Origin of the sequence: Heyndrickxia sp. FSL W8-0496 (assembly GCF_038007825.1) — a bacterium.
GTDB classification, from domain to species: domain Bacteria; phylum Bacillota; class Bacilli; order Bacillales; family Bacillaceae_C; genus Heyndrickxia; species Heyndrickxia oleronia.
In genome coordinates this window covers 3,518,560-3,749,245 of record NZ_JBBOXX010000001.1, presented here as the reverse complement: position 1 = coordinate 3,749,245, position 230,686 = coordinate 3,518,560, and the positions used below count along the sequence as shown (strand labels likewise).

The following is a 230,686-nucleotide window of genomic DNA, read 5'->3' as shown; positions in this document are numbered from 1 at the left end:
TTACAATAGATTGATTTTAATTAGCTTTATGAATAATGCTGCTATGGTTGCAACTTTGTTTTTATTCCCTACATTGATGAATAGGACCTTCCACTTATCAGTTATACAGATAGGGTTCATTATTTGTATCGTTGCGATCGTTTCCTTCTTTATCAGCCTAATGATAAGAAAAATAGTTCAGGTTATAAGTAATGGAAAGTCAATGTTTCTATCTATATTGTTACAATTGCTTGGTTTTTGTATATTAGCGTTTTTTGGCACTCATTCCATTGTAATGGCCATATTAGGACTTTTTTTAATTTATTCAAGTTACGGTGCATTAACAGTGATTATAAACCTAGAAATACCACAACATTTAGAGCCGGAAAAAGCTGCGATGGGGTTGGGAATGTACAATCTTATAAATTTTTTAGGTATGTCTTTTGGACCATCCGTTTCAAGTAGGATACTAAGTGTTTACACCAATATTTCCTTTGTACTTCAGTGCTTCGCTGTTTTATTAGTGGTTATATTACTATTAATGTTTGCTGGAAGAAAGAATAGCCAACTTTCGTTAAAAAGAAACGTATCCTTAGAAAAGGACTGATGGCGTAGGTTTTTTACGAAGTCTGTAATTCATCTACTCTATTTTTCTGGCTATATATGTTTAAAGGGCATTGATCAAGGAAGAGTTAATGTTCTTTTTCCACAGTTTACTGGAACTATCGCGGCACATTCCTATAAAAACATGGTTGGATTGTGAATCATTTCACTTACATGAACAGATGCTTTTAAGAGGAAATTTAAATATTTTTAGTTAGAAAAAGGAATGTCTCCAAAATTGAGACATTCCTTTTTCTAAGCGTACAACTCACTTTCAATAAAACACTTTTAAAAAAATGCTATTTTTGCAAAGATAGTCGTTTTGGAATAAATATAGTTGTTTGTCATATTGTGTTAGAAAAGTAATGTAATAGATATATATTTTTTGTCTTAAAATAAGTATGAAGTGGTGATTAAATCATGCAAATTTTCTCATGGTTAAAAGGTCTTGTTTTTGGTGCTGTATGTTCAATTGTTACTGCATTCTTATTTATGGTAATCGGACAATCGTGGGCTGGGGGAGTAACCTCATTTTGGGGCGAAAGTTGGTTGTACTTCTCAGTCATCATTCCTTTTGCGATTATGTTTGCAGTACTAGGTGGTTATTTCCATCATAGAAAAGACTTATCAAATAAAAAACTTTGGTTGATAAGTCTTATATGTGCGTTTCTTGTAACCTTATACAGTGGAACGATTGGTGCTATTTTTGGTGAAACGATCGTTAGAGGCGGTATGGAAACGATAAACATTGATGACACATTAGTCTGGGGGACAATCTATGCTTTCGTTTTGCTTCCCCTGACTACGCCATTCGCAAGATTACTGATCGGATTCTTTTATCAACTTATTAGAAGATCATCAAAAACCCTAAAAACTTGAACCCTCCATAGAGGGTATTTTTATGCGCTTCTTAGCTTCTGTACAGTTGACTGATTTGATTTTTTTACATGTTGCAAGCTCTAGTTTATTCCATGAAATTATTTTCTAGAGAAAACAAAAGTCTATTTTAGAAGACAAAAAAAAGAATCAGTCGAAGCTGATTCCTAAGTGATATTAATGTGGTAAGAAAGCAAGTTGAATGAAAAACAATACCGCAAAGATATAGACTAGTGGATGAACATCTCTCCACTTTCCTTTCACTACTTTTAATATAGGATATGAGATAAATCCTAAGGCAATACCAGTTGCGATACTAGATGTTAATGGCATGCTTAAAATAATTAGGAAAGCAGGAAAGGCTTCATCTATTTCACCCCACTTAATATTGGCTACACTTCCAATCATTAAGCTTCCAACAATAATTAGGGCAGGTGCAGTAATGGCTGATAAACCAGAGACAGCACTGACTAAAGGCCCGAAGAAAGAAGAAATAATGAAAAGGATAGAAACAGTAAGTGTTGTTAGCCCTGTACGGCCTCCTGCAGCCACTCCTGAGGTAGATTCAACAAAAGCACTTGTTGGACTTGTCCCAAACATTGCGCCGATTGTTGTACCTAGAGAGTCAGCTAAGAGGGCTTCTCTCGCGCGAGGCATTGTTTTACCTTTCATCAGTCCTGCTTGTTCAGCAACACCTACCATTGTACCCGTAGTATCAAAAATTGTTACTAATAAAAATGAAAAGACAACTGCATATAAACTATGGTGGAACACATCAGCAAAAGCTGAAATAGGATTGTGAATAATAAACTCTGGTAAATGCGGTAGTCCAACAAATCCTTTGTCAAATGAAAGTTGTCCAGTAAAAAGTGCAATGATGGCAGTAATAATCATTCCAATGAATAACGCACCGTGAATATTTCTAGCCATTAGGATTAAGGTAATCGCTAATCCTACGAGAGCTAGAATAGTTAATGGACTGTGTAAGTCACCAAGCTGAACCAAATTGGATTCACTAGCTGTAATAATTCCCGTTTGTCTTAAACCGATAAAAGCAATAAATAATCCAATTCCTGCAGTAATCCCATGCTTAAGATTTTCAGGAATAGCTTCAATTAACTTACTTCTAAAAGGGGTTAAAGATAATATGATAAAAATAATACCTGCAACGAAAACTGCTGAAAAGGCAGTTATATAGTCAATATTTCCATGGCTACCAACTACTGAATAAGCAAAATACGCATTCATTCCCATACCTGGTGCAATGGCAATAGGGTAATTAGCGAAAAGTGCCATCCATAAAGTCCCAACTACAGCGGCGATGATGGTTGCCATAAATACTTGGTCAAATGGTACTCCTGCATCTGCAAGAATAACAGGGTTTACAACAACAATATATACCATCGTTAAGAAGGTAGTTAAACCGGCTATAAGCTCTGTTTTAACATTTGTGCCGTTTTCTTTCAATTTAAACAGCTTAAGCATAAAATATTTCCTCCAAAAGACGAACATTTTTAAATACATATTATATATTATTCGTTTATTTAAATTTAAGCAACCATTATTTTAACATTTTTTTAAGAGATAGCAAAGGAAATGCTCTTAATGATAGCTTTTCCAGAATTATCATAAATTACTTGTCTAAATGGAACAAAAAAAGCAACGAAATGGTTTTCGTTGCTTTCGATCTTACTCATCATTTTTATTTTTTTTAGATAAGCGTCCATTTTTCTTGGCAGCTTCACGAAGAATAAATTCAATGTGACTGTTAACACTGCGAAATTCATCTGCTGCCCATTTTTGTAGTGTTTCGTAAAGTTCTGGGTCTATACGCAATGGAAAGCTTTTTTTCTTAGCCATTCATATGCCTCTTTAATATAAAGTTCCTGTATTAATTACTGGTTGTGTAGCTTTATCTGAAACAATAGCAACGAGCAAATTATTGACTAATTGAACCCTACGCTCATCATCTAATTCGATTATATTCCCCTGTTCTAGTTGTTTAATGGCAAGCTGTGCCATACCAACTGCACCTTCAACAATCTTCTGACGTGCGGAGATAATGGCTGACGCTTGTTGGCGTTGGAGCATTGCTTGAGCAATTTCTGTTGAATAGGCTAGATGAGTGAGTCTTGCCTCAATAACCTGTACTCCAGCAACATTTAAACGATCCTGTAGTTCCTTTGCTAGCTCATTCGATACTTCTTCAGCATTGCCTCTTAACGTTAATTCGACATTGTCATACGTATCATAAGGATATTTTGTAGCGACATGACGGATGGCTGTTTCACTTTGAATTTCCACAAATTGCTCATACTGATCAACATCGAATACTGCTTTTGCTGAATCAATTACTTTGAAAACAATAACAGCAGCAATTTCAATCGGATTTCCTTCCACATCATTTACTTTCAATTTTTTGCTATTAAAGTTTCTAACCCTTAAGGAAACTGTTCGTCTTAATGTAAATGGTACGGTTAAAAATAGACCACTTTCGCGAATAGTACCAAGGTATTTTCCAAAGAAAGTAACGACACCTGCTTGATTTGGTTGGATAATGGTGATCCCTGACCCAAGTACGCCTGCGATCAATACAAATAAAATCGCTAACACTAAATTTTCTTTGAAAAACATGAAAACTGCTAGCCCTAAAAGCACGATAATTAATAAAACGGCTAAAAAGCCATTAAGTTGAAATACTTTTTTCTCTTTCATTATTAATCCCCCTTTGAATCATATCTTAATCATATTATTATGATATCACTTTTGTATAATAATGTAAATCATTTGGGGGAGAAGTACAAAAAAACTTCGCCCATAGTTTAATGCGAAGTTAAAAATAAGTGATGAGATTAATTTAATTTTGTTGTTATCTGTTTATTATACATTTGTCCTACAATTATAAAATACTGTTTAAAAGAAGATAAATTAAACCAGACAAAGTTGCCGAAATAGGTAATGTAATGACCCATGTAATAACCATTCTCTTAGCGGTATCCCACTTAACACCTTTAATTCTGTGTGCTGATCCAACACCTAGAATGGAAGAGGAGATAACATGAGTTGTACTTACTGGTAGGTGAATAAAAGTTGCACCAAAGATAATAAATGCTGAACTTAAATCAGCTGCTACCCCATTGATTGGTCTAATTTTCATAATTTTTCCGCCAACAGTTTTTATGATCTTCCAGCCACCGATGGATGTACCTAATCCCATGGCGGTTGCACAGGATGCTTGAACCCAAAACGGAATATCAGATGATGAAGCATAGCCATTAGCGATTAACGCCATTGTAATGATTCCCATTGCCTTCTGAGCATCGTTTGTCCCATGGGTATATGATTGTAAAGCAGCCGTAAAAATTTGAACAAGACGGAATCGCTTATTGGTTTGTGCCAAATTGAAATTTTTGAATACAACTTTAAATATGCTATAGACAATGAAACCTATAGCAAACGCTATAATTGGAGATAAAATAAGTGCCTCTAAAATATTCAAAAATCCCTTGTAATTTAATGAAGCAAAACCTGCAGCGGCAATAGCTGCACCTGCGATAGAACCGATAATCGCATGGGAAGAGCTGCTAGGTATACCGAAATACCAAGTAAGTAAATTCCATATAATCGCTGCGAGCAACGCAGATAAAATAACAACGGAACCATTTGGTAATGTAAACGGATCAACAATATCTTTCGTAATTGTTTTTGCGACACCTGTAAATGTCATCGCACCTACAAAGTTCATTATTGCTGCCATGATGATGGCATGTCTAGGTTTTAGCGCCTTTGTTGACACAGCCGTAGCAATCGCATTCGCAGTATCATGAAATCCGTTGATGAAATCAAATGCCAGAGCGCAAACAACGATTAATATAGTAATAAGTAAAAAACTATCCATATAAAAAGACTCCTTATGCGTTCTTCATAATAATGGTTTCTAGAATGTTTGCAACACTTTGGCAATAATCGGCAATTTCTTCGAGATCCTCATATACTTCTTTGTATTTAATTAAACGAATAGGATCCTTTTCATTTTTGAAAAGTTCTTTAATAGACTCTCTTAATACATCATCACACATGGACTCATACTCTTTGATTTTGATTGCATGTGGTCGCATACTAGGGAGTTTCTTACTAAACATAAGCTCGATGGCTTTATCAATTTCAACGGTACAATTTCTAATCGCATCAACGAATTTATACATATAGTCATCAGCGGCAGTGATATTATACACTTCAAAAATATACGCACAGTGCTCTAATCCGTCTAAAATATCATCGAGACTATTCGTTAGTGTTAATAAATCTTCCCTTTCAATTGGAGTAATAAATGTATCATTTAACTCCAAAATCATTTGATGAACGTATGTATCGCCTTGTGATTCATATTCTTTCATTTTTTGGGCGAAGATTTTTAAATCACTTGTACTATTCAGTTTATAGTCCGCGAAATAATTCATACTTTCTCTTAAATTCGTAGAGATTTCCCCTAATAAAACTGCAAATTTGTCCTTCTTGTTCTTAAATACCATAGAGAGCCTCCTAAAAGCTTTGTATTATCAAACGTATTTATTTTATATGATTTTGTGAAAAGATTAAAGAAATATGTCGATTTTTTTTGTGTATTCGCTTACAATTATGTCTATTTTATATCCTCATGTTTTCTATAGTTTTCACAGTTTTTCTATAAATATCTGAGGATTTTTGCTTATTTGGAACTATTATTCGACAAATTTCGATTAAATATTACTATTTTTTCTCGAGGTTGAGATTTATTAAGTCGAGGTATTAGGAGAATTAGTTATTCATTAATGGAGCAAAATAAGTGAATGATGATCTACTCATCAACTTAGAGAAATTTAGGAAGGGATGCAGACAATTATGACAAATGTAAATTTAGCAATCGTATATTATAGCTCAACAGGAACGAACTATCAGCTTTCAAAGTGGGCTGAAGAAGCTGCAAAAGAAGCTGGAGCAGAAGTAAAGGTATTAAAGGTCGAGGAATTAGCACCTACAGCTGCCATTGAATCGAATCCAGCTTGGAAGAAACATGTCGAGGAAACACAACATGTTCCAGTTGCGACTCAAGCCGATTTAGAATGGGCAGATGCAATTATTTTCAGTGCACCTACTCGTTTTGGAAATATTCCTTCACAAATGAAGCAATTTTTAGATACATTAGGTGGATTTTGGGCGCAAGGAAAGACGGTAAATAAAGTAGTCAGTGCAATGGCATCAGCTGGGAATGTAAATGGGGGACAAGAGCAAACCATTCATACAATCTACACGTCAATGATGCATTGGGGTGCAATCATTGTCGCACCGGGTTATACGGATGAATCGATCTATAAAGCAGGTGGAAATCCATACGGAACAACTGTAACTGTAACAGAAAAAGGAATCGTGGAAGATGCAGAAGCAGCCGTAAAGCATCAAGCAAAACGTACAGTTCAAGTGGCAGAATGGGTAAAAGCAGGTTTGCAATAAAAGAATTAGCTGAAAATCTCCTACACATCGTAGGGGATTTTTTTATTGTCAAATAATTAAAAATAGAGTAAAATATCAGTAATATAAAATACTCCTGACCTGTACTACCATTCAGGCAATCCGGAGTATATTTCTTTTCTTTGTAATTATTTTCAAACTGTAAAATCTGTTCACATTTCTCACCGAAATGCATCCAACAGGTTATGAACCAGTTTTCCACCTATGGGGGAGGACTGGTTTTTTATTGTGTTTATTTAAGGCTCTTTCTCAAACATTGTTGCTATTTAAGGAAATTTATAACTATTAAATATCGACTGAGGATCGCTACACGTATCATTTTACTGAGAAAGAGCCAATCTCCATAAGGACCTCTAAAATCCTTTATTGGGAGTAAAAGCCGGTAGTTGGGCTTTTACAAAAGCAACAAACGATACGAAAACAGCCTTATTTAAAAAATGGTTCTGTTTTTAAACATTCAGTAGTATTTTTTACTCAATTTACTAAAAAAGTGATCTTAAAAGAAGGGGTGAATAAAACTGACTGAGACGTTAAGTGGAATTAGGGTTCTGGATTTAACGAGAGTTCTAGCTGGACCATTATGTACGATGATTTTAGGTGATCTAGGGGCAGAGGTTATTAAAGTTGAGGCACCTGGCGGTAGTGATGATACAAGAAATTGGGGACCGCCATTCAAAAATGGAGTGAGTGCGTATTATTTATGTGCCAATCGAAATAAAAAGAGTATCACTGTCGATCTCAAATCTGAACAAGGAAAGGAAATTATTAAAACTCTTGTAAAAGAATGTGATGTGGTCATCCATAATTTTAAAACAGGAACGATGGAACGCTTAGGTTTAGACTATGAAATATTAGCAAAGATCAACCCAAAAATCGTGTACTGTTCAATAACTGGCTTTGGAGAGACGGGTCCATATAAGGATTTGGCTGGGTATGATTATATCATTCAAGCAATGTCTGGTTTAATGAGCATTACAGGTGATGAAGGGTCAGGTCCGCAAAAGGTTGGTGTTGCCATTACTGATATTTTAACTGGATTATATGCTTGTATCGGAATACAGGCGGCTCTATTAGAAAGAAATCAGTCAGGAACAGGGCAAAAGCTGGATCTCTCACTTTTTGATGCGGGAGTCAGTGCTTTAGTGAATATTGCAAGCAATTATTTAATGTCTGAAAAAATACCTGGCCTTATAGGGAATTCACATGCCAATATTGTTCCTTACCAAACATTTGATACTTCAAATGGGAAAATGGTGATTGCGGTAGGAAATGACCGCCAATTCAAAAAATTTGTAGATATATTAGGACTAGAATATTTATCGGAATCTCCACGCTTTCAAACGAATGCAAAGCGTGTCGAACATCGCCAAGAATTAATTCCAATTTTACAAAAAATACTGCTATCAAAACCTACTGAATATTGGCAAGATCATTGCCAGCAACAAGGGATTCCTTGTGGACCGATTAACACAATCGATAAGGTTTTTAATGATCCACAAGTTCGCGCAAGGGAAATGATGATTGAAACTACGCATCCACAGGCAGGTGACATTAAGCTAGTTGGAAGTCCACTTAAATTATCAAAAACACCAATAAAAATAAAATATCCCCCGCCTTTAGTAGGCGAGCATAATGATGAAATCTTCAAAGACCTGGGTTATTCACAAAATAAATAGGAGAGTGAGAATAAATGAATTTTGATTTTTCCGAAGAACAAGTAATGTTGCGTGAGACTGTAAGAAGTTTTGTTGATAAAGAGATCATACCTTTTATAGGAGAATGGGACTCAAAAGGAATATTTGAACCGAGCATTATGAATCGATTAGCCGAGCTAGGTTTAATGGGAGTATGTATTCCTGAGGCGTATGGTGGAAGTGGGATGGATTATAATGCATTGGCGATAGTATGCGAGGAGCTGGAAAGAGGAGATACAGCATATCGTACGGCTGTTTCCGTGCATACGGGTTTAAACAGCTTAACTTTACTTCAATGGGGGACCGAGGAACAAAAGCAAAAATACTTAACCCCTCAAGCTAAAGGAATAAAGGTCGGTGCATTTGGATTAACTGAACCAGGTGCAGGATCAGATGTAGCAGCATTAAATACGACTGCTGTAAAAGATGGTGATGATTATATTATAAATGGTCAAAAGACATGGATTTCTTTATGCGATGTAGCTGATCATTTTCTTGTTTTTGCTTATACTGATAAAAGTAAGAAACACCACGGGATATCAGCCTTTATTGTCGAAAGAACCATGCCAGGTTTTTCTTCAAAAGCGATAAAAAATAAACACGGAATCCGAGCTGGGAATACAGGCGAAATCTTTTTTGACCAAGTAAGAGTACCGAAGGAAAATCTTCTTGGTCAAGAAGGAGAAGGGTTTAAAATCGCAATGTCTGCCTTAGATAATGGACGATTTACAGTAGCAGCTGGTGCGTGTGGATTAATTATGGCTTCATTAGAGGAAAGTGTGAAATATTGCCATGAACGAAAAACATTTGGCAAGGAAATAGGGAGACACCAGCTTGTTCAGCAAATGATTGCCAAAATGGAAGCAGGACTTCAAATGAGCCGTCTTCTAGTCTATCGGGTAGGTGAACTCAAAAATAAAGGTGTCCGTAATACACGCGAAACTTCATTAGCAAAGTGGCAAGCCTGTGACTTTGCCAATAAAGCCGCTGACGACGCGGTACAGATTCATGGAGCCTATGGATACTCAGATGAATATCCTGTAGCAAGATTTTTAAGAAATTCTAAGGCACCTGTAATTTATGAAGGAACTCGAGAGATTCATACAATTATGCAGGCAGAATATGTGTTAGGATATCGCCAAGATAAGCCATTAAGTAAAATGCTTCCATCATGGCCATTTGCAGTAGATAACAACTTAGTTGAGAAATAATGACAGTCTACCTTTTTCTATTCACGGAAAAAAATGCTGTAAACTATTAAAGCTGGCAGTAGAGCTTTTACAAAAGCAATAAAATTGAAAAGGGGTCCGAATAAAACTAAGTAGTTCAGATACTGTGGAGAAAATGTGAAAAAACAGATGAAATAACATACTAAAACACAGTATGTTTAGCAACAGAAATAACAGCATAAATAGCAAACAGAGACGCTTGGATTTTAATATCCAAGCGTTTTGTTTTCATATTGTCTTGTTAAACTAAGCACCTGTTGTCCGACAAAAATATTTAATGTGTACTTTCATAGTATTGTTATATCAATATGGAAAAAGTGGGTTCATCGAAGGTCATTATATTATCTTCTGAAAAACCAAATTTTAAATAAAATAATTTGCCTGCTTCATTTTCAGGATTAACCGTTAAATTCAGACGATTACAAGAAGGATGGTTATTTTTAATATGTCTGATTAATTCATTTAATGCTTTTGAGCCCAATCCGTTTCTTTGAAATCTTTTATCTATGAAAAAATGAAATAGCCAGTAATCGTCTTTACTATCTGGTGTATAATGCAGATTGAAAAAGCCTACAATCTCATTTTTATTGTAAATTCCATATGGCTCTACTACTTTTCCACCTGGTCTTATATATGCTTTAGCAAGAGCAATAGCAACGGGAGGATTAACAGATGCAACAAATTTATGTTGTTCTTCAAAGACGGATAATTCAAGTGCTTCTCGCCAATTGTCTGAACTTATTAATTTAATGTATATGTCTGACATACTACACCTCATTAATTATTACTCAGTTTTTTAACCAAACCTGTTTTGTTAATGTACAAATTCAACAAAAAGAGCTTGCAATCCTTCTTCAACTAACCTGCTACTTTTAGAAAAATATTTCACAATCTCTGTTATTTTTTTACATAAAATCTCAATTACCTACTTGATTTATGATAATCAACATAGCAAATAGCGTGCGCATTAACATAATAATTAACTTTTGACAATAGCTGTTGTCATTATGTTAATGGGGTTGTGATTTTGTAAGCTATTTTAATGTTAATATTCAATAATTATTGGTATATAAAGGAAAAAAAGAGACCGAATCATATGCGATTTGGTCTGCTAATTAGCAGGCTATTTCGTATGTTTCTCCACAAAAACGGAACTACCTAATACAAAAACAGCCCCTTTTATTAACTATTCTGTTTATTTTTTTCGCAAGTAAGTAAATATTGCTTATGTAAATCTTTTAATGCGGAAGTTAACGCATTATAGGCTTTGCCAAAATAACAATTTTTTAAAGTATCTAAAGGAGCTTCAATCCCGTCTTTAAGGCTATAGCCTTTTAACAAATGGGAAATGAAATCACGTCCGTGTTCGGTCGCTAATGTACATGTAGCTTCAACAATGACCCCGTACTTCCGGTCGATTTCAGCGGTAATTGTTAAGGTTTCATAAATACTTTTTGCTGCCATTCCGGCAGGTAGCTTCGCATGACCAGCAATGAAATATGTGTTCATTATATCCCTCATTTGATGAAAAATTTTGAAAAGTCTATTTTGAGTTATTATACAATAAAAGGGCTTATCTAAAAAGTAAAGGGGTCATGCCCCTTTTACTAATTAACCCGTTTTATGTATGTTTCAAATATCTCTGGTTGATCATTGAATGGTGCGATGCATTTGACTTTTTCTTCTGTAAATGGGTGGACAAAGGTCAATTCTCTAGCATGTAGGGCTTGTCTAGGGAAAAGTGGTTTCCCACCGTATAATAAATCCCCGACTAATGGGTGACCAATATGGCTTAAATGAACTCTAATTTGATGGGTTCTACCTGTATCTAATGAACACTGTATGAGTGACATTTTTTCTTTCATAAATTTTTGTATGACTAACACCCTTGTTTGTGCTGATTGCCCTGATTTCGAAACTCTGCGCCGTGTTGCATGGTGACGATCCCGACCGATTGGTTCATTAATCTTGAGGGAAGAAGGCTGAATGATCCCATGGACTAACGCATAATAAGTCCTTTTTATCTTTCTTTCATTTAGCAAACGGTCTAAAATGGCATGACTTAATGCATGTTTAGCAAATAAAACGGCACCCGAAGTATCCTTGTCAAGTCGATGAATATGACGAACACGCCTTTTCTCTCCTTTTTGCTGCAAGTAAAAGGCAACCCCATTTGCTAGTGTATTTAGCTGTCCTTCGGAATTTGGATGTGTATCCATACCAGCAGGCTTATTGACAACGATTAAATGATCATCTTCAAATAATACGTCAATGGCAAGCTGTTGAGGGATCACGCCATAATCTTCCTCAGTAAATAATGCAATTGATATTTCCGTTCCCAAGGAAAGTGGCTTCGACCAGTTGATAGTTTGATCATCAATTTTTACCAATTTTTCCATTCGCCATTGATGTAATAGTTTCTTAGGTACCTTCCAATTTTCTTTGAAAATAGCTTCTGCAGTAAGGTTTTCCCACTGTTGTGGCACCCTAAATTGAAACCACTTTCCTGATTTATTTATCCACATATTTTTTCCTTTCACATGGTCATAATTACCACAATTTTTTACAGTTTTAATGTGTTATTCTGTAACTAATAATAGCAAGTTTCTTTAAAGTAATACAATAAAAGGGTGGGTCATTTGTGAAGGTCTTATATGCATCAACGGAAGAACAGGAGAAGAAAATAGTAGAATTAATTAATCAACTGTATACACAGATTTTTCCTTTCTACTACGAAGATGAAGAAATTGCTGAATTTAAAAAAATGGGAGTATTACATATAGAACAACTCCATTTTGAAAATTTTAATACCTTAAAAGATGCTTTTCAAGTAATTGCAAGTTTACAAACAATTATTACAATCTTGGAAGAGAAAATGCAAAAACCACTTCATCATTACTACGGAAAACTTTTTAATCGAAATATTGACCTATTGGAAAAATATGATATATTTTTTCCATTTAATTATTCCATATTTAATCGCAAGGATAAAATATTATTTGATTCATTTTCTATTTATAAAAAAGCTGCAAACGAAATACTCATTTAAAAAAGCTCTTTTTAAATTTGTGAAAAGAATTGAAAAAAGGTGGTCTTTTTGAGATGAACCTAAATCTAACGTTGGGGATCATCTCATTTTGGACCACTTTTTTTAAAGAATGCACGTTATTTAATTAAAGTTTTTACTAATAACTATCGGCTGAAGATCGCTACACTCAGAAAAGAGCAACAATCTTCATAAGAACCCTAAAATCCTTTAATGGGTGTAAAAGCCGGCAGTTGGGCTTTTACAAAGCAATAAACGATATGAAAACAGCCTAAAGGTTAGGATGTTCATTACTCATTACCTTCATCATTTTTTGTGTGTTTAAACACGATGATACTAGAAATAAAAATGAAAATGAATGCTATAAGAGCAAGGAAGGGAATAGTAATAAATCCTAGCCAATTAATATATTCTCCTGTGCATGAGACAGGCCCACAGGAAGGGGCATGTTGACTGAAAATAGAAATCTTCTGTATTGAATAATGATAAAGAGATGTCAGTAAACCAATACCGGATAAGACAGCTACATAAAGGGAAAGCTGGAATTCTTTTCTTACGATTGATATACCGATTAGTATTGTTAATGGATACATAAGTATGCGCTGAAACCAGCAAAGCTCACACGGAACAAAATGGCGAACTTCAGAAAAGTACAAACTTCCTAATGTGGCGACAATGGATACTGTCCAAGCGAAATTCCAAAAGAACACTTTACGATTATTATTCGTTTGCATTGACTAACTCCTTTAATCGACTAGTAATAAAATTATAGTCTTTTTACTTAAAAAAAGGAATAATCAAGTGGCAATTATCCATTTGTTCACAATATGTTCTTAAACAAAAGACTCTTTTCTCAAACATTGTTGCTATTTAAGGAAAGGTGTAACAAATCAGTTGGGATTTTACAAAAGCAACAAACAATACGAAAACAGCCTAACAAAAAAAGGCCGTTCTAAAAAGCTAGAACGACCCGTTATCGAGTAACTAAATCTGGGTATGGTGAAATGCTTCACTGCTGGTTAAATCTTCTGTGACACCACTCATTTCATTAGCATGGTCAATATATCTAAACAAAGAATAGAGACTGCGTTCAATGACGGTATAGTCATGTGAGAAATGATAGGCGTGGAGAAGATGTTCGATTCGTTTTGAAAGCATATCATCTTTTGTTCGTACCATTAAAATTAATAAATTATCCCATTGTGAACGATGGGTATAATATAAGGCACGATCATAATCAACTTGATTCAAGACTAATCTCCTCCTTTGATGTTCGATTGAACTCAGCAAGTGAAATAGTCACTTAAAGGAGTTATTTGTATTATATGCAGCACATATAGAATATGTCGCTGTAAAACTTGGCGATGGCGATATTTATAACTTGTTTATTTTTGTCATGGATAAATGATGAAAAGTGTTAAAGAAGGTGCTGTTGCTATTTAAGTGAAGTTTTAACAAATAACGATCTGCCTGGAGTAAAAAGCGACAAACTTTATAAGAATCACCGAAAATTTTATACAAACAGCGTACGATACGAAAACAGCGTTAGGAAAAATATGTTATTATTAAGTGAATAATGAGAATACTATCATTCTGCGGAGGAAAAGGATTGAAAACATTTCTTTATCGCTATTTATGGCTGGGAAAAATGCTATCCATTTTTATGGAGATTTTTTATCTTTTTGCTGTTTTTTCATTGGTTTATAAAGAGAGACATTCATTTTTCGATTTGGCCATTATCACATTTTTGATTATGATGGGCAGAAATTTTGGAAATACACTAGCCTCAACCTCATTGCGATTAAATATCGCTTTACTTTTTAGCGCTAAATCCGTATTCATTTTAATTGCCTATTATTTGTTATCAGAACATTCGTTGTATATCGTTTTACCTACAATTGTCCTATCAGCTATTGATGGTTATATAAAATATCAATCCAATCGACCTTACTTAAGCATTACTAAAAGAGAAGAAATAGCAACTGTTGGTGGATTTCAATCGTTTATTGACCAAATTACGATGATTATTGGATGGCTTCTTTCCATTACTCTATTTGTTCAAGTAAACTCTTTTGGTTTACTAATTATAGCTTGTCTTTTGGGACTTATTTGTTGCCTTATATATAGTAGTAGTCCTAAAAATAAGAATATGATGATGCAAAAAGCAGGTGATGTTAAACAACCATTTCAATTGTTTAAAAATAGGATTTCTTTCCTATTTATGATTGATATGATATTCAATATTGCTTGGGTCTCGTCAATGATATTTGCTTTTGTAGAAAACCATTTAAAGCAGGGAATTGTTTGGTGGGGGATTTTTAATAGTACCTATATTTTAGGCATGCTAATGGTTCATTTTATAATAAACAAATACCATATGTTTTTTGCTTATCGACGTTGGAAAGTCCAATTTTTCCTGACAATAGTGACAATATTATTCGTTGCTGTTTTTGCTTTTAATCTGAATATTTATCTTTCGTTGTTTTTAATACTTTTCTTTGGCTTTAGTCAACAACTAAAAGAAAAAATCCTCTATACTGAATTAATGAAGCAAATGGATATCCAGACAATATCGAATTTTCATCAAAGGCTAAGTATCCAATCTTCCTTCGTGATATCCGTATGTGTTTTAGGTGCTGGATGGATCGTAGATCATTTTGGTATACAAGCGATCTATCTTGTAATAGGGCTAGTTTCATGCCTTTCACTGCCATTCTACATTTCTAAAATGCGTAAACAAGCTGCATGACATCAGGTCATTCAGCTTGTTTATCCTCAGTTCGATTCATAAAAAAACCACTAAAAAATACAATTCCTGAGCAAAAAAAGAGGCCCATAGTAAATAACATCCAGCTTAAGGTCAAATCAATACTTAATTCCATTTTTTTTGCTCCAAATACATAGACAAGTCCTGAAAGTAATGCGATGCTGAAAAATAATGCAAAGGGGCGATTTTTATTTGGATGGTTTTCTTTATACATTTTCCTTGAGTATCGAACCCCCATTATTGTAGCGACAATTAGGAATAACATGACTCCTATCAATAATATGAATCCCATGAAAATCCTCCATTCTATCGTGAATATTTTATCATATACACGATACAAAATAGATGAATGATATTAGGCATTTTATCAAACATTAAAAGTAAAACTAAAAAAAGGCGGAAATGAAGGGATGATTAAAATTAAACAATGGTTCTTGATCATTTGCATACTTTTATGTGTATTTGTTACTGAACAGGATATTCATGCAGAATCCTCTTCATTTCAAGTAGCTTTTATTAGAAATGGGGATCTGTGGACTAAAATTAATAGGGAAGAACAGCAATTAACGAAAGGTGGAGCAGTGACCAACCCTAAATGGTCGTTCGATGGAACCTGGCTTGCATATAAAAAGAAAGATGAGCTTTGGGCCTATCATATGGTTACGAAAAAACACTTTTTACTCTATAAAAGCTCTGCCTCGAACTATCAATGGTCACCAGTCGATAATGTTCTCGCTTTCCAGTATGATGGAACCCTTAACATCATTGATATGAGCAGTAAAAATAAAAGTGTAAGTAATATTTCTGTAGGTATAGGAAATTACTCATGGTCCCCGGACGGTAAAGAATTTTTAGCTTCTTCTACAGCAACTATTCAGCCCACTGGGTGGACAAATGTTGAATTGTACAAAATTCCTATCGATTCTAAGAAAAAAATCGAACATTTTTATACACTGCCAACACAATCGAAGGATTTTTTTGCCATTCAAACAAGTCAATTTAAGTATTCAGAAGATGGGATGTGGATTGCCTTTTTAGCTATACCTACTGCATCTTGGTCAATGGATGAAAATCGATTATGTATGATTCGGACGGATGGTACGAACTTCATGAATTTAGATTCCATGATTTTGAATGATGCTTGGTTTAAATGGGCGCCCACTAAAAACTTCCTTGCCTATATTTCTGGTGAAGGAAGGATGGCGATTGAGAACAAGCATTTAAAGATAAAGGTCTTGCCAACAATGAAATCTAATTCTACTTATACCCCGAAAGGCTATGTGGATTGGGATTTTACTTGGCATAATCCATCCCTCATAACCATAGCGAGAGCAAAAGAATCGGAGTGGTCTAATAATCCTAGCAAAAGACCTTTACCTTCTTTATATCAAATTGATATAAAGTCCATGCAACAAAATAAAATTACCTCACCGAAGAGCGACTATGGGGATTACCGACCAGAGTATATTTCAAAGGAGAGGAAACTTACATGGTTACGCTCGAATCGACAGACGACAGATATGTGGTTAGCAAATAGCGAAGGAAAGCAAGCAAAAATTTTCATTCAACAGATTGATACGGTACCTGATTATTATGAAAAGAGGAATTGGGATGAGGTCATCGATATCTTTCAAAAATGATTGAGGGGGAGACAAGGTTCTCCTCTTATTTATTTGGTATTCTTTTCCCTGACATTCATATCTTCTAATTTTTTCATTGATTTAAGTGTAAGACGGAAAACTTCACTCTTGTCGGTAAAGAATTCCCTTCTGCTTCTCTTTAAAAAATAATAAATGGAATATAAAAGAAAAGAAACGGATGGTTATAATTCCACTACATGAATAGTCCACCACTTTCATATATTGTGTTAAAGATGGTTTGTAACTTGTGCGCAGTTTTGGACTTTTTTAGCGGTGTCTATTCATGAAGGGAGAATCGAGTATGAGACATGATGATCAAAAATCATTAGAATATGCAATCTCTGAAATAACAGAAATCGCTTCTGGTTTTGGCTTAGATTTTTATCCGATGAGATATGAAATATGTCCTGCAGATATTATTTATACGTTTGGTGCCTATGGAATGCCTACCCGTTTTTCCCATTGGAGCTTTGGAAAACAGTTTTTTAAAATGAAGCTTCATTATGATTTAGGACTTAGCAAGATTTATGAATTGGTGATTAATTCGAATCCGTGCTATGCCTTTTTGCTTGATTCAAATTCTTTAATCCAAAATAAATTAATCGTTGCTCATGTTTTAGCCCATTGTGATTTCTTCAAAAATAATATTCGATTCCAAAATACGAAACGAGATATGGTAGAAAGCATGTCCGCAACAGCAGAAAGAATTCGTGCGTATGAATTAAAATATGGAAAAAAGGAAGTAGAAACCTTTATTGATGCGGTTTTAGCTATTGAAGAACATATCGACCCTTCATTAATGAGACCGAAGCTTGCATGGACCATGGATGATGAAGAGGAATGGGAGGAAGAAGAAAAAAGTACACCATCTCCATATGATGACTTATGGTCATTGGATCAAACAGAAAAAAAATCAGTCAAAAAGAAAAAGAAGAAGAAATTCCCTCCTGCACCTGAGAAGGATATCATGCTTTTTATTGAACAGTATAGTCGTGAACTATCTGACTGGCAAAGGGATATTATGACGATGATTCGTGAAGAAATGCTTTATTTTTGGCCACAGCTAGAAACAAAAATCATGAATGAAGGCTGGGCATCATTCTGGCACCAGCGTATCCTACGTGAAATGGATTTAACGAGTGATGAGGCTATAGAATTTGCTAAATTAAACGCTGGGGTTGTTCAGCCATCAAAGACTGGAATCAATCCATATTATTTAGGCGTAAAAATATTTGAAGATATCGAGGAGCGGTGGAATAATCCAACTGAAGAAATGATCAAACGTGGCGAAAAACCAGGTACTGGGCGCGAAAAAATGTTTGAGGTTAGAGAGATTGAAGGCGATATTTCCTTCCTACGAAATTATTTAACAAAGGATCTAGTCATGCGGGAAGATATGTATTTATTCCAAAAGCAAGGTCGGGACTATAAAATAGTAGATAAAGAATGGGAAAAGGTCCGAGATCAGCTCGTAAATATGCGAGTCAATGGTGGTTTCCCCTATATCACGGTCAATGATGGAGATTATATGAAAAATGGAGAATTGTACCTCAAACATTGGTATGAAGGCATTGAATTAGACTTAAAATACTTAGAAAAAGTTCTGCCCTATCTTCATCAACTTTGGGGAAGAACAGTCCATTTAGAATCAGTAGTTGAAAATAAAGAACTACTATTTAGCTATGACGGGCGCACAGTGCAAAGAAAGTATTTATAAGCGGGAGATGAGTGAGTATGGGATTCATGCTCACTTTTTTATTGAGAATAGTTAAATAATGTGTTTATTGGTCCATATGTAGTTTTTTTATTCCTATTAAATGGCAAATTATTTTTTAAAATTTTTAAAAAATTATTGAAAATTAAATTTAATATTGTCTTAATTTATATATAATGAAAGTGATCGAATAATGAGGGGGTTAAGATGAAAAAAGTTAGATTTCAGTTATTTATATTCGGTTTAACAATGTTGTTTTTTCTACTGGCTTCTCGATATATGGGGCTACATCCGTCAGGTTATGATTTTACAGCTACAGATACTATGATAGAAGTAAGAAAAGGAATTTTTTCACCTCAGACTGTTCAGGTTAAAATTTCAGATGCTACTGCACTTAGTTTAGCAAAAATTGAAGTAGCCATAATCAATTTACAAAACCATTGGTATTACTATGTATTTATACTCTCATTAATGGTAGCCCTTGTTTTAGGGGTTTTTAATAGTAAATATAGATTTAATTTAAGCTTATTAACCTACTCAAGTTGGTATTTTTTACTATTACTCATTGTAATAGGAGGAGGCTGTTTTATTTTCAATAAGGACATTAGCAATGTCAACGCCCTTTTTCATTCGTTTGATATAATCAAGTAAATCATATTGCCCGTTTGTCCAGTATTTCAGTGTTATTATATTACTCCGATACCATTTAATTTTTAGTACATCCGTAATGAATAGTAGATGTGGACAAAGGAGGTATTATTCCTTTCTTAAATGGATGCAAGATATGAATTTTCTAATCGCTCATGAGGTTACTGATGTACTACTTATCATATCCAAAAGAAATGGTTCCACATATTAGATTAGAGATGTTTTTGAAACGAAAGACGATATAGAGGAATTTTGGTGTTTGGAATATTTGGTCAAGGAATTACCTGATGAATGTAAGGCCATATTAAACGATTAATAAGATTAGGAGAGACTCGGACAGAAGACGAAAACTTACTAGTAAAGTAATTATCCATGAACCAAGATAAAGCAGGCGAAAAAAAATACTTTTGACAATAATGTAGGATTAATGGGGTTTCATATGAAACAAATAACAACATTTTAACCAAAGTTTTAATAAAACTATCTAGAATAATGGTTTTGCTTAGAAGAGGCTGCAAATTTGTGTTTTAATTTTATAGGTAACCAGTTTAGAAGAAGCGATGGCAAAATTCTTTTGACCATCGCTTTTGTGCTTCTTATAGATTAAATTAATCCACTTATTAAACAATAGAGGATTACCAATCAATACCATGTTATATTTTATTTTGGAATTGGAGGTACAAAATGCAAATCAAATTAATCATCGATGAGAAAATTGAAGAAACAGAAATCCAGATTCATGCTAATACTTTTACGGATGAAATTGAACAAATAATGAAGTTTTTAAAGTCCTCAAAAACTGAAGTCATTGATGGGTATTTACAACAGGAGATATACATGTTGAAAATCTCAGATATATTTTTTGTTTATTCAGAAGGGACAAAAGTTTATTTTCAAACAGACGAAGATGAATATGAATCAAAACTTAAGCTATATGAAGTGGAGGAAATTTTAGAAAAGGACTTTGTGCGTGTAAATAAATCAACTCTCGTGAATATATCTAAAATTTCATTTATGAAGATGGAGAAAATCGGCATGATGCAACTCGTAATGGAAAATGGGACGACAGCTCATGTAAGTCGCAAGTATTTAAAAAACCTCAAGAAACGACTGGGAATTGGGAGGGATGGGAAATGAAAAGAAGTTTTCACTATGCACTTCTGGGAGGTCTAATTGGTTTAAGTACCTCTTACATCATCATTACAATTGTATTATTACTAAATCCAAATGAAGTAATGAATGGTTCAAAGCTTTTAGTGGAATGTATTTTAGCAATTGCTCTTGGAGTAGGTTGTGGTCTTATTTCGCTTATTTTTTATTATGATCGATATTCAAGTTTTGTTAAATTAACGATTCATTATGTGGTCATTTTAATCCTTGTGTTAATTTGTGGGGCAATTGGTGATTGGTATGAAAACCCTATCGAACAACCCATTAGTTTTATCCTATTTATTACGATTCAGATTGTCGTTTATATCGTGATTTTTACTGTGATTTATTGGATTGATTTACGAGAGGTAAAAAAAATTAATGAGAAGTTAAAAAGAAGATAATTTTGAGGGTAAAGATTAGGTTAACAAAAGAGAGAGCGTTCAAGGATATTATTTATTTCTAGTTCAAAATCTATCAAAAAAGTTTCAAAAAATGGGAATCACCCATTGATACGAGTAAAATTAGGAGTTTGAAAAATTATGAAAAAATTCTACTGGTTTATCTTCAATTTTTTAATTATTGCAGTAGCTTGTTATGTCGCTGTTCAATATTTTATTATGGACGGAACCCATGCAGGGTTTGTTCAAATGAAATTGATGTTTCTTTCTAAGCTAAGTACATTTTGGTATATCGTGTTATTTATACATGCTGCAACAAGTATAGTGGTGTTGGTAATTGGTCCTTTCACCATATCGAGAAGGTTTAGAGAAAAAAATATCAGTCGCCATCGAATATTGGGTAGGATCTATATGGCTGGCATATTATTCGGTGGTCCGACAGGGTTATATTTATCTTTTTATGCTACTGGAGGATTAGTAGGAAAGACTGGTTTCGGTCTATTATCTATATTCTGGATGATATCAGCATATAATGCATTTAATAGAGTTAAGAATATGCAAATTCAGGAACATCAAAATTGGATGATCAGAAACTATTCTTTAACCTTCGCCGCAGTTACATTAAGAATATGGTTACCTTTATTTGTGTGGCTGTTTGGCTTAGAGAATTTTGAACTTAGTTATGCTGTTATTTCCTGGTTAGCTTGGGTACCAAATCTAATAATGGCAGAGGTGGTTATTAAACAAAATCTACGGAAAAGCCATTATCAGAAGAACAACCATCTTGACATTGTGAAGAAACCTACTTAAATAGTAATGGCATTTCTGTAAGACAAAAACGTTACTAAAGGAGGAGGGGATTTGAAGAACATTATTGAATATTTACTTAGAGATTCACCATTCTGAAGAACGAATACGTGCTTATTAAAGCTCATATAATAATTAATCTTTTCTAGAAATATTCAAGGAGAGAATTGATACATAAAATGAAGATGAATAGTAAGTGGAAGGTTAGGTTGATTTAGGAGGTTCCTTAAGGCGGAGGGGTGTATTGGATGGATAATATTGAATTACTGAATTTAGTTCCTAAGTTTTTAGATTTTTACAATAGAGCAAATGATGAAGACATTAGTGAAAATCAAAGATGGCAATTATGGGAAGAGAATTACAATTTTGCAGCGGTTCCACCTGGGGATGAAGGAAGAAAAATAGCTAGAGATTTATTTCAACATGCCTGGGAAAGATACCACCAGCATATTGATTATTTAAATAGGTGGGAACCAAGCAAAAAGGATATAGAGGCTACTCTAACACGAATTAAATATTTATTAGGATATGATAAAGTAATTGATCTAGTTGTTATTTATTTTGTTGGCTTTTTTGAAAATAATGCTTTTGTTGCTCCATATGATGAAAACAGATTAGCTCTTTGCCTTCCAGTTGAGTCATCTAGCGGATCTATTATTACACTTTCACATGAATTAACACATATTGTACACGCGAAAACAGCGAATTTAACTAGTCAGTGGGAACGTTCAGTAGGTTCTACAATTTTACAAGAAGGATTGGCAACCCAAGTTAGTAAATATATTGTACAAAATGAACCTGATGAAGCTTATATTGAGCATAGAAACGGTTGGCTTAATGAGTGTAAATTACATTAACAGATATGATTAAAGGGATAATACCATATCTTGAAGATTCTTCTTCTGAGGCAATTCATCAGTTTACATTCGGTAATGGAACAACCAATTTAGAAAGAGAAGCCTATTTTGTTGGGTGGGAGATCGTTCGATATCTACTCGAACAAGGAGTATCTTTTAAACAGATGGCTAGCATACAGGAAGAGGATATACCCAATTATTTAAGAGAAATATTAGTAGAGTTAAATCAATGGATAGATTAGGGAATTTGAAATAACGTACTAATCTAATGAAAAATAAGTTTGTATTTATCTCTAAAAAGAACACATTCGTATTAAGGTAGGAACAAATAAAGAAAATATATTTAATGGGGGGAGAGGTCGTGGAACAATGGCTTAATGTCCAAACACTTATCTGGTTATTCCCGATTGCATTTGTTCTACATGACTTGGAAGAAATTATTATGGTTGAGAGGTGGATGGATAAGAACAGACATGTTATCTATGACAAGTTACCAAAAAAAATTGCCGATAAAGTGATTAAACAATTTTCAATGTCTACGGCACAATTTTCCGTTGCCGTATTTGTTATTTTTATTTTTGTAAGTAGTTCAACCTATATGGCAAGTCAATATATTAATGGTGGTCCACTTGGCAATATTTATTTTTTTACTATTATGCTATTAATCTTCTTTATACATGTCTTTACTCATATTGGGCAGTCTATTACTCTTCGGTCCATTACTCCAGGTGTTATAACTTCTATAGTCATAATTTTTCCTTATAGCATAATAATGTTTAATTCATTATTCGAAAATCAATTAATTACTTGGAACACGATTTATGTCAGCTTACCTTTTATTATATTCATTGTTCCTGTTTTGTTTTTTGCTCATTGGCTTGGAAAAAAAGCGATATAGTTTCAACTTAATCAAAGCGCGGCTTGCTTTAAAATTTTTATTCCTAGATGTTTATTTATTGACTTTAATCCACTACATGATAAAGATGTCTATAGGACGTTGAATTTAAGGGGGAGAATATGGAATCTAAGCTAATTATTATACGAGGAAACTCAGGGAGTGGAAAAACAACGACAGCGAAAAATCTTCAAAATGATTTGGGGCATGGAACGCTCTTGGTTTCTCAGGATATTGTTCGACGTGAAATGTTGAAGGTCCATGATAGAGATGGGAACCTCTCAATTGATTTGATTCGCCAAATCACAGAATACGGTAAAGATAGATGTGAGTTTGTTATTGTCGAGGGTATTCTGTATAAACATCGTTATGGTGAAATGTTGAATCACTTAATCCAGTTTTTTAATCAAAAGGCATATACATATTATTTTGATTTATCTTTTGAGGAAACAGTCAAACGTCATAACTCAAGTTCGAAAAAGATGGAATTCGGAGAAGATTCTTTACGCGACTGGTGGACTCCAAATGATTATCTAGGAGTAGATGGAGAAAAGATCTTAACTAATGATATGTCACAAAACGATGTATTGAAATTGATATTAAATCAACTGCAAATGTAGTTATTCTGATTAGGTTATTCATTCGGTTATAGAATAAGATGATTTAATAAGGAAAGTGGCCTAATTAGAAGGGATTTTTTGATTAGGCTTTTATGAATAAGAATTGATTCTCTGGAGCAAAATTAGAGGTCATGTAAAGCAGGGACTAAAATTGTTGAAAATCATATACCTTAGTTATAGATGATGTTAATCGAAGAAAGATTAATGCTTTCTTTGTAGAAATTTTTATGTTCGGAAAATTATTGGTAAACTTGAGAATGATGATAGACTGAATAAAGAAAATAAGCGTGATGGTTACATTTATAAGAGATGAATAGTAAAGAAGGATGTGCAAAGTGATGGATTTCGAAACAGTTATGCAGGAGCTTGAGGATCTCGGGAAGGAACGAACGAAAAAAATCTATATTTCCAACGGTGCGCACGAACCGCTTTTTGGGGTAGCTACAGGTGCTATGAAACCAATGGCAAAGAAAATAAAAATAAATCAACCTCTAGCTGAGAAGCTGTATTCCACCGGTAATTATGATGCGATGTACTTTGCCGGAATTATTGCTGACCCAAAAGCAATGACTGAATCGGATTTTGATCGTTGGATCGATGGAGCATATTTTTATATGCTGTCCGATTATGTAGTGGCAGTAACATTATCAGAATCTGATATTGCACAAGATGTTGCCGATAAATGGATTGCAAGCGGGGACGAGTTAAAAATGTCAGCGGGATGGAGTTGCTACTGCTGGCTTTTGGGAAATCGATCGGACCATGAGTTTTCCGAAAGCAAGATTTCCACTATGCTTGATATGGTGAAAAATACGATTCATCATTCTCCAGAAAGAACGAAATCTGCTATGAATAATTTTCTATATACTGTGGGGGTATCCTTTTTACCATTACATGAAAAGGCAGTCGCGACAGCAAAGGAAGTAGGTATAGTAGAAGTTAAGCGGGACAAGAAAAAGAGCAGTTTCCTAAATGCTTATGAAAATATTCAAAAAGAAATTGAGAGAGACAGGCTTGGTTTTAAACGTAAATATGTAAGATGTTAAAAATCATCTGAATAACGGGTGTTGGTCCAAGGAGGATTAACGCTCTTTTTGTTGAAGTATTTAACTAAATAGGCTAATTGTCTATCTATTTTCATATTATACATATTAGGACTTTAAATGTAATTTTGATAGAAAGTGGTTTCATACTGAACCTCCAAACCAAACATTATTTTTGGATGCTTTTGTAAAATCCACTATTCTAAAGAAAAACAAATCAATCTAAGCAGGTGTATATGAATGTTGGCAAAAGAGCAAGCTTCCTTTGAGAGTTTTATAGATTCGCCAGAACAGCTAAAAAAAATATATAGACGTGTGTTGTTCGTCGTGAGCTTATCACAAATATTTGGTGGGGCAGGACTTGCAGCAGGAGTTACGGTAGGTGCTCTTTTGGCACAACAAATGCTTGGAACAGATGCCTATGCAGGAGTTCCATCTGCTTTAATTACTTTGGGTTCAGCGGGTGCGGCTTTTCTCGTAGGAAAGCTTTCACAACGTTATGGGCGTCGTACAGGTTTATCGACTGGTTTTATTGTAGGTGGACTCGGAGCAATTGGCGTAGTCATTGCTGCTATGATGAATAGTGTCATTTTATTATTTGCATCGCTCTTAATTTATGGGGCAGGAACTGCGACCAATTTACAAGCTCGTTATGCGGGGACTGACTTAGCAAATAGTAAACAGCGAGCAACTGCGATTAGTACGACCATGGTGATGACAACATTTGGGGCAGTTGCAGGACCGAATTTAGTAGAAATTATGGGCAAATTCGCAGTGTTTATAGGTGTGCCTTCTCTTACAGGTCCATTTATTTTATCAGCTACAGCATTTATCTTGGCAGGGACAGTGCTTTTTAGTATGTTGCGCCCTGATCCCCTAGAAATTGCTAAAAGGATTGCAGCGTATAAGCAGGTTAAAGGGCATAGAAATAAATCAGATTCTGTCAATAGGTCAAGAAATAAAAGCGGTCTTATGGTTGGTGCAACAGTCATGGTTCTAACTCAAATTGTTATGGTTGCTATTATGACGATGACACCAGTCCATATGAAACATCATGGGCATGGATTATCTGAGGTAGGATTAGTGATAGGATTTCATATAGGCGCAATGTATCTGCCTTCACTTGTCACAGGCATACTTGTTGATAAAATTGGACGAACAGCAATGAGTATAGCTTCAGGAATTACATTGTTATGCGCTGGCCTGTTAGCAGCATTAGCACCAAGCGATTCTCTTGTTCTATTAATAATTGCTCTATCTTTACTTGGATTGGGGTGGAACTTTGGTTTAATTAGTGGAACGGCTCAAATAGTTGATTCTACAGAGCCTTCAACCCGAGCAAAAATTCAAGGAACCCTCGATGTTTTTATCGCATTAGCAGGGGCTTCAGGTGGAGCCCTTTCGGGAATGGTGGTAGCTAATGCAAGTTATACAGCATTATCTTTGAGTGGGGGTCTTTTATCTTTACTTCTTATACCAATTGTCATCTGGTCTCGTAGAGGGAATGCATAATAGAGGTTTAAAAGAAATCACTTTTTTAAGAATGAATGGAAATGAATGTATCTTAGGTAAAGTCTTGTTACTGCAAAATGTAATAGGGCTTTTATTTTTGAAATTAAAAGTATGATAAGATCGTGTTGTGATAGAAGGTAAGAGTCATAAAATGTAGATGATGAACAAGTATTTTCGTAAAACTGCTCGTATGGTATTTATGAAACTGTATTTGCTACTTCTTCGAAATAATGGTCCTTATATTGGATAATTTTAATATATCATCAGGTTCGGGTTTGTAACGAAACTTCTTCCAATCAGTGGAGCTGCTTTTAGGTAAACATCTTTTCCTTTACTTTAAATAAAAAGCATCCCTTGTTAAAGGGATGCTTACTATTGTTGCTCTTTCTTCAAATCATCCGCAATCGTCCAGAAGTTTTTGTCTGTAATTCTACAGCTGTTTTTACATCATTAAAGATAAAACCGTATAAGTAGATTGCTACTCTTTCATCATGGACGGTCAGTGAATAAAATAGATTTTTCAATACCTCTAGATAAAAAATGTATTTTCTAAAAGAAGGTTCACTTTTTAAATCATCTTATTTATAAAATTTCACACGGTCTTCAAGTGGTTGGAATTCTTTTTCACCCACTGGAGCTGTTGGATTACCAAATGGCATTTGCGCAATAAGCTTCCAATTACCAGGAATATTCCATTCTTTTTTCACTTCATCATCAATTAGGGGATTATAATGTTGTAAAGATGCTCCTAATCCCTCTGATTCCAATGCTGTCCACACAACTAATTGGTGCATACCTGATGCTTGGTTTGACCAAATTGGAAAGTTATCAGCATATAAAGCAAATTGTTCTTGAAGTGATTTAACTACGGCCTCATCTTCAAAGAATAATACTGTTCCATAACCTGCTTTAAAAGAATCCATTTTCTGTTGAGTTCCTGTAAAGTCTCCGTTACCAACTACTTTTCTTAATGTTTCAGTTGTAATGTCCCATAATTTATTATGTGCTTCACCAGTTAATACAACTAAACGTGCAGTTTGAGAATTGAAAGCTGACGGAGTGTATTTTACAGCAAATTCTACTATTTCTTTAATTCTTTCGTCTGATACTTGTACTTCCTTATTAATTCCATAGTAAGAACGTCTTTCTTTAAGTGCAGTATAGAAATCTTTTGTCATAGTCTTACTTCCTCCTAAATTTTACTATCCTTCAAATCTAAAATAAACTGCTGCTTGTCTAATCTACTTCAGAATTACTAACCATTCTCTTTTAATGTATCCTGAGTATTAAGTATTTACAGAAGTTTGAACAAGAGTATTTAAAATATCTTGAATAAAAGTATCTTCAATTCGAGATAATTATATTAAATCAAATTCGTATAGTCAACAAGAAAGCTCAAATTACATCGATAAGAATAAAATAAAATCTTGCAACTATTTTCGAAACTTCGCGCCTTTATTACAAACTCGTACTTTAATTCAAATTCACAACAATCCTAATTTCTTGAGATTGCATATAGAAATTAGGATTTTTAATATTGTTGTTTCCTTAACATTGTAAATCCGCATTTATCTTCATTTCATTATGAGAACCATGATCAAAGGTTCTCACATCTTTTACAAGTACACAATGTGTAAAAACAAGGACTTGCTAATGTCCATGTTTTACTTAGAGATGTAGTCCAAAAGTATCGAAAAAAAACACCTTACCGCCAAGAAGATAATAGGAGTAAGGTGTTTTTAAGTAATTTTAATAAAACATAGAGTTCCCTAAAAGAAATTAAGCAATCTCGTATGGAGGATACGTTTAACGGGATGCTTTTGGCGGTTGGCATACATCACATTTACGTTGATGATTATTTTTAAATTTTGTAAATGTTTTTTCAAAATTGCTGCCACATGCACATTTAAATTGTAACTTTTGAGAAAAACCATGAAATTCAGTCGTTAATAACTTACTATCTGAATTCTTCTCAACGAATTCCTTAATTTTATCGATTGTCCATCGTTTATTCATTCTCTAACACCTCAATATTTTGACATCATAAACGGAGGCTTTTTTATGGCAACCGTTCTATTATGAGTAAAAGTAGTCATCTCATCATCATATGAGCAAACATACAATGAAACAGATCGTTTATTTTGCTATCCTTTTAGTCCTGATTAAACCACAGCTGTTCTTTGTCATCCACATCACCATTATAATTGATTAGAATTTCATCCCCAGCTTTTATATCTGTGTAAGCAAAGAAATCAAATGTGTGATTTTTAAAGTTAATCTCATAAATTGCATTAGGTTCATAAGAATGGTTAAACAACATTCCATAACCAAGAAGGATTGCAGAATGATTTATGCCATACTCAAAAGCGTAATCAGCGAGTATGGTTTGTTCAATGTATTGATGCTGGTCGTTTGGATAGGAAATGACAGGTGCTTCATGGATAAGTTCTCCTTTTTTGATATCACATGTCGCAAATACCCCTCTATTGAATTCTCCATCACTTAGTGGAGATGTTTTTATTTCAATCATATTGTTCGCCTTCCCACTTTAAAAATTTTCTTACTAACTGTATCATTAAATTGGACAAAAAGCTCATTTTATTTAATAAAACCGAATCTTTTTATTCTACTTCATCTATGTAAGCAAGTGTGTTGCTTTAAGTACTACCATTGAATTTCAAATGGTTGGTGCTATTCTATATTCATCCCTCTACCTACAGTTAAAACGCATGTCCTGCACTAACCATATTTGTTGCCTTTATTTACTTGTGGACGAAATAGCGTTTCATCGTTTTCTAGCTTAGCATCAATAAACGCCACAATACTTTGAAGATCATGTATTTGAGTCATGACTTTTTCTTTATATTCTAAAAGAGTTCTTTTTAACTCGGGAGTAGAACTAAGTTTATCTTTTACAGGATATTGTAAAATATGTTTCATCTCGTTTAATGACATTCCTGTTTTTTTTAGACAAATGATTAGTTCCATTCTCTCTATATCTTCTTCATCGTATATTCGATGTCCATTCAGTTTTCTTTTTGCATAAGGAAGCAAACCGATTTTTTCATAATAGCGAATCGCATCTTCGGTTAAACCGGATTTCTTGGATACTTGCTTGATAGAATATGCACCCAAATCATCACCCCTAACTTGATTTTATTATATGTTAGAATTTAATCCACTGTAATCTACAGCCTAATAGATGTAATTAAAAACTAAACGAGAAACTCATTTTTGTAAATATCATACAGTCGATTAAGAATCGTCCCCTCATACTCCGAGAATTTAATTACAGTTTCTTTGCCCTTGTTTATAAAAATCCCAGTAGTTTCACTGTTGAAATCGAAAGCAGCATCGTATAAGCGAGATGCACCTCTACTTGGCGGAGAAAAAATAACGTTTCTTATTGGAATGAGGTAACTGGGTATTCTTTTGCCTTTAGTCAACTTCGTTCTGTTTGGTCCTGGACAGACACTACGGATTTTTATTCCCTCAATCAATAGCTTCGGAGCAATTCCATTTGTCCACAGCGAAAGGGCTAATTTACTGTTCCCATATGGACCTATAATCTTTTTAAATGGAATGAGCTTAGGATCGATTACTGTATTTAAGTCAAATTGCTTTAAAAATAATAAAGAATTGGAAGATGTATTAATGATCGTTTTATCCTGGCCCTGTAGTAACAGTTCTTTAAGTTCCATCGTAATGATGTAGGGTACTAATGTATTAACTTCAAAATGCATTTCACGTCCCTGTTTGGAATATTTGTATTCAGCAAAACAAACTCCTGCATTATTGAAAATCAAGTCAAGCTTGGCCTCTCTTTTCTTAATCTGACCTAGTACGTTTCTTAGGCTGGAGAAATCGGCTAAGTCAGCTTTATATATTCTTAACTTTTTCTTTCTAAGAGCATCAATGATTATTGGGTGGTCATTTGGAAAGTCAGATCGTATTAAAGAAATTACTTCCATTCCTTGGGATAACAGATTTTTCGTCAGCTCCAAGCCAACCCCAGAGTTAGCCCCTGTAATCAAAACTACTTTATTTTGTGCGTTCATTTTGTTCTTCCTTTCTGTGTTCCAATAGTAAACACAGAATACAACTTGGAGTGAACACCAAGTCAAGATAAATTGATTTAATTACAATATTGTGATTCAGCTTAGTGAAACTCTACTAGTATTAATAGCACATATATCAAATTTTAGATTTTGAAAAAAACCAAATACAGAAACTCCGTACTATAAAAAATGAAATAAAAATTGTAATCCAGCTGATATACCATTCCCAATGTATGTAATGAATGAGTTCGGTGTATTTTTCTAAAATTATTTCACCGATCGTCAATACTGTGCTGAAAACTATATAATAAACCAACTGGATAAGGGGACTTCGATGATTTGGATACCATACATTAAAAACGGCACATGTGACTGGAAAGAAATAAAATTCATAGTCAAAGCTAGTCCGGTTAATTGAAGCAAATGACCGAATAGGATATTCAATCAGTCCCAATTCTACGACCAATAGACCTACAAGAAAAGTAATGACCTGTTTAAACAAAAAGGCAACTACTGCAAGTCGAATTTTATTTTTAGGTATAAAAAATAGAATTCCTGTTGTTACTGCATACAAAGATAACAAGATCCACCATTCAATCCTCATTAGTGCCTCCAACGTACGAATGAATCGGAGTTTTTTCCTTATAGAACCAATTACAGCAGACTAGACTTATAGAAAAAAGAAATCCAATGTAAATCCACATACCTAACCAAGTTAAGGATCCATATTTTATTAAATCTGTATATCGTTCGAGAATGTAATCATAAATGGTGATGATAGAAATCCATACGAAAAAGGATGCAATTTTTAACCAAAGACTGTTCATTGACTTGCTATGTACATAATAAATGGAAAATAATATCGGATAAAAGAAATAATTGATTGTAATCGTGAGGTCAGTTGCTTTAGGAAATATACGAACGGGCGCACTTAACAAACCATATGTAAAAGAAGGCATATCACACAGCCAAATCAATGCTTGAAACATAATCGCAGCTAATAATCCCTTGCGCCGATCCTTTTGTGGTATAAACAGAATAAAGCCAATCGTTCCGAATAGCCACATTGCTGTCAAAATCATGTACTCCTTTACCATATTACAGAAATCCCCCTCCTATAAGAGAAGTATTGTTTTAGTATTTTGCCACCAAAGTTCATTTTTAATTATTTTCCAATCTACTTTGTTTTCCCTATTAAGGAAGTAACACATGATATAATATCTGTTAATTAAATAAACAGATTGAAATAATCAGTTATACGCTACTTTGATGTACTAATAAGGACATTTGGTATAAATTACTTCAACTAAGCTTTCAGGAAATGTCGTAAAGGATTATCTGCATAATCATTTTGAATGATCTATGAGTATAAAGATATAGGAGAGAATCTGGATGAACTTAAAAAAAATGTGGGAGAAGTATGGGAATGAAACCGAGTTTAACTTTTCCGTAATATCCGAGTTTATAGATGAGTTTGGGACAGAGTTAGTGTTTGAACCAAACTCTGTCATTATTTCTAGAGGAGACTTTCCAAATCATGTCTATTTCATTAAAGATGGCATAGCTATGGGTTTAAGAGATTATGAAGATGGAAGTGATTATTCCTATTTTCAAGTGGATAAAACGAACGGAAACATAGGGTTATTGGAGATAATGTCTAGAAGAGAACAATACATTGCCACGATAACCTGTTTAACAAAAGTAACGGCAGTTAGAATAGAATCGGCATTAGTTTATCAGTTGATTATGTCAGATATCTCCCTTTTGAGACGATGTTCTGTGTTATTAGCTGAAGATTTATATATTAGTTCAGGAAACGATGGTATTTTTTATCAATATAAAGGTATTGATCGAGTCAGATATTTTTTGATTAGATATTATGAGAGGAATAGCAATAAAAATAGTCTAACGAGATCAATTTATATTGATGATCAATATAAGGATATTGCAAGTCAAATAGGGCTAAGCATTCGTACAGTTGGTAGAAGCATCAAACAATTAAAAGAATTGAATGAGATATCAAGTTCTAATAGAAAATTAACGATGTCAAAACAGCAATATATAAAGATGAAACATAGTATAAATGAATGAAGTGCAAAAAATGATAAAGTTCACTCCAAAGGCGATATCTTATAAAAAGAATATCCGAACGTTATCGAATCTTTTCGCAAGGATTTGATGACGTTCGGATTATTTTTTGCCTGAAAAAAATAGTTGTTCCATCTCATTATGAAATATCAAGCGAAAGGACATTTGACCTTTTATCCGCTTTATAGCTGAATATATACTATATTTAAATCTTATATCTAGTAAAAAACAAAATGTTAGCGCTTTAAAATAAATGATTACTGGTATAAGGGAAGTTATATTTATTTGTGACATGTCATTATACATTTGAAATTTTAAATCTAATAAAAAGGAGCAGGATGATGAAAAGAGGGATAAGGTATGATTTTTCATTACTAGCATTATTATTAATCCCAGTAGGTGTTTCATTAAATGTAGTTGGTTATCAACTATCGACTATATTAAAGTTGCCAGTTTTTGTTGATCAAATAGGAACAATAATGGTATCGATGATTGCAGGACCTTGGATTGGATTGCTAACTGGTCTTTTAGGAAATGTCGTAAATGGAATGCTTAATCCTATTGCAATAGGGTTCAGTATCGTGTCAATGAGTATTGGTTTTGTATCAGGCTACTTATCAAAATGGAAATTTTATACGAATATTTTTGGTATCATTCTATCTTGTATACTATTAACAATTGTATCAGCATTCACGGCAGCTATCGTTACAGTTTTTATGTTTGGTGGAGTAACTGGTGCAGGGACAGATTTAATTACAGCAACGTTTCTTGCAACAGGAAAAGAATTATGGAATTCCGTTGTATCCACAAATTTAATTTCAGGTTCAATTAATACAATCCTAAATTTCGGTATTAGTTGGTTAATTATTAGAAGAGTTCCAGATAGATTTTTAATTAAGTTAAATTATGGTGAGCCATATATTAAGAAAGGGGGAAATGTGAATGGATAGTCGTATTGGAAAACTTTATCCTTCATCTAAATTTGCTTTTGTCATTCTAATTATTTTATTAAGTATGTTCACACCTGGATACTTGTTCCAATTTATGGTTCTTCCATTCATGTTACTAATAAGCATTGGTTCCAGAACAGCTACTAAGTTTTTAGCAACGTTTGTGAAGTCAATCGTAATTGTTGTGTTATTTATATTTATTATCCAAGTTTTTATTGTTGTGAATGATGATTCTCAAAAAATTTGGGGAATCATTCATTTTTCTCAAATTGGTTTAACGACAAGTTTAAATATGACAGCAAAGATTATTGCTATCAGTTCTAGCGTTATTTGGTTTTTCCAAGTTACTAGTGTAAAAGATATTATCTATGCATTAGAGAAATCTGGAGTTTCTCAAAAAGTGACTTTTGTAATCGCTTCTACTATTCAGCTTATTCCGCAAATGATGAGCTTGTCTAAAACGATCACCGATGCGCAAAGATCTCGCGGAATTGAAACCGAGGGGAGTATGTTCGTTAGAATGAAAGCTTTTGTTCCTATGATCGGTCCGTTAGTTCTATCATCGATTCAACAAATTGAAGAAAGAGTGTTAACTTTGGAATCACGCGCTTTTTCTTCTGGAGCAAAAAAGACATCCATTTACGAACTTAAAAAGCAAAAGGCTGATTATCTGATTATAACGTTTTGTGCAGTCATTCTAATCAGTTATATCGTTTGGAGGATACTTTCATGAGCATTCTATCGTTAAAGAATATTAGTTATAAATATCCTTTAGAAAATAAAGAAACGATTCGCGATGTTTCATTTGATTTCGAAAAAGGACGCGTCTATGGTCTAGTGGGAGCAAATGAGTCAGGAAAAACAACATTATGCAATATCATTAGAGGCTTTATCCCTGAGCTTTACAAAGGTCAATTAGTAGGGGACGTGACGATAAAAGGGAAACATTTAAATGAATATAATATCGGAGAGCTTGCTACAATCATCGGTTATTCGTTTCAAAATCCGTTTACCCAGCTATCCGGGGTAAAGGATACCGTATATGAGGAAATTGCTTATGGGATGGAAAATATAGGTGTGCCACGTGATGAAATGATAAAAAAAGTTAATGATCTAGTCAAAATGTTTCGCTTAGAAGATTTGATTAACAAGAATCCTTTTGAATTATCGGGTGGACAAAAACAAAGGGTTGCAATAGCTTCAATCATTGCTTTAGATCCAGAATTTATCATTTTAGATGAGCCAACTTCACAATTAGACCCTAAAAGTAGTGAAGATATTTTTAAAATCATCCATCTTTTAAAAAAGCAAGGTAAAACCATCTTGCTAGTGGAGCATAAAGTTGATTTATTAGCGGAGTATTGTGATGAAATTTTATTAATGAGCAAAGGACAGCTGGTTATGACCGGTCCTACAAAAGAAATTTTGGCAGATCCTAAGGTACTAAAGTATGGAGGGCAATTGCCACAAGTAGCGCTATATTATATCCAAAAGGCTAAGGATAATCATTCGAAAACTACAGATACGATACCTTTAACAGTACAAGAAGTACAGGACATCTTACGTAAGGATGGTGAAGTGTAAAGTGCCTTATCTATCACTAAAAAATGTTTGGTACACATATTCTAACGGTTATGAAGCTGTTCAAGATATTAATTTGGATTTTAAACTAGGTGAATCAGTTGCCATAATTGGGCAGAACGGTGCTGGTAAAACAACGACAGTTAAACTAATGAATAGGCTGCTATTACCAACGAAAGGTGAAGTTTTAGTAGACGGTGTTTCCACTAGGAAGGCAACCACTGCAGAGATTTCTAAGAAGGTTGGTTATGTATTTCAAAATCCCGATGATCAAATTTTTCAAGATACTATTTATAAAGAGATTGCATATGGCCCTAAGAACCAGAAATTAGGAGATGCTGTCGTGAAAGATAGAGTAGCGAAAGCAGCTGAAATTTGTGGTTTAACAGAGTCTTTAGATGAACATCCTTATAACTTACCTTATTCGAAAAGAAAATTTATAACCATGGCTGCAGTAATAGCTATGGATCCGCATGTGATCATTTTAGATGAACCTACTGCTGGACAAGATAGAGAGTCTACAGAACGGTTAGGCAATATTATTAACTATTTATCAGATCAAAATAAAACAGTAATTACTATTACACATGATATGGAATTTGTAGTACGTGAATTTAAACGAGTGATTGTTTTTGCGGATAAACAAAAAAGAAGAGATGCATCACCAATGGAAATATTTTGGGATGAAAAACTTTTAGAATTTAGTGATTTAAAACAGCCTGTCATTTGCCAATTGGCTACTATTTTAGGCTATGAAGGCGTATTAACGATTGAAGATTTATTGGAAAGGGAAAAACATGAAAAATATAATAATTGATTGTGATCCAGGACATGATGATGCCTTAGCTATTTTGACAGCGATAGCTAATTCTAACAAATTAAATATATTAGGAATTACAACGATTGGTGGTAATCAAACATTAGAAAAAGTTACTACCAATGCAAAAAACATATTGGAATTTGTAAATTCTACTATTCCGTTAGCAATGGGACAATCAGAACCATTAACAAAAGATCTCTGCGTTGCTCCTGAAGCTCATGGAGAAAGTGGGATGGACGGCCCTTACTTTAATGGAGAAAAGTACCCAATCACTTCAAACAATGCTATTTTATTTATGTATGAAACAATAATGAAATGCAATGATAAGGTGATTTTAGTTGGTTTAGGTCCATTGACCAATATAGCGTTATTAATAAAGGTATTTCCTGACGTTCGAAGTAAAATAGAATACATTAGCATTATGGGTGGGGGACTTGACCGTGGTAATAAAACACCATTGGCTGAATTTAATATTTATGTAGATCCAGAAGCGGCACAAATAGTGTTCAATTCTGGCATACCTGTTGTTATGTCAGGTTTGGATGTCACGGAGCAGGCTGAAATAACTATAGAAGAAATTAATTCACTAAAAAATAAAGGGAGAGTCAGTCATTTAGCTTACGAACTACTTCATTTTTACAATAAATCTGGTAGACAATTCGGGTTTATCAATAGCCCGATTCATGATTTATGTGCAGTGGCATATATATTAAATCCTAAGATGTTTTCTGGAACTTCCTACTATGTCGATGTGGTGACAGAAGGAAAAGCAAGAGGATTAACATTTGCTGATAAAAGATTAGTCTCAAACCAAGCAAAAAACATACTAGTATTAGAGAAGGTTAATCGAGAAATGTTTATATCTGAGTTAATAAATGCCTTAGAAGTTTTGGATGAGATATAATCATTGGAAAACTCATTTAGAAACACTAAGAATGTGGTATTAATAGATTATTAACAGTGCATTTTATGGATCATTTAGCGCCAAGCGTAGAAAAAACGCTCTGAGTTTAGAGTCTTAGCTCCTAAAAATTCCTATCCTGAACAGTCCCGTAAATGTTAGATACCAAACTAATTTTTACGGGGTGTTTTTTATGTCTATAAATATTGGAAAGTTAAAGCTGTGGATTGGAAATATGTCAATTTAACAAAGGGAAAAACCTCTTTTAACATGGAATTTTGATAGGGGATTTATCTAAAAGTAAATAAATGATCATGTTTTTTGCTTTAAATAAACTGAAAAAACATTAGTATTCAAAATTTATGATTGATGGTGGACTAGGATTGAATGGATTAAGATCAATAATAGTTCATCAATTATTTCCGCTTAAATTTCCAACTGATTATTCTCCCACTCCTCTAAAGTAATTTCTGCATTTAATGAGACAATACCTGTTTCAAGTGACAATTTTCTCAATTTGTTTTTAGCAAGGTTTTCATTAAATGGTAATAAATGACTATAACTCCATAATTGCACAGACAAATTAGGGTGATCTAATAATTTTACCAGAGCTGTTAATCCAATATCACCTAATCTCTTAAGATTATTGTAGTTTGTTATAATTTTTTTGTAACTTTTGTTAGCTAATTTATGATTTCCTTCTTCGGTAGCACATCCATGTAATATACAAGAATCTATATACTCATTAATGTATTTTTGAATGTCCATATAAACCTCCCATATCTTTACACCAAATTCTGAAAATCTTAATTCCAAATGGATATTAGTATTTATATTTTTATCCCTATTTATAAAAGGTTGTTTAGGGGAATATTACGCGCTTTTTTAGCATGGACACTTTCTTTTTCCATTTACATCTCGGAAACCTTTAATTTATATTTGCTCATACTACAATATAATATTTAGGTAATCTAGGAACAAAAATAAGATGCAACATAATAATCATTTGATAATAATTTATACGGAGATTGAAAGAGAATGAAAATAAATTAAATCAGTAACAACAGTAACCCAGCTAAAATAAATAAACCTCCAAAAAAAATACGAATTCCTACGCTAGTAATTGGTTCTGTTATAATATCTAAAATAACCTCTAAAATACCAATTATGTAGTACCACCATTTTTTATCTTTTTTATTCTCTTTTAAAAAGGCTGTTTTCGTATAGTTGTTGTTTTGTAAAAGCCCAACTACCGGCTTTTACTCCTAATAAAGGATCTAGCGGTTCTTATGGAGATTGTAGCTCTTTTCTCAGTAAAATGAAACGTTTAGCGATCCTCAGTCGATATTTAATACTTATAACTTTACTTAAATAGCAACAATGTTTGAGAAAAGAGCCTTTTAAAAATATATTAATTCCAGATGCAACTAAATAAACTCCAACTAAAATAAATAATATGATAGATAAATATAACAACCGAACATCTCCTTAGAATTATGAACCTTTGCTTCTATAAGTATTGTTTTATTCAACTTAACTGAGTTTAAACCAAAGTTAATCATGTTATTTTCAATGCTGACAGTGGCAGGAACATGACAAAATTATCTAACCTTAAAATTTTTTTATTTCCTACTGGAATGGAATATTTTCGAATGTTTTCCGAATGGATTGTAACATTTTTAATAAAATTATTTCCATGTTGCATTGTGGTATATTTTGAAAATAAAGTAAATTCCGGTATATTAATCATATAATGACTGATATATTAATAAAAAACCTAATTAATATAACTGTATACTCATAAACTACTATCAGATTACCAAATGACAAATCTGCATCTAAAGTAAATACTAAAAAGAGAGAGCTGAAGGGAATAGAGGAGAGTGCGCAAGCTTTATTCTATCAATTTTGTACTACAGTATAATCATATTAAAATAAAGGGGACATACCATGAAAAAAATGATTTGGTCAGTTATTACATTAGGTCTTATTCTATTGGTTAATTGGGGGATTGCCAAACTATTCAACAGTTCATTTCTTGATTGGTCCTTTCTAACCGGACTTTTAGCAACCATCATTATCAGTTTTTTTAATTCTTCAGGTGGTTTTGCTTCAGAGCTAACTAATTCTAAACTGCAAAGCAGTAATGAAGATAATGAACTCGAAGTAGAGGTTTGGACCAAATTGGATAAAGTGGAAAGGAGCTTTCGAGCAACACCCTCATTTTATTTAGCACTGAGCTATACAATCATTACAGGCATCCTAACGTTTATTTTCTACAAAGACTTCATTTTCACTAAATAAACATTCATGTACGATAATTAAATTTTCCTTCTAATGAATGACAAAATAAAAAAAGCGAGTATTTCCTATACTCGCTAATCCCATTTTATAAATAAACAATTTGAGACATAATTTTGAACCATATTTTGTTTGTTAAGGTAATTATGGTAGCTCTTTTTAGCAAAAGACGCTATTTATCATGTGCTAATTTATTCCTATTCCTGTTGGTACAAGAGCATATGGATAATGAATCACAGCAAATAATCTTTATAATAGATTAGTAATACGATTAAAGAAATAATGGTGTAAATAAGTGATGTGAGGAATGTAATAGTAGGTGAAAATTTATATCTTTGTTGTTCAATTTTGTATCCTGTCGTCGATTGAATCTGCATATCGAGGCTATGACTGGTAATTCCCCCCTTTGAAGAAAAAAACCAAATAATTACTGTAACTATTACACCTACAAAAAATGTGATGTCTATAACTTTTGTATTTGTAAAATACGCTGTTCCGAAACTGAGTATGAATAAAATGATTAATGTAGTGAAGATTTTTAATAACTTTTTCATCGTTTAATTCATCCCCCCTTATACTCTCAATAATAGCATAAAATGGAAAGTGTATTCAAAAAAGTAAAAATATTTAAAGAAAACTATATAAAAACGAAAAAACATAAGGGATTAATCATGCTATAAACAATTAGTATGATAAACTAAAATTACAAATAATTCTAAAAAAGGAGGGTGTATATGAAAAAATATATTATTTTTATCGTTAGTTTTCTATTGTTTTATGCGGTATTACAAATAATATCAGGTCTCATTTTAACTGCAGTATATACTCCAGATCCTTCGATATTAGAGGGTAATCATCCTCAAGAGGTAGTGTTTGGAGGAACTTCTGCAATGCCACTACTGATAATATTGATTACTGCTACAGCTTCCTATATTCTGTCTCAAAAAATAGGCAAAACAACAAAGAATTAAATAAAACCAAACCAGAAATGATTCAATGATGGGAGGGGGATGAATAGTTGATTACATATAGAGAAATTGATGAATCATTTTTAAATGAATATGACAGGATTCCTATGCTAATACATGTAAAGAGTATATTTAGTGTAGAAAAGATTGACAATGGATTAGGAGGATTTCTATTAAAAGAAACTCCAGTTAAAGAGTACATAAAAGATTTAGGTGTATATGAACTGGCGACAAACTATTCTCAAAGTTTCGACATTTCCAATTGGGCATTTTTTATGGCATTTGATAATGAAATACCTATTGGTGCAGTGACGATTGCTTCAAAAACAAAAGATGTTGAAGTGCTCGATGGTCGAGATGATATGAGTGTGTTATGGGATATAAGAGTGGATGATAGATATAAGCAACAAGGTGTAGGTACAGAATTATTTAAGATGGCTGTTGAATGGTCTAAATCAAAAGGATTAAAGCAAATGAAAATAGAGTGCCAAAATATTAATGTTCCAGCATGCAAATTTTATCATAAACATGGTGCAGTATTAGGAAAAGTAGACGAATATGCCTATTATAATGATGCTGAAATAAAAGATGAGATTCAATTTATATGGTATCTAGATTTATAAGCTTCTCATTGGTATATCAGAGGTGAAATTATAATCCATTATCGATAAATGGAAGCGATCCCTTTAACAAGGAGATCGCGCTTTTTTTTGCCTTCAGTAAAATTTTATTAATTAAAATGAACGTTTTAATCGATAAAATTGTTACTTGTTTAGAAAAGGCTCTTTTCTTATAGATTCTTACGTTTAATAGGTCAGGTTTCAAGTCGTTTTCTAATTTTAGCAATTCTTAGTAATAGTAAACAACGATAAAAGTCTCTTGTATATAGGGAAATCAGAAAGGGAGATTTTACAGTTGAAATGCAGCAAGGATATTTAACAAGTGTTTTAAAGAAGAGCTTTAAAAATAAAATAGGGGGGTGGATTAATGGAACAAGTTAATGAAGGGAAGGAGCTATTTCATACTTATTATAAAGATGTTTTTCGAGCTTGTTATTATATGGTTCAAAATAAATATGATGCGGAAGATCTATGCCAGGACGTTTTTACTAAAGCATTATGTGAGGATTTTCAAGCGATTCAAAATCAAAAATCCTGGCTACTTAGTATTGCCATGAACATGTCACGAAATTATTTAAAGAAAAATAAAAGAATGATATTAAAGGAAACTGTTCAACTTCTTACATTCATGCGTTTTGGGGATAGCCCAACTATCGAACAAAAAATCGAAAAGAGTGAAAGTAAAAGTGAAGTAGTTGAATTAATGAATAAACTACCAATTCGCTTAAGAAAAGTCATGGTATTAAAGTATGTTCATGAATGTAAAGATAAAGAAATAGCAGATATTTTAAAGATCCCCGAAGGTACGGTAAAGTCTAGACATTTTAAAGGAAAACAATTAATTAAAAAGTTAATTCAGGAGGATAAAAATCTTTTCATTGAATGGAGGAATGGACTTGAGAAGTATTGAGGATCTATTAAAGGTAAAAGTAAAAAACGATATTATTGATATTCCTAATGAAAATAAAATGTGGAATAAAGTTGTTTCTAATCTTCAAAAGGGTGATCAGGCCACAACTAAACGTTTAATGAAGCCAAAGCTTGTAGTCTCTGTAATATTAATGGCTATCGTTTTAACAACTACTCCTGTATTGGCAAAATACTCGAATGAACTTTTAGAATGGATGCGAGATATAAATGGAAATGGAATTATTACCTCTTTAGAAAATGGATTCGGACAAGAAATCAACAAAACGACAAAAAATGGACTCGGAGTGTTACAGGTGCATAATGTCGTTTCGGATGAAAATGGTACTACTATTAATATTAGCTTAGATATCGATCATGATCATTCAATAAGTGCAGCAGGGTTTGATGATGCACTGTTAATAATGGAAGATGGAAAAGAAGAGAAGCTTGATGCAACTGTAGTTTATAATAAAAAATATGATAAATTAGTCGGCTACTTGCATACTGATAAAGAGATTTCAGCGGATAGTAAAGTCATTCTCCAAATTGGTGGTCTTTCCGAAATACAAACGAAAACAGTAAAGCTTAAATCTTTGATTCAGGACGATACAAAAACGATTCCAATAAATCAAGACGGCATATCTCAAATCAAGTTCATTTCTAATGAATATCGTAACGGGGAGTATCAAATAGATTATCTTATTGAATTAGAAGAGAAAAATAATATCGATCATGCTTCCTTAGTTTTTAGTTTTCAAGATAAACGCATTTTAAGTTCAGGAGTAGTATATAAACGTCCCCAACCGAATGTTCTAAAACTCAGTGAATCATTCAGGCTGGATAAAAATGAACTGGATAATGTAGAAATGAGTTTAGCATATAATGATAGAGGCAATTATTATCCTGAAATGTGGCAGCTGGAATTTGAATATAATTATAATCTTGCAAAAAAATCTACCTATACGATGAAATTAAACAAAACAATTGATATGGGGATCCAGAAGCTTCAATTGAAAAACTTAGTCATCACTCCAAGTAGAGTGAAGATATATTTTGACAAGAAAAATAGTAATAGTGAATCAAATGAAGTTTTTATTAATTATAATGAAGTAACTTTGCAAATTGGAGATGAAAGTTTGGAAGGATATATAGATAGTGAAGGCTATATTTCTTTTGAAACTCAGGGAGTATTAGAAAATATAAAAAGTAAACAAATTTCACTATCCTTCAATAATGCGAGAGTTAGTTATAAAGGGGGAAAACAAGACAAAGTACGCCTTACAAACATTTCTAATGAACCAAATACCATTCACACTGAAATAAAAGGTTTTCAAATAGAAATTACTTATTATTCTAAGGGTAATGATTTGATTGTAGAGTCTGAAAGTAATGACATTCGCTTTGGTGGGATTACACAAAGTGTCATTTATAAAAAGGACAAAAGGATTTTTGCTGATAAGCGTTCCGAGGATGGATTGCATCGACATAATAATCAAGTAGAAACATTTAAAAATATAAAGGATAAAGATCTTACTTTAAATATTTTTTTATTTACAGTTTACGAGGAACGTCCGAAAACTGTTATTCTTAAATAAACCATGTAATAAACTTAGCTCTTACGATCATTCATTTCGGGACTCATTCAATGGAAAGAGTCCCGAAAATACTTGGTCAATCAAGATTCATGGACAATTTCTTTCAAATAATCATCGCTATTCCCGGAATTACCTAATGACATTTGATTCGCCATTGCCAATAGGTAATCCACTTCCATCGATTTTGATACAATTAGTCGGTCTGTTTTGACCGTTAATCCTGTCTTCATACACTCCACTATTTCCACTTAAGAATTCCTGAAGAAATGCTATCGTTAGTTCTTGAATGGACTTCATTACATCAGGTGATTCATCAGAGATAAGCCTACTAATCGTTGAAAATGATAAATGCTTCGCACCGATTACTTTTATAAATGAGCTACTTTTAGGTAAATGCTCATACATTTCCATTTGTTTCTTGATATAGCGTTTAGCAATATTTTTGCTCTGTTCTTCGTCATCTTCGTCTAAAATTGCATCGAGATACTCTTCATAAGAAGTGGCTTCTTGACGAATATTCAGAATGGGGATATTAGGCATCTTGTGATCGATTAAATGCAAACTTGCATCATATAAAATGGCACATCGTATACGTTCTTCAATAGCAGCAATATTGAAAACGGTTGCTCCACCTAGTGAATGGCCTAATACGGCAATTTTATCGGTGTCAAATAATCCATTGAAAAATTTCTCCTGGTTCCATTTTTCTAAAGAATCCACTACTAATTGTACATCCTGCATTCTAGTTTTGATCTGTGTTTCGTCATTTGGATGTCTTTCTGCTTGTGTGATAACTTCTCCATTAGGAAAGACCGTTAAGAAACTATCATATGGTACACTAATTGCAACAACAATGTATCCTTTTTGGACTAATGCTGTTGTGATCTCAAGATACAAATCTCGATCGATCCCAAATCCTGGAGAAAATAATACGACCGGAAATGAAGTATTTGGAATAGGAGTCGCATGATCTTTAACAGAAATAATAACCTCTTTTAACTTTTCAATATGAATCCCTACATTGGAAAAGATGTCTATTGCTTCTTGAATGGCAGGGGAGAAAAGAGAGATAAGATTTGTTTCTATGTCAGTTATTGTATTCTCTAATGCTGGGTAAAAGATGCTGATAGGAAAAGAGCGCGATCCTCTACCTTTTGTATATATCTCTTTTCGACTTGTATCCTCTACAACTTTAACTACTCTACCAACCTTTAAATTAGTGAACATAAAAATTCCCCCATATATATATAAGAATATACTTTATTTTGTTTTCACAATTCTAGAGACTCATAGCTTTGTAAAAATTCCACAAATAGTTACATATTCCTTCTATAAAACAGCAAAAATAGATGTGGATTAGTACAAGATTGCAATAAAGCATAGCTTAAAACCATGCTACATCCATTATTACTAATTAATTTTCATAAACACATGAATATTAGAATGATAAAGGAAATTAAAAAAGGGGGAAAATGAAGTAGGAAAGAAGCCAATCTGGGGTCAGACCCCCACCCGGGATATCTAGAATACATATAGCTTTTCTGTATTAGATACAAGAATTTGGGGTCAGACCCCCCTTTTACCCTTTAATAATTAACAGCTTTTTCTTCATCAAGGGCTTTTGCAAGGGAAGCTTTGATTGTTACTTTATTTAAAGGCAGATTTAAGTGAATAGCAGCCATAGCTATTTTAGGTTGGAGGCCAGATAATATCGTTTTTACACCGATTAGTTGTAGGGCATCGATTAATTGGGAGAGATGATAGACAGACTCTTCATCAATTGTATGTACACCAGATAAATCTATGTAAAGTGTTTGAATACCGTTCTGTGCACACTTTTGAAGTGTACGTTCTATTAATAAGCTTTTATCAAAGTCAATATCTCCGATTAAAGGTAGTAGAGCACTATTCTTGTTTAGTGAAATGACTGGGGTGCTCAATTCACGAATAGTATCTTGTTGTGCTTTATTATTTGCCTCAGTAAATTTTTCAATGACTTTACTAAAAGCTTTAATAATGACTAAATGCCAGGAATGAATTTGCGAATGATTATATTCCCTTTCATTTATTGATATAAACTCTTCTATTAAATGGAAGTATTGATCCTGTACTCGAAAAAACTCCCTTATTATTCTGTTAATAGGAGTATTTACATGCTCTTCATCATAGGCAACTTCATTGATCCATTCCTCAAAGGAATTAAAAAATTTTGCTTCCTCTTCAATAAATACTTTGCATAAGTGCTTATGGAAATCATTATTTTGCCTTTTTAATTTCCTTATAACTTCAGAATTATTGGAACTATAAACACCATCATCATCATCTTTATTTAGTGAGTCATACCAATCCTCAGTTAATTGGTTGATTTTATTTAATAAAAAATTATATAAATCATTATTTCTATGCATATTTTTTCCACCCCCAAATCAAAGTTACCAATTAATTATATATCTTTATTCTTTTGGAGGGAATATTATTAATATTTAAATAAGAAAGAGGTTATTACACAGACTATTATTCCACCTTATTTTTAAAGCTAATTAGTAATGCTTTGATTGCCAAACCAATAGCTATCCCTGGTATAACAGACAAAATCGGTAACCAAATCGGACCAAATAACTGGCCGAATAATGTAAATGTTGATGAGTATATTGTGCCAACTGTAACGGTATATGCGGTGAACACAAATATGATGGAGGTATACGAATTTTTGCCACCACCTGCATCTTTGAATGCATCCCACATTGAAAAGAAATATAAACATGGGTAAAACATGAGCCAATCATAATTTGCTAGTGCAATGGATTTTTCAATTTCTCCATGAAAACTCAATACGATAATCGCATTAAAATGAGCTTTGACATTAATTAATACTTCCAATATTAAAAAAACAAGTCCTTTTACATACTTACCATTAATAATTTGACCAAATCCTGGGAAAGCGATACTCCATAATAATGCTTCTGTTGGTTTTTGTCTTGCCACATTACTCTAACCCCCTATTTAATTTTTCTATGGGTAAAGTTGCTTCCATCTCTCTAGAGTTTATTTTCTATTTTAATATGCCCTAATCAATTTTCCTTCAAAAATGTAACTATTGGCAGAACAGCAAATCATGGGTCTGACAAAAATCAAGGCAATATTCGAAATGAATAAATAATGATATTATTCTGATTTGGCTGTGAAATAATGTTTAATTAAATTTATTTTGGGTATATAAATAAATTGCAAAGGAGGTTAATCAATGGAAATAATCATGAAAAATATGAATTTTGATTTTCAACAAATCATAGAAGGAAGTTTAAATGCAAATATTATTTTAGATGACCGAATCATTGTTTATGCCAATAAAGCAAGTAAGTTGTTATTAGGATATAATGAAAATGATGAGATCCTTGGTAAAAGATTCGATCAATTTTTACATCCCGAATTTCATTCCATATGTAAGGAAAGACTAAGACGAGTGACAGAAAACATGGAGATTGCTCCATTAATGGAACAAAAAATGTTTCAAAAAGATGGTTCAGAAATTGATGTAGAAATAATGGCCATACCTTATAAACATTCAAATAATAAGATGATGTCCCAAATTGTTGTACGGGATATAACCGAAAAAAAACATGCTCAGCACCTTATCATGCAAACAGAAAAATTATCACTTATTGGAGAATTAGCAGCAGGTATTGTACATGATATCCGTAACCCCATCACTGCTATTAAAGGATTTCTGCAATTATTAAAAGCAGAAATAGCTAATAACACATACATAGATATAATTGAAACAGAAATTCAGCAAATTGAGGATATTGCCAATGAATTATTATTTTTGGCAAAACCTAAAGAAACCGTATGGCAAGTTGAAAGCCTGTTTGATATCTTAAATGAATCAGTAAATTTATTTAGTACGGAAGCATTTAAAAGGAAGATAAATATTAATATTTATACGGGAAAATATAAAAAGCTTTTTGTCCTAGGAGATAAGGTTCAGTTAAAGCAAGTTTTTGTTAATTTAATCAAAAATGCACTCGAGGCTATTAATAAGAGCGGAGAAATTATCATAAATATTAATAAAGATGATAAATATGTTTATACGAATATTCGAGACAATGGAATAGGGATTCCTTCTGATAAATTAGATCATATTGGACAATCCTTCTTTACTAGCAAAAAGGAAGGAACAGGTCTAGGTTTAATGGTTACCCAAAATATTATCTCAAGCCATAAAGGGAAAATTATGGTGAAAAGTAAAGAAGGAATTGGAACAAATTTTACCATCCAGTTGCCATTATACCCTTCATAAAAGTTCATTTTTATATCAATTAATTTATTTATACATATATCTTTTCAAGTTCATCTTTTACATAGTAGCAAATAATTTTTCTAACAGCTTTCATTCTTAGATAATAAATACAATTAACATATGAAAATTATTACGGAAAAACGTTTGGAGATTACTGCCAAACGTTTTTTATTATTGGTGAACGAAATGTAGAATGAGTCATTAGGGGGAAATTACCAGATGAAAGAGATGAATCAAACGATTACTATAAAAGGAAGAAATATGATATCAATGAAATTTTTTTTTAGAGGGTACATAAATGAAATCAATAATTAAGAATCTGCTATATTATTTTTGTATATTTTTATGTTGCATCTTGTTGAGCGCAATATTTAAACATCAGTTAAACCTTTCACCAACTTTTTTTAGTTGCCTAGGTTTGTTTTTGGGAAATTTAGTGCTTGTCTATTTCAGATCAAAAGGATTAGTAAAAGACAATCTAAAGGGAATAGCGAATTTAATGTATGAAGATGTTTCAGAAGAAGAATGGGATCAAGAAAACCTTACATAAAGAAATTTAGATTTCACGATTGAAAGTATTCAATATATTGATTTGTATACAAAAAAACTAATGAAAACCGAAAAGGGTACTGTATTGTTAAATGAAGCTCTTGATAATATGGTAAATCGCATTGGTGCATATATTGGTGAAGTAATAAAAAGGACTATCAATCAAGATTTTACTTGGTATGAATTCAACTCTGTTTATCATCATTCTAAGTCACTTGCTTGTGTGGCTGAAACTACTAGGCCATATACTCTCCTCTACTCTAAAAAGAAAGATAGAGCTATTTTACCTTTGAGCGTGGTAGAACAATTTTTAAAAGGGGATTCAGTATATACAAGCTTACAAGAATATGTTGAAAAAATGATACGTGCCTATTCACAATGATAAAAACTGTGTCCTAATATTTATATTTTGACAATAAAAATCCATTCATTCAATTATTTTGAAATAGTAGGTAGACAATTTTAAGTCTACCTTTTTTGCGACTTATTTTTCTATTTTACGTCTCAGTATGTAGAAAGGAGAATGAAATAATGAATAAGGGTATGGCAATTACTTGATGGAAGGGACTATTAGTAAGCTGATACTTAACTCAGGCTACCTTTGTCAAGCTTAGCGAAAATAAATTTTATTGCTAATTAGTAAGGTGTTAATGAATAATTATCAACAAAGTGGAAAATGAAGTAAATTATTCAAATAACATACAATGGAATGATATAATTTAAGAACGATCTACATAGTGAATGGAGGTAAGTAAAAGTGGTTTCTTTTATCGTTCAAATCGGTATTGCTAGTACTTTATTTATATTCTCTAGTATTGCCGCATGGTATGAAGGTAGCGAAATAATGGATAACCCTTGGGAATGGAGGTACTCTACACCTTTTACACACCTGGTAAAGGGGGGAGTTAGTTATGCAAACGAAATACTTCCTTTAGATTATTTTGTATATGCCATAAAATTTCAACCTACCTTCCCAATCATTATGCTGCTGACTAGTTTATATTTGTTCATAATCATTGGACACCGTTTATTGAAGCAAAGGAAAAAATGGTTTGCTTATTTTTTGACTTTCATAGGTGGCTCATTCGTTTTAGTTAGTTATTTCACTTTCAGTTCACCAACCGTTGGAGGTCGAATGATGTTCAAACTTTTCTTAGCTCTTGGTTTCTTGTTTATAGGAATTGGACTAATGAGTTATTTAGTGCGATTCAATCGAATGAAGGTGAAAAGGGGAATAAACTAGTTTTTGACTGTTAAGTGCATTGCCCATTTAGGAAGGATGCACTTTTTGACTTGAAAGAAGAAGTTTCTTTATTGGAAAGAATGGTTAGATTTGAAAATGAATTTTATATTTTTATTGTTAGTGAAGAAAAGGAGTATGAACGGATTGAGTTTAACGAATTACCTAGGATGTAATTTTATTCTACCAACCAATAATTTTTCTAGTAATAATATGATTATCATAGGAAATAACTTTTCAGATCACAGTAATAGAAAAAATGTTAGAAAACATATGACAACGCAAAACATCTATGAAATATCTACTTCAGAGAATGTGGGAATTTGTTTGGATAAGCAAGAAAGTAAAATTTCACCTCATAATTATCAAAAGGAACTACGAGCATTGAAAGCTCTACTTGACATGCTGGATAATTATCTCGATAACGGAGATTATTGTGAATTATATACTTGTTGGGTTGGAGAGGAATTAGAAGAAAGAAATATAGAACTGGATCAAACGATTATTCTCGGTGATTTAAAGATAGATAATATTGAAATTAAAGAGAATACACTAATAACTATAAGAAAGTAATTTTTTATCATAATCCACTGAACTAAATAGGTTTAATGAGTTGAAATGAAAGTGACAGCTAAAATATGCATTGTAACAATTTTTATAAAGGAGTGAAGGGTATGAAAAGGTTTGTGATTATAACAGTAGGCAAAACACATAGCGGAAAAACCACTTTTGCTAAATACTTAGAGCAAAAATTGTCTCATTCAATTGTCATTGACCAAGATAATCATGCTGAATTCATCAACAAGTATTATAGGGGATTAATACCTAATAAAGGGCCGAATACGATCAAATACACCATTACTCAAACAATTGTTGATTATGCGGTAAATCAAACAAATGATCATCTTATTATTTGTAATTCAAATCGTTCCCGCAAAGGCCGCTTGGATTTGCTTCATTACTTTCAGCAAAAGGGATTTATTCGTATCCTCGTTCATTTTGATATTCCAGATCATGTTCTTCAAGAGCGAGTATCTACCACTCAGCGAAGTACAGCTATATTTAGGAGTGCTTCTACATTTGAAGAGGTACTTACTCGTCAACAAGCGGAGTCGAATAGAAGTGACATAATGGATCCAATAGAGGGAGAAGCAGAACACTTATTTATCATTAAAAACCCAGAGGAAGTTCATTTTATCACCCAAAAAATTATTCATATTGCACAAGGTTGTTAAGGTATGGGCAAATTGAATTCAAGGTATTTCTCTATGCGTGATAAAAAGGTTTATTTAATGCTTATCCTATTTTTTTTTCCTTGTATTCTTTGGTTGTACGAAATCACCATCTAATAAAGAACCATTCGTACCTGAATCAACAGACATAGTAAGCTCATATAAAGGAATAGAAAATGTAGCAAGACTTAAAGATTTTATTCGGAATGTACGGAATGAGAAAGAAGATCAGATAAGGGTAGTTTCCTATACATAGGCGGTTTCTGTATAATAGTCTTTTGTAAAAGCCCTACTGCCGGCTTTTACACCTAATAAAGTATTCAGCGGTTTTGATGAAGCTTGCAACTCTTTTCTCAGTGAAATGATGGGAAAAGCATTTTTCACCAGATATTTATTAGTAATAACTTACTTAAATATTTACAATGTTCGAGAAAAGACTATAGAAGGGGATCCTATCATCAGTGATATTTCTTTCAATGGAGAATTTCTTGAAGTGGAAAGAGATACAATACGAGATAAGTATGGTGAAAATACAATTACAAACCATCATTGTAAATCAATATCAGTGATGAAAGATGAGAATAATTATGATCAATATATTTTGACGGAGTGTAGTGGCTTTCAAAGACCTTATTATTTAGGAACAGATAAAAAATAAGATTCATTTATTTCCTTTAAACGATTCAAATATCTGAATCATTTTTTCTCTATAATTCTCTTTAATTCTTTTGCACGATCTTCAAGAAAACACTGCATATATTTTTCTAAAAATAATCTATCTGCTATGCTTCCGAGTATTCCAAAGGGTGATTGATAGTCAAAGGTTTCCATCATAAGTGTACCTTTTCCGTATTCAACAAACTCATGTGTATGAATAAACGAGTGGAATGCACCTTTTACCATAATGTCGATAAATTTATGTAGTTTGTCTATTTCTATAATCTTAGCTGTCAATTTTTGTTTTACTCCAAAATGTATAGCTTCCCATACAACTATATCTCCATTTTCCAAGAGACCAGCAGTAACACCGCCAATTGCTCGTTCACTTGTTTTTCTAGTGGTTTTCATATGTATTTCTACACTTCGAGCATAATCAAAACAAATAGTAATAGGTGCTTCAATATAAATCGAATACTTAATAATTGGCATGTTTTTATATCCCCCTGTATATAGTAATGGATAGTTATTGTTTTAATTAGGCTGTATTAGTATAGTTTGTTGCTTTTGTAAAAGCCCTACTGTCAACTTTTACACCTTAAAGGAATTCATCACTTTTTTTGAAAATTGTGAAACATTCAATGCGATCTCCTCGTATATTTTTACTAACAGAAAAAAGTGAAAAAGGTGGAGATATATATGTTTATGGGGATGCAAACCTTGCCTGTTGTATATGTTGATAATAATACCATTGAAACCTTAGAGAATGTAACTATTACATTTGATGGTGATAATGCGAAGGAGCCTACTTTTAAAAAAATTAAAAGTGGAGAAAGAGTTTCGACAGCATTGTATAATAAAGTGGATGGCAAAAAAACAGTATATATGAAGTATTATAATAAAAAATTAAGGATTACAGAAAGACAAGAAATCTTCGAAGGGCTCGATCAATCACCATTAGGTACAATGGGGACGATATTGGTCGAAGTTCAAAATAAAAAAAGCGACGGGAGATATGAAATTAATATTGTGAAAAATTTTACTTTATAGAGACAATGTGGGAATGCAGTCTTAAACTCATACACTCACGACAAATATGAAAAAAAGAGGTGAGTGTATGAATAGCATTAAGACCGACATATTAATAAGGCTATTATTCTTTTATAATCCTAATGAAACATATTTAACTTCTAAATATTCCTCAATTCCGTGGTGACCACCTTCACGCCCAAGTCCACTTTGTTTGAAACCACCAAAAGGAGCTTGAGGGGTGGAAGGGAGACCATCATTGAATCCGATGATACCGTATTCCAAACCTTCGATAATTCTGATGCCTTCTGAGATGTTTTCAGTAAAGACGTAAGCAGCCAGACCGAAAATGGAATCATTTGCTCGTCTAATTACTTCCTCTTCACTTGTGTAGGAAGCAATAGGAGCAAGTGGCCCAAAAGTTTCCTCTCTCATACAAAGCATTTCATCATTTACATTTGAAAGGACAGTAGGTTGGTAGAATAATCCGTTTTCTAAGTTACCACCTGTTTCAATCTTTGCCCCTTTCTGTACAGCATCCGATACATGCTGTTGTACCTTAGAAATCGCTGCCTCATCAATTAAAGGACCAATTTCTGTTCCTTCATCCAATCCATTCCCAATCCGTAGCTCTTTTACCTTCGCAGTAAATTTAGTTGTAAATTCATCTAGAATTTCTTCGTGGACATAGATTCGATTTGAACAGACACATGTTTGTCCAGCATTACGAAATTTAGCGGCAATTACACCGTCAACCGCTTTATTCATATCAGCGTTTTTAGTTATGATGACAGGGGCATGGCCACCAAGTTCAAGCGAAATTTTTTTAACAGTGTCTGCTGAGCCGCGCATTAACAGTTTTCCTACTTCTGTTGAACCAGTAAAAGTAAGTTTTCTCACCTTTGGATCCTGTAGCCATACTTCACCAATTTCCTTCGGATCACCTGTAATAACATTAATAACGCCTTTTGGGATTCCGGCCTTTTCAGCTAATTCAGCAAGCTTTAAAGCCGTTAACGGAGTCTGCTCTGCAGGCTTGACGACAACAGTACAGCCAGCAGCAAGTGCTGGACCCACTTTACGTGTAATCATGGCAGCTGGAAAATTCCAGGGTGTAATAGCAGCAACGACACCAACGGGTTGCTTTTGAACCCACAGTCGTTTGTTTCGCTGTGTGGCAGGAATCATTTCCCCATAAACTCTTTTTCCTTCTTCAGCGTACCAGGATAGAAAACCATTTGCATATTGAATTTCTCCAAGTGCTTCCTTTAACGGTTTTCCTTGTTCAGCGGTCATGATGTTTGCAAGCTCCATTTCATGTTCTTTAACGAGGTCATACCATGCTCGAATAAGATCTCCGCGTTCATAGGCTGAAAGTGCAGCCCAGTGAGGAAATGCATCACTTGCTGCGTCAATGGCAAGCTGTGCTTCTCTTTTTCCACCAAAAGGCACTGTTGCGATGACTTCACCTGTAGCGGGATTAGTAACCTCTAATACAGGGTTATCGCTTCCTATCCATTCGCCATTGCAATACATTAACTGTTTTTCCATGCTTTTTCACTCCATTCTGTTAAACTTCAACTACCTATCGAGAAAAACATATGATTCATTTCTTCGAAGTCTTTTCTATAATTAAGGATACAAGGAAGTATCCATTCAGTAAAACCATTTGCATTCGTATCCATTACATAGAAGATGTTTTTCAGGAAACTACAGAAAAAATAGATACAAAATAGAAGAAGGAAAGAGTAAAAAAATCATAATCAAAATTTGCAGCGACTTATTAGTAGTCAATCTATTTTGGAAACGAACATGAAAAAATCCTCCATTAATAGAAGTTATCACTTTCTACCAATAGAGGATTTGTAATGTATTATAGATTAAAGCTCTGTGAATTATAATTCATCCAACTTTATTTTCCTTTTGCTAATTTTTCATGATCAATAAATTGAGGAGGCTGTTCCATCCAGCCCTTTTCTATCATTAATGTCATCCCATCTTCACCGTAAGCACCAGTTTTTGTAATGAAACTTCCATACATCGCACTTATATCCCTACGCATTGTAGCCGATAATCCAGCACCATATGTCATCATTCCAAGATTTGAAAGAATGCCGATTATATAAAGCATTAGCTGATCTGAAAAAGGGGCAGTGGTTGAGCCATTTACACTTTGATCCCATATATTAGGAAAGGGTATATCACATTCTTCTAGAACATCACGAATTGAACTGAGGATGTGTTTACTCAATTGTTTGCCACGACTAAAATATTCTCGGAGTACTTGTTCCTGTGCTACTTGGGAAAAGCCTATACAGATTGCTCGCCCAATTTCGTTCTGATAGGCATTGGTGATTAAATGAGTGACTTCGATACTTAATAGGGAGCGCTTACGTCCAAGCCATCCTGTCAAGAAGTTTTCTTTTTTGACAAAGTCTATCTTGGTAGGATAGGTCATAAAAGGCATTCGAACAAAAATTCCTTTTTGCTGCAATTTATCAATGGTATCATTATATAGCTGAGACGCGTCATCGATAAAGTCTTTGAACATGAAACGAATATCTTCTCTTGCAGAGCTTGCAAAGAATGTAGAGTGGGAACTAATCCCAAAACGGCACATTTGATAGGCACTTTGTATATAAAAAACATCAGAAAATAATTTAGGAGCTTTCGGAACTACATGTTTTTCAATTTTAAAAGCCTCAGGTATAACAATATTTTCCTTTTGGAAGAGTTCAGCGATCCGGTCTATATGTTTATTTACAATCTTTTGAATGCTTGTAAGCACTGAATCTATTTCTGGATCTGTGTTTGTTTCTATAAAGTGAGTCAGTAGACAATTAGCTACACTATCGTTCAAATATGTTGTCCAAAGAGCTGAAATTTCAGCACTTGTTAGCTTCACAATATTTATTTTATCGCTCATTTTTCATATCCCTCCATATTTCTATATTTCCCGAATAGATGAAAGGATATAATAACTAATTCACGACATTCTTAAGAGAAGGCTGTTTTCGTATCGTTTGTTGCTTTTATTCCCAATAAAGGGTTCTAGCGTATCTTATGGTGATTGCAGCTCTTTCTCAGTAATATGAAACGTGTAGCGATCCTCAGTTAATATTTATTAGTTATAATTTTACTTAAATAGAAACAACGTTTGAGTAAAGAGCCTAAGAGAAAAATATTACTCTTAATAAGACGAACGTTTTATAAGATTGATAAAGAGTAATAAACTATTACTTAAAATACTTGCAATGCCTAGCCAAAACAACCAATGGTTAGAGGTGACCCACGCTGTATATAGGATAAATAGTGCAATAAGGATGGAAATATAATTTCCCGCCCGATTTGTTTTTCTATTACTTTGAAGCTTTTGAGTTATTTTAGAAATAGAATGCTTTACTGATTGTTTTACGTAATAGGATTTTTCTTTGATCTTTTTTTTAACAAGCGTTTTCTGCTCAATTAAATTATTTACAGTTGAATTCATCATTTTTCCCACCCCGATTCCGACGTCTGGAGAACTCAGTCAATACTTGTTTTTGAAAACGATCGATCATTTGGGGATCCTCTTCCTGAATTTCAATCGTTGCTATTTCTTCAAAACCATCATGCTCTTCTCCATCAAAGTGATAGAGCTTTTTTAATAATTTCCAAAAAGTTTCTATTTCATCCGTTGTAAAATCATGAAATAGTTCTGCTAAAAAATACGTGGATCTTTCCGAACATGCAACCAATATTTTATACCCTTCTGGTGTAATTTCGATATTAATCGCTCGCTTATCTAGTTTACTTGAAACTGTTTTTATGTATCCTTTTTTTGATAGACTTGAAATTAACTTGTTTGCATTCTGTTTTGTCGTACCTAGCTTTTTAGCAATATTCATAAGAGTGGTACGTTCAAGGGGCAAATGTGCAATGGCGATAAGAGCCATATGCTGTCGAGAAGTTAAATCCTCTAGAAATTCATCACCGTGAGATTGAACTTTATTGACAACGGAAAACAATGTCGCATAACTTTGCTGCATAAAATGCAGTTCTTTTAGTAAAAGATTAATATTCATATGTGGTTCCTTTCTAAAAAAAGTCAACATGTTTACAAAATAAGAATACCATTTCTGGAATAAAAGTCAATATGTTGACTAAAATGATGTAAGTATTGATTAGGCTCTCAAAACTTGTTGTTAAGTAATATTATAAAAAAATAGGCTCCTAAAAATGAGAGATAGTAACCTCATAGTTTTTTTAGGTAGCCCTAAATAGCGTAAAATATGATGGAGCAATTTTAGCTTATTACATTTTCCCAATGATTACTCCTAGAAAGGCTAGGCTTATCCCTAAAAGATAGCTAAAGACTAAATAAATAACTTGAGTATTCCATTTTTTATTTACTATTAATTGAATATTTTCTAACTTAAAGGTTGAAAATGTTGTAAAAGCACCCATAAATCCAGTTCCTAATAATAGGAGGGGGAGACCACCTGTTTCTGTTCCATAAATGAAACCTAGTAGAAATGATCCCATTAAGTTAATGATAAATGTTGCTAGCGGGAATGAGGTTGGTTTTCTCTTTTTCATCCACTGACTGATCGAATAACGGGTAATGGCTCCAAAAAAGCCTCCAAATGCTACCGCAATTGCGTTAATCACCATCATTTGTATGTTTCTCCTTCTCTTTGTAATCGATTCTTTGTACATATTTCTCCTAAACGGTAACCGAAGTATGAAAAAAATAATCCACCGAAAAGACTACCAAGGACATAGAGAATAGCAAACCCCCATAGTGAGTTTTGTATTAATTGAATGGACTCGACACTAAAGGTTGAAAAGGTGGTAAACGATCCTACCAGCCCAGTACCGAAGCCAGTTAAAAGGGCAGGTGAAAGAAGTTTTAATTTGGATAAATAGGTTGTAAACCACCCTAAGACAAAACACCCAATTAAATTAATTATTAATGTTGCAATAGGGAATGGGGAGGACCACCAAATAACGGAACTTAAACCAATATAATAACGTAAAAGGGAACCAATTATCCCTCCAATTCCTACAGATAAATAGCTCATTTGCTCACCTCAAAAATTATTCGTTTGATTCTATTTTCTCTATACTCACTAAAAAAAGGTGTGTTGAAATCGTAGTATAAATCAATCATTCCAGTTTATACGATAAAAGGATCGACTTTTGCCTAAAAAAAATTAGACTCCTACCCTATATAGGGTAGGAGTCATTAGCTTTAAGCACTTAAGGGCGAACTCCATCGCCGCATATTTAATTACATGTATTTTATCATAATTGCGTAAAAATGTTTAGTGTTTTTAGTGAATTTTAAGATCCTTGCTGAAAAGGTTACTATATAAAAGTTCATGAATATCCTCTTTTTCAGCTTCGTATGAACTTTTGGAAAAGACTCTTTTCTCAAACATTGTTTCTATTTAAGTAAAGTTATAACTAATAAATATCAACTGAGGATCGCTACACGTATCATTTTACTGAAAAAGAGCTGCAATCTCCATCAGAACCGCTAGAATCCTTTATTGGGAGTAAAAGTCGGCAGTTCGGCTTTTACAAAAGCAACAAACGATAAGAAAACAGCCTTGGAAAAAGCAAGTTGTGATGATTTTATGTCATTCATAGGAGAGAACTTGTTTGTTGCTATAATTGTTTCTAAAATAAAAGGAAAGATTATCCTTGAAAGGATGGAAAAAAATGTTTAAGAAAAGTGTCTTAATTATTCCACTGATCGTAGTAATGTTCATCATTTCAGCATGTTCTAATTCTGGTGATGAGAGTAAAGAACCAAAGGAAAAAGAGGTTAGCCACACAATGCCAGTGGAGGAAACAGCAAGCGCCGCTATTTTACCTAGTTTTCTTGATAATAGCTCTGAAACGATTCAAACGATTTATCAAGCCGCTGCCTCACATCAAGAATTGCTAGAACATATGCCATGTTATTGTGGCTGTGGAGAAATGGGACATGAGAATAACTATGATTGTTTTATTCAGGAGAATAAACAAAATGGTGCAATCGTATGGGATGAACATGGTGTGAACTGTGATGTATGCTTAGAAATTGCTGCTGAATCAATGGTTGAATACCAAAAAGGAAAATCGATGTTAGACATTCGAAAAGAAATTGATGAAAAATATAAGGAAGGTTATGCTAAACCAACGCCTACACCAATGCCTGAAGCATAAAAAAACCGGGACTGTTTAATAAACAGTCCCGAGCTTTTATTAATTTGCAATTGAATCTGTCAAAAAGTCTGTGTCTGGTTTTGCCTTTAATTTTGTTACTTCAATATAGGAGATATGCTGGTCCTCAATCTCCTTAACTTTAAAACAATACCCGTCTTCTTCAATAAAATCATTTTTCTTTACATTATATTTCTGGGTGAGTATCCATCCACCAATTGTATCCACATCTTCCTCATTCAGATGGGTTCCTAGTAAATCATTCACTTCAGTAATCAAAACCTTTGCGTCAAACAGATAATGACCATTAGAAATCTTTCTTACTTCTGATATTTCATCTGAGTCAAATTCATCCCGAATTTCCCCTACGATCTCCTCGAGAATATCTTCAATGGTCACTAACCCTGCAGTACCCCCATATTCATCAATTAAAATGGCTAAATGTGTTCGTTCTTTCTGTAATTTAACGAGTAATTCATGGATAGGAATACTTTCAATGACTCGGATCACTGGTTTTACAAATCGTTCAATTGACATATTTTCTGAGCTTAGTTCCTTATTAATCCAAGCCGTCATTATTTCTTTTATATTAATGACACCAATCATATTATCTTTATCGCCATCCATTACAGGATAACGTGTATATCTTTCATGATTTACTATTTCAAGTACCTCTTTGATTGATGCATCAATTGATATACATGCAATCTCGGGACGAGGCACCATTATTTCCTTTGCAATTCTCTCATCAAACTCAAAAATATTGTTAACATATTTGTACTCAGACTGATTGATTTCACCATTTCGATAGCTTTCTGATAAAATAAGGCGAAGCTCCTCTTCTGAGTGTGCTTGTTCATGTTCAGATGCTGGTTTTAATCCGAATAGCCCTGTAATAAAACGTGCAGAACCATTTAATGCCCATATAAATGGGAAAAGAATTTTGTAAAACCAAATCAATGGTTTCGAGATCAGTAATGTAATAGTTTCAGCTTTTTGTATTGCGAACGTCTTTGGAGCGAGTTCTCCAATAACGACATGTAAAAATGTAATAACAAGAAATGTTACAATAACAGAGACCAAATGTGAGGTTGAGTCTGACATGTTCCATTGATGAAATAATTTCTTAAATAACTCCCCAACAGTGGGTTCTCCTAACCATCCAATTCCAAGAGCGGTAACTGTTATACCGAGCTGACAAGCTGATAAATACTCATCTAAGTGGCTAATTATTTTCTTCGCTGATAGAGCCATTTTATTTCCATCTTGAATGAGTTGATCAATTCTTGTTGTTCTCACTTTTACTACTGCAAATTCTGCCGCAACAAAAAATGCAGTTAACGCAATTAAAATCACCAAAACAATTATATTTACTATGTCCAATTAGTTCCTTCACTAATGTGAAGGGTTCACCTCCGTGAAAAGAAATTTTAGAATTATACAATTTTACTATACCATTTTAAAGAATAAAAAGAATCCTATTTATTGTATAAATATTGAATATTTTATGGTTATAATTGGTTACAAACAAAAATATAAGGAGTTTATATCATGGGGAAATTCCAAATTAGACTTGCTAGAAAAGAAGAAGGACAAGCTATTATTCAGTTATTACAAGAAACTGCACAATGGATTAAGGATCAAGGGATTAATCAGTGGCAATATTTATTAGATGGAGGAGAAAATCAAGAAATTCTTCAGTGTATTGGTCAGAATTTGACTTATATAGTGTACCACCAAGAGGAAATGATAGCGACTTTTACCCTTTATACAGAGCAAAATGAATGGGATCAATATATCTGGAAGGAAGACTCAAAAGATGCAATATACTTGCATCGATTAGCGGTGAAACCAAGTTATATGAAAAATGGTGTCGGCAAAGAAATGATTCATTGGATCGAGACGGAGTATCAAACAGATAAAACATATTTTAGGCTAGATTGTGTGGCAGGGAACGAGAAGCTTAATCAGTTTTATCAAAAAATGGGCTTTGAGCTTCTAGGGGTATCAAAAGACCATAGTCGATATCAAAAGCTTCTAAAGTGAATAGGAGGGGAGTGGCTTTGTGCTAAGAAGGCTTTTTTTTCAAAGCTCTTTTCTCAAACATTGTTGCCATTGAAAGTAAAGTTTTAACTCAGGAGCTGCAAACTCCATAAAGATAGCCGATAATAAAGAAGAGAACACGCTAGTGTTCACTTCTTTATTTGATGTGGTTATTAATCCAGTTAAGTATAATCTGGTAGACCTCATCTTTATTTAACTCATTCAACATCTCATGGCGTCCATCTTTAAAAAATTGGTATTCAAGATTCCTTAAACCATTCTGCGTGTATTGTTGAATGACTTTTCTTACACCTTTCGTATGTCCACCAACAGGATCATGGTCCCCACTGAAAATAAGGATAGGCAATTCTTTCGGAATTTGTTGGATAAATGGTTGATGGTGAATCTTTTCTAATCCAGTGAATAAATCGTAAAAAAATCCAGAACTACAAATAAATCCACAATAAGGGTCATTTAAATATTTTTCTACTTCTATCGGATCACTTGAAAGCCAGTCGAATTCTGTTTGCGGATCATCAATTCCACGATTATATGCCCCAAACGATAAACGATTGAGTACAGTGCTTGGTTTTTTCAGTCCGTACTTTCGTATTTCTCGTTTTGCAATTTGTTTTCCAATCTTACCTGCGATGCCTGGATTTCCTCCTGTCCCTGAGATGATCACCCCTTGAATCGAATGTGCATATTCCTGAATATATCTTCTAGCAATAAATGATCCCATACTATGTCCTAATAAAAAAATTGGCACATTTGGATATTTAGCTTGGATGAATTGATTGACTTCATAAAGATCAGTAACTACCCGGTCAAAGCCATTTTCTTCAGCAAAGAATCCGTGCAAACCGGCCCTTTCTCCTGTATGTCCATGACCACGATGGTCATTTCCATATACAAAGATTCCTTCTTGCAGGAGAAAGTTTGCAAATGAATCATATCTCTCAATATGCTCAGCCATCCCATGTGATAGCTGAACGATGGCTAATGGCTGTTTATCTGCCATCGTCCAATTTCTTAAATACACTTCAACTTGATCATCCATTGTAAGCCAATCATACGTTCTCACCATTTATTTTCCACCTTTATCATTTGAATGCTGTTAATCTTAATTTCAGATTAAGATAAATTTAATAGAAATAGCAAGAGTAAGAATGATAAAACTATTGGATATCAATTGGAACAACAGCATCTCTAATCTCTTTTTCTAATTCTGCTGTGTATTCATTTGTTTGCTCAGAGGTCCAACCAAACATTTCTTCCATTTTAGAGATGATTGGTTCCTTCCATTTCTTTGCCCAATGAATATTGAAGAAGACAGCTCCTGTTCGTCGGATAAAGAAATCAACAGGCTTTAAGACCATTTCATGTTCAATTGCATACATGAGTTGTGCGTATACAAAAGGGGATAATTGATTTTCTTCTTGCTCTGTACATTCCTTAGCATATTGGAATAAGAAATCAATATTTGTACCATATTTGCTGGCGAGAATAAGGCCCTCTTCTGTAGTTAAACCGTATTGAATGGCTTCTTTTGACTTATTATTTATAAAGGATTCATATTTTTCAGAGCCACCGAAGTCTCCTCCTGATATAGGAAAATGGATGGTTTGACACGGCTTAAACGTCCTTTGTTGTGTTTCAGATAATTCTTTACAAACGAGATCAAGCACATTTTCTGCCATCTTTCGATAACCGGTTAATTTACCACCAGCTATGGTAATTAAGCCACTATCTGCCTCCCATATTTCATCTTTTCTTGAAATTTCTGAAGGGTCCTTTCCCTGTTCATAGATAAGCGGACGAACACCAGCCCAACTAGACTCAACATCGTCCTTTGTAATTTTTACGTCAGGAAAAATATAGTGGATTGCATCAATGACATAATCTCGATCAGAAGATAACATTTTAGGATGTGCAGTATCCTTGTCATAAAAGGTATCCGTTGTTCCAACATATGTTTTACCATCACGAGGAATGGCAAAGATCATTCTTCCATCCGGTGTATCGAAGTAAACAGCTTGATGTAAAGGGAACACAGACTGATCAAAAACTAGATGAATTCCTTTCGTTAAGCGAAGCTGCTTATTATTTTTAGAATAATCGTTGCCTCTTACTTGATCGACCCATGGTCCTGCAGCATTGACAAATTTTTCAGCATGAATTTCAAACTTTTCATTCGTTAGCAGATCTCGGACGATAGCACCGTTGATTTTTTTATTTTCATCATAGAGAAATTGTTCCGCTTTTGTATAATTTACAATGTTAGCCCCGTTTTCTACAGCTGCCTTCATCACTTCAATGGTTAATCTTGCATCATCTGTACGGTATTCGACGTAATAACCGCCACCTTTTAGTCCTTCTTTTTTTATAAGAGGTTCTTTCCTAAGCGTTTGTTCAGCAGATAGCATTTTGCGACGTTCAGTCTTTTTTACTTGAGCTAAATAATCATATAATTTAAGTCCGATAGACGTTGTGAATGCACCAAAAGTTCCCCCTTTATGAAATGGAAGAAGCATCCATTCAGGAGTTGTTACATGTGGACCATTCTCATAGACGATGGCACGTTCTCGTCCTACTTCCTTAACAACATTTATTTCAAATTGCTTTAAATAACGTAATCCTCCGTGTACTAGTTTAGTTGAACGGCTAGATGTTCCGGCCGCAAAATCCTGCATCTCAACTAAGGCAACCTTTAACCCCCGTGTAACCGCATCTAATGCAATTCCAGCACCCGTAATCCCGCCTCCAATAATGAGAAGGTCATATTTTTCCTTTGCCATTTGTGCTAGATTATTTGAACGATGAAAACCCGAGAAATTGTTATTCATTTGAACCGTCTCCTCTTTCATATATTTATCTTTATATAATTATTTGATTGAAAGTAAAAGGTTGAAAAAACAAAAAGAGACCACAACAAGCATTTTAGTCTGACTACTAAAATGTTGTGTGGTCTCTCTTAATCTCCAACCGAATTATTAACTTGATTTTATTCTAACACATAATATTTTTAAGTCCAATGATAAAAATTGAATTAATGTTTTACGACTTCCTGTCCACGGACATTCCATGTAATGGCAAATACGATTGCTGCAAGTACACAAGAAGCAGTTAATAGTATAAATCCTGCGTTCCATCCAGCATAATCCACGATATATCCCATTAATGCATTCGCTGTAACGGTTCCACCTAAATAACCAAATAAACCAGTTAATCCGGCTGCAGTACCTGCTGCTTTTTTTGGAACAAAGTCAAGTGCTTGTAAACCAATTAACATAACCGGTCCATAGATAAGAAATCCAATTGCGATCAAGGAGATCATATCAATCATTGGATTTCCGGGTGGATTAAACCAATAAACGAGAACGGCAATTAAAACCCCTAGCATAAATACAAACCCTGCCGGACCACGACGTCCCTTAAATAATTTATCTGAAATATACCCGCAAAGTAAGGTTCCAGGGATTCCGGCCCATTCAAATAGGAAGTAAGCCACACTTGATTTGTCCATATTAAAACCTTTTTCTTCACTCAAATAAGTTGGTGCCCAATCAAGTACGCCATAGCGGACAAAATATACGAAAATATTTGCAATGGCAATGGCCCAAACCCATTTATTATTTAGTACATACTTAAATAGAATTTCTTTTGTTGTTAATTCAGTTTCAAATGTCTTTTTTTCTTTACTTGGATAATCATTTCGATATTCCTCAATTGGTGGAAGGCCAACCGATTGCGGTGTATCACGGATTAATATATAAGAAATTAAGGCAATCACGATAGCCACTAAGGCAGGTAAAATGAAAACCCCTTCATATCCATTTGAATGTGTCCCCAAGATAATCGCAAAAAGAGAAGCTCCGCCTACTGCAATTGGTGCCATTATTCCACCACCAACATTATGCGCGACATTCCATATAGCAGTTTTTCCTCCTCTTTCACTTACACTAAACCAGTGAACGAGAACACGACCAGATGGTGGCCACCCCATACCTTGAAACCAACCATTGATAAATAGCATAATAAACATAATTGCAATAGATGAGGTGAAAAAGGGAACAAATCCCATAAGTAAACAGATAATTGCAGAAAGAATTAAACCCGCTGGTAAGAAAATTCGGGAGTTACTCCTATCAGAGACGGTCCCCATTACAAATTTACTAATTCCATAAGCGATGGAAACAGCGGATAAAGCAAGACCTAGCTCTCCTTTGGAAAAACCTTGGTCTGTTAAATAGGGCATCGCAAGAGAGAAGTTTTTGCGAAGTAGATAATACGCTGCATAGCCAATAAAAATTCCAATGAATACTTGAATTCGATGTTTCTTATACTCAGAATCAATTTGCTCATTAGGTAATCTTTCTATCGGTGGTGCAGGTTGAAAAAGTTTAAGCATACAAATCCTCCTTATTAGTATTAAACAAGTTTACAAGACAAAAAAAACCATACTTTTTAACACACCCTTTGAAGCAGGTGTGTAATATAAGTACGGTTCTCCGAATCTCCATCATCTTTAACTTGTAACATTATATTACTTTCTTGTGAAAGCGATGTCAATATATTAATATTATAACTTTTTAATAATACATGTTTAGATTCGTGATAATTAGGAAAATACAGCTGGAAAAATATATATTAGGAAACTTAAAACGCTATAAATGAAAAAAGTTTTGATGAGAATACTAGATAAAATGCTTCCATAGCTTCGTATTAGATGTCGTTATTGCAGAAGCTCCCGCCTCAATGGCCTGTTCCACTTCATCTGGATTATCGATTAATCCTCCTGCAAAAATTGTCTTTCCGGTTTTTTCCTTTACCTCAGCTATAATTTTGGGAATGACACCTGGAAGCAGTTCGATATAATGTGGATCCGTTTTTTCAATCAGTTTAATACTTCTTTCAAGCGCACTGGAATCAATTACAAATGCTCTCTGTGTAGCAAACACACCTTTTTGTCTCGCTTTTGTAATCACTCCTCCCTTAGTAGAAATCAATCCATATGGCTTAATTTCCTGACATAAATATTCTGTCGCTGCTTCATCATGACTAAGCCCTTGTATTAAATCTACGTGAAGGAACATATTTTTTTTATGTCTTCTAGCATATTCAAACACACTTTTTAGCATCCCAATATGCAAGTCAAGGAAAACACCATATGTAAAAGGTGTATCCAGCATCTTATCAAAATCTTTCATTGATCGAATTGCGGGAAGAATTTTTTGCCCATGAAACGTCATTATTACACCTCAAGTCTATATTTGTCACTCATTGTATGGCAAACAGTCTAATGAAATCAATCTAACATGAAAGAGGCATGATCTCAATTATTTAAAATACTTCATTTGTTATTAATAGTAAATGAATTATAAATGTTATAAATGCTTTATTATGGTAAAATTATCAAAGTTAGGTATTTAGTAGTTGATGATTTTTTCTTATTATCAGGGTTTGATAGGGGAGTTAAGGTTGAATATTTTAGAGATAAAACAACTAGAAAAGCGAATAGAAAATACGGTTTTAATCGCTCAAATGAATTTAGAAATAAAATCTGGGGAAGCAGTGGCCATTCAATGTAATGTGGAAATTGGTAAGCAGCTAATCCATATTTTATTAGGTGAATCTTCAGCATCAGGCGGTCAGGTACTCGTTACTGGAAAAACATTTTCCTCATTTAAAGCAATATGCAAAAAGGTAGGTATTGTGTTATTAAATGAATCGTTATATGATCGCCTAACCCCATTTGAATATTTAAGTTTTTATAAAAGGCTTTATGAAGTAAAAACAGATGTAAATATGCTTCTTCAAAAAATTGGTTTGGTAAAAAGAGTGAGAATAGATAAGCTTACTTTTTCGGAAAAAAAACGTCTTCAGATTGCTCGAGCCATTCTTCATCAACCTGAACTGATTATCCTTGAAGAGCCTATTCAAAATATAGATATTGAAAGCCAATATATCATTAGGAATCTAATTAATGATCTTTTAGATGAACAAAAAGCGATTTTAATAACAACTAGTAATTTAGAAAATGCAATTACCATGACAGATCATGTGTATTTATTGAATGAGGACGGTTTGAAGAAAATAGATGTCATGGATAGTGAGGAAACGACAGAAATTGAAACAGGAGAATTACAAACTGACCTTCAGACTAATACAGAAGAAATAGAAAATGTTCAAGAAAGCCAGATAAATCCTATTCCATTTCGATTTGAAAAAATTCCTGCCAAAGTAAACGATAAAATTATTTTACTTGATCCCACTGAGATCGATTATATCGAAAGTAATGATGGAATTTCCTACTTGAATGTAAAAGGAGAGGTCTTTCCTTGCAGTTATTCATTGAATCAGCTTTTTGATCGACTCTATCCATTTGGCTTTTTCCGCTGTCATCGCTCGTATATCGTCAATCTTCAAAAGGTACGAGAAGTAATTACATGGACGAGAAATAGCTATAGTTTGATTTTAGATGATTCAAAGAAAAGTTCGGTTCCTCTGTCAAAAGGAAAAATGAATGAACTGAAGGAAATTATCGGAATTTAAAATGACCATCCTGTAATTTTTTCATTGAATGTATGCTCCACTCACCAATAAAAATACTCCATTCAACTTTATTTCTACTCTTTTTACCTTGATATTACTGCGTTCTTGCAAAATCACAGCTAAACTATGATCAAGCAAGTGAATCGAGGATGAAAGGGAGTAATCAAGTGGAAAACGTCATTGAAGTGAAAAATTTAGTCAAATCGTTTGGAAACAAATCTGCTATTAAAAACGCAACATTTAATATAAAAAAGGGAGAAACGTTCGGGTTTTTAGGGCCGAGTGGTTCAGGGAAAACGACAACAATTAAAATCTTAACTGCACAATTAAAACATACATCGGGAGAGGTTCAAGTGTTTGGCAAACCATTAAAACATTTGAAAGATCCATTATATATGAGACGGATTGGAATTCTAACCGATAATAGCGGTCTGTATGAGAGGCTAACAGTATACGATAATCTTGCATTTTTTTGTAAATTATATGATGTGAATGAAGGTCAAATAAATGAAGTATTGGCAGCAGTTAATTTGATAAATGAGAAGAATATGGTCGTCCAAAAACTTTCAAAAGGGATGAAGCAAAGGGTTACTTTAGCAAGAGCAATCCTTCATAAACCAGACTTATTGTTTTTAGATGAACCAACATCTGCACTCGATCCTATGAATACGAAGCATATACATGATGGTTTAAAAAGGTTAAATGAACAAGGGACAACGATATTTTTAACGACTCATGACATGCAAGAAGCCGAAGATTTATGTAATCGAGTCGCATTTCTGCATCAAGGTGAAATAAAACTATTAGATACTCCGCAAAGTTTACGGCTGAAATATAGTGATTCAACGATTAAGCTTCTATTAAAAGATGATCGAACAGTAATTGTTCCGAAAAATCAAGAAGGAGCTGAAAAAATCTATGAATATATGAAGAATGATGAAATAATGTCGATCCATTCTAATGAACCATCATTAGGAGATATATTTGTTCAATTAACTGGGAGGGCTTTATCATGACGTTTTCACTAAAAAGAGTACAAGCTATTTTTCTTAAAGATTGGAAGGATTTATTAAAGAATTCATATATTCTATTTACAATGGCGATCCCATTAGCGTTTGCAGCATGGTTAGGACGTATAGGGTCAACAACAGATGCATTTCATTCAATGCCAATTAGTTTAGCCCTTGTCATTGCAGGCTGTTTTGTCCAGGCGGCAATGGTTGCGGAGGAAAAAGAAAAGAACACATTAAGAGGTTTGCTATTATCACCTGCGAATACATTAGAAATATTGATTGGAAAAAGTGCTTTGACATCAGCTGTCACAATAGTCATTATTATCGGTTCGATCTATTTAAGCGAATTCAAGGTGAATTCGATCCCATTATTTGCATTACTTATTCTATTAAACTTAATTATATTTATCTCGATTGGAACAATTCTTGGGTTAATGTCAAGAACAGTTATGGAAACAACTATTGTTGGAATGCCTGTAATGATCCTGTTTGGAATGGGTTCAATGCTTCGGGCTTTTATCAATAATGATACCATCCAAAAAATACTATATTATTTACCAAGTGAACAATTTGAAAAAGCTTGGCAGTCCTTAAGTCAGGGTGGTGGGCTTGGTAGTGTCGGATCACAGCTACTCATTTTATTGGTTTGGTGTGTCGCCACATTGGTCATTACGGTGATCATCTATGGAAAGCGTAGATTTGATTAATATGGTTTAAGCAGTGTTTTTTCATCCTTAATTATTTTCGTAAGCAAGATAGGAAAAAAATCCTATCTTGCTTCAATCTGTAATTAACTGAAAATTAAGTGTATTTTTGTTAGAATATAATTAAATAGATAGAAATAAGGTGATCATTTGGCTATTAGAAATTCTGTGAAAGCACTTATTATTCAAGATGGTAGAATCCTAGTTACAAAGAATCAGGATCAAGAGGGATACTTTTATTTATGCCCTGGTGGAGGTCAAGAGTTCGGAGAGACCTTTCATGAAACATTGCAAAGAGAATGTTTGGAGGAAATTGGGCGAGAGGTGCAGGAAATAGGGGAGCTAATTTTTGTGCGAGAATTGGTTGGGAAAAACTATGGACTCCCCTCTGTTCACCAAGTAGAATATTATTTTTCATGCACTATATTGGACAGTGGAAACTTCATTAGTCAAGGGGTTAATCCCGATGAACATCAGGTAGGAGTTGAATGGCTACCTATAGCTGACATTATAAAGTATCGATTTTACCCACAGGAAATGAGGGAGGTAATCCTACGATATGAAAATGGAGAATCGGTACCAATTTATCTGGGTGCTATTAATTAATGATTCTAGTACTTTGCAAGTGGGTGTAATAGTTGAATGATGAGCATATAAAAATAACGGTGGAAGCAATTACATATATGAAAATGAATTTGTCAGCAGACATTACGACGGAAGAATTAGCATCCCATGTAGGGTATAGTCACTTTCATTTTATAAGAATCTTTAAGGAGGTAACCGGGATTGCGCCTAGACACTACCTTTCTGCACTTCGTATTGAGGCAGGAAAGTCCCATTTAAGTGAGTCCACTTCATCTGTTTTAAAAGTATTATTATCACTTGGATTCCAGAGTATAGGAACGTTTAGCTCACGCTTTAAACAATATGTAGGACAGTCTCCTAGGGAATTTCGCCAGAAAATGGGTACATTACAGAATCAGCTGATTCAATTTGGAACAATGGAACAAACCCAATCCTTAGAAACACTTCAATTTCAATCTGTTAGATGCAAAATTATTCCTCCACTTGATTTTAAAGGCATATTATTTGCAGGACTTTTCCCACGTCCAATACCTGACCAACGGCCGATAGTTGGTACTGCACTTTTACATAAAAATAGCTCTTGTTTGTTTTCGAATATTCCTGAGGGTAAGTACTACATGCTGATTGCAGGGATTCCTTGGAATCTTAATCCGAAAAAATACTTTTCTAGCGATAGTTTATTGCGAGGGAAATATGAGCAACCACTTGAAATAACATCGGGCACAAATATCGATATCACAGTCAAATTACGTGAACCGATGCCATACGATCCACCTATACTTATTAATCTGCCATTATTGTTGTATGAAAAGAATAAAGCAAAGTAGAAGAAATAATGACAGATAAATTTTGGTAAATTGAATGTAGAAAAGGGGGAGAAAGATGTTAAATCAAATTGGTGTTTTAACGATTAACGTGCATGAAATAGATGAAGCGGTGGAGTTTTATACAAATATCCTTGGATTTGAACTATCACAAAGATATGGAGAAAATATTGCTACATTAAAACAAGAAGCGTTTACGATTGTATTAGAAAAGGCTGAAACAGTGCATACAAATACAAAGCCGTATGTCCTTCCTGGAATCATTTCCAAAAATTTAGATGAGGATATAAAATATTTAAAAGCGAAACAGGTAAAATTGATATTTGATGAGCCACGACCTTGTCCACCTGGACGTTATATGATTATTGAAGATCCAACTGGAAATCATCTTGAGTTGATTGAGTTCTCAAAATAGCCATGATAGGTGAAATGACGGTACAAGTTAGAGTGCTGGATATAAAAGAAGGTCAACAGTGGTATGAGACATTTTTATGTAGAAAGCCTGATTTTATCCCTCATCAAGGGTTTGCAGAATGGGAATTAATACCGGGATGTTGGCTACAAGTAGCTGAAGGCAAGCCAGCTGTCGGGAGTGGCCCTATCCGTATTGGTGTTTTAAATATCATTGCTGAACGTGAAAGATTAGTTAAGGAGCTAAATATTGAGTTTTTCACTATTCATTCTCGAGAAGAAGTTCCTGTAAAATGGGGGACATTTACCGACCCTTGGGGAAATCGTCTTGGTTTGTTTGAATATGTAAGTGAAGGGGAAAATAGAACAAGCTAAAAGTGAAAGACCTTCGAAGGTGAAGGTCTTTTATTGAGGCTTACTTGATTTTTCGATAGGCTCTTTTCTAACACATTGTTTTATTTAAGAAAAGCTTTAAAAAAAAAATCATTAAAGACACCTACACCATTCATTTCACTAAGAAAAGAGCTACAAACTTTATAAGAACCGCTGAATCTTTTACACAAGCAACAAACTATCTGAATACAGCCTTTCGATAATAGATTCTCCCTTTATTTGACCCATTATATGGAAGTCCCATTGAGATTAATAGTCGAGTTGCAGTATCGGATGATTGTATTAGTAGAAACTTACACAATTTTTGATTCGTTAGTTCATGATCAATCAATAAAAAGTAATCATCAACGGCTTTGTGATGTGCATCTTTTGTGGAGCTTTGACAATGTTGACACACCCATCCCCCGTGCTTTCGATACATAGGAATATGTTGACAATATGGACACTGAACTCCATGAAGAATGTCGGACTTTTGAATGCCAAATGGACATGGGGGGATATTGATTAAGGGGGTATGATGTTTTAAGAGAAGTCTTTTCATTTTGTTTATATCTTTTTTACTAAGAATTGATTTTCGATATAATAGGGAGATTTCTTCAATTTTTTCAATTGAATGCTGAGCATGACAAATTTTTTGATGAAGCTTTGTCATGTATTTAGGTGGGTGGATGATGGTTGATGGAAAACTGATTATGATTAAACTTTCGATAGGGATACTAGGGATCTTATGGGATATTAACCATTCTCTTAATTGTTGCTCATGTCTTCGGACCTGCGATAAAGGGTCTGGAAAGCCTTCTTCCTTTTCATTCATTTTTCGAATCAGTTGATGATACATAGGTTCAAAATGTAAAGTTCCAGCAATGTTTTTGATTTCTAGTATGAGTAAAAAAGATGGGGTAACAATTAAAGTATCTATCTGAAAATAAAAATCGTATAGTTTTAAGCGAAGATCATGAAAAATATAATAGTTATCTTGGGGAAGGAATTGTAAATAGTAGTCTATAGCCTTTTCACCTTTAAAGCCTGCTTTTATTTTTGAGATTTCCTCTTGAATAATATTTCTCTTAGGATGTTTCAACGTAATTCTTCTCATGAGAGCATCATAAACCTCTAGTTTTAATGGGATTGTCCTTTCTTTTACAATCAAATATGCTCACTCCTTTTATTTACTTATGTAAATCTTCGCTATAAATAATAAAACTCCTTCCAATTTTAATTGGGAAACTTAATATCTGCGGAAATTTGAATTTATCCGCTAATTAATTACTTTATCCGCGAAAAAACGGATATATCCGCGATTTTTCAGATATATCCGCATATCCTTATTATGTTCGCCTCTCAAAGGCAAGTTTAATGGCAAATCCAACTAGGACTACTCCGGTTAATCCTTGAATAAACTTTTGTGTTTTCGGTTTTTTCATGTATTCATTCATCCGTTGAATGAAAAGAATATAAAAGACAAACCATATGACAGTCAATGCCGTATATGTAAACCCCATAAGAAGAAATTGACTCCATGAATGTACTTTTGGGTTAATAAATTGCGGTAAAAAAGTTAAAAAGAAAACAGCTACCTTTGGATTTAAGAGGTTTGTTAAAAAGCCTTGCCGGAAAAATGAAGAATGTCCTGTCATTACATGATGTGTATCATCATCTTGGACAACATCTTTTCTAATGGAGAGTAATGTTTTCACACCTAAATAGATTAAATAAATTGCACCTATATATTTTATAATTGAAAATAGCATCGCAGATTGAACAATAATCGCAGATATTCCTGCGATAACCGCAAAAGTATGAATGCAGAGGGCACAGCATGTTCCAAATACAGTTTGTAGCCCACCTTTATAACCAAAGGTCAGTGTGTTTTTAGTAGTAATCGCTGTATCTGGACCTGGTAAAATAATCAAACAAACAGACATAAAGACAAACATCCAAAAGTTACTCATCGTTTCCCACCCTTTTATATAAAAACAGATTTACTATATTATATAAAAAATGCTGGGAATTCGAAATCATCTTTTAATAAGGCTGTACAGAATAATTTGTTGCTTTTGTAAAAGGTTCAGACAGTTTACTTTACTTATTAGCAACAATTTTTACAAAAAAAATGCCTCGATCAGCTCGAGACATTGATTAGTTAGACTTTTTCGGAAAATATTTTTTTTTGCCATAAATGATAAACATAAATAATTAATGAAAGAATAAAGGTCACAATAAAATATTGCCATTTATGAATATTAACGAGCGTAGCTACACCTAAACGTTCCAACAAGCCAAGAACAACGAAACATAGAAAAGCATCCATAATTAAATTAACGATAAGGAATATACGGAAATTATTAGCGGCAAGAACAAAAATCCAAAACGTGCCCACAGCAAAGATTCCATACGCAAAACTAATATCAATCATATATCCCCAAGGAACGATATAGCTGTCAATGGTCCACCACTTATAATTGTAAGCAATTTGAAAAACGATGGTCATTAGCAAACAAGTAAAAATAGTAACAGGCATATACCGTCTTACAAGGTTTTTATTTAGAAATACAACAGTAAGCCATGGGAGAATTAGTGCTAGAATTAATAACAGCTTTGTTAGCAAAGAAAGTCCCCCTAAAAAATTTTTATTGCTATATACAGATTAGTATTAAGTTTTTAATTTAAATTATTCGTTTTTCTTAATAAACGTTTCCAAATAAAAACAACTCCCCTATAGGAAGCTGTTGTATAGTAGACCAAACACTCTATTTAAACCAACCTTTTTTCATAAACCAAAGTGACATCCCTGCCCCAATGATGAACATGAGGATAAGAATAATAAAGTAACCTAGATTCCAATGAAGTTCAGGCATATAATCAAAATTCATTCCATAAATACCGGCAATGAGTGTCAGCGGCATGAAAATGGTGGTAATAACCGTTAGTACTTTCATCACTCGATTGGTCTGATGGGCATTCAAAGAGAGATAACTATCGCGAATATCTGCTGTCAGTTCCCTGTTTGCATCAATCATTCCAGTTAATTTCAAAAGATGGTCATGAATATCAGTAAAATAGGCAGCTCTCCTTTGTATTCCATCTAGGCGATGAGAATTTAGCATACGGTATAATAAATCACTCATTGGAGTAACTGTATGCCTCATGGAGAGTAATTCATGTCTTGTATCGAATAGACTTTCCAGCAATACCTCCATTGTTTCATTCTTTGAATTATCCTCAATTTCATTAAGGCGATCCTCAAGTTTATAGATAAGCGGAAAATAATTATCAACGATTTTATCCATCAACTGATATAAAATTAAATATGGATCCCAATTTTCGTAAGAATCGCTTTCGATAAAAAGGCTCCAAACGTCATGAATTTCTTTTGCTAGATGCTGATGGAAAGTGACGATAAAATTCGATCCAAGGAAGATATTGATTTCTTCTTTTATCAATTCTTCCGGATGAAGACTGTGGAGAACAAAAAAAGTATGGTCCTCATAATAATCTAATTTTGGCCGCTGTAGTTTATGGATACAATCCTCAATCGCTAATGGATGAAATCGTAATGGATTTCTTAATTTTAAAATTTCCTCCTCAGTAGGACGGTCAAAGTCAATCCAATACCAAAGACAATCCATATCGCTTAATTCCTCAAGAGTCACTCCTTTTAATAGTTCAAAGTCTCTAGTAATCACTAACGTTCGTATCATACATTACTCCTTATAAATTTCAATCTCTCTTACATTATACCCTTTAGTTTGATATTGACACATTTAAAAGATTGAAAAATTCATAAAATTTAATTGTGGAACGTACAAATTGCGATATAATTGTAAGACACATATATCAAATAAAGAGGAAGGGGAGATGATAGTGAAACCGATTATCGGGATAACTGCACATGTAGAACTTGATTGGAAACATACACTAGCCAATGATTATATTCAAGCTGTCATTTGTGCTGGAGGGATTCCTTTGATCATTCCGGCTGGAATAGATGCAGATGTGGATCAAATAGTAGACAAAATTGATGGTGTTGTGCTTTCTGGTGGAGGGGATATTGATCCTACCCTGTTTGGAGAAGAACCACATCAAAATCTTGGATCAATTTCACCAGGTAGGGATAGTTTAGAAGTCGCAATCATACATCGCTTTTTAGAAAAAAATAAACCGATTTTAGCGATTTGCCGTGGCATTCAAATTTTAAATATAGCTGCTGGTGGAGATATGTTCCAAGATATTTATAGCCAATCTGAGTCACAATTACTTCAACACGCACAGAAGGCTACACGTTCACATTATTCACACTATGTCAATGTAGAGAAAAATAGTTTACTAGAATCCATTGCTGGTCAAACAGAGTTTAAAGTGAACTCTTTTCATCATCAGGCAGTGAGGAATGTGGTGAGTCCATTTATAGTCACAGCTCGGGCATCTGATGGAGTGATAGAGGCTATTGAAAGCACTGAACACCAATTTGTCTTGGGGGTACAATGGCATCCTGAACCATTAGCATTGAATGAAGATCATATTTCAAAAGCGATTTTTCAACGATTTATAGAGGCATGTCAATCTTAATTGGAGGATAAACAAATGAAAGTAATTGATTTACATTGTGATGCATTAATGAAACTAGCTTATGCAAAAGGGAAATTATCTTATAGTAATGCAGAAGAATTAGATACAAATAAAACCCGTTTACAACAAGGAGATGTGATGGTTCAAGCCTTTGCCATTTTTATCGATCCCGAGATTAAATCTGATCAGAAGTTTCAGGCAGCTCTTGATCAAGTCTATTATTTTAAAAATGAAGTAATTGGCAAAAATCCGGAAATGAAGCAGATTACAAAGTGGCAGGATTTTAATCGATTGAAAGAAAATGAAATCGGTGCAATGCTTACTTTGGAGGGGGTAGATGCAATTGGAAATGATCTTCAAAAATTAAGCATTTTACATGAGTTAGGTGTTCTTTCGGTTGGTTTAACTTGGAATAATGCCAACCTAGCTGCTGATGGTGCTGGAGAAGAACGTGGCGCAGGACTTACCTCCTTTGGAAAAGAAATTGTCTCATTCAATAATGATCATAAGATTTTAACCGATGTGTCTCACCTCTGTGAAAATGCCTTCTGGGATGTTATAGAAATCGCAAAGTATCCAATCGCAAGTCACTCGAATGCGAAGGAAATATGTAACCATGTTCGTAATTTATCCGATCAACAAGCAAAAGCTATGTTCGAAAAAAATGGCCTCGTTCATGTTGTTTATTGTCCTCCTTTTGTAAAGGAAGATGGGAATGCAACATTATCAGATTTAATTAAGCATATTGATCATTTTTGTTCATTAGGCGGTGTGAAACAAATAGGTTTTGGTTCTGATTTTGATGGCATATCTACCAAGGTAGAAAAACTTGAAAACTCCGCAATGTATCAAAATTTAATCAATGAATTATTAAAGTATTATTCAGAAGAACAGGTGAGAGGATTCGCCTATCAGAATTTTATCGATCACCTACCCGAATAGACCATTAATAATGACAGTAATAAGCTTAAAATACAAAATGAAAAACCATTAATAATCCAAGGCTTGGGGGATGGGATTTGTCGGTTAACAGACGGCAGCTCAACCTGTCTCCCTTCAGTTTCTTGGATTATTTGTTCTTTTTTATTTATAGAACGCAAAAAGCGCTTACAGCTATAGATAAAAGCTGAAAAGAAATTTCCTCTAATAATGATAAGCACGCATCCTACTAAAAGAATAACTATTCCAATATAAAAAAGTATATTAATCCATCCTAAAAAATCCCATGACTGGTAAAAGGATAGAGCGATAATAAGCGATAATACTAAGGAAAAACTATTAAACCATAAATATTTTTTCAAACGAACAACCCCTTTCTATCACTAGTTAAAAGTAGTTTAACATACTTTTACTTTATTTGAATATTTAAAAATATATTGATAATATCGTAGGAACCATATAAACTATCAGTAAATATAGAAAATTCTAATTAGAGGGGGAAGGCGAATGAAGAGGAAAAAATGGTTATCCATCTTAATTTTCATGCTAGTGATCTCAATGGCTCTTTCTGGATGTGGCTTTGGTTCCAAAAAAACGGAAACAAATGATAGTGGGAAAGAAAAAGCCGGAGAAGAGAAAAATACGGATACAAAACAAGTATTAAACGTAACAGCAACTGCTGAGATTCCTACGATGGATTCAACGAAAGCTCATGATGCGGTTGCATTTACAGTTTTAAACAATGTAAATGAAGGTCTTTTCCGTCAGGATCAGAATAATAAACCGATTTTAGCTATGGCAGAAAATCATGAACAAAGTGAAGATGGACTCGTTCATACATTTAAAATTAGAGATGCGAAATGGAGTAATGGTGATCCAGTTACTGCAAATGACTTTGAGTATGCATGGAAAAGAGTGTTAAAAGAAGCTGGTGCATATAACTATATGTTTGTAACCGTTGGAGTAAAAAATGCACAAGCCATTATTGATGGGAAAATGGATGCTGATCAGTTAGGTGTAAAGGCAGTCGATGAAAAAACATTGGAAGTTACTCTTGAGAATCCTAACCCATTATTAGAAACACTATTAACCTTTGGAACCTTCCTTCCTCAAAATCAAAAATTTGTAGAAGAAATGGGTGACCAATACGCTCTTGAAGCAGATAAGTTACTATCTAATGGACCATTTAAATTAGCAGAGTGGAAGCATGAACAAAGTTGGAAATATGTAAAAAATCCGGAATATTGGGATGCAAAAACTGTAAAGCTGGATGAAATAAATGTCTATGTTGTAAAAGATGATGCTACAGGTTTGAATCTCTACGAAAGTAAAAAAATTGATAGAGTGACATTAACGGCAGAATCTGTAGACAATTATAAGGATGATAAGGAATTTAAAACAACTACACAAGCAGGGATTGGATTCCTTCGTTTTAATTTAAATCACCCCGTTTTAGGGAATGAAAATATTCGAAAAGCGGTTAACCTAGCTATCGACAAGCAAGGACTAACCGATATTGCATTAAATAATGGAGCGGTTCCATTATACGGTATAGTTCCTGGAGAATATTATTTTTCACCAGATAATAAGGATTTCCGTGAATTAAATGGCGATCTTTTAAAAGGCTCCCTTGATGAAGCTAAAAAATACTGGGATAAGGGATTAAAAGAAACAGGAGTGAAAGAAGTAAAAGTTGCTATTAATCTTGCTGATACTGACTCTAGTAAGAAAATGGCGGAATTTATACAATCCCAGCTAGAGACGAATCTTCCTGGATTTAAATTAGAAATTAAAGCGGTTCCTTTTGAACAAAGACTAGAAATTGAAAAATCAATTAAATATGATATTTCATTATCAACATGGGGACCAGATTATAGTGATCCGATGACATATTTAGATATGTGGATTACAGGAAGCTCATCCAACCGTGAAGATTATTCTAGAAAAGATTATGATGCATTAGTTGAAAAAGCGAGACTTGAAACAGATCTATCCAAACGATATGAAATGTTATTACAGTTGGAAAAAATGTTAATTGATGAAGATGCAGCGATTGCACCACTTTATCAAACTGGGCAAGCGATTTTAATTCATAGCAATGTTAAGGACTTAATTGAACATCCTAGTGGTGCAGATTTTAGTTATAAATGGACCTATTTGGAGTAAGTTTACTCTGATAAAAGTAGAGGATGTATCGTTTTACGTACATCCTCTTTTCTGATTTTTTTTCACCATACATAGAGTTTTTTCTAAAGGAATGGGGTGTTTTTATGAAACGTTACTTGCTTCAAAGACTAGGTTATATGATTATTACTCTTTTTATCATTGTGACATTAACTTTTTTTCTAATGAAATTGCTTCCAGGGACTCCGTTTAATAATCCTGAAAAACTTTCGGAAAAGCAAATAGAGGTCTTAAACGAAAAATATGGGCTTGATAAGCCTGTAGTGTTGCAGTATATCCACTATTTAGGGAATTTAGTAACAGGTGATTTTGGCTTGTCCTTCCAATATGAAGGTCGAACTGTAAATAGTATGATCGTGGATCGAATTGGTCCTTCAGGATTAATCGGTTTTCAAGCCATGGTATTTGGCATAGTTTTTGGTTTATTACTGGGGATTTTATCTGCACTAAAACATAATAGTATTTATGATTATGGATCGGTCACATTAGCTGTGCTAGGAATGTCTATTCCATCCTTTGTATTTGCTGCACTATTACAATATTTTATTGGTGTGAAATTAGGTTGGCTACCTCCAGCACTATGGGAAAGTTATAAATATACATTGTTACCGTCCTTTGCTTTATCTGTTTCAGTGACGGCAACGGTAGCAAGATTTATTAGGACAGAAATGCTAGAGGTATTAGGTCATGATTATGTTATTACTGCTAGAGCGAAAGGAATTACTGAATCAGGTGTAGTGATTAAGCATGTATTAAGAAATGCATTAATCCCAGTAGTTACAATGTTAGGACCATTAGCAGTTGGAATCATGACAGGTACCCTAGTCATTGAAAAAATCTTTGCTGTTCCAGGTTTAGGTGAACAATTTACATTATCCATTTTAGTAAATGATTATAGTGTCATTATGGGGATAACCGTTTTTTATAGTGCATTATTTATATTCGTTGTGTTTATTGTTGACCTTTTATATGGACTACTAGATCCTCGCATTAATTTTAGACGGGGGGCTGAAATATGAAGATAGAAATTAATAAAGAAAGTCAACCAACGATCTATCCTCACAAAGGTGATCAATCAAGCTCCAATCAAATTCCAACTGTTATCACGGATGATTTATTTGTTCCTGCTCCAATAGATCCTTCCATACATGAGGAAATTACAAAACCTCCTGTTACATTTTGGAAGGAAGCATGGATGAGGTTGTTGAGAAATAAAGGGTCCGTCATTTCTCTTGTTGTGTTACTAATCATCGCTTTCCTTGCGATTTTTGGTCCAAGCTTCAATGAGTATACCTATAAACAACAAAATATTGCCCATCGAAATCTACCGCCTAAGATATCTGGTTTAGAATGGCTTGGATTAAATGGTAAAGATGTACACGGTGTTGATCAATATGAAAAAAGAGATATAACCACCAATTACTGGTTTGGTACAGATGAATTCGGAAGAGATATTTGGACGAGAGTGTGGAAAGGAACACAAATCTCTCTTTTCATCGCCTTAGTTGCTGCTCTTCTTGATTTATGTATTGGTGTTCTTTATGGAGGTATTTCCGCATTTTATGGAGGAAAAGTAGATAATGTCATGCAGAGGATCATTGAGGTTTTGGTAGGAATTCCAAACTTGATTATTATCATTTTATTTATTTTGATACTTGAACCAGGGATTACCTCAATTATTCTTGCGATGGTAATTACTGGGTGGGTTGGAATGGCTAGGGTCGTACGAGGACAAATTCTCCAACTTAAAAGTCAAGAATTTGTATTAGCCTCCAGAACCCTCGGGGCATCAAATAGAAGATTAATAGGGAAGCATTTATTGCCAAATGTCATGGGGCCAATTATCGTCACATTAATGTTTACTATCCCAACGGCAATCTTTTTTGAAGCTTTCTTAAGTTTCATTGGGTTAGGACTTCAGGCACCATTGGCCTCACTAGGTGTATTAATAGACGATGGCTATAAAGCAATGCGTTTCTTCACCTATAAGCTCATTTTCCCATCTATTGTCATCAGTGCTGTTATGATTTGTTTTAATCTTCTAGGGGATGGCTTAAGAGATGCGCTTGATCCAAAGATGAGAAAATAAAGGAGTGATCTATCATGGTGGAAGAAATCCTATCTGTTGAAAATTTACATGTATCGTTTCGAAATCAAAGTGGTGAAGTAAATGCAGTAAGAGGAGTGAATTTTTCATTAAAAAAAGGTGAAACATTGGCAATAGTTGGTGAATCAGGCTCTGGAAAGTCTGTAACGGCGAAATCAATAATGAAACTTCTTCCTAAACATAATACTTATATTCCCGAAGGCAAAATTTATTACGATAATCAAGATTTACTCGCGTTACCGGTTAGACAAATTCAAAAAATCCGCGGTTCGGAAATTTCAATGGTATTTCAGGATCCGATGACTTCATTAAATCCAACGATGAAGATTGGAAAACAAATCATAGAGGGATTAAAGAAACATCAAGGATTAACCAATCGAGTGGCAAGACAAAAAGCTCTTGATATGTTGAAACTAGTTGGAATACCCAATCCAGAGGAACGACTAGATGCCTTTCCACATCAGTTTTCAGGTGGAATGAGACAGCGTGTGGTAATTGCTATGGCTCTAGCGTGTAATCCCAAAATATTAATTGCGGATGAACCAACAACAGCATTAGACGTGACAATTCAGGCTCAAATTCTTGATTTAATGAAAAACCTTCAAGAAAAAACAGGTACCGCGATTATTATGATTACTCATGACTTAGGAGTAGTCGCTAATATGGCAGATCGTGTTGCTGTCATGTATGCTGGCGAAATTGTTGAAATGGGAACAGTAGATGAAATATTTTATAAGCCTAAGCACCCTTATACTTTAGGATTATTGCAATCCATGCCAAAGCTTCACTCTAGTCGGAAGGTCCCTTTAATTCCAATACCTGGGTCACCACCAAATCTAGCGAAAAAACAACAAGGATGTCCCTTTGCATCGAGATGTCCTTATACGATGAAAGTATGTCATTATTTTGCACCAGAGAAACTCCAAATGACAGATGAGCATTCGGTTTCTTGCTGGCTTCATGATCAAAGGACACCAGTGGAAAATAAGCCTGTTGCGATTGGGGGAACAAGATGATGAATTATCGGGAGCCCTTAGTAGAAGTAGAAAATTTAACAAAATATTTTAAGGTTGGTAAAAAGCAAAAATTACGTGCAGTTGATGGCATTAGTTTTACGATTCATAAAGGTGAAACATTAGGGCTTGTCGGAGAGTCTGGTTGTGGAAAATCTACTGTTGGTAGAACATTGCTTCAACTATATCAACCTACATCAGGGGTAGTGAAGTTCGCCGGTAAAATACTGGAAAGTCAACAATCAAAAGCTGGAGAAAAGCAATATCACCAAGACGTTCAAATGATTTTTCAAGATCCTTATTCCTCATTAAATCCACGGATGACTGTATTAGAGATTATTTCCGAGGGATTATTGATCCATCAACCAAATATGAATAAAGAGGATCGCCGGAGTAGGGTCACTGAATTATTAGAATTAGTAGGATTAGACCGTAATCATGCGAATCGATATCCACATGAATTCAGTGGTGGTCAAAGGCAAAGGATTGGGATTGCACGAGCTTTGGCAGTTGAGCCAAAATTTATTGTTGCAGATGAACCAATAGCTGCTCTAGACGTTTCAATTCAAGCTCAAATTGTGAACTTATTAAAACAATTACAAGATGAAAGAGACCTGACCTATTTGTTTATCGCACATGATCTTTCGATGGTAAAGCATATTAGCGATCGAATTGCTGTCATGTATTTAGGTCAAATGATGGAGCTAGCGGAAAGTGAAGAATTGTATGAGGAACCATTGCATCCATATACCGCGGCTCTTCTTTCGGCTATTCCATTACCTGATCCCATACTAGAAAGAAAACGGGAAAGGATTATATTAAAGGGAGATGTTCCAAATCCGATCAATCCACCGAGTGGTTGTCCTTTTCGAACACGCTGTCCTCAAGCAATGGGGGTATGTGCTGAAAAGACTCCTATTTGGCAGGAAGTAAAACCCAATCATTTTGTAGCTTGTCATTTATATAATGAACAATAGCCCAGTAAAGGAGATGAACGATTGAATTCGAGTGAATGTTTCATTCAATCCGTTGAGGAAATCATTAATAGCACTCAGGCGAGAATTAGTATTGCGGTTGAAATCGATGAACAAAGAATCATTGAAAAAGACAGTGATAGAGAATATTTATCTGCCAGTTTAATTAAAATACCAATCATGATGGAGGCATATCGACAAAGTGAATTAGGGACGATTTGTTTAACAGATTTAATTGAAATAAAAGATTTTCAAAAAGTAGGTGGGTCAGGTGTTCTTCATTCTCTTACAGGTGGTACTCAACTAAGCATAAAGGATTTAATAACCTTAATGATTATTGTATCTGACAATACGGCAACCAATATAATGATTGAATTACTGGGAAAAGATAATATTAATCAGTTTTGTAGGGATATTGGGGCCCATCATACTAAAGTAGAAAGAAAATTAATGGATGAGCAGGCGAAAGCCAAAGGTTATGAAAATATTACAACTGCATCTGACATGATTTGTCTATTAAAAGAATTAGATCAAAATGAAATTTTATCTAAAAATAGCACACTTGACATACTAAAATGTCTTTCAGCACAACAATTTCGTCATAAATTACCCGGTTTAATGGATCAGGACCTTATGAAAATAGCAAATAAAACAGGGGAAATGGAAGGAATTGAGCATGATGTTGCCATCATTCATTACGGTGGAAAAAAAGCTTATATAGCCGTATTAATTGACCAGCTTGAACAGAATTTTTTAGGACAAGTTTCTATTGCAAAAATAGGTGAATCCGTTTATGAATATCTTTTAAAACAATAATAATGAAGTAGTGCATTTCTGTACTACTTCATTATTTTCCTTACTAACTCTAGCCCCTTTTTTACATTAGGATATCGTAAGGGGATGTCGAATCGTGTCGTTTGCTTCAGTACACTTTTTTCATGGGAAAATTCATCAAAGCTTTTTTTTCCATGGTATGCACCTGTTCCGCTTGCACCGACACCTCCGAACGGAAGATGTGGGGTAGCAATTTGATATACGGTATCATTAATGCAACTACTTCCAAACGAAATTTCCTCAATAATTTTCTTACTAATCCTATTATTTTCAGTAAATAAATATAAAGCAAGTGGTTTAGGTCTCTCTGAAACTTGTTGAATCATTTCGTCAATGTCATGATAGGTGATGATGGGGAGAATGGGTCCAAAGATCTCTTCCTCCATTGTAGGGTCATTCCATTGGATGTTTTCGATCAATGTCGGTTCAATTTTTAGAGAATTCTCTTCCCATTTTCCTCCCATTCGAATCTTTCCTTTTGAGCGATTTACCATTTGAGTTAAACGGTTAAAATGATTGCTATTTACAATTTTTGTGTAATTTGGATTATCTAGTATTTCATTTCCATATAGTTCGGTCATTGCTTTTTTCATTTCCTCGATAAATAAATCTTTGATAGATTCATGTATGAGTAAATAATCAGGTGCTACACATGTTTGTCCGGCATTTAAAAGCTTTCCCCATACAATTCGTTTAGCTGATAATGGAAGCTTAGCATCATGGTGGACGATACAAGGGCTTTTTCCGCCTAGTTCAAGTGTAACAGGGGTTAAATGTTTAGCAGCTGCCTCCATTACCTTTTTTCCTACATGAATACTGCCTGTAAAGAATATATAATCCACATCCTCGTTGAGCAATAATTGGCTCGTATGAGCATCGCCTTCAATAACTGCGATATATTCTTGTGGAAAGTACTTACTTATTAGTTTATTTATTAAACTTGAGGTTGCAGGTGTTAATTCAGAAGGCTTTAAGATCGCACAATTTCCAGCGGCAATTGCTCCAATGAGAGGTGCCAGTGCCAGATTAATAGGATAATTCCAAGGAGCAATGATTAGGGCTACACCATAAGGCTCCTTATAAACATATCCTTTTGAACCAATATGTGTAAAGCTGGATTTTACCCGTGTTGGCTTAGTCCATTTTCGAATATTTTTTAATGTGAATGTTATTTCAGAAAGAACAAAACCAATTTCTGTTGTATAGGATTCAAATTCAGACTTATTTAAATCGGTTTTTAAAGCTTCCATAATTTCCTTCTCATTTTCTATAATCATTGATTTTAGTTTTCTTAATTGCTGAATTCTAAAATCAATATTTTTGGTTTGTCCATCCTTATGAAATTGTTTCTGCATTTGTATAATCGAATGGATTGGATTCATTTCATCACCGACCTCTCTTTCATAAATTAATCTCTTTTTCTATTCTATTCCCTCTACAATATAATAATCAAAGTTGTTTTTGTATAGTTTATTGTTTTGCAAAAGCCCAACTACCTGCTTTTACACGAAATAAGGGTTTCAGTGAACTTCAGCCATAGTTATTTGTTAAAACCTATTTAATACCAACAATGTTTGGGAAAGAGCCTAATCAAAATAAAAAAGAAACAGCTTCCTTGCTGTTTCTTATCAAATCTTTATATTAAAAGGCTGTTGCTTTTTGTATAAGTACGACTCCTAATAAAGGCTACAGATATTCTCATGATATTTGCAGCTAAATAAAGGAGGGATGGACTTCAAATCACAACATGGGTGTGTGAAATGTGCCATTTAAAAACATGCTTGTACAAGGTTACCCTTATTTATTATGCACGGCTAATTTATCCATTAGAGCCGAACTTGGTTGATTTAGGCCAACAATTTTCACGTGTTTATTTTTCTTACGATATTTTAAGACAATTTTATCAATTGCACCGACTGCAGAATCATCCCATATATGAGTGTTTGTTAGATTAATAATGATTGATTCATAGGAATCATTATAATCAAAATTCGTAACAAATTCTGTGACAGAAGCGAAGAATAATTGTAATTGACTTTCAACTCTCATGAAAGTCGTATCCGTTTTTTAACTAAAAGATTATAGCATGATTCATGGATTAATGAAAACTACCTTTATTATTCAATGATCGGTGGAGATAGGTATATAAGTAAAAGCATGACAAACGCCTATTTTCCATTAGGTTGGTACCTTGAATTAAAAGATGAATACATATAAATAAGGATTATTTAAAATATGGGGGAGAAGAAGGATATGAAATATCTCGCAATTGGTGACGGATTATGTGCGGGAAAAGGTACCTCTTTATTTACACCTAGTTTTGTGTACCAACACGCGCGGATGTCTGAGGAAGTACTTTCCGAAAGAATTCCTGTTATGATACGAGCTCATTCAAGTTATCGTTCGAATGACATTCTAGAATTATTAGATGATGAAAAAAATATTCGTGAAATAAAAGAAAGTCAAATTATTGTACTATCAGCCGGACATAATGATTTTTTGGATGCATTTGAACAAGATGAGAATGAAAATGATGAAGATTTCTATCAAGCATACAGGAAAAGCAAAAGTAATTTAGATGATATGATTAATAAAATTTGCAAAGTGAAGAAGGAAGAGAACGATAAATACATGTTAGCGATTATTGGACCACATAATTCATTTGAACATCATGAGCAAGCGGAAAAATGGATAAATAAATATAACAATTATATTCAATGTCGCGCCCATTCACCTTGCATATATTCTGTTAATCTAGATCACCATTTTAAGGATCAAATTGAAAACTGGTGCACTAGAGATCGACATTATCCCAATTATTTAGGGCATGTGGAGATTGCAAAAAAGCTTCATGAATATGGATATGAACATTTAAAGACAGAAGCATAATACGCCAATTATCGATCACTACCTTATAAGGAGGTGAGAAGTCTATGTGGAACGCATGTGGTTGCGGTTACCCAGCAGGTGGGTATGGCTACGGTGGCGGCTATGGGATTGGTCGCGGATTTGCATTAATCGTAGTATTATTCATCCTTCTTATTATTGTTGGCGCAGCTTTTATTTGTTAAATGATGCATAATAATCGAGATGGGAATATGCCCATCTCTTTTTGTTTGAGGCTAAATTTCAAACGAATGCCCTGCATCATTGTCCCACTCCAATTATGAGAAATAACCATAAACTGTTGTGTAAGCATAATTGGAGGTGATCAATGTTATGTCGGCTTCATATTACAATATGTGTCGAAGAGGTGTGGGTAAAGCAGTAGAAATTCGTACGCATGATGGGAGAATCCATAGGGGGATCATTCATCGTGTAGATAATAGAATGGTGTATTTACGTCCACTTCCCCAAAGAAACTATGGTGGATATGGTTATCCGTGGGGATGGGGCTGGGGTGGCTTCGGCTTTGGAGTTGCCTTAGGTGCTATTGCAGGTTTGGCATTTCTTCCATGGTTCTTTTGGTAATCAATCAAAAAAGGCTCCTTACGTTGTAGGGAGTCTTTTCATTTGAAAATTATAAAAAGTAAAATATAATTATTCATTTGATACATTCTTTACCTACTATAATGGGAGAATAATGGTGAACACAGTCCATTCATCATTTGATTGACAAGTCAATGTTCCCCCATGTTTTTCGATGGTATTTTTCGAAACATATAGACCTAAGCCAGTACCAGTTTCTTTTGTTGTAACAAAGGGTTCGAAAATATTATCGACGAGACCTTCTGAAATTCTTGGTCCATTATTGGCTATGTCTAAAATGACTGATTGGGTAGTTTGATCTAATTCAATTTGAATGATAGGATTTTTAATATTCTTGAGAACATCGACAGCATTAAAAATAATATTGATTAGTACCTGTCTAATTGCATCTTTAAAACCATGAATGGTTAATTCATGTAAATAATTTTTTTGAATTTCAACATTTACTTCAAGTATTCTTGGATAAAGGAAGGATAAGACCTCGTCAATTAGTTCGTTTAAGGAAAATGAAGTTTTTTCTAATTCAATGATTTCTTTTTTGGATAGCATTAGGAACTGTGAAATACTAAATTTAAGCTGTTCCAATTCATTTGCAATAATATCTAAATAGGGTAGAGTTGGATGTTCAGAACGCAATAATTGAACAAATCCATGAATAGATGTTAATGGATTACGAAATTCATGGACAAAGCTGGATGTCATTTGTCCTAATAATGTTAAACGTTCGTGATGTGTCGAGGTTATGTATTGGTTTTTTTCTTCGATAATTTGATCTTTAATATTTGTATAATGTGTAACAGCATAAAATAGAAATTTATCAAATACGTGACATATTCGGTCAAGAAAAGGAGGGAAATCACCTATATCTGAAAAATGTTGTAATAAATCCTTACATAATATCGTTTTTCCAATATTGATTTTATATACAAATTCCCCCATGCCAATTTGTTCGATCATACGATCTCTTGCAATTTTTTTGGCAAATGGCTCGATTAGGAGGTTCATTTCTTCATAAGTTAAGATGATTGACTTATATAGAAGATCATACATTACGTCTCCATATAGAAATATAAAATCATTAATGGAATCTTTTCCAGTGATAATGGTTTGTTTTTCCCAAGACATTAGGAAAGGGGCTTTATTTTCCTCCAAAAATGATACAATATCATTTCTAAGCGGTATCATTGTCTCACCTCGATTTCATATAGGAATGAAGCTTGTTGTAAAATGATCCTTCACTTAAAATATATCAAAATATTTCAAAAATACCAAGATAATTTATTTCTTTTATTTCCATTTCATTGGGATTCCTTTTTGCGTGTAGGTAACTTTTTTTTGTCCTATTGTTTGATACAAATCTTACATGGCAATCAAAGGGAGCCTTTGATAATATATACATGGACGAAATTGAATAAATGAGTATAATTATTTAAAACATGCATAAAAGGTGTCTAGCACCAAAACAATGAAAGCAGGGAGTTTAATGGAAAGGTTACAGCGTTTACGTCAGGCTGTACGAAGATTTTGGAAGAAAACTCATATGAATCAAATCATCATATTAGCAGGGGCCGTTTTTCTATTAGCATTTCTGGGCTTCTTCTGGTATTTTGCTGCAACAGCAAATGTTGAATCGTTGAAAAAGGGCTTGGCACAATCAACGGTCATTTACGATAAAGATGGAGATATGGCTAGTAAAATATCTGCTAACCGAACAGAGGGTGTATCAATTGATAAAATGCCCGATCATTTAAAGAACGCGATTGTTGCAATTGAAGATCATCGATTTTATCAGCATAATGGTTTCGATGTGAAAGGAATGAGCAGTGCTTTCTTTAAAAATATTGTAGCTGGTAGGATTACAGCGGGTGGAAGTACGATTACGCAGCAGCTGACCAAAAATGCTTTACTTTCTCCAGAGAGAACATACAAACGTAAGGTGGAAGAATTGTTTTTAGCTGTTGAAATTGAGAAAAAGTATACGAAAGATGAAATATTAGAAATGTATTTAAACCAAGTATTTTTTGGACATAGTGCTTGGGGAGTGCAAAATGCATCAAGAACTTATTTCGGTAAGGATGTTGAAAATATTGATTTAAGTGAAGCTGCGACACTTGCTGGAATAGTAAATGCTCCGTCCGCTCTTGATCCGTACAACCATATGGATCGAGCAATTAAAAGACGAAACACTGTTTTAGGAGCTATGAAAAAGTATGGCATGATTTCTGATAAAGAATATGAGAACGCTAAGAAAGAGCAGCTAGTCTTGGAGGATCGAGGTCGCGATCCAATCAAAGGCAAATATCCTTATTATGTCGATGCTGTGCTTGATGAAGCCATTAAAACCTTTGGATTAACACAGGATGAAATCATGACAAGAGGATATCGTATATACACAGAAATGGATCAGAATATCCAATCTTCTCTAGAAAAAATATATGATAATGATCGGAATTTCCCTCAAGGAATGGGTGGCGAGCTTGTTCAAAGTGGTTCAATATTAATGGACCCAAAAACAGGGGGAATACGTGGTTTAGTTGGAGGAAGAGGGGAAAAAGTATTCCGTGGATTTAATCGTGCAACACACTTAAAACGATCCCCTGGTTCGACAATAAAACCATTGGTAGTTTATACTCCAGCATTGGAAGAAGGGTATAAACCTGATTCACTATTAAAAGATGAGAAAATGACATTTGGTAAGAATTATTCACCAGATAATTATAACGGGCAATATCAAGGTGAAGTCACAATGTATAAAGCAATAGAGGACTCGATAAATATTCCTGCTGTTTGGCTATTGAATGAGATTGGTATTGATAAAGGGATAGATGCAGTAGAAAGATTTGGTATTCCCTTACAGAAAAATGATCGTAATTTAAGCATTGCACTAGGTGGACTTTCAACCGGTGTGTCGCCGCAACAGATGGCGGAGGCTTATTCTGCATTTGCAAATGATGGAAAAAGGCTAGATAGTCATATTATCACTAAGATTGTTGGCCCAACTGGTAAAACGATTGTCGAAAGAAAGCAAAAAGAAACGAAAGTAACGAGTAAAAAAGTTGCCAAGGATATGACTTCAATGCTTTTAAATGTGGTCGAATCCGGAACGGGAAAAGGTGTGAAGGTTTCGGGCTATCAAATTGCTGGTAAGACGGGCTCTACCCAATTGAATAACCAAAATAGAAATGGTACAGCCGATCAATGGTTTGTTGGATATACACCTAATCTTGTAGGTGCAGTTTGGATGGGATATGATCGTACAGATGAAAATCATTACTTATCCGGATTAAGTTCACAAGGGGTGGTTCCTGTATTCCAAACGATTATGCAAGGAACGTTAAAGTACACGGAGCCAACAAAATTTGATGTGGACTCAATAAATACTCAAATTCAAAAGCAATATGAAAAAGACCATCCATTTAAAACGAAAGCAAAAGAATTTAATAAAAAACTAAAAGATAGTACTGAAAAGTTAAGAGATAAAGCGGAAAAAGGCCAAAAAAAGATGAAGGATAAATTTAAAGAAGGAAAGGAAAACTGGAAGGACCTTGAAGAGAGGGTGAAAGAGAAAATTAGGGGTATACAAGGGGATTAATTTTTAAACTGGATAATGATAAGGGACTGAACTCACGAAAAATACTTATCTTAAGTTAGTGTAACTAGGATATTGTATTGGGAGGTCAGTCCCTTTTCTATTTAGACTACTCCATTTGCTATCCTCCCATAGGTAAAGGAAAAATCAGACTTGGGACCGATAAAAAAACCAACATGAGATCCTGCCGAGAGCAAATATACACCTATATAATAAAGAAAATTAATCGAAAACGAGGGAAAAAAATGAAGAAAATAATTGAGATTTTTAAAAATCCTGTTTTTGTTAAATTATTCTTTGCTAATTTTACTTCACAAATGGGGAGTATTATCGGGATTACTGCATTTACTTTTTATCTTCTAGATCGATTTTCTGAGCAGCCTGCGTATGCATCCATTGCAGAAATGATGTATTCCTTGCCTACTTTAGCCGTGTTTTTTCTTGTTGGTGTGTTAGCAGATAGAATGGATAGGCAAAAAATTGCTTATCATTGCGATACAATCAGTGCATCTTTGTCAATCGTTCTCCTCGGTGCCATCTATATTGGATGGATGCCACTTATATTTGCAATATTATTCCTAAGAAGTGCAGTATCGAAATTTTTCTTTCCAGCCGAAAGTGGAATATTACAGGGAGTGCTTTCCAAGGATGATTATGCTACATCCGCAGGGTTAAATCAGATGGTATCAAGTTTATTTATGTTATTCGGAGGGGCACTAGGAATTCTTGCTTATCGGTTCACTGGAGTTTATGGTGCTATTATCATCGATTCTCTTTCATTTGTCGTTAGTGGACTATTAATGCGAGCTTGTAAGATACCTGAAGAGGTACGCCTTCCAAATGGAAATCATAAATGGAAGGATTTAAATATTGGCTTTGTATTCAATGATTTCAAAGTGGGAGCAGGATACATTCTTAAAAATAAATTATTGCGTTCGTTAATTGTCGGTTTTTTCTTATTTGGTGTAGTGAATGGCGGCTTTTCCGTCATGCCGATATTTATTTTAAAATATAAACTTGCCCCACAAAGTTATGAAGAATTTTCAGTCATTCTCGGAGTAATTTTTGGAAGTGGTGTATTAATTGGAAGTGTGCTTTCTTCAATAATTATCCAAAAGATAAAGTTTTATCAGGCAATGATCACTGGATTATTAGTAACGGGATCATTTGTTGTACTATCAGGTTATGCTAGTAATTTAACGATATTCTTTGTCTTAATTTTTATTTCAGCATTAACCCTACCATTAGTCAATATTGCTATTGGTGGCTGGATGCCAAGTATTGTTGACAAAAAATATATGGGACGTGTCCAAGGATGGATTAGTCCGTTAATGATGCTTTCCCAAACAATCACATTAGGATTCATCAGTGCCTCCTTCCAGAAAGTTCTATCTATTGAGGCGCTGTATTGTATAGTTGGAGGGGCATTAATTATTGTTGCCATCTATTACATGATGGTATTACCGAAGCTTTCTAAACATAAAGTTGAGGGAGTAAATCAAACATCCGTTGCTCATTAAATCATCCACTATTAATAGAAGTACGTAAGCGATTCATTTAGAATCGCTTTTTTAAATTATGAGTTTGCAGCTCTTTTCGCAGTGAAAGGAAAGATGTAGCGGTTTTTAACTGATAGTTGTTAGTTAAAACTTTCCTTAATTAGTAACCATGCTTAAGAAAAGAGGCTATTAAGAAAGACCATTAGACTGAGAAATCACATAAAAATTTTATGATGATGAAATTTTTATAAGGATATGGGTATATAAGTAAAGAGGAAAGAAAAACAGATAGGAGTGAATACATATGGAATATCGGATAGAAAAAGATACATTAGGGGAAATGAAGGTACCTGCTGATAAATATTGGGGAGCACAGACACAAAGAAGTAAGGAAAATTTTAAAATTGGTACTGAGAGAATGCCATTACAAGTGATTAGAGCGTTTGCTCAATTGAAAAAGGCTGCAGCCACTGTAAACCATGAATTGGGAAAACTAACGGGTACTAAGAAAAAAGGAATCATTGATGCATGTGATGAAGTCATAAATGGAGTATTTGATGATCATTTTCCACTTGTTGTTTGGCAAACCGGGAGTGGTACCCAATCAAACATGAATATTAATGAGGTTTTAGCAAGAAGGGCAAATGAATTATTAACGACAGATGAGACGATTCACCCTAATGACGATATCAATATGTCTCAAAGCTCAAATGATACATTTCCAACTGCCATGCATATTGCTGCCTATCAGGAAATTCAAAACTTGTTAATTCCGGCAATTAAACAATTAAAAGAAACGTTCGGCCAAAAGGAACAAGATTTTATGGAGATCATTAAAATTGGCCGAACACATTTACAGGATGCCACACCATTAACATTAGGACAAGAAATAAGTGGTTGGAGAGCAATGCTTGAAAAAAGTGAATACATGATAAAAGAAAGTAGTAAGCACTTATTAAATTTAGCGATCGGTGGAACAGCTGTCGGAACAGGGATTAATGCGGACCCTAGCTTTGGGGATAAAGTCGCAAAAGAATTACATGCTCAAACTGGATTTGAGTTCAAATCTTCCGATAATAAATTCCACGCTTTAACTAGTCATGATGAAATCGTCTATGTCCATGGTGCTTTAAAAGCCCTTGCTGCAGATTTAATGAAAATTGCCAATGATGTCAGGTGGCTGGCTAGTGGTCCAAGAAGTGGGATTGGGGAAATTAGAATACCTGCAAATGAACCTGGTAGTTCAATTATGCCTGGAAAGGTAAATCCAACCCAAAGTGAAGCTTTAACGATGGTTGCTGCTCAGGTATTTGGTAATGATACGACAATTGGATTTGCAGCAAGTCAGGGTAATTTTGAACTAAATGTTTTTAAACCTGTCATTATTTACAATTTTCTTCAATCCGTTCGACTATTAGCAGATGGCATGGTTTCATTTAATCATAATTGCGCGAAAGGGATCGAACCAAATCAAGAAGTCATTACCAAGAATGTTCATCAGTCATTAATGCTTGTCACCGCATTAAATCCACATATCGGTTATGAAAAGGCAGCTGAAATTGCAAAGCTTGCTTTTAAGGAAGGTTCGACCTTAAAGGAAGCGGCCATTAAAACGGGGTATGTAACAGAAAAACAATACGATGAATGGATCGATCCCCGGAAAATGGTGAATGTATAATTAGTTAGAAAGTAAGAAATAGGTAGTTCCTTATATCTGAAAAATACGAAAGGAGACACTACAGAGTGTCTCCTTTCTAGCCATTATATTCAGTTGAAATGTAAATACTATTATTGTTGAGAGAAGCCTCCGCCAAGTTGTTGTTCAGCCATTTGAACTAAGCGTTTTGTAATTTCTCCTCCTACAGATCCATTAGCGCGAGAAGTTGTGTCTGCACCAAGATTTACACCAAATTCTTGTGCAATTTCATACTTCATTTGATCAATTGCTTGTTGCGCTCCAGGAGCTACTAATTGATTAGAATTATTGTTGTTTGCCATGATTCTGTCATCTCCTCGTTGAATTTTTTTTGGTTGGGTTAGCTGGACTTGCACCAGCACACAATCAACATTGAACTGCTAACTGTGAACCATCTAGTGGAGTAACCCATTGATATTAAAGGTGTTTCTTGCTCTGTACTAAGTATTATGTTTTTTTTTTTATAAAATATACAAGTTTAATTTCAGGAATTTTTTCCCTTACTCATATTTTTGATGATCCATAAAGATCAGTAAGGATTGTAGAATTTTATTCTGATTTTTACTAATGAAAGCAAAGCAGCTATAGCATTTTAAAGTTTGTTTTTCAGAACGTTAGTATGTTAGGTCATCATGTTCGAGAAAAGAATCCTTTTAAAACAGCAAAAAAAGAATAGGGTACATATTTTTATGGGAAACATAATCGAAGACAGTTTCGCATAGGGATGTGATTGGATTGAAATGGTGTGCCTTATGTAATGGTATGGGTGAAGCAATACTAGCTTGTCCAAATTGTAATAATAGCATGTTTGATCAAGGAAGAATTTATGATTTTTATGATGACTATAGTCCTTATATGGATATTGATGTAATTAAGCTTGCTGATGGAGATCCGGTAAGCTCACAGAAAGATGAATGTGTTCATTTATTTAAATGCCCTAATTGTGAATTTGATGTTCAGAAGAAAATTACGATTACTTAAAATGAGCAATAAAAAAAGCAATCGATCGATTGCTTTTTTTTGGTAAGTTTTTAGTTGATCTCGCTTGATCCATCTCCAAAGCCTTGGTTGGTTTATCCTATTAGCTCTGTATAAGTTGGAGTTTAAGCAAGGTGCTTATTCATTAAATTTAAATTATCCGATTCTTTCTTCAGATTCTGGATTAAAGAAATGTCCTTTATTCATATCAAAGGCAAGCTCAAGTTCATCCCCCGGTCGGATATCAGAGCGAGAGTCTACTCTGGAAATAAATTCTTGATCACCAAGCTTGGAGTAAAGCATCGTCTCTGCTCCTGTTAGCTCAGAAACATCTATTTTAGTTGAAAATTTTGTGTCGGATGAAGCATCAATAAATAATGGTTCATCATGAATATCCTCAGGGCGAATACCAAAGATGATATCTTTATTGATAAAACCGTTTTCTCTTAATACTTTCATTTTTCCTTCTGGAACAGCAAATTTTAATTGGTCATTAATAACGAAGTGACTATCAGTTAATTTACCTTTGAAAAAGTTCATGGCAGGGGATCCGATAAAACCTGCTACGAAGACATTACGTGGATGATCATATACTTCTTTAGGTGTACCAACTTGTTGGATCACTCCATCCTTCATCACAACGATGCGTGTTGCCATTGTCATTGCTTCTGTCTGGTCATGTGTGACATAGATGGTTGTTGGTTGTAAACGTTGATGAAGTTTGGCAATTTCAGCACGCATTTGAACACGTAATTTTGCATCTAAATTCGATAGTGGTTCATCCATTAAGAACACTTTAGGATCACGAACAATTGCACGACCTAATGCAACACGTTGTCTTTGTCCACCAGATAAAGCCTTTGGTTTACGCTTTAAGTAGTCTTCAAGTCCTAAGATTTTTGCTGCATCTTTCACACGCTTGTCAATCTCAGCTTTAGGAACTTTTCTTAATTTAAGACCAAAAGCCATATTATCATATACGGTCATATGGGGATATAGTGCGTAGTTTTGGAAAACCATGGCGATGTCACGATCTTTAGGAGGAACATCATTCACTCGCTTACCATCAATGTAGAAATCACCTTTAGAAATTTCCTCAAGTCCAGCAATCATACGTAAAGTAGTTGATTTTCCACAACCGGAAGGGCCAACAAATACAATGAATTCCTTATCTTGAATATGAAGATTAAAGTCTGTTACTGCAGTCACCTTATTATCATAAATTTTGTAAACATGATCCAATACAATTTCTGCCATTGGTTATGCCTCCTTTAAATTCTCTTATTATTCATAATAAAGAAAGCCCTTTCAGACGACTATGGACATCCTGCACAAAAATAAATTCAAATTATTAGGCAAACTGCAAATTAATCAAAATATTCAAAGTCTAAACAAGCTAAATATACAATAACGGAGGTTGCAAATGATTTTAAGTCAAATCCCGTTTTTTCGGTAAATTTATCGATTCGATATTGCAGACTATTTCGGTGTAAAAAGAGCTGCTTTGCTGTTAAACTAGCATTTGTTTGATTTTCTAAATAAAGCTTAATTAGTCTTCTTAGTTCAGGATCATCCTGAAAAATGTCATAGATAGTTGAGAAACCTATCCTTCTAGTTTGACTAGGTATATTTTTTAAAAGATATAATGGAAAGACTTTTTCAAGAGTAAACACTCGATCTTTTCCCATTTCTTTTTTAGCAAAAGAATATAAAATTTGTTCAAATTGAAATAAAGATTTTAGTTCATTTGTGAGTGCTTTAAATTGACCAATAAAAAAATGGATCTTAAAATAAAAATCACTTTCCAAAGCATGAATAGACGTATAAAGTTCATCAAGTGTAAGTAAATAATTATGTTTTTTTTCAATAATGGCCCCATTATTTTGAGAGGTAAAGATAATAGTGATTTCATGGGGAAATAAGGCTTTGATCGCTTCCATCCAGTCTTCAGATTCAAAATCAGCTTTGTACTGTGTAATTGAAAATTGGATAATCCGATATTCAGAATTTGGTTCGTTAACGGGGTAGTCATTCCCTGTACCATATAAATATTCAAACCATTTTTTAGATGATTCATTCGTATTCAATTTCTGTATTTCATGATATTTAGGGAAAAGTGTTTTTAATAATTCCTTTTCAGCCTCCGATAATTCGGATAGTGGGATTCCGATATATTGGTTATCAATCTCTACATAAAACCAAATCAGTTTAGAATTGTTTGATGGTTTAGATGATATATGAGCATTGGGATATCGTTCAAAGAGTTTATTGATCATCATCACTTTGTCCTTCTTTTTCATTTGATATATTTATTTTATTAGAATCAAAAGATTCTTTCAAAGAAAAAGAAGGTGATCAATAGTGATCACCTTCTTTTTATTCTATTTCTTTTGGAGGATCTTCCGGGAAAAAGTCAACGGCTTCTTCAATATTTGTTGAGTCTTCACGCATATGGACAGAGCCTCCTGACATTCCTTCATTCACCATACGATCAACATCTAAATAAACTTGGTCTTTTCCTTCATAATGTGTATCTGGTAAAAATTCTGATTCCTTCTTTCTAGCCATGTGATCTCCTCCTAAAAATAAAAATGAAAAAATCATCATTATTTTTAGTTTGAGCAGGCATGTGGTGGAAACATACATTCAATATAATGGTAATGATTAACGGTTATCATAGACATGATAAAGCATTAACTCGTGGATTTGTCCTTTAATTTTTTCTTCAACACCTTCATCGAAAGTATATCGCTGTTGCCATTCAATTCGACCATCTGGATGGTAGATTCCCTCCATTTTTTCTTTATTAAAATAGAACGAAATATTCCAGCCAGGCAATTGTTCGTGCTTATATAGTGATTGAAATTGAAAATGCTGAATCATAGAAATTCCCCCGAAATTATAATGTTTTCTTTATTATAGCTTAATTAAATTGAGGGTTCAGGGGCAAATATAGATTTTTCATAAAAGAGATGAACTAATGCCTGTATTCTAGCTTCTTCAATTTCGGTTTCATCAAAACTCATAGGTTTTGCATTTACCTCAAAAATCCATAGCTTTCCGCTGTCATCACGCCCAAGATCAATAGTGAATTCCAGGAAATCTCCAAATTCATTTGAAAGTGACTTTCCACATTCTTGAAGTATCCAATGAAAAACTTTTTCAAGTGATGCTTTACGAACCTGTTTATAAGGGATAATCGATCCACCTTTTGAAACATGGGTCGTAATTTGATTGATATCAGCTGTTCTTATTCCTACTCCAGTTAATTGATACTCTTTATTCGAATAATGGGAAAGTATTCGATAATCATATTTCTTATTTTCAATTTTGGCACTTTCGATATCTCTTTGTGCAATAAATGGATATTTTTGTAATGTGCTTTCCACATGGTTCCATAGATCTTGAAAAGAAGCAAACTGCTTTTTGGTTTCAGCCTTCTGATAAAAAAAGCTTCCATTTCCCTCTTTCTTCACTAAAAATATCCCATTTCCTTGTGAACGAATGGTTGGTTTTATATATGCTTTAGGATGCAGTGTTAAAAAATTTTGAAATTCCTCCTGCCCTTTTATTAAGCTAGTTTCGGGGAGTAAAGGTCGGAGATATGCATTTTTTTTAAACAATTGATACATGGAGAACTTATCGATAAAGGAAGGATTGAAAAAGAAACACTTTTGATTCATTGCCTCTAGTTTATGCTTTAAAAATTGCTCAGTCTTTTCTTCCGATCTAAGTGATATTCGATTATAGATGATATTAGGAAATGGAAATGTCGCTTGAACCCATTTCTTTTCCTCTATCACATAAAATGATCCATTGATGAAATTTTCCGCAATATCATCTAAAGTATAAACAAAAGAAAGTCCTCCAGATAATTGTAGCTTTTTTTGTAAACTAACATATAAATCTTTATTTCCTGCAACATGGCCATTTTTAGTCTTACTGGTTAATACACCTATTAATGGGCCAACTCGTTGATTGGTTTTCAGTAATTTAAATTTGTACGTGAATTCATTTTTTTCGTTAGAAAGAGGGAGGAGCTCATCCTGTGCTCCCCAGAAAAATGGTGACTGTTCTTCATCATGGACAAAAGCATTTCTTTTTTTGTCAAAAAAAATATTCATATGAAAAGGTCCTCATGTATATGTTTTTTCGTTAAGAAAATGGCATAGCTAAGCGTGAGCTTTCTTGTCAAAACATCAGAATCCTTTAGACCAGGATGTGAAAATATGGACCGACCAGGCTTGGAATTCGCTTCAAAAAGCCATACATTTCCATTGTTATCAATACCGAAATCAAAGCCAATCTCACCAATAATTCCATCTAAATGCTTCTCAATTGCCACTGCTAAATCCATTGCTGCATGTTCTAATTTAGTTTTGTATTTTTTTTGATCTTCCTCTTTTGGGAAAATTTCTGTAAGTGTTTTTACTTCGCCGCCTGTCTTTACATGGGTGGTTGGACTTCCACTTCCCGCAATTTTTGCAGCAATTGCGCTAATTTTCCAGGAACCATTCTCATCCTTATTGGCATGAACGCGAAAATCAACTGGACGTCGATGATCGCGAATTAATTGAATCCCTTGTTGCACGAGCATCCTATCCAAGTTTTTGTTTGCAAATACATGATTAATTAGTGATTCTAAGGAAGTGAATTTTAATAAATGATTAACGGTATCATGGTATCTGCAATAGTAATGATTGGTTTTTCGATCATAAATAACCTGATGAACACCAAGCCCTAAGCTTCCATTAATAGGTTTAATATACACCTGCCCATATTTTGAGAGCATTCGTTCAACTTGATGGAAGGATGTAAATGGACTCGTTTCAGGTAAATACAAGAGTGCTTTCCGATCATTAAATAATCGTTCATATACATCTAATTTATTGAAAAATCCCGGATTATACCAAGGGATAAAAAAGTCCTTTTCAAGTCTTTCCTTTACTTTTTGTGTTGTCTTCAACTTTTCACTTCGTCTGTTTGGAAGACGATCATAGATGACGTTAGGGAATGGAACGGTCAATTGAATCCATTTCCCATTATGATAAAAATGTCCTTCAATCGATTGATTCTCCCAATTAATATGCTGCTCACCAAAGAGAAATGGAACGACACCAACAGATGAATGAAGAGATAAAAGCTTTGAAAATAAGTTTGAGCGTCCCCCAATCGGTTTAACAGAAAAATTAGTAAAGCCCGATGTAAATATACCTACTAAAGGACCAAATATGAGGGAGGAATCTGATTGAAATATAGTTATTGAAGTGAGAAAAGTTGGGATCGTTAGTTGTTTGGCTAATCCAGTACTGATTGATAATGTATTCCGTCCATTAGGTTGTTTTTTGCCGATAATTTCAGCCTTTTTTGAACCGAAAACAACTGCATTTGGTTCTATTGAAATGTTATTAGGATAATAATAAACCAGTTCTTTCTCTTCAAAAAATTCGATTTTATAGCGTTTAGGCATCTAAGGCACCTCGCTTAAATTTAATGGGTTCTTTTAAGCAGTATTCGAAATAAGGATTTTAATTAGATATGGCATGATTGATTTGTGAGTGTAAAAAAGAACAATAGGCAAGAGGAGCTGAGTAAAGTGTATCTAAAGTATTTGGCTCCGTTAATTGGATGATTTTTCTACCAGGCTTTGAATTCATATCTAATATCCAAAGTGATTGATCATTGGCGATAATAATATCTATCCCTAATTCAAAAAGAGGATGAAATTTTTCTTCTAGTTTAGTTGGCAAATGCTTCAATATATCATTAAGCTCCTGTTCGATGTATGAATGATTAAGCTTTGAATTCATCTCTTTCCATTTATGAAAGGGGATTATATTGGCTCCTGCACTTAAATTTGTTAGGATCCCATTCTTTTCTCCACAACGAATGGCTCTTCCTATCTCTTTCCATTTTCCTTCTTCATCCTTTTGGATTAGTATTCTAAGATCAAATGGCTCTTTCATTTTATTGAGATTATTGATTCGTGGTTGCATGATAAAAATCTGCTTCGTCAATAAAGTTTCTAACCATGTGTCAAAGCTATCATTACTTTCAAATAGCTTTTCTATGACTCTATTTTTCTTTGTAGTACGTACATTAATGGATTTACCGATTTTTTTAAACGAATAAACAGCAAAACCATGAGCGCCGTTAATAGGTTTTAAGATAATTTCTTTGTGCATGTTTAATTCAGCTAACACTTGTTCAGCATTTGCAACTTTTTTTGTTAACGGTAAATAGGGAGAAATAGTGGGCTCTTTTTTTAATTCCTCATACAATCTCCACTTATTTGGTAGGCCATATCCTAAAAAGTTTATATTAGGTTGTGATTTTAACCAGGATACAACTGCTTGTGCTTCAGTCGATTTACGGTCCTCACCATAAAAACACCGATCATATAAATACTTAGGAATGGGGAAATTCTTTTCATTCCATTTATTTTCCAAAGAATCAAATTGATAGCCTTTAATCATTAATGTTGAAGGATCAATAGATAGTGGCGAAAATAAGTATAAGACGATGTTATAATTCTGAGCTTTTTTTGCCATTTCATTAAAATAAAGATGACTTTCAGATGGTGTCATCGTTAAAATTCCTAGATTGGTCATTCAAGTGACTCCTTTCTATCCATAATGCCTTGCAGTATTGAAATATCGCCTTTGTTGATGGGCGAAATCGTGGATTACTGTCATCCCTTAGCTTGGATGGTTTGGAATTTACTTCGATAAGCCAAGGCTTTCCATCCATATCTACACCTATATCGACACCAAGTTCTCCTATTAAACCGTTTGCCTCATTGCTAAGTGTGTTTACAGATTCAAGGGCTAGCTCTCTCATTAAATGAAAGATTTGTTCTGTTTTTTTGGGATTAAAGATAGATAACAATATACTTTCAGGACGACTGATGAATCCACCTTGAGCAATATTTGATACAAAATGGTTTTCGGCAGATAACCGGGCAACCGTAGAGGTAACTGTCCATTGATGCTGGGAATTTTTATGACAGAGAATACGGAAGTCAATTTTTTGATTATTTATTTTGATAAAAGGGATGGTTTGTTGGATAATAAAATCTCTTTTTCCAATCCATTTTTTTAATAATTCACTAGCATCTTTTAGTGTTGAAAACGAATGCTGTAATTGATCAGAAAAGGATGTTTGTTCAATATAAAACTGGCCATCTTTAATAAAAAAGTGAATAATAAAACGACCTTGGCTTCCCATATTAGGCTTTATATAGACATCTGAGTGTGTGGATATCCATTTAAATAACATTGCTTCAGAAAAAATAACGGTATCTGGAAGGAAGGTTTGAAGATTTTTTTTCTTTTTTAAAATGTCGAATACGTGCTTTTTGGAAAGAAAGCTATCATTGAATAAAAGAATATGATTATCCTTCCATAATTGTTTTAGATTTTGAAAACCTAGCTTGTTTTCGATCAATCTGTTATGAATTCTATTATAGATAATATTACATTTAGGCACTTCTCCCTCTACCCATTGCTCGCCATCAAAATGAAATCCACTTTGGGGAAATCGGGTTAAATTTGAAACATAAACCAAGCCTCCGTTTTGTTGGCTATATTCATGTAATTCTTGACAAAATGATCGAATTGTTGGAAATAGATTTTCCAAATTTGGTTTCTTTTTAATTTCAGTAATGATTGCGATAACTGGTCCTAATAGTAAAATTTGTTCATGACTTGTTGCTTGAAGTTTTAGAGGAAGAAATGGAATCTTTGCCTTTTGAAAACATGCTTGATTGAAAAGAATCGTTTCTTTACTGTTCATGAGGTTTGATTTTTTTCGGTTTGCTATTATGGTTTCATTTCCAAGTTGGATTGTAATTTTATCCTTAAGAGGTATATTTAAGTTTACTAGTAATTCATCTGAAATTTCAATGATTGGATGTTCGTCAGTTAAAGATAGTAATGGATGAATCATTACTTGATACATCATAAACAGACCCCGTTTACAAATGATTATCAATCATACAATTAGACTTTGAGGTTATCATATGAGAGAAATGCCCAGATGGTTCATATTACATTTTTATATGTATCAAATTCGCATTGATTGCCATACTTTGGTATAGTGCAACTATAGTTTCTTTTTTTATGAATTCCAAGGAGGTATATTAATAATGGCAACAAATCTTTATGATTATGCATATGAATTAGAAAAGGCATTACGAAATGGTGCGGAATATAAACATTTAAAAGCAATGTATGAAGCTGTATTACAAGATGCTTTTGCTAAAAATTTATTTGATGGATTTAGGGAAATTCAGATGAGTTTACAAGAAAAACAAATGACAGGCCAAGATATTTCTGAAGAAGAGGTACAAAAAGCGCAAACTGTAGCTGCCCAAGTACAACAAAGTCCAAAAATTGTTCAGCTGATGGAAGCTGAGCAACGAATGAGCATGGCAATCAATGAATTAAATAAAATTATTATGAAACCTTTAGATGAACTATATGGTTCAATGCAGCGCTAATGTAGTTAAATAAAAAGATAAACACTCACACGTGACAAGAAAGGAATTGGGGTAATCCCAATTCTTTTTTTATTTACCGCCGATATAGGGTAACCAAAGCGAGTGAAAGAATCCTGAAAAGGAGGAAAACGCTGATCCAGGGTAACCAAAGAGAGCGAAAGAAACCCAAAAAGGAGGAAAACGCTGATCCAGGGTAACCAAAGCGAGTGAAAGAAACCCGAAAAAGAGGAAAGTGCCGATTTGGGTAACCAAAGCGAGTGAATGAATCCCGAAAAGGAGGAAAACGCTGATCCGGGGTAACCAAAGCGAGTGAAAGAAACCCGAAAAGGAGGAAAGTGCCGATTTGGGTAACCAAAGCGAGTGAAAGAAACCCGAAAAGGAGGAAAACGCTGATCCAGAGTAACTAAAGCGAGCGAAAGAATCCCGAAAAGGAGGAAAGTGGTGATCCAGAGTAACAAAAGCGAGCGAAAGAAACCCCAAAAGTAGCAAACCGCCGATCTAGGGTAACAAAAGCGAACGAAAGAAACCCCAAAAGTAGCAAACCACCGATCCAGGGTAACCAAATGGGACAAATGAAACCCCAAAAGGAGGGAACTGCAGATCCAGGGTAACCTAAAAAGCAAATAAATCCCCAAAAGTACGAAACTGCCGATCCAAGGTGACCAAAGAGAACAAATAAAATTCCCAAAAAGGGAAACAGGTTCTTTTCATAGTAATAAAAAAGGCCCTCATATCCATTTATTTACCTGAAAGCTATTATAAGAACTGAAGAGATTATTAGGTGTAATAGCTGATAGTAGGGTCTGTACAAAAGCAAATATATGTTACTAAAAAAATAAAGGAAGAGATAAAATTCAATTCTATTCCTATATTTACGGCGCATCCCTTTTCTTTAAGCTTTTGTTCTATCTGATTTGTCCCATTCATAAAACTATAGAAAGGATAAAATGCATATTGAATCATTCTGGTTAGTCATCCGCTAAAGGGGGAACATCTATGATTTACAAAATGCTTGCTTTAAATATTGATGGTACCTTGTTGCAAGACAACGGTCGTTTAAATAAAGCAACAAAGGAAGCAATCGAATTAGCTATTGGAAAAGGGATCAAGGTAACCTTAGTAACTTCAAGAAACTTTTCGTCTGCTACTAGAATAGCTCGGGAATTGCATCTTGATACATGCCTTGTCACGCATCAAGGTTCGTTTGTAGCACGAGATAGGGATAAACCGATTTTGGTGAAGAGAATTAATGAAAATGTTACTCATGATTTAGTGCGTTTTTTAGAGGCTTTTAATTGTCAAATAAAATTAGTGCATGAACGATACACGATTGCAAATAAACAAAGAACCCCATCTAATCTTATGGGTAAATTTGTTATTCAACCAGTCAATCGTTTTTCTTATTCTGAAACATTTGTTGATTCCTTATTAGATAAACTTATTGAAACACCGGTCTCACCACCTAAAATAGAAGTACGTTTTATGAATGACATCGATATGATTGACGCCAAAAAAGCTATTCAAGAAATGTTTCATGAGGTGGATTGTATTGAAAATGATGAACACATATTAGAAATTGTCCCTAATGGAACTTCAAAACTGAAGGGAGTTTTGTACCTTTGCGATCGCCTCAATATTCAAAGAGATGAAGTCGTGATGATCGGATCAGGTAAAGATGACCTTCCACTTATTGAGTGGTCAGGTCTTGGGGTTGCGATGGGAAATGCATCTCCTCAATTAAAACGGGCCGCTGATTGGATAACTCGTTCGAATAATGAGAATGGAGTATCCTATATGGTTAAAGAACATTTTCGCAAGCAGCAACCGATCGACTTTTTGAAAAAAATGAATGTAATAAAATAGTAAGAGAAGGTACTTGCAAGGTTTCTGCTCCATTCTCAATGAAATGAAGGGGTTGGCGGTTTTTAACCCTAAATTTATTATTAAAACTTTATTTTTAAATAGTAACGATGATTGAGTTTTCATCCGATACTGGCAGTTAAACATTTTGATATGCTTCATCAGTTAAAGGTAAATTTTCTTCATTAACGGTGCGATTCAATAGGAGAATCGTGCCTTTTTCGATATATTGACCAGAATAAGGAGTCCCCTCTATAACCTAATATTAAATGTATTATGAGTAAGAAGGAAGGTTCATTACTTTTTCAAATTTGCTTCTCCTTTTCAAGGATGTCCTTTACTACATCTCCTATTGATACACTTCCTAGTGCTTTTTCTAAAGCTGTTTGAGCTAATGTAAATAACGGCCCAATTGTGCTTTGAATATTTCGTCCGACAGGACAATCAGGATTTGGATTTTCATGAATACTAAACAATTCATCCTCTTTCACAACATTAACGGCTTGGTACACATCAAGCAAAGTTATAGTTGATAAGTCTCTCGCTAAAGAAGCACCAGCAATACCAGGTTGTACTTTAACTAAGCCCGCCTTTTTTAACATTCCCATAATTTTTCTTATTACAGCTGGATTCGTATTTACACTTCCAGCCAAAAATTCTGAAGTACTGACTCCATCTTTATTTATTTCAATTAAAGCCAGAATATGAATTCCTACGGAAAACCGACTACTAATAGACAAGTTTTTTCACCTTCCTTTAAAGCTCTATCTACATATTATACCTGTAATGAGCACAGTTACAAGTGTATTAAGCTGTTGAAATGCCGAATATAAAACCCTTTTTAAAGTTGACAAATGTGAATATTGTAACTAAAATGATTACATGTAATCAATGTGGTTACAATTTAAAACAGGAGGAACTTAGAATGAATATAGGAATTATTGGTGCAAATGGAAAAGCTGGAAATCTAATATTAAAAGAGGCTGTAAATCGTGGTCATCAAGTAACAGCAATAATAAGAGATGCATCTAAACTAAAAGAAAAGGTTGATGCAGTCATTGAAAAAAGTATATTTGATCTTACATCAGATGATATTAAACCATTTGATGTGGTGGTTAATGCTTTCGGTGCGCCCCTTGGAGAAGAGCAAGCACACGTGGAAGCTGGACGTGTTCTAATGGAAGCACTAAAAGGAATAAGCACTAGAGCAATCATTGTCGGTGGAGCAGGAAGTTTATTCGTGGATGAGAACGAAACCATTAGAGTAATGGACACACCTGATTTTCCTGATATCTTTATACCAACAGCGAAGGGGCAAGGACGGAACTTACAAGATTTGCAGGAATCATCGAATATTACGTGGACTTTTATTAGCCCTTCAGCAATGTTTGATTCAGAAGGAAAAAGAACCGGTTTTTATCAAGCTGGAAAAGATCATCTTCTTGTTAATTCGATAGGTGAAAGCTATATCAGCTATGCTGACTATGCAATTGCTGTAGTGGATGAGATAGAAAATCCTCAACATATAAATGAACGATTTACTGTTGTGGGTGAAGCAGAATAAATTTCATAATTATTGAACAAGCAAAATACCGTTAGTTCAAAGCTAATGGTATTTTGTTATGTGGATGTCTAAAAAAAACTAAGTCTTTTTTTAGTTTATTGCTTTTGTAAAAGCCGAAATCCTAATAAAGGATTCAGTGATTCTTATGGAGTTTGCAGCTCTTTTCTAAATGAAAGGTGAATCGGTCTGCAGCCAATAGTTATCAGGTGAAACTTTAATTAGTTAAAATTGAGAAAAGTGCCTTTTATTTTAGTTGTGAATGAATCATCATTCAGTTATTCTTAAAGATAGGAATAACTTTTATTCACGGAGGGGTAGAAATGGGATCATTAACTTACCAAACTATTGATGCAAATATTCAAGGAAATACGGCCTTTATCCAATTTAATCGGCCAACCTCATTAAATGCATTAAATACGGTTATGATTAAAGAACTAGTGGATTGCCTTAATGAAATGACATTAAATGAAGCCATCAAAATTGTTGTGTTGCAGGGGAAGGGAAAGGCATTTTCATCTGGGGGAGATATAAAAGAAATGTTCCAGCTCCAGGGCGAGGAAGAATTTTTCTTAGTAATGGATGATATTAATCAACTCATTACGACTTTGTATACTATGCCAAAACTAACGATTGCCGGGATTGAGGGAGCTGCGGCAGGGCTAGGTTTGAGTATTGCATTAGCAACAGATTATATTATTTCAGATTCAACGAGTAAGCTTGCTATGAATTTTATTGGAATTGGATTAGTTCCCGATGGTGGGGGACATTTTTTGCTTAAACGTAGGATGGGAGAACAGAAGGCAAAGAAGTTTATTTGGCAGGGAAAGGTATTGACAGCAGAGGTGGCATTGAAGGCTGAAATCATTGATGAAATAGCAAACGATGTAAATATGGCTATTGAAGACAAACTTCATCAATGGAAAACCAAGCCTCTTGAAGCGATGCTTCAAACTAAAAAAATCTATAACGAGCTACAATTACAGGAACTTATAAAAACGTTGGAATTAGAAAAACATGCACAATGGAAAATGAGGCACACGAAGGATCATTTTGAAGGAATACAAGCTTTTATAGAAAAGCGAAATCCGAAATTCATCGGTGAATGATGTTAAATTAAGCTCTTTTCTTAGTAAGAGGAATGGGGAGCCATCTTCATCCGGATATATAAATTAAAACTTTACAATATTTGAGAAAAGAGCCCAGAGAAAAACCCAAGAGGTTGTCTTTGCAACAACCTCTTGGGTTTATTAACGATGAAATAATATGAGTTTTCCATTTGGTGATGTACAGCGATGTGTTTTCTCTAACGCATTATTTTCACTTAGAAGCTGTTCCCCTTTTACCTTTGCTTCATGATCATTGGCTGCTTCAATGCTTTCATCTAAAATCTTTTCCCCATTTGCTTCAAAAGCAGTTAATTTGTAAATAGCCATGATTTAATTCCCCCATCCGTTTTATTGGTTGTTTTGCTTGCTTATATAAAAGCCCTAATGCTGGCTTTTTCACCTAATAAAGAATTCAATGGTTCTTATCAAGTTAATGTACGTGTTGGATATCCCTTTTTGCAGCTATTTTTCGATTAGCAGTATATCCAGCGACTAAAACGAGAATTGTAATGATTCCTGCTATAATATATGTGATTGGTCCATGAGAAATATTTAAAAGGTGAAGGAGCTTTTCTTCCTTCATTAACATTTCTCCTGCTGTCCAAGCAAGAATACCTGAACCTATATAAGCGATCCAAGCATATTTATTCATTGCTTTTACAATCATTTTCGAGCCGAAAATCATGACAGGAATACTAATCATGACCCCGATAGCTATTAATCCAATATGATTATCAGCTGCACCAGCTAGTGCAACCACATTATCTAAACTCATGACTGCATCAGCCAAGATAATGGTTCCAATTGCTTTTAATACTCCGCTTTGTGATTTTACATGAACATCTTCTTCATCCCCTACAAGAACCTTGAAGGCGATCCAAATAAGAAGAAGTCCTCCAATAATTTCTACGAATGGGATTTTTAATAGCTGTACAATGACGATCGCAAAAATAATACGTAATATTACTGCTCCACCAGTACCCCATACAATCGCTTTATTTTGTTGTTCTTTTGGTAGATTTCGCGTAGCCATGGCAATAACTACGGCATTATCCCCGGATAATACAATATCTATTGCAATAATTTTGAGTAACACTAGTAAAGAACTAGTTGAAAGTGCTAGTCCAATTGGAAAAATATTTTCCATTCTTTTTCCCATCTCCTGGTTTATATAAAGTCTCTTTTCATCCATCTACCATATTAATCTATTATTATATTAACATATATTTTTTATAGATAGACTAGAAAATGTTTGGATAAATAACTAGAAAAGTAAATGGAGTAGAATTTAATGGAACCTTTTAAGACTTTTTACGTATAAAAGATAAGTGGTTAGAAAAAGGAGGAAAACTAAGTTGACATTAAATTTAGATCAAGTAACAAAGAAATTTGGACAATTTGTTGCAGTTGATCATCTTTCTCTCGTTATTCCAGAAAAGGAAATGTTTGGTTTTTTAGGTGCGAATGGTGCAGGAAAAACAACAACCTTTCGAATGATTTTGGGGATTATGGACGCAACAGAAGGAGATATTACGTGGAATGGTAAAAAAATTGATTATTCCACTAGCCCCTTTATTGGTTATTTGCCTGAAGAAAGAGGACTATATCCAAAACTAAAGGTAAGAGACCAATTAATTTATCTTGCCCGCTTAAGAGGAATGGACAAAAATGAAGCTCTGAAAGAATTAAACTATTGGTTAGATCGGTTTAATGTTCCAGAATACATAGATAAAAAAGTAGAGGAATTATCTAAAGGAAATCAACAAAAAATCCAATTTATTGCCTCAGTTCTCCATAAACCTCAATTACTTATACTGGATGAGCCATTCAGTGGGTTGGATCCTGTAAATGTGGAAACATTAAAGTCTGCTGTTACCGATTTGAGGGATAATGGAGCAACCATCGTTTTTTCCAGCCATCGGATGGAGCATGTTGAAGAGCTATGTGAAAATCTTTGTATTATGCATCATGGAAAGCCAGTTGTTCACGGAAGTTTACGTGAAATAAAGAAATCATTTGGAAAGAAAAATGTCACGATTCATGCCGATTTTGATCTTATGTTTTTACAAGATATTCCCGGTGTTTTAAAAACGAAAAAAACTGCACAGGGAATGCATTTACAAATATCAAGTGAAGATACGGCGCAAACAATCTTGAATCAAATTAATGGAAAAGGCTTTGTGAGGAAATTTGAATTAGAGGAACCATCGTTAAATGATATTTTCATTGAAAAGGTAGGTGCTTCCTATGAATAAGTTTGGTGTCATGTTAGGTCATTCCTATGTTTCAAAATTAAAATCTAAATCATTTATTATTACATCAATTATTATGCTTATTGGTGTGTTAATTTTAGGAAATATGAACAGAATCATTGATTTATTCTCCGGTGGTGATTCAAAAGAAAAAATTGTCGTTCTCGATCAAACAGATTCAGTATTTCAATCTTTTCAAAAACAATTAAAAGTAACAAATAAAGATATCGAACTTATTAAAGAAAGCAAAAGTGAGGCAGAGTTACAAAAAGCTGTGAATGCTGGTGAGTATGATGGATTAATCACGATATCAATGGATCAATCTAATTTGCCAGAGGCAACGTATAAAGCCCCTACACTTACAAATACTGAATTATCCAGTCAATTATCACAGGCCTTGCAAGCTGTGAAATCAGATATGGCTGCATCCCAATTAGATTTAACAGCTGATAAGCTGGCACTTCTAAATAGCCCAATTGTGTTTAAAGAAGTCAGTCTCGAAAATAATGCAAAATCTTCTGAAGAACTTGCCCAAGCTCGTGGACTCGTTTATATTCTTCTTTTCGTGATCTATTTTTCAGTCATTTTTTATGCAAGCAGTGTTGGGATGGAAGTAGCAACAGAAAAAGCATCTCGTGTAATGGAAATTCTTATTTCGAGTGCATCTCCTACACAACAAATGTTTGCCAAGATTATTGGGGCTGCCCTGCTTGGAATTACCCAAATGGCTGTCTTGCTTTTAGTCGCATATTTTACAATTAAACAGAACTTAAGTGAGTTAAAAGGCGGTTTCTTCGAGGTTTTTGGTTTTTCTGATATTAAAGTTTCAACAATCATCTACGCTATTGTATTTTTCCTATTAGGATATTTATTATATGCAACATTAGCAGCATTTTTAGGATCTCTTGTTAGTCGTATTGAAGACGCACAGCAAATGATGTTGCCAATGACCTTTTTAATTATGATTGGTTTCTTTATTGCTATGTCTGGATTAAACAATCCATCAGCGGGATTTGTTACAGTTACTTCCTATATCCCTTTCTTTACACCAATGCTTATGTTTTTGCGTGTAGGGATGTTAGACTTACCAATGTGGGTTGGCTTATCCGGGGTTGCTGTTCTGATCGTGTCGATAATTATTATGGCATCTATTGGAGCTCGAATCTATCGCGGTGGGGTTCTTATGTATGGAAAGTCTAATTCATTAAAAAATATAAAAAAAGCACTTCAGTTATCAAAAAATAAATAAAGAATTTGAATGGGCTATCCTCCTTTCTTGTTGGATAGCCCATTTTTACGTTTGTTTTTACAGCAATCCCCTTTAAAATCTTATAAAATCGTTTATAATTATCCTAAGAACATATATTCGTTTAGGAGGATGGTGAAATGAGCCAACTTCAATTTATCCATACAGCAGATCTCCATTTAGATAGTCCATTCATCGGATTACAATACTTACCCAAAACGATTCTTAATCGAATTCAGGAAAGTACGTTTGCATCTTTCATTAAAATTGTCGATAATGCAATATCTTTGAAGGTGGATTTCGTTTTAATAGCAGGTGACCTCTATGATGGAGAGGATCGAAGTATAAAAGCTCAAGCAAGACTTAGAAAGCAAATGATAAGGCTCGAGCAGGCGGGAATAGAAGTATTTATCCTTCATGGTAATCATGATCATCTAGGTGGAAATTGGACAACGATTGACATGCCAAGTAATGTTCATGTTTTTTCATCTAGTGTAGAGATGAAATCGTTTATTACTAAAAAAGGGCAAAGAGTCCATATATATGGATTCAGTTATCCGGAAAGACATGTAACAGAGAAAAGAATCAATGAATATAAAAAAATTGAACCTGCCGATTTTCATATCGGAATGCTTCACGGAAATGTTGACGGTGGGAGCTCAGATCATCAACCCTATGCACCTTTTACAATTGGTGAGTTACTTGAGAAGAAAATGGATTATTGGGCATTAGGGCATATTCATAAGCAGCAATTTCTCCACCAAGATCATCATCCTTATATTGTGTACCCAGGTAATATTCAAGGGCGGAATCGGAAGGAGAAAGGATCGAAAGGTTGTATAGTAGTAAATCTATCATCCCATGAAACCACTTTAAGTCATATAGAAACAGCAGATATTCTTTGGAGTGACATAAGTATTGATGCTTCAAAGATTCGAACGTTCTCTGATTTATATCTTTTATGCAGAAAAGAAATGAATCATCAACGTTCTTCATCACAGGGTGTACTTCTCGAAATGACCATTAAAAATATTGAAATGCTTGAGAAAGAAGCAATTGAAAAAATAAAGAATGGTGAATTATTGGAAGCTCTTCAAGATGGAGAGGAGTATGAGGAATCCTTTGTCTGGACAATTAGTGTAAATTGTCATGTAAAAGATCAACTAGTAATTGAACCAACCTTTAAAAATGAACTGGAACAAACTCTTGCAGAATTAACTCAAGAAGAATCATTTGAAAAGGCTTTAGAAGACTTGTATGGAAATCCATATAGCAGTCGCTATTTAGAAAAGATGACAGAACATGAAAAGAAAAATCTATTGCAAGAAGCCGAACAATTGGTTTTTGAATTGGTCCATTCCAATTCATAGAGGAGGAAATTCGCGTGAACATTAAGCAAATACATATATATGGTTTTGGAAAATTAACTGATTTTCGGTTGTCTCTTTCAAGTTCTCTTCAAGTTTTATATGGTGAAAATGAAGCAGGAAAGTCAACTTTAATGGCCTTTATTCATGCTATTTTATTTGGATTCCCTACAAAGCAGCAGTCAGAGCTTCGCTATGAACCGAAACGTGGTTCAAAATATGGTGGAAATCTACTATTGGAAACAGAGGATTACGGTGAGATATTGGTTGAAAGGGTTGGAGGGAAAGCAACTGGTAATGTAGTCGTAACATTATCTGATGGAACAACAAAAGGGGAAGAGTTTCTTAAGCAACTCCTTAAGAATATGGATAAATCGATGTTTAAGGGGATTTTTTCCTTTAATATTCATGGTCTTCAAGGAGTTAACCAATTAAAAGGAGAAGATATTGGTCATTATCTCCTCGCAGCAGGGACCATTGGAACAGATATTATTGTCAAGACGGAACAACAGTTGCAAAAAGAACTGGATCAATTATTTAAACCAAGTGGTCGAAAACCAGTACTCAATATGATGCTGCAAACAATAAAACATCAAGAGAAAGATCTGAAAAAAAGCATGCAGCATAATGAAACATATGAAAATTTGCAAAAAGAACTTCATACTTTGCTAGAGGAAATAGAGCATATGCAGGGTGAAGGAAAGAAATTCGAAAAACAGCTTCGAAAGCTAGAACGATTAAAACAGGATTGGCCATTCATCCAAGAAAGAAAGCAATTATTAAAAAGAATAGAAGAAATAAAGCAAAAACATTTTCCCATTGATGGGATTCATCGGATGGATAAATTGGATGAGCAACTCCGTATCACCAATAGCCAATTACAAGCACTTAAAGTTAAAAAAGCTGAATATGAAAAGGAGCTTCAGTTATTAGCTCCAAATCAATTAATTGTCCAAAATGAGTCGAGAATTCAATTGATTTTGGAAAAATGGCCACAAGTACTTCAATGGCAAGAAGAATTGATCAAACGAAAAGAAGAGCAAAGGAAATGGAATGAACAAATCTCCCTTTTAAGTAGGAATGTGTATTACCAAGAAGAAGATTTGAAACAACTTCCTTCCGTCGATCTCAGTATCGACATGAAAGATAAAATTAGAACAACAGTAAAAGATAATTATTATTTAAAATCCAAAAAGGATGAACTTGAACAGCATCTAGAAATAGAAAAAAATAAACAAACGGAATTGGAAATGCAATGTGATCGGATTGAATCCGAGCTTTTAAGTGAAGAAGAGTTTAGACGATTATCCGATCAACAACAAACATATAATCAGTTACAGAATGAATATCAACAAATTCAGGATCAATTAAAGTTAATCAGATTCTCAAAAGATCAAGGAAAAAAAGAAAGCAACTTGGCAACGATGCTATTTTATCTTTTATTTAGTGGTTTTTTTCTTTGGAGTCTTACAACCATGCATTACTTATCGATGGCAGGAGCGCTAATAGGGCTGATCGTCTTAAGTTATACTGCTTGGACAAATAAAAATAGGAAAAAACACAACCATGATAGCAGCGAACGACAGCTGTTAAAAAAAGCAGAAAAGATATTGGATGAAATGAACCAATTAGCAGATAGAAGGCCTAAATATGAAGAACAACAAAACCTTCGAAGTCAGTGGAAAGAACTTATTCTTCAAATAGAAAATCAACAATTTAGATTTACAGAAAAAATGGAAGCTTTGTCTGAATGGAATAAAAAGTGGAAAGATAATGAGCATCAATTAAATGGAATTAGACACCAGCTTCGGTTACATGATCGATTTTCCTCAGAGCAATTGCCAGATGCTTTTGATATCCTTTCCGAACTTGCAAAGATGATTCATAATCAAGCAAATAATGAAGCTCAGCTTAATTTGCTAATTCAAAAAGTTTCTAAATGGGAAAATGAGTTAAATGACTTAGTGCAAGCGCTTGGATTAGAGAATATAGCAAATGATGAAAAAATTATTCACTTAAAAAGTTTATTGAAAAACGAACAAGACCATCGTTTGTTGCATCGTGAAATGAAAAATAAAATGGATGAAATAGAACATGAATATATAAAATGGCTAAATGAATCAACCTCTTTAAAGGATGCACTAAATCAACTTTTGACTGATGCAGGAGCTGAGCATCAGGAAGAATTTAGAAAGAAAGGTAAGGAACACGAAGAGTATTTGGCATTAAAAAACAGCCTTCAAATGCTTAGTAAGCAAATAAACGAAGAAAGCTTAAAGGCTACCTCTGCATTCGAATCCTTTGATGTGATTGAAAATGAATTACTTCAGAATCAGGATCGGGTCGACACAATTATAAATCGGTTAGAAGTATTACGTAAACGACTGGCAGAAGTCAATTATGAAATTAATCTCCTAGAAGATGGGGGAGTCTACACCGAGAAATTACATGAATTTTATCATCTGAAGTCATTGTTTAATATGAAGGCGAAACAATGGGCAAAGCTTACATTAGCTAAACAAATGATTGCTAAAACGATGGAGCGGATGAAAAATGAACGGTTTCCGAAGGTATTAGAAACGGCTGAATACTATATCAATCAATTAACAGATGGACAATATATTCATTTCCACTTCAAAGAATCAGGTCAATTAAAGATTGAGAGGGCCGACCATATCATGTTTGATCCTGAGGAGCTTAGCCAAGCCACTACTGAGCAAGTATATATATCTTTACGATTAGCTTTAGTTCAGGTTTTACAAGATGAATATCCATTCCCAATGATTATTGATGATGGATTTGTTAATTTCGATAGGGATCGTACGAAAAGAATCATTCAAATTCTATTAGAAATGAGTAAGTCAACTCAAGTTCTCTTTTTTACTTGCCATGAACATATATTGGATTTATTTTCTGAGAATCAAATTTTCGTATTAAATGAGAAAGAGACATATTCCATGGTAAAATAAAAACAATGAAAGACTTCCAATGGAATGAAGCTTGGTAGCATATAAAAATTCAATTCTGCATTTATTAGATGAGATGACTTGATGCAGTAAGGAGAAATTGGGGGATTTAAATGACAAAAGGACTCATGAACTTTGATGTGGGTGAACAAATTGAGCTTTATTTATTAATTAAAAATAGCACAAAAGGGATTGCTAGTAATGGAAAACCTTTTTTATCTTTAAATCTTCAAGATCAAACAGGGGATATTGAAGCAAAGCTTTGGGATGTATCCGATTCAGATGCGCAAACGTATAAATCTGAAACTATTGTAAAGGTTGCAGGCGATATTCAAAATTATCGTGGAAGATTACAGTTAAGGATTCGGCAAATTCGACCGGCCGGGGATCATGATGGGGTGCAAATCTCTGATTTTCTCGAATCTGCTCCAGCTAGTCAAGATGAGATGACAAGCAAGATTACTCAATATATTTTTGAAATGAATAACCCGAATATACAAAGAATAACAAGACATTTATTAAAAAAGTATAATAGTGATTTTCTTGTTTATCCTGCTGCCACGAAAAATCATCATGAGTTTGTTTCTGGATTAGCCTATCATGTAGTATCTATGCTTGATTTGGCAAAAGCAATTACAACCCTATATCCATCCTTAGATCGAGATTTATTGTACGCGGGAATTCTTTTACACGATCTTGGTAAAGTAAAAGAGCTCTCAGGACCCATTTCAACCACCTATACGGTCGAAGGGAATTTATTGGGACATATTACGATTATGGTCAATGAAATTGCAAAAGCAGCAGAGGAACTGGGCATACAAGGTGAGGAAGTAATGGTATTACAACACCTTGTCCTAAGTCATCATGGAAAGCCAGAATGGGGAAGTGCAAAACCACCGATGATTAAAGAGGCTGAAATTCTTCATTATATTGATAATTTAGATGCGAAGATGAATATGTTAGATCGAACCCTTCGCCATGTAAAACCAGGTGAGTTTAGCGAGCGTGTTTTTGCTTTAGATAATCGTTCCTTCTATAAACCTACTTTTCATAAGTAATGAATAAATAGATGCACCTTTAAAAAAAATCAATTGTTATTTTGAACTGCGCCCTAAATTTCGGACAGTTTAATAAAAGTAACCCTGCTATTTAAGCAGCGATTAGATGACTTCGGTATTCTGCCGGAGTCATCTTTTTTAAATTCCATTGTCTTCTTGATGCATTATAGAAAATCATATATTGATTAACTAATTGTTTTAGTTCTTCAAATGTATGAACTTCTTTATAGTCCATTTCATCTTTCATATGTCCAAAGAAGGATTCCATTGGTGCATTATCGATACAGTTCCCTCTACGTGACATAGATTGTTTCAAATTCATCTGTTTCACCCTTTTTTGAAATTCTGGATGCGTGTAATGGAAACCTTGATCAGAGTGTATCATGGCTTCTGGATGTATATTATTCCCTAATTTCTCTTCTAATTTTGCTAGAGTATTGTAAACAATCGACATTTTCAATGTTTGTGATAATTCATATGCCACTATTTCACGTGTAGCGACATCCTTAACACAGGATAGATAGGCTGTTTTTCCTCGATACTTTAAATAGGTAATGTCAGTTAAAAATACTTTTTCCGGCTCGTCTTGTGTAAATTCACGGTTTAATCTATTTGGTAATGTCTTATGTTCTTGAGTAGCTTTTGCAATATTTTTATATGGGTTTGCACGTCGCACTTTCGCAAAGAAATTATACTTGCGCATTAGACGGCGTATTTTCTTTGGGTTCATTGGGTTTTCAAGTAATTCACATACTTTCATATAAAGTCCACGATAGCCAACTTTCCCTTTGAATGCATCATAGATGCACTTTAAAAAGAGATAATCCTCATAATCATTGTTCTCTCGAATGGCATGTTTTTCAGTATTCCGCAGCCATGCATAATAACCACTGCGACTAACATGTGCGACAGTACATAGCTCAGAGACACTATTGATTAGTTGATATTTACGAATTACTTCATTGATGACTGCGTATTTTTCATGTGGAGCTACTTGTGTTTCTTCGCCTTCCTTTCGAGTTCCTCTAGCTTTTTTAGTAATTCAATTTCAGCTTCGAGATAACGAATACGAGCCTCTGCTTTTTCTAGCTTCTTATCAGCGGATAACTCACTAGTTGTTGGTCTTCCCGTACTTCCTTTTCCTCGACGTTCTTCCAAAAAACCATTTTCTCCATATTGATTAAAAGTATTTCTCCAACGCTTCAAAGCTGATTTAGCTTTTTTAGGGCCAATCATTTCAAGATCAAACCCATTTTCTATAAAGATTTGAGTAGGTCCTTTCCCAGCTAAGTTCTCATTTACTGCTTTAATTTTAAATTCAGGTGTATATTGAATCGCTCGGTCAGATACTGAAGCAACATTGGGATTGGCTTCTAATAGTTGACGTTGATGTTCATTAAAATAGATTTTACTCATAAGATAACTCCCGTTCAAATTAATTATGTTAAGTATAACGGGCTTTTCCCATAGAAAAAACCCCGAATAGGGCACTTTTTTTTAAGTGTCTACTATTCGGGGTTCAGTTCATTTCATCTCCTTTGGTTCTTTTTTATTTTTTTTTAGCATACCTTGTAGAAAAGGACAATCTTTGAAAGGGGATTAGCACATGTCACTGCCAATATGGATTTATTTTGTTATCGCTGGAATCGCTGTTAGTGCTTTTATGGCAATTAAAACTTCAAGAGAAGATCGTCAACTTGAGCAAGAATGGATTGAAAAAGAAGGGGAAGAATATATAGAACGGATGGAAGAAGAGAAAGAGAGAAGAAAGCAAGTCAAAGAAGCAGGATAAAAAAGAACAAGGTGATTGATTCCACCTTGTTCTTTTTTTATTATTTTTTAGATGTAGAATCAGAAGTATCAGCGTTTAATACATTATCAAATGCTTTTTTCAGATCTTTATCTTTAATATCTAATTTTGCATTTTTGATTTCTTTTTTCATTACTTGTTGAACTTTTGTTTGATCTACCTTAGATTGTTTAATTTTTTCTTTTATTTCTTTTTTCATTTTATCGTCTAAAGGTGCTTTATCCTTCTTACCAGTTAGCTTAATGATATGATAACCGAATTGTGTTTGAACAGGCTCACTTACTTCACCTACTTTTAATTTGTAGGCAGCCTCTGTGAATGTTGCATCCATTTTATCGGTATTAAACCAACCAAGGTCTCCACCATTATCTTTCGTTCCATCAGTACCATATTTCTTCGCTAAATCTTCAAATTTTTCACCTTTATTAAGCTTGTCCTTCACTTCTTTTGCTGTTTTTTCATCAGCTACTAGAATGTGACTGGCTTTAATATCAGGCTTAATATTATTGTCATAGTACTCTTTAATATCTTTGTCTGTTATTTTTAAATCTTTTGTAGCTGCTTTCTCTTGTAAAAGGCCAACTTTTATCGTATTACGGAAATCTTCTTCGCTTCCATAACCGTATTGCTGAAGTGCCATTTCAAATTGGTCACCAAGCTGATCCTTTGCATCTTTCACTTGCTTATCTACTTCTTTATCAGACACTTTATATTTATCAGAAAGAACTTTATCAAAAACAAGTTGTTGTAGAACTTGATCACCAACTTTATCTTTCATTGCTTCGTAAAGTTCATCTTTCGTTACATTTCCTGCTTTAGTTTTTACTACTACTTCATCGCCACTGTTGCCACATGCAGCTAGTCCTATAACACCTGCTGCTAATGAAAGGGATAATACCCATTTTTTCATCAATAAACAACTCCCTGTCTAATCTAATTAAATCCGCCAAATAAAACCTACAAAACATACTATACCATAATTTTTATCAGAAAAGAAACATAAAACGGAAGCTTATGGAATTTTTATGGATTTCTCATCAAATTTTAACTTTTTATTTCTCTGATTAAAGGAAAAAATAACTGTATTTTTGGGCTTTTGATTTAGTCAAAGTAGTTATATGTACATAGGATATATAGAAATAGAAAAGGAGGTATCGGAATTATGGGCTTTGCTTATGGTGGCGGATTCGCCTTAATCGTTGTATTGTTCATTCTTTTAGTTATAGTAGGTGCAGCTTTTATCTGTTAAGGCTTGCTGAGTATTTTTCAAAAACATGTAAATGTAGGGTTCTAACATAACCTTCAATTTTAGTTATATGCCTTAACATCAAAGATGGAAATGAATAAAATATACTATTTCAATGATAGGGAGGTGACCTTAATGGGTGGTGCAGCATATGGCAGCGGCTTTGCGTTACTTGTTGTATTGTTTATTTTGTTAATTATCATTGGTGCATCTTGGATCTATTAATAGATCCGGCTAGTTGGTCTTGTATAAGTAGAAAAAAAATCAGGTTCCTTGGGGACCTGATTTTTTGTCGTGGTTTAAAAAGCAGATGGCTAGTATAATCATGAGGAGACCCAAGATGTTTTAGGCTCTTTTTCTCAATGAATGAGGTTAGTTAAAACTGTAAAGAGCTTGTTTTATGACACATGATCAAATGCTATGCTTTTTCTTATGTAAAAAGTATTTCAACATATGAAGAAACAAGCAAAATTGTAACGAGAATATTAATAGTCGTAAAGACTTTTGGTTGTCTATCCTCAGGGATCTCTTTTTGTATACAAAGTGCATTCGTCATATTATTTATAAGGTATACGATTACAATCCCAAACAAAATAAATATGGAGATCATAAAATCCCTCCCTGTATTTCCAGTTTCACTTATGCTTAAAGATACCAAATTTTAATATAAAAAGATAGATATTTTCGTATTCTATTGGAATGAGAGGTTTGGAATTAAAGTTAAAAATAGGTAAAATATAAATCTACAAAGATGATTTGAAATTAATTTAAACGAATTTCGAATCTTACAATGATCATTTAATATTCATTTCTATAGTCTAAAGATAATGATATGGAGAAGCCAATATTGTATTATACTATGTATATGCAAAGTATTATAGAAGTGGTAGGCTTCCTTTAAAAGATAATTAAATGTAAATGAGGTAAACATATGGAATCCATCGAACAAAGACTTGATCGAATAGAGTTTTATCAAAAATTATTAATGGAAATGATTAATGATCATCATTATGAATTTTACCGATTAATTATTGAAAAAAAACTTCAAAAAAAAGAAGTTGAAGCCTTCCATAAACTTTGTCTAAAGCTTAGTAAAGAAAGTGAAGAGCAAAAGGAAGATCATTTTGTTTTCTTCGCGCCGCTTTATAAAAAGTTTATAGAAGAGCTCAATCCCAAATTAGATCCAAAAGAAGTTATACAAGCTTGTATAAAACAAAAGCTATATCCGGAGCTTATGGAAATTCTTCTCCGTAATATTGTATAAATGGATCTTCAATAATAGTATTGGAAAGTTAACAATTGCTTAGTCTTTCCTTTTCTTCGATAGGAAGCTTTTTCACACTTCCATTTTCCTCATAGAATTCTGTTTCAATATTATGAAATGACTTTTCGAAAATTTCCATAAAATGATCACCATACATATTACGTATGATTGTCATTAATTCAATAAATTCAGGGAATTTTCCGTATATGTTTCTAAGTGGCAAGGCACCATTTAGCACAGTATTATTACTAGGGTCGAATGCCTCCATTGAATCTAATAAAAGAGATTCTCCTTTTGAAGTTAATTGTATATATGTGTTCCGTTTATCGTTTTCCTTTTTGGAGAATTCTAATAATCCTCTTTCCTCTAATTTTTTCGAAAAATTAAACGCTGTTGAGACATGCATAACACCAAATTTTGCAACATCTGAAATTGATGCTCCCTTTAAATGATAGGCAATCCAGAGAATATGATGTTCATTAATGTTTAAATCATAAGGTTTTATCCATTGTTGCCAATCTTTTTCAATCATTTTCCAAATTGCTTTGCTTATTTGTGCAACTCTTTGACTAAAAAGCATGGCTTCCATTACAGAATATGGTTTATCTCCCATTTTTTCACCCACTTATATATATATCTTATTATCATTATGCCAATAAAGTAAAAATTAATAAAGATATAAATTTACAAAATTTTTAGAATATCAATAATTAGGAAAAGTTTTTTAGGACTTTTCCTTTTTAATCTGTGATTCTAATTGTTCGATCGTATCTCTTAATGATTGAACCTCACTATAAATATTTTCTTTATTCGTTTCTATATTATTTTGCCATTCAGAAATCGATGATTTCACATCAGTTATGAACTGTACGGCCATTTCTTTACCTTCTGTGGTTAATACATGAATAGATTTTTTTAACTCATTGGCATTTTTGGTCATGTCCTTGACTGTTGCAATCCATTCATCCTTAGAATTTGTTAGTTGTTGTCTAAGTTCTTTTCCAGAGGAAGGAGCAGATAATAAAGCTGTGATCGAACCAGCTACTCCCCCGACAATTAATCCAAACAATAATGATTTTTTATCCATAACCCTCACCTCATTAAGAATATTTATAGTAAAAAGTGATTATTAAGAATTTTTAGCATACCTCTATACTATTTTTCTACAATAATTTGCAAAATCCTGCAAGTTTATATAAATTATATGATAAATTTTTAGAAAAATCACGTTAATTCCTATATTTATGGTCAAAAAATAAAATAATCTATACATTATACTATATATTTATGCATAGTTTTTAGGTAGGAAGTATTTTAAAAATATAATTTATTCTTAAGAGGTGTGATGAATGAGTGGGATCTTATTTTGCCTCTTTCTTATTAGTGGATGTTTTTTTATAGGCATGATTCTAGCTTTTCTTAAATTTCAACGTCCAGGCGTTTATCCGCCAAAAAGGATTTTAAAACAAAGAATGATCGTTTTGGGAAGCGGAGGACTCATTTCCATGCTATTAAGTTTGTTTTTATTGATGGTAATTCGGTAACATAGAATATAAGCATGAAAATGATAAAAAATCCTGCAGATTTGCAGGACTTCTCTTTCTTTTTATTGAATATTTTTTGAAATAGCCATTGCCATCTTAGTATAATCTTTTTGAGTGTATTCACTTTGATTATTTTTCCATACAGCACCAAATCCATCGCCTTTACCATATCTCGGGATTAGATGTAAATGGAAGTGGAAAACAGTTTGTCCTGCCTGTTCACCATTATTATTTACCAAATTCATACCAATAGGATTGAATTCCTTTTTCAATGCATTGGCGATTTTTGGGACCACTTCAAAAAGGTGAGAAGCAATTTCTGGAGTTAATTCAAAAATATTTTCCTTATGTATTTTTGGGATAATTAATGTATGTCCTTTAGTGACTTGACTAATATCGATAAAAGCCATTACATGTTCATCTTCATAGATCTTTGCTGATGGAATTTCACCATTGACAATTTTGCAAAAAATACAATCACTCATGTTTGTTCCACCTTTCTAAGGATTTAAATATCTTATTTTAAGTATAACGTATGATGGCTAGAATTGGAATGAAGGTTTATCCTACAAATAAAAGGGACAGGATATTCGAATGAAATCCTGTCCCAAATGAAGGGGAACTTAAAGGGTTTTAAAAAACCATTGGTCTGTCTTTGATAAACACCTCATTTATTAGTGAGTTGCTATTCAAATGAATGGAGTAAATGACCTTTGTTCAACGCGATCATCCCCTTATTGTTTTAACATTATTATTAACGTCTAAAACAGTAAGTGATCTTCGACAAACACCTCATTTTTGATGTGAATGTTATTTCGTTGTTGCCATACCCATTTGACCATCTTTATCGCTTTTAAAACGGTTTCGGCCTTTAATAACCACCCCGATTTTATTTGCGTTTGTTAACCCCTTCGCTTAATATCATGTACAATATAGAAGAAAGTATACTGATAAAGATTAATTTTTTAAAAAAAATAATTGTAGAGATATAAAAGAAAGGACGTCTAAATCATGTCGCTATTAAAAGTAGAAAATCTTACAGGAGGTTATACTAAAAAGCCTGTTTTAAATGATGTTTCCTTTACGATTGAAGAAAAGCAGATGATCGGATTGATTGGTTTAAATGGTGCTGGGAAAAGTACAACAATTAAGCATATTATCGGTTTGATGGAACCTAAAAAAGGAAATATCCAAATCAATGATCGTAATCTTCAAAAAGATCCAGATGAATATCGGAAACAATTTTCCTATATACCTGAATCACCAATATTGTATGACGAATTGACACTAGATGAACATTTAAAATTAACAGCTATGGCCTATGGAATTAGTGGTGAAACGTATCATTCTCGAATTCAACCTTTATTAAAAGAATTCCGCTTAGATAAGAAACTGGGTTGGTTCCCTGCTCATTTTTCAAAAGGGATGAAGCAAAAGGTAATGATTATGTCAGCCTTTTTAGTGGAGCCTGAGCTTTATATTATTGATGAACCGTTTGTCGGCTTGGATCCACTGGGAATCCAATCTTTATTAGATTTGATGAACAAAATGAAAGATAGTGGTGCGGGAATATTAATCTCAACCCATATTCTTGCAACGGCTGAACGCTATTGTGATGGCTTTGTGATATTGCACAATGGACAAGTTAGAGCGAAAGGGACATTACAAGAACTACAGAATGAATTCAATATGCCAAATGCAACTTTAGATGATATTTATATTCAATTAACAAAGGAAGAGACAAATGAAACAGATTGAGAATTTGTGGAAGGAACGTGTTCAATTACATACAGTTGAATTAAGAAAATATCTTAAATATATTTTTAATGATCATCTACTATTTGTTGCAATTTTTGCTCTTGGAGCAGGCGCATTTTATTACAATGGCTGGGTAAAAACTTTAGATGAAAGTTTTCCTGTCGCTTGGGTGATGGGAATTATTTTGGGTCTATTTCTTACAATGAGCCCGATATACACATTTTTAAAAGAAGCAGATAAAGTTTATTTATTACCAATCGAAATGAAATTGAAATTTTATTTCCGCAAAGCCATATATGTAAGCTTTATGCTACAGTCATATATTTTATTAATGATTTTGGCAGCTTGTATGCCAATGTATGCTAAAGTAACTGGAAATGGGTTTAAATCCTTCTTTTTAATCCTATTGATTCTTCTCATAGTCAAGCTTTGGAATCTTTATTTGCAGTGGGATGTCTTGAAAATTCAAGATTATAGAATATCTTATATGGATTGGCTTGTCCGATTTGTAGTGAATGGCAGCTTTATTTATTTTATTATCGAACGTTCATCACCATGGATTTATGGACTTTATATTCTTATCTTTTTAGGCTTGTATTTTATTTACCATCAAGCTACTAAAGAAAAAACATTAAAGTGGGATATTTTAATTAATAAAGAAGAGAAGCGGATGAGCGCGTTTTATCGCTTTGCAAATTTATTCACAGATGTTCCAAAGTTGAGAGGACAAGTGAAAAGAAGAAAATGGTTAGATCCATTATTGAATTTTGTTCAGTATGATCAAAAGAATACCTATTCTTATCTTTTTATTCGAACATTTATGCGTACGAGTGAATATTTTGGTCTATTTATTCGATTGCTTCTAATTGGGGGGGTTCTCCTCTATTTTAGTGATCAATTTTATTTAGTGATAGGGATATCAATAATCTTCCTATATTTAACAGGATTTCAACTGATCCCTATGATTCGATTCCACGAATTAAAAATTTGGCAGTTTCTGTATCCTGTCCAGAGATCATTCAAGGAAAAATCATTCATCAAGTTGCTTCATGTTATTTTACTCGTACAATCAGTTATATTTGGAGTCATTGTACTGATTAGTAATAAATGGGAAAATGGCTTAATTGTTTTAATCGTAAATATCGTATTTTCCTTAGGATTTGTAAAATGGTTTGTTCCTTCTAGAATTAAAAAAATAAATAAAGGCACGATTTTTTGAAACTTCATTTCTTCTTCTACGTATGTATGAGTAAAGCTCTATTTTTTCCAAAAGAGCACTGAAGCCGTTGTAATTAGCGTTAGCCTATGTTTCCGAATGGGATCTATGTAAAATGTCTTCAATAGAAAATAATAAGGAGCATCTTGGATGAATAGTGAACAACGAATGAAGAGTGAAGTTGAGATATGGAAACGGAAAATGATGAAAAAATCTGGAATGATGAACCGAATAACTAAAAAAGCACAAGATAAGATCAATGGTTTAATTCCTGAAAAAGCTCATAAAGTAATCACGGAAAGTATAAAAAAAATGGTGCAAGCTACATTGTTTGGTTCTGAATATTTAACAAAGCCAAAAGAGACCTATAATTTATCACTAGAGGAAAAAGAAGCACTGATCAAGGACAGTTTAAATAAATTCCGAAAAACGGCTGTAGTTGAAGGTGCTGGTACAGGTGCGGGTGGACTTTTATTAGGCCTTGCAGATTTTCCTCTTCTTTTATCCATTAAAATGAAGTTTCTGTTTGAAGTCGCTTCTATTCATGGCTATGATGTAAAAGCGTATGAAGAACGTTTATTTATCTTATATGTATTTCAGCTTGCATTTTCAAGTGAAGAGCATAAAAAGAACGTATTAGAAACGATTAGTCATTGGGATGAGGTCAAGGGTGAATTAGTTGACGTTGATTGGCAAGTTCTCCAACAGGAATATCGGGATTACATCGATTTCGTAAAGATGCTTCAGCTAGTTCCAGGAATCGGAGCCATTGTTGGTGCATATGCAAATTATAATTTACTAGATCAATTAGGCGAAACAGCAATAAATGCTTATAGGATTCGTGCGTTTAATCGAAATGAAATAACAGAGGAGATCCCACTTGATAGTGATAAGTAGGATCTCCTTTTTTTTATATTTTCGCAATACCTTCCATTGCAGGAACAGTATGATATTCGATTGCTGCTGTCCCTAGTGTTTTTGCCGCAATAAGCATTGACTTCTCATTAATATTAAATTTTGGATGATGATGTGGGTAAGGTGTTTCAACATTTTCAGGCTTTGCTCCAGTGAAAAAGAAAGTTCCTTTTACATGTTGTAGGTAATAAGCAAAATCTTCTCCTCCCATTTCCGGTGATGCCAATGCCACTTCGGTAATATCGGTGACCTTCTCAGCACATGTAACAAGGAAATCTGTTTCAGATTCATGATTTACGACAGCTGGATAACCGCGATGATATTCATAGCTAAACTCACAACCTGCAGCTAAGCAGGTCCCCTTAACGATTCGCTCAATCTCCTCTTCAATAAAGTCTCTCACATCTTCATTAAAGGTTCGAACCGTACCAGATAATTTCGCTGAATCTGCAATAACGTTAAAAGCATTTTCGGCTACGAAAGAGGCGACTGTTACAACTGCGGAATGAATAGGATCAACTCGGCGACTAACAATTTGCTGGAGATTCATCACTAGCTGTGAGCCAATAACAATTGCATCCTTCGTTTTATGTGGTTGGGCACCATGACCTCCATAGCCCTGTATGGTGATTTCAAATCGATCTGCAGCTGCCATGATCGGCCCTTTACGATATGAAACCGTCCCATATTCTAATGGTGACCAAAGATGAGTTCCAAAAATAACATCGACTCCTTCTAGACAACCATCTTTAATCATAGAAATAGCTCCACCCGGTGCATATTCCTCTGCATGTTGATGAATCATTACATATTCTCCAGGTAATTCATCCTTCATTTCATTTAATATTCTTGCGAGAACAAGTAAGGTAGCCGTATGTCCATCATGTCCACAGGCATGCATTACACCTGGTACCTTCGATTGATAAGGAACATTGGTTTCTTCATGGATAGGAAGAGCATCAAAATCCGCACGTAATGCTACTGTTTTACCTGGTAATCCACCTTTTATACGTGCGACGACCCCATTTCCACCTACATTTTCTTTTACCTCTACACCTATTTTTCTATAATAATCTCCAATATATTTTGCAGTTTGAACTTCTTGAAAGGATAACTCTGGATGTTGGTGCAAGTACCGTCTAATTGAAACCATTTCATCATATGCTTCTTCTAGTTTTAAATAAAGGTCTTGGATTGTCATGGATTAATCAGCTCTCCCTTTTTAATAATTTATAATCTTAGAATAATTATAACATTTTTCGGAAGAGAGGGTATTGTTTAGGCACTTGATGAAGATTTTGTTCTTTTTCGATAAAATTTTTCTCAAAATAGATTGATGAGTAGGATATACAGCAAAGAGCCTTCGTTGTTTATATTGAACAGGATTATAGGAGGAACATGGCGAGAATGGTAGTGACAACGATTCCGATGATTACTGGGATTAAGTTCCTTCTCGCAAGCTCAAATGGATCTACTCCACAAATAGCAGCTGCTGGAATTAATGCCCATGGAATGATGGTACCTCCACCAACCCATATTGCCATAATTTGCCCTAACGATGTTAAGGTTGCTGCTCCGGCTTCTGAACCATGAGAAAATAAATTAGCTACAGAACCAACAAGGGAAAGTCCAGAGAATCCCGAACCATCTAATCCAGTGATAATCCCTACTCCAGATACGGTAACAGCACCAATTTCATTGGTTAATGGAACTAGATTAGCTAGTGCAATCCCCAAGTCATTAACGATACCTTGTGAGGTTTTCGGAAGAAAATTACCAATCATTCCTTGAAAATCATCGCCACCTAAATAAAAAAATGCGGCTATAGGGATGACTGGACCAAATACCCTAAACCCAAATTGCAATCCTTCAATTAAGTATTTAGTAGTTTCCTCTAATGCTTTTCGTTTGTGTCCTGCTAAGGTAATAAGTAAAAGAATAAATATCGCTGTTCCACCAACTAAAGCAGTTGCATCCCCGCCTTGAAGGTTGAAATAGATCATCGCAACAATATCGAGAACAAAAAGAATTGGAATAATGATAGCGAAAGTTTTTTTTGAAAATGAAGATAAGAGTTCTTTATTTTTTTGAACAGAAGACTTTTCATTCATTATGGATGTAGAAGGTTTGAGGGCTCCTCTTTTTATATCACGTTTTAATATGAGAAATGCAGAGATTGTTGTCACTACGCCCATTGTAATGACTAATGGAATACTTGCATGAATGACATCTGTCAATGGTATCCCGGCCCCATCTGCAGCTAATTTAGGAGCTCCTTGAATAATGTAATCTCCTGATAGCGCGACTCCGTGTCCAAATAGATTCATAGCTACCGCAACGCCAATGGCAGGTAAACCTACTCTAAGAGCAACAGGGAGAAGAACAGCACCCATTAGAGCGACAGCTGGAGATGGCCAGAAGAATAATGAGATAACCATCATTAATAGACCAATCGTCCAGTAGGCAAGGGTGGGGGTTTTAATCAACTTAGCAAATGGGGAAATCATCACATCGTTTATGCCTGTTTCAAGTAAGCTTTTACTCATTGATACGATAATTGAAATAATAAGAATGATAGATAAAAGCTGGGTTATGGCATAAATGAAACTATTAAAGACACTGCTTATTGATGTGGTAAGTGATCCGGTAGCAGTTAAAGCGATGAAGAAGATTCCTAGTATACAGATGATGGTTGTATCACGTTTAAGCACCATGAAAAGGATTATAAGGGCTATAAATACGATATAGATCCAATGAATAAGGGTTAAGTCAACAGCCATAATATCATCCTCCCTACAATTTAGGCGATCACCTATTTTAATAAAATATGTAACAACGAAAAATGAGTGAAAGATAAAAGAAAAAAATCAGTCTCAAGACGGAGGAGGAGTCAAGCGGCTGTACCTTTTTATAAAAAGACTAGAAAAGTATAATTTTCATATGAAATAAAGGGAAAATACGTATTTTTCTCGAATTACTACTATGGAAATATAATAAGGCGGGGAATGGACATGTTATTTGCGGTTGTTTTACTTGTTGTAGGAATTGCTCTTCTTTTGATGAATATTGGTGTCATTTCCTTGGAAATAAAAGAGTTTTTTGTCATGTTCTTTCCGATATTATTTATTATTATTGGAATGATGTACTTATATAAAAGTATTCGTAATCGATCATCAAGTTCCTTTTTTTTAAGCTTGTTTTGGCTTCCATATGGTGTTTTATTGATTCTAGGCCAGCAAGAAATGATTTCGTTTTCTTATGGTGATTGGTGGAAGCTTTGGCCTATTCTTCTAATATATTTAGCGATGGATAAGCTTTTATTTAAAGGCAGGAAAAGGATGACTGTGAAATATGAATCAGATGACCATAATGTACGTGTTTATAATATCGATTTGAAGAACATCGAAAAAAACATCGGAAAAAACATCAAAAAAAATTTTTCAACATCAGATGTCCATTTTAATGAGCAAAATTGGCCATTAAATCCTATGGATATCCATACGACAATTGGCGATTTTTACTTTGATTTTAGTAAGGCGTTTATACCTGATGAAGAGACAAAGGTGAGAATTAAAAGTAGGATTGGCGATGTGAAAATGTTAATTCCTGAGGAAATTCCTATTAAAATCGAGGCCAAAACAAAAGTAGGAGATATTCGTCTGTTTGATATTGATTCTTCCGAAACCAAGCAGAATATTTATTTCGAATCTCCAAATTATGAGGAAGAAGAGAAAAAAATTGATATTACCATCGAAATTGGGATTGGCTCGATACGGATTGATAGGGTATAGAAAGGAAGGCAGACTTTGATGAAAGTACAAAGTATTCGATTTCGATTTATCAGGAATTTTTTAATAATGGCTTTGATGGGCGGATTAATTTACTTCGTTTTTCTGCAATTTTTTTTGTTTAAGTATGGGGATCAAGTATTAAATACAAAAAATATTTTAGTGTTAACATTTTTTTTATTAATCGTATATTTTATACTAAGTATTTATTTTGGTTACCGAAATGGGCGTGTTATTTCTAAAAGATTAGACGAGGTTCTTTCCTTTGTATCTATATTACGGAGCGGGAAATACTCTGCAAGAGCCGTAGAAATTGAAAAGGATGAAATAGGATTAATTTTTGAGGAAATGAATCAATTAGCAATGTTTCTTCAAGATCAAGTACGATCATTGCAGAGATTGGCTGATGAGAAAACAGAATTAGCGAATCAAGCTCACCATGCAGCTGTTATTGAAGAACGCCAAAGACTAGCGAGGGATCTCCATGATTCGGTTAGTCAACAGCTGTTCGCATTAGGAATGATATCGTCAGCGGCACTAAGAACCGTACAAAGTGATCCTAACCAAACAAAGGTCATGCTCGAACAGATTGCTAATATCTCGGCAAAAGCCCAAGGAGAAATGCGTGCATTATTATTACATTTAAGACCGATAGATTTAAAAGGCGATACACTCAATGAGGGGTTAAACAAGCTAATTCATGAGCTAAAAGAAAAGACTAACTTGGATATTGAATGTCAACTTGAACATTTTGATACTCCTTCAAAAGCAATCGAAGATCATATCTTTCGAATTGTTCAAGAAGCTCTTTCGAATATACTTCGTCATTCACAAGCAACGAAGGTAAGAATTACATTGGAAACCATTAAAGACCAAATCCACTTATACATAAGTGATAATGGAAAAGGGTTTAAAGTAGAAAGAAATTTAATGACATCATACGGCTTACAAACAATGAGAGAACGATGTGAAGAACTAGGCGGTGTTTTCCAAATTCGTTCAATGGAAGAAGAAGGGACATATATAAATATAAGGATTCCACTATAGATAATGTCAGGGAGAGAAGAAAGGGAGAATACGATGGATAGAGTAAAGGTTATGATTGTTGATGACCATGAAATGGTTAGGCTCGGGATTCGCTCGTATTTGTTGACAGAGGAAAAAATAGATCTTGTTGCTGAAGCCGGTTCAGGTAAGGAAGCGGTTCAATTGGCAAAGGAAAATCAACCACATGTCATATTAATGGATCTGTTAATGGAAAATGGAACGGGCATTGATGCCACGAAGGAGATTATGCAATTTCTGCCTAATTGTAAAATCATTATCTTAACGAGTTACTATGATGATGAGCAAGTTTTCCCTGCTATAGAAGCAGGAGTTCATAGTTATATATTGAAAACATCAAGGGCCGAGGAGGTAACTGAGGCTATTTATAAGGCGGTTAGAGGAGAATCCGTGATTGAACCAAAGGTAGCGAATAAAATGATGAATCGCTTTAGGCCACAAGAGAAAAAACCTCATGAAGATTTAACAGAAAGAGAAATAGATGTTTTAAAATGTTTAGGAGAAGGAATGACGAATCAAGAAATTAGTGAATACTTATTTATAGGTGTCAAAACAGTGAAAACACATGTCAGTAATATTTTAGGAAAGCTGGGTGTTTCTGATCGAACCCAGGCAGCCATTTATGCTAATAGGCAAAATATTACTTTAGCTAAATAGCAATGCCCCACTTTATTGTGGGGCATTGCTATTTTCTTTTGATGGAATGGTGTATTCCGTTTCATACGCTCCACCATTAAAAAGTTGATTACTGGATAGGGGGTTCTCAGTTGGAAAACTGTCGATAATGGTTTGATAGCCATTCGACCCCTTCCAGTGTTTGAAGTAGGACTCGTCCGTCCATAATGTTAAAAGAATATACGTATCACCTTTTTTAGGCTTTAAAAAGCGATAAGCGATGAAACCAGGGGCGTCCTTTATAGATTGTATTTGTTTTGCAAAATTAAACTCAAATACAGGCTTTCCTTCATCACTTATGGGTATATTAAAAAGATTCACCATTCCTTTTTTTTCTAGTTCACCACTTTGACTAATGACTTCGTATTTTCTAGGAGAACCAAATACAGATTTTTTTTGCGTTTCATGAATTAAGACCGAAGTTTGTGTATTTTGCATTAATATCATGGTTTCCTGGGGATATTTATTCATGATTTTTTCTAAAAATTCATAGGTCCCTGAAGTAATGTAAAAATTCATTAAAACCACCTCTTTAATAGAAGATAAGCTAATTTAGAATATCTTGTAAAGTCCCGATGAATAGCTAACCTTATTATATCTATTTATTTGTTGAAAATTAATTTGCATGAATATTTTCTTCTATAATATATGTTCCACAATTAAGGTTTATCTAAACTTTGACGATTTTGAGGCAAGAAAAAGGGAGAATTTATGACATTTCGAGTATCAAACTATACTTTAATGATGAAAAAGTCTATAGTGAAATCAGAATTGCTGGGACAGTGGACCTGACCCTCTTGTCCCGCAAGTAATGAGAGAAGACAAATCATAAATTTTTTCTTTTAAAATCTTTTATTATACAATAATTAGGTGAAAAACAAGGGAAAATGAGTTGAAAGGTGGACATAAAATATATGAGTAAAATGACCAATGATACCCTTTTGAGAGCTGCAAAAGGGGAAGAGACTGGCCACGTTCCAGTATGGTTTATGCGTCAAGCCGGGCGATCACAACCGGAATATCGTGCATTAAAGGAAAAATATTCTCTTTTTGAGATTACTCATCAACCAGAACTATGTGCATATGTTACACGATTACCAGTGGAACAATATGATGTTGATGCAGCCATACTATACAAAGATATTATGTCACCACTTCCGGCAATTGGAGTGGATGTTGAAATTCAATCTGGAATCGGTCCGGTTATAAATAATCCAATTCAATCCTTAGCAGATGTGGAGAAACTTGGGGAAATCACTCCTGAAGAAGATGTTCCATATGTTTTGGATACAATAAAACTACTAACACAAGAGCAGTTAACTGTTCCGTTGATTGGCTTTGCAGGTGCTCCGTTTACTGTTTCTAGCTATATGATCGAAGGAAGACCTTCTAAGGACTATAAAAAAACGAAAGCATTCATGTATTCTGAGCCTAAGGCATGGTTTGCATTAATGGATAAGCTTGCAAATATGACAGTTACATACTTAAAAGCTCAGATTAAAGCAGGAGCAAGTGCCATTCAAATATTTGATTCTTGGGTCGGTGCTTTAAATGTAGAAGACTACCGTTACTATATCAAGCCAGTGATGGAAAAAATCTTCTCTGAACTTAGAAACGAAAATGTTCCTATGATTATGTTCGGTGTTGGAGCTAGTCATTTAGCAAATGAGTGGCATGATTTACCATTAGATGTTGTTGGTTTAGATTGGAGACTTCCGATCCGTGAAGCAAGACAAAAGGGGATAACGAAATCTGTCATGGGAAATCTAGACCCAGCTCTTTTACTTGCACCATGGGATGTCCTTCAAGAAAAAACAAAAGCGATTCTTGATCAAGGAATGGACAAGCCAGGATATATATTTAACTTAGGACATGGGGTATTTCCTCAAGTAGATCCAGATACCTTAAAACGTTTAACATCATTTATTCATGAATACAGTACAACCAAATTACAAAAATAGAAAAGAGGTTTAACCAATGACAAAGAAGAAAATGGGACTTCTAGTCATGGCATATGGTACGCCATATAAGGAAGAAGACATTGAAAGATATTACACACATATTAGACATGGACGTAAACCATCGGAAGAAATGCTTGAAGATTTACGAAGCCGATATAAAGCAATTGGAGGTATTTCTCCACTAGCGAAAATTACTGAGGAACAAGCATATAAACTCCAAGATCACTTAAATGAAATTCAAAATGATGTGGAATTTAAAGCATATATTGGCTTAAAGCATATTGAACCTTTTATTGAGGATGCAGTTGAGCAAATGCATAAGGATGGTATCGAAGAAGCCATTTCACTTGTACTTGCTCCACATTATTCAACATTTAGTGTGAAATCCTATAATTCACGTGCTAAAGAAACAGCTGAAAAATTAGGTGGACCAGTGATTAAATCAGTAGAAAGCTGGTATAAAGAACCGAAATTTATTGACTATTGGGTAGAAAAATTAAATGAAACTTATGCAAGTATGAGTGAAGAAGAACGGAATGCATCATGTTTAATTGTTTCTGCACATAGTCTACCAGAGAAAATTTTACAATTTGGAGATCCATATCCAGAGCAATTAAAAGAAACAGCTGATTTAATTGCCAGTAAAACTGGAATTACAGAGTATGCGATTGGATGGCAAAGTGCCGGGAATACTCCAGATCCTTGGCTAGGGCCAGATGTACAAGATTTAACTCGTGATTTATATCAGCAAAAAGGGTATAAGGCATTTGTTTATGTACCAGTAGGTTTTGTAGCGGAACATCTAGAGGTTCTATATGATAATGATTATGAATGCAAAGTAGTAACCGAGGAAGTTGGGGCAAGTTACTATCGCCCACCAATGCCTAATGCACAACCGAAGTTTATTGACGCTCTAGCATCAGTAGTGCTAGAAAAATTATAAATATTTCATAAAGACTGACCCATAGGCGTTTTACAAATACCTATGGGTCAGTCTTGTAAAAAGGAACAACGAAAAGTTATCTTTATAGGTATATAATATGAAATCAGCATAGCTTTGCTAACTCTGCATGATTCGTCCGGCTAAATTAATAGAGCCATAGAGATAAAGCCAAAGAAGGTGATCCACTGTGGGAAGCGAAAAGCAAAAAGTGGTTATTATCGGTGGTGGGATAACAGGTTTAACTTCTGCTTATTACTTACAGGAAATAATAAAGAAGGAACACTTGCCATTAGAAATAAAACTAATCGAAGCAAATAGAAGATTAGGGGGAAAGATTCAAACCCTACGAAGAGATGGATATATGGTAGAAAAAGGCCCTGATTCTTTTTTAGCAAGAAAAACAAGTGCTGTCCAACTAGCAGAAAAAGTTGGCATAAAAAATGAACTAATTCGTAATACTACTAGAAATTCCTATGTATTAGCGAAAAATAAACTCTTTTCCGTACCAGATGGAGCCGTGTTAGGTATTCCAACAAATATAAAGCCTTTCATATTTAGTGGTTTGTTTTCTGTAATGGGCAAATTACGGGCCTCCGCAGATTTAATTATTCCTCGTTCAAAGGTTCAGACTGATGTATCATTAGGGAGTTTCTTTCGTCGTAGATTTGGTGATGAAATGGTTGAAAATTTAATAGAACCATTATTATCTGGTATATATGCGGGTGATATTGACCAACTAAGCCTTCGGTCTACTTTTCCACAATTTTATGAAGCAGAGAGAAAACATCGCAGTTTAATGATAGGGACTAGAAAGGCATCAATAAATAGCGGAACAGAAGGATTTTTTACGTTCAAGAATGGTTTAGAGTCACTAGTAACAGCATTGGAAAATAAACTAGATTCTAGTTCTATCTTAAAAGGTGTGCGTGTGGAAAGGATAGAAAAAGATAGAAATGAATTTTATATTGAATTAAATAATGGTGAACGTTTAAATGCTGTTAGTGTTATTGCTGCACTCCCACATTATTTATTACCTACTATTTTTTCCAAATATGAATTCTTTAGATTTTTAAGTAACATCCCAGCTACTTCGGTCGCTACTGTTTCTATGGCATTTTCTGAGCAGGCTGTAAAAAAACCGATTAATGGATCGGGTTTTGTAGTTTCAAGAAATAGCGACTACTCAATTAATGCATGTACATTAACCCATAAGAAGTGGCCACATACTGCACCGAAAGGTAAGGTGTTGTTACGGAGTCACATAGGTAGGGTGGGAGATGAAACAGTTGTCGGTCTATCCGATACTGAAATTGAGCAAGTAGTATATGAAGATCTACAAAAATTATTAGAAATTACTGAAAAACCGGATTTTACGATTATTTCTAGATGGAATAAGGCTATGCCACAGTATACGATTGGCCATAAAGATAGAGTGGACCAATTGAATGAAAAAATATCTAGAAATCTATCTGGTTTGTTTATTGCAGGAAGCTCATTTAATGGGATAGGCATACCAGATTGTATTGATCAAGGCGAAAGAGCTGCAGGGGATGTTATACGTTATTTAAGCTCTTTTGGTGAAAATTAGGGTCTTTTTTTAAACATTATTGTGATTTAGGTAAAGTTTTAACTAATAAATATAGGGTGGAGAACGTCCCCCTCCCTTCAATCCAGCAGAGAAAAGAGCTGCAAACTTCATAAGAACCTCTGAATCTTTATCAGGTGTAAAAGCAACTAATAGGAATTTTGCAAATGAACAAGCTGTAAAAAAACAGCTAAAAATTAAAAATGATAAAAAATTCTTGTTCAGAACTATGGTTTATGATATATTGGTTCTTGTAAACTTTTTGACTGTTTTCCTCATTTGGTCATTTATGAGGAACTAGAGGTGAAAATCATTGGCGATTGACCGTAAACAATTAATCATTGATGCAGCTACGAAATCATTTTCATTATTTGGCTACAAGGCTACAACGATGGATCAGGTTGCGAAGCTCGCAAATGTTGGCAAAGGAACAATCTATACCTTTTTTAAAAACAAGGAAGAGCTTTTTGATGAAATTGTAACGACTCTAATTATGGAAATGAAAGAATCAGCAGAAGAAATTTTAGATGAAAGTCTTTCTTTCTCAGAGAATCTTCATAATGTTCTTTTTAAGATATTAGAGTTTCGTAAAGAGCATCAATTAACGATTAAGCTTTTCCAAGAAGAAAGGGATATGGGTACTCCAGCAGTTTCAGAAGTGATTCAAAAAGTAGAAACGATAACTTTAAATTATATTAAGGGGATCATTCAAGATGCAATAGACAAAGGTGATATCAAACAATGTGATCCAGAAGTTGCTGCCTTTATCATGCTAAAGTTATATATTTCTTTAATCTTCGATTGGGAAAAAAATCATGCTCCACTCGAAAAGGAAGAAATAGCAGATCTTTTTGAAATATATTTATTCCAGGGATTGTCAATTAGATAATCCTCATATTTTGGATTAAAATGACCAATTGAACAATTCAGTCAATTTAGTAGAAGGAGAGTAATAACATGAAAGGCTCATTATTTTTCGCTGAATTAAAAGGAATTGTTCGCCACCCAATGTCCTTAATTCAAATAGTCGCGATCATATTGGTTCCTATTCTTTATGCAGGGATGTTTATCTGGGCATTTTGGGATCCATATGGTCAATTAGAAAAATTGCCAGTTGCGGTTGTCAATCATGATCAAGGAGCCGCAATGGATGAACAAAAACTAGAGATAGGGGACAAATTAGTAGAAAATCTAAAAGAGAAAAAAGATATGGATTTTCATTTTGTCAAAAAAGACGAAGCTTATAAGGGATTAAATAACCAAAAGTATTATATGGTGATTGAAATTCCTAAAGATTTCTCGGAAAATGCAACAACCTTACTCGACAAAAATCCAAAACATCTTCAATTGAAATATGTACAAAATCAGGGAGCAAACTATACGACATCAAAAATTGGTGAGTCAGCAATGACAAAAATCAAAGATGCTGTATCGAAAGAAGTTTCTGAAACATATTCGGAAGAAATGTTTAAAGCAATTAAGAAAATGGGTGACGGATTTACTACAGCGAGTGATGGTGCATCTGAATTAAATGATGGTGCAATTAAATTAGGTGACGGATCAAAAGAAATCAAGGAAAATCTTGAGCTACTAGCTTCAAGTGCGATCGAGTTTAATGATGGTGTAGTAACCGCACAAACAGGAGCTGGCGAACTGTCTAAAGGTTCCCATGATCTTGCTGATGGTTTAAATCAATTAAATGATGGTGGTCAACAATTATACGATGCTTCAAAAGATATGCAAAGTGGTACAAATCAGCTTACTAATGGTATTCAACAGTCAAAACAAGCTTTGGGGCAATTAAATCAAGGGATGCCTGAATTAGTCAATGGAACCCAAAAAGTACAAGGTGGATTAGAACAATTTAAAACAGAGCTTCCACCAACCATCGCCAAAGCATTTTCATCACAATTAGCTTCAAGTGCAAAGAGCTTAAATGATGGGATGAACCAATTACAAACTCAATTAGAAACACAACTTTCATCTCAAATTTCTAATCAAGTAGTGCAACAGCAGAAAAAGCAAATGGAACAGCTATTTTCCTCACTTGAAGGAAAAGTGGATGAAAATGTGTTAACTCAATTGAAGGCTCAGATGACTGCTAATGCAGATTCACAGGCTAAAGAATTGGAAAACCAGTTATCTTCAGGGATTCATCAAGGAATGGATCAAGGATTTAACGCATTTAAGTCTCAGGTTAATGAGCAAATGACAGGAAACACTGATCAGATTGAACAACAAATTAAAAGTCAAACAGACCCTACATTTGATCAACTCATCACTGGTATTTCAACGATTAATGATAATCAAGTAAAAGTACAGAATGGGATTGAACAGCTGGCGAAAGGCTCAACACTGTTAAGTGATGGGGCTGCTAAGCTTCAAGCAGGTCAAAATCAATATATTGATAGTTTAGGGTTATTTACAAGTAAAATTGGTGATGCCGCTCAAGGAGCAAACAAAGTATCAGATGGAGCAAATTCATTGAATAGTGGCTTAGGTCAATTAGCTGATGGATCTGCTAAAATAGCAGATGGCACACATCAATTGGCAGACGGATCAAAAGAATTACATGATGGTGCAAATAAGCTACAAGATGGTACGAAGGAAATGAAAGATAAATTAGCAGATGCATCCAAAGATGCAAATGAAGTACAAGGATCGAAGAAGCAATATGATATGATGAGTGATCCTATTAATCTAAATAAAGAGGCAAAGAACAAAGTTCCTAACTATGGAACTGGATTAACTCCTTATTTCTTATCTCTTGGATTATTTGTCGGTGGATTATTATTAACTGTTATATATCAAGTTCGTGAACCAGCAACAGAGCCTAAAAACGGATTCTCATGGTTTTTGGGTAAATATGGAATTATGGCAGGCGTAGGGATCTTACAATCACTTATTGCTGTTTGGATTATTATTAGCTGGGTAGGAGTAGAGGTAACTAATATTCCTTTATTTATTGTTGCAGCGATCGTAACCAGTCTAACCTATATGGCGTTAATACAATTTTTTGTTGCTACTCTTGATAATCCAGGACGTTATATTGCGATTATAATTTTAATCCTACAATTAACTTCTAGTGCTGGAACATTCCCACTAGAATTACTTCCAAAATTCCTACAAGGAGTACATCAAGCATTACCGATGACATACTCATTGCAGGCATTTAAAGATGTTGTTTCAAATGGAGATTATTCTAGCATGTGGCATAATCTAGGGGTTTTAGCTATTTATATGATTAGTTTCTTAGTATTGTCGCTTGGATATTTTATTATCAAATCAAAGAAAAACCATAAAAATTCTATGAATGAAGAAGTAACAGCATAAAAAAACGGGAGAATGTGAAGTGCATCTCAAAAGTTAAGTTTTTACACTTTTACTTTTGGGATGCATCACAAAGTCTCCCGTTTTTAATTTTGTGCTTTTTTATAATTAGCGTAAAGCCTTTACGTCTTTTACAATTTCATTTAGTGGAAAACCATCCTGCGTAGAATAATCCTTGACTAATTCACCATCTTTATTCATTAAGAAAAATTTTGTATCATGAATAACCTGTGTGTCATTATCTGGTTTTTTAACCCATGCCTGAAAATTGTCTTTCGCAAATGACTCAATATCTTCTTGTGAATAACCAGTTAAGAGATGCCAAGTGGAAAAGTCGGCATCGAATTTCGCTGCGTAATCCTTCATTGCCTTTGGTGTATCAATTTCAGGATCAACACTAAAGGAAACAAACTTCACATCGTCATATCCTTTATCTTTAATTTCCTTTTGTAGGTCACTCATATTTTTCGTCAATTGTGGACAAACTGTTGCACAACTTGTAAACATGAAATCTGCAACCCAGACACTTCCCTTTAGATCTTTAAGTCCAAACTTTTTATTGTCTTGATCTGTAAAGGTAAAGTCATTAAGTTTATCTCCGCTTTTTTTAACATTAGAACATGCACTAAGTAAAATTAATAGTATGGCAGTCATCAAAATAAATGATATTCGAAAACGTTTCAATCGGATCCCTCCAATTCTAGAAAATTTTTTATTCTTTACCCATTATAAATGATATTGGTAGTAATATAATAAATTTCAGCACTTTTCGTAAAAAGTACATATTTAACATCTATATTTAACAAATTCTTATCACATTTTTGTCAAGACTTATTAACAATTAATGAGCACTTAGCTGTTCACCAGGTGTTATGATAGGTTAGAAATATTTTCGAGGAGGAGCTTGAATGAAGAAGTTATTTTTTACTGCAATACTTATCTCTGCACTAGCTATTTTTATTGTTGGCTGTGGAAATGCAGATAATAAAAATGGTCAAGAAAAAACGGCGATGGAACCACTCGAAGTAGAGCTGAATGTACAGGAAAAAGCTAAAGTAAATGAAACGATTCAATTAAGTTCATTAGTAACCCAAGGGAAAGAAAAAGTATCAGACGCATCAGAAGTCAAATATGAAGTTTGGGAAGATGGAGCAAAGGATACGACTAGTAAAATGTTAAACGCTAAAAATAAAAAGAATGGTACATACACTTCTGAAGTTGCATTTGATCATGATGGAGTATTTAATGTTCAAGTTCATGTTACTGCGAGGGATATGCATGTAATGCCTAAAAAGACAGTCATTGTTGGTAATCCAGATTCTTCAAATGCAACATCCTCTACTGATAAGAAGGAGCATGATTCTGAAAACTCAGTTGTTATGCATTTTATGAGCCCTGATTATGCAAAAGCCGGTGAAGTAGCTAATTTTACCATTCACATGACCAAACATAATGAGCTACTTACTGGTGCACAGGTCCAAATTGAGGCATGGATGAAGGGTGACGAAAAGCCTGAGTGGATAAAATTGGAGGACGCAGGAAAAGGTGAATACAAAGGTACTCATCAATTTGATAGAGCTGGAGACTATCAGCTAAAGGTACATGTAGAAAATAACCAAGGTTTACATGAACACCAAGATTTTGATTTTGTAGTGAAATAGTAAGTATTTTAACGGTTCTTATTTGGAACCGTTTTTTCTTTAACCATTATTTATTTATTTATAAGGTTCGTTTTTAATTGCAATGGAGAAAGCTTCAATCAATAAAGGAGACTATCAGCTCCCTTCCTTTTACAAAAGAAAAGAGCTGCAACCTTCATAACTAACAGCAGGAAGCCTTAATTAGATGTAAAAGTCCGCAACAGGGCATTTATAAAAGCAATAAACGGTACGAAAACTAGGCTATTAATAATGCTAAAATGGTAAAAATGAAGTATAGTGAAATAGATAATAATTATCTATTGGATTATAATTAGGAGTGGAATAAATGAAGCTAACAGTTATTGGCCCATGGGGTGGATATCCAAAGGTAAACGGAGCAAGTGCAGGTTATTTACTAGAACATAATGGTTTTCATCTTTTAGTAGACTGTGGAAGCGCTGTACTCTCCAAGCTACAACAATACATAGAACCTGAACATTTAGATGCTGCTATTATTTCCCATTATCATCCTGATCATATTGCAGATATAGGTGTGTTACAGCATGCACTTATTATCGGTAAATATATGAATAAAGAAATCCGAACATTGCCGATCTATGGGCATAATGAGGACAAGGTAGGATTTCAATCGTTATTTTTTGATGATGTGATTAAAGGAATGGCATTTGACGAAGATCAAGAACTACAAATTGGTCCTTTTACTATTTCCTTTCTAAGAACGAAGCATCCTGTTCCATGCTTTGCCATGAGAATAGAAGCAGATGATCAAGTATTTGTATTTACAGCTGATTCATCTTATATGAAATCCTTTGTTTCATTTGCACAGAATGCTGATATTCTGCTTTGTGAGAGTAATTTTTATGGAAATATGAATGGATCTGGTGCAGGACATATGACAAGCTATGAGGCAGGGGAACTAGCACAGGCAGCCCAGGTTAAACAGCTTGTACTTACTCATCTTCCTCAATATGGCGATCTAAATCAATTAAAGCAAGAAGCTGCTGAAAAGTATTCTGGCTATATACAACTTGCTACTGAAGGGTTAATAATAGATTTAACAAAGAACTGAAGACACAGGGATTTAGGAGGAAAAAGCATGTTATTTATCGACAATAATGGAATTACCGATCCACAAATAAACCTAGCTATCGAGGAATATGCTCTCAATAACTTAGATATCAATGAAACTTATCTATTATTTTATATTAATCAGCCATCCATTATTATTGGGCGTAACCAAAATACAATTGAAGAAATTAACACTGAGTATGTAGACAAAAATAATATTATCGTTGTTCGTCGACTTTCTGGTGGTGGAGCTGTTTATCATGATTTAGGAAATCTTAATTTTAGCTTCATTACAAAGGATGATGGGGAAAGCTTTCATAACTTTATGAAATTTACTGCTCCAGTTATCGAAGCACTGAAAAAACTTGGTGTAAATGCAGAATTAAGTGGACGAAATGATATCCAAGTAGGAGAACGGAAAATCTCTGGAAATGCACAGTTCTCAACAAAAGGAAGAATGTTTAGTCACGGTACGTTAATGTTCGATTCCGAAATTGAGAACGTAGTGTCAGCTTTACGAGTGAAAAAGGATAAGATCCAATCTAAAGGCATTAAATCCATTAGGAGTCGTGTAGCAAATATTTCTGAATTTCTTGAAGAAAAATTAACAATGGAAGAATTCCGTCAATTAATTTTAAGTAATATTTTCGGTGGAAGCGAAAATATAAAAGAATATAAATTAACGGATGAAGATTGGAAAAATATTCATAAGTTATCTGAGGAGCGTTACCAAAATTGGGATTGGAACTATGGCAAATCTCCAAAATTTAATTTACAGCATAATCATCGTTTCCCAGTTGGTGGAATTGATGTACGCTTAGAAGTAAATAAAGGCATGATTGAGAATTGTAAAATTTATGGGGACTTTTTTGGTATTGGTGATGTAAGTGATATTGAAAATAAACTAATAGGAATTCGTTATGAACGCTCTGAGATTGAAAGAGCACTAGAAGAAATAGATGTAAAACATTATTTCGGAAACATAACAAAGGAAGAATTAGTTCAATTGATTTACTAGTTTCATTTCTAATAACTAGTATTTATTACAAGATAAATGCGAAAAGAGTGTAATATTTAAAGGTCTAACTGATACGTATCAGTTAGACCTTTTTCGTTGGTTTACAGATAATATAATTCCTATAGAGAAACTAGGTAGAGCTTGAATCTTAAATATTTCTTCTATATAATATATTTAGAAAATTAAAATGAATGATTATTCATTCAGAAAGGGGAGGGAGTATGAATTTATCTTCACAATTAAAGAACACAGCGAAAGTAAATGCAGATAAAACTGCCTATTACTTTATGGATCAAAAAGTTTCCTATGCTGAATTTGATGGGGCAGTAACAAGATTTGCAAGTGGTTTAAAGCAATTAGGGGTAAAAAAGGGAGATCATATCGCATTACTTCTTGGAAATTCTCCTCACTTTGTCATCTCGTTGTATGGAGCAATGCGTTTAGGGGCAACGGTCATTCCAATTAATCCAATCTATACTCCAGATGAAATAGGCTACATATTAAATAATGGGGATGTTAAGGTGATTATTGCCTTAGATTTACTTCTCCCTTTAGCAGAAAAGATGGAAGCTTTACTTCCAAAAGTAGAAAGTTATATCATTTGTGAATCTAATCCATTGAATAAAGTAGATGTATCCACAAACGAGAAAATGAAATCGTTTTCAGATGTTATTGCCTCTGGTAATCTTGCTTTTGACGAGCCTGAATTGATTGAGGAGGATGTTGCTGTCATTCTATATACTTCAGGGACAACGGGTCGACCTAAGGGAGCCATGTTAACTCATAAAAATCTCTATTCAAATGCAAAAGATATTGGTGAATATTTGAAAATGAATCATTTAGATAAAGTGATGACTGTCTTACCAATGTTTCATGTTTTTAGTCTTACGGTAGTCGTAAATGCACCATTAATCAGTGGATCAACAATCATTATTGTACCGAAATTTAGTCCAAAAGAAATTTTTCGTTTAGCAAAAAAATATGAAGTCACTGTTTTTGCAGGTGTACCAACTATGTATAATTTTCTCTATCAATATCCTGATGGGGATCCAAATGATTTCTCGACATTCCGACTTTGTATTTCGGGAGGCTCCTCATTACCAGTTGCTCTATTAAAGAACTTCGAAAAGAAATTTAACGTTCTTATTTCTGAAGGCTATGGACTATCTGAAGCATCTCCAGTCACATGTTTTAACCCTTTAGATCGTCCGAGAAAACCGGGATCAATCGGTACTTCCATTCTCAATGTGGAAAATAAAATTGTAAATGAACTAGGTGAGGAGCTTCCAGAAGGACAAGTGGGGGAACTTGTTGTACGTGGACCAAATGTTATGAAAGGCTATTATAAAATGCCAGAAGAAACTGCTGCAGCAATCCGTGATGGCTGGTTGTACACAGGTGATTTAGCGCGCGTGGACGGAGAGGGCTATTTCTATATTGTGGATCGTAAAAAAGATATGGTCATAGTGGGTGGATTTAATGTTTATCCAAGAGAAGTTGAAGAAGTCTTGTATGAACATCCAGAGGTAGTAGAAGCTGCAGTTATCGGTGCCCCTGATCCAGAACAGGGTGAAGTGGTAAAATGCTTTGTTGTGCCGAAAAACGAAAACCTTACAGAAGCTGAATTAATGGAATATTGTAGGGAGCATCTAGCAAAATATAAACTTCCAAAAACGATTGAATTTCTTGAGGAACTTCCCAAAAATACAACTGGAAAAATATTAAGAAAAGCATTAAAGGAACAAGTTTTACAGAATCAAAATTAGTAAAAAAAATGCAGGCTGCGGTCTGCATTTTTTAAGTATTTTATTTTTGTTAATCTATACAAATGGAAAAATTCTATTGATTTTTATTAGAAAATTTAGATTATTTTACCCTAGGAGGTTTTCTTCATTATTTGTTGAAATTAGTTAAGGAACAGGGGGGATATGAATGGAAAATATTGTGGTTGACGTAAAAAATTACGTAGCCAATGTCACGATTAATCGTGCAGAGGCCATGAATGCATTTAATTATGAAACACTTTGTGACCTTGCAAAAGAGGTGGAATTATTAAGAACGAATCCTAATGCACGTGTTGTAATTTTTCAAGGAGCAGGAGAAAGGGCGTTTAGTGTAGGTGCTGATTTAAAGGAGCGGAAATCCTTATCTGAGCAGGAAGTACGTAGGAATGTATATAAAATTGGTGAAGTATTTGCAGCGATTGAGAAGCTGCCTCAACCAACTATTGCTGCAATGAATGGTTACGCTTTTGGTGGAGGAATGGAACTTGCTCTTTCCTGTGATTTTCGAGTTGCTGTAATAGATGCAGTAATGGGTTTGACAGAGACGAGCTTGGCCATTATTCCAGGTGCTGGGGGTACGCAACGTTTGCCACGCTTAATTGGTGAAGCAAAAGCAATGGAATTAATTTTAACTGCCAAAAGATTGACAGCTGAGGAAGCGTTGCAATATGGAGTAGTTACAAAAGTAGTAAAGCGGGATACTTTCATGAATGAAGTAAATGAATTAGCTAACCGAATATTAGCAAATGGTCCTATTGCTGTTCAGCAAGCAAAATTTGCAATTAAAAATGGAATGAATGCAGATTTACATACAGGATTGGAAATAGAACGTAAAGCATATGAACTAACCATTCCTACTGAAGATCGTGTGGAAGCACTTCAAGCATTCGCGGAGAAAAGAAAACCGAATTTCCGTGGAAAATAATAGAGGTTAAAAAGCTTTCTACCTATCATAAGTCTGATCTCACAAAATACTTTATCTAATGTAAAGATATGTTACTTTACGTGATACTGCATAGTGGGGTCAGACCTCTTTATTTTTGGCTGTTTTTGTATAGTATGAAGATTGGATATTTAGCCGTCCTTGCAGTATGTTTTAATAGTATTTTTATACTTATGACACTATTGGAGGATGGGTTGGTCAATTGTTTTAACCACACTGCTATCAACCGTACTTGTAGAATGCATTAAAAAGAAAGAGGGGAGGAGTTGCAGGATGACGAATAGTATTATTTGGGTCATTATCGGGATGGCGATTGTTACTTATATTCCGAAAAGCTTCCCTTCGTATTATTTCGTGGTATAACCTTCCCAGGTGCGTTAATTTTCCCAAATGTTCTTTTTATCCAACAAAACATCTGGTTTGGAGTGATAGGGGGAGCGGTTGTATTTGCACTTGCCTTTTTCGGTGCGAATGTCATTGTTGTTGTCCTCGGTTCAATTGGTGTACTCAGTATTTATTCTCTATTTTTTTAGGATTTGTTTTTGAAAAACAAATCCCCATTTCTGATCCTTACGAATAAATATATGGATATGAAATAAAATTGTATGAGGGTGAAGAAATGGAGAAAAGGCATATAAACTATTGTGGTTTAGGGGATTCTTTAACTGTAGGAGTGGGTTCAAACATTTTTGAAAAGGGCTTTATAGGAAAATATCTATTTTTAACACGAAAAGCCTTCAATCAGCCTATTGCTCCTGCTGCATTTGCAAGGGTTGGTGCAACTACAGGAGATATATTGAAAAGCTTCGAGCATCCTTTAGTCTGTAAGACGATAAAAGAAGCAGAAATCATTACAATTACTGCAGGAGGAAATGATTTAATTCATGCAGCAGAGCAGTTTCTACAAGACAAAAAAGAAGAGGATTTCTTTATTGCGCTAGAAAATGGCAAAAAGAATTTATCGAATATCATTCAACAAATAATGACCTTCAAAAGAGAAGCAGAGCCCTATATCATTCGTATGATTAATCTCTATAACCCCTTTCCAGAACTAAAAGGTTCTGACAAATGGGTAGAAGCCTTTAATCATGATATTGAAAGACTGGCAAACCCGCCTGTTATTAGGGTTGCAGATATTCATGATTTATTTCTAGGAAAAGAAAAGGAACTATTAGCGAATGACCATGTACACCCAAATACTAAAGGGTATCATCTTATCGCAGACACTTTGCATCAGTTGGGATATGAGCCATTATTATCTTGAGAAGAATGCCGGTTCTCCTTTGCAAGGAAACCGGTTTTTAGGTGAGTTTAATGATTTATAATGAATTTTAAAATGATGTCGTGGTATAGTTCTAGCTTACTACTACGTCTTTTCCCGATGTTAAGTCAATCCGTCATCGTATTTCTTAAATCCTACGTTGAAGATTACAAACATATAGGTCTATGAGCATGTGCATTGCATTTAAAAAATATAAACTTTAGTAAAGATGGGTATATTTTTATTATGACAAAACTACATTTATAAAAGGACAAGAGGGGAGGAGATCAATTGTTAAGAAAATGGACATTTCGTGCAGTGATAGCATATTTGCTTTTTGGACTAGCTATGTATGTGTATCTTTTTTACATTGCACAGGCAGCGGTACCAGACTCACTTAAAGGAACGAGTGTGGATCCAGCAACTTTTTTAAATTATAGGGAATTAATGCTAAGTGAGGAATACTCAAAAATCAGGAATTTATTATTTTTTCTGTCTACCCCCTATGAGTGGTTATTTTATTTTCTTATTCTAATCTTTGGAATATCCAAAGGGATGGAAAAATGGGCAAAAAACACATCAAAGTTTCATGTGATTCAAACAGCTGTTTATCTATTTTTGCTTTCTGTCATCTCTTTTATTGCCACTTTTCCATTAAGTTATATTTCCTATCGTTTTTCAACAGCTTATCATATCTCTACACAGAATTTTTCACTATGGATGAAAGATGAAGTGATTGATTTTTGGGTAGGCTTTATTGAAATGTTTATTATAGTTGTGGTTCTATACTGGTTGATGAAACGATTTAAAAAGAGATGGTGGTTACCTGCATGGCTTCTTTCCATTCCATTTATGGTTTTTATGATGTTTATACAACCAGTTGTTATTGATCCTTTATATAATGACTTCTATCCCTTGAAAAATAAGGAATTAGAAACAAAAATCCTTGCATTAGCAGAAAAAGCCAATATCCCGGCTGAACATGTATACGAAGTGAACATGTCTGAAAAGACAAACTCTCTAAATGCCTATGTAACTGGTATAGGTTCTAATGCAAGAATTGTATTATGGGATACAACTTTGGAGCAACTGAATGAGGAAGAAATTCTCTTTATTATGGCACATGAAATGGGTCATTATGTTGAAAAGCATATTTATTTTGGTGTTGCAGGTTATATACTATTAACTGGTATAGGTTTATGGCTAACCTCTCATATCATGAGCTGGTGGTTAAGAAAACATGGAAAGGATTTAAAAGTAACTGGAATTTCTCAATTAAGTTCTTTACCATTATTTTTATTAATTACATCTATGCTACTATTTGTAGCAAGTCCAATGACTAATTGGGTATCGCGGTATGAGGAAATGCGTGCAGATCGTTATGGAATGGAAATGACAAGAAATAAGGAAGCAGCAATTCAAACCTTTCACGATTTAACGAAATCTGGGCTTAGCCAGGTTAATCCACCACTATTAGTGAAAATTTTCCGTTATGATCATCCAACGATGTTAGAACGAATCCGTATGGTTGAAGACTTTGAAACAAGTAAGTAAGGAAAGCCCCCTTAAGTAAAGGGGGCTTTCAGCTGTATAACGTTCTTAAGATCCAAATTGTTTTTCTAACTCTATTAATTCATCGGTTAAGAGAGAAAATGCTTTGATGTCTCTTCTATCAAGGGCAGAGTCAATCTTTTTCCTTATTTGCTCTTTCCGTTTTGTTAATAACAGTTCTTGTAAAATCATTTCAGCATAAATTTCTACCATGAAATTTTCATTTTTTATTTGTGTCATCGCATATGCCTTAACTAAATCTGTGTAGGACTTTCTATTTTCCATCGATGATCACCTCTATGCTTTTTCTTAGTATAAAGAATATTGATTGAAAAATCAATAAATAATCCTAATTTTCAGAAATGAACACTTGAGAATTTTTTAACTTTTTTGAAAATAATATGACAAAATTGGAAATCTATGTTATTATTTGGGTGTATTTCTACAAAAAATGTTGAAAAGGAGAGAAAAAAATGCATGAAAAAGAGCGAATCATAGAGGAATATGAAATTTCTCCGTATACAATGGCGATTTTTCCGATGCTTTATGGTTCAAAGGTTTATTCGGAGATATTGGAAGTGGAAAATCAATTTATTTCTCCTTTTAAGCCGTTAGATATTGTGAAAAAGAGTTGTCAGTATTTTGGCGCATCATATGAAGGCTCAAATGATATGGTACTACACAAAAAATAATAATCTAATAAAAATCTATATTTGAAATACGGATTTCATCGCCTTCGTGATAATAATCAATGTTTTGTACGATAAGTTGTACAAGGTTCTTTTTCTCTAGATCATCTAATTTCTCCCAATTTTTCTTAATATCCTTAAGGACAGAATATATCTCATTTTGAGATGATTGAATCTCATCCTCAATCTCTATAGTATTCAAAAGGTTGTTAATTTCTTCTTCTCTTCTTTTCTCTTCATCCATTCGTTTATTAAAGTCATTATCAGAAATTAAATCATTTGCCCATGCATATTGCCATTTCTTTTTACGTTTTGCTATTTGCTCTAATTCTTTTTCTAGTTGCTCTACATCAAAATCATCTTTTTGCTCATTATATATAATTGGTACAGTTTCAACTACTTCTTTTAAAGCAGGAGTGTAATCAAACTGATTTAGATATGAAATAAATGCTTTCTTTAACTTAATTTCAGACATGCTTCTTACTCCTTCACAACGTCCGAAATTTTTGTTTTTACATCTGTAACTCTTATAGGTAACTTTTTCACCCTTCGCATTCTTGTGATAAACTAAATGCCCTGTCATCATTAATCCACATTTTTGGCATTTTAGTGTACCCGCGAAAATAAAATTACTTGAAACTTGTTTTGGACTCAAGTGTTTCCTTCTTTCGATAGTTTTCTGAACTTCCTCAAATATTTCTTTAGATACTATTGCAGGTACCGAGTCTTCTACGTAAATTGTATTTTCATAATTTTTTCCCCATCGAATTGTTCCTTTATAAAGTGGGTTTTTTAGTATTGATAATACAGCTCTATCACGCCATTGACCGTGTCTTGTTTTTATATTTCTTTGATTAAGATATCTACAAATTCTATTACCTCCTAATCCTTTAAGGTAAAGATCGTATATAAGCCTAACTGTCTTTGCTTCATCTTCCTTAATTGTCATTGTTCCTTCTTTTTGATTCAGATTATAACCAAATGGTTCAACAACACCAGCGTATTTCCCTTGTCTAACCTTTTCTTGGTATCCCATTTTTACTCTCTCTCCAAGATTTTCACGTTCCCATTGAGCTAAAGCTCCAACTATAGTTATAAATAATCTACCCATTGCTGTTGTAGTGTCATAAACTTCAGTGGCAGACTTAAATTTACAATTATGTTTCTCAAATAATTCAAGGAGTTTGTACAAATCAAGAACAGATCTTGTAAGCCTGTCCAATCTATAAACAAGTACACAGTCTACATTCCCAGATTTAATATCTTTTATCATTTGTTGTAATTGTGGTCTATTCATGTCTTTTGCTGAAATACCTTCATCTATATAAAATCCTGTAACAGTCCAATCCTGGGCAATGCAATAAGCCTTGAGTCTTTGGTTTTGTGCAGAAATTGAATAACCTTCTTGTGCTTGTTCTTCTGTAGATACTCTTATATATATTGCTACTCTCATTTTTTCAGATCCTTTAATCTTTAATTTTATATTTTTGATTAATCAAAACCCATTTTCCGTAATAATTAGTTAAAATTTCAGAAATGGTTGTAAGTTTCAAGAGACTATACTCTTGATTTTCCAAATCATCAAATTTAATTTCTAATTTATATAGTAACGTTTGAGATACTTCATTCATAAAACTAAAATTGTGTTTAATACAATAATCAATTGCTGGGACATAGATATCTCTTATTGTCTCTTTTGAATAGGAACCAGCTTCATCAGCAAAATTACTAACATGATACAATATTAAGTCATAAATAAGGGATGCCTGTTTTTTATCATAGATGCTAAAGATTGAAATTACTTCTAATGAACAAAGCGCTAGAAAAAATTCCAGTTTGTGCACTTCTTCAAAATTATTCGGAGGAATTATTCCAGCATCTTCAAATGCCTCACTGATTTTCCACCAATCATCATCTATCTGTTTAATTGTAACCGTTATAAAACCAGAAACTGCATCTTGATAAGAAACTTTTTTTCTAAAGATTTTATTAGGCACATGATCACCCCTTAAAATAGTATCATTTCTTTTTTAGGATACTTTCTATAATTACTAATATAAGATTCTCGTCCACATAAAGCTTCAAATATCTCGAATTGAACATACTTATCTTCACACATATCAAAAATATAAGCTTGATCATGCAATTGCTTTCTTGATTTTTCTTTAAAATCTTCTATAAGCATTAGTGTGAAATTGTAGACAAGTTCATATTTAGTTTCAATGTATCGAAAAATCCTCCATTTTAATGCCTCTAAAGATATTCCAATTGTTTTGGCAATTTTGAAAAAATTCACCTTGTACTTTAACATCTTTTCCAATACTTCATTAGGTACCAATATTTCACTAGCAAAGAGATTAGCTTGTTGTTCAATGATTAATCCAGACTTTGAATAAATATTTTCATTTGTTCCATTATCTAAGAACTCTGATTGAAGATTACGATGCAAATAAAAATGCCCGAGTTCATGAGCTACAGTAAATAATTGTCTTGAACTTATATGATTTTCATTTACAACAATGGTGCTTCCGAGTTCGTCAATAAATAACAGACCAGAAAAACTATCTAATCTAAAATTCTTTTTATGAAGGTGAATTTCATTATGTTTTAATAGAATTTTTACTGCATTAATTGAGTTATATTGCAAAAAGAATTTATCATCAGTATATAGATGAAGTGGCTTTATACTTTCATATAACTCACATGCGGTTTCTGTTATTTCTTTAACTACATCATCTGGAAGCACGATTTTTCCCCCTTACTTATGTTTGTCTTTTAGAAGTTGGCTTTTTCTAAATTCAAAGTAATCTGCAAGGTCCTCTTTTAGAATATCTTGCTCATCCTTTGATAAACCCGAAGTATCTGCCCTAAGCCAAATTTTATCTAAAGGAGTGGTCGACGCATTATCTTTTTCTATTGGAGACTCATTTGTAGATATGCCTAATAAATAATCAGCTGAAACATCATAGATGTTTGCTAATATTTTTAAGGTTTCGGAGTCAGGTTCACTTCCACCTTTCTCATACCTACTTAGAGTTTTGTTATTAATATTGGTTCGTCTATATACTTCTGTCTGGCTTAGACCTTTACGCTCACGCGCCTTTTTTAATCTTTCACCTAAAGTCGACATAAAACATTTCCTCCTTATCGAGAAGATTTTAACATAATAACTCACTTTCTGAGAAAATTTCTCAAAAAAATAGAAAAATATTCTTGACTTCTCATAAAGTGAGATATATTATAAGGGTAGAAATTCTCATTTTTTGAGAAAGGAGTGAGAAATAAAATAATGGAAATACAAAGAGAAATTAGAAATTATATTGAATCTAATGGAATAAAATTTAATTACGTAGCAGAAAGATCCGGAATACCAATTAAAACCTTTTATCGTATTGTGAACGGAAGTAAGAAATTATCTCTCGAAGAATTTGAGAAAATTTGTTTTAAAGGGCTTTCTGTTGATCCATCATTTTTTTTAAATAAAAGTTCTCAGAATATGAGAAAAAGAGCTTAACTTATCATTACCATAATTATAAATCTTATTAGGGGATGAAACAAATGAATCAGCTACAAACATTTAGTCAACCATCAATAAATGTTTAAAACTAATAATGAAACAGGAGGTAGTATGATGAAGCAACCACCAGATGAAGTTATGAAAAAAATACTATATTTTTTTGCTAAAACTTCAGTTCCTCGTATTTTAAAAGAAGAGCGAAACAAAGAAAAAATACAACAACAAAAGGAGGTTTCTTAATGAAAGAAATACAAAAAGGAAACACGAAGATCATCATTCATTCTGATTTTGTTCTTCTTTCCGAAAAAGAAAAGAAGGAATGGTTTGATTCTGAATTACAAAAAGGTAATCCGATATTGAAAGAAATAGAAGCAGCTGTAAATGCTTGTTATCAAAATTAAGGAGGCTATCTAAATGAACAAAGAACAATTCATGGAGTTGGTTTCAGAAGCTTGGGAAACAGGAGCATTTATCCGAATCCAGTTTTGCCAAATTGAAAAGGTTAATGGTCAATATCATCCCAGTTCAGAGGAAACAGCAATTAACCGAATTAAATTAGCTGAATCTGCATTAGATGCCAAAGCTGAATATCGTGATGATACACACCCAAGTAATATCAACGGAGTTGGTAGTTACAATGTAAGTTCTGAAAATATCTCGGTTGATACATCTTTTTATATAAAGGAGGAATTGAAATATGCATAACGATCATCCGGTTATTGAAAACATGATGAAGACTGGATGCCCAACCGGAATAAGAAATCTAGTATCACAACCAGAGTTTAATGGCATTGATTTTTTCGGTAAAGAAATCAATTCTGAGGAACTAATAGTTATCGATAATGAGGAAAATGAAGTTGTCTGTAAAGAGTTACTTGATGACTATCTAATGGGAGTACACGAATTTAAATTCTATCCTGTAACTAAACCATTACTAGACCACTTTGAACAGAAAATAGAAGTAGGAAACATGATTGCAGAAGATACCAAGAGAGGGGAGATCATCAACAAAGAGAACACAGATGATTTTGAGTTTTATTTAAGTACACATTATGGGTTTAGATTTACGATTGCGGATTAAGGGGAGGAAAAAATAGTGAAAAAATATGATTTTAAAAAAGCAATAAGATTAATTGAAGAGAACAAGAGTAATTTGATTGAAGCAAGCATGGGCATGCACGAGGATTGGTTTTGGACTGCAGATACGATATTCGAAAACGGTAAATTTGTTAAGGACTTAGATGATGAAACTAGCATTGCAGGAATTAATAGTTCCTCTTGGGCTACTCCAACAATACAATTAATTTTCTCTGATGAAAGCGAAAAGATGATTCCTTGCTATGAAGGTGAGAGTACTGGTTCAAATCCAGGTATAGGATTACTAGGAGTTTTGTCAGGTCCAGTTCAAGAAAATATCACTCCCTTATCAGAAGATGAATAAAAGACCACTTCCCGACAAAGTGGTCCTTAATAAAACACTATACGGACATTATACAGGAGGAATGTAAAATGGTTCAACCATTAGAAAATGTTTTAGCTGAATTAGATCAGCAAGAAGAAGTACAAGAGGTATTTGCAGTAGTTGATTTGGAAACAGCAGCAGAAGCGCAAAGACGTATTGCTTACTTTGAAAGTCGTAAAACTGAAATTGATTCAATCATAGAAAAACAGATTGCACCTTTCCTTGAAAAAATCGAAAAAATCAAAATGTGGGGCGAAGAAGCCAAAAAGGAACATATTGAAAAGCAAGCTCATTACTCCAATCAGCTTGAAAGATATATACGTGAGGAAGTTAAAAAGCAAGTGGATGCAGGCAAAAAACCGAGGAAAACAATTAAATTGCCTTATGGCTCTATCTCGCTTAAAAAGCAACAACCTAAGTTTACTAAAGATGATCTCTTATTGTTCGATTATGCCAAAGAAAACGGCTTTGTAAGAGTGAAGGAAGAAACAGATTGGGCAGCACTTAAAAAACAGTGCCAAGTCGTAAATGGTCAGTTAGTCGATGAATTTGGAGTTATCGTACCAGGTGTTGAAGTAGTAGAACAAGATGAAAAGTTTGATTTGAAATTAGAATAGGGGGTTAAAACCATGAGTGAAGAAGCGAAAACATTGACATTGTTTCAAAAGATTCATGCTGTCATGAAAGATGTGGAATACCTCAAGAAGGACGATCAAGTGAAGTTCGGTCAAACCAACTATAAAGCAATAAGTGAAGAAAAGGTAACGGTAGCAGTTCGGAATAGTTTGGTTAAAAATGGCTTAATCATTTTACCTGTTAAACAGGAACACAAAAAAGAAGGAAATCTTTCTACTGTAGATGTCACATACAGAATCATTGATGTAGATAGTGGGGAACACATAGAAGTGGTTTCAAGTGGAACTGGTGCTGACACTCAAGATAAGGGTGTCGGTAAGGCAATGACATACGCATACAAATACATGTTACTCCGTTCATTTGCTATCCCTACAGGAGAGGATCCAGACAAAGTATCTTCTGCTGAACTAGATGCTAAGCAAGAGAATGATAAAAACAACCTTACTAAACCTATTACTCCTGAACTCATAGGAACCATCAAAGTAAAAGCAGGACAGTTCGCTCAAGCTCGTAATAAGACCGTAGAAGACGTTTATAAGGCACTTAAGATAAATGACATTACCAAGTTAAATATAAAGCAAGCAAACGCAGCAGAGAGCAGATTAGACGGTTGGTTAAGTAATTTAAGTAAACAACAGGGAGCTTAATTGCTCCCTACTAAGGAGGTCTACCATGTACGCAAGTGACGGTCTACCCCAAGAATATTATCGAACTCTTAACGATTCAGTCATCCTAGCTGATTTACACCAAGAGGTTATTCGATATTTAGAAGATTACCAGAATGCCACGGTTGAAGAAGTCTGCGAAGCATTTCAAATAGCATCCATGTTTGAAGATGAAGTACAAGCTATTTATGACGAGTGGAGGGAAAAGGATGGACGTATTACTCTATAGTGGTTTTGCTATCGCATTTAGTTTGTGCCTGGGGATCATGATTGGTGGGAGGGAGAGGAAGAAGAATGATAAAGAAACAACCGAAATTTAGAGGGTATAGCTTGGAAACTAATAGCTGGCATTATGGTCATGGATGGTTTGAAATCGACTATACAGATGAATTTAAGCAGCAAAAGTGCATTGATGACAAAGCATGTCTTTATACAGAAGGATATCCAGTTGAATGCGAATTGAAATCGATGGGGCAGTTTACAGGCCTTAAAGACAAAAACGGTAAAGAGATTTATGAAGGGGATATAGTCCGAAGATCATTAACTGGTTCTAAATTTAAAGTTTATTACAGTGAAAGTGGTGCTTGCTATAGAGTTCAGAGGCAAGACGGATGGCACTTTAATGTGAATGAAATTTTTCCGTTGGATGATTGGGAAATTATCAGCAACATCTACGAAAACCCTTCTCTATTGGAGGTATCTCATGAATAATCGTGAAATAGATCGTTTGGTTGCTGAAAAGGTGATGGGTTATAGGTTTGATTCAAATAAGAGAACACTTTATAAGAATATTGGGCATGGTTGGGAAAATCCAGTATTTGATTTTCGTCCATCAGAAGATATTTCGAATGCTTGGGAAGTAGTTGAGAAATTGGAATTTGATGTTAAAGTGACCAAATGCAAAAGTTTTGTTGGTTATCAATGCCATATATTTATTCCTGATAATGTACAAATGTGCTTTGCAGAAACTGCGCCAATGGCAATCTGTCTAGCTGCCTTAAAATCCGTTGGTGTGGATGTATCTCAAGAATAGTACTTAATCATAATTAGATTTCACTGTAGACACAAAATGTGACGTAAAGGAGATAAGAAAATGAATCTAAAAGATACAAAAATATTCATTCCTGAAATACCTGCTGAATGGAAAGATCGTCTTCGCTCTGGACATAAAAATATTTGGAATGAATCCGAAAATGACGGACTGCCTAAAGTAGAACTTGAACCACCTCAACGTGGTTTATATGCTGAGAGATTTGAAGATGGTTGGTATTGGGTCTGTGGGTGTAATAAGTGTTTAGAAAACGGTGAAGGATGGTCTTATATAGTTTGTGATGAACATGATCGTTGTATCACATGTGGAATACACCGAAAAGAACTCACTGAAATACCTTGGTGGAAACGAGATGGTTTTCAGTGTAAACCTTGCCATGCAAGAGAGCATGAAGAACGTAAACAAGAAGCGTTACGACTAGCAAAGGAAAACGGTCATAATGAATGGGAATGTTTTCGAGAAGATAAAATCATATGTCCAGTTTGTGCTTCAGAATGTTCAAATGATGATATGTATGAAGCTGGAGAAGATGAAATGACTTGTTATGTTTGTGATACAGAATTTGTTGTAGAAATAGAATACGAGATAAAGTACACATCAAGTCTCAAAAAAGTTAATGTGTAGTTCGAGGATTTAGCGAAACAAAATGATAGGAGAGTTGCAAAATGAAAAATGTACCTGTAATTGTGCTGAAAAATAAATCTAAAGAGAATCGGTATTTGGCTGCTTCGATGGAGGTAGGGGATTGGAGTGATCCGGATCTAGACGTAACTAAGGATGATATTCAAAATGCATTTATGATTTGGCGAAATGACTTTTCTCAACCAGATGAACAGGATATAGAAAAATTGAAAGAACAATCGGAAGCCCATAAAAAGTTTATATTTGAAAAGTTCGGTAAGGATGGATTTACTTCATTCGATGTTGAAAAATGGTTAGAAATCTATGAACCTGTTCATCTAGAAATCACAAAAGAACAATATGAATATGCTCGTGATCTTGATTAGGAGGGAAAGAGGTTGGCAAAGAATCATAAATTAAAAATTTTACCTCAGTATTTTGAACCAGTTGCTAAGCGCTTGAAAAATTTTGAAATTCGTAAAAACGATCGTGATTATGAAGTTGGAGACTTACTCTTGTTGCAAGAATGTTTTATGGATCCAGAAGGTCCGACATATACAGGTAGGGTTTTAGAAAGAAGAATCATTTATATCTCTGACTATGAGCAAAAGGAGAACTATGTTGTCCTGGGAATTAAGTAAACACAAAGTAGGTTGAATTATGATCGAGTACATTTGCAAAGCATGTGATCAATCAGAAATCACATTCGAGATCATACCATGTAAGAAGTGTCCAAGCTGCAATAAGTTTATGGAAGCAATTGAAGAAGAGTAATCAAGGGGTGATGATATGGAATACTGTGAATTATGTACGGTTGATGAAGCTACAACAACAGTGGATTATCAAGATGTTAATTACGAAGTATGTGAGCGTTGTAAAGCGTTAGCTGAATCAGAATAAATAAGTTCATGGAAGCAATTGAAGAAGAGTGAATCAAATGCTCTTCTTCATACCACACTTCCTACATTTACGAATAAAAACAAAGTCCTTTACGCTACTTTCAAAGTGCTTATGACCGCAGTTATCGCAAATACCGGCTTTTTCATCAGGATATTCTTTGTAGTCATAAACGATGTTTGTGTCATAGCCTTTAAACTCATTTTCTTCCATAAGAATCACCTGCTAAAAATAATAACAAGTTTAATTATATGGTCGAAAGAATGGAAAGTAAACGTAAGGAATTGTGAATTATCTGCGCGAAATTGAAATTTGGTTTGTATTATTAAGTGGAGTGTCCGAGAAGGAAAGTGGAACGCATATTATATAGAGAATAGTAGACCCAAAAAGCGAAGTAGGTGAGTTAATGAAATTTGATATGTGGAAGTCTAAAGATGGAGGATATATCGCTAGATTTGAAACATCAGATAGACTTAATTTTACATGGTTTGCTAACCCACCAAGCAGTATAGACCATGTGGATATTAGTTACTTACAAGGCAGATTGCCAAACGTTGAAACAGAATTTCAAGTGAAATACATTAAGATGAAATTCAAAAAAATAGCAAGACAACTTGGGATCAATTAGTACGTATTCCGAAGAAACTTTGCCATAAAAATAATAGCTATTAGTTACTAAAAACAAACATTTCGCTATGTATTTAATATAAGTGACCACCAAAGAAAAGAAGGTGCTCACTAATTAGTTTAGCACCTTCCCAGCATCACGGATTTTAGCTTTCTTCTTTTCTAGAAGCTCAACATATTTAAGACCTTTTGTTACAAGATCAGCAATTGCAGCAGAGCGATTATCCTTTCTTTTTTCGAAACGGTAATCCTCGATAGCGAGTAATAAACTTTCATCTAAGGCGATTGTAGTTGTTGGTTTATAATTTGCTCCACGTTTATGTGCTTTCATTAGTATTCGCTCCTTTTTTAATAAATAAGTGTAATACACTAATTAACTAATACTGGATGGTGATTATTTTGAGGATTCGGTCTCCTTGTTTTCTTGCTCAAGGTAAGTTTCTAAAAGAAGTTCAATTTCTTTAGCAACGGAACGCTTATTCTTTTCGGCACGTTCCTTGATTGTTTCAAATAATTCTCCGTCCATTCTAAGTGTAAAGCGTTTTTGTTCACTCATTTTACAATTATCTCCTTTTTATTGTGGTGTCAGTTAGCACCATTATAGAACATAAAAAATGACTTGTAAAGACCTAAGATGAACATTGACGTCACGAAGATGACGGGTTATAATAAGGATATGGGGGTGACGTCACTTTTATGACAAGGTCAGACAAGAAAAAAGTTCCTTTCACTTTGCGCATGAAAAAAGAGCTTAGTGATCGACTAGAACAAGAAGCAGAAGAATTAGGGATCTCCAAGTCAGCTTATATCAACATGATTTTACATAAGGCTATCAAACAAAAAATCTCTTAAAAGCGAGGTGATATTCATGAAAGTAGTAGTGAAACCTTGCATCGAGTGTAAACAACATAGCGCAATACATTGGAACAGAAGTCTTTGTGCTGATTGTTTGAACAAGCTATTAAGTGAAAAAGTGAAGGAGGAAACGCTTTGAAAAAAGAGGTAAATAAAAATTACAAATTTACTGATGTTACTTATAAAGGGAAAAAAGTTTTTATACCTTCAGAAGTATCACGTTATTTAAACAGAAGTGACTATTTTGCTACTGGATTTTGTAGCAGAAAAGAAGTGATTTTAATTAGAAGTATAGATTACTTTCGTTTAAGTAATGAAGAAAATGAAAATTTAATAGAGGAAAATATTAATCTACAAAAAGGGAAGTACCGTAAAAATGCTATGTTTATTAGATATCTTTATACCATAGAAGGACTTAAAAAAATACATGAGCATTCATCTCATGATCCATTTCCATTTGAAGAAAAGAAGATAGAAAAAATTGAAGTTGAAGATTTAAGAATCAAAAAATTTAAAGGACAACCGGTAGTTACATTAAAAGACATAGACGATGTACATGGTAGACCAGAAGGAACTGCAAGTAGAAATTTTAGAAAGCATAAAGAAAAATACATTGAAAATGAAGATTATTTCTTTGTTAAACCCATTGATGTTCAGAACGACGAAATTCGTCAGTCAGAAATTCATAATAGTGGAACGTACTTATTAACGGAATCAGGTTATTTGATGCTAGTAAAATCATTTACTGATGATTTAGCTTGGCAAGTACAACGAAAATTAGTCAGAACATATTTTAATGTAAAACAAATGGTATCCAATATTACTTATTCTTACATGATCGATGATCCTGTAGAAAGAGCAAAAGCATGGATTAAAGAGCAGGAAGAAAAGAAAAGAATTGAAACAGAAAAATTAATGCTTGAACAAAAAGTAGCCGAGTTTGAACCGAAAATAACTTACTACGATGAGATTCTAAAATCGACTGATATAGTGACTATTACCCAAATAGCCAAAGATTATGGAATGTCAGGACAAGCGTTAAACGAATTGCTACATGAAGAAGGAATTCAATATAAACAGAGTGGGCAATGGTTGTTATATCGCAAGTATCAAGATAAAGGTTATACAAAATCAGATACGCAGAAATTCTTTCGTAAGAATGGAGAAATCGGAGTTAGTCTACACACTAAGTGGACGCAAAAAGGAAGATTGTTCATTCATGAATTGCTAGCTGATAAAGGTATTAGTCCGTTAATGGACCAAGAAAAAAGTCCAGTGCTGCAACACTAGACTAAAGTTTCGATCAATTATTAAATAATATGTTCCTTGTGTCCATTATATACCACAAAAATGGGAATGTACACAGGGAACGTCAGTTTGGGATGTGAGATATTGACTACTATTCGCACTAAAAAACGTGAAAATCCGTTTGTTCAAATAGATAAAAGTATTTTTACTAATAGCGATATTTCATGGAAAGCAAAAGGGATTCTTGGATACCTACTAAGCAAGCCGGATGACTGGGTAACGTATATAACTGATTTAGAGAAAAGGTCTACGGATGGTAGGGATTCAGTAAGAAAAGGATTAAAAGAACTGGAAGATCACGGTTATTTGAGAAGAAAAAGGGTTCGTGATGGTGGGAAATTCAAGGGATGGGAATACACAGTATATGAAATTCCCGAAATCGGTTTTACCGAAGTTGGAAAATCCGAAATCGGTTTATCCGAAATCGGAAAATCGAACACTACTAATAAAGAAATAACTAATAATGATTTAAGTAATAAAGAAAAAACAAATAAAGAATATATACCTTTTGTCGAGATAATAAATTATCTCAACGGTGCGGCTAATACAAACTATCGTTCATCTACGAAAGCTACTCAACGAGTCATAAAAGCACGTTGGAACGAAGGATTTAAAATACAGGACTTTAAAAAGGTTATTGATAAAAAATCAGCAGAATGGCTGAATGATCCTAAAATGAATAAATTCCTAAGACCAGAAACATTATTCGGGACCAAGTTTGAATCCTATCTTAACCAAAAAGGCGGTGGACAAGCTGCAAGCAATAGGCAACGTATTGGAACAGATGATGAGACAAAATCCAAGATTCGCGAAACGAATGAAAGACGTAAAAGAATCGCTAGAGTCAAATCCGATACAGATTCTGACCTCCCCTTCTGATAAATGTCCGTTTCATAAATGTGATGGTACAGGGTGGATTTGGATAAAAGACTGGTCAAAGAGAAATACCAATGAAAAAGATGAATGGCAGGAAGAATGTGAGTGCTATGAACAGCTTATGAAACAAAAAGAGATTGAAAGAAAGCTAGATTTAGCACAGGTTCCTCCGATATTTAAAGATGCTACGGTAAATTCTTTTGATATAAAAAGATATAAGAAGAAAGAGAGTAGAGATACTGCGGAAATAGCAAGAAAGGCAGCTACAAATTATGTCTATAACTTTAAAACCATGCAAGAGCATGGAAAGGGATTATACCTATTCAGCGAAGTGAAAGGGTCAGGAAAGACAAGGTTAATATCCAGTGTAGCGAATGCCTTAGTAAAAATGTACGGTGTGGATCTTGCCTTTTTGAAAGCAGATGACTTACTAACTCAAATAAAAAAGACTTACAACGATAATGCGAATACATCAGAGGATGAAATCGTTAAATTGTTCCGAAATGTTGAAGTGTTAGTTATAGATGATATTGCGGTTGAAAAGCCAAATGAATTTTCGGAACGAATCTTTTTCAAAGTCCTAGATTATCGTATGGAACATAGAAAAGTAACACTATTCACTGGAAACAAGACCATAGACAACTTAGGTGAGGTTTACATAGAAGGTCGGGTTCATAGTCGGATAAAGAAAATGGCTTTAGAAGTATATATGCCGGAAGAATCGATTCGTGATGATGAAGCTGAAATAGAAAATAAAGAGTTGGAAAAAATGTTGTTCGGATAATTATAGATTGAAAGGGTGGTAAGGATGAGTTTAAGGGAAGCTTATAAAATGGTGATTAAACACCAATTAGTTATGCTTGAGGAAGAAGGAAGATGGAGTTTCGGAACAAATGAAATTGAAGAATTAGCAGAGCAACTTCATGATAACGAAGATTTTATAGATGACTTAAAAGATTCTATTGAAGAACATTTAGAGGATTTCGGTGAAAATTATGGTTTATTTTAGTCAGTCAATCCCAGGAGTATATCACATTACTCCTGGACACACTCAAAAATCAATTGAAGAAAAAGACCAGTATTTCAAACAATTAGAACGGAATAGGCAATATATACAGGATTATAAAGCAAAGAACGGAATCACTACTCAATTTGAAAAGGAGATGTACCTATGAGACCTAAAACTAGTCAAGCTGTTATAGATGGATTTGCAGCCATTATTGATGCGCAAGATCAAAAAGGAATCCAAAAGTATGGTAGGAATATTGATGATGCAATAGACGAGGATTATGACTGGAAGCTTATGGCTCTCGAAGAAAGTGCGGACCAATTAAAATATCTTGTTCGAGAAGTGAAGATGCTTAAAAACAAACTAAGAGAAGAAAAGAAAAGGAGAATGGAATTAGAAAAATGGCACCAACGAAATATGAATTTCGAGGTACTTGAGTCATGAATAGAAAACAGATTATACAAAGAATCGGTCATTTAGAAGATCAGCATCAAAGTAAACTAATTGATGGGGAGTGTTGCAGAGGGTGCGAAATATGTGAAGAAATCACAAAACTATCAGTGTATGTCAAACACTCTCCAAATGTAGCTGCGATTCTTGAAAAAGGCGAATACATGAAAAAGAGTGAAATACAATATCTAATCGATAAAGAAGTCAACATCGAAGTAATAGCTAAAGCACTAAATAAAGATCCTGAAGCATTTAAAGAAGAATGGAAGATGTGGAAAGGAAGTAAGATCAAGCAGCGAAAAGATAGAAGCACAATAAAGATGACTGTTGACGAATATCTTGAATTATCAAGTTCGGGATTAATGGATAAAGAGATTGCCGAAAAGATCGGAGTAAGCAGACAAACTATCACGAATTGGAAAATAAAACATAAGAATGAGTTACCAAGGGAGGATGTCGAAAAGGTGGAATTGACTAAAGAAAATTATATCGCTTGGAAAAAACAGGGATTAAAAGATATAGAGGTTACAAAACTAATTAGAAAGAATACTAATTACCTAAAAGATTGGAAAAAAGAAAATCTTACACAAGAGGAAATAAGAACCTTAAACCTTCCTAGCGGGCATTTTGCGAAGAAGACTAATAAACCCCTTCAAAAAGATAATAAACCGCAGAAAACGAAATCTGAAGCGATTCAGACAGATGCAGAGAAGGAACTACAAGAAGTGTTGGCAGTCTTGAAAAAACAGATGAAAACCGATTATGAAAGATATGAATCAGCTATAGAAGATTTAACAAAGAAACTTAAATTGGAACAGGAAGATAAAAAGTCTTTAATATCTAAACATGAGAATGTGATTCGGAGCTATATCGATGAAAAAGACTTAGCATATGGAAAAGCGCAGGAAGAAGAACAGAAGTATTTAGATACGTTAGAAAAGCATAAGGAAACGGATTATAAGCTACAGGATGCTTTGCAAAGAATAAAAGAAGTTGAAAGTGAAAGAGATCAGTATAAATTGCACTTTGAAAATGCTAGTAGGTTGCTGAATCCAATGAGGGAATTAATAAAGGTGGCTCTATAAATGGATTTTGCTACTGTCAACGCAGTACCGAAACCGAAGCATAGTCGAAGGGTACCGAAAAGGGTGGACAGAGGGAAGTTCACATCAAAAACCATAAAAGAAATATTAGAACGTGACAACTATCAATGTGTAAGGTGTGGATCATATTATCTCGAAAGTGTACCACATCATGTGAAATTCAAGTCTCAAGGTGGGACTGGCCATAAAAGAAACGGAGTAAGTATTTGTATCTCTTGTCACCGAGAAGCACACATCAAGAAAGAAGTAAGAGAATGGTTTGAACAGTGGGTTGAAAATAATCTTGATGAGAATGGAGATAGGAAATATGAAAAACTGGACTTCTGAACAATGGTTGAATTGGCAGCAAAAAGTAATTCGTGAAGAAATGAAAGAACTAAGGGAATCGCAACATGAAACTATACGTAAGTGAGAAGGTCGAAGAGACGGTCGATGGAGAGAAGTTGCAGGTGGTTGAAGTGCTAGAGAGTAAGCCGAAAGATGTATCTTATTTAATCTTCATAGAAAAATAGCATATAAAATCCCATAATAATTATAAGTCAAATGTGAGTTTTTACAAGAGAAAGGATGTTCGGAATGAATGTAATTATATTAACTGGTAATGCAACCAAAGATATAGAGATTAGGTATAACCCATCTGGTACACCCATTGGAACAGGAACCATTGCGGTGAAAAGAGATTATAAAAACCAAAACGGTGAATATGAAACGGATTTTCATAATTTCGTAGCAATAGGCAAGATATCCGAAGTAATGGCTAACCATGTAAGTAAAGGCGATAAGTTCGGGATTAAAGGAAAACTTCAAAATCGTGTATGGGAAAAAGACAATGGAGAGAAAAGATATTTTACAGAAGTATTAGTGGACGGATTTGACTTTCCTACTAAACCGAAAAACAATCAATCTAGTAATCAGCAAAGAAACGATGATAATCCATTCAGTAATGGACAACCAATTGATATATCAGATGAAGAGTTGCCATTCTGATGAAAAAAACATCAAATTGGAAAAGCGACTTAGATTTATTTAGCAAATGTGGCAGTTGCAAACACTACGAGCAATTTATAAAAAATGATTATTTTACAGCTAGAGGAAGATGCTCGTTGAAGAGTGTTTATAAACAGAGAACGGAAGGTTGTTTGAAATATGAACCTAACAAAAGCGAACCTAAGCCAGTTAATATATCTGGCTAGGTTCACCCAATATAGAGATGAAGCCATATACGAATTGAATAGGAGAGTGCGGAGAAATGAATCTAAAACCATTGTTTGAAATGCAAAGGGTATTACGGGATCGTATAAGATATAACGAATCTGATCGCTTTGATAAATTGATTTTGGCTTTGCTGGTGGAAATCGGTGAATGTGCGAATGAGTGGAGAGGATTTAAGTTTTGGAGTAAAAACCAAAGCCCCCCAAGAATTTTACACACAACTCAAGGGGCAACACCTGAAAATGCTGTTTATTTTAAATGTATGAATGAAGATGATTGCGGAAAACGTCTTGGAAAAGATGATTTTAACAGTCTTTTAGATCCGGATTATGAAGAATGCCCTATTTGTAAAGTTGGATATGTATATCCTTTTCGTGAAAAGAATCCACTCCTTGAAGAATATGTGGACGGATTGCATTTTGTATTGGAGTTAGGAATTGAATTAGATTTTGAATATGACGAATGGATATATGATTCGTGGGTAGTAGAGACAATTACAGAGCAGTTTATGTCATTACAACTAACTGTAGGGGAAATATATTGTGATAAACATGACGGATGCTTACCTGATTTAATTAGCTATTATATCGGATTAGGTGAAATGCTCGGATTTACCTGGGAACAAATTGAACAAGCATATATGGAGAAGAATGCAATTAATCATCAACGTCAGGAGAGTGGTTATTAAATGATTAAATCAGAACGCGAACACCTCATCGAATGGCTTGTAACCTGGACAGGATATAACAGAAGTTATTTTGATTCAATGAAAGATGAATCTATAGAGAAAATGTATGACGATTTCAGTAAAGAGAAGGGGATTTGATGGATAAAATAAAAGTCATGCTTTTAATAGCGAATTTATTAAGTTTAGGACTATCTATATATGCGCTTTGTCTATCGGTCAAAGCTATTAAACAATTAAAAAATGAAAAAGTAGATGGTGAGTAGATGATGCTTTTTAAAATTATTGCTTTATGTCTATGTTGTTTTGCATTAGGATTTGTTACTTGTAACTTGTTACATCTTCATATGAGAAGGTGAATGTATGAAGGACTGGACGGAAGATTATCTACAAGACTTAATAAGATATAACAACATACTAAAGGGCATTCCAGAGGAAAACAGAGTGCAACGGATTGAAGTATTATCAAAACAGCTTGTTCTTATTGGAAAGTTAGCAGCAGAGTTTTCCGAACGGTATAAGAAAATATATGCAACTAGAAAAAGAGTGTATGCTGAAGCTGAAATTGCAGCACCTAAAAATAAAAAAGCTCATGCTGAACTAGCTGTAATTGATTTAAGAGAAGAAGAAGCAACAGCATATGGAAATATGAAACGTTGGACAAATGCATTTGAGAGTACGAAAGAGGAAATTAATGCATTGAAATATAAGGTTCGTATTGATTTAGAAGATGGATCAAGTAGACATGGAGCATAGGGGGCGGTTTGATGACAACAGCAGTACAGGTAAAAAAATCAACATTCAAAAAAGCAGAAGCAGAATGGTATGATTATCATCAAACATTAAAAGAAATCGCTAAACTAAGACAAGAAATTATGAATCCTATGAAAGAAAATGATGAAAATGTAGGGGGAGGAAGAAGTGGACGGAACTCTTCTCCTACAGAAAACATTGCAACACGATTAGTAACTCATAAACAATTAAAATATCTAAATGAAGTGACTGAAGCAGTAGAGAATGTTTACAATGCTTTACCAGATGATTATAAAAAACTTGTAAGGTTACGCTATTGGAATAAAAGCCAGCAATTGACATGGGATGGGTTAGCGTTAAAATTGAATGTAAGCAAACGTCAAGCTATGAGATGGCGAGATGAAATTATTCAAGCGACTGTAGAGGTGTTAGGATGGAGGTAAAAAGTGGTTGGAGTAAAAAGATAAAAGAATTTCATGATTTTATGAAAGAACGTGGCTATACAGTTGAAGTAGAGAGTCTAAATCAATTTGTATATGATATTAGACATATTGTAACTAAAGATGATCACTATTATGTATCAATTGAAGAAAAAATGATAATCGAAGCACCTATTGAGTATTTAACAGAATATGTAGAGAAGAAATTTAAACTATTAGAAGGCAATGAATAATCGTGTCACTATCATGTCACTTTTGGTCTGATTTTCCATGCTATTATGATAGTATGAAAGATTAGTATTAAACGGTGTGCGGAAACGCATCGTGATTCTCGTTGGATTCTCCGTTATAACTTTACTTTGAAAGACGATCTAGATTAAAACTAGGTCGTCTTTTTTATTGATTAAATAATATTAATGGGTGATGGTATGAAAATTGATGAAAAGAAACGGGAGAAGTTGAAAAAGAAAACAGAAAAGCTTTCTTCTGCTGATCTACGCGAACTAATGGGAATAGATAAACCGACATACAAAAGGCACAAGGGTGCAATTAGAAGGAAGTAACGTTATTTGTAAACTAGGCATTCACAGTGAGACTTTCCCAAGGTGACCAATAGGTATGTAGCTGATGGGTGTCTAGTTTAGAGGAAATGTGACTATAGTAGCAGGAATTTACCTCATTTTGTCGAATTAAGTAGATGAAAGTGAGGTGAAAGATATGAGTTTATCTTTAGAAGAACGTAAAGCATTAAGAAATAAATTGTTGAAAGACTTATATGATTATCACTTTTCTAATTCAAGCACAAAGGCGAAACCTATCGCGGAAGAAATTAGAGATAACGAATATAAGTCAGCATATTTATACTTAGAAAATAAAGGTTATATTGAGTTTGAAAACTTTGGACACCCTGCATTCGCTGGGGCTAAAATAAATGCTTTCGGCATTGATGAAGTAGAAAAAAATATGTAAATGAAGCATCCTTCGGGGTGCTTTTTTATTTGGAGGCGGTGATCTATGTGAAGCTTACAGAGAAACAAAAACGATTTGCAGATTATTATATTGAATCAGGCAATGCTACTGATGCATATAGGAAGGCATACAACGCATCTGATAAGACAGCTAGTGTTGAAGGGTTTAAAAACCTAGCAAAACCTAGCGTCAAAAAATATATTGAAGAGCGCATGAGTGAAATTCGCTCAAAAAATATTGCAACACAAGAAGAAATCCTCGAATATCTAACCAGTGTAATGCGTGGAGAAATCAGCGAAGAAGTGGCTGTAGCTACGAAAAAAGGCGTCTCTATTGTTGATGTTGAAGTTGGAGCAAAGGACAGAACAAAAGCAGCCGAATTACTAGGTAAACGCTATGCAATGTGGACAGATAATAAAAATATTGGTGGAAATATCGGAGTCACGATAGTGGATGATATAGATGACTGAAGTAAAACTATCTAATGTAATTGCCCCATCTTTCCATTCTGTGCATAAAGACATCAAGCAAGAGAGACACACTCATTACTGGCTTGGTGGTGGGCGAGGTAGTACGAAATCCTCTTTTGTAGGTATAGAACTAATACAAGGAATTATGCGTGATCCTAATGCAAACGCAGTAGTCTTGAGGAAAGTAAAAGACACACTCAAAGAATCAGTGTTCGAACAATTATGTTGGGCCATTGATGTATTAGGAGTAGAAAGCTATTGGCACATTCCAGAAGCTAAATTAGTTTTAACTTATCTTCCTACTGGTCAACAAATAAGATTCCGTGGTGCAGATAAACCGAAGAAAATTAAATCAATGAAATTTGCTAGAGGGTATTGTAAATACATCTGGTATGAAGAAGTAGATGAATTTACTGGCATGGAAGAAATACGTATGATTAATCAGTCTCTTATGCGTGGTGGAGAGAAGTTTATCGTATTCTACAGTTATAACCCTCCTAAGAGTGCAAATAACTGGGTAAATGCAGAAGTGAAGCTTACAAGGGATGACAGACTAGCACATCATAGTAATTATTTAACTGTACCTAAAGAATGGCTAGGGGAACAATTCATTGTTGAAGCTGAACACTTAAAAGAAACCAAGCCATTAGCGTATGAACATGAATACCTGGGGAATGTCACAGGTACAGGTGGAGAAGTTTTTGACAATGTAACAATCAGACGAATCACCGATGATGAAATAAAAGACTTCTACAACATTAAACGTGGTATTGACTATGGATATGCAACTGATCCTTTCGCTTATGTAGTTGCGCACTACGACCGAAAGAAGAAGTGTTTATATATATATCATGAACATTATAAAGTAAGGCTATCTAATAGAGATGCTTACGAACATATCAAAGGGGAAAACAAAGATAATGAGTTAATCAAGGCTGAAAGCGCAGAGCCAAAGAGTAATAACGAACTGCGCCAATACGGATTAAGGATTATACCTGTTAAAAAGGGACCAGATAGTATTAAGTATGGAATCAAGTTCTTACAAAGCTTAGAATCTATCGTTATTGATGATATAAGGTGTCCAGAGACTGCTAGAGAGTTCTTAACGTATGAATTGGATAAAGATGCTAACGGTAACTTTAAAGCCGGATTCCCTGATATAAATAACCATTCAATAGATGCTGTTCGATATGCCTTGAATGATGAAGTAATGAAGTTTAAAGAGCAAGATCAAAAGAAATCTGATCCAGACAATCCAACACCACAAGAAAAACAAGCAAAAGCAATCAAACAAATGACAGGTGGTAAACCTCCGGTCAATGCCTTTACAAAATGGTAGGTGAGAATATGTTTATTTATGGGGTACTCACAGCAGTAGCCTTTTTTTGCGTTGTGATCCTTTTACTGTACATCGGTTATCGAATAGGTAAGAAACCTAAACAGACAGTGAAACCAGATGAGGAGGAACTACGAAAGGCAGCTAAGCTTCGAGAGGACTTCGCTAAACTGATGAACTATGACGTTAGCACAGCTTTGCAACGAAAGAAGGTGGAATAATGTTCAAGACAAAAATGTTTCTCTATAAAATGCTTCATCTATTGAAACCAAAGTATAAAAAACAATTAGATGAAATACGGAGATCAATATGGGTACACAAAGGCTTTTATTTAAATGAGATAACGACTATAGAACTTGCAATATCTCATCTGCATACTCAAGAAGTTGTCAAACGAAATAGTGGTGAAAACAATGAGTGACAATAGAACAAAAGACTGGATGCTATATGAAGCAGGTAAACAATACAACAACAAGCTAACACCAAACTACTATGACACAGTGGATGCAAACCTTGCTTTCCATCAAGGGGATCAGTGGAGGAATCTTGAGGTAGGAGATATGCCACAACCAGTATTCAATATCATTAAGCGTGTCATAACCTTTAACGTGGCTTCATTAACATCATCTAAGACAAAGATACACATGGAACCTTTACTATATAGTGATGTGCAACAAACACCTGATATGCAGATGGAAGTGAATGGAGCAGATATGGCAAATGCCATGGTCAATAACCTTCTTGAGAAGTTTAAAATGGATTTTAAGATTAAAGAAGCACTGTTTGATGCTGCTATAACAGGAGATGCATGCGCACACTTTTACTTTGATATGTCTAAAAAGCCATATGGTGGAGCTTATTCAGACATTCAAGGTGAAATTGAAATGGAGTTAGTGGATGGAACAAATGTGTTCTTTGGGAATGCTAACAATCCAAGAGTAGATATTCAACCATACATCATTATATCCGGTCGTGATATGGTTAAGAACCTTCAAGAAGAAGCAAGACGGCATAGAGAGTCAGAAGAAGATGTTGAAAATATCGATGCTGATTATAACTACAATGAACAGGCAGGAGACAGTGGGAAAATTGAAGTAGAAGCCGATGAATATGGTAAGGCTTTGTATATCATTGTCTATCGAAAGAAGAAGGTTAAAAAGGTAAAGAAAGATGCAGAAGGCAATCCGATGTTGGATGAATTCGGTAAAGAGATTAAAGAAGAAGTAACTGTTATTACTGCAAGTAAGAGTGTGGAGAATGCTTATATTTATAAGGACATCGAAACACCTTTAACTGCTTATCCAGTAGCATGGATGAACTGGGAGAAACAGAAGAATCAATACCATGGTCGTGCATTGTGTACAGGACTCTTACCTAACCAAATATTCATTAATCGTATGTTTGCAATGGTTATGTATCATTTGATGCTTACAGCCTTTCCTAAAGCTGTTTATAACGCTGATATTATCGACTTATGGGATAACACAGTGGGTTCAGCGATTCCAGTACAAGGTATGAATCCAGAGTATAACATCAAAAACATTGCAGGTTATCTTGAACCTGGTAACATGTCAAACCAAATTACACAGGCCATTGATCTTGCTATGCAATACACAAAAGAAACACTGGGTGTATCTGATGCAGCACTAGGTCAAGTTGACCCTAAAAATACATCAGCAATTATCGCAGTCCAGAAGTCTACAGCGATTCCATTAGAGAATCCTAAATCTAATCTATATGAATGGATGGAGGACATAGGAAAGATTCTCCTAGACATGATGGGTGCTTACTATGGGTTACGTCCAATAGTTGTTGAAAAAGATGGTCAGAAACAAGTGGTTGAGTTTGATTTTAACCAATTAAAAGATATGTGGTTAAAAGTACGTGCTGATGTTGGGGAATCTTCTTATTGGTCTGAAATTGCTGCTATTCAAACACTGGATAATCTTCTTGCTCAAGGTCATATTGACATCATTGACTACTTAGAACGTGTTCCAGAAGAGTTTATACCACAAAAGCAGGAACTAATATCAGATATCCAGTTACGTATTCAACGAATGGCAGAACAGCAACAAATGCAAGCTGAACAACAACAGCAAATGGCTGATATGCAAGTGCAACAAGATCAAGAAATGGCAATGATGGCTGAACAACAGGCACAAGCTGATAAGGAATCTAATGCGCCACATCCGTTTGACCAGTTCTTAAAGTCATTGCCAGAGCATGAACGTGCAAACTTTAAGAAGTTACCCCCAGAGGAACAAGATAGAATTATGAAAAGTGTACTAGGAGCTGAACTGCGCCCTAAATTTCGGACAGTTTAATAAAAGTAACCCTGCTATTTAAGCAGCGATTAGATGACTTCGGTATTCTGCCGGAGTCATCTTTTTTAAATTCCATTGTCTTCTTGATGCATTATAGAAAATCATATATTGATTAACTAATTGTTTTAGTTCTTCAAATGTATGAACTTCTTTATAGTCCATTTCATCTTTCATATGTCCAAAGAAGGATTCCATTGGTGCATTATCGATACAGTTCCCTCTACGTGACATAGATTGTTTCAAATTCATCTGTTTCACCCTTTTTTGAAATTCTGGATGCGTGTAATGGAAACCTTGATCAGAGTGTATCATGGCTTCTGGATGTATATTATTCCCTAATTTCTCTTCTAATTTTGCTAGAGTATTGTAAACAATCGACATTTTCAATGTTTGTGATAATTCATATGCCACTATTTCACGTGTAGCGACATCCTTAACACAGGATAGATAGGCTGTTTTTCCTCGATACTTTAAATAGGTAATGTCAGTTAAAAATACTTTTTCCGGCTCGTCTTGTGTAAATTCACGGTTTAATCTATTTGGTAATGTCTTATGTTCTTGAGTAGCTTTTGCAATATTTTTATATGGGTTTGCACGTCGCACTTTCGCAAAGAAATTATACTTGCGCATTAGACGGCGTATTTTCTTTGGGTTCATTGGGTTTTCAAGTAATTCACATACTTTCATATAAAGTCCACGATAGCCAACTTTCCCTTTGAATGCATCATAGATGCACTTTAAAAAGAGATAATCCTCATAATCATTGTTCTCTCGAATGGCATGTTTTTCAGTATTCCGCAGCCATGCATAATAACCACTGCGACTAACATGTGCGACAGTACATAGCTCAGAGACACTATTGATTAGTTGATATTTACGAATTACTTCATTGATGACTGCGTATTTTTCATGTGGAGCTACTTGTGTTTCTTCGCCTTCCTTTCGAGTTCCTCTAGCTTTTTTAGTAATTCAATTTCAGCTTCGAGATAACGAATACGAGCCTCTGCTTTTTCTAGCTTCTTATCAGCGGATAACTCACTAGTTGTTGGTCTTCCCGTACTTCCTTTTCCTCGACGTTCTTCCAAAAAACCATTTTCTCCATATTGATTAAAAGTATTTCTCCAACGCTTCAAAGCTGATTTAGCTTTTTTAGGGCCAATCATTTCAAGATCAAACCCATTTTCTATAAAGATTTGAGTAGGTCCTTTCCCAGCTAAGTTCTCATTTACTGCTTTAATTTTAAATTCAGGTGTATATTGAATCGCTCGGTCAGATACTGAAGCAACATTGGGATTGGCTTCTAATAGTTGACGTTGATGTTCATTAAAATAGATTTTACTCATAAGATAACTCCCGTTCAAATTAATTATGTTAAGTATAACGGGCTTTTCCCATAGAAAAAACCCCGAATAGGGCACTTTTTTTTAAGTGTCTACTATTCGGGGTTCAGTTCAAGCATCCGAATAGGATGTTTTTTATTTAGGGAGGAATTGCAAATGGAAAAAGCTGATATTAAAGATTGTAATCAATTAGAGTGCTGTGAAGATACTGTAGAATCACCTAATGCATGGCTTTTAATAGATATTTTAAAGGTAGTGACATTAGATGAAGATGTAGAATTTCGTGAAAAAGTTAAAAAGAAATTAGAACAGGTTTTAGATTTATAAAACAGGCTAGGGATGAGAGTTTCCTAGCCTTTTAATATTCCCCAACCATAGGGAAAGGAGAAATAAAAAATGACTATTAAAACAATCGCCAACCATAGCGAACCTTTAAAACTAGATTTACAATTTTTTGCATCCGAAGAGGATGATTTCATTCTACCTGATGATACGGTCGAAACTGACATACCAGAGTCAGATGATTCGTTTGAATCAGAGGTTGAGAATGAAGAAACTCCACTGGACACAGAGGAACAAATTGACCCAGAGAATCCAGAGCAACAACAGGAGCAACAACAAGAATTACCTAAATTTAAGGTGAAGTACAACAAAGAGGAAAAAGAGCTTACCTATGATGAAGCTGTTCCTTTAATTCAGATGGGAATGAATTACGACAAGCTTCAAGAGAGATTACAACAATATGAATCTGATCCACGATTACAGTTCTTAGATGAACTTGCTAATCAAGCAGGTATGACACCAGATGAGTACATTGAAGCTGTTCGACAACAGCGTGAGCAACAACAACTGGATGAATTGATTCAGAACAACATACCAGAAGATATTGCACAGGAAATCCTTGAATCACGTAAAGATCGTGCTGAAAGGAAACGTCAGCAAGAAGAACAAGCGCAAAGAGATAAACAGTCTGCTGATTTCGCTGAGTTCTATGACTACTTTAGTCAAGCAAACGGACGTACTTTTGATCCAGTTAAAGACAGGTTACCTCAAGAGGTAATTGATGCAAACAATGCAGGTGTTCCTCTCAAGTATGCATACATGGAACATTTAAATAACACATTGAAATCACAAGTCCAAGTATTAAAACAAAATGAAACTAACAAACAGAAAGCTCCAATAGGAAGTGTGACGACTCATGGTGGCGATGAAGTAGCCAGTGAAGATCCATTCTTAGTGGGGTTTAATTCAATTTAAGGAGTGTTGACAAATGGCAGTAAACTTAGCATCTAAATATGAAAAGAAGGTTGATGAACGCTTTAAGCTGAAATCTTTAACAGAATCAGCAGTGAATAGGGATTATGACTGGACGGGAGTAGATACCATCAAGGTTTACTCTATCCCTACAGTTGGAATGAATGACTATGTGAAAACAGGTAAGGACCGTTACGGTACAGCATCAGAATTAGACAACACAGTGCAAACGATGACTTTGACTCGCGATCGTTCCTTTACATTTACTATCGATAAAGCGAATAACCAAGACACTCAAGGTACAATGCAAGCAGGTAAGGCACTTGCGCGCCAAATTGATGAAGTTATCGTACCAGAGATTGATATTTATCGCATTGCTACAATCACAGCTGCAGCAGTTGCGAACGGAATGACTACAAGTGGAACTGTAGATCAAAACAATGCTTATGAAGCTGTTTTGACAGGATCAGAAAAGCTAGATGATAAGAAGGTTCCTCAAGGTGGTAGATTGCTATTTGTAACACCAGGATTCTTAAACCTTATCAAAATGTCTCCTGATTTCATTAAATCTACTGAAATCGCACAGAAGATGTTGATTAATGGTCAAGTTGGGGAACTTGATGGCATGAAGGTAATTAAGGTACCAACATCCTACTTCCCTGCAAATACACCATTCTTCATTGCTCATCCAGTGGCTACAGTTGCAGCACAAAAGCTTGAGGATTATAAAACACATGATAACCCTCCTGGTATCAATGGATGGCTTGTAGAAGGTCGTAAGCGTTACGATGCCTTTGTATTAGAAAACAAAAAGGACGCTCTATACGTCCACCAAACAACAACTACACCGTAATAAATGGAGGTATATGAACATGGCAAATATTAATTTCAAAACGAAAGATGGTAAACATACTTTGGTAGCTCGAAACGAGGTTCAAGCTGCTGCATTCATTAAACAAGGATTGAAGCCAGCTAAAAAAGAAGATAAGGAAAAATTAAATGGAGAAGGGGCGTAAATGCCCCTTTTATTTGTTTAAAGGGGTGAGAGTATGATAACAGCCAAGCGAGTGTACGATCAAGCGTTAGTGCTAATTGATGAAGTGTTAGAGACAGGCGCTATTGTTCCTGATCAACCAGAATATTACGAAGCAAAAGCTCTGTCGATATTAACGACCCTTCAGACTGAATTACTCCCACTTTCTGTAGAACCAGAAATTATAAAAGAGATGGATCAACCTTTACTAGTGAGTGATCGAGTAGCTCTTACTGTATTACCTTACGGTTTAGCTGCACATCTATTCATCAGTGAAGATTTAACCATTTCCTCTTTCTTTAATGATAGATATGAGGAATTAAAGAAGCGAAAGCCAACTGAAATAATTCCAATAGTGGATAAATATAACGTTACGAGTGGAATGAGGGGATAAGATGGCAAGAATCAATGTTAGAACACCTTTGGAACCTCCTTTGCTACGTATTGAACCGTTTAAAGGCATGAATCTAAGTGTTACCCCTACACAAATAGACCAGTCTCAAAGTCCAGAAATGATAAACATGAACATTGATGAAAGAGGGGCATTAAATAAGCGTACAGGCTATGAAAGAGTGTTCCAAGAGTCATTAGGACCAGGGCAAATCAATGGTCTGTATGAGTATCGTAAAGCAAATGGAGAGACATACTTCCTAATAGCTCATGGAACAAAGTTATATACCCAAAAGGGGAAAGAACAACCCGTCATGATCTATGATAAATTGCTAGATCAAAAGGTAAACTTCTTCACTATGAATGATATGTGTTATGTCATGGATGGGAAAGATTTGCTTCAGTATGATGGCGAAAAGTTCAGTCCTATCGTTCCTTATGTTCCAACTATGTCCATTTCCCGTGATCCTATGGGTGGAGGTACCATGTATGAGGACTTCAATTTAATGGGAACTGAGTTTAAAGATAGTTTTAGTGGGAATGGTGTGGATGTAAGATACTATCTATCTCTTCAAGATATCGACGATGATTTTATTAAAGTTGAAGTTGATGGAGTAGAAGTACCATGGTTTGATGAAAGTGGACAACACGCAGGAAAGTTTTGGCTTAATTATGAGGAAGGAATGGTCCTGTTTCAAGAAGCACCACCAAAAGGAACAAATAACGTGGTAATTAGAGCGAGGAAAACGAAAGCAAGCTTTCCAGAACGCATAAAAAAATGTCGTTTCAGTGTTTTTTATGGTGGAGCTAATGATTCACGTGTTTTCGTTGCTGGTAATCCAGAATTTCCAGATTGTATGTGGAGAAGTGGTTTATATGATCCGTCTTATTGGCCAGAGAATGGTTTCTATAAGTCTAAAGAAAAAATTATGGGATTTTCTAAACAGTATGATTCGCTTGTGGTTGAACGTACCGGAGGAAAACATCAAGTCACTTATGAGATTGATTATGAAGGAAATCCATCTTTCCCATCTAAACCGATTAATGATTCAGTTGGAACAATAGCAACAGAATCTATCCAAATTATTGAAAATAACCCTGTTTCTCTATCTAGAGACGGTGTATATATGCTTACATCTACTAACGTAAGGGATGAAAGAAATGTAAGTCATATTTCTGCTAACGTTGATCCGTGGTTGATGAGAGAACAGAATCTTGATAAAGCAGTATCCATAGATTTCGATAAGAAATATTGGCTTGTGGTAAATGGCAATGCGTATATCTTAGATTATGCTCAACGCTCAGAATCAAGTCCATTTGGCGAATGGATCATATATAATAACATCCATGCTTCGTGTTTCATCCAAATAGGTGAAGAATTGATATTTGGTAGCTCGAAGGAAGGTTTGATTTATAGATTCAAAAAAGACAACGAAATAAATCCTTACAACGACGATGGGGAACCAATAAATGCAGTATGGAAGTCGAAGTATTTCACATTCGGTATGGATGAAAGAAGGAAAATGGTTTCTAAGGTGTTCTATTCATTGAAACCCACTAGCAGAGGTAGTGTAAATATTTATTATAAAAGTAATAAAAAATCATCAGAACTCTTAAAAACTACTTATGTCGATACCTTAGATTTTAGAAATATAGATTTTAATAGATTTACATTTTTATTTTCTACATTTCCGTTAGAAAGCATGGTCAAAATCAAAGCAAAGAAAATCACTCATTTCCAATTGATTCTTGAGAATAACAATTTGGATGAGGGTTTAGGTTTACTAAGTTTAGGCATTAAATACAAGTTCCAGAGTGAGGTGAAATAAATGCCTTTTACAAAAATGAATGAGTTTAAAAATCTAATTGCCAAACTGCCCGATGTTCCTAATGGCACAATGACATCTGCGGAACTAAAAAAGTATTGGGATAGTTCACCTGAAGAACTGAGAGCTCATTACAACAAGTTAGTGGATGAATTGCAAGCATCTACAGCTTCTATGAATATAGGTGCTGCTGAAATTGAAGGACTGGATGGTTCAAATCTCCAAGAAATCCTTACTAGTCTAAAAGCATTTATAGATGCACATAAAAATGATAAGAAAAACCCCCATGGAGTTACTGCGGCTCAATTAGATGTCTATACTAAACAAGAATTAGCACCTTTTTTACAAGGTGGAGAGACTTTTATTAAAGAAGAAGTTTTTATAATAACATCTTCGAATAATGGAGACGGCACTTTCACTTATACAGATAAGAATCAGATTTCACATAATGGCACTTTAACTGATGAAGGCTATCAAATTTTCACTTTACTAGAAGGTAAGTATAAAGTTGGTGAAAATAGAATCGATGCTTACATTGATGATGTTTTGCGTCGAAGTGTTGCTAGTGGAGGATTAGCTGAAATATCTCCTACAGAAGTTGCATTGACTATTCCTGAAGGTACTGGAAGAGAAATCACCTTCAAGTATTTTGGGAGAATCGGAATAGCAGGAGAACATAATTTAGTTGTTGGTCCTGATAAACCTCCTGTAGGTGATGGAAAAACTGTTTGGTTTAAGGTGGACTGATATATGTCAGATGGAAAACGAATCGGAGCACCTTTACTAGATAAATCTCTCTTAGACCTAATTGATTCGTCATTAAGAATCATGCCTGTAGAGTATTCCTTTATACAAGCTAATGAAAATCCCTACAATTGGGAGTACGTAAAAGTCATTACAATCGGACAGTATAAAAATCACATTTATGTTTGGGATAGTGGCTGGAAATTAATTGGGGCAAATGATTCTGAAATTTCCTGGAATGACATTATAGACCCACCGTTGGCGTATAAACCGATTTATCATAGGCATCAATTATCGGATATTGATGGATTAGATGAACTACCTTCCAAGGAAGAAGTAGAAAATAAAGTTGATAAGGTTGAAGGAAAAGGACTTTCTGATAACAATTTTTCTAATGATGATAAATTGAAATTAGATAGCCTGAGTAATTCAGCAACGATTGATTATACAGCAATGGCTAACAAACTTAAAGAACATGAAGACAATTTAACTGTTCATGTATCTGCTGAAGATCATAACCAAATTAATAACATTAAAAATAAAGCTGATCAATCATATGTGAATCAAGAGTTAGGTAAGAAGGTAGACACAGGAACATTTGAAGGTCATACAGGCAATACTACAATTCATGTTACTAAAATTCAGACTGATAAATGGGATGCATCTGAACAAAATGCCAAGGACTATACAGATGAACAGATTGCAAATTTACACATTCCTGATCCAAAGCCAGAAATTACAATTAGCAAAGAAAAACCTACTTCTGATATATGGTACAAAATCTTAGAATAGGAGGAATTATATGCCTACAAAGAATATGCAAATCAGACCAGTAGGTACTGATGACTATGGAACGGTTCTACATCCAGAGACTAATACTGATATGGTGTTGCATAAAAACACCGGAAAATCAATAACCGACCTACTCAATGACACAGGATGGATAGATGCGACTTTAGCTCCTGGTTGGTCGTTCCCAAATGGAGGATTATTGCAGTACCGAAAAATAGGATACTTAGTTTACTTAAGAGGATTTGCAATAAATGATTCAGGAAACGCATATAACATTCCACTTACTACTTTGCCGGAGGGGTTTAGACCAAAAAGGCAAGGATATGTGTTTAATGCTTTTAAGGATATGTCAATTACTAGTGGAGGGGTTGTAATGACTGATTCAGCTGCTGTCGACTTTGATGGAGTTTTCCCAATTGCTTAAAGGAGGGGTTTGATGTTTAAACAAGTATACCGGTTAGATAGTAAAAACTTTCTTGTCGAAACATTAGTAGTAGAATTTGATAAAGAAGGTAATCCAATTGACAAATTGGAATCAAATATAATAATAACTTCTCCTCCACATCAAATTTACAAACCAAAATGGACTGGAACTGAATGGGTCGAAGGAGCAACACAAGAAGAAATAGATGGAATTACTAAACCACCAGATTCTCCTTTAACAGATACTCAAATTTTGGGTCAACAAATGACAGAAAGAGAACTGGAGTCTATGGAACAAGGACAGCAAATAACTGATCTAGAGTTACGATTGTTAATCGTTGAAATGGGGGCGAATCAATAATGACACTGTTTGATTCTTTAAAAGAACGTTATGCAAAGAACTGGTGTAGGAAAGACCAATTACAACGATATGTACAACTAGGTGCAATAACACCTGAACAATACAAAGAAATAACTGGAGAAGATTACAGCGCTTAAAGACAGCGTTTTTTTATTTTAAAGGGGTGAGATTATGGCATTTGATCCTCAAGCATATGTACAAAAACAACAAGAAGGTGTAAATAGCATCTACGACCAAATGAAACAGGCTCAAACAGATGCATATAACGCTAATCGTGATAAGGCAGTTGGTAACATCAATTACCAAAAAGAAAAGGTGGCACCACAATACCAAGGGTTACGTAACCAAGCTGATGTTGTGAGTATGCAAAACCACAGAAGAAACCAAGAGTTGTTAGCATCACGTGGCTTAGCGATGAGTGGAGAGAATATCACAGCTACAGCATCACTGAATAATGCCCGTCAGAAAGCATTGAACGATTTAAACTTACAGGAACAAAATACAATCAATGATTTTGATCATCAAATAGCAAACCTTAATGATCCGGCTGAATTGAATGCTCTTATCGCTCAAATTGAAGCACAACGAGCGCAAGCCTTATTTGAAGCAGGAAACCGTGCTGAAGAAATCGGATATCAACGTTCTAGGGATGAAGTTGCAGATAGTCGTTATGCGGATGAGCTTGCCTATGCACGTAACCGTGATTCAATTATGGATGGTCGTTATGCTGATGAATTAGCCTATAGCCGTGGTCGAGATTCAATCATGGATGATCGCTATCTTGATGAATTAACCTATAATCGCGGGCGAGATCAGGTAGCAGACAATCAATGGAATACACAGTTTAATTACCAAAAAGGTAGAGATGAAATTGCTGATAATCAGTGGAACACGCAATTCAATTATCAGAAGGATAGGGATAAAGTCGCTGACTCTCAATGGCAGAAACAATTCGATCAAGATGCAAAGCAATTTGGTGAGCAGATGGCATTGTCTAAGCTTCAATATGAATTAGATAAGAAAGTGAGATTAGGTCAACTATCCCTTAGCCAAGCAGAGTTTGAATTCAGAAAAGCACAGGCAAAAAAGGCTAGTTCCGGGGGAGGGGGTGGTCGAAGTAGTTCGGGATCTAGTTCAACTAGTTCGGCAAAAACTAACACCCTAAGTAGTGCTTATAATTCGTTTAAACAAGCTCAACAAACTCCTAGCGCCTTATCTAAGTATTATCAGCAGCAAGAAAAGAACATCAGCAAGCTAGTGAAACCACCTTACAAGACACCAGACTTCTTGAAACCTGTTGCTCCTGCACTTAACAAGAACCTAACCGATTGGGAAAGAATGAAACTAATGGGGTTGTGATATAGATGTATACATTTGGTCCCAAAAGAGGATATGACGCATGGAAAGAAAGTGAGGAAGACCGCAAGAAAAAGGGTCTTCCTGCAACCACTTTTCAACCTGTTGAGAAACCTAAAAATCAACGTTCACAGTGGGAAAGAGATTTATTAAAAGACCTTTCTGTTAAAAAGTATGGCCGTAGTTACAATGATAAATTCGCCAATGCTACGAAAGAACTGGGTATCAAAGGCGAAGAATTAGATCAGTTCCGTAATTATTTAGATGCAATGGACAAAGGCTTACAGCGTAAGAACAATCAGACCGATAGCATTCTAAACACATTACAAATCCGTACTAAAAAAGCCGGAGAACGAATCAAAAATGATAGTAAACAGAAGAAAGAGGAAAAAGAGAAACCTCGTAGTGGCTTTAATGGATTCTTAGATCAAACCCTTGGTCGTGCTTCTCACGAAGCGAATAAGCTTATTTTCGGTAAGGAGTTTGTCAAAAAACAAGATGAAGTCTATCAAAAGATTGCTGATAAGAAAAAAGGCACAAAAAGTGGGGATGAACTTCAGCAACGTTTAAATACAGTGAATCGTAAGGCTGAAACTAAGCTCGAAAAAGGCGCAGATATCGTTGGAAAAGGGTTAGGTATCGGTAGTTATATTGCTCCTGGTGTTGCTGCTGAAAAGTTAGCAATAAAAGGCATGCAGTTAGGTAAAGGCACCAAAGCAGGTAGTCAGATCGCTTCTTTACTATCAGTCAAAGGCGGAGAATCAGCAGCTAAGAAAGTAGCCAAAACAGTAGCAAATAGAGGTATTAAAGGTGCTGGTGGTGGTTTGATATTCGGTGTAGGAGATACAGCCTTAAAAAGCACGTTAAACCCCGATGACTACAAAGATAAGAGCTTACTTAAACAGGTTATGCTTGAAACAGCAATCGGTGGGGTAGCTGATCCGTTGATTTACGGTGGAGGTCAAGTTTTAAAAGCAGCATCCAATAAAACGATGAAGAATCTCCTTCCTAGTGATAAGGATTTAGGAAAGAAATTTAGTGATATTCTTTTAACTGGAACAAAGAATGATTTGCCAACATCTAAGCCTTTATATGGTAGCCTACCAGACCGATTGAAAGCCTTAAACCCCGAAAGAAAGCTACCAGACTTTTCTAATGCTAAACCTGTTATTGAGAGTCCTAATGATAATATAATCGCTAAACACTTCGGAGTAGATGCACCTGCGCCTAAAAAAGATATTTTACAAACAGCAACTCCAGAATACTGGCGTAAGCGTTATGAAGATTTTGCGGACCATGTGAAAAAGAACTACGACATGAATCAAATGACTAAAGAAGGTTTAGATGATCTATGGAGTCAGTTTGCCAAGTACGATGAACCTATAAAATTGGATGAACTTGCAGAACTAGCTTATAAGGATTATAAACCAAATAAAGTCCTAGATTCTAAGGAAGTATGGGATAAACTCGGTAATCGTCCTTCTGTATCGAAAAATACAATTACACCAGAGCCAAAACAAAGTAAAAACTTATTAGAAGCTATTACACCATTGAAAACTAATCCTAAATCTGAACAAGTAGAGCCGATGATGAAGTTACTTGATCCTACTAAGAAAGAAGTAGCTGCAACAAGTAATGAAGCATTAAAGCAGGTAGATGATGTAGTTGAGGACAACATTAAAGAATTACAAAAAGCAAAGGATATATTTAGTGTTGGTTCTACTGACTTATATCGATTAGCAGAAAAATTACCAAAACAACAACAAACAAGAATCACCTCAAGTCTTGATGCTGCTAAAAAATCCTTTATCGATCAGCAAGAACAATTAACCAATGAATTATATGAAAATGTTGTAAAAGGATTGGGAATTAAAAAAGGTTCAAAGGAATCTGCCTTAGTTCAAGATTATGGTGAAAAAACATTAGCTAAGAAATATTTAAGGAAACAAGGAATTGATCCAAATGACCTTTCTCCAGAAGAGCTAGGCGAAATAAACTTACAGCAATTGAAAAAGGTATCTCCGAAGAATTGGAAAAACATTGTAGCTGCTGATGAATATTTTAGAAAGAGTTATGACAGCTTAATCGATCAAGTGAACAACACAAGAGCGCAATTATATCCAAATAATCCTGAAAAGCTAGTACCAAGAAGAAATGACTATTATCATCATTTTAAAGAATTGGAAGGTTTTGAAGGTGTTAGAAATTTATTCGATACTCCTGCAAACATTGATCCACATTTAGAAGGAATATCCCAAAACACTAAACCAAAATCAAAATACCAATCTTTTATGCAAAAACGAGGGACAGGAAAATATAAAAGCGATGCTCTTGGTGGTTACTTGAAATATATTAAGGCTGCTTCACATTCTATAAATGTTGACCCTGTTATCCCAGTATTAAGAAATACAGCTGAAGAGATTGCAGATGCTACAGCTAATACTATGAACCTAAATAAAACTAAAAGAGCATTAGAGTTTTATGCAGGGGATTTAGCAGGGAAAACTAATCCATACGATCGAAGTGTTCAGGAATTTGCAGATAACTTTGGGAAGAGTGGAAGAAAGATTATGACTGCAGTTTCTAATTTTAATAGTAAAGTGAAAGCCAATATGGTACTTGGTAATGTTGGATCTGCTCTGGGTCAAGTAGGTAACGTTCCACTCGGTATAGGTAAGGCGAAATTGCATTCAATACCAGGATTAGTTGATACATTAGGTCAGACAGCAAAAAGCATTATGAAAGGAGAAAAAAATGCACCAATATATAAATCACAATTTTTGAAAGAGCGTTTTTCTGATCAGATGTATAGAAAATTCGATCATAAGTTAATAGAACAACCCAAAAAATTTGCAGCATGGATGATGGAAACTGCTGATAAAGCAGGTTCTAATTTTATATGGAATTCAATGTATCGAAAAGGATTAAGTGAAAAAGTGGCTGATCCTATAAAATATGCAGATTATGAAACCAGAAAAATTGTAGCAGGTCGAGGTGTAGGAGAAGTACCACTTTTACAAAAATCTAAAGCAGTTCAAATCCTTGCTCCTTTTACTTTGGAAGTAGGAAACCAATGGAGAGTATTAAAAGAAATGGTTGGAGCAAAAGATGCAGCAGGGATTGTAACTTTCTTATTCGCTTCTTATGGTCTAAATAAAGCTGTAGATTATGTAAGGGGTAGTGGTATATCTTTAGACCCAGTAGATGCAATTGTAGAAGGATATCAAAAAGGTGAAGGGAGTACGATGGATAAAATAACTAATTCATTGGCTTCGCTAAACGGAGAAATTGTTGGTAATATTCCGGGTGGAAACTTATTAACTAATATGGTGAATACAGAAAAGAAAATCCCTTTTACTAATACCCGATTTAAAGAATTATTCGGAGAAAGGGACCCTAACCGTTTTGGTTCTGGTTTAACTTTGTCTAAACCTATGGAAGACCCATTATATGGAGTACTGCCATTTGGAGCAAATCAAATCAGGAAATCGTTTAAGGGTGTAGAAGCAACAAAAGACGAAGGTGTATACAAAGATAATCCACTTATTCCTTTTACCGGAAGTGAAGCTGAATTAAAGTTTCCAATCAAAAACACCCCTGTTAAGAATGTTCAGGCTGCATTATTTGGTCCTAATGCACTTCCTGATGCAAAGGAATATTATAATAAAAATCGACGCCCATTAAGCGAGAAGCAAACAGAAACATTTGAAGCATTAAAGAAAACTAAACAACAACAGGTGTTTTATGATGCACTTATGTTAAATAGAATGAACAAATCTAATACTTCATCTGTTCAAAAGAAAATACGCGACATTATGGATGACTCCGACCTTAGCACAAGAGAAAAGCAGAAAGAAGTAGAGGAATTATTAGGAATTATGTTGTCGAAATAATAGAAAAATCAAAAAAGTATATTAAAGAATTGCAAAACAGAGTATAATTATTCCAAAAGTAGACATTAGGAGGTAGTGCCATATGTCATTCTGGGTTTGGATTATTCTTGCTGTATTTGCAATTCTTGTACTAATTGGAATAAAAGATGGTTTCAATGCATTGTTTACAAGCTTATATGAAAATGGATTAAAAACAACTATCTTTTTAGTTATTTTTTTCATTTTGTATTTATCTCCTAGTTTAGTGAAAGATTATGCACCTAAATATTATGGGTTATCAATATGGGCTTTAATCTTATACATTTGTGGATTTTTAATATATAGAATGTTTTGGTACAACAAACCTAAAGAAGATGAAGAGGGCTGATAATCAGTCCTCTTTTTTATGGAGGGAAAAACATTGGACAAGACTTTTAAATCAATAATTACTGTATTAGGCGCTGTTGTAGGTTATTTATGGGGGTGGTCGCCGTTGTTGCCTATACTTCTGGTATTCGTTGTTCTTGATTATGTTTCTGGTATGTTAGCTTCAGCAGTAGAAGGAAAGCTATCCAGCCAAGTTGGGTTTAAATCAATACCAAAGAAAATAATGATCTTCTTTTTAGTCGCAATTGGCCATTTAATTGATGGATTGTTAGGAGATAACCACATGTTTAGGGATGCGGTTATCTTTTTCTTTTTATCGAATGAATTACTAAGCATCATAGAGAATAGCGGACGCATGGGGTTGCCTATTCCTAGCATTTTGACTAAGGCAGTCGATATCTTGAAAGGGAAGGAAGATAACAATGGTTAAAATCATTCAAAAATTCATTCCAACCACTTTTAAAGATACAAGACCAGGAACAAGAATGACCCCTAAATGGATAACAATACATGAAACTGATAACACCAATAAAGGCGCTGATGCTGAAGCACATTCACGATTACAAGCAAATGGTAACAGCAGACAAGCTTCTTGGCATTTTACAGTAGATGATAAGATCTCGTATCAATCTCTTCCTCTGAATGAAGCTGGATGGCATGCAGGAGATGGGAATGGACCAGGTAATAAAACATCCATTGGTATTGAAATATGCGTTAATAGTGATGGTGATTATAAAAAGGCAGTGGAAAATGCTGCTGAACTAACAAGAAGTCTTATGAGTCAGTTGAATATTCCAATAACAAATGTAGTACAACATAATCACTGGAGTGGAAAGAATTGTCCTAGAAATCTTAGAAGTGGATCCAAAGGAATTGGTTGGAATGATTTTATTAATTTGGTGAAATCGGATATTAAAACAGAGGTAGCTAAAGCGAATAATAAAATATCCTTCTATACTGGTGGATATTCAGGTGATTCGCTTGTAAAGATTCATAGCTTTCTTATTCAAAAAGGATATTGGTTTATTCCTAAACGCATTGATGGTGGATCACTTTCTTTTGAAATCGGTCAATTTACTAAAGGTGATGAAAAGGCTAAAGAAATGGAACAATTCTTAAAAAACATTAATGCCTGGTATCAAATTAAATAATAAAATGCCCTTCTCATAAGAGAGGGGCATACTTATTAAGAACTAAATTTTTTTATTCTTGAAGTATATATTTTATAAATTAATATGTATATTGCGACAGTTAATATCCATACAGGGTAACTATCAACATAATCGGCTGTCGATGAAATGTAACCACCATATTCTAAGCCATCAAGGAAAATGAATATAATACTTGGTATATACGCCATCGTAGCCAATACCCAAGTATATGTTAAAATATAAAACCATTTCGGTATTATGTAATCGTTAGATTTATATTCAACCTCTTTTAAAGGGATAATATATAAGCCGAATATCATGAAGATTAACCCACCAATAATCCAAATCATTATTATCATACCTCATTATTTTTTCATTTTCCTTCAATATAGTCTAATAACTCATCAATCGGCAAACTCTCAATCCTTTTCAATTCTTCAGCAAAATCTTTTTCTCCGTTATAGATCACCTTTTCAATAATGGTATCCCTATACCCAAAGTGGTAGTCAAACTTGATCCTCATTTTCCTTTCTCCATTCATATAAATCATCAACTTTTTTCCCTAATAGATCAGCAAGAATAAAAGCTTTGTTCATAGGGATAAAGCTATGGCCAGTTTCATAATTCCTCAACTGTTTAACACTCACTCCTATTTTATCAGCTATAAATTTCTTCTTTAAACCACTTTTTTCAATATATTCTCCGATTAAGCTTTTTAATTCCATATTATCACCTAATAAGCTATTCCACATAAATCTTATTTTCTCCTTCGAGAAATTTAATTGGATGGTACAGGCAAAATTTTGGGCGAATGTCATATGCTCTATTAAATACCCCATTAGAACAGTTGGTGGGAATATACCCGATGCTTTATTACTGATGGTTCTATAGGGTTCATAAACTACTCGATGATAGGAACAATTACTTCGTAATTTAATGAGGTGGCGTTGAAGGAGGGAGAAGAAATGATTTTTGAAGCACTCACAACTTTGTTAATGGGAGGGATAGGAATAAAAGCATATTTATCAAAAAGTGGAGTAGGGAATGAATCGGATAAAATTCAAAAGATATTTACTGTCACTGGTTTGAATATCAAGGATGGTAAGCAAACATACACCACTCAATTGATTAGGAAAAGGGATTATGACTGGGGAACAGAATATCGCTACAGAATACCTTTAGGAAGGAGTTTTGACGATTATATAGCTAAGCAAGAAGCAATCGAAGCAGGTATAAACAATCGGACAATAAAGATTGATTTAAAGGATCTACAAAACATTAAATTAGACAGAGATATTCTTTCGAATATAAAGAGTATCTATACGAAAAAGTTAAGTCATAGGAAGGAAGTAGAGCTATCCTATGATGGAATATTAAAGATAAGGGTGTATAAGGAACCGTTACCTAAAAAGATTTTATGGAAAGAAGATTTTTTAAGGAAAGGATCATGGTCAGTTTTAATTGGCATGAACTATACAGAAAAAATTTATCATGATTTTGATGAAAGAAAACATTTAATTGTAGCAGGAGCAACCGGATTCGGTAAATCAGTCATTATAAAAGGAATTATTACATCCTTAACACTATCCAAAGCAAATGATGTGTCATTTTCTTTAATTGACCTTAAAGGAGGTCCAGCATTTGCACGTTTTAAAAACCTTAAACAAGTAGTGAATTTCGGAGTAAATAATGATGATGCTTTAGATATTTTAAAAGATGTTCAAAGAACAATGAGTGAAGATTATCAAAAGATCGTTGATGATGGATTCGAGGATGTCGTAGAAGCAGGTATTAAGAGAAGGCATTTCCTAGTCATCGACGAAGCTGCAGACATAGCAGATGATAACAAGTGCATGACAATTTTAACGGACATCGTAAGAAAAGGGAGAGGTGCAGGTTATTACGTGATTTATGCGACCCAGTACCCTTCTGCTCAAGCTATCCCGATGCAAATTAAGAGAAATATTCCAGCGCGATTATGTTTTGTCTTAGATAGTGCTACAGCATCTAATACCGTGTTAGATGGAGCAGGTGCTGAAAGTCTCCCAGAGATTCCAGGTAGAGGTATATATAAGCAAGTTAAACAAACCATTATACAAACACCATATCTTTCAAATGAACGAATTAAAGAGCTTATTGAACCTTATATCATTGATAAAGGGGGCAATAAGATTGAAACAGCTAAACAAGAGACAAGAAGCGATACTCTTATCTTTGAAGAAACTGGATTATCTTAATCGAGATCAGTTATCTAAAATTCATAGACTCGGTAAAAAGCGAAATACGAATAGGATCTTAAATGACCTTTCTCAATATTTATCACATTTTCGAGAGGAATATACGACGATTTATTATTTAAATAAAGAAGGTCGTGAATATGTAAATAGTCAAAAGGTAAGGAGAAAAACAAGTTTTGTGCAGCATGTCATTATGAGGAATGACTTTTATATCTATTCTGGTTTTCCAAAGGATTGGAAAAATGAAATCAAAATAATGGATGATAAAAATTCGGTGATATGTGATGCCTTATTTTCTAAGAATGGAAAAAACTACTGTTTGGAAGTAGATAGTAAACAACAAATGAAAGAAAATCGAGCTAAAATCAAACGCTATTTATCCTTATATAATGGAGCAAATAATTTCCCAACAGTAATATGGTTGACCACTACAGAAAATCGCAGGAAACAATTAGTAGAGTTATGCAAAGATATGCCTTGCGTTGTTTATAGCATAGATGATATTCGATAAGGAGGGAATCAAAGTGAAAAGCATAGCTTTTAATGATTTTATGAACGGTGGCTATAAGGTCAAAGAGAAGAAAAGAAGGAGTAAAATAATCAAAAATACAGTTAGTGTAGCAAGCTCAATTACTATTCCTTTGTTATTAACTGGTACGGTAGGTGCAGTTGGGTTAGCTGCAGCAGGTATTAAAGCAACACTGGTTCGTGCTGCGCCAAGTGTTCCAGTTAGTACAGTTGAATCAGTGCCAGCTGGAGTTAGTGAGTATATTGGAGAAGGTGCATTAAAAACACTTGCACATGCTTTGGATCCATTAGTAGATATTCTTGTGGCCATATCTCTTCCAGTTGCTAGTGTAGTAATGGTAGGTGGGTGTTTCTTCTTTATACTTGGTAATTCAGAAAAAGCATGGAGTATGATTCAAAATGCAGGATTAGGATATGTTTTGATCCAATTATCACCACTATTTATAAAGGTCTTAGAATCAGTAGGTAAGGCCGTATGAATTATACTGATTATCTTACTGCCCAATTAATTGATATCTTAGTGGATTTTCAATTTGAACACAAAGTAAATGCTGGAACAATGACAGTGATACTAATGAGTTTATATATATCGTACATGGAGCAATCCAAAAGTGAATTAACTGATATATAAAATTTTGTGTAGTACCATATCATATAAAGGACGTAAGAGAGGTACTCAGTATTTAATTGGCGTTACACACAAATCACCTATTATCGTCGACCCATTTACTTCGATATTTTTACTCCCAACTACATCACCGATTAATCCCGATTGTATCTGGATTTCACATGATCATGTATCCCAACATGATAAATCACCTTCCGGGAACACGTTAGTCACCTTTCGAAATAAACAAACAATAGAAATCCCTATATCAAGAAGTTCTTTTGTCAACCAATTACAGCGGACAGCACAGTTGCGGATGCGCTTTTATCAAAATATGGAGAATATAGAGAGTAAGTATAAGAAATCGGGATTTTATTTACACATGGAAGCTTCTGAAAGAAAAAGGGAATATGATTTTAAACGATATATTGAAGATTAACCAATGATAATGGTAAAAAGTGAGGCTGGTCAAAAACATAAGATACCAGCCTCGCTTCAATTGGTCCCTTTTTGAAATAAATAATACCTCAATAATTCTTCAGAGCGGTTACGTAACCTCGGATTAAAATAATTATGATGCTCCTCATAACCTTTGTATAAAAACAGATACATAGTAAAGGTGTCATCTGATTTTAACTTCTCCACTTTTATTTGATGTTGCTTCATATAACGTTTGATGCTTGATAGTTCTTTTTGGATAGATTTCATTGTTTCCTCTATCCATTCAAGATACGGTTTCTTTAGTTTAAATGGACTGTTTTCAATAATTTTTAAATCACGGTTTAAGATTGTGAGTAACATCGGCAAATAGATTGCCTGCTCAATAATATGATGGTCTTTTTCAGGTATCTTTGTCATTTCTATCCCTCTTTTCGCATTCAAAGGAACGTATGTTCGTAAAATATTTTACCTGCAATAGAAAATCATTTCAAGTTAATTCTTTCGATTAGTTTCTCCAATTGTTTTATCTATCGACATATACAAGATGAGAAAAAAATAAAAAAATTGCAGGTATATTGTTTTGGGTGTCGAAATAAATAAAGTAAATAATCTTATTTGCTTAAAAGGCAAAGTTAAAATGGAAGGTGATTAAAGTGGCTAAAAAAGTTGGTATCCAAACAGAGGACTTATATGAATTAAAATCAGTTGTTGATCCACAACTTTCTCCAAATGGTAGAGAGGTTGTTTATGTACAAACTCATATCGATAAGGAAAAAAATGATTATGTTTCCAATTTATATTTTATGAATATAGATGACAAGGATCCAAAACAGTGGACCTATGGTAATCACAGAACCAATTCACCTAAGTGGTCACCAGATGGTAATGAGCTTGCTTTTGTTTCAAATCGTGAAGGGAGCCCACAAATTTATATTCTTTCTAAATTTGGTGGTGAGGCAAAACAAGTGACCTTTTGTAAAAACGGTGCTCGAAATCCAGTTTGGTCTCCGTGTGGTAAGAAATTAGCCTTTTCAGTAGTAATTGGTAAAGATGAATCGATTCACGATCGGAAAGAAGGGGAGCAGGAAAAGGAAAAAGAACTGAAGCCTCTTGAAGTTGAAAAAATGAAGTATAAATCCGATGCCAGCGGCTTTTTAGATCTCACTCAGCATTCCCAAATTGGAGTGATTGATTTAAAGACGGGTGAGATGGAACAATTAACAACAGGTGACCATCATTATTCACTGGAAACATGGTCCCCAGACGGAAAGTATATTACGTATATTGCTGATTTATCTGAGGATCGTGATACATCATTCAAATCAGATGTTTATTTATTAAATGTTGAAACAAAAGAGTCCATTCTTGTCACAAAAGGAACAGGAGGATTTTGGCAGACTTCATGGTCTCCGAATAGTCGCTATTTAACATTTCTTGGAAGTGAGCAAGAATTTAAAAATGCAACACATAGTAAGGTATGGTTATATGACCTAGAGCAGAAGGAACTTATTTGTTTAACAGACGGGATCGATGCACCTGTTGGTGACTATGTTGTCGGTGATTTTCAACAAGGAGCAAATATACCAGGAGTACAGTGGGCGGAGGATAATAAAAGCTTTTACTTTATTGTTTCTGATCACGGCAGCACCATTATTTACTATGGAAATGTACTAGGTGAAGTATATCCAGCATTACATGAACCACAGCATGTGTACGGTTTCTCTTTAAATCCAAAGGATCATACTGCAGTAGTTGCAATCAGTTCACCAGTAGAACCCGGTGAATTGCATACTGTAAATTTACAGAATGCTGAAAAGAAACAAATAACGTTTGTGAATAAGGAGTTTTTGGAAACTAGGGAACTGTCTAATGTAGAAACAGTGGAATTTGAAAGTGAAGAAGGCTGGAAAGTGCATGGATGGCTAATGAAACCAGTTGGTTTTGAAGAAGGTAAAAAGTATCCATTGATTTTAGAAATTCATGGTGGACCACATACTATGTATGCCAATACGTATTTTAATGAATTTCAGATCCTAGCAGCTCAAGGATTTGCTGTTCTCTATGTAAATCCTCGCGGAAGTCATGGATATGGACAAAAATTTGTTGATGCTGTACGGGGAGATTATGGCGGAAACGATTATAAAGATTTAATGAATGCGGTCGATTATGTTCTTGATCAATATGATTTTATTGATAAAGAGAGATTAGGAGTGACTGGTGGAAGCTATGGAGGCTTTATGACAAACTGGATTGTAGGGCAGACAAATCGTTTTAAAGCAGCTGTCACCCAGCGCTCGATCTCGAATTGGATTAGCTTTTACGGTGTTAGTGACATCGGTTATTATTTCTCTGAGTGGCAAATTCTTGCTGATTTAAGTGATATTGAAAAACTATGGAAGCATTCACCACTTGCATATGCAAAAAATATCGAAACACCATTATTAATTCTCCATAGTGAAAAAGATTATCGTTGCCCAATTGAACAAGCAGAACAGTTATTTATAGCGTTAAAGCGTCAACAAAAACAAACGAAGTTTATTCGCTTCCCTGAATCAAATCATGAATTATCCCGAAGTGGAAAGCCGAACTTGCGTATGAAACGTTTAGACTATATTAAGGATTGGTTTTTACAATACGTATAAATCATCTCCAAAAAAAACCACAAAATGTGGTTTTTTTTCTTATGCATGTAAAATAGGAAGACTTTATACTAAATACTTCTTTACAGAGCAGTGCGGGAGAAAAGTAGGATATTTTGCAAAGGAAAAAAATATATGATTTATCTTTTAAGAGAATCTAAATAGTATTCATATGATGAATTAACTAGCTATAGAATTATAAACCTATCTTATTTTATGCTATACTAAAGGAAATTTCTATTTAGTGGGCTTTTTAGGATAGGGGAAACAAGATGGATATTCACGCTTTTAAAGAATGGTTTACCATTGAAAATATGATGAATTTAATCGATCAATATCGTTCCTTTGGACCTTTACCGGGGATTTTATTACTTATATTAGAAGCCTTTTTACCGTTTCTACCATTAGTAATCATCGTATTGGCAAATGCTAATGCTTTTGGACTATGGTATGGTTTTTTAATTTCCTGGGCGGGTGCTAGTGGCGGTGCTATTTTAGTTTTTTTAGTTATCCGTAGATTTGGTAATACGCGTATACTCTCTTTTCTACGTAAAAATCGTCAAGTGAAAAAAATTACCCATTGGCTTGAGGCTCATGGATTTAGTCCTATATTTTTACTCTTATGTTTTCCATTTACACCTTCAGCGGTTGTGAATATTGTTGCGGGTCTATCAAAAATTAATATTTTTCAATATATCCTAGCGGTTGTTGCCGGAAAAATGGTAATGATCTTTATCGTCAGTTTCGTTGGATATGATTTGGTCTCTCTCATCAAGAACCCTTTAAAAACAGTAGGTGTCTTTCTAATAATTTTAGTCCTTTGGTTTATTGGAAAACGAATCGAGGCAAGACTAGCGAAAAAAATGGAAAAAAAAGAACAAAGAGGGTAAGTAACTATACATAGCATATTTATTGAAGGGCTCCTTTGATCTGAACCCAAAAAGTTAGACACGAATTTTAAGCAGCTTCCTTGGCATGAGTACGGTATTGAATCGGACTCATGCCTTTTAATTTTGCCTTAATTCGTTTGTGATTGTAATAGTGAATATACTTCTCTAATTCTTCTTTGAAATGCGCCATACTGTTAAATTCTTCAAGATAAAGCAGTTCACTCTTTAATAAGCCGAAAAAATTCTCTATCACCGCGTTATCTAAACAATTCCCTTTACGAGACATGCTTTGTGTAATTCTATGTTCTTTTAATGCATGTTGATACTTCTTCATCTGATAATGCCAGCCCTGATCAGAGTGAAGAATAGGGGTATCGCAATCTTCTAATCTCTTAAAAGCCTTGTCCAACATCTTTGAAACAAGTGCGTAAACTGGGCGTTTTTCAACATTATATGCAATAATTTCTCCGTTATAAAGGTCAAGGACTGGTGACAAATATAGCTTTTCCCCATGTAAATGAAATTCCGTTACATCGGTTACCCACTTCTCATTTGGCTTTGTTGCTTGAAAATCACGTTCTAAAATATTTGGGGAGATTTTTCCTACTTTTCCACGGTATGAACGATACTTTTTCATGCGGACAAGACATTTTAACCCCATCTCATTCATTAAGCGGTGCACCGTTTTATGGTTTAGTTTTATACCACGATTACGCAATTCTAAGGTGATACGACGATAGCCATATCGACCTTGGTGTTCATCAAAAATCTGTTGGATCACTTCTTTCACTTCTTTATATTTATCTGGTTTATTCATTTGGTTTACCCAGTAATAATACGTACTGCGAGGAATTTCAGCCACTTTTACTAAATCTTTCACTTTAAATTCCTGCCTTAGTTCATAAATTACTTTCGCTTTGTCTTGTACTGTAATCTTTCCTTTTCTTGAACTAAGGCATTCAACTTTTTTAAATAGGCGTTCTCCATACGTAAACGTTCAATTTCAGCGAGTAGTGCTTCTGGTGATCCTTCTACTGGTTGAGTTTTCTTTGATTCCTTTTTCATGGATGGACGCCCCTTCTTTTTCGGTTGTAGAGCGTCTATCCCTTGTGTTTCAAATAAACGTTTCCAATTCCACACAGTGCCAGAGTCAGGAATGTTAAAGACTGTGGTGGTTTCATTAATGGACGCTCCCATTTCATTTATATAATGAATTACGTCCATTTTAAACTCAACCGAATAATTTGTATATGTTTCCCGAAAAGCTTCCAATCCATGTTGTCGATACTTCGCTACCCATTTTTTTAACATCGTTGTACTGACATTATGGCGTTTTGCTGTATCTTTGAAAGATTCCACACCTTTAAGGTAGTCTTGAATAGCATTTAATTTAATTTCCAGTGAATATTTCGTCATAAAAAAACTGCACCTCCAATTGTTAGTTGTGTCTAACAATTGGGGGGCAGTTCACTTAGGGAGTCCTTTTTATTTTAATTGGAGTAAATGATGGAGGACATAGGAAAAAACACTAGGTTTGTCGAATACAAATATTTGTAAACATTCAAGCTCTTTTCTTAAACATTGTTTCTATTTAAGTAAGACTTTAACAAATTTCTATTCATTTCACTAAGAAAAAACTTCATAAGAATTGCTGAATCTTTTAGTGGGTATAAAAGCCGGTAGTTGGGCTTTTACAAAAGCAACAAGCTATAAGAAAACAGTCTAAATTCATGATTTACGGGTTGAAATTTTTTTGGATAAAGGGGGACTTTACATGAGATTAAAAGATAAAGTAGCAATTATAACTGGGGCAGCCAATGGAATTGGATTTGCGGCAGCTAAACGTTTTGCCGAAGAAGGAGCAAAGGTAGTAATTGCAGATTTCAATGAAGCAGAAGGTGTTATGAGGCAGACAGAGTTAAATGAAGAAGGCTATAATGTTATATTTGTTCAGGTTGATGTATCTAATAAAGATAGTGTGGGGATGATGGTAGAACAAGTAGTAAGTACATTTGGGACAGTCGATATTCTTATTAATAATGCAGGGATTACTAGAGATGCGATGCTAACAAAAATGAAGCAAGAAGATTTTCAACAAGTTCTTGATGTAAATTTAACAGGAGTCTTTAACTGTACACAAGCTGTAGCGCCGTTCATGATTGATCAGGGGCAGGGAAAAATAGTGAGTACATCCTCTGTTAGCGGTGTCTATGGGAATGTTGGGCAAACCAATTATGCAGCAGCAAAGGCAGCTATTATTGGAATGACTAAAACATGGGCAAAGGAATTAGGAAGAAAAGGAATTAATGTAAATGCTGTGGCACCCGGCTTTACAGAAACGAATATGGTGGCTACAGTACCTGAGAAAGTAGTTGAAGCAATGAAAGCTTCTATTCCAATGCAAAGATTAGGAAAACCCGAAGACATCGCCAATGCTTATTTATTTTTAGCCTCGAATGAATCGGACTACGTAAATGGTATAGTCCTCCATGTAGATGGCGGGATTATGATGTAAAAAACAAAAGGATGACTGAATGGGACCAATTCCACGGTCCCATTTTTAGTTTAAATTCAATAAAAGGATGTTTTGTATAGTTCTGTTGCTTTTGTAAAAGCCCTACTGACTGAGAAAAGAAGACTAATAAAAGAAGTGTTTGATGAAAATACAAACAAAGAGGGTAAGTAATCGCCTAAAATAGTATTAATAGATTATTTTTTATATAGCTGAAAGTCTTTTCTTTTTATAAAATACATATATAGATTTGCACCCTATTTAATGGAGGAAAAACGATGAATAATCATGAAATTGATTACAAAATTTATGGCGATGATATGCAGTTTGTAGAAGTAGAGCTAGATCCTCAAGAAACTGTAGTTGCTGAAGCAGGAAGTTTAATGATGATGGAAGATAATATTCATATGGAAACTATCTTTGGGGACGGCTCTTCTGGTGGTAGTGGATTTATGGGTAAGCTTTTTAGTGCTGGAAAAAGAATGTTGACTGGTGAAAGTCTATTTATGACAACCTTTACTAATGAAGGAATGGAGAAAAAACATGTGTCCTTTGCTTCACCCTATCCAGGCAAAATTATCCCAATGGATTTAAGTGAATTAGGAGGAAAAATCATCTGTCAAAAGGATGCATTTTTAGCAGCAGCAAAGGGTGTTTCAGTAGGGATCGAATTCCAACGTAAAATTGGAACTGGCTTCTTTGGTGGAGAAGGATTTATTATGCAAAAACTTGAAGGTGATGGATTAGCGTTTGTTCACGCAGGAGGAACGATACATAGAAAAGATTTAGCACCTGGGGAGACACTTCGTGTGGATACGGGATGCTTAGTAGCAATGACTCAAGAAGTCGATTATAGTATCGAGTTTGTTAAAGGGGTAAAAACAGCATTATTTGGAGGAGAAGGGTTGTTTTTTGCAACATTGAGGGGGCCAGGTTCCGTATGGGTACAATCACTGCCATTTAGTCGACTTGCTAGTAGAGTATTTGCTGCAATGCCTGCAGCGGGCGGTTCAAAAGATGAAGGAAGTATTGCAAAAGGTTTATTCAATCTTTTTGATGGGGATTGAGGTTATAGTAGTGTAAGATGAAGGTCAATGGTTTATATCATTGACCTTTTTCAATTTAATCGTTAACCAAATTTTTTCATCCGTAGTAATGTAGAAATTATATTATAATAGAAGTATATGAAGGTAGGGAGGAGATGAAATTATGTCTGTTCGTTTTGTCATTGGTCGTTCAGGTTCAGGAAAAACAAAGTTGATAACGGATGAAATACGCACAAAATTAAAGCAAGACCCAAATGGCACACCCATTATTTACTTAGTACCAGATCAAATGACTTTTTTATCTGAATATAGCTTTATCAAGACCCCAGGGCTAGCTGGAATGATACGTGCACAAGTATTCAGTTTTACCCGCCTTGCCTGGAGAATATTACAAGAGACGGGCGGCATCAGTCGTTTACATATTACAACTGAAGGCTTAAATATGCTCATTCGAAAAATTATTGAAGATAAAAAGGATGAATTTAAATTATTTGGACAAGCTGCAGATAAAACTGGATTCGTCCACCACGTCGAAAAAATGATTACGGAATTTAAACGTTATTGTATTCAGCCTGATGAGATTGAACTGAAACTAAAAGAATTAGAGAATCGCAACGATGAGAAAGTACTATCGGATAAGCTTCATGATTTAACATTGATTTATCGGGATTTTGAGGAACAATTAGTAAATAAATATATAGATTCGGAAGACTATTTGAAATTACTTGCTACATCTATTCAAGCTTCTTCTTATCTACAAGCAGCGGAAATATATATTGATGGGTTTCATAGTTTTACCCCACAAGAATATATGGTCATTCAGCAATTGATGAAAACCTGTAAGCGAGTTTCGATTGCTCTAACATTGGATCAGCCTTTTAAAGAAGCTCCACCCGATGACCTTCACTTATTTCGGATGCCGGGTGAGACCTATAATATATTATTTACAATGGCTAAAGAAAATGGAATCAACATTGAGGAAACATTCCAATTAAGTAATTCCATTCGATTTGCACATGACAGTTTAGATTCATTAGAAGAGCATTTCGATCAAATCCCTGTCCATGCCTATCGTGGTTTACCACAAATTGAATTAAATCAAGCAGGGAACAGAAGAGCAGAGGTTGAAGCGGTTGCCCGTGAGATTCGTACACTTATAATGGATCACGGATATCGTTATGCAGATATTGCAATTCTGGTGAGAAATGGAAATGACTATCAAGAAATAGTAGAAACATGTTTCTTTGATTACGAGATTCCGTACTATATTGATCAAAAGCGATCAATGCTTCATCACCCATTAATTGAGTTTATACGTTCAACCTTTGAAATTATTAATAATTATTGGCGATATGAACCTGTATTTCGTGCAGTGAAAACGGAACTACTCTTTCCTTTACAAATGGAAAATGGAAGATTACGAGAAAGAATGGATCAGCTAGAAAATTATGTCTTAGCTTATGGGATACAAGGCTCTAAATGGACGAGCAAAGAACGTTGGGGCTATCGAAGATTTCGTGGATTAGAAAATATGTCTGTTCCTCAAACAGATAAAGAAAAAGAAATAGAGTCTGACATTAATGAGCTTCGGTCTATGATTACTGGACCAATAAACCGTTTGGCTCGTCGATTGAATAAAGCGGAAGTAGGATTTGAATACTGTGAAAGTCTTTTTTTATTTTTAGAAGAATTAGACATTCCAGCAAAGCTTGAGAATCTGAGAAATAAAGCGGAAGACCGAGGGGATCTAGTTTCTGCAAGAGAACATGATCAGGCATGGAATGCTGTCATGGAATTACTCGATCAATTTGTTGAAATTCTAGGTGAGGAGAAACTATCATTAAAAAAATTTGCGACAATATTAGATGCTGGTATTGAAGCAATGAAATTCTCCATCGTTCCACCAGCAATAGATCAAGTCATTATTGCTAATCTTGAATTATCGCGATTGTCAGATGTTAAAGCAGTATTTGTCATTGGTTTAAATGATGGAATTCTTCCTGCGAAAATTAATGAAGAGGGTGTATTAGCAGACTCTGATCGCGAGAAGCTGCTGGATAGCGGGATAAAGATAGCACCAAGCAGCAGAATGAAATTATTAGATGAAGAATTTATTGCTTATAAGGCATTGACTACTCCATCTGAGAAACTATATCTATCCTATCCAATTGCAAACGAAGAAGGGAAAGCACTGTTAGCTTCTCCATATATTAAAAGAATAAAAGAGATGTTTCCTAATCTAGTAGAGAAGCTGACTGTGAATGATCCATCTGAGCTAATGGATGAAGAACAACTGGATTATATTTCACATCCGAATCGTGCAATTGGGTATTTAACGAACCAGCTCCAATTAAAAATGAGAAAGTATCCAATGGCTGATTTTTGGTGGGATGTTTATCATTACTATATCGAAAATCCGTTTGAGAAGCAGCGTGCATTGCATGTTATTTCAAGCCTTTTTTATCAAAATCAGGCAAAGCAATTATCAGACGAAATTAGTCAAGATTTATATGGAGACACAATATTAGCAAGTGTTTCTAGAATGGAGTTATTCCATGCATGTCCTTTCTCCCATTTTGCCACTCATGGTTTAAAGCTCCAGGAACGAGAAATATTTAAGCTTGAAGCGCCAAATATTGGTGACTTATTCCATGGTGCACTAAAATGGATTGCAGAAGAACTTCAGAAAAAAGGAATATCTTGGGCAAACCTAACTCAGGAACAATGTGGTCATTTAGCGAAAGAGGCAGTCGCCTTTTTAGCTCCAATGCTGCAACATCAAATATTATTAAGTTCTAATCGTCATCACTATATTAAAAGAAAGCTAGAGCAAGTTATAGGAAGGGCGTCTCAAATATTAAGTGAACATGCAAAAGTTAGTGGCTTTGCACCTATAGGGCTCGAATTAGGCTTCGGACCGAAAGCATTCTTACCACCATTAACCTTTACACTGAAAAACGGCACTAAAATGGAGCTGCAAGGTAGGATTGATCGTGTAGATAAAGCACAGGACAATCATGGAGTGTATTTACGTGTGATTGACTATAAATCTAGTGCGAGGGAATTAGATTTAACAGAAGTATATTATGGTTTGGCACTACAAATGTTAACTTATTTGGATATAGTAGTGACCCATTCACAGAACTTAATTGGTACAAAGGGCGTGCCCGCAGGCGTTTTATATTTTCATTTACACAATCCTATTGTTAAAAGTAATCGAATTTTAACACTGGATGAAATAGATGAAGAAATCTTTAAAAGTTTTAAAATGAAAGGTCTACTTGTAGACGACGCGAATGTAATTAAACTAATGGATCAGACATTAGAAAGTGGAAAATCAAAAATTGTATCAGCGGAAATTAAAAAAGACGGTACATTATCTTCACGTTCACAGGTAGCTAGTGAAGAAGATTTTAAACTTATGAGTCAGTATGTAAGAAGGCTTTATAAGAAATCGGGAAATGACATTTCATCAGGCATGGTAGATATTGCGCCGTATAAATTCAAAAAGCGAACGCCTTGTGAGTACTGTGCTTTTAAATCAGTTTGTCAGTTTGATCAATCACTGGAAAGTAATGATTATCGAGTATTAAATTCTAGAAACAAAGAAGATGTCTTAGCAAGAATGAGAGAGGAGGTTATCACGAATGAAAACAGCCATACCATCTAAGCCTCAAGAAGCAACTTGGACTGATGATCAATGGAAAGCAATTATGGCAAAGGATCAAGATATTTTAGTCGCTGCGGCAGCAGGTTCTGGAAAGACGGCCGTTTTAGTAGAAAGAATCATAAAAAAAATAGTTGCGATGGAAAATCCGATTGATGTGGATGAAATATTAGTTGTTACTTTTACGAATGCTTCTGCTGCTGAAATGAGGCATAGAATTGGTGCTGCACTAGAGAAAGCGATTAGTGAACAGCCACATTCGACTCGATTAAGACGGCAATTAACCCTTTTAAATAAAGCTTCTATCTCAACTTTGCATTCTTTTTGTTTAGAGGTCATAAGAAAATATTATTATTTAATTGATATTGACCCTAGTTTTCGCTTGGCTGATTCAACAGAGGCAGACCTTTTAAGGGATGAAGTGCTAGATGAGTTATTTGAGGATGAATACGGCAAGGAGAATAATGATTCATTTTTTAGATTGGTCGATACATTTACCAATGATCGAAGTGATGCAGGCTTACAGGACTTAATTCAAAAGCTATATGAATTTTCTAGATCTCATCCTAATCCGAACAGCTGGTTAGATGAAATTATTGATTTGTACAGGGTAGATGAGTCAACTACGATAGACGACCTTCCATTTATAGATGTGCTGCTTTTTGATATTAAACTAACATTACAAGGTGCAAAGGAAATGTTAGAGGAGGCACTAAATCTTAGCAAAGTACCTGGTGGACCGGCTCCTAGAGCAGAGAATTATTTAGATGATATAGCAATCGTTGATCGATTACTGCAAGCAAGTGAAGGTTCCTGGCAGGATCTATATCAGGAGATGAATGCTTGGGCATTTACTCGTGCGAAAAGCTGTCGGGGAGATGAATTTGATAAAGATCTTGTTAAAAATGCAGATGATTTAAGGAAGTCAGCTAAGACAACTTTAGAAAAACTGAAAGATGAGCTTTTTCAAAGAAAACCAGAATCATTTCTAAAAGATATAGGTGAAATGAAGGATACGATTGTAACATTAATAGAATTGACTAAAACATTTTCCATACGATTTAATCAGATGAAAATGGAAAAAGGAATAGTGGATTTTTCTGATCTAGAGCATTTTTGTTTAGCAATCCTTGCTGATGACTCTTCAGTAAGTGGAGAAATACAACCGTCTGTTGCTGCTAACAATTATCGTAGACAATTTAAAGAGGTCCTTGTGGATGAATATCAGGATACAAATATGGTTCAAGAGACCATTTTAAAACTTGTAACAGCAGATGGGGAGTATGATGGGAATCTGTTTATGGTTGGTGATGTAAAGCAATCGATCTATCGTTTTCGTTTGGCAGAACCAAATCTTTTCTTAAATAAATATCATCGATTTCGTTCAGACGGCGACGGAACTGGATTACGTATTGATTTATCACAAAATTTCCGTAGTAGATTTGAAGTGCTAGCAGGAACAAATTATATCTTTAAACAAATCATGGGTACAAATGTTGGTGAGATTGAGTATGATAAGCAAGCAGAACTAGTAAAAGGTGCTGCTTATCCTGAAGAGGAGAACTATCCTATTGAGTTCGTTATGATTAATCAGGAAGACGCTAGTGATGAAAGTGACGAAACTGAAATGGATCAGGAGCATGATGAGTTCGATAAAGCGGATTTAGAACAATCACAATTAGAAGCTCGGTATATGGCAAGAAGGATAAAGCGATTAATTAAGGAGAAAGTACCAATCTTTAATCCGAAAACAGGAGCGTATCGTCCGATCCAATATAGTGATATTGTCATTTTATTGCGGTCCATGCCTTGGGCACCTGAAATAATGGAACAATTTAAGCATGAAGGAATACCTATTTATGCAAATCTTTCTACCGGTTATTTCGATGCAACAGAGATTGCCATAATGCTTTCTTTATTAAAAATTATTGATAATCCGCATCAAGATATTCCAATAGCCTCTGTATTGAGGTCACCTATTTTGGGATTAGATGAAGAGGAGTTATCAATGATTCGAATTGAATCGAAGAGCGGAACATTTTATGAAGCAGTGAAAAATTTTATATTGTCCACACCAACAATTGAAAATGGTGAACTCCACGAAAAACTTAGCCGTTTTATAGAAAAATTAAATGAGTGGAGAAGTATGGCGCGAACTGGTTCCCTATCAGAATTAATTTGGCAAGTATATCGTGATACACATTTTTATGATTTTGTCGGAGGATTACCTGGAGGGAAACAGCGTCAAGCAAATCTACGTGCATTTTATGATCGGGCACGACAATACGAAGCAACTTCCTTTCGGGGATTATTCCGTTTTTTACGATTCATTGAAAAAATGCAGGATCGAGGAGATGACTTAGGTACTGCCAGGGCACTTAGTGAACAAGAAGATGTTGTAAAGCTTATGACAATCCATTCGAGTAAAGGTTTAGAATTCCCGGTTGTATTCATTGCTGGATTATCAAAAAAGTTCAATATGATGGATATTCATCACTCTTATCTATTTGATAAGGAATTTGGTTTTGCTACAAAATATGTAAATCCAGAAAAAAGAATCACTTATCCATCTTTGCCGCAATTAGCCTTAAAACGCAAGAAAAAGCTAGAAACTATTTCTGAGGAAATGCGTGTTTTATATGTCGCCTTAACACGGGCGAAGGAAAAGCTAATTTTAGTAGGTTCGGTAAAAAATACAGAGAAAACAATAAAAAAATGGAGTAAATCTTTAGAGCATCAAGACTGGCTATTAAAAGATAGCATGCGAGCTAAAGCTACTTCCTATTTAGATTGGATTGGGCCAGCACTCATTCGGCATAAACATTGTGATTCAATCATACCTGATGAACTAAAAGTAAAGCCGGTATTGATCGAAGAGATTACTGATCACCCCTCTCATTGGAAAATCGAGCTAGTCGAAAAAAATAGTCTCATAGAGCATGCCGATCAAACCATTGAAATGACTGATGATTGGATGGACAAGGTGAAGGCGGGAAAACCGATAGCGATACAATCTGAACACAAAATAGACATATTTCAACGCCTTATGTATCAATATCCGTATCAAGCTTCAACAATCAAGCGCTCAAAACAATCTGTTTCCGAGCTGAAACGTGTGTATGAAATGCGTGATGAGGCTGCTAGTATTGATCTTATTCATAATAGTAGTATGAAGCCAATTTTTAATCGACCACGGTTTATGAGACAAAAGTCAATTTCACCTGCAGAACGAGGTACTGCGATGCATTTGGTGATGCAGCATCTATCATTGGAACAAGCCCCAACGATAGAAACCATTGAACAACTGCTTGTACATTTAGAAGCAAAGGAATTATTGACTTCGGAACAAATTGCAGTCATTGATTCGGCACAAATTCTATCGCTTTTTTCAACAGATATTGGACAAAAGATGTTAACAGCAAAAAGAGTTCAAAGAGAAGTCCCATTTAGTATGGCCGTCTCTGCAAAGGAATTGTACGGAAATGAACGATTAGATAGCGACATGATTTTAATCCAAGGGATTATTGACTGTATGATCGAAGTCGATGAGGGTATCATCCTTCTAGACTATAAAACAGATGGAATATATGATCGCTATAAAGGAGGATTTGAAGAGGCAAAGTCGATATTAGAAAAAAGATATCGAACTCAAATTGACTTATATGAACAAGCTATTGCACAAATCATACAAAAAGATGTATTAGGTAAATATCTATATTTCTTTGATGGTGGTCATCTATTAAAAATGTAGGAACAGGAGTAAACTGTTCCTATTTTTTTATTTAATTATTTCCAGCAATAGGCTGATCGATTAGATTTGCATCAAAGGTTGTATTCAAACTAAATCCATTATTAACCATAAATAAAGCTCCTGTATTTACTGCCCCAGAGCCATTTGTAGTTTTCGCACTGGTTTTTGGGGATATAATCGCTGTATCTCCGAAATGTACGACACCATTACCTTCAACATTAATAATTTGTGTAGCCCCAACTAAGGCAGGCATGGTCAACATCCTTTTCTAAAGAAGTATTTTTATAGGCTCTTAAAAACTTTCTTGGTTTCTTCGTATAGATTTATAGCTTATCGTAATTAACTATTGAAGAACTATACATATTACCGCTGTACACTCTCTGAAGGTTTTCTAGATTTTTCTTCTAACTGTCGAGTATGATGAACCCTTGATTCCAGATAGACCTTTTTTGTACTACCAATATGGAAAATAGCACTTGTAGATAAACCGATTATTCTCACATAGGAAACATGAATATTTGGATTGGCATTATATCGATTAAAACGGAGTGTTTCAGAAATTGGTGGGATCGGAATAGGCTCCTTGAAATTTGCGAAATTTTCATAATCTGCTTCATATCCATAATAAATTTGTTTTTCCCTTTGGACCGCAAATACTCTATTATATGCATTTAGAAAGGTAGAGTCTCCAATATGGACATTAGATGCATAGAAGATATCATTTATTCTTACATCATCTACAAAAGAATTTCTTTGCGCCATATTCATATTATTAATCAGGAACAAATGGAGTAAACGGTCCAATAATTAGAGATTCCGCCGGTGTATCAAAGGTTGCTGCTTGCTGAATGGTTTCTGCATCACCAATAAGGAAAAGTGAGGAACTCGCTATCCCGATTACACGTATGTTACCTACATTAATTTCTCGATTGACTACATTAAGCTCCATTCTGCTCATCTCCGTTCATATTATTTGGTAATTTCGAAATAAACATATATACTGCTTGATCAATGTCTGCTTTCAATCTTGCAAATACTTGGTTTAATAACTCCTCTTGGGTCACATTTCCATGATTTTCCCCCGCAAGAATGTTAATGAAATAATCAACCCGCTGTGGAAGTTGTTTTTGAAGATCCTCTATGATAAAATCTCGATATTTCGTATCCAATCGATAGCCTAATTGTTGTTCGGTATCATGGATTACTGAGTTGACATCTTTACTAATGTATTGCCCTAATCGATCTAAAAGGTTCTGTTTAAAAGCAGGATTCGTAATAAAATTCGGTTGCATTTGGGGAGTAGGAATTTCCATATCCTCGATATTATTTAAATCCGCGGGATTTATCCCGATATTTAATGTACCATCGAGTTTTTCGATTTTTAGTTGATCAAATTTATATTCTAAACGCTCCACATTGATTGGAGGCTTATCCTTAAGCGCATCAATTTCCTTCGATAATTTGTTAATCATTTTTTCAAATTGGGATAGTTTTTTTTGTTGATATTGAATATATTGATATAATTTTTGAATATGTCCATTATAATCAATCATAAATAAACCTCCCTTTTTGTTGTTGATTGTGTATCATATGATGATCAACGTTGATTAATCATTTCTAAAAGGAACGACAATTGGCGGGAATTCTTCAGCCCCTTGCGCAGTTCCAATTACTGGTGCGGGTTCAGTAAAGCATCCAGTATCATACAAATAGGAAGCTGGCTTTATGATTCCGGCCGTACCAATCTGGAATACAGAGGAATTAGAAATCCCCCCGATTTTAATCATCCTTATTTGAATCGTTTGTTGAATATAAACCTTCATATAATCACACCTATTACAAATTAAAATTATTTCCCTGATCAATTCCATCATTATCGAAAGTATTTGTTGCAGATTGATGATTTCTAATGGTTAAAGTCTCTCCCGTATTAAAAGATCCCGCTCCTGCAAAGGTTTTTGCTGTTGATATGGGAGTCAATTGAAAAACATCACCGATATGAAAAACACCGCTCGAACCAATATTCATGATTTGAACGGCACCAACAAAGCCTGGCATAACCGTTCACATCCTTTTTACCAAAATTCCCAAATGAGGAATCACATCTCTTTAGCAGAAATCTGAAAAAGCCTAAAATCCATGATTACATGAATATCATATGAGGAAATAAAAGATGTGTGATTCATTCGCCTAATTGGATAAGTCATTGTACAATGAAATTAGATCGTTATTTTTTATCTTTTAAAATTAATAAATGTTTAGGGGGACAGACAGTCAAGTGCAGCCAATTCAAAGTAATGAAAGAATTTCTTCTTTAGATGTATTAAGAGGATTTAGCTTACTAGGTATCTTTCTTGTAAATATGATCTCGTTCGAATCACCAATCCTATATTACGACCCACAGGGGTGGTGGCAGGGAACAGACAAGTCTTTGTTCTCCTGGATTGAAGTATTAGTTCAATCTAGCTTTTATCCGATATTTGCTATGCTGTTTGGATATGGATTAGTGATCTTGAGGGAACGATGCGAACAAAAAGGTATTTCATTTAATAAATTAGGTGTTCGCAGACTTTTGCTATTAGTAGTAATTGGAGCCATTCATGCCTTTTTTATTTGGTCTGGAGATATCTTAGTGAATTATGCAATATTCGGATTGATTTTAATGCTTATATTAAATTGGTCCGGAAAAACATTGATCTATTCTGGATTAGCATTATTTTTGATTCCTAACCTTCTATTTAGTTTATTATTAATGCTTCTTGCGATGACTTCACCACATGATATTAGCACATATTCAGATATGGCAGGTATTACTGAGTCAGTAAAAAACTACGGTTCAGGTACATATATTGAAATTACAGCACAGCGTTTTCATGATTGGTATATGGTGAATGGGCCAGAAAATATTATTTTTATCCTATTTTCTATCATTCCATTAATGATGATTGGGGCAGGTGCAGCGAAGCTTAAATGGCTTCAAACGAAAATAGATAAGAAGAAGTGGCTTGTTTTATTTATTCTTTCAGCAATCATTGGCTTATTTTTAAAGCTATTACCCGTAGTTATTGATTCTAACCTTGCATATAAATTTATACAGCAATCATTAGGAGGAACGATTTTAAGCCTAGCTTACATTTCACTTATCATTCTTTTATTAACAAATAAATATTTTAGTAAACTCTTCAAACCTTTTGCTACGGCTGGTCGAATGTCATTAACAATTTATTTAACTCAATCAATAGTAGGTACATTGATTTTTTATCATTATGGATTGGGTTTATATACTAAGCTGACACTAGGAACAAGTATGCTGCTCGCTATATTAATCTATATCATACAGGTAGTACTAGCAGAGCTATGGTTTATTAAGTTTAAATATGGACCTGTTGAAAAAGTATGGCGTTTACTAACTTATGGAAAAGCTATAAAATCAAAATAAATGGATAAAGGGGTGAGAAAATGAAATTATTAAGTTTTAAGATTAATGGAACAGAGCAATATGGGGTATTTAATGATCAATCTAATGAAATAATGAATCTTGCCTTGTTGGCACAAAAAGATGGTACCTTACCTTTAACACTAATAGAGGGAATTAAGCAGGGGGATTCCTTTATTAGCTCAGTTAACCAAGCAATAGAGAACTTGGGGAATGATAGAAATACATATCTAGTCAATAAGGATATGATCGAATGGCTTTCACCAATTCCACATCCAATAAAAAATATTATGTGTGTAGGCAAGAATTATCGTGAACACGCAATTGAAATGGGAAGTGAAGCAGACATTCCGGAGCATGTAATGGTATTTACAAAGGCAACAACAACAGTCACAGGGCATTTAACTACTATACAGTCCCATTCCGAGATTACGAATCAACTAGATTATGAAGGGGAATTAGCTGTAGTTATCGGCAAAAAAGGGAAAAATATTTCAGAGGAAGAAGCATTGCAATATGTTTTTGGATATACCATTCTAAATGATATTACTGCAAGGGATTTACAAAGTAGACATAAGCAGTTTTTTATTGGAAAAAGTTTAGATACATCTTGTCCAATTGGACCATGGATTGTTCATCATTCGGCTATTTCTAGTCCCAATGATTTAACAATTACAACGAAAGTCAATGATGAAATTCGCCAAAATTCAAATACAAAACATTTTATTTTTTCCATTGAAACCATTATTTCTACTTTATCAAAAGGAATGACATTAGAACCAGGAGACATCATTGCTACAGGAACACCTTCTGGAGTAGGGAAAGGATTCAATCCACCTAAATTTTTGAAAAAGAACGATCGAATCGATATTAGTATCGATGGGATTGGAACTTTGACAAATAAAGTACAATAGATTAAGGGATATATCTTCAATACTCTTCTTATGATAAGATGTTTGAAGCACATAAAACTTTAGGAGGTTAAATAAATGTATACAACACATGCACATGTTACGACATGGGTCATTGCAATCATCTTGTTTGTCATTGCATTTGCACTTTATAAAAGTGGAAATACAAAAGGCTCTAAGATTGTTCACATGATTCTAAGATTATTTTACATATTAGTCATTATCACAGGTGGAATTCTATTCTTTAAATTCCAATCAACATTTGGTCCTGCACTATACGGAATGAAATTATTAGGTGGTTTACTTGTCATTGGAATGATGGAAATGATTTTAACTCGTATTAAGAAAGGAAAAGGTACAGGTCTTTTCTGGTTATTATTCATCATTTTCTTTGTAGCTGTTCTATACCTAGGATTTGTAAAACTACGTATGGGATTACATCCATTTGGATAATAGAAAGCGTCATTAGCTGAAAAGCGATGACGCTTTTTTATTTTGGTCTTAGTGACAGTGGGAAGTTTATCCTGTAAAATAAGTGTAAAGATAACCAAAATTTCGACAATTAAGGTGGTGGATTGACACCATGGCAACGTCATTTCAACTAATTTATGAAAATGAAGGGCAATTAATAAAGTTTATTGATGATCATGAGTTAGCACAATATCCAACTTTATTGATACAAGCTTATGTTTCACAAATGGAAGGTCAGGAATTGGACACATTACGAAATACTCTCTTAAAGCATCTTCCGAAAGCAAAATTGATTGGTGGCAATTCCCGTGGAGAAATTATAGATGGTCGGGTTTCAGAGAGAAAGCCAATCCTCACCTTTACTGTTTTTGATAAAACGAATATTCATTCCAATTTATTTACTATCCAAGAAGATATGAATGGGTTTCAGCTTGGACAAACGATTGTGAAAGAACTAGTAAACTCTGAAACTAAGGTATTAATTGTACTCGCAAGTCACCATCATTCTCTTCTAAATGACGTTCTATCAGGTATTTATGAATGGAGTCCAGACGTTCATATTGTAGGAGGGGTAATGGCAGAAGAGGCTAGCCATCATTCTTTTATAGTCACACAGCAGGGGATAACTAGCCATGGGATAGCTGTTGCTTCATTAGATAATCAGAACCTTTATGTAAAAACAATGGTTAATGCTGACTGGCAGGAGATTGGAAGTACATTTACCGTTACAAAATCAAAAAATCAACAAATATATGAAATTGATGGGAAAAAGCCAGTACAAGTATTAAAGACTTATTTGGGACAAGGATTTATTAACCGATTGCCATATTCCGGCTTGGAATTTCCGTTACTGATTCATAGAAATGGGAAGAAAAAGGAATTTTTTATTAAAAGAACCGTAGATTTTGGTGGAATCCAGGTAAGTGATTCTATTTTTGAGGGGGAAGAAATAACATTCGCTATTCCAAATATTGAGAGCCAAGTAAATTCATCTATTAAGCAACTAAAGAACTTAAAGTTGCAGAAAATTGATTCTGTGTTTGTTTTCCACAGTATCACACGAATGAAAGGGATTGAGGGATTAACACAATTTGAGTTAAAATCGTTAGCTATGAATGCGCCGGTTAGTGGTTTTTTTTGTAATGGAGAAATTGCCAAGCGGCAAGGAGGATTTCCGCAAGTATTTTCTCATTCAATGTCCTATCTAGCCTTTTCCGAAGCTAAGGAAAAAAGCAAAATGGTACCAGATCTTCATTACCATATGCCTGATTATGCTCATACATTCGTTACTCTATCAAATTTAATTAATGCTTCGTCACAAGATATTAAAGCTCTGAATAATGAGATGAAAATATCAGAAGAACAATATCGTTCATTATTTAATAATAATACAGATATGATCTATTCTACAGACTTAAGAGGGAATTTTACTAGTATGAACCCTGTTTTTCTTAAAAACTTAGGGTATGCACAAGAAGAGTTGTTAGGAAAATCTGCGTTAAAATTGGTTCAAGAGGCAGATGTAAATCGAATCAAAAGACATTTTCACCGAACAATTGATGGGAAACCTCAGTATTATGACATTGAAATATATACGAAGAATGGCAAAGCTTCGTATTATCATATAAAAAATATCCCGATAACTGTGAATAATGAATGTGTGGGGATATATGGAATTGGAAGAGACATAACAGAGAACTTAGAATTTGAAAAGAAAATCACACAATTAGCTAATTATGATGAGGAAACAGGGTTACCTAATCGTAATAAATTTAAAGAAATTATTGATCGGATGTTAGAGAGAGCTAAAAAGAAAAAACGGACATTAGCTGTTATGTTTGTTGATTTTAATCGGTTTAATATGATTAATGATGCACTTGGACATGATGCTGGCGATCTGTTTTTAAAGGAAATGGCAGTAAGAATAAAAAATTGTCTTTTAACAGGGGCTTATGTAGGAAGATTTGGAAGTGATAAATTCACTATTTTATTAACGAAAAATTCAAGCCCTGAATATGTCACTAATATGTGTAAATTATTATTAGAAGCCATACAACTACCTTTCAAATTTCAAGATAAGGAGTTCTTTATAACTGCGAGTATTGGAGTTAGTATGTATCCTTATGACGGATATGATAGTGATATATTAATGAAGAATGCTGATATTGCCTTAAATCGAGCAAAGCTCCAAGGCGGGAATGAATGGATTTTCTTTTCTGATGAAATGAATGATGAAACCATTAAACGTTTAGAGCTGGAAAGTGATCTACGGCGTGCTTTGAAAAATAATGAATTATACCTTTTGTACCAGCCAATCGTTGAAAAGGGGACTAGAAAGCTGATAACTTGTGAAGCGCTAATCCGTTGGCAGCATCCTCAAAGAGGAATAGTTCCACCTTTAGAGTTTATTCCAATAGCCGAAGAAACGGGTTTAATCCATTCAATTGGGAAATGGGTATTGAAAACGGCTTGTAAACAGGTTGTGGATTGGCATAATGAAGGATTAACTGATGTAAGTATATCAATTAATGTTTCTGCTTTTCAATTTCAAAACCGATGGTTTATTGAAGAGGTAAAGAATGCACTAGCATATTCAGGACTGCATCCTAACTATCTTCATCTAGAATTAACAGAAACGGTCATGCTAAATGATTCACAAAAAACAATAGAAGTCATGAAAGCACTTACGAATATTGGTGTGAAAATTTCGATTGATGATTTTGGAACTGGTTATTCTTCCTTAAGTTATTTAAAAAATTTGCCGATCCATATTTTAAAGATTGATCGTTCATTTATTCAGAATTTAGATGCAAATACTCCTGATTTTGCCATTGTAAAATCAATAATGACAATGGGACACGGGCTCGGTTTACAAGTTACAGCAGAAGGAATTGAAACAACACAGCAGCTAGAAATTTTAGAAGAAATGAATTGTGATTTTTTACAAGGCTACTTTATTGAAAAACCGTTATTCCCTGATCAATTAAAGGAATGGTTGAACCACGAGCATAGCATAATGATATAAATAAACGGAGCTTAGGCTCCGTTTATTTTAACATTTTATCAATAACCACTCTTTTACCTGTACTCAAAGTAAATTCAAACCGATCTTGTTTTTCATTTTCATAAATAAAATGGTGTTGAACCGCAACAACAGATTCTTCATTATCAAAAATAAGAATATTTACCCCTTGTTTGTTATCAAGATTATCTAAAAATGAAAGATGATTATGACAAAAAATACAATCATAAATGGAAAAATCCAATGTGTTTAGCGTGGAAAGAAACTGTAAAAATACATCATCCTCAAACTCATCCAATAACATTTGCAGTGAAAAAACGATCTGTTTTCTCATTCTTACCTTCATTTTATCCAATAGAAAAATCGTTTCATTCTTATGATTGAGACGACCATCTTCTTCCAATATTCCTTTAATCCATTTATGCTGAACATAGATTTCAATTTCTTGATCGATATAGTGTTCAAGCATCATCGCTTCATCAGTCTCATAATCAAAAAATACCCATTGATCATTAATATTCTCAATCACTCCTTCTAAAAAGGCCCTTGATTGATGCTCTATAAGCTGCATTCTTTGTAATTGTCCCATCAAATAAACCTCCAATATTCAATCGTCTATCATCGTTTTGGACAATCAACGGGAATTTCATACAGTCTTTACGTAATAAAAATTAAATTATTCCGGACTACTTCTATTGCAGTAGACAAAGATGTGTCATATAAAATTCAAATTTGAAGGCTATTTTTCTTTTAATTTCACTGTATTAGTTTGACGTTAGATTCTAGAAAGGATAATCTTAATTCGAGGAATTATTTAGGAGGATATTTTATGCTTAAAAAGGTTTTAGCATTCTGTTTTATTCCAATTCTTCTTTTTTATACAGTACCAGTTCATGCGGCAGGTGTAGAAGAGCAAGATTGGCAGGATCAAACGATATATTATTTAATCGTTGATCGATTTAATAATGGGGACTCTAGTAATGATAAAAATGTAAATGCATTGAATCCATTAGGGTATCAAGGCGGTGACTTTCAAGGAATTATTGATAAATTAGATTACCTGAAGGATCTAGGTTTTACAACTGTCATGCTATCACCCATTTTCGATAATGATGATAAAGGGTATGATGGTTCACGTATTAAAGACTATTATAAGACGGAAGAGCATTTTGGTCCGTTGAAATCATTTAAGAAGCTGGTTAACGAAGTACATAACCGTGATATGAAAATAGTGATTGATTTTCCGACTTATCAAGTAAGCCCGGAAAATTCACTTGTCCAAGATTCAGCTAAAAAGGATTGGTTTAATGGAACAACAAAGGATCAATTGCCTGTATTGAATCAGGAAAATTCTCAAGTGAAACAGTATTTAATTGATGCAGCTAAATGGTGGGTTAATCAAACAGATATAGATGGATATTTTCTAAGTGACGCTGATCATTTTCCGGAATCATTTTGGAAGGAATTCTCTTCGACTGTAAAATCAAAAAAGAGTGATTTATATTTACTGGGAGAAGTTAGTTCAAATTCGTTAATTAAAAATCATGAAAAAGCAGGCTTTGACGGAATGATGGATCACAACTTAAATCAACCGATGCGTGATGCTTTTTCCAATATTAATCAGCCAATTAAGCCAGTACTTGATATCATAAATCAACATAAAGAAACATATAAAAATTCAAATTTGATCGGTGCTTTTTATGATAATCCAAATATGAAGCGATATACACGGGATATGGTTAATAATAATCTTTTTCCTGGTACAAGATGGAAGCTGGCATTGACCTATTTATATACACAGCCTGAAATTCCAATCGTGTATTATGGAACAGAGATTGCTGTCGATGGTGGCGACGCTCCAGAAAATCGCCAAATGATGAATTTTCGCGCGGATAAAGAATTAATCGATTACATGACAATGATCGGTGAAATTCGTCAGAAGCAACCCGCCCTTAGAAGGGGAACGATGAAAACCATTTATGATAAAGATGGAATGGTTGTATTTAAAAGAGAATACAAAGGCAAAATCAATATTGTTGCAATCAATAATACGGATAAAACTCAAATAGTCAACATTCCGCAAGATGAATTACAAGATAATAAGGAATTAAGAGGATTAATTAGTGGGGGAATTGAAAGAGAAGATAATGGTGTTTTCAAGCTTGCATTAGACAGGGAAACATCTGAAATATACAATGTTGTAGAGAAAACAGGTATTAACTATGTGATGATTGCCATCCTTGTTGCTATCTGGGTCGCATTTATACTATTTGTCGTTACTGTCCGTAAACGCGGAAAGAACAAAAAAGTACAATAAAAAATGAAAAGATAGGGTTGTCTATTAAAATGAATATCCCTATCTTTTCATTTTTTTATTCCTTCTATCCGCTAACCATTTATGATCGTCCCACCATTCACATGAATAATCTGACCTGAAACATAGCTAGAATCATCGGATGCTAAATATACATAGGCTGGGGCAAGTTCAAATGGTTGTCCCGGTCTACTCATTGGTACATCCGCTCCAAAATGTTCTACCTGTTCAGAGGAAAATGTTGAAGGAATAAGTGGTGTCCAAATAGGACCTGGTGCGACACCATTCACTCGAATTCCATTACCTATAAGAGAAAGTGATAGTGATCTTGTAAAAGAGACGACTGCTCCTTTCGTAGAGGAATAATCAATCAATTGTTTATTTCCTCCATATGCTGTAATCGACGCAGTATTAATAATACTACTCCCATTTTTTAAGTGTGGAAGGGCAGCTTGTACCATGAAAAAATAAGAAAAAATATTCGTTTGGAACGTCCTCAATAATTGTTCCTTAGTAATATTTAAAATACTTTGTTGTGGATGCTGTTCTGCAGCGTTATTCACTAGTATATCTATCTTTCCAAACTGTTCAATTACTTGTTTAATAGCAGTTTTGCAATGCGTTTCATCTCCTAAATCTCCCTGAATTAATAAGCACTTTTTCCCCTCTTTTTCAACTAATTCTTTAGTATTTTGTGCATCTTGATCTTCATTTAAATAACAAATGGCAATATCAGCGCCTTCTTTAGCGAAATAGATAGCAACAGCTTTACCAATTCCACTATCGCCTCCTGTAATAATCGCTGTTTTTCCCGAAAGTTTTCCACTGCCTTTATAACCTGGATTGATTGATTTAGGAATTGGGTTCATTTCTGTTTCTACACCAGGTTGCTGTGATTGATGTTGTTTTGGTAATGTTTTTTTGGATTGTTGATTAGACATGATCTCACTCCTTTTTTTGTTAAAGGCTCTTTTCCCAATTGTAAATTTCATAAGAATCGTTAAAGTGTTTATTTAGGCATAAGAGCTAGAAATTAAGCTTTTACAAAAGCAATATACATGATGAAAATAGCTTTGTTAAAATAAGTTAAAGGGGGCTTGTTTTAATGGAAATTACGATTCGAGAAATTAAATTAGAAGATGCATCAAAATTACTCCAGCATACACAATTAGTGTTTACCCAATCTACGTTCTTATTAACCACTCCTGAAGAACTTACATTAACAATTGAAAGGCAACGTGACTGGATAGAGGAACAGTCAAAATTAGGTAATTATATGCTAGTTGCTGAATACAACGGTAAGATTTTTGGCTTTTTAAATGCATCACGTTCACAAAGAAAAAGAGTCAGTCATAATTGCATGTTTGGTATAAGTATTCAAAAGGAATATTGGAATAAAGGGATAGGCAGGAAAATGATTATGAAAATGTTACAGTGGGCAGAAAGCCATCCTCAAATTGAAAAAGTTCTACTCGAAGTTTTTGCTCATAATGAAAGAGCGATTCATTTATATCAATCATTGGGATTTATAGAAGAAGGAAGGAAGAAAAAACATATTAAATTTGATGATGGCACTTATGTCGATGAAATAATTATGTCAAAATTTGTAAAATAAGAAAAGTTATTTTCTTTATTTTAGGCTCTTTTCTCAAATATTGTTGCTATTTAAGTAAACTTTTAACTAATAACTATCGGCTGAAGATCGTTACACCTTTTATTTTACTGGGAAAAGAGCTGCAATTTCCAAAGGAACAGCTGGAATCCTTTATGGGGTGTATAAGCCGGCAATTGGGCTTTTACAAGAGCAACAAACTAAACGAAAACAGCCTTATTTAAGACATGCAAAAGAAAAAATCAAAGGCAATAAAAAAACGAATAGGGCTTAATAGCCCATTCGTTCTATCGATAGTTTACAAATTGCACGTCAACAGATAGGTCTGCTTCCCGTACTGCAGCAATGATCTTTTGCAAATCATCACGACTTTTTCCCGTTACGCGAATTTGATCATCCTGAACTTGACTCTTTACTTTTACTCCACTGTTTTTAATGATGGTATTAATTTTTTTGGCATTTTCCTTATCAATGCCTTGAATAAGCTTTGCGCGTTGTCGAACAGTTCCACCAGAGGCACCTTCTAATTTGCCATAGTCAAGATTTTTAACAGGAACTCCTCTTTTTATTAGCTTACTAAAGAGGACATCTTTTAATTGATTCATTTTAAATTCGTCATCAGATATAAGGACAAGCTCTTCTTTATCCAAACTGATTTCACTCTTACTTCCCTTAAAATCATATCGTGTTTGAATTTCCTTCATTGCAAGATTAATCGCATTTGTTACTTCTGAAAAATCAACATTCGATACAATATCAAAAGAACTTTCTTTTGCCATGGAGTAACCTCCTATTACTAATATAATATACAATGGCTCTTTAAAGCCTATATATTTAAAAATAGCAAATTACAAGTGGAAAGTCCAACCAATTTGTTAGAGACTAAAAAAACAAGGCTTAAATGGCCTTGTTTATTATGAATGTTGTTTTTGGTGAATCAAAACTTAGTTTCAATCTAACACATGAGCCTATATTATAGATGATCCGTCTTTTTCGAATATTGGTTTTTACCTGCTTTACGATTTTTTTCACGCATCATATTTTTTTCATGGCGTAATGCATTATTATCTTTTGCTTTCTTGTCATTATCTGATGTATGTGGCATAGTTTTCATTCTCCTTTCAATTAGTAATATTCCCTTATCAAAAGGAGAATATGAAAGCTATTTCTTTGCGTTTAAGAAAAATAGTGCAAGTGTTCCGGGACCTGCATGTGATCCAACGGCTGAACCAATAATATTAATATAGAAATCCTTTGTCCCAAACCGTTCCTCAATCATTGCTTTCATTTCAAGGGCAGCTTCTTCGTCATCTCCATGACTGATACCAACCACTTGATGTTCTAAATCGATTCCTCTTTCCTCCATAACATCAAGGATTCTTTTTAGAAGCTTTTTCTTGCCGCGAATCTTCTCGATGGGGATAAGCTTCCCTTCTTCGACATGTAAGAGTGGTTTAATATTTAAAAGTCCACCTAAGAATGCGGAAGCTTTTGAAAGTCGTCCACCTTTTGCGAGGTAATCGAGGTCTTCAACTGTAAATAAATGTTCCATATGTTGACTGCGGAAATGGATATCCTCAATAATTTCTTCCTTTGAAGCCCCATTAGCTGCCATCTCAGCTGCTGATTTTACAACTAAGCCAAATCCAACAGAAGCGCATTTTGTATCAATAATTGTAAGATCTAGATTTGGATACTCTTCTTTTACTTGTTCGTGGACCATAACAGCCGTTTGATATGTTCCAGATAATGCAGAGGAGAAAGCAATATAGATCCCAGATTGATTGGATTTGGCTAATTCCGTGAACACTTCCTGAAAAGCTTGTGGTGTAGGTTGGGATGTTTTTGGCATTTTTCCTGCTCTAATTTCTTTGAATACTTGCTTAGGATTGATCGTTTGTAAGTCTTCATATTCCGTTTCATCTATGTATACGCGAAGAGGTATTAATTTCACTTGATTTTCTTGAAAAAATGATAGTGGCATATCACTGGCGCTATCTGCAAAAATTTTGACACCCATATTTTTCACCCCTAAAAATTAAAAAATATATAAATAAATTTATGAGTTCACATTTTAGTGTACCATTTTTAGCGAAAATCACAATCCTTTCAGTATGAACAAACGGGATTTGGGTAAATCAATAAAAGAAGGAGGTTGATTATGAAAATTGATTCGGTTTGGGAACATGTAAAGAAACTAGGTGTTGTTTTTATTGGTGCTGTTCTCAATGCATTTGCAATGAACTATTTTTTGAAGCCGGCAAATGTTTATGCTAGTGGATTTACAGGGATCGCACAATTATTATCTAAAATAATTACTCAATTCACACCATTACATCTATCAACAGGATTATTATTGTTTCTATTTAATATACCTGTTGCAATATTAGGATGGAAAAAGATTGGGAAGATATTTACTTTATACAGCTTTATTTCGGTAATTTTTATGTCTATTTTATTGGAAGTGATTCCAATCCAAAAAACTTCAAGTGATATCCTATTATACTCTGTTTTTGGAGGTGTTATTACTGCCGTAGGTGTAGGAATTACTTTGAAGTTTGGTGCTTCAACAGGTGGACTTGATATTATTGCTATGGTTTTATCACGAATGAAGGACAAGCCTGTTGGAAATTACTTTTTTATTTTAAATGCGGGAATCGTTATAACTGCTGGTGCCGTATATGGTTGGGATAAGGCATTGTATACTCTTTTATCACTATATGCTTCTACAAGAGTGATTGATGCTATACATACAAGGTATCAGAAACTTACAGCTATGATTATTACAATGAGGTCAGAGGAATTAAAAAGGGCTATCCATTCAAAATTGGTACGTGGTATTACTTTGATCCCAGTAAAGGGTGCGTTCTCTAATGAAGAACGACAGATGTTAATGATCGTTATAACAAGATATGAATTGTATGATCTAGAACATATTATTAAAGAGGTAGATCCTAATGCATTTACGAATATTGTTCAAACGACTGGGATTTTTGGCTTCTTTAGAAAGGAATAAACTTAACCGGATAAAAAAATAGCTGCCTTAAGGCAGCTATTTTAGTCGATCAATTTCAGATTGAAGTTCTTGTAATTGCTGCTGTTCAGCAAAGGTTGAACTAGCATATGCAGAAGACAAGGCATTTTTTGCTTTAGAAATTAGTTCCTGTTGGTTTCCATTTCCAGAAGCATCTTTTGCCATTTCTACATACTGTCTCGCTTGTTGAAACAATCTATTCGCCATTATTCTATTCCTCCTAAGGAGGACTCTTTCATAAGCTCAGTTTGTTGTTCTTCTGCCTCAGCTAAAGTGGAACGATAAGGAAATCGCTCTGCATGTTTTGCCACCGCGTCTTTTCCTTGTTGAACAAAGCGTTTAGACTTGTTTCTTTTACCCAAACGAAACACCGCCTTTTCATTCAAGTGTGAACGAAATAATTATGACTGTTCGTTCAATAAATAGTATGAATCATGTTAGGAATAATAAAACGAGAAATAAATGGCATTTTATTTTAGTTTGAAAAAGTCTTCCAGAAAGACTGAAACCCCATCATCCATATTAGAAAAAGTAACTTCATTTGCAATGTCTTTCAATGGTTTAATACCATTTCCCATTGCTACTCCTACTCCGGCATATTCGATCATTTCCAAATCATTATCCTCATCTCCGAAAGCGATAATATTTTTTTGATCAATTTGATAATAATCCGCTACCTTTTGGATACCAACAGCTTTATTTAAACCAGATTTAACGATCTCGATAATATGCCAAGGAGCTCCCCAGCGACGATGATCTATAACCTCTGCGTGCATCGTACTCAAATGTTCTCGTATTTGGTGGACATGTTTTTCTTCTGCGTGAATGAGTAAAGAGGTTGGATGATCATTTAGCATTTCATTGAGATTTCCTGTAGTTATATTAGGATTACCCATATGAAAAATATCTAATAGCTTTCTATCATAATTGTGTAAATATACATTATCCAAAACCTCCGCAACAATATTAAAAACATTATATTGGTTACATGAATTTACAATCTGCTTGGCTACATCTAATTCCATTGGACTATGGTAATTTCCCCAATTCTCATCTAATGGATGATGCACAAATGCTCCATTAAAGTTTACGATAGGTGTATTTAATTCCAATTCATGATAATATTGAACACTAGAGCGGAAAGGTCTACCTGTTGAAATCATAACAATATGGCCTTCCTGTTGAAGTCTTTTTAATGTTTTTAATGTTCTTTCTGAAATGGTTTTATTATCGGTTAAAAGTGTACCATCTAAATCTAAAGCAATTAAAAATTGATTTTTCATTTTATGTCTCCTTAAACGAATAGTTGAGTTCGATAGAACATAATGTGTATTTCTTTTGCATTAGTTGTTTTTCACAAGGGTGGTTAATAGAAAAGAGCTTCTGTTAAAATATAGCTATTAATTTAAATATACTAAATGTTACAGTCAATTAGAAGGATAACATCCTAGAGGAGAGAGAATAGTGGTCATTATTGAGAAACAACAGATTGATTCGATTCCCGTTTTACATCTTGTAAAAGATACAATCAAAGAACAAAAATTACCATTTATCATCTTTATACATGGTTTTGAATCCGCTAAAGAACATAATTTACATTATGCCTATTTATTAGCTGAAAAGGGTTTTAGAGTCGTGTTACCTGAAGCAAAATACCATGGAGAAAGAGAAGACAATATTACACAGGCTGAAAGAACGTTCCGCTTTTGGGATGTGATTATCCAAACCATTCATGAATTAAACACAATAAAAAATTATTATGTACAAGCAGAACTTGCAAATGAGAATTCTATTGGCGTAGTAGGTACTTCAATGGGTGGGATCATTACCTTAGGTGCTTTAACACAGTATGAATGGATACGAACAGCCGTTAGCTTAATGGGAAGTCCGAATTATGTAAAATTTGCAAAGGCACAAATTGAGCATTTTAAAGAAATAGGTGCTCATATTCCATTCTCAGATGTACAGATCAAAGAACAATATCAAGCCTTAGAACCTTATGATTTAAGTTTACAACCTTATAAACTTAATGATCGCCCATTAATGTTCTGGCACGGAAAAAAGGATAAAATGGTGCCGTATGACCCAACATTTGCATTTTACAATCAAGTAAAAGATCAATATAAGGGAAATCCTGATAGCATTTATTTTCTAACGGATGAAACTGCAGGTCACAAGGTTTCTCGAGAGGGTCTTCTTGAAACAGTAAAATGGTTTGAAAAATGGTTGATAAATAGCTAAAAATTTTACAATTCATCGATTTTTGATATGATGAAGATAATCGAAGGATGAAGGAGTGAAAGTAATGGATGCGGATTTAAAAGAAAGTATTCTTGGTGCGCTTGAGCAAGTAATCGATCCAGAACTAGGGATTGATATTGTAAACTTAGGACTTGTTTATGATATAGAAATGACTGATGAAGGGAAAGCGATTGTTACAATGACTTTGACTGCAATGGGTTGCCCACTTGCTGGCATAATCGTTGACCAAGTTCAGTTAGCATTAAAAGATCTTCCTGAAGTGAAAGATACAGAAGTAAATATTGTATGGAATCCACCTTGGTCAAAAGAACGCATGTCTCGTTATGCAAAAATTGCCTTAGGTATTCCAGATTAATAAAGGGAACATTTTCGTTCCTTTTTTTTTATAAACATTTTTCAAAAATTGTTTCTGTTAACTTTTCCCTAGTAAGAACTTGTTGAAATTACACAAAATAAATATTGTGGTGATTCTTATTAAGGGGGGAATTTTCTCATGGGACAAAGTCATCGTTTTAGATCAGGAGATAAAGCTCCGAACAACGGTATATATGTTGAAATTGGGGAGACTGGAAGCCCAGTTGTCAATCCAAAGCAAGTGAAGTTAAAAGCTGGAGATCATTTTCCGGAATCTTCAAATCATAATCGTCAATGGACATATAAACGCAAACCTTAAAAGGGTGGCCCAAAATGGGTCATCTTTTTTCAAATAAAATAATAGATCAAAAAAATCGCGGATATATCTAATTGTTCGCAGATAAAATTGTAAAGCCGCGGATATCAATTACATACAAATAGATTTACTAGGAATATGAAGTGATTTCACATAAAATATGGGTGAGGTGAAAATGATGGACATTCAAAAATTCACATTTACAGTTCAGGAAGCCATTGCTTCCGCACAGCAATTAAGTATCGAGTACCAAAATCCAGAAATTGATATTGTTCATTTATGGAGTGCATTAATCGAAAAGCCGGATAGTCTCCTAACCAGTATTTATCATCGAGTCGGTCTTGATACAAACGAAATTAAAGAAAAACTGGATCAAATGATGACGAAAAAGCCTCAAGTCACAGGAAGCAATCAAAACCCATACATATCGACTCAATTAGCAAATTTATTAAATGAGGCTGAAAAGGAAGCTAAGGAATTTGAGGATGAATATATTTCAGTGGAGCATCTTATTCTTGCCTTAATGAAACTTCAATCCAACGAAATCGTAGAATATTTAAGAAAACATCATATCACGAGTGAATTACTAAAGGAAGAAATCATGAAAATAAGGGGGAATCAACGCGTGACTACACAAAACCCTGAAGCGACCTATGAAACATTAAAAAAATATGGTCGGGATTTAGTTGCTGCAGTTAAAGAAGGAAAAATAGACCCAGTTATTGGACGAGATAGTGAAATTCGAAATGTGATCCGCATTCTCTCGCGAAAAACAAAAAATAATCCTGTATTGATTGGTGAACCCGGTGTGGGGAAAACAGCCATTGTAGAAGGATTAGCGCAAAGAATTGTAAGGAAGGATGTTCCCGAAGGATTAAAGGATAAAACAATCTTTTCCCTAGATATGGGAGCGTTAATCGCAGGTGCGAAATTTCGTGGAGAATTTGAAGAAAGATTAAAAGCCGTACTTCAGGAAATAAAAAAGAGTGATGGCCAAATATTACTGTTTATAGATGAGCTTCATACCATTGTGGGGGCTGGTAAAACAGATGGGGCAATGGATGCTGGCAATATGCTCAAACCGATGCTTGCAAGAGGTGAACTACATTGCATTGGTGCGACAACCTTAGATGAATATCGAAAATATATTGAAAAGGACCCCGCTTTAGAACGACGTTTTCAACAAGTCTTAGTAGAAGAACCAACCGTAGAGGATACCATTTCGATTTTACGAGGTTTAAAAGAGAGATTTGAAGTTCACCATGGCGTCAATATTCATGATCGAGCACTTGTAGCAGCTACAACTTTATCCAATCGCTATATTACTGACCGTTTTTTACCTGATAAAGCCATTGACTTAGTAGATGAAGCTTGCGCGACGATTCGTGTTGAAATTGATTCTATGCCAAGCGAATTAGATGAAGTAACGCGACGAGTAATGCAATTAGAAATTGAAGAGGCTGCCCTGAAAAAGGAATCGGACGAGGCGAGTAAAGAACGGTTGGAGTTATTACAAAAGGATTTGGCGGATTTAAAAGAAAAAGCTGATGAAATGAAAGCAAAATGGCAGGCTGAAAAGCAAGAATTACAGGTTATTCAAGAGAAACGAGAACAGTTAGAAAAACTAAGAAGGCAGCTTGAAGAAGCAGAAAATAATTATGATTTGAATAAAGCAGCAGAGCTAAGGCATGGAAAAATTCCTGCACTTGAAAAGGAATTGAAAAATATCGAACAATCAATGTCTGCGGATCAGAAGGAAAATAAATTATTGCGTGAAGAAGTAACAGAAGAAGAAATTGCTGAGATTGTTGGTAGATGGACAGGAATCCCCGTAACAAAGCTTGTGGAGGGGGAACGGGAAAAGCTATTAAGATTAGAGCAAATCCTTCATGGACGAGTGATAGGTCAAGATGAAGCAGTAAAATTAGTGAGTGATTCAGTATTACGAGCTAGAGCTGGAATTAAAGATCCAAACCGACCAATTGGCTCATTTATTTTTCTTGGACCAACGGGGGTAGGAAAAACCGAGCTTGCCAAGGCTTTAGCTCAAACTTTATTTGATAGTGAAGAACATATGATTCGAATTGATATGTCGGAGTATATGGAAAAGCATACTGTTTCCAGATTAATTGGAGCACCGCCTGGTTATGTAGGCTATGAAGAAGGTGGTCAATTAACAGAAGCTGTAAGAAGAAAACCATACTCTGTAATATTATTAGATGAAATAGAAAAGGCTCATCCTGAAGTATTTAATGTGTTATTACAAATTCTTGATGATGGACGTGTGACAGATTCCCAAGGAAGATTAGTTGATTTTAAAAATACAGTTATTATTATGACCTCTAATATTGGCTCAGTCTTCTTGTTAGAGCGCAACAATATGGCAGAAGAAATTTCAGAGGAAACGAAGGAAAAGGTATTAAGTCAACTCCGAGCCTCCTTTAGACCAGAGTTTTTAAACAGAGTGGATGACATTATTCTATTTAAACCATTGTCCATTGAGAATGTAAAAGGAATTGTCACTAAATTGATTCAGCAACTCCAATCTAGGTTAAGTGGTCAATACATTCATTTAACTATTACAAATGAAGCTTTAAGTAGGATCGCAGAATCAGCTTATGATCCTGTTTATGGAGCAAGACCATTAAAACGATATATACAGCATCATGTAGAAACAAAACTAGCAAGGGAAATTATTGCAGGAAATATACATCCACAAAGTACTGTTGTAATTTCAGTGGAGAACGATGAACTAAAAGTAACAATCGAAAAATAAAGGGATTGTCTATAATGCAAAGGGACCTGACACCATAACACGATATCTAGAAAAACTAGATAAAGTAGTTTTAGATGGTATCAGGCCCCTAAATAGATAATCCCTTTTATTAATGAGTTTCCACTTCTGGTTTCGGAATAGCTGCTGCTAAAATCGCAATTAAAACAGTTGCAATAACGCCGATAATGGAGATCGTTTGAATACTATACTCTGTATTCGTCATTGAACTTGCAACATAACCTAATACTTGCACAAGAATAAAAGTCCAAAAAAGAGTAGCGATAAATTTCAATTCATTCACCCCGATTATTTTAAATTATGTATATAAATGTAAACATTATTAAGATTTCCGTTTCATATTATCATAGCTAATGACTTTTATAAATGGATTTCACAAAAATTATATAATTTATATTAAAATTTATCTAGTTTTAGGTAAATCCACTGTCTAAAGATAAAAGGCTTGCATACATTATAATGACCAATACTGTAAAAATGATTGTTAAATTTACACAAACTTTTCAATCGCTTTTAAGAGGAGTTTTAAATAATGTTTGTCTCATTTTTGTTTGATCAACAATGGTGTATGTTACATTATCCCAAAAGACCTAATGGATTTGCTGTACTTATATTAGGAGATCAACAGCACTACGTTCATGAAAATTCAAGCGTCTGGATCGAAAATACAGGACGAGCAAAAATGATTGATCAGTTATTAGAAGCGGGTTACACCGTTTTTTACTCTAATTTATTTGGCAAAAACTGGGGTAATCGTCAGGCAGTCGATCACGCATATAATCTTTACCAAATTATTATGAGAAAAGAAATATTGAATAAAAAAATTCATATATTTGCAGAAGGGATGGGAGCTCTTATTGCAGCCCAACTGATTTTATTAATGGAGAATAATATTCGTTCTATCGTCTTATTTTCACCATGCATTTCACTTGATGATCATTTGCAGCAAGAAAAGGACAGAAAATTTTATTATAAGAAATTAATGAAGGAAATCGAAATTGCTCATAAAGATAATAGAGTCAAGTTAAATATGAAGGAAACCTATGAAAAATTAATGCAGCCACTATGTTTTATACAAGTTGTCGATCAAAATTTATATAAGGATCAACAAAGTATTATTCATGCTATTATTCAAATTCGTAAACAACATAAAAGACAAGTAAATAATCATTTTATATTACAAGAAAATCGCGAATATATTACTAAAAAAATGATTAAATTCCTACAAGAAAATGAGCGTATTATATAAGACAATCTAGCGGGAGCTGTGTGAGCTCCCTTTTTACTTGTTTCATATAGGAAGACATAAAAATAATTTAAAGAAGGGCTGCATACGATTACTTATAAGGATGAGTTAATTATTAAGAGGGGGTCTTTTTTTATGGAGCAGGCCATAGTTTTTGCTGCTCAGCAATTTATAGGCTTTGAACTTTGTAAGCAATTGTTAGATGGAGGATTTGAAGTGATTGCTTTGGAGCATGAGATGATGTTAGATGAACAGACAGAAGATAAATGGCTAGAAATTGGAAGAAATGCAAATCTAACCTATGAAATGATAAATAATTCTTTACAGCTAAACCATCCATCATATCATTGTTTTATACCATTATATGATTTATTTATTCAACGTAATAATGAAATCGTAGAGGATTGGCATAAAAGCTTTACAACACTTTATCAGCTGATAGAACCAAAAGTTGAATTAATTATTTTCATTAGCCCTGCCGAATGGAGAGTTAACGAACATACAATCTATCAAGAGATTAAAAATGAATTATTACAAAGCACAAGAAAATCGCATTGGATTGAATTTTTTCTACCTACTATCTATGGTCCATGGCAACCAAATCAATTTTTATTTCAACAGCTTATAAATAAACAACAGCATCAAAGCTACATAGATGATTTGGAAGATGCCCTTTATATCGAGGATGCAGTCCGAACAATATTAGATAATACTGTCATGGAATTATATGGAGAGACAGTCTTAATTGAAAGTGGTCACACAGATATGTGGTGGAAGTGTGTAAACTATTTAAATCCAACCTTTCAACGAAAGAATCAACTGGAAAGTCGAAAAGTGGAGAAAATATCAAAAAAGATTAGTGTGAAAGAAAACATGTCATTTGAGCAAGCACTTGAAATGCAAAAACAGCATTATTTTCGGAAATTATAATTTATTTGCATATTTTCCTTTCAGAAGTAAAATAGAAAAGGAATTTATTTAACGCTTATTATTTCTAAAATATTAATGATAGAGCTTTAAAAAGGAGTATGCGTAAGCATGATAAAAAAGTTATTCATTATCATTGCCTGTATATTACTTTTATCAAGTTGCTCAAATAGGGTTGATAAAGGTAAACTTAACAAGGTAGGAATGTTAGTACCTGAAACAATCAATGATCAAGTCTGGGGAACAAAAGGGTATAAGGGTCTGTTGAATATCCAAAATGACTTTGATGTCGATGTTTATTATAAAGAAGGAATTGAAAACGCATCTGCCATCGAACATGCAGTCAGTGAATTTAAACAAAAAAATGTAAATTTAATTTTTGGACATGGAATTGAATATGCGGATACGTTTAATAAAATTGCTAAAAAATATCCTACTATTCATTTCGTTAGCTTCAATGGGGATGCAACACAAAAAAATACAACTAGTTTAAGATTTGAAGGCCACGCAATGGGTTTTTTTGGTGGGATGACGGCGGCACATATGTCAACCACAAAAAAAATAGGTATTATTGCAACACATAGCTGGCAGCCGGAAATTAAAGGATTTGTTGAAGGCGCAAAATATGAGGATCCGAATATTACCGTCTTATTAAAGTATACTGATAATTGGGATGATGGACAAAAAGCTGTTGGGCTTTTGGACAAATTATTAGATGAAGAAGTAGACGTGGTATACCCAGCTGGCGATGGCTTTAATGTACCGGTCATTGAAAAAATTAAAGAAAAAGGTCTATATGCAATAGGCTATGTTTCAGATCAATCGGATTTAGGGAAAAATACAGTTCTAACAAGTACGATTCAACAAGCAAGTAAGCTTTATGATATTGTCGCAAAAAAATATGCAGAGGGTACTCTCCAATCTGGAAATCTTTCATTTGACTTCCAAGATGGTGTAATAGAAATGGGGAAATTCAGTCCCCGAGTTGACGAAAAATTTCAAAGGAAAATGAAACGTTTTGTCAAAAAATATAAAGAAACAGGAGACTTACCAAAGTAAACTTTAGCTTGGAGGAGGAAATGAGTAATGAATCAAGACAAATC

At 34.3% G+C, this 230,686-nt stretch carries 268 protein-coding genes, 1 pseudogene and 1 riboswitch (2 of these 270 running past the window's edge); of the genes and pseudogenes, 175 read left to right on the top strand and 94 right to left on the bottom strand.

Annotation, left to right across the window (positions count from 1 at the left end; genetic code table 11):
• Together NST63_RS19000 and NST63_RS18995 are read left to right on the top strand one after the other, a co-directional pair.
• Positions 1–586, top strand: the 3' portion of a protein-coding gene (locus NST63_RS19000; protein ID WP_341043417.1) for an MFS transporter. It extends 746 nt beyond the left edge of the window; only the last 586 of its 1,332 coding nucleotides appear in the window; the start codon falls outside the window, past its left edge; the stop codon is at positions 584–586.
• Positions 587–1,002: 416 nt separating this feature from the next.
• The gene (locus NST63_RS18995; protein ID WP_341043416.1) at positions 1,003–1,461 is read left to right on the top strand and encodes a hypothetical protein; all 459 of its coding nucleotides are present in this window, start codon (positions 1,003–1,005) and stop codon (positions 1,459–1,461) included.
• Positions 1,462–1,635: 174 nt separating this feature from the next.
• Here NST63_RS18995 and NST63_RS18990 read toward each other — a convergent pair whose 3' ends face one another.
• The 5 genes from NST63_RS18990 to NST63_RS18970 all read right to left on the bottom strand — a co-directional run bounded on the left by NST63_RS18990 (position 1,636) and on the right by NST63_RS18970 (position 5,990).
• Positions 1,636–2,934 carry an NCS2 family permease gene (locus NST63_RS18990; RefSeq protein WP_341044218.1) on the bottom strand — a complete coding sequence of 433 codons (1,299 nt, stop codon included), beginning with the start codon at positions 2,932–2,934 and terminating at the stop codon, positions 1,636–1,638.
• Positions 2,935–3,147: 213 nt separating this feature from the next.
• On the bottom strand, positions 3,148–3,318 hold the full coding sequence (locus NST63_RS18985) for an Arc family DNA-binding protein (RefSeq protein ID WP_065107292.1): 171 nt from the start codon (positions 3,316–3,318) through the stop codon (positions 3,148–3,150).
• A gap of 12 nt (positions 3,319–3,330) precedes the next feature.
• Positions 3,331–4,173, bottom strand: coding sequence for an SPFH domain-containing protein (locus NST63_RS18980; RefSeq protein ID WP_071977140.1), 843 nt, complete (start codon positions 4,171–4,173; stop codon positions 3,331–3,333).
• Positions 4,174–4,357: 184 nt separating this feature from the next.
• Positions 4,358–5,356, bottom strand: a complete 999-nt coding sequence (locus NST63_RS18975) for an inorganic phosphate transporter (RefSeq protein ID WP_212946621.1) — start codon at positions 5,354–5,356, stop codon at positions 4,358–4,360.
• Positions 5,357–5,369: 13 nt separating this feature from the next.
• Complete coding sequence (locus NST63_RS18970) at positions 5,370–5,990, bottom strand: DUF47 domain-containing protein (protein WP_058004969.1); 621 nt, start codon at positions 5,988–5,990, stop codon at positions 5,370–5,372.
• Positions 5,991–6,339: 349 nt separating this feature from the next.
• On the opposite strand from NST63_RS18970, the gene wrbA reads away from it, so the two are divergent.
• The 3 genes from wrbA to NST63_RS18955 all read left to right on the top strand — a co-directional run bounded on the left by wrbA (position 6,340) and on the right by NST63_RS18955 (position 9,871).
• Complete coding sequence (gene wrbA, locus NST63_RS18965) at positions 6,340–6,948, top strand: NAD(P)H:quinone oxidoreductase (protein WP_341043415.1); 609 nt, start codon at positions 6,340–6,342, stop codon at positions 6,946–6,948.
• Between the two features lie 536 nt (positions 6,949–7,484).
• Positions 7,485–8,642 carry a CaiB/BaiF CoA transferase family protein gene (locus tag NST63_RS18960; RefSeq protein ID WP_341044217.1) on the top strand — a complete coding sequence of 386 codons (1,158 nt, stop codon included), beginning with the start codon at positions 7,485–7,487 and terminating at the stop codon, positions 8,640–8,642.
• A 14-nt stretch (positions 8,643–8,656) separates the two neighbouring features.
• Positions 8,657–9,871: an acyl-CoA dehydrogenase family protein gene (locus NST63_RS18955; RefSeq protein ID WP_212946627.1), complete on the top strand. Its 1,215-nt coding sequence runs from the start codon at positions 8,657–8,659 to the stop codon at positions 9,869–9,871.
• A 316-nt stretch (positions 9,872–10,187) separates the two neighbouring features.
• Here the strand turns inward: NST63_RS18955 and NST63_RS18950 are convergent, their stop codons facing one another.
• From NST63_RS18950 to NST63_RS18940, 3 genes are all read right to left on the bottom strand, one after another.
• Positions 10,188–10,655: a GNAT family N-acetyltransferase gene (locus NST63_RS18950; protein WP_212942653.1), complete on the bottom strand. Its 468-nt coding sequence runs from the start codon at positions 10,653–10,655 to the stop codon at positions 10,188–10,190.
• A 416-nt stretch (positions 10,656–11,071) separates the two neighbouring features.
• Positions 11,072–11,398 (bottom strand): DUF3870 domain-containing protein, encoded by a 327-nt coding sequence (locus NST63_RS18945; protein WP_058004973.1) that lies wholly within the window; start codon positions 11,396–11,398, stop codon positions 11,072–11,074.
• 98 nt (positions 11,399–11,496) lie between these two features.
• On the bottom strand, positions 11,497–12,375 hold the full coding sequence (locus tag NST63_RS18940) for an RluA family pseudouridine synthase (protein ID WP_341043414.1): 879 nt from the start codon (positions 12,373–12,375) through the stop codon (positions 11,497–11,499).
• Between the two features lie 155 nt (positions 12,376–12,530).
• Between NST63_RS18940 and NST63_RS18935 the strand changes: the two genes are divergently transcribed.
• Complete coding sequence (locus NST63_RS18935) at positions 12,531–12,938, top strand: DUF5365 family protein (RefSeq protein ID WP_058004975.1); 408 nt, start codon at positions 12,531–12,533, stop codon at positions 12,936–12,938.
• Between the two features lie 287 nt (positions 12,939–13,225).
• Here the strand turns inward: NST63_RS18935 and NST63_RS18930 are convergent, their stop codons facing one another.
• Positions 13,226–13,669, bottom strand: coding sequence for a disulfide oxidoreductase (locus NST63_RS18930; protein WP_341043413.1), 444 nt, complete (start codon positions 13,667–13,669; stop codon positions 13,226–13,228).
• Positions 13,670–13,919: 250 nt separating this feature from the next.
• Positions 13,920–14,186: a YhdB family protein gene (locus tag NST63_RS18925; RefSeq protein WP_058004977.1), complete on the bottom strand. Its 267-nt coding sequence runs from the start codon at positions 14,184–14,186 to the stop codon at positions 13,920–13,922.
• A 358-nt stretch (positions 14,187–14,544) separates the two neighbouring features.
• On the opposite strand from NST63_RS18925, the gene NST63_RS18920 reads away from it, so the two are divergent.
• The gene (locus NST63_RS18920) at positions 14,545–15,684 is read left to right on the top strand and encodes a hypothetical protein (RefSeq protein ID WP_212942647.1); all 1,140 of its coding nucleotides are present in this window, start codon (positions 14,545–14,547) and stop codon (positions 15,682–15,684) included.
• A gap of 7 nt (positions 15,685–15,691) precedes the next feature.
• Here NST63_RS18920 and NST63_RS18915 read toward each other — a convergent pair whose 3' ends face one another.
• Entirely contained in the window at positions 15,692–15,994 is a 303-nt protein-coding gene (locus NST63_RS18915; RefSeq protein WP_212942645.1) for a hypothetical protein, read from the bottom strand.
• A 118-nt stretch (positions 15,995–16,112) separates the two neighbouring features.
• Here NST63_RS18915 and NST63_RS18910 point away from each other — a divergent pair, with 118 nt between their 5' ends.
• The 12 genes from NST63_RS18910 to NST63_RS18855 all read left to right on the top strand — a co-directional run bounded on the left by NST63_RS18910 (position 16,113) and on the right by NST63_RS18855 (position 26,988).
• Positions 16,113–17,342, top strand: coding sequence for a translocation protein TolB (locus NST63_RS18910; RefSeq protein ID WP_341043412.1), 1,230 nt, complete (start codon positions 16,113–16,115; stop codon positions 17,340–17,342).
• A 301-nt stretch (positions 17,343–17,643) separates the two neighbouring features.
• Entirely contained in the window at positions 17,644–19,059 is a 1,416-nt protein-coding gene (locus NST63_RS18905; RefSeq protein WP_212942643.1) for a SpoVR family protein, read from the top strand.
• A gap of 204 nt (positions 19,060–19,263) precedes the next feature.
• Complete coding sequence (locus NST63_RS18900) at positions 19,264–19,707, top strand: hypothetical protein (RefSeq protein WP_341043411.1); 444 nt, start codon at positions 19,264–19,266, stop codon at positions 19,705–19,707.
• Positions 19,708–20,388: 681 nt separating this feature from the next.
• A complete protein-coding gene (locus tag NST63_RS18895; protein ID WP_212942641.1) occupies positions 20,389–20,841 on the top strand; it encodes a LytTR family DNA-binding domain-containing protein in 453 nt (150 codons plus the stop codon).
• Positions 20,838–21,257: a DUF3021 domain-containing protein gene (locus NST63_RS18890; RefSeq protein WP_212942640.1), complete on the top strand. Its 420-nt coding sequence runs from the start codon at positions 20,838–20,840 to the stop codon at positions 21,255–21,257. Before NST63_RS18895 ends, NST63_RS18890 begins: the two co-directional genes overlap by 4 nt.
• 138 nt (positions 21,258–21,395) lie before the next feature.
• Positions 21,396–22,064 carry a DUF2306 domain-containing protein gene (locus tag NST63_RS18885; RefSeq protein ID WP_212942638.1) on the top strand — a complete coding sequence of 223 codons (669 nt, stop codon included), beginning with the start codon at positions 21,396–21,398 and terminating at the stop codon, positions 22,062–22,064.
• 245 nt (positions 22,065–22,309) lie between these two features.
• Positions 22,310–22,918: a hypothetical protein gene (locus NST63_RS18880; RefSeq protein ID WP_341043410.1), complete on the top strand. Its 609-nt coding sequence runs from the start codon at positions 22,310–22,312 to the stop codon at positions 22,916–22,918.
• A gap of 5 nt (positions 22,919–22,923) precedes the next feature.
• Complete coding sequence (locus NST63_RS18875) at positions 22,924–23,160, top strand: hypothetical protein (RefSeq protein ID WP_341043409.1); 237 nt, start codon at positions 22,924–22,926, stop codon at positions 23,158–23,160.
• Positions 23,161–23,279: 119 nt separating this feature from the next.
• Positions 23,280–23,816, top strand: coding sequence for an HXXEE domain-containing protein (locus tag NST63_RS18870; protein ID WP_341043408.1), 537 nt, complete (start codon positions 23,280–23,282; stop codon positions 23,814–23,816).
• Between the two features lie 119 nt (positions 23,817–23,935).
• Positions 23,936–24,433, top strand: a complete 498-nt coding sequence (locus tag NST63_RS18865) for a kinase (RefSeq protein WP_341043407.1) — start codon at positions 23,936–23,938, stop codon at positions 24,431–24,433.
• Positions 24,434–24,771: 338 nt separating this feature from the next.
• A complete protein-coding gene (locus tag NST63_RS18860; RefSeq protein WP_212942633.1) occupies positions 24,772–25,479 on the top strand; it encodes a DNA alkylation repair protein in 708 nt (235 codons plus the stop codon).
• A gap of 237 nt (positions 25,480–25,716) precedes the next feature.
• Positions 25,717–26,988, top strand: coding sequence for an MFS transporter (locus NST63_RS18855; protein ID WP_341043406.1), 1,272 nt, complete (start codon positions 25,717–25,719; stop codon positions 26,986–26,988).
• A gap of 578 nt (positions 26,989–27,566) precedes the next feature.
• Here the strand turns inward: NST63_RS18855 and NST63_RS18850 are convergent.
• The 7 genes from NST63_RS18850 to NST63_RS18820 form a co-directional block, all read right to left on the bottom strand.
• The gene (locus NST63_RS18850; RefSeq protein ID WP_071977153.1) at positions 27,567–28,166 is read right to left on the bottom strand and encodes a nitroreductase family protein; all 600 of its coding nucleotides are present in this window, start codon (positions 28,164–28,166) and stop codon (positions 27,567–27,569) included.
• A 628-nt stretch (positions 28,167–28,794) separates the two neighbouring features.
• Entirely contained in the window at positions 28,795–29,004 is a 210-nt protein-coding gene (locus NST63_RS18845; RefSeq protein ID WP_180212745.1) for a hypothetical protein, read from the bottom strand.
• Positions 29,005–29,140: 136 nt separating this feature from the next.
• Positions 29,141–29,518: an SET domain-containing protein gene (locus NST63_RS18840; protein ID WP_212942629.1), complete on the bottom strand. Its 378-nt coding sequence runs from the start codon at positions 29,516–29,518 to the stop codon at positions 29,141–29,143.
• Between the two features lie 209 nt (positions 29,519–29,727).
• Positions 29,728–30,123 carry a MerR family transcriptional regulator gene (locus NST63_RS18835; protein WP_341043404.1) on the bottom strand — a complete coding sequence of 132 codons (396 nt, stop codon included), beginning with the start codon at positions 30,121–30,123 and terminating at the stop codon, positions 29,728–29,730.
• A gap of 80 nt (positions 30,124–30,203) precedes the next feature.
• Complete coding sequence (locus NST63_RS18830) at positions 30,204–31,046, bottom strand: SDR family NAD(P)-dependent oxidoreductase (protein ID WP_341043403.1); 843 nt, start codon at positions 31,044–31,046, stop codon at positions 30,204–30,206.
• A 136-nt stretch (positions 31,047–31,182) separates the two neighbouring features.
• On the bottom strand, positions 31,183–31,650 hold the full coding sequence (locus NST63_RS18825; RefSeq protein WP_341043402.1) for a CBO0543 family protein: 468 nt from the start codon (positions 31,648–31,650) through the stop codon (positions 31,183–31,185).
• A complete protein-coding gene (locus NST63_RS18820; RefSeq protein WP_341043400.1) occupies positions 31,640–32,143 on the bottom strand; it encodes a CBO0543 family protein in 504 nt (167 codons plus the stop codon). Before NST63_RS18820 ends, NST63_RS18825 begins: the two co-directional genes overlap by 11 nt.
• Before the next feature lie 295 nt (positions 32,144–32,438).
• On the opposite strand from NST63_RS18820, the gene NST63_RS18815 reads away from it, so the two are divergent.
• The 6 genes from NST63_RS18815 (at position 32,439) to NST63_RS18790 (ending at position 37,389) form a co-directional block, all read left to right on the top strand.
• Positions 32,439–33,137, top strand: a complete 699-nt coding sequence (locus tag NST63_RS18815) for a Crp/Fnr family transcriptional regulator (RefSeq protein ID WP_180212750.1) — start codon at positions 32,439–32,441, stop codon at positions 33,135–33,137.
• A 338-nt stretch (positions 33,138–33,475) separates the two neighbouring features.
• Positions 33,476–34,084, top strand: coding sequence for an ECF transporter S component (locus NST63_RS18810; protein WP_058004993.1), 609 nt, complete (start codon positions 33,476–33,478; stop codon positions 34,082–34,084).
• On the top strand, positions 34,077–34,817 hold the full coding sequence (locus NST63_RS18805) for an energy-coupling factor transporter transmembrane component T (protein WP_341043397.1): 741 nt from the start codon (positions 34,077–34,079) through the stop codon (positions 34,815–34,817). Before NST63_RS18810 ends, NST63_RS18805 begins: the two co-directional genes overlap by 8 nt.
• On the top strand, positions 34,814–35,668 hold the full coding sequence (locus NST63_RS18800; protein WP_341043396.1) for an energy-coupling factor ABC transporter ATP-binding protein: 855 nt from the start codon (positions 34,814–34,816) through the stop codon (positions 35,666–35,668). The genes NST63_RS18805 and NST63_RS18800 overlap by 4 nt, the downstream gene beginning before the upstream one ends.
• A gap of 1 nt (position 35,669) precedes the next feature.
• Positions 35,670–36,482 carry an energy-coupling factor ABC transporter ATP-binding protein gene (locus tag NST63_RS18795; protein WP_341043395.1) on the top strand — a complete coding sequence of 271 codons (813 nt, stop codon included), beginning with the start codon at positions 35,670–35,672 and terminating at the stop codon, positions 36,480–36,482.
• Positions 36,463–37,389 carry a nucleoside hydrolase gene (locus NST63_RS18790; RefSeq protein WP_341043394.1) on the top strand — a complete coding sequence of 309 codons (927 nt, stop codon included), beginning with the start codon at positions 36,463–36,465 and terminating at the stop codon, positions 37,387–37,389. The genes NST63_RS18795 and NST63_RS18790 overlap by 20 nt, the downstream gene beginning before the upstream one ends.
• Before the next feature lie 423 nt (positions 37,390–37,812).
• On the opposite strand, the gene NST63_RS18785 is transcribed toward NST63_RS18790, so the two are convergent.
• Entirely contained in the window at positions 37,813–38,154 is a 342-nt protein-coding gene (locus NST63_RS18785) for a hypothetical protein (RefSeq protein WP_341043393.1), read from the bottom strand.
• A gap of 1,182 nt (positions 38,155–39,336) precedes the next feature.
• On the opposite strand from NST63_RS18785, the gene NST63_RS18780 reads away from it, so the two are divergent.
• Positions 39,337–39,690, top strand: a complete 354-nt coding sequence (locus NST63_RS18780; protein WP_341043392.1) for a hypothetical protein — start codon at positions 39,337–39,339, stop codon at positions 39,688–39,690.
• 230 nt (positions 39,691–39,920) lie between these two features.
• On the opposite strand, the gene NST63_RS18775 is transcribed toward NST63_RS18780, so the two are convergent.
• Positions 39,921–40,241: a hypothetical protein gene (locus NST63_RS18775; protein ID WP_180212753.1), complete on the bottom strand. Its 321-nt coding sequence runs from the start codon at positions 40,239–40,241 to the stop codon at positions 39,921–39,923.
• A gap of 180 nt (positions 40,242–40,421) precedes the next feature.
• On the opposite strand from NST63_RS18775, the gene NST63_RS18770 reads away from it, so the two are divergent.
• From NST63_RS18770 to NST63_RS18755, 4 genes are all read left to right on the top strand, one after another.
• Positions 40,422–40,658, top strand: a complete 237-nt coding sequence (locus NST63_RS18770) for a hypothetical protein (protein ID WP_180212754.1) — start codon at positions 40,422–40,424, stop codon at positions 40,656–40,658.
• Positions 40,659–40,705: 47 nt separating this feature from the next.
• Entirely contained in the window at positions 40,706–41,278 is a 573-nt protein-coding gene (locus NST63_RS18765; RefSeq protein ID WP_212942608.1) for a GNAT family N-acetyltransferase, read from the top strand.
• 364 nt (positions 41,279–41,642) lie between these two features.
• The gene (locus NST63_RS18760) at positions 41,643–42,185 is read left to right on the top strand and encodes an RNA polymerase sigma factor (RefSeq protein ID WP_180212756.1); all 543 of its coding nucleotides are present in this window, start codon (positions 41,643–41,645) and stop codon (positions 42,183–42,185) included.
• Entirely contained in the window at positions 42,172–43,779 is a 1,608-nt protein-coding gene (locus NST63_RS18755; protein ID WP_341043389.1) for a DUF4179 domain-containing protein, read from the top strand. The genes NST63_RS18760 and NST63_RS18755 overlap by 14 nt, the downstream gene beginning before the upstream one ends.
• 129 nt (positions 43,780–43,908) lie before the next feature.
• On the opposite strand, the gene NST63_RS18750 is transcribed toward NST63_RS18755, so the two are convergent.
• The 3 genes from NST63_RS18750 to NST63_RS18740 all read right to left on the bottom strand — a co-directional run bounded on the left by NST63_RS18750 (position 43,909) and on the right by NST63_RS18740 (position 46,764).
• Complete coding sequence (locus NST63_RS18750; protein ID WP_341043388.1) at positions 43,909–45,006, bottom strand: alpha/beta hydrolase family protein; 1,098 nt, start codon at positions 45,004–45,006, stop codon at positions 43,909–43,911.
• 359 nt (positions 45,007–45,365) lie between these two features.
• The gene (locus NST63_RS18745) at positions 45,366–46,187 is read right to left on the bottom strand and encodes an STAS domain-containing protein (RefSeq protein WP_341043386.1); all 822 of its coding nucleotides are present in this window, start codon (positions 46,185–46,187) and stop codon (positions 45,366–45,368) included.
• Between the two features lie 106 nt (positions 46,188–46,293).
• Complete coding sequence (locus NST63_RS18740) at positions 46,294–46,764, bottom strand: hypothetical protein (RefSeq protein WP_341043384.1); 471 nt, start codon at positions 46,762–46,764, stop codon at positions 46,294–46,296.
• A 259-nt stretch (positions 46,765–47,023) separates the two neighbouring features.
• Between NST63_RS18740 and NST63_RS18735 the strand changes: the two genes are divergently transcribed.
• The 7 genes from NST63_RS18735 (at position 47,024) to NST63_RS18710 (ending at position 51,758) form a co-directional block, all read left to right on the top strand.
• Positions 47,024–48,079, top strand: a complete 1,056-nt coding sequence (locus tag NST63_RS18735; RefSeq protein ID WP_058005008.1) for an ATP-binding protein — start codon at positions 47,024–47,026, stop codon at positions 48,077–48,079.
• A gap of 634 nt (positions 48,080–48,713) precedes the next feature.
• Entirely contained in the window at positions 48,714–49,010 is a 297-nt protein-coding gene (locus tag NST63_RS18730; RefSeq protein WP_341043382.1) for a hypothetical protein, read from the top strand.
• Positions 49,011–49,385: 375 nt separating this feature from the next.
• Entirely contained in the window at positions 49,386–49,871 is a 486-nt protein-coding gene (locus NST63_RS18725; protein WP_341043381.1) for a YjdJ family protein, read from the top strand.
• Between the two features lie 144 nt (positions 49,872–50,015).
• Positions 50,016–50,441, top strand: a complete 426-nt coding sequence (locus NST63_RS18720; protein ID WP_341043380.1) for a hypothetical protein — start codon at positions 50,016–50,018, stop codon at positions 50,439–50,441.
• Between the two features lie 101 nt (positions 50,442–50,542).
• Positions 50,543–51,103, top strand: a complete 561-nt coding sequence (locus tag NST63_RS18715; RefSeq protein WP_212942594.1) for an ATP-binding protein — start codon at positions 50,543–50,545, stop codon at positions 51,101–51,103.
• A 145-nt stretch (positions 51,104–51,248) separates the two neighbouring features.
• Entirely contained in the window at positions 51,249–51,356 is a 108-nt protein-coding gene (locus NST63_RS27815) for a DUF4362 domain-containing protein (RefSeq protein WP_212942744.1), read from the top strand.
• A gap of 108 nt (positions 51,357–51,464) precedes the next feature.
• The gene (locus NST63_RS18710) at positions 51,465–51,758 is read left to right on the top strand and encodes a DUF4362 domain-containing protein (protein WP_341043379.1); all 294 of its coding nucleotides are present in this window, start codon (positions 51,465–51,467) and stop codon (positions 51,756–51,758) included.
• A 38-nt stretch (positions 51,759–51,796) separates the two neighbouring features.
• Here the strand turns inward: NST63_RS18710 and NST63_RS18705 are convergent, their stop codons facing one another.
• Positions 51,797–52,249 (bottom strand): SRPBCC family protein, encoded by a 453-nt coding sequence (locus NST63_RS18705; protein WP_212942590.1) that lies wholly within the window; start codon positions 52,247–52,249, stop codon positions 51,797–51,799.
• 207 nt (positions 52,250–52,456) lie between these two features.
• On the opposite strand from NST63_RS18705, the gene NST63_RS18700 reads away from it, so the two are divergent.
• Entirely contained in the window at positions 52,457–52,807 is a 351-nt protein-coding gene (locus NST63_RS18700; protein WP_212942588.1) for a hypothetical protein, read from the top strand.
• 111 nt (positions 52,808–52,918) lie between these two features.
• On the opposite strand, the gene NST63_RS18695 is transcribed toward NST63_RS18700, so the two are convergent.
• The 6 genes from NST63_RS18695 to crcB (NST63_RS18670) form a co-directional block, all read right to left on the bottom strand.
• Positions 52,919–54,337, bottom strand: a complete 1,419-nt coding sequence (locus tag NST63_RS18695; protein WP_341043375.1) for an NAD-dependent succinate-semialdehyde dehydrogenase — start codon at positions 54,335–54,337, stop codon at positions 52,919–52,921.
• Between the two features lie 361 nt (positions 54,338–54,698).
• Positions 54,699–55,712 carry a DUF3231 family protein gene (locus NST63_RS18690; protein WP_341043374.1) on the bottom strand — a complete coding sequence of 338 codons (1,014 nt, stop codon included), beginning with the start codon at positions 55,710–55,712 and terminating at the stop codon, positions 54,699–54,701.
• 264 nt (positions 55,713–55,976) lie between these two features.
• The gene (locus NST63_RS18685; RefSeq protein ID WP_341043373.1) at positions 55,977–56,276 is read right to left on the bottom strand and encodes a hypothetical protein; all 300 of its coding nucleotides are present in this window, start codon (positions 56,274–56,276) and stop codon (positions 55,977–55,979) included.
• On the bottom strand, positions 56,257–56,850 hold the full coding sequence (locus NST63_RS18680; protein ID WP_212942742.1) for a MarR family winged helix-turn-helix transcriptional regulator: 594 nt from the start codon (positions 56,848–56,850) through the stop codon (positions 56,257–56,259). Before NST63_RS18680 ends, NST63_RS18685 begins: the two co-directional genes overlap by 20 nt.
• A gap of 229 nt (positions 56,851–57,079) precedes the next feature.
• Entirely contained in the window at positions 57,080–57,439 is a 360-nt protein-coding gene (crcB, locus tag NST63_RS18675) for a fluoride efflux transporter CrcB (protein ID WP_341044216.1), read from the bottom strand.
• Positions 57,439–57,849 carry a fluoride efflux transporter CrcB gene (crcB, locus tag NST63_RS18670; RefSeq protein WP_212942580.1) on the bottom strand — a complete coding sequence of 137 codons (411 nt, stop codon included), beginning with the start codon at positions 57,847–57,849 and terminating at the stop codon, positions 57,439–57,441. The genes crcB (NST63_RS18675) and crcB (NST63_RS18670) overlap by 1 nt, the downstream gene beginning before the upstream one ends.
• 148 nt (positions 57,850–57,997) lie before the next feature.
• Positions 57,998–58,057: riboswitch (Fluoride riboswitch) on the bottom strand.
• Between the two features lie 435 nt (positions 58,058–58,492).
• Between crcB (NST63_RS18670) and NST63_RS18665 the strand changes: the two genes are divergently transcribed.
• Positions 58,493–58,981: a PCYCGC motif-containing (lipo)protein gene (locus tag NST63_RS18665; protein WP_341043372.1), complete on the top strand. Its 489-nt coding sequence runs from the start codon at positions 58,493–58,495 to the stop codon at positions 58,979–58,981.
• A gap of 39 nt (positions 58,982–59,020) precedes the next feature.
• Here the strand turns inward: NST63_RS18665 and NST63_RS18660 are convergent, their stop codons facing one another.
• The gene (locus tag NST63_RS18660; protein ID WP_212942578.1) at positions 59,021–60,361 is read right to left on the bottom strand and encodes a hemolysin family protein; all 1,341 of its coding nucleotides are present in this window, start codon (positions 60,359–60,361) and stop codon (positions 59,021–59,023) included.
• Between the two features lie 168 nt (positions 60,362–60,529).
• On the opposite strand from NST63_RS18660, the gene NST63_RS18655 reads away from it, so the two are divergent.
• Entirely contained in the window at positions 60,530–61,024 is a 495-nt protein-coding gene (locus NST63_RS18655) for a GNAT family N-acetyltransferase (RefSeq protein ID WP_212942572.1), read from the top strand.
• 154 nt (positions 61,025–61,178) lie between these two features.
• On the opposite strand, the gene NST63_RS18650 is transcribed toward NST63_RS18655, so the two are convergent.
• The 4 genes from NST63_RS18650 to NST63_RS18635 all read right to left on the bottom strand — a co-directional run bounded on the left by NST63_RS18650 (position 61,179) and on the right by NST63_RS18635 (position 66,273).
• The gene (locus NST63_RS18650) at positions 61,179–62,108 is read right to left on the bottom strand and encodes an alpha/beta hydrolase (RefSeq protein WP_212942570.1); all 930 of its coding nucleotides are present in this window, start codon (positions 62,106–62,108) and stop codon (positions 61,179–61,181) included.
• Positions 62,109–62,199: 91 nt separating this feature from the next.
• Complete coding sequence (locus NST63_RS18645; protein WP_212942569.1) at positions 62,200–63,867, bottom strand: glycerol-3-phosphate dehydrogenase/oxidase; 1,668 nt, start codon at positions 63,865–63,867, stop codon at positions 62,200–62,202.
• A gap of 203 nt (positions 63,868–64,070) precedes the next feature.
• Entirely contained in the window at positions 64,071–65,432 is a 1,362-nt protein-coding gene (gene glpT / locus NST63_RS18640) for a glycerol-3-phosphate transporter (protein ID WP_058005025.1), read from the bottom strand.
• A gap of 286 nt (positions 65,433–65,718) precedes the next feature.
• A complete protein-coding gene (locus NST63_RS18635) occupies positions 65,719–66,273 on the bottom strand; it encodes a glycerol-3-phosphate responsive antiterminator (RefSeq protein WP_058005026.1) in 555 nt (184 codons plus the stop codon).
• 229 nt (positions 66,274–66,502) lie between these two features.
• Between NST63_RS18635 and NST63_RS18630 the strand changes: the two genes are divergently transcribed.
• The 7 genes from NST63_RS18630 to NST63_RS18600 all read left to right on the top strand — a co-directional run bounded on the left by NST63_RS18630 (position 66,503) and on the right by NST63_RS18600 (position 71,488).
• On the top strand, positions 66,503–67,576 hold the full coding sequence (locus NST63_RS18630; protein ID WP_212942568.1) for a LytTR family transcriptional regulator DNA-binding domain-containing protein: 1,074 nt from the start codon (positions 66,503–66,505) through the stop codon (positions 67,574–67,576).
• A gap of 167 nt (positions 67,577–67,743) precedes the next feature.
• A complete protein-coding gene (locus tag NST63_RS18625) occupies positions 67,744–68,592 on the top strand; it encodes an ABC transporter ATP-binding protein (protein ID WP_212942565.1) in 849 nt (282 codons plus the stop codon).
• A complete protein-coding gene (locus NST63_RS18620; RefSeq protein WP_058005028.1) occupies positions 68,589–69,296 on the top strand; it encodes an ABC transporter permease in 708 nt (235 codons plus the stop codon). The genes NST63_RS18625 and NST63_RS18620 overlap by 4 nt, the downstream gene beginning before the upstream one ends.
• 147 nt (positions 69,297–69,443) lie before the next feature.
• A complete protein-coding gene (locus tag NST63_RS18615; RefSeq protein WP_180212773.1) occupies positions 69,444–69,899 on the top strand; it encodes an NUDIX domain-containing protein in 456 nt (151 codons plus the stop codon).
• A 32-nt stretch (positions 69,900–69,931) separates the two neighbouring features.
• Positions 69,932–70,705, top strand: a complete 774-nt coding sequence (locus NST63_RS18610) for a helix-turn-helix domain-containing protein (protein WP_180212774.1) — start codon at positions 69,932–69,934, stop codon at positions 70,703–70,705.
• 55 nt (positions 70,706–70,760) lie between these two features.
• Positions 70,761–71,117, top strand: a complete 357-nt coding sequence (locus tag NST63_RS18605; RefSeq protein ID WP_058005031.1) for a VOC family protein — start codon at positions 70,761–70,763, stop codon at positions 71,115–71,117.
• A 2-nt stretch (positions 71,118–71,119) separates the two neighbouring features.
• Positions 71,120–71,488, top strand: coding sequence for a VOC family protein (locus tag NST63_RS18600; RefSeq protein ID WP_180212776.1), 369 nt, complete (start codon positions 71,120–71,122; stop codon positions 71,486–71,488).
• Between the two features lie 196 nt (positions 71,489–71,684).
• On the opposite strand, the gene NST63_RS18595 is transcribed toward NST63_RS18600, so the two are convergent.
• From NST63_RS18595 to corA, 4 genes are all read right to left on the bottom strand, one after another.
• Positions 71,685–72,656, bottom strand: coding sequence for a nuclease-related domain-containing protein (locus NST63_RS18595; protein WP_341043371.1), 972 nt, complete (start codon positions 72,654–72,656; stop codon positions 71,685–71,687).
• Positions 72,657–72,834: 178 nt separating this feature from the next.
• Entirely contained in the window at positions 72,835–73,458 is a 624-nt protein-coding gene (locus NST63_RS18590) for a LysE family translocator (protein WP_058005035.1), read from the bottom strand.
• 191 nt (positions 73,459–73,649) lie between these two features.
• On the bottom strand, positions 73,650–74,114 hold the full coding sequence (locus NST63_RS18585) for a hypothetical protein (protein ID WP_341043370.1): 465 nt from the start codon (positions 74,112–74,114) through the stop codon (positions 73,650–73,652).
• A 142-nt stretch (positions 74,115–74,256) separates the two neighbouring features.
• Positions 74,257–75,207: a magnesium/cobalt transporter CorA gene (corA, locus tag NST63_RS18580; RefSeq protein WP_212942546.1), complete on the bottom strand. Its 951-nt coding sequence runs from the start codon at positions 75,205–75,207 to the stop codon at positions 74,257–74,259.
• Between the two features lie 163 nt (positions 75,208–75,370).
• Between corA and NST63_RS18575 the strand changes: the two genes are divergently transcribed.
• A complete protein-coding gene (locus NST63_RS18575) occupies positions 75,371–76,075 on the top strand; it encodes a gamma-glutamyl-gamma-aminobutyrate hydrolase family protein (RefSeq protein WP_180212779.1) in 705 nt (234 codons plus the stop codon).
• A gap of 15 nt (positions 76,076–76,090) precedes the next feature.
• Complete coding sequence (locus tag NST63_RS18570) at positions 76,091–77,017, top strand: dipeptidase (RefSeq protein WP_212942544.1); 927 nt, start codon at positions 76,091–76,093, stop codon at positions 77,015–77,017.
• Here NST63_RS18570 and NST63_RS18565 read toward each other — a convergent pair.
• On the bottom strand, positions 77,002–77,376 hold the full coding sequence (locus NST63_RS18565) for a DUF3899 domain-containing protein (protein ID WP_341043369.1): 375 nt from the start codon (positions 77,374–77,376) through the stop codon (positions 77,002–77,004). The two genes, NST63_RS18570 and NST63_RS18565, sit on opposite strands and share 16 nt — an antisense overlap.
• 145 nt (positions 77,377–77,521) lie before the next feature.
• Between NST63_RS18565 and NST63_RS18560 the strand changes: the two genes are divergently transcribed.
• The 6 genes from NST63_RS18560 to NST63_RS18535 all read left to right on the top strand — a co-directional run bounded on the left by NST63_RS18560 (position 77,522) and on the right by NST63_RS18535 (position 84,108).
• Positions 77,522–79,180, top strand: a complete 1,659-nt coding sequence (locus NST63_RS18560) for a peptide ABC transporter substrate-binding protein (RefSeq protein WP_212942540.1) — start codon at positions 77,522–77,524, stop codon at positions 79,178–79,180.
• A 104-nt stretch (positions 79,181–79,284) separates the two neighbouring features.
• Entirely contained in the window at positions 79,285–80,217 is a 933-nt protein-coding gene (gene opp3b, locus NST63_RS18555) for an oligopeptide ABC transporter permease (protein WP_212942538.1), read from the top strand.
• Positions 80,214–81,287 carry an oligopeptide ABC transporter permease gene (gene opp3C, locus NST63_RS18550; RefSeq protein ID WP_212942536.1) on the top strand — a complete coding sequence of 358 codons (1,074 nt, stop codon included), beginning with the start codon at positions 80,214–80,216 and terminating at the stop codon, positions 81,285–81,287. Before opp3b ends, opp3C begins: the two co-directional genes overlap by 4 nt.
• Before the next feature lie 14 nt (positions 81,288–81,301).
• Complete coding sequence (locus NST63_RS18545) at positions 81,302–82,321, top strand: ABC transporter ATP-binding protein (RefSeq protein ID WP_058005043.1); 1,020 nt, start codon at positions 81,302–81,304, stop codon at positions 82,319–82,321.
• Entirely contained in the window at positions 82,318–83,295 is a 978-nt protein-coding gene (locus tag NST63_RS18540) for an ABC transporter ATP-binding protein (RefSeq protein WP_341043366.1), read from the top strand. Before NST63_RS18545 ends, NST63_RS18540 begins: the two co-directional genes overlap by 4 nt.
• Before the next feature lie 21 nt (positions 83,296–83,316).
• On the top strand, positions 83,317–84,108 hold the full coding sequence (locus NST63_RS18535; RefSeq protein WP_341043363.1) for a serine hydrolase: 792 nt from the start codon (positions 83,317–83,319) through the stop codon (positions 84,106–84,108).
• A gap of 23 nt (positions 84,109–84,131) precedes the next feature.
• On the opposite strand, the gene NST63_RS18530 is transcribed toward NST63_RS18535, so the two are convergent.
• Both NST63_RS18530 and NST63_RS18525 read right to left on the bottom strand, forming a co-directional pair.
• Positions 84,132–85,508 (bottom strand): aldehyde dehydrogenase, encoded by a 1,377-nt coding sequence (locus NST63_RS18530; RefSeq protein ID WP_341043360.1) that lies wholly within the window; start codon positions 85,506–85,508, stop codon positions 84,132–84,134.
• A 415-nt stretch (positions 85,509–85,923) separates the two neighbouring features.
• Positions 85,924–86,175: an STAS domain-containing protein gene (locus tag NST63_RS18525; protein ID WP_341043357.1), complete on the bottom strand. Its 252-nt coding sequence runs from the start codon at positions 86,173–86,175 to the stop codon at positions 85,924–85,926.
• A gap of 204 nt (positions 86,176–86,379) precedes the next feature.
• Between NST63_RS18525 and NST63_RS18520 the strand changes: the two genes are divergently transcribed.
• The 3 genes from NST63_RS18520 to NST63_RS18510 all read left to right on the top strand — a co-directional run bounded on the left by NST63_RS18520 (position 86,380) and on the right by NST63_RS18510 (position 87,597).
• Positions 86,380–87,015: an SGNH/GDSL hydrolase family protein gene (locus NST63_RS18520; protein ID WP_341043355.1), complete on the top strand. Its 636-nt coding sequence runs from the start codon at positions 86,380–86,382 to the stop codon at positions 87,013–87,015.
• 44 nt (positions 87,016–87,059) lie between these two features.
• Positions 87,060–87,197, top strand: coding sequence for a YjcZ family sporulation protein (locus NST63_RS27810; RefSeq protein WP_071977262.1), 138 nt, complete (start codon positions 87,060–87,062; stop codon positions 87,195–87,197).
• 148 nt (positions 87,198–87,345) lie between these two features.
• Entirely contained in the window at positions 87,346–87,597 is a 252-nt protein-coding gene (locus tag NST63_RS18510) for a hypothetical protein (RefSeq protein WP_212942525.1), read from the top strand.
• A gap of 96 nt (positions 87,598–87,693) precedes the next feature.
• Here the strand turns inward: NST63_RS18510 and NST63_RS18505 are convergent, their stop codons facing one another.
• Positions 87,694–88,800, bottom strand: coding sequence for a histidine kinase N-terminal domain-containing protein (locus NST63_RS18505; protein WP_212942524.1), 1,107 nt, complete (start codon positions 88,798–88,800; stop codon positions 87,694–87,696).
• A 298-nt stretch (positions 88,801–89,098) separates the two neighbouring features.
• On the opposite strand from NST63_RS18505, the gene NST63_RS18500 reads away from it, so the two are divergent.
• The 3 genes from NST63_RS18500 to fumC all read left to right on the top strand — a co-directional run bounded on the left by NST63_RS18500 (position 89,099) and on the right by fumC (position 94,381).
• Complete coding sequence (locus NST63_RS18500; protein WP_341043352.1) at positions 89,099–91,207, top strand: PBP1A family penicillin-binding protein; 2,109 nt, start codon at positions 89,099–89,101, stop codon at positions 91,205–91,207.
• Positions 91,208–91,449: 242 nt separating this feature from the next.
• Positions 91,450–92,724 carry an MFS transporter gene (locus tag NST63_RS18495; protein ID WP_212942522.1) on the top strand — a complete coding sequence of 425 codons (1,275 nt, stop codon included), beginning with the start codon at positions 91,450–91,452 and terminating at the stop codon, positions 92,722–92,724.
• A 283-nt stretch (positions 92,725–93,007) separates the two neighbouring features.
• Positions 93,008–94,381 carry a class II fumarate hydratase gene (fumC, locus tag NST63_RS18490; protein ID WP_341043350.1) on the top strand — a complete coding sequence of 458 codons (1,374 nt, stop codon included), beginning with the start codon at positions 93,008–93,010 and terminating at the stop codon, positions 94,379–94,381.
• Between the two features lie 110 nt (positions 94,382–94,491).
• Here the strand turns inward: fumC and NST63_RS18485 are convergent, their stop codons facing one another.
• On the bottom strand, positions 94,492–94,701 hold the full coding sequence (locus NST63_RS18485; protein WP_058006840.1) for an alpha/beta-type small acid-soluble spore protein: 210 nt from the start codon (positions 94,699–94,701) through the stop codon (positions 94,492–94,494).
• Between the two features lie 433 nt (positions 94,702–95,134).
• Here NST63_RS18485 and NST63_RS18480 point away from each other — a divergent pair, with 433 nt between their 5' ends.
• Entirely contained in the window at positions 95,135–95,380 is a 246-nt protein-coding gene (locus tag NST63_RS18480) for a hypothetical protein (protein ID WP_341043347.1), read from the top strand.
• Positions 95,381–95,533: 153 nt separating this feature from the next.
• On the opposite strand, the gene NST63_RS18475 is transcribed toward NST63_RS18480, so the two are convergent.
• The 8 genes from NST63_RS18475 to NST63_RS18440 form a co-directional block, all read right to left on the bottom strand.
• Positions 95,534–96,634: an ABC transporter ATP-binding protein gene (locus tag NST63_RS18475; protein ID WP_071976797.1), complete on the bottom strand. Its 1,101-nt coding sequence runs from the start codon at positions 96,632–96,634 to the stop codon at positions 95,534–95,536.
• 110 nt (positions 96,635–96,744) lie between these two features.
• Positions 96,745–97,656 carry a PucR family transcriptional regulator gene (locus NST63_RS18470; protein WP_341043344.1) on the bottom strand — a complete coding sequence of 304 codons (912 nt, stop codon included), beginning with the start codon at positions 97,654–97,656 and terminating at the stop codon, positions 96,745–96,747.
• A gap of 97 nt (positions 97,657–97,753) precedes the next feature.
• On the bottom strand, positions 97,754–97,945 hold the full coding sequence (locus tag NST63_RS18465; RefSeq protein ID WP_071976799.1) for a hypothetical protein: 192 nt from the start codon (positions 97,943–97,945) through the stop codon (positions 97,754–97,756).
• Between the two features lie 96 nt (positions 97,946–98,041).
• Complete coding sequence (locus tag NST63_RS18460; protein WP_071976800.1) at positions 98,042–98,260, bottom strand: DUF5342 family protein; 219 nt, start codon at positions 98,258–98,260, stop codon at positions 98,042–98,044.
• Positions 98,261–98,304: 44 nt separating this feature from the next.
• On the bottom strand, positions 98,305–99,501 hold the full coding sequence (locus tag NST63_RS18455) for a YheC/YheD family endospore coat-associated protein (protein ID WP_341043342.1): 1,197 nt from the start codon (positions 99,499–99,501) through the stop codon (positions 98,305–98,307).
• Entirely contained in the window at positions 99,498–100,847 is a 1,350-nt protein-coding gene (locus NST63_RS18450; RefSeq protein WP_071976802.1) for a YheC/YheD family endospore coat-associated protein, read from the bottom strand. The genes NST63_RS18455 and NST63_RS18450 overlap by 4 nt, the downstream gene beginning before the upstream one ends.
• Before the next feature lie 58 nt (positions 100,848–100,905).
• On the bottom strand, positions 100,906–101,988 hold the full coding sequence (locus NST63_RS18445) for a YheC/YheD family endospore coat-associated protein (protein WP_071976803.1): 1,083 nt from the start codon (positions 101,986–101,988) through the stop codon (positions 100,906–100,908).
• Positions 101,951–103,339, bottom strand: coding sequence for a YheC/YheD family endospore coat-associated protein (locus NST63_RS18440; protein WP_341043338.1), 1,389 nt, complete (start codon positions 103,337–103,339; stop codon positions 101,951–101,953). Before NST63_RS18440 ends, NST63_RS18445 begins: the two co-directional genes overlap by 38 nt.
• A 184-nt stretch (positions 103,340–103,523) precedes the next feature.
• Here NST63_RS18440 and NST63_RS18435 point away from each other — a divergent pair, with 184 nt between their 5' ends.
• On the top strand, positions 103,524–103,877 hold the full coding sequence (locus NST63_RS18435; RefSeq protein ID WP_071976805.1) for a YlbF family regulator: 354 nt from the start codon (positions 103,524–103,526) through the stop codon (positions 103,875–103,877).
• A gap of 996 nt (positions 103,878–104,873) precedes the next feature.
• Positions 104,874–105,740: a Cof-type HAD-IIB family hydrolase gene (locus NST63_RS18430; protein WP_058004725.1), complete on the top strand. Its 867-nt coding sequence runs from the start codon at positions 104,874–104,876 to the stop codon at positions 105,738–105,740.
• Positions 105,741–106,042: 302 nt separating this feature from the next.
• Here NST63_RS18430 and NST63_RS18425 read toward each other — a convergent pair whose 3' ends face one another.
• Positions 106,043–106,477: an Rrf2 family transcriptional regulator gene (locus NST63_RS18425; protein ID WP_071976806.1), complete on the bottom strand. Its 435-nt coding sequence runs from the start codon at positions 106,475–106,477 to the stop codon at positions 106,043–106,045.
• 185 nt (positions 106,478–106,662) lie between these two features.
• Between NST63_RS18425 and NST63_RS18420 the strand changes: the two genes are divergently transcribed.
• Together NST63_RS18420 and NST63_RS18415 are read left to right on the top strand one after the other, a co-directional pair.
• Positions 106,663–107,301 carry an NAD(P)-dependent oxidoreductase gene (locus NST63_RS18420; RefSeq protein ID WP_212942510.1) on the top strand — a complete coding sequence of 213 codons (639 nt, stop codon included), beginning with the start codon at positions 106,663–106,665 and terminating at the stop codon, positions 107,299–107,301.
• Between the two features lie 320 nt (positions 107,302–107,621).
• Positions 107,622–108,407, top strand: coding sequence for an enoyl-CoA hydratase (locus tag NST63_RS18415; RefSeq protein ID WP_341043334.1), 786 nt, complete (start codon positions 107,622–107,624; stop codon positions 108,405–108,407).
• 141 nt (positions 108,408–108,548) lie between these two features.
• Here NST63_RS18415 and NST63_RS18410 read toward each other — a convergent pair whose 3' ends face one another.
• Positions 108,549–108,734: a YhzD family protein gene (locus NST63_RS18410; RefSeq protein WP_212942506.1), complete on the bottom strand. Its 186-nt coding sequence runs from the start codon at positions 108,732–108,734 to the stop codon at positions 108,549–108,551.
• A 103-nt stretch (positions 108,735–108,837) separates the two neighbouring features.
• Entirely contained in the window at positions 108,838–109,554 is a 717-nt protein-coding gene (locus NST63_RS18405; protein ID WP_058004730.1) for a TerC family protein, read from the bottom strand.
• Positions 109,555–109,762: 208 nt separating this feature from the next.
• Between NST63_RS18405 and NST63_RS18400 the strand changes: the two genes are divergently transcribed.
• The 5 genes from NST63_RS18400 to yhaM all read left to right on the top strand — a co-directional run bounded on the left by NST63_RS18400 (position 109,763) and on the right by yhaM (position 117,296).
• The gene (locus NST63_RS18400; RefSeq protein ID WP_212942503.1) at positions 109,763–110,662 is read left to right on the top strand and encodes an ABC transporter ATP-binding protein; all 900 of its coding nucleotides are present in this window, start codon (positions 109,763–109,765) and stop codon (positions 110,660–110,662) included.
• A complete protein-coding gene (locus tag NST63_RS18395; protein ID WP_341043329.1) occupies positions 110,655–111,908 on the top strand; it encodes an ABC transporter permease in 1,254 nt (417 codons plus the stop codon). Before NST63_RS18400 ends, NST63_RS18395 begins: the two co-directional genes overlap by 8 nt.
• A gap of 137 nt (positions 111,909–112,045) precedes the next feature.
• Positions 112,046–113,275 (top strand): metallophosphoesterase family protein, encoded by a 1,230-nt coding sequence (locus NST63_RS18390; protein WP_341043327.1) that lies wholly within the window; start codon positions 112,046–112,048, stop codon positions 113,273–113,275.
• A gap of 14 nt (positions 113,276–113,289) precedes the next feature.
• On the top strand, positions 113,290–116,241 hold the full coding sequence (locus tag NST63_RS18385) for an ATP-binding protein (RefSeq protein WP_341043325.1): 2,952 nt from the start codon (positions 113,290–113,292) through the stop codon (positions 116,239–116,241).
• A gap of 110 nt (positions 116,242–116,351) precedes the next feature.
• Positions 116,352–117,296 carry a 3'-5' exoribonuclease YhaM gene (yhaM, locus tag NST63_RS18380; protein WP_071976813.1) on the top strand — a complete coding sequence of 315 codons (945 nt, stop codon included), beginning with the start codon at positions 116,352–116,354 and terminating at the stop codon, positions 117,294–117,296.
• A 91-nt stretch (positions 117,297–117,387) separates the two neighbouring features.
• On the opposite strand, the gene NST63_RS18375 is transcribed toward yhaM, so the two are convergent.
• A protein-coding gene (locus NST63_RS18375; protein ID WP_139254896.1) for an IS3 family transposase occupies positions 117,388–118,712 on the bottom strand; the annotation gives its coding sequence in 2 pieces (ribosomal slippage) (positions 117,388–118,334 and positions 118,334–118,712; 1,326 coding nt in all).
• Positions 118,713–118,902: 190 nt separating this feature from the next.
• On the opposite strand from NST63_RS18375, the gene NST63_RS18370 reads away from it, so the two are divergent.
• Positions 118,903–119,088, top strand: a complete 186-nt coding sequence (locus NST63_RS18370; protein WP_058004736.1) for a sporulation YhaL family protein — start codon at positions 118,903–118,905, stop codon at positions 119,086–119,088.
• A 40-nt stretch (positions 119,089–119,128) separates the two neighbouring features.
• Here NST63_RS18370 and NST63_RS18365 read toward each other — a convergent pair whose 3' ends face one another.
• Positions 119,129–120,016, bottom strand: a complete 888-nt coding sequence (locus NST63_RS18365) for a peptidylprolyl isomerase (RefSeq protein WP_212942495.1) — start codon at positions 120,014–120,016, stop codon at positions 119,129–119,131.
• Positions 120,017–120,268: 252 nt separating this feature from the next.
• On the opposite strand from NST63_RS18365, the gene NST63_RS18360 reads away from it, so the two are divergent.
• Both NST63_RS18360 and NST63_RS18355 read left to right on the top strand, forming a co-directional pair.
• Positions 120,269–120,355, top strand: coding sequence for a YjcZ family sporulation protein (locus tag NST63_RS18360; RefSeq protein ID WP_058004738.1), 87 nt, complete (start codon positions 120,269–120,271; stop codon positions 120,353–120,355).
• A gap of 132 nt (positions 120,356–120,487) precedes the next feature.
• Positions 120,488–120,577: a YjcZ family sporulation protein gene (locus tag NST63_RS18355; protein WP_078110109.1), complete on the top strand. Its 90-nt coding sequence runs from the start codon at positions 120,488–120,490 to the stop codon at positions 120,575–120,577.
• 205 nt (positions 120,578–120,782) lie between these two features.
• Here NST63_RS18355 and NST63_RS18350 read toward each other — a convergent pair whose 3' ends face one another.
• Positions 120,783–120,962, bottom strand: coding sequence for a hypothetical protein (locus NST63_RS18350; protein WP_212942493.1), 180 nt, complete (start codon positions 120,960–120,962; stop codon positions 120,783–120,785).
• A gap of 321 nt (positions 120,963–121,283) precedes the next feature.
• Between NST63_RS18350 and NST63_RS18345 the strand changes: the two genes are divergently transcribed.
• Entirely contained in the window at positions 121,284–121,616 is a 333-nt protein-coding gene (locus NST63_RS18345) for a DUF1878 family protein (protein ID WP_212942492.1), read from the top strand.
• A gap of 28 nt (positions 121,617–121,644) precedes the next feature.
• Here NST63_RS18345 and NST63_RS18340 read toward each other — a convergent pair whose 3' ends face one another.
• The 3 genes from NST63_RS18340 to NST63_RS18330 form a co-directional block, all read right to left on the bottom strand.
• Entirely contained in the window at positions 121,645–122,229 is a 585-nt protein-coding gene (locus NST63_RS18340; protein WP_341043320.1) for an HTH-type transcriptional regulator Hpr, read from the bottom strand.
• A 111-nt stretch (positions 122,230–122,340) separates the two neighbouring features.
• Positions 122,341–122,703: a YtxH domain-containing protein gene (locus NST63_RS18335; protein WP_341043318.1), complete on the bottom strand. Its 363-nt coding sequence runs from the start codon at positions 122,701–122,703 to the stop codon at positions 122,341–122,343.
• Between the two features lie 519 nt (positions 122,704–123,222).
• Positions 123,223–123,645, bottom strand: coding sequence for an HIT family protein (locus tag NST63_RS18330; protein WP_078111148.1), 423 nt, complete (start codon positions 123,643–123,645; stop codon positions 123,223–123,225).
• Positions 123,646–124,171: 526 nt separating this feature from the next.
• Between NST63_RS18330 and NST63_RS18325 the strand changes: the two genes are divergently transcribed.
• The 3 genes from NST63_RS18325 to NST63_RS18315 all read left to right on the top strand — a co-directional run bounded on the left by NST63_RS18325 (position 124,172) and on the right by NST63_RS18315 (position 127,031).
• Entirely contained in the window at positions 124,172–124,918 is a 747-nt protein-coding gene (locus NST63_RS18325) for an ABC transporter ATP-binding protein (RefSeq protein ID WP_078111147.1), read from the top strand.
• Positions 124,905–126,137, top strand: a complete 1,233-nt coding sequence (locus tag NST63_RS18320) for an ABC transporter permease (protein ID WP_209391795.1) — start codon at positions 124,905–124,907, stop codon at positions 126,135–126,137. Before NST63_RS18325 ends, NST63_RS18320 begins: the two co-directional genes overlap by 14 nt.
• 147 nt (positions 126,138–126,284) lie before the next feature.
• Entirely contained in the window at positions 126,285–127,031 is a 747-nt protein-coding gene (locus NST63_RS18315) for an EcsC family protein (RefSeq protein WP_078111463.1), read from the top strand.
• 13 nt (positions 127,032–127,044) lie between these two features.
• Here NST63_RS18315 and NST63_RS18310 read toward each other — a convergent pair whose 3' ends face one another.
• On the bottom strand, positions 127,045–128,250 hold the full coding sequence (locus NST63_RS18310) for a M20 family metallopeptidase (protein ID WP_212942486.1): 1,206 nt from the start codon (positions 128,248–128,250) through the stop codon (positions 127,045–127,047).
• A gap of 184 nt (positions 128,251–128,434) precedes the next feature.
• Positions 128,435–129,829 carry a hypothetical protein gene (locus NST63_RS18305; protein WP_341043309.1) on the bottom strand — a complete coding sequence of 465 codons (1,395 nt, stop codon included), beginning with the start codon at positions 129,827–129,829 and terminating at the stop codon, positions 128,435–128,437.
• A gap of 231 nt (positions 129,830–130,060) precedes the next feature.
• On the opposite strand from NST63_RS18305, the gene liaF reads away from it, so the two are divergent.
• Genes liaF through NST63_RS18290 form a run of 3 tightly spaced genes read left to right on the top strand, consistent with a single transcriptional unit; the run spans position 130,061 to position 132,559 of the window.
• Positions 130,061–130,840 (top strand): cell wall-active antibiotics response protein LiaF, encoded by a 780-nt coding sequence (gene liaF / locus NST63_RS18300; RefSeq protein ID WP_341043307.1) that lies wholly within the window; start codon positions 130,061–130,063, stop codon positions 130,838–130,840.
• Positions 130,841–130,858: 18 nt separating this feature from the next.
• Positions 130,859–131,884 (top strand): sensor histidine kinase, encoded by a 1,026-nt coding sequence (locus NST63_RS18295; protein ID WP_212942481.1) that lies wholly within the window; start codon positions 130,859–130,861, stop codon positions 131,882–131,884.
• Between the two features lie 33 nt (positions 131,885–131,917).
• Positions 131,918–132,559 carry a response regulator transcription factor gene (locus tag NST63_RS18290; RefSeq protein WP_058004752.1) on the top strand — a complete coding sequence of 214 codons (642 nt, stop codon included), beginning with the start codon at positions 131,918–131,920 and terminating at the stop codon, positions 132,557–132,559.
• A gap of 12 nt (positions 132,560–132,571) precedes the next feature.
• On the opposite strand, the gene NST63_RS18285 is transcribed toward NST63_RS18290, so the two are convergent.
• A complete protein-coding gene (locus tag NST63_RS18285) occupies positions 132,572–133,096 on the bottom strand; it encodes an antibiotic biosynthesis monooxygenase family protein (protein WP_341043305.1) in 525 nt (174 codons plus the stop codon).
• A gap of 395 nt (positions 133,097–133,491) precedes the next feature.
• Here NST63_RS18285 and hemE point away from each other — a divergent pair, with 395 nt between their 5' ends.
• From hemE to NST63_RS18260, 5 genes are all read left to right on the top strand, one after another.
• On the top strand, positions 133,492–134,538 hold the full coding sequence (gene hemE, locus NST63_RS18280; protein ID WP_212942477.1) for a uroporphyrinogen decarboxylase: 1,047 nt from the start codon (positions 133,492–133,494) through the stop codon (positions 134,536–134,538).
• A 16-nt stretch (positions 134,539–134,554) separates the two neighbouring features.
• Entirely contained in the window at positions 134,555–135,481 is a 927-nt protein-coding gene (gene hemH / locus NST63_RS18275; protein WP_058004755.1) for a ferrochelatase, read from the top strand.
• 187 nt (positions 135,482–135,668) lie between these two features.
• Positions 135,669–137,069, top strand: coding sequence for a protoporphyrinogen oxidase (gene hemY / locus NST63_RS18270; RefSeq protein WP_341043302.1), 1,401 nt, complete (start codon positions 135,669–135,671; stop codon positions 137,067–137,069).
• A gap of 310 nt (positions 137,070–137,379) precedes the next feature.
• On the top strand, positions 137,380–137,955 hold the full coding sequence (locus NST63_RS18265) for a TetR/AcrR family transcriptional regulator (RefSeq protein WP_212942473.1): 576 nt from the start codon (positions 137,380–137,382) through the stop codon (positions 137,953–137,955).
• A 68-nt stretch (positions 137,956–138,023) separates the two neighbouring features.
• Positions 138,024–140,399, top strand: coding sequence for a YhgE/Pip domain-containing protein (locus NST63_RS18260; protein WP_212942472.1), 2,376 nt, complete (start codon positions 138,024–138,026; stop codon positions 140,397–140,399).
• A gap of 105 nt (positions 140,400–140,504) precedes the next feature.
• Here NST63_RS18260 and NST63_RS18255 read toward each other — a convergent pair whose 3' ends face one another.
• Entirely contained in the window at positions 140,505–141,080 is a 576-nt protein-coding gene (locus NST63_RS18255; protein WP_341043299.1) for an SCO family protein, read from the bottom strand.
• 224 nt (positions 141,081–141,304) lie between these two features.
• On the opposite strand from NST63_RS18255, the gene NST63_RS18250 reads away from it, so the two are divergent.
• The 8 genes and pseudogenes from NST63_RS18250 to NST63_RS18215 all read left to right on the top strand — a co-directional run bounded on the left by NST63_RS18250 (position 141,305) and on the right by NST63_RS18215 (position 149,685).
• A complete protein-coding gene (locus NST63_RS18250) occupies positions 141,305–142,057 on the top strand; it encodes a FixH family protein (RefSeq protein ID WP_212942468.1) in 753 nt (250 codons plus the stop codon).
• A 325-nt stretch (positions 142,058–142,382) separates the two neighbouring features.
• Positions 142,383–143,126 (top strand): MBL fold metallo-hydrolase, encoded by a 744-nt coding sequence (locus NST63_RS18245; protein ID WP_341043295.1) that lies wholly within the window; start codon positions 142,383–142,385, stop codon positions 143,124–143,126.
• A 27-nt stretch (positions 143,127–143,153) separates the two neighbouring features.
• Entirely contained in the window at positions 143,154–144,143 is a 990-nt protein-coding gene (locus NST63_RS18240) for a lipoate--protein ligase (RefSeq protein WP_341043293.1), read from the top strand.
• A 221-nt stretch (positions 144,144–144,364) separates the two neighbouring features.
• Positions 144,365–145,909: a fatty acid--CoA ligase family protein gene (locus NST63_RS18235; protein WP_341043291.1), complete on the top strand. Its 1,545-nt coding sequence runs from the start codon at positions 144,365–144,367 to the stop codon at positions 145,907–145,909.
• A gap of 166 nt (positions 145,910–146,075) precedes the next feature.
• On the top strand, positions 146,076–146,852 hold the full coding sequence (locus NST63_RS18230; protein WP_212942460.1) for an enoyl-CoA hydratase-related protein: 777 nt from the start codon (positions 146,076–146,078) through the stop codon (positions 146,850–146,852).
• Between the two features lie 291 nt (positions 146,853–147,143).
• Positions 147,144–147,403: pseudogene (locus tag NST63_RS18225) on the top strand (AzlD domain-containing protein).
• A gap of 86 nt (positions 147,404–147,489) precedes the next feature.
• The gene (locus NST63_RS18220) at positions 147,490–148,134 is read left to right on the top strand and encodes a GDSL-type esterase/lipase family protein (protein ID WP_212942459.1); all 645 of its coding nucleotides are present in this window, start codon (positions 147,490–147,492) and stop codon (positions 148,132–148,134) included.
• 288 nt (positions 148,135–148,422) lie between these two features.
• Entirely contained in the window at positions 148,423–149,685 is a 1,263-nt protein-coding gene (locus tag NST63_RS18215; protein ID WP_242598129.1) for a M48 family metallopeptidase, read from the top strand.
• Positions 149,686–149,730: 45 nt separating this feature from the next.
• Here the strand turns inward: NST63_RS18215 and NST63_RS18210 are convergent, their stop codons facing one another.
• Complete coding sequence (locus NST63_RS18210) at positions 149,731–149,967, bottom strand: IDEAL domain-containing protein (protein WP_058004766.1); 237 nt, start codon at positions 149,965–149,967, stop codon at positions 149,731–149,733.
• A 188-nt stretch (positions 149,968–150,155) separates the two neighbouring features.
• On the opposite strand from NST63_RS18210, the gene NST63_RS18205 reads away from it, so the two are divergent.
• Positions 150,156–150,374 carry a competence protein ComK gene (locus NST63_RS18205; protein WP_341043286.1) on the top strand — a complete coding sequence of 73 codons (219 nt, stop codon included), beginning with the start codon at positions 150,156–150,158 and terminating at the stop codon, positions 150,372–150,374.
• 4 nt (positions 150,375–150,378) lie between these two features.
• On the opposite strand, the gene NST63_RS18200 is transcribed toward NST63_RS18205, so the two are convergent.
• Genes NST63_RS18200 through NST63_RS18185 form a run of 4 tightly spaced genes read right to left on the bottom strand, consistent with a single transcriptional unit; the run spans position 150,379 to position 153,501 of the window.
• Positions 150,379–151,824, bottom strand: coding sequence for a recombinase family protein (locus NST63_RS18200; RefSeq protein ID WP_341043283.1), 1,446 nt, complete (start codon positions 151,822–151,824; stop codon positions 150,379–150,381).
• Between the two features lie 13 nt (positions 151,825–151,837).
• The gene (locus NST63_RS18195) at positions 151,838–152,368 is read right to left on the bottom strand and encodes a hypothetical protein (RefSeq protein WP_341043281.1); all 531 of its coding nucleotides are present in this window, start codon (positions 152,366–152,368) and stop codon (positions 151,838–151,840) included.
• A gap of 11 nt (positions 152,369–152,379) precedes the next feature.
• Positions 152,380–153,117: an ImmA/IrrE family metallo-endopeptidase gene (locus NST63_RS18190; RefSeq protein ID WP_341043279.1), complete on the bottom strand. Its 738-nt coding sequence runs from the start codon at positions 153,115–153,117 to the stop codon at positions 152,380–152,382.
• Between the two features lie 12 nt (positions 153,118–153,129).
• On the bottom strand, positions 153,130–153,501 hold the full coding sequence (locus NST63_RS18185) for a helix-turn-helix domain-containing protein (protein WP_341043277.1): 372 nt from the start codon (positions 153,499–153,501) through the stop codon (positions 153,130–153,132).
• Positions 153,502–153,660: 159 nt separating this feature from the next.
• Between NST63_RS18185 and NST63_RS18180 the strand changes: the two genes are divergently transcribed.
• The 14 genes from NST63_RS18180 (at position 153,661) to NST63_RS18115 (ending at position 158,964) form a co-directional block, all read left to right on the top strand.
• Positions 153,661–153,885: a helix-turn-helix domain-containing protein gene (locus tag NST63_RS18180; RefSeq protein ID WP_341043275.1), complete on the top strand. Its 225-nt coding sequence runs from the start codon at positions 153,661–153,663 to the stop codon at positions 153,883–153,885.
• A 117-nt stretch (positions 153,886–154,002) separates the two neighbouring features.
• Positions 154,003–154,128, top strand: a complete 126-nt coding sequence (locus tag NST63_RS18175; RefSeq protein ID WP_341043273.1) for a hypothetical protein — start codon at positions 154,003–154,005, stop codon at positions 154,126–154,128.
• Positions 154,128–154,289 carry a hypothetical protein gene (locus NST63_RS18170; RefSeq protein WP_341043272.1) on the top strand — a complete coding sequence of 54 codons (162 nt, stop codon included), beginning with the start codon at positions 154,128–154,130 and terminating at the stop codon, positions 154,287–154,289. Before NST63_RS18175 ends, NST63_RS18170 begins: the two co-directional genes overlap by 1 nt.
• 13 nt (positions 154,290–154,302) lie before the next feature.
• A complete protein-coding gene (locus NST63_RS18165) occupies positions 154,303–154,593 on the top strand; it encodes a hypothetical protein (protein WP_341043270.1) in 291 nt (96 codons plus the stop codon).
• Positions 154,586–154,969, top strand: a complete 384-nt coding sequence (locus NST63_RS18160; protein ID WP_341043268.1) for a hypothetical protein — start codon at positions 154,586–154,588, stop codon at positions 154,967–154,969. The genes NST63_RS18165 and NST63_RS18160 overlap by 8 nt, the downstream gene beginning before the upstream one ends.
• 15 nt (positions 154,970–154,984) lie before the next feature.
• Positions 154,985–155,329, top strand: a complete 345-nt coding sequence (locus tag NST63_RS18155; RefSeq protein WP_341043266.1) for a hypothetical protein — start codon at positions 154,985–154,987, stop codon at positions 155,327–155,329.
• A 68-nt stretch (positions 155,330–155,397) separates the two neighbouring features.
• Positions 155,398–155,967: a host-nuclease inhibitor Gam family protein gene (locus NST63_RS18150; RefSeq protein ID WP_341043264.1), complete on the top strand. Its 570-nt coding sequence runs from the start codon at positions 155,398–155,400 to the stop codon at positions 155,965–155,967.
• Positions 155,968–155,979: 12 nt separating this feature from the next.
• Positions 155,980–156,633, top strand: coding sequence for an ERF family protein (locus tag NST63_RS18145; RefSeq protein WP_341043262.1), 654 nt, complete (start codon positions 155,980–155,982; stop codon positions 156,631–156,633).
• A gap of 25 nt (positions 156,634–156,658) precedes the next feature.
• Positions 156,659–156,880 carry a hypothetical protein gene (locus tag NST63_RS18140; protein WP_341043260.1) on the top strand — a complete coding sequence of 74 codons (222 nt, stop codon included), beginning with the start codon at positions 156,659–156,661 and terminating at the stop codon, positions 156,878–156,880.
• 65 nt (positions 156,881–156,945) lie between these two features.
• Positions 156,946–157,362: a YopX family protein gene (locus NST63_RS18135; RefSeq protein WP_341043258.1), complete on the top strand. Its 417-nt coding sequence runs from the start codon at positions 156,946–156,948 to the stop codon at positions 157,360–157,362.
• Positions 157,355–157,684 carry a BC1872 family protein gene (locus NST63_RS18130; protein WP_341043256.1) on the top strand — a complete coding sequence of 110 codons (330 nt, stop codon included), beginning with the start codon at positions 157,355–157,357 and terminating at the stop codon, positions 157,682–157,684. The genes NST63_RS18135 and NST63_RS18130 overlap by 8 nt, the downstream gene beginning before the upstream one ends.
• Before the next feature lie 60 nt (positions 157,685–157,744).
• Entirely contained in the window at positions 157,745–158,326 is a 582-nt protein-coding gene (locus NST63_RS18125; protein ID WP_341043254.1) for a hypothetical protein, read from the top strand.
• Between the two features lie 41 nt (positions 158,327–158,367).
• Positions 158,368–158,709: a hypothetical protein gene (locus NST63_RS18120; protein ID WP_341043252.1), complete on the top strand. Its 342-nt coding sequence runs from the start codon at positions 158,368–158,370 to the stop codon at positions 158,707–158,709.
• A 12-nt stretch (positions 158,710–158,721) separates the two neighbouring features.
• Positions 158,722–158,964, top strand: a complete 243-nt coding sequence (locus NST63_RS18115; protein WP_341043249.1) for an ASCH/PUA domain-containing protein — start codon at positions 158,722–158,724, stop codon at positions 158,962–158,964.
• Positions 158,965–159,256: 292 nt separating this feature from the next.
• Here the strand turns inward: NST63_RS18115 and NST63_RS18110 are convergent, their stop codons facing one another.
• Positions 159,257–159,433 carry a hypothetical protein gene (locus tag NST63_RS18110; protein ID WP_180211731.1) on the bottom strand — a complete coding sequence of 59 codons (177 nt, stop codon included), beginning with the start codon at positions 159,431–159,433 and terminating at the stop codon, positions 159,257–159,259.
• Positions 159,434–159,638: 205 nt separating this feature from the next.
• Between NST63_RS18110 and NST63_RS18105 the strand changes: the two genes are divergently transcribed.
• Entirely contained in the window at positions 159,639–159,848 is a 210-nt protein-coding gene (locus NST63_RS18105) for a hypothetical protein (RefSeq protein WP_341043246.1), read from the top strand.
• Positions 159,849–159,962: 114 nt separating this feature from the next.
• Here the strand turns inward: NST63_RS18105 and NST63_RS18100 are convergent, their stop codons facing one another.
• Together NST63_RS18100 and NST63_RS18095 are read right to left on the bottom strand one after the other, a co-directional pair.
• On the bottom strand, positions 159,963–160,178 hold the full coding sequence (locus tag NST63_RS18100) for a hypothetical protein (RefSeq protein WP_341043245.1): 216 nt from the start codon (positions 160,176–160,178) through the stop codon (positions 159,963–159,965).
• A gap of 63 nt (positions 160,179–160,241) precedes the next feature.
• Positions 160,242–160,403 (bottom strand): Arc family DNA-binding protein, encoded by a 162-nt coding sequence (locus NST63_RS18095; RefSeq protein WP_341043243.1) that lies wholly within the window; start codon positions 160,401–160,403, stop codon positions 160,242–160,244.
• A gap of 140 nt (positions 160,404–160,543) precedes the next feature.
• On the opposite strand from NST63_RS18095, the gene NST63_RS18090 reads away from it, so the two are divergent.
• The 23 genes from NST63_RS18090 (at position 160,544) to NST63_RS17980 (ending at position 173,637) form a co-directional block, all read left to right on the top strand.
• Positions 160,544–160,699: a ribbon-helix-helix domain-containing protein gene (locus NST63_RS18090; protein WP_341043241.1), complete on the top strand. Its 156-nt coding sequence runs from the start codon at positions 160,544–160,546 to the stop codon at positions 160,697–160,699.
• A 138-nt stretch (positions 160,700–160,837) separates the two neighbouring features.
• The gene (locus NST63_RS18085; protein WP_341043239.1) at positions 160,838–161,992 is read left to right on the top strand and encodes a phage antirepressor KilAC domain-containing protein; all 1,155 of its coding nucleotides are present in this window, start codon (positions 160,838–160,840) and stop codon (positions 161,990–161,992) included.
• Positions 161,993–162,094: 102 nt separating this feature from the next.
• Positions 162,095–162,889: a conserved phage C-terminal domain-containing protein gene (locus NST63_RS18080; RefSeq protein WP_341043237.1), complete on the top strand. Its 795-nt coding sequence runs from the start codon at positions 162,095–162,097 to the stop codon at positions 162,887–162,889.
• Complete coding sequence (locus NST63_RS18075; protein WP_341043235.1) at positions 162,798–163,670, top strand: ATP-binding protein; 873 nt, start codon at positions 162,798–162,800, stop codon at positions 163,668–163,670. Before NST63_RS18080 ends, NST63_RS18075 begins: the two co-directional genes overlap by 92 nt.
• 24 nt (positions 163,671–163,694) lie before the next feature.
• Positions 163,695–163,895 (top strand): hypothetical protein, encoded by a 201-nt coding sequence (locus NST63_RS18070; RefSeq protein ID WP_341043233.1) that lies wholly within the window; start codon positions 163,695–163,697, stop codon positions 163,893–163,895.
• Complete coding sequence (locus NST63_RS18065; protein ID WP_341043230.1) at positions 163,873–164,061, top strand: hypothetical protein; 189 nt, start codon at positions 163,873–163,875, stop codon at positions 164,059–164,061. The genes NST63_RS18070 and NST63_RS18065 overlap by 23 nt, the downstream gene beginning before the upstream one ends.
• Positions 164,058–164,339: a hypothetical protein gene (locus NST63_RS18060; RefSeq protein WP_341043228.1), complete on the top strand. Its 282-nt coding sequence runs from the start codon at positions 164,058–164,060 to the stop codon at positions 164,337–164,339. The genes NST63_RS18065 and NST63_RS18060 overlap by 4 nt, the downstream gene beginning before the upstream one ends.
• On the top strand, positions 164,336–165,430 hold the full coding sequence (locus NST63_RS18055; RefSeq protein WP_341043226.1) for a hypothetical protein: 1,095 nt from the start codon (positions 164,336–164,338) through the stop codon (positions 165,428–165,430). The genes NST63_RS18060 and NST63_RS18055 overlap by 4 nt, the downstream gene beginning before the upstream one ends.
• Entirely contained in the window at positions 165,431–165,775 is a 345-nt protein-coding gene (locus tag NST63_RS18050) for an HNH endonuclease (RefSeq protein ID WP_341043224.1), read from the top strand.
• Between the two features lie 249 nt (positions 165,776–166,024).
• Entirely contained in the window at positions 166,025–166,435 is a 411-nt protein-coding gene (locus NST63_RS18045; RefSeq protein ID WP_341043222.1) for a single-stranded DNA-binding protein, read from the top strand.
• Between the two features lie 262 nt (positions 166,436–166,697).
• On the top strand, positions 166,698–167,348 hold the full coding sequence (locus tag NST63_RS18040; protein ID WP_341043220.1) for a dUTP diphosphatase: 651 nt from the start codon (positions 166,698–166,700) through the stop codon (positions 167,346–167,348).
• Positions 167,349–167,486: a BH0509 family protein gene (locus NST63_RS18035; protein WP_341043218.1), complete on the top strand. Its 138-nt coding sequence runs from the start codon at positions 167,349–167,351 to the stop codon at positions 167,484–167,486.
• Positions 167,486–167,611: a hypothetical protein gene (locus NST63_RS18030; RefSeq protein ID WP_341043216.1), complete on the top strand. Its 126-nt coding sequence runs from the start codon at positions 167,486–167,488 to the stop codon at positions 167,609–167,611. Before NST63_RS18035 ends, NST63_RS18030 begins: the two co-directional genes overlap by 1 nt.
• A 97-nt stretch (positions 167,612–167,708) precedes the next feature.
• Positions 167,709–168,101, top strand: a complete 393-nt coding sequence (locus tag NST63_RS18025; RefSeq protein WP_341043214.1) for a hypothetical protein — start codon at positions 167,709–167,711, stop codon at positions 168,099–168,101.
• 11 nt (positions 168,102–168,112) lie between these two features.
• Positions 168,113–168,541, top strand: coding sequence for a transcriptional regulator (locus tag NST63_RS18020; RefSeq protein ID WP_341043212.1), 429 nt, complete (start codon positions 168,113–168,115; stop codon positions 168,539–168,541).
• The gene (locus tag NST63_RS18015) at positions 168,532–168,771 is read left to right on the top strand and encodes a hypothetical protein (RefSeq protein WP_341043210.1); all 240 of its coding nucleotides are present in this window, start codon (positions 168,532–168,534) and stop codon (positions 168,769–168,771) included. The genes NST63_RS18020 and NST63_RS18015 overlap by 10 nt, the downstream gene beginning before the upstream one ends.
• A 195-nt stretch (positions 168,772–168,966) precedes the next feature.
• A complete protein-coding gene (locus tag NST63_RS18010) occupies positions 168,967–169,101 on the top strand; it encodes a hypothetical protein (protein WP_341043208.1) in 135 nt (44 codons plus the stop codon).
• Between the two features lie 154 nt (positions 169,102–169,255).
• Complete coding sequence (locus NST63_RS18005) at positions 169,256–169,507, top strand: hypothetical protein (protein WP_341043206.1); 252 nt, start codon at positions 169,256–169,258, stop codon at positions 169,505–169,507.
• A 47-nt stretch (positions 169,508–169,554) separates the two neighbouring features.
• Positions 169,555–169,977: a terminase small subunit gene (locus tag NST63_RS18000; protein ID WP_341043204.1), complete on the top strand. Its 423-nt coding sequence runs from the start codon at positions 169,555–169,557 to the stop codon at positions 169,975–169,977.
• Positions 169,970–171,316: a PBSX family phage terminase large subunit gene (locus tag NST63_RS17995; RefSeq protein WP_341043202.1), complete on the top strand. Its 1,347-nt coding sequence runs from the start codon at positions 169,970–169,972 to the stop codon at positions 171,314–171,316. The genes NST63_RS18000 and NST63_RS17995 overlap by 8 nt, the downstream gene beginning before the upstream one ends.
• Before the next feature lie 8 nt (positions 171,317–171,324).
• Positions 171,325–171,534: a hypothetical protein gene (locus NST63_RS17990; protein WP_341043200.1), complete on the top strand. Its 210-nt coding sequence runs from the start codon at positions 171,325–171,327 to the stop codon at positions 171,532–171,534.
• The gene (locus NST63_RS17985; RefSeq protein WP_341043197.1) at positions 171,534–171,734 is read left to right on the top strand and encodes a hypothetical protein; all 201 of its coding nucleotides are present in this window, start codon (positions 171,534–171,536) and stop codon (positions 171,732–171,734) included. Before NST63_RS17990 ends, NST63_RS17985 begins: the two co-directional genes overlap by 1 nt.
• On the top strand, positions 171,727–173,637 hold the full coding sequence (locus tag NST63_RS17980; RefSeq protein WP_341043195.1) for a portal protein: 1,911 nt from the start codon (positions 171,727–171,729) through the stop codon (positions 173,635–173,637). The genes NST63_RS17985 and NST63_RS17980 overlap by 8 nt, the downstream gene beginning before the upstream one ends.
• Positions 173,638–173,655: 18 nt before the next feature.
• Here NST63_RS17980 and NST63_RS17975 read toward each other — a convergent pair.
• A protein-coding gene (locus tag NST63_RS17975; protein WP_139254896.1) for an IS3 family transposase occupies positions 173,656–174,980 on the bottom strand; the annotation gives its coding sequence in 2 pieces (ribosomal slippage) (positions 173,656–174,602 and positions 174,602–174,980; 1,326 coding nt in all).
• A 153-nt stretch (positions 174,981–175,133) separates the two neighbouring features.
• On the opposite strand from NST63_RS17975, the gene NST63_RS17970 reads away from it, so the two are divergent.
• The 16 genes from NST63_RS17970 to NST63_RS17895 all read left to right on the top strand — a co-directional run bounded on the left by NST63_RS17970 (position 175,134) and on the right by NST63_RS17895 (position 188,566).
• The gene (locus tag NST63_RS17970) at positions 175,134–175,304 is read left to right on the top strand and encodes a hypothetical protein (protein WP_341043193.1); all 171 of its coding nucleotides are present in this window, start codon (positions 175,134–175,136) and stop codon (positions 175,302–175,304) included.
• Positions 175,305–175,373: 69 nt separating this feature from the next.
• On the top strand, positions 175,374–176,234 hold the full coding sequence (locus tag NST63_RS17965) for a hypothetical protein (protein ID WP_341043190.1): 861 nt from the start codon (positions 175,374–175,376) through the stop codon (positions 176,232–176,234).
• Positions 176,235–176,247: 13 nt separating this feature from the next.
• On the top strand, positions 176,248–177,084 hold the full coding sequence (locus tag NST63_RS17960; protein ID WP_341043188.1) for a N4-gp56 family major capsid protein: 837 nt from the start codon (positions 176,248–176,250) through the stop codon (positions 177,082–177,084).
• A 19-nt stretch (positions 177,085–177,103) separates the two neighbouring features.
• A complete protein-coding gene (locus tag NST63_RS17955) occupies positions 177,104–177,247 on the top strand; it encodes a hypothetical protein (protein ID WP_341043186.1) in 144 nt (47 codons plus the stop codon).
• Positions 177,248–177,280: 33 nt separating this feature from the next.
• On the top strand, positions 177,281–177,658 hold the full coding sequence (locus NST63_RS17950) for a hypothetical protein (RefSeq protein WP_341043184.1): 378 nt from the start codon (positions 177,281–177,283) through the stop codon (positions 177,656–177,658).
• A gap of 1 nt (position 177,659) precedes the next feature.
• Positions 177,660–179,483 (top strand): hypothetical protein, encoded by a 1,824-nt coding sequence (locus tag NST63_RS17945; RefSeq protein WP_341043182.1) that lies wholly within the window; start codon positions 177,660–177,662, stop codon positions 179,481–179,483.
• Complete coding sequence (locus tag NST63_RS17940) at positions 179,484–180,227, top strand: hypothetical protein (protein ID WP_341043180.1); 744 nt, start codon at positions 179,484–179,486, stop codon at positions 180,225–180,227.
• Between the two features lie 3 nt (positions 180,228–180,230).
• Positions 180,231–181,016, top strand: a complete 786-nt coding sequence (locus tag NST63_RS17935) for a hypothetical protein (protein WP_341043178.1) — start codon at positions 180,231–180,233, stop codon at positions 181,014–181,016.
• Positions 181,017–181,026: 10 nt separating this feature from the next.
• A complete protein-coding gene (locus NST63_RS17930) occupies positions 181,027–181,440 on the top strand; it encodes a hypothetical protein (RefSeq protein ID WP_341043176.1) in 414 nt (137 codons plus the stop codon).
• A 12-nt stretch (positions 181,441–181,452) separates the two neighbouring features.
• A complete protein-coding gene (locus NST63_RS17925) occupies positions 181,453–181,800 on the top strand; it encodes a hypothetical protein (RefSeq protein ID WP_341043174.1) in 348 nt (115 codons plus the stop codon).
• A complete protein-coding gene (locus NST63_RS17920; RefSeq protein WP_341043173.1) occupies positions 181,800–181,937 on the top strand; it encodes an XkdX family protein in 138 nt (45 codons plus the stop codon). Before NST63_RS17925 ends, NST63_RS17920 begins: the two co-directional genes overlap by 1 nt.
• A 34-nt stretch (positions 181,938–181,971) precedes the next feature.
• Entirely contained in the window at positions 181,972–183,159 is a 1,188-nt protein-coding gene (locus NST63_RS17915) for a hypothetical protein (protein ID WP_341043171.1), read from the top strand.
• A gap of 5 nt (positions 183,160–183,164) precedes the next feature.
• A complete protein-coding gene (locus NST63_RS17910; RefSeq protein WP_341043169.1) occupies positions 183,165–187,049 on the top strand; it encodes a hypothetical protein in 3,885 nt (1,294 codons plus the stop codon).
• Between the two features lie 82 nt (positions 187,050–187,131).
• A complete protein-coding gene (locus tag NST63_RS17905; RefSeq protein ID WP_341043167.1) occupies positions 187,132–187,416 on the top strand; it encodes a hypothetical protein in 285 nt (94 codons plus the stop codon).
• 33 nt (positions 187,417–187,449) lie between these two features.
• The gene (locus tag NST63_RS17900; protein WP_341043166.1) at positions 187,450–187,845 is read left to right on the top strand and encodes a phage holin family protein; all 396 of its coding nucleotides are present in this window, start codon (positions 187,450–187,452) and stop codon (positions 187,843–187,845) included.
• On the top strand, positions 187,838–188,566 hold the full coding sequence (locus NST63_RS17895; RefSeq protein ID WP_341043165.1) for a peptidoglycan recognition protein family protein: 729 nt from the start codon (positions 187,838–187,840) through the stop codon (positions 188,564–188,566). The genes NST63_RS17900 and NST63_RS17895 overlap by 8 nt, the downstream gene beginning before the upstream one ends.
• Positions 188,567–188,601: 35 nt before the next feature.
• Here NST63_RS17895 and NST63_RS17890 read toward each other — a convergent pair whose 3' ends face one another.
• Genes NST63_RS17890 through NST63_RS17880 form a run of 3 tightly spaced genes read right to left on the bottom strand, consistent with a single transcriptional unit; the run spans position 188,602 to position 189,318 of the window.
• Complete coding sequence (locus NST63_RS17890) at positions 188,602–188,916, bottom strand: hypothetical protein (RefSeq protein ID WP_341043164.1); 315 nt, start codon at positions 188,914–188,916, stop codon at positions 188,602–188,604.
• Positions 188,917–188,939: 23 nt separating this feature from the next.
• The gene (locus NST63_RS17885; protein ID WP_341043163.1) at positions 188,940–189,089 is read right to left on the bottom strand and encodes a hypothetical protein; all 150 of its coding nucleotides are present in this window, start codon (positions 189,087–189,089) and stop codon (positions 188,940–188,942) included.
• Positions 189,073–189,318: a helix-turn-helix transcriptional regulator gene (locus NST63_RS17880; RefSeq protein WP_341043162.1), complete on the bottom strand. Its 246-nt coding sequence runs from the start codon at positions 189,316–189,318 to the stop codon at positions 189,073–189,075. The genes NST63_RS17885 and NST63_RS17880 overlap by 17 nt, the downstream gene beginning before the upstream one ends.
• Positions 189,319–189,531: 213 nt before the next feature.
• Between NST63_RS17880 and NST63_RS17875 the strand changes: the two genes are divergently transcribed.
• From NST63_RS17875 to NST63_RS27805, 5 genes are read left to right on the top strand one after another with little or no spacing between them, the layout of a single operon-like run.
• Complete coding sequence (locus tag NST63_RS17875) at positions 189,532–190,803, top strand: FtsK/SpoIIIE domain-containing protein (protein ID WP_341043161.1); 1,272 nt, start codon at positions 189,532–189,534, stop codon at positions 190,801–190,803.
• Positions 190,739–191,314: a replication-relaxation family protein gene (locus NST63_RS17870; protein ID WP_341043160.1), complete on the top strand. Its 576-nt coding sequence runs from the start codon at positions 190,739–190,741 to the stop codon at positions 191,312–191,314. The genes NST63_RS17875 and NST63_RS17870 overlap by 65 nt, the downstream gene beginning before the upstream one ends.
• 13 nt (positions 191,315–191,327) lie before the next feature.
• Positions 191,328–191,810: a hypothetical protein gene (locus NST63_RS17865; RefSeq protein ID WP_341043158.1), complete on the top strand. Its 483-nt coding sequence runs from the start codon at positions 191,328–191,330 to the stop codon at positions 191,808–191,810.
• Complete coding sequence (locus NST63_RS17860) at positions 191,807–191,962, top strand: hypothetical protein (RefSeq protein ID WP_341043157.1); 156 nt, start codon at positions 191,807–191,809, stop codon at positions 191,960–191,962. The genes NST63_RS17865 and NST63_RS17860 overlap by 4 nt, the downstream gene beginning before the upstream one ends.
• A gap of 4 nt (positions 191,963–191,966) precedes the next feature.
• Positions 191,967–192,377, top strand: coding sequence for a competence protein ComK (locus tag NST63_RS27805; RefSeq protein WP_445663897.1), 411 nt, complete (start codon positions 191,967–191,969; stop codon positions 192,375–192,377).
• A 56-nt stretch (positions 192,378–192,433) separates the two neighbouring features.
• Here NST63_RS27805 and NST63_RS17855 read toward each other — a convergent pair whose 3' ends face one another.
• Complete coding sequence (locus NST63_RS17855) at positions 192,434–192,796, bottom strand: hypothetical protein (protein WP_341043156.1); 363 nt, start codon at positions 192,794–192,796, stop codon at positions 192,434–192,436.
• A 236-nt stretch (positions 192,797–193,032) separates the two neighbouring features.
• On the opposite strand from NST63_RS17855, the gene NST63_RS17850 reads away from it, so the two are divergent.
• Both NST63_RS17850 and NST63_RS17845 read left to right on the top strand, forming a co-directional pair.
• On the top strand, positions 193,033–195,021 hold the full coding sequence (locus NST63_RS17850) for a S9 family peptidase (protein ID WP_212942455.1): 1,989 nt from the start codon (positions 193,033–193,035) through the stop codon (positions 195,019–195,021).
• A 269-nt stretch (positions 195,022–195,290) separates the two neighbouring features.
• Positions 195,291–195,908 (top strand): TVP38/TMEM64 family protein, encoded by a 618-nt coding sequence (locus tag NST63_RS17845; protein WP_058004770.1) that lies wholly within the window; start codon positions 195,291–195,293, stop codon positions 195,906–195,908.
• 67 nt (positions 195,909–195,975) lie between these two features.
• Here the strand turns inward: NST63_RS17845 and NST63_RS17840 are convergent.
• A protein-coding gene (locus tag NST63_RS17840; protein WP_341043155.1) for an IS3 family transposase occupies positions 195,976–197,324 on the bottom strand; the annotation gives its coding sequence in 2 pieces (ribosomal slippage) (positions 195,976–196,880 and positions 196,880–197,324; 1,350 coding nt in all).
• Positions 197,325–197,682: 358 nt separating this feature from the next.
• On the opposite strand from NST63_RS17840, the gene fabG reads away from it, so the two are divergent.
• From fabG to addA, 4 genes are all read left to right on the top strand, one after another.
• A complete protein-coding gene (gene fabG, locus NST63_RS17835) occupies positions 197,683–198,423 on the top strand; it encodes a 3-oxoacyl-ACP reductase FabG (protein WP_212942454.1) in 741 nt (246 codons plus the stop codon).
• Positions 198,424–198,698: 275 nt separating this feature from the next.
• Positions 198,699–199,487, top strand: a complete 789-nt coding sequence (locus NST63_RS17830) for a TIGR00266 family protein (protein ID WP_278892727.1) — start codon at positions 198,699–198,701, stop codon at positions 199,485–199,487.
• Between the two features lie 142 nt (positions 199,488–199,629).
• Positions 199,630–203,136 (top strand): helicase-exonuclease AddAB subunit AddB, encoded by a 3,507-nt coding sequence (addB, locus tag NST63_RS17825; RefSeq protein ID WP_341043153.1) that lies wholly within the window; start codon positions 199,630–199,632, stop codon positions 203,134–203,136.
• Positions 203,114–206,884, top strand: coding sequence for a helicase-exonuclease AddAB subunit AddA (addA, locus tag NST63_RS17820; RefSeq protein WP_341043152.1), 3,771 nt, complete (start codon positions 203,114–203,116; stop codon positions 206,882–206,884). The genes addB and addA overlap by 23 nt, the downstream gene beginning before the upstream one ends.
• Positions 206,885–206,915: 31 nt before the next feature.
• On the opposite strand, the gene NST63_RS17815 is transcribed toward addA, so the two are convergent.
• From NST63_RS17815 to NST63_RS17790, 6 genes are all read right to left on the bottom strand, one after another.
• Complete coding sequence (locus NST63_RS17815; RefSeq protein ID WP_058004775.1) at positions 206,916–207,137, bottom strand: spore germination protein; 222 nt, start codon at positions 207,135–207,137, stop codon at positions 206,916–206,918.
• A gap of 110 nt (positions 207,138–207,247) precedes the next feature.
• Positions 207,248–207,688 carry a spore germination protein GerPE gene (locus NST63_RS17810; RefSeq protein ID WP_341043151.1) on the bottom strand — a complete coding sequence of 147 codons (441 nt, stop codon included), beginning with the start codon at positions 207,686–207,688 and terminating at the stop codon, positions 207,248–207,250.
• Positions 207,657–207,833, bottom strand: coding sequence for a hypothetical protein (locus NST63_RS17805; protein ID WP_058004776.1), 177 nt, complete (start codon positions 207,831–207,833; stop codon positions 207,657–207,659). Before NST63_RS17805 ends, NST63_RS17810 begins: the two co-directional genes overlap by 32 nt.
• Positions 207,823–208,437 carry a spore germination protein GerPC gene (gene gerPC / locus NST63_RS17800; RefSeq protein ID WP_212942447.1) on the bottom strand — a complete coding sequence of 205 codons (615 nt, stop codon included), beginning with the start codon at positions 208,435–208,437 and terminating at the stop codon, positions 207,823–207,825. The genes NST63_RS17805 and gerPC overlap by 11 nt, the downstream gene beginning before the upstream one ends.
• 54 nt (positions 208,438–208,491) lie before the next feature.
• Entirely contained in the window at positions 208,492–208,707 is a 216-nt protein-coding gene (locus NST63_RS17795; protein ID WP_058004778.1) for a spore germination protein GerPB, read from the bottom strand.
• Positions 208,708–208,720: 13 nt separating this feature from the next.
• Positions 208,721–208,942: a spore germination protein gene (locus NST63_RS17790; protein ID WP_058004779.1), complete on the bottom strand. Its 222-nt coding sequence runs from the start codon at positions 208,940–208,942 to the stop codon at positions 208,721–208,723.
• A gap of 220 nt (positions 208,943–209,162) precedes the next feature.
• Between NST63_RS17790 and NST63_RS17785 the strand changes: the two genes are divergently transcribed.
• From NST63_RS17785 to NST63_RS17770, 4 genes are all read left to right on the top strand, one after another.
• Entirely contained in the window at positions 209,163–210,323 is a 1,161-nt protein-coding gene (locus tag NST63_RS17785) for a DUF418 domain-containing protein (protein ID WP_341043148.1), read from the top strand.
• A 20-nt stretch (positions 210,324–210,343) separates the two neighbouring features.
• Positions 210,344–211,234: a fumarylacetoacetate hydrolase family protein gene (locus NST63_RS17780; RefSeq protein WP_341043147.1), complete on the top strand. Its 891-nt coding sequence runs from the start codon at positions 210,344–210,346 to the stop codon at positions 211,232–211,234.
• Positions 211,235–211,309: 75 nt separating this feature from the next.
• Positions 211,310–211,684 carry a YisL family protein gene (locus NST63_RS17775; protein WP_071976839.1) on the top strand — a complete coding sequence of 125 codons (375 nt, stop codon included), beginning with the start codon at positions 211,310–211,312 and terminating at the stop codon, positions 211,682–211,684.
• Positions 211,685–211,814: 130 nt separating this feature from the next.
• Positions 211,815–214,727: a bifunctional diguanylate cyclase/phosphodiesterase gene (locus NST63_RS17770; protein ID WP_341043146.1), complete on the top strand. Its 2,913-nt coding sequence runs from the start codon at positions 211,815–211,817 to the stop codon at positions 214,725–214,727.
• Between the two features lie 22 nt (positions 214,728–214,749).
• Here the strand turns inward: NST63_RS17770 and NST63_RS17765 are convergent, their stop codons facing one another.
• Positions 214,750–215,313, bottom strand: a complete 564-nt coding sequence (locus NST63_RS17765; RefSeq protein ID WP_341043145.1) for a DUF2777 family protein — start codon at positions 215,311–215,313, stop codon at positions 214,750–214,752.
• 240 nt (positions 215,314–215,553) lie between these two features.
• Between NST63_RS17765 and NST63_RS17760 the strand changes: the two genes are divergently transcribed.
• Positions 215,554–217,041: an alpha-amylase family glycosyl hydrolase gene (locus NST63_RS17760; protein WP_341043143.1), complete on the top strand. Its 1,488-nt coding sequence runs from the start codon at positions 215,554–215,556 to the stop codon at positions 217,039–217,041.
• A 71-nt stretch (positions 217,042–217,112) separates the two neighbouring features.
• On the opposite strand, the gene NST63_RS17755 is transcribed toward NST63_RS17760, so the two are convergent.
• Positions 217,113–217,979 carry an SDR family oxidoreductase gene (locus tag NST63_RS17755; RefSeq protein WP_212942436.1) on the bottom strand — a complete coding sequence of 289 codons (867 nt, stop codon included), beginning with the start codon at positions 217,977–217,979 and terminating at the stop codon, positions 217,113–217,115.
• 164 nt (positions 217,980–218,143) lie between these two features.
• On the opposite strand from NST63_RS17755, the gene NST63_RS17750 reads away from it, so the two are divergent.
• Complete coding sequence (locus tag NST63_RS17750; protein ID WP_341043142.1) at positions 218,144–218,653, top strand: GNAT family N-acetyltransferase; 510 nt, start codon at positions 218,144–218,146, stop codon at positions 218,651–218,653.
• Positions 218,654–218,937: 284 nt separating this feature from the next.
• On the opposite strand, the gene NST63_RS17745 is transcribed toward NST63_RS17750, so the two are convergent.
• From NST63_RS17745 to NST63_RS17735, 3 genes are all read right to left on the bottom strand, one after another.
• Positions 218,938–219,429: a YajQ family cyclic di-GMP-binding protein gene (locus NST63_RS17745; protein WP_058004786.1), complete on the bottom strand. Its 492-nt coding sequence runs from the start codon at positions 219,427–219,429 to the stop codon at positions 218,938–218,940.
• 194 nt (positions 219,430–219,623) lie between these two features.
• Entirely contained in the window at positions 219,624–219,755 is a 132-nt protein-coding gene (locus tag NST63_RS17740; RefSeq protein WP_071976845.1) for a DUF3941 domain-containing protein, read from the bottom strand.
• A gap of 57 nt (positions 219,756–219,812) precedes the next feature.
• Entirely contained in the window at positions 219,813–220,670 is an 858-nt protein-coding gene (locus tag NST63_RS17735; RefSeq protein WP_058004787.1) for a DegV family protein, read from the bottom strand.
• Positions 220,671–220,811: 141 nt separating this feature from the next.
• Between NST63_RS17735 and NST63_RS17730 the strand changes: the two genes are divergently transcribed.
• Positions 220,812–221,666, top strand: a complete 855-nt coding sequence (locus tag NST63_RS17730; RefSeq protein WP_212942432.1) for a YitT family protein — start codon at positions 220,812–220,814, stop codon at positions 221,664–221,666.
• Positions 221,667–221,702: 36 nt separating this feature from the next.
• Here NST63_RS17730 and NST63_RS17725 read toward each other — a convergent pair whose 3' ends face one another.
• The 3 genes from NST63_RS17725 to NST63_RS17715 all read right to left on the bottom strand — a co-directional run bounded on the left by NST63_RS17725 (position 221,703) and on the right by NST63_RS17715 (position 222,967).
• Positions 221,703–221,891: a DUF3813 domain-containing protein gene (locus tag NST63_RS17725; protein ID WP_341043138.1), complete on the bottom strand. Its 189-nt coding sequence runs from the start codon at positions 221,889–221,891 to the stop codon at positions 221,703–221,705.
• A complete protein-coding gene (locus tag NST63_RS17720; protein WP_169792992.1) occupies positions 221,891–222,046 on the bottom strand; it encodes a hypothetical protein in 156 nt (51 codons plus the stop codon). The genes NST63_RS17725 and NST63_RS17720 overlap by 1 nt, the downstream gene beginning before the upstream one ends.
• 108 nt (positions 222,047–222,154) lie before the next feature.
• Complete coding sequence (locus NST63_RS17715; protein ID WP_212942430.1) at positions 222,155–222,967, bottom strand: Cof-type HAD-IIB family hydrolase; 813 nt, start codon at positions 222,965–222,967, stop codon at positions 222,155–222,157.
• Between the two features lie 181 nt (positions 222,968–223,148).
• On the opposite strand from NST63_RS17715, the gene NST63_RS17710 reads away from it, so the two are divergent.
• The 4 genes from NST63_RS17710 to clpB all read left to right on the top strand — a co-directional run bounded on the left by NST63_RS17710 (position 223,149) and on the right by clpB (position 227,392).
• The gene (locus tag NST63_RS17710) at positions 223,149–223,925 is read left to right on the top strand and encodes a prolyl oligopeptidase family serine peptidase (RefSeq protein WP_341043135.1); all 777 of its coding nucleotides are present in this window, start codon (positions 223,149–223,151) and stop codon (positions 223,923–223,925) included.
• Positions 223,926–223,989: 64 nt separating this feature from the next.
• Positions 223,990–224,301 (top strand): metal-sulfur cluster assembly factor, encoded by a 312-nt coding sequence (locus NST63_RS17705; RefSeq protein ID WP_058004792.1) that lies wholly within the window; start codon positions 223,990–223,992, stop codon positions 224,299–224,301.
• A 138-nt stretch (positions 224,302–224,439) separates the two neighbouring features.
• Entirely contained in the window at positions 224,440–224,619 is a 180-nt protein-coding gene (locus NST63_RS17700; RefSeq protein WP_058004793.1) for a YjzC family protein, read from the top strand.
• A gap of 175 nt (positions 224,620–224,794) precedes the next feature.
• The gene (gene clpB / locus NST63_RS17695; protein WP_341043133.1) at positions 224,795–227,392 is read left to right on the top strand and encodes an ATP-dependent chaperone ClpB; all 2,598 of its coding nucleotides are present in this window, start codon (positions 224,795–224,797) and stop codon (positions 227,390–227,392) included.
• Positions 227,393–227,501: 109 nt separating this feature from the next.
• On the opposite strand, the gene NST63_RS17690 is transcribed toward clpB, so the two are convergent.
• Positions 227,502–227,684 carry a YjzD family protein gene (locus NST63_RS17690; RefSeq protein WP_058004794.1) on the bottom strand — a complete coding sequence of 61 codons (183 nt, stop codon included), beginning with the start codon at positions 227,682–227,684 and terminating at the stop codon, positions 227,502–227,504.
• A gap of 258 nt (positions 227,685–227,942) precedes the next feature.
• Here NST63_RS17690 and NST63_RS17685 point away from each other — a divergent pair, with 258 nt between their 5' ends.
• The 4 genes from NST63_RS17685 to NST63_RS17670 all read left to right on the top strand — a co-directional run.
• The gene (locus NST63_RS17685) at positions 227,943–228,659 is read left to right on the top strand and encodes a hydrolase (protein WP_341043132.1); all 717 of its coding nucleotides are present in this window, start codon (positions 227,943–227,945) and stop codon (positions 228,657–228,659) included.
• Positions 228,660–228,791: 132 nt separating this feature from the next.
• A complete protein-coding gene (locus NST63_RS17680) occupies positions 228,792–229,586 on the top strand; it encodes a hypothetical protein (protein WP_212942423.1) in 795 nt (264 codons plus the stop codon).
• Positions 229,587–229,694: 108 nt separating this feature from the next.
• Positions 229,695–230,642 carry a BMP family ABC transporter substrate-binding protein gene (locus NST63_RS17675; protein WP_212942421.1) on the top strand — a complete coding sequence of 316 codons (948 nt, stop codon included), beginning with the start codon at positions 229,695–229,697 and terminating at the stop codon, positions 230,640–230,642.
• 27 nt (positions 230,643–230,669) lie between these two features.
• Positions 230,670–230,686, top strand: the 5' end (the start) of a protein-coding gene (locus NST63_RS17670; RefSeq protein ID WP_058004798.1) for a ComZ family protein. The gene runs 166 nt beyond the window's last position; 17 of the gene's 183 nt are visible here — the first part of the coding sequence; its start codon is at positions 230,670–230,672; its stop codon lies beyond the right edge, outside the window.

What these genes read in the sequence shown, in the direction of transcription:
- NST63_RS18995 (WP_341043416.1), top strand. Translation starts at nt 1,003, where the DNA reads ATGCAAATTTTCTCATGGTTAAAAGGTCTTGTTTTTGGTGCTGTATGT.
- NST63_RS18985 (WP_065107292.1), bottom strand. Translation starts at nt 3,318, where the DNA reads ATGGCTAAGAAAAAAAGCTTTCCATTGCGTATAGACCCAGAACTTTAC.
- NST63_RS18980 (WP_071977140.1), bottom strand. Translation starts at nt 4,173, where the DNA reads ATGAAAGAGAAAAAAGTATTTCAACTTAATGGCTTTTTAGCCGTTTTA.
- NST63_RS18975 (WP_212946621.1), bottom strand. Translation starts at nt 5,356, where the DNA reads ATGGATAGTTTTTTACTTATTACTATATTAATCGTTGTTTGCGCTCTG.
- NST63_RS18970 (WP_058004969.1), bottom strand. Translation starts at nt 5,990, where the DNA reads ATGGTATTTAAGAACAAGAAGGACAAATTTGCAGTTTTATTAGGGGAA.
- wrbA (WP_341043415.1), top strand. Translation starts at nt 6,340, where the DNA reads ATGACAAATGTAAATTTAGCAATCGTATATTATAGCTCAACAGGAACG.
- NST63_RS18955 (WP_212946627.1), top strand. Translation starts at nt 8,657, where the DNA reads ATGAATTTTGATTTTTCCGAAGAACAAGTAATGTTGCGTGAGACTGTA.
- NST63_RS18950 (WP_212942653.1), bottom strand. Translation starts at nt 10,655, where the DNA reads ATGTCAGACATATACATTAAATTAATAAGTTCAGACAATTGGCGAGAA.
- NST63_RS18945 (WP_058004973.1), bottom strand. Translation starts at nt 11,398, where the DNA reads ATGAACACATATTTCATTGCTGGTCATGCGAAGCTACCTGCCGGAATG.
- NST63_RS18930 (WP_341043413.1), bottom strand. Translation starts at nt 13,669, where the DNA reads ATGCAAACGAATAATAATCGTAAAGTGTTCTTTTGGAATTTCGCTTGG.
- NST63_RS18915 (WP_212942645.1), bottom strand. Translation starts at nt 15,994, where the DNA reads ATGGGATTCATATTATTGATAGGAGTCATGTTATTCCTAATTGTCGCT.
- NST63_RS18910 (WP_341043412.1), top strand. Translation starts at nt 16,113, where the DNA reads ATGATTAAAATTAAACAATGGTTCTTGATCATTTGCATACTTTTATGT.
- NST63_RS18905 (WP_212942643.1), top strand. Translation starts at nt 17,644, where the DNA reads ATGAGACATGATGATCAAAAATCATTAGAATATGCAATCTCTGAAATA.
- NST63_RS18900 (WP_341043411.1), top strand. Translation starts at nt 19,264, where the DNA reads ATGAAAAAAGTTAGATTTCAGTTATTTATATTCGGTTTAACAATGTTG.
- NST63_RS18895 (WP_212942641.1), top strand. Translation starts at nt 20,389, where the DNA reads ATGCAAATCAAATTAATCATCGATGAGAAAATTGAAGAAACAGAAATC.
- NST63_RS18890 (WP_212942640.1), top strand. Translation starts at nt 20,838, where the DNA reads ATGAAAAGAAGTTTTCACTATGCACTTCTGGGAGGTCTAATTGGTTTA.
- NST63_RS18885 (WP_212942638.1), top strand. Translation starts at nt 21,396, where the DNA reads ATGAAAAAATTCTACTGGTTTATCTTCAATTTTTTAATTATTGCAGTA.
- NST63_RS18880 (WP_341043410.1), top strand. Translation starts at nt 22,310, where the DNA reads ATGGATAATATTGAATTACTGAATTTAGTTCCTAAGTTTTTAGATTTT.
- NST63_RS18875 (WP_341043409.1), top strand. Translation starts at nt 22,924, where the DNA reads ATGATTAAAGGGATAATACCATATCTTGAAGATTCTTCTTCTGAGGCA.
- NST63_RS18865 (WP_341043407.1), top strand. Translation starts at nt 23,936, where the DNA reads ATGGAATCTAAGCTAATTATTATACGAGGAAACTCAGGGAGTGGAAAA.
- NST63_RS18860 (WP_212942633.1), top strand. Translation starts at nt 24,772, where the DNA reads ATGGATTTCGAAACAGTTATGCAGGAGCTTGAGGATCTCGGGAAGGAA.
- NST63_RS18855 (WP_341043406.1), top strand. Translation starts at nt 25,717, where the DNA reads ATGTTGGCAAAAGAGCAAGCTTCCTTTGAGAGTTTTATAGATTCGCCA.
- NST63_RS18850 (WP_071977153.1), bottom strand. Translation starts at nt 28,166, where the DNA reads ATGACAAAAGATTTCTATACTGCACTTAAAGAAAGACGTTCTTACTAT.
- NST63_RS18845 (WP_180212745.1), bottom strand. Translation starts at nt 29,004, where the DNA reads ATGAATAAACGATGGACAATCGATAAAATTAAGGAATTCGTTGAGAAG.
- NST63_RS18840 (WP_212942629.1), bottom strand. Translation starts at nt 29,518, where the DNA reads ATGATTGAAATAAAAACATCTCCACTAAGTGATGGAGAATTCAATAGA.
- NST63_RS18830 (WP_341043403.1), bottom strand. Translation starts at nt 31,046, where the DNA reads ATGAACGCACAAAATAAAGTAGTTTTGATTACAGGGGCTAACTCTGGG.
- NST63_RS18825 (WP_341043402.1), bottom strand. Translation starts at nt 31,650, where the DNA reads ATGAGGATTGAATGGTGGATCTTGTTATCTTTGTATGCAGTAACAACA.
- NST63_RS18820 (WP_341043400.1), bottom strand. Translation starts at nt 32,143, where the DNA reads ATGGTAAAGGAGTACATGATTTTGACAGCAATGTGGCTATTCGGAACG.
- NST63_RS18815 (WP_180212750.1), top strand. Translation starts at nt 32,439, where the DNA reads ATGAACTTAAAAAAAATGTGGGAGAAGTATGGGAATGAAACCGAGTTT.
- NST63_RS18810 (WP_058004993.1), top strand. Translation starts at nt 33,476, where the DNA reads ATGAAAAGAGGGATAAGGTATGATTTTTCATTACTAGCATTATTATTA.
- NST63_RS18805 (WP_341043397.1), top strand. Translation starts at nt 34,077, where the DNA reads ATGGATAGTCGTATTGGAAAACTTTATCCTTCATCTAAATTTGCTTTT.
- NST63_RS18800 (WP_341043396.1), top strand. Translation starts at nt 34,814, where the DNA reads ATGAGCATTCTATCGTTAAAGAATATTAGTTATAAATATCCTTTAGAA.
- NST63_RS18790 (WP_341043394.1), top strand. Translation starts at nt 36,463, where the DNA reads ATGAAAAATATAATAATTGATTGTGATCCAGGACATGATGATGCCTTA.
- NST63_RS18785 (WP_341043393.1), bottom strand. Translation starts at nt 38,154, where the DNA reads ATGGACATTCAAAAATACATTAATGAGTATATAGATTCTTGTATATTA.
- NST63_RS18780 (WP_341043392.1), top strand. Translation starts at nt 39,337, where the DNA reads ATGAAAAAAATGATTTGGTCAGTTATTACATTAGGTCTTATTCTATTG.
- NST63_RS18775 (WP_180212753.1), bottom strand. Translation starts at nt 40,241, where the DNA reads ATGAAAAAGTTATTAAAAATCTTCACTACATTAATCATTTTATTCATA.
- NST63_RS18770 (WP_180212754.1), top strand. Translation starts at nt 40,422, where the DNA reads ATGAAAAAATATATTATTTTTATCGTTAGTTTTCTATTGTTTTATGCG.
- NST63_RS18760 (WP_180212756.1), top strand. Translation starts at nt 41,643, where the DNA reads ATGGAACAAGTTAATGAAGGGAAGGAGCTATTTCATACTTATTATAAA.
- NST63_RS18750 (WP_341043388.1), bottom strand. Translation starts at nt 45,006, where the DNA reads ATGTTCACTAATTTAAAGGTTGGTAGAGTAGTTAAAGTTGTAGAGGAT.
- NST63_RS18745 (WP_341043386.1), bottom strand. Translation starts at nt 46,187, where the DNA reads ATGCATAGAAATAATGATTTATATAATTTTTTATTAAATAAAATCAAC.
- NST63_RS18735 (WP_058005008.1), top strand. Translation starts at nt 47,024, where the DNA reads ATGGAAATAATCATGAAAAATATGAATTTTGATTTTCAACAAATCATA.
- NST63_RS18715 (WP_212942594.1), top strand. Translation starts at nt 50,543, where the DNA reads ATGAAAAGGTTTGTGATTATAACAGTAGGCAAAACACATAGCGGAAAA.
- NST63_RS18710 (WP_341043379.1), top strand. Translation starts at nt 51,465, where the DNA reads ATGGGAAAAGCATTTTTCACCAGATATTTATTAGTAATAACTTACTTA.
- NST63_RS18705 (WP_212942590.1), bottom strand. Translation starts at nt 52,249, where the DNA reads ATGCCAATTATTAAGTATTCGATTTATATTGAAGCACCTATTACTATT.
- NST63_RS18700 (WP_212942588.1), top strand. Translation starts at nt 52,457, where the DNA reads ATGTTTATGGGGATGCAAACCTTGCCTGTTGTATATGTTGATAATAAT.
- NST63_RS18695 (WP_341043375.1), bottom strand. Translation starts at nt 54,337, where the DNA reads ATGGAAAAACAGTTAATGTATTGCAATGGCGAATGGATAGGAAGCGAT.
- NST63_RS18690 (WP_341043374.1), bottom strand. Translation starts at nt 55,712, where the DNA reads ATGAGCGATAAAATAAATATTGTGAAGCTAACAAGTGCTGAAATTTCA.
- NST63_RS18685 (WP_341043373.1), bottom strand. Translation starts at nt 56,276, where the DNA reads ATGAATTCAACTGTAAATAATTTAATTGAGCAGAAAACGCTTGTTAAA.
- NST63_RS18680 (WP_212942742.1), bottom strand. Translation starts at nt 56,850, where the DNA reads ATGAATATTAATCTTTTACTAAAAGAACTGCATTTTATGCAGCAAAGT.
- crcB (WP_341044216.1), bottom strand. Translation starts at nt 57,439, where the DNA reads ATGGTGATTAACGCAATTGCGGTAGCATTTGGAGGCTTTTTTGGAGCC.
- crcB (WP_212942580.1), bottom strand. Translation starts at nt 57,849, where the DNA reads ATGAGCTATTTATCTGTAGGAATTGGAGGGATAATTGGTTCCCTTTTA.
- NST63_RS18665 (WP_341043372.1), top strand. Translation starts at nt 58,493, where the DNA reads ATGTTTAAGAAAAGTGTCTTAATTATTCCACTGATCGTAGTAATGTTC.
- NST63_RS18655 (WP_212942572.1), top strand. Translation starts at nt 60,530, where the DNA reads ATGGGGAAATTCCAAATTAGACTTGCTAGAAAAGAAGAAGGACAAGCT.
- NST63_RS18650 (WP_212942570.1), bottom strand. Translation starts at nt 62,108, where the DNA reads ATGGTGAGAACGTATGATTGGCTTACAATGGATGATCAAGTTGAAGTG.
- NST63_RS18645 (WP_212942569.1), bottom strand. Translation starts at nt 63,867, where the DNA reads ATGAATAACAATTTCTCGGGTTTTCATCGTTCAAATAATCTAGCACAA.
- glpT (WP_058005025.1), bottom strand. Translation starts at nt 65,432, where the DNA reads ATGCTTAAACTTTTTCAACCTGCACCACCGATAGAAAGATTACCTAAT.
- NST63_RS18635 (WP_058005026.1), bottom strand. Translation starts at nt 66,273, where the DNA reads ATGACGTTTCATGGGCAAAAAATTCTTCCCGCAATTCGATCAATGAAA.
- NST63_RS18620 (WP_058005028.1), top strand. Translation starts at nt 68,589, where the DNA reads ATGACGTTTTCACTAAAAAGAGTACAAGCTATTTTTCTTAAAGATTGG.
- NST63_RS18605 (WP_058005031.1), top strand. Translation starts at nt 70,761, where the DNA reads ATGTTAAATCAAATTGGTGTTTTAACGATTAACGTGCATGAAATAGAT.
- NST63_RS18600 (WP_180212776.1), top strand. Translation starts at nt 71,120, where the DNA reads ATGATAGGTGAAATGACGGTACAAGTTAGAGTGCTGGATATAAAAGAA.
- NST63_RS18590 (WP_058005035.1), bottom strand. Translation starts at nt 73,458, where the DNA reads ATGAGTAACTTTTGGATGTTTGTCTTTATGTCTGTTTGTTTGATTATT.
- corA (WP_212942546.1), bottom strand. Translation starts at nt 75,207, where the DNA reads ATGATACGAACGTTAGTGATTACTAGAGACTTTGAACTATTAAAAGGA.
- NST63_RS18570 (WP_212942544.1), top strand. Translation starts at nt 76,091, where the DNA reads ATGAAAGTAATTGATTTACATTGTGATGCATTAATGAAACTAGCTTAT.
- NST63_RS18560 (WP_212942540.1), top strand. Translation starts at nt 77,522, where the DNA reads ATGAAGAGGAAAAAATGGTTATCCATCTTAATTTTCATGCTAGTGATC.
- opp3b (WP_212942538.1), top strand. Translation starts at nt 79,285, where the DNA reads ATGAAACGTTACTTGCTTCAAAGACTAGGTTATATGATTATTACTCTT.
- opp3C (WP_212942536.1), top strand. Translation starts at nt 80,214, where the DNA reads ATGAAGATAGAAATTAATAAAGAAAGTCAACCAACGATCTATCCTCAC.
- NST63_RS18545 (WP_058005043.1), top strand. Translation starts at nt 81,302, where the DNA reads ATGGTGGAAGAAATCCTATCTGTTGAAAATTTACATGTATCGTTTCGA.
- NST63_RS18540 (WP_341043366.1), top strand. Translation starts at nt 82,318, where the DNA reads ATGATGAATTATCGGGAGCCCTTAGTAGAAGTAGAAAATTTAACAAAA.
- NST63_RS18530 (WP_341043360.1), bottom strand. Translation starts at nt 85,508, where the DNA reads ATGAATCCAATCCATTCGATTATACAAATGCAGAAACAATTTCATAAG.
- NST63_RS18525 (WP_341043357.1), bottom strand. Translation starts at nt 86,175, where the DNA reads ATGAGAGTTGAAAGTCAATTACAATTATTCTTCGCTTCTGTCACAGAA.
- NST63_RS18520 (WP_341043355.1), top strand. Translation starts at nt 86,380, where the DNA reads ATGAAATATCTCGCAATTGGTGACGGATTATGTGCGGGAAAAGGTACC.
- NST63_RS27810 (WP_071977262.1), top strand. Translation starts at nt 87,060, where the DNA reads ATGTGGAACGCATGTGGTTGCGGTTACCCAGCAGGTGGGTATGGCTAC.
- NST63_RS18510 (WP_212942525.1), top strand. Translation starts at nt 87,346, where the DNA reads ATGTCGGCTTCATATTACAATATGTGTCGAAGAGGTGTGGGTAAAGCA.
- NST63_RS18505 (WP_212942524.1), bottom strand. Translation starts at nt 88,800, where the DNA reads ATGATACCGCTTAGAAATGATATTGTATCATTTTTGGAGGAAAATAAA.
- NST63_RS18500 (WP_341043352.1), top strand. Translation starts at nt 89,099, where the DNA reads ATGGAAAGGTTACAGCGTTTACGTCAGGCTGTACGAAGATTTTGGAAG.
- NST63_RS18495 (WP_212942522.1), top strand. Translation starts at nt 91,450, where the DNA reads ATGAAGAAAATAATTGAGATTTTTAAAAATCCTGTTTTTGTTAAATTA.
- fumC (WP_341043350.1), top strand. Translation starts at nt 93,008, where the DNA reads ATGGAATATCGGATAGAAAAAGATACATTAGGGGAAATGAAGGTACCT.
- NST63_RS18485 (WP_058006840.1), bottom strand. Translation starts at nt 94,701, where the DNA reads ATGGCAAACAACAATAATTCTAATCAATTAGTAGCTCCTGGAGCGCAA.
- NST63_RS18475 (WP_071976797.1), bottom strand. Translation starts at nt 96,634, where the DNA reads ATGGCAGAAATTGTATTGGATCATGTTTACAAAATTTATGATAATAAG.
- NST63_RS18470 (WP_341043344.1), bottom strand. Translation starts at nt 97,656, where the DNA reads ATGATGATCAATAAACTCTTTGAACGATATCCCAATGCTCATATATCA.
- NST63_RS18465 (WP_071976799.1), bottom strand. Translation starts at nt 97,945, where the DNA reads ATGGCTAGAAAGAAGGAATCAGAATTTTTACCAGATACACATTATGAA.
- NST63_RS18460 (WP_071976800.1), bottom strand. Translation starts at nt 98,260, where the DNA reads ATGATTCAGCATTTTCAATTTCAATCACTATATAAGCACGAACAATTG.
- NST63_RS18455 (WP_341043342.1), bottom strand. Translation starts at nt 99,501, where the DNA reads ATGAATATTTTTTTTGACAAAAAAAGAAATGCTTTTGTCCATGATGAA.
- NST63_RS18450 (WP_071976802.1), bottom strand. Translation starts at nt 100,847, where the DNA reads ATGCCTAAACGCTATAAAATCGAATTTTTTGAAGAGAAAGAACTGGTT.
- NST63_RS18445 (WP_071976803.1), bottom strand. Translation starts at nt 101,988, where the DNA reads ATGACCAATCTAGGAATTTTAACGATGACACCATCTGAAAGTCATCTT.
- NST63_RS18440 (WP_341043338.1), bottom strand. Translation starts at nt 103,339, where the DNA reads ATGATGTATCAAGTAATGATTCATCCATTACTATCTTTAACTGACGAA.
- NST63_RS18435 (WP_071976805.1), top strand. Translation starts at nt 103,524, where the DNA reads ATGGCAACAAATCTTTATGATTATGCATATGAATTAGAAAAGGCATTA.
- NST63_RS18430 (WP_058004725.1), top strand. Translation starts at nt 104,874, where the DNA reads ATGATTTACAAAATGCTTGCTTTAAATATTGATGGTACCTTGTTGCAA.
- NST63_RS18420 (WP_212942510.1), top strand. Translation starts at nt 106,663, where the DNA reads ATGAATATAGGAATTATTGGTGCAAATGGAAAAGCTGGAAATCTAATA.
- NST63_RS18415 (WP_341043334.1), top strand. Translation starts at nt 107,622, where the DNA reads ATGGGATCATTAACTTACCAAACTATTGATGCAAATATTCAAGGAAAT.
- NST63_RS18410 (WP_212942506.1), bottom strand. Translation starts at nt 108,734, where the DNA reads ATGGCTATTTACAAATTAACTGCTTTTGAAGCAAATGGGGAAAAGATT.
- NST63_RS18405 (WP_058004730.1), bottom strand. Translation starts at nt 109,554, where the DNA reads ATGGAAAATATTTTTCCAATTGGACTAGCACTTTCAACTAGTTCTTTA.
- NST63_RS18395 (WP_341043329.1), top strand. Translation starts at nt 110,655, where the DNA reads ATGAATAAGTTTGGTGTCATGTTAGGTCATTCCTATGTTTCAAAATTA.
- NST63_RS18390 (WP_341043327.1), top strand. Translation starts at nt 112,046, where the DNA reads ATGAGCCAACTTCAATTTATCCATACAGCAGATCTCCATTTAGATAGT.
- yhaM (WP_071976813.1), top strand. Translation starts at nt 116,352, where the DNA reads ATGACAAAAGGACTCATGAACTTTGATGTGGGTGAACAAATTGAGCTT.
- NST63_RS18370 (WP_058004736.1), top strand. Translation starts at nt 118,903, where the DNA reads ATGTCACTGCCAATATGGATTTATTTTGTTATCGCTGGAATCGCTGTT.
- NST63_RS18365 (WP_212942495.1), bottom strand. Translation starts at nt 120,016, where the DNA reads ATGAAAAAATGGGTATTATCCCTTTCATTAGCAGCAGGTGTTATAGGA.
- NST63_RS18360 (WP_058004738.1), top strand. Translation starts at nt 120,269, where the DNA reads ATGGGCTTTGCTTATGGTGGCGGATTCGCCTTAATCGTTGTATTGTTC.
- NST63_RS18355 (WP_078110109.1), top strand. Translation starts at nt 120,488, where the DNA reads ATGGGTGGTGCAGCATATGGCAGCGGCTTTGCGTTACTTGTTGTATTG.
- NST63_RS18350 (WP_212942493.1), bottom strand. Translation starts at nt 120,962, where the DNA reads ATGATCTCCATATTTATTTTGTTTGGGATTGTAATCGTATACCTTATA.
- NST63_RS18345 (WP_212942492.1), top strand. Translation starts at nt 121,284, where the DNA reads ATGGAATCCATCGAACAAAGACTTGATCGAATAGAGTTTTATCAAAAA.
- NST63_RS18340 (WP_341043320.1), bottom strand. Translation starts at nt 122,229, where the DNA reads ATGGGAGATAAACCATATTCTGTAATGGAAGCCATGCTTTTTAGTCAA.
- NST63_RS18335 (WP_341043318.1), bottom strand. Translation starts at nt 122,703, where the DNA reads ATGGATAAAAAATCATTATTGTTTGGATTAATTGTCGGGGGAGTAGCT.
- NST63_RS18330 (WP_078111148.1), bottom strand. Translation starts at nt 123,645, where the DNA reads ATGAGTGATTGTATTTTTTGCAAAATTGTCAATGGTGAAATTCCATCA.
- NST63_RS18325 (WP_078111147.1), top strand. Translation starts at nt 124,172, where the DNA reads ATGTCGCTATTAAAAGTAGAAAATCTTACAGGAGGTTATACTAAAAAG.
- NST63_RS18320 (WP_209391795.1), top strand. Translation starts at nt 124,905, where the DNA reads ATGAAACAGATTGAGAATTTGTGGAAGGAACGTGTTCAATTACATACA.
- NST63_RS18315 (WP_078111463.1), top strand. Translation starts at nt 126,285, where the DNA reads ATGAATAGTGAACAACGAATGAAGAGTGAAGTTGAGATATGGAAACGG.
- NST63_RS18310 (WP_212942486.1), bottom strand. Translation starts at nt 128,250, where the DNA reads ATGACAATCCAAGACCTTTATTTAAAACTAGAAGAAGCATATGATGAA.
- NST63_RS18305 (WP_341043309.1), bottom strand. Translation starts at nt 129,829, where the DNA reads ATGGCTGTTGACTTAACCCTTATTCATTGGATCTATATCGTATTTATA.
- liaF (WP_341043307.1), top strand. Translation starts at nt 130,061, where the DNA reads ATGTTATTTGCGGTTGTTTTACTTGTTGTAGGAATTGCTCTTCTTTTG.
- NST63_RS18295 (WP_212942481.1), top strand. Translation starts at nt 130,859, where the DNA reads ATGAAAGTACAAAGTATTCGATTTCGATTTATCAGGAATTTTTTAATA.
- NST63_RS18290 (WP_058004752.1), top strand. Translation starts at nt 131,918, where the DNA reads ATGGATAGAGTAAAGGTTATGATTGTTGATGACCATGAAATGGTTAGG.
- NST63_RS18285 (WP_341043305.1), bottom strand. Translation starts at nt 133,096, where the DNA reads ATGAATTTTTACATTACTTCAGGGACCTATGAATTTTTAGAAAAAATC.
- hemE (WP_212942477.1), top strand. Translation starts at nt 133,492, where the DNA reads ATGAGTAAAATGACCAATGATACCCTTTTGAGAGCTGCAAAAGGGGAA.
- hemH (WP_058004755.1), top strand. Translation starts at nt 134,555, where the DNA reads ATGACAAAGAAGAAAATGGGACTTCTAGTCATGGCATATGGTACGCCA.
- NST63_RS18260 (WP_212942472.1), top strand. Translation starts at nt 138,024, where the DNA reads ATGAAAGGCTCATTATTTTTCGCTGAATTAAAAGGAATTGTTCGCCAC.
- NST63_RS18250 (WP_212942468.1), top strand. Translation starts at nt 141,305, where the DNA reads ATGAAGAAGTTATTTTTTACTGCAATACTTATCTCTGCACTAGCTATT.
- NST63_RS18245 (WP_341043295.1), top strand. Translation starts at nt 142,383, where the DNA reads ATGAAGCTAACAGTTATTGGCCCATGGGGTGGATATCCAAAGGTAAAC.
- NST63_RS18240 (WP_341043293.1), top strand. Translation starts at nt 143,154, where the DNA reads ATGTTATTTATCGACAATAATGGAATTACCGATCCACAAATAAACCTA.
- NST63_RS18235 (WP_341043291.1), top strand. Translation starts at nt 144,365, where the DNA reads ATGAATTTATCTTCACAATTAAAGAACACAGCGAAAGTAAATGCAGAT.
- NST63_RS18230 (WP_212942460.1), top strand. Translation starts at nt 146,076, where the DNA reads ATGGAAAATATTGTGGTTGACGTAAAAAATTACGTAGCCAATGTCACG.
- NST63_RS18220 (WP_212942459.1), top strand. Translation starts at nt 147,490, where the DNA reads ATGGAGAAAAGGCATATAAACTATTGTGGTTTAGGGGATTCTTTAACT.
- NST63_RS18210 (WP_058004766.1), bottom strand. Translation starts at nt 149,967, where the DNA reads ATGGAAAATAGAAAGTCCTACACAGATTTAGTTAAGGCATATGCGATG.
- NST63_RS18205 (WP_341043286.1), top strand. Translation starts at nt 150,156, where the DNA reads ATGCATGAAAAAGAGCGAATCATAGAGGAATATGAAATTTCTCCGTAT.
- NST63_RS18200 (WP_341043283.1), bottom strand. Translation starts at nt 151,824, where the DNA reads ATGAGAGTAGCAATATATATAAGAGTATCTACAGAAGAACAAGCACAA.
- NST63_RS18185 (WP_341043277.1), bottom strand. Translation starts at nt 153,501, where the DNA reads ATGTCGACTTTAGGTGAAAGATTAAAAAAGGCGCGTGAGCGTAAAGGT.
- NST63_RS18180 (WP_341043275.1), top strand. Translation starts at nt 153,661, where the DNA reads ATGGAAATACAAAGAGAAATTAGAAATTATATTGAATCTAATGGAATA.
- NST63_RS18175 (WP_341043273.1), top strand. Translation starts at nt 154,003, where the DNA reads ATGAAGCAACCACCAGATGAAGTTATGAAAAAAATACTATATTTTTTT.
- NST63_RS18170 (WP_341043272.1), top strand. Translation starts at nt 154,128, where the DNA reads ATGAAAGAAATACAAAAAGGAAACACGAAGATCATCATTCATTCTGAT.
- NST63_RS18165 (WP_341043270.1), top strand. Translation starts at nt 154,303, where the DNA reads ATGAACAAAGAACAATTCATGGAGTTGGTTTCAGAAGCTTGGGAAACA.
- NST63_RS18160 (WP_341043268.1), top strand. Translation starts at nt 154,586, where the DNA reads ATGCATAACGATCATCCGGTTATTGAAAACATGATGAAGACTGGATGC.
- NST63_RS18150 (WP_341043264.1), top strand. Translation starts at nt 155,398, where the DNA reads ATGGTTCAACCATTAGAAAATGTTTTAGCTGAATTAGATCAGCAAGAA.
- NST63_RS18145 (WP_341043262.1), top strand. Translation starts at nt 155,980, where the DNA reads ATGAGTGAAGAAGCGAAAACATTGACATTGTTTCAAAAGATTCATGCT.
- NST63_RS18140 (WP_341043260.1), top strand. Translation starts at nt 156,659, where the DNA reads ATGTACGCAAGTGACGGTCTACCCCAAGAATATTATCGAACTCTTAAC.
- NST63_RS18135 (WP_341043258.1), top strand. Translation starts at nt 156,946, where the DNA reads ATGATAAAGAAACAACCGAAATTTAGAGGGTATAGCTTGGAAACTAAT.
- NST63_RS18130 (WP_341043256.1), top strand. Translation starts at nt 157,355, where the DNA reads ATGAATAATCGTGAAATAGATCGTTTGGTTGCTGAAAAGGTGATGGGT.
- NST63_RS18125 (WP_341043254.1), top strand. Translation starts at nt 157,745, where the DNA reads ATGAATCTAAAAGATACAAAAATATTCATTCCTGAAATACCTGCTGAA.
- NST63_RS18120 (WP_341043252.1), top strand. Translation starts at nt 158,368, where the DNA reads ATGAAAAATGTACCTGTAATTGTGCTGAAAAATAAATCTAAAGAGAAT.
- NST63_RS18110 (WP_180211731.1), bottom strand. Translation starts at nt 159,433, where the DNA reads ATGGAAGAAAATGAGTTTAAAGGCTATGACACAAACATCGTTTATGAC.
- NST63_RS18105 (WP_341043246.1), top strand. Translation starts at nt 159,639, where the DNA reads ATGTGGAAGTCTAAAGATGGAGGATATATCGCTAGATTTGAAACATCA.
- NST63_RS18100 (WP_341043245.1), bottom strand. Translation starts at nt 160,178, where the DNA reads ATGAAAGCACATAAACGTGGAGCAAATTATAAACCAACAACTACAATC.
- NST63_RS18095 (WP_341043243.1), bottom strand. Translation starts at nt 160,403, where the DNA reads ATGAGTGAACAAAAACGCTTTACACTTAGAATGGACGGAGAATTATTT.
- NST63_RS18090 (WP_341043241.1), top strand. Translation starts at nt 160,544, where the DNA reads ATGACAAGGTCAGACAAGAAAAAAGTTCCTTTCACTTTGCGCATGAAA.
- NST63_RS18075 (WP_341043235.1), top strand. Translation starts at nt 162,798, where the DNA reads ATGAGACAAAATCCAAGATTCGCGAAACGAATGAAAGACGTAAAAGAA.
- NST63_RS18070 (WP_341043233.1), top strand. Translation starts at nt 163,695, where the DNA reads ATGAGTTTAAGGGAAGCTTATAAAATGGTGATTAAACACCAATTAGTT.
- NST63_RS18060 (WP_341043228.1), top strand. Translation starts at nt 164,058, where the DNA reads ATGAGACCTAAAACTAGTCAAGCTGTTATAGATGGATTTGCAGCCATT.
- NST63_RS18055 (WP_341043226.1), top strand. Translation starts at nt 164,336, where the DNA reads ATGAATAGAAAACAGATTATACAAAGAATCGGTCATTTAGAAGATCAG.
- NST63_RS18050 (WP_341043224.1), top strand. Translation starts at nt 165,431, where the DNA reads ATGGATTTTGCTACTGTCAACGCAGTACCGAAACCGAAGCATAGTCGA.
- NST63_RS18045 (WP_341043222.1), top strand. Translation starts at nt 166,025, where the DNA reads ATGAATGTAATTATATTAACTGGTAATGCAACCAAAGATATAGAGATT.
- NST63_RS18040 (WP_341043220.1), top strand. Translation starts at nt 166,698, where the DNA reads ATGAATCTAAAACCATTGTTTGAAATGCAAAGGGTATTACGGGATCGT.
- NST63_RS18035 (WP_341043218.1), top strand. Translation starts at nt 167,349, where the DNA reads ATGATTAAATCAGAACGCGAACACCTCATCGAATGGCTTGTAACCTGG.
- NST63_RS18030 (WP_341043216.1), top strand. Translation starts at nt 167,486, where the DNA reads ATGGATAAAATAAAAGTCATGCTTTTAATAGCGAATTTATTAAGTTTA.
- NST63_RS18025 (WP_341043214.1), top strand. Translation starts at nt 167,709, where the DNA reads ATGAAGGACTGGACGGAAGATTATCTACAAGACTTAATAAGATATAAC.
- NST63_RS18020 (WP_341043212.1), top strand. Translation starts at nt 168,113, where the DNA reads ATGACAACAGCAGTACAGGTAAAAAAATCAACATTCAAAAAAGCAGAA.
- NST63_RS18015 (WP_341043210.1), top strand. Translation starts at nt 168,532, where the DNA reads ATGGAGGTAAAAAGTGGTTGGAGTAAAAAGATAAAAGAATTTCATGAT.
- NST63_RS18010 (WP_341043208.1), top strand. Translation starts at nt 168,967, where the DNA reads ATGAAAATTGATGAAAAGAAACGGGAGAAGTTGAAAAAGAAAACAGAA.
- NST63_RS18005 (WP_341043206.1), top strand. Translation starts at nt 169,256, where the DNA reads ATGAGTTTATCTTTAGAAGAACGTAAAGCATTAAGAAATAAATTGTTG.
- NST63_RS17995 (WP_341043202.1), top strand. Translation starts at nt 169,970, where the DNA reads ATGACTGAAGTAAAACTATCTAATGTAATTGCCCCATCTTTCCATTCT.
- NST63_RS17990 (WP_341043200.1), top strand. Translation starts at nt 171,325, where the DNA reads ATGTTTATTTATGGGGTACTCACAGCAGTAGCCTTTTTTTGCGTTGTG.
- NST63_RS17985 (WP_341043197.1), top strand. Translation starts at nt 171,534, where the DNA reads ATGTTCAAGACAAAAATGTTTCTCTATAAAATGCTTCATCTATTGAAA.
- NST63_RS17980 (WP_341043195.1), top strand. Translation starts at nt 171,727, where the DNA reads ATGAGTGACAATAGAACAAAAGACTGGATGCTATATGAAGCAGGTAAA.
- NST63_RS17970 (WP_341043193.1), top strand. Translation starts at nt 175,134, where the DNA reads ATGGAAAAAGCTGATATTAAAGATTGTAATCAATTAGAGTGCTGTGAA.
- NST63_RS17965 (WP_341043190.1), top strand. Translation starts at nt 175,374, where the DNA reads ATGACTATTAAAACAATCGCCAACCATAGCGAACCTTTAAAACTAGAT.
- NST63_RS17960 (WP_341043188.1), top strand. Translation starts at nt 176,248, where the DNA reads ATGGCAGTAAACTTAGCATCTAAATATGAAAAGAAGGTTGATGAACGC.
- NST63_RS17955 (WP_341043186.1), top strand. Translation starts at nt 177,104, where the DNA reads ATGGCAAATATTAATTTCAAAACGAAAGATGGTAAACATACTTTGGTA.
- NST63_RS17950 (WP_341043184.1), top strand. Translation starts at nt 177,281, where the DNA reads ATGATAACAGCCAAGCGAGTGTACGATCAAGCGTTAGTGCTAATTGAT.
- NST63_RS17945 (WP_341043182.1), top strand. Translation starts at nt 177,660, where the DNA reads ATGGCAAGAATCAATGTTAGAACACCTTTGGAACCTCCTTTGCTACGT.
- NST63_RS17940 (WP_341043180.1), top strand. Translation starts at nt 179,484, where the DNA reads ATGCCTTTTACAAAAATGAATGAGTTTAAAAATCTAATTGCCAAACTG.
- NST63_RS17935 (WP_341043178.1), top strand. Translation starts at nt 180,231, where the DNA reads ATGTCAGATGGAAAACGAATCGGAGCACCTTTACTAGATAAATCTCTC.
- NST63_RS17930 (WP_341043176.1), top strand. Translation starts at nt 181,027, where the DNA reads ATGCCTACAAAGAATATGCAAATCAGACCAGTAGGTACTGATGACTAT.
- NST63_RS17925 (WP_341043174.1), top strand. Translation starts at nt 181,453, where the DNA reads ATGTTTAAACAAGTATACCGGTTAGATAGTAAAAACTTTCTTGTCGAA.
- NST63_RS17920 (WP_341043173.1), top strand. Translation starts at nt 181,800, where the DNA reads ATGACACTGTTTGATTCTTTAAAAGAACGTTATGCAAAGAACTGGTGT.
- NST63_RS17915 (WP_341043171.1), top strand. Translation starts at nt 181,972, where the DNA reads ATGGCATTTGATCCTCAAGCATATGTACAAAAACAACAAGAAGGTGTA.
- NST63_RS17910 (WP_341043169.1), top strand. Translation starts at nt 183,165, where the DNA reads ATGTATACATTTGGTCCCAAAAGAGGATATGACGCATGGAAAGAAAGT.
- NST63_RS17905 (WP_341043167.1), top strand. Translation starts at nt 187,132, where the DNA reads ATGTCATTCTGGGTTTGGATTATTCTTGCTGTATTTGCAATTCTTGTA.
- NST63_RS17895 (WP_341043165.1), top strand. Translation starts at nt 187,838, where the DNA reads ATGGTTAAAATCATTCAAAAATTCATTCCAACCACTTTTAAAGATACA.
- NST63_RS17890 (WP_341043164.1), bottom strand. Translation starts at nt 188,916, where the DNA reads ATGATTTGGATTATTGGTGGGTTAATCTTCATGATATTCGGCTTATAT.
- NST63_RS17885 (WP_341043163.1), bottom strand. Translation starts at nt 189,089, where the DNA reads ATGAGGATCAAGTTTGACTACCACTTTGGGTATAGGGATACCATTATT.
- NST63_RS17880 (WP_341043162.1), bottom strand. Translation starts at nt 189,318, where the DNA reads ATGTGGAATAGCTTATTAGGTGATAATATGGAATTAAAAAGCTTAATC.
- NST63_RS17875 (WP_341043161.1), top strand. Translation starts at nt 189,532, where the DNA reads ATGATTTTTGAAGCACTCACAACTTTGTTAATGGGAGGGATAGGAATA.
- NST63_RS17860 (WP_341043157.1), top strand. Translation starts at nt 191,807, where the DNA reads ATGAATTATACTGATTATCTTACTGCCCAATTAATTGATATCTTAGTG.
- NST63_RS17855 (WP_341043156.1), bottom strand. Translation starts at nt 192,796, where the DNA reads ATGACAAAGATACCTGAAAAAGACCATCATATTATTGAGCAGGCAATC.
- NST63_RS17845 (WP_058004770.1), top strand. Translation starts at nt 195,291, where the DNA reads ATGGATATTCACGCTTTTAAAGAATGGTTTACCATTGAAAATATGATG.
- fabG (WP_212942454.1), top strand. Translation starts at nt 197,683, where the DNA reads ATGAGATTAAAAGATAAAGTAGCAATTATAACTGGGGCAGCCAATGGA.
- NST63_RS17830 (WP_278892727.1), top strand. Translation starts at nt 198,699, where the DNA reads ATGAATAATCATGAAATTGATTACAAAATTTATGGCGATGATATGCAG.
- addB (WP_341043153.1), top strand. Translation starts at nt 199,630, where the DNA reads ATGTCTGTTCGTTTTGTCATTGGTCGTTCAGGTTCAGGAAAAACAAAG.
- addA (WP_341043152.1), top strand. Translation starts at nt 203,114, where the DNA reads ATGAAAACAGCCATACCATCTAAGCCTCAAGAAGCAACTTGGACTGAT.
- NST63_RS17815 (WP_058004775.1), bottom strand. Translation starts at nt 207,137, where the DNA reads ATGCCTGCCTTAGTTGGGGCTACACAAATTATTAATGTTGAAGGTAAT.
- NST63_RS17805 (WP_058004776.1), bottom strand. Translation starts at nt 207,833, where the DNA reads ATGGAGCTTAATGTAGTCAATCGAGAAATTAATGTAGGTAACATACGT.
- gerPC (WP_212942447.1), bottom strand. Translation starts at nt 208,437, where the DNA reads ATGATTGATTATAATGGACATATTCAAAAATTATATCAATATATTCAA.
- NST63_RS17795 (WP_058004778.1), bottom strand. Translation starts at nt 208,707, where the DNA reads ATGAAGGTTTATATTCAACAAACGATTCAAATAAGGATGATTAAAATC.
- NST63_RS17790 (WP_058004779.1), bottom strand. Translation starts at nt 208,942, where the DNA reads ATGCCAGGCTTTGTTGGTGCCGTTCAAATCATGAATATTGGTTCGAGC.
- NST63_RS17780 (WP_341043147.1), top strand. Translation starts at nt 210,344, where the DNA reads ATGAAATTATTAAGTTTTAAGATTAATGGAACAGAGCAATATGGGGTA.
- NST63_RS17775 (WP_071976839.1), top strand. Translation starts at nt 211,310, where the DNA reads ATGTATACAACACATGCACATGTTACGACATGGGTCATTGCAATCATC.
- NST63_RS17770 (WP_341043146.1), top strand. Translation starts at nt 211,815, where the DNA reads ATGGCAACGTCATTTCAACTAATTTATGAAAATGAAGGGCAATTAATA.
- NST63_RS17765 (WP_341043145.1), bottom strand. Translation starts at nt 215,313, where the DNA reads ATGGGACAATTACAAAGAATGCAGCTTATAGAGCATCAATCAAGGGCC.
- NST63_RS17760 (WP_341043143.1), top strand. Translation starts at nt 215,554, where the DNA reads ATGCTTAAAAAGGTTTTAGCATTCTGTTTTATTCCAATTCTTCTTTTT.
- NST63_RS17755 (WP_212942436.1), bottom strand. Translation starts at nt 217,979, where the DNA reads ATGTCTAATCAACAATCCAAAAAAACATTACCAAAACAACATCAATCA.
- NST63_RS17750 (WP_341043142.1), top strand. Translation starts at nt 218,144, where the DNA reads ATGGAAATTACGATTCGAGAAATTAAATTAGAAGATGCATCAAAATTA.
- NST63_RS17745 (WP_058004786.1), bottom strand. Translation starts at nt 219,429, where the DNA reads ATGGCAAAAGAAAGTTCTTTTGATATTGTATCGAATGTTGATTTTTCA.
- NST63_RS17740 (WP_071976845.1), bottom strand. Translation starts at nt 219,755, where the DNA reads ATGCCACATACATCAGATAATGACAAGAAAGCAAAAGATAATAATGCA.
- NST63_RS17735 (WP_058004787.1), bottom strand. Translation starts at nt 220,670, where the DNA reads ATGGGTGTCAAAATTTTTGCAGATAGCGCCAGTGATATGCCACTATCA.
- NST63_RS17730 (WP_212942432.1), top strand. Translation starts at nt 220,812, where the DNA reads ATGAAAATTGATTCGGTTTGGGAACATGTAAAGAAACTAGGTGTTGTT.
- NST63_RS17725 (WP_341043138.1), bottom strand. Translation starts at nt 221,891, where the DNA reads ATGGCGAATAGATTGTTTCAACAAGCGAGACAGTATGTAGAAATGGCA.
- NST63_RS17715 (WP_212942430.1), bottom strand. Translation starts at nt 222,967, where the DNA reads ATGAAAAATCAATTTTTAATTGCTTTAGATTTAGATGGTACACTTTTA.
- NST63_RS17705 (WP_058004792.1), top strand. Translation starts at nt 223,990, where the DNA reads ATGGATGCGGATTTAAAAGAAAGTATTCTTGGTGCGCTTGAGCAAGTA.
- NST63_RS17700 (WP_058004793.1), top strand. Translation starts at nt 224,440, where the DNA reads ATGGGACAAAGTCATCGTTTTAGATCAGGAGATAAAGCTCCGAACAAC.
- clpB (WP_341043133.1), top strand. Translation starts at nt 224,795, where the DNA reads ATGGACATTCAAAAATTCACATTTACAGTTCAGGAAGCCATTGCTTCC.
- NST63_RS17685 (WP_341043132.1), top strand. Translation starts at nt 227,943, where the DNA reads ATGTTTGTCTCATTTTTGTTTGATCAACAATGGTGTATGTTACATTAT.
- NST63_RS17680 (WP_212942423.1), top strand. Translation starts at nt 228,792, where the DNA reads ATGGAGCAGGCCATAGTTTTTGCTGCTCAGCAATTTATAGGCTTTGAA.
- NST63_RS17675 (WP_212942421.1), top strand. Translation starts at nt 229,695, where the DNA reads ATGATAAAAAAGTTATTCATTATCATTGCCTGTATATTACTTTTATCA.